Below are 219,515 nucleotides of genomic sequence, written 5' to 3' on the forward strand. Positions count from 1 at the left end.
CGTCTTCGACCTGTCCGATCTCGTCCATCCGGTCGGTGTCCGTGGTGTCGTCGCCGATCCGGCCAGCCGCTAGCGCGTCGGCCCGGTTTGTGACCGCCGCGAGCGACCGACGAATGTCCCGGCCGACGAAGGCCCCGAAGGCGACGAACCCGACGAGCGCGAGGCCGAGCAACGCGAAGATGTTCCGCTGGACGCGGTTCCGGACCGCGAAGGCGTTCTCGACGGGAACTCGCTTGACGAGGACCCAGTTCGTCTCGTCGCTCTCGGTGTAGGCGAACAGCTCACCGCCGCCCTGGACGGTCCCGTTCGTGGTGTTTCGGCTGGCCTGGAGTACCTCGTTCTCGGTGCCGTCGGCGTAGCGGGTCAGAATTCTCGACTCGTTCTCGGCGATCTGTATCTCACCGGCCGGGGACAGCACCTGGGTCTTCCCGCCCTCGATGGTAGATCGGAACTGCGAGCCGCGCGTACTGATGTCGTAGGTGAACACGACCGCTCGCGTGCGGTCGGGGATCTTGCTGGCGAAGGCGATATGATAGTCGCCGTCCCAGCGGAACACCTTCGAACGGGCGACGTCGTTGCGACCGTCGAAGACGAGTGTCCCGCGCTCCCAGGCGATCGACATCTCCGAGAGGGTCGTCCCGGTCATCGATTCGTTGGTGCTCCGGTCGATCTCGTTGGTCGCGAGATTCACCAGATGGATCTCGTCGACGGTTCGGTTCCGCCGTTCCCGTTCGTTCTTGATCGTCGCTTCGATCCGGGTGTCTGTAGCGCCGCTGATGTAGTAGTGATTCGAAAGGAGTCTGGTCGCTTCGCGCTGTTCGCTGACCCACTGATCCAACGCCGCGGCTTCCTGTTCCGTGGCCGTCAGCAGTTCGTCGTTGCGCTGTGTGGTCAGTTCTGATGCGATGGACCCCTGCGCTACCAGTCCCGCACTGAGGACGACGACGGCGATGACACCGACCGCGAGGGCGAACTTTCGTAAGTAGCTGTTCCGGACCGCAGCTGGGAGTAGTGATCGTGCCTTCATTCCTGTCCCGAGTGGTTTCCGGATGCTTTCGTGAGACCGATAGTAAATCCACCCCCCTGGTTATCAGGTGTGAATACGGCTATCGACGTGCCGGATTCACGCGCTAGACCACGACACACGCGGTGCGTGCGCGGATCGGAAAGAGGAGTCTTAAGTACCTCCGTTGGATACGAGTTCGTACTATGACGAACGGCAAATACGCCGCCCGCAAACTCAAAAAGGACCGCCAGAAGCACCGGTGGTCCGACTCGGATTACGCGCGACGAGAGCGCGGGCTCGGCAAGAAGTCCGACCCGCTTGAGGGTGCGCCTCAGGGTCGTGGCATCGTTCTGGAGAAGGTCGGAATCGAAGCGAAACAGCCCAACTCCGCGATCCGGAAATGCGTGCGGGTGCAGCTGATCAAGAACGGCAAACAGGTCACCGCCTTCTGTCCCGGTGACGGCGCTATCTCCTTCATCGACGAACACGACGAAGTCACCATCGCCGGGATCGGTGGCGCGAAGGGTCGTGCGATGGGCGACCTCTCGGGTGTCAACTACAAGGTCGAGAAGGTAAACGGCGTCTCGCTGATCGAACTCGTTCGCGGTAACGCAGAGAAACCGGTCCGCTAATCATGAGTACAGAGGATTCCCCCGAGCCGGACGCACCCGGCGCCGACGACGAGACTGCTCGCGCGAAGCTATTCGATGAGTGGGAGGTCACCGACATCGAATACTCCGACCCGTCGACCGAGCGCTACATCACTGTCACGCCCATCGCTCACACGATGGGTCGTCACACCGACAAGCAGTTCAAGAAAAGCGAGATCAGCATCGTCGAACGGCTGATCAACCGTCTGATGCAGACCGACGAGAACACGGGCAAAAAGCAGCTCGCGACCTCGATCGTCCGCGACGCGTTCGAGATCGTCCACGAGCGCACCGAAGAGAACCCCGTCCAAGTGCTCGTCAGTGCCGTCGAGAACAGCGCCCCGCGTGAGGAGACTGTCCGCCTGAAGTACGGTGGCATCTCCGTCCCGAAGGCCGTCGACGTTGCGCCCCAGCGCCGCGTCGACCAGGCTCTGAAGTTCATCGCCGAAGGCGTCTACGGCAGTTCGTTCAAGACGACGACCGACGCTTCAGAGGCCCTGGCCCAGCAGCTGATCGGCGCTGCGAACAACGACGTCCAGGCCTACGCCGTCAACCAGAAAGAAGAGAAAGAGCGCGTCGCCGCCGCTGCGCGGTAACCACTCGATCGTTTGCTGCCCGCGTCGCGGGCCGTTTCTCGGTTTCGTGAGTTTCTGGTAAACCGCCGGCTATATCTTGGTTGACGAGGGAGTGGTCCGCATGGCACAGGAACACGACTCCGTCGAGTTGGTCGGCGACGAGGCAGTCAAACACATCTCGCTCGCGGCGGTCCTCGCGGCGCTGACAGCCGTGTTCGCGTACGTCTCGATCCCGGTTCCCGGACTCCCCGCGCCGATCTCGTTTCAGGTGTTCGGCGTCTACTTCGCGGGCCTCCTGCTGGGACCCCGCTGGGGCGGCTTCTCGATCGCGCTCTATCTGCTGGTCGGGATCGCCGGCGCGCCGGTGTTCTCGAACGGCGGCGCGGGGCTTGGCTACGTCCTCGGGCCGACGGGGGGCTACTTGATCGGCTTCCTCGTGGCCGCGGTCGTCATCGGAGCGATCGTCCACCGTCCGTTCGGTAGTATCGCCGACCGTGGCTCGGGACCCCGCCCGCTCTCGGAGGTTTCGGTCGGCGTCCAGGCCGGCGCGCTCGTCGTCGGCCTCGTCGTCATCTACGCCGTCGGCGTGCCGTGGCTGGCCTACGCGGCCGGCCTCCCGCCGGTGGAGGCGGCGACGGTCGGTGCCGCGGTGTTTCTCCCGGGTGACGCTATCAAGATCGCCGCGACGCTGGCGCTGGTCCGGGGTGGGGCGCTCGCCCGGCAACAGGCCGTATGATCTCCGTCACCGATCTCACCCACCGGTTCGGGGACGCCGTCGCCCTCGATCGCGTCTCGCTGACCGTCCCCGACGGGGAGTTTCTCCTGTTGGTCGGTCCGAACGGAAGCGGGAAGACGACGCTCGTCCGCCACTGTAACGCCCTGCTGGAACCCGATTCGGGGACCGTCACCGTCGACGGCGTCGACGTGACCGAGGACCCGGTCGCGGCACGGACGAGCGTCGGGATGGTGTTCCAACACCCCCGCGATCAGTTAGTGGCTGCGACCGTCGGCGCCGACGTGGCCTTCGGCCCGGAGAACCTGGGGCTGGAGCGGGCGGAGATCGACCGCCGGGTCACCGAAGCACTGGCGGCCGTCGACCTGGCCGGTCGCGAGAAGGCACGTATCGACGAACTCTCGGGCGGGCAGCAAGCCCGGGTCGCGATCGCCGGGGCGCTGGCGATGGAACCGACCCATCTCGTGCTGGACGAACCCTTCGCCGGCCTGGACCTGCGGGCGCGGCGGTCGGTGCTCGCGAAACTCGACGAACTCGCCGCCCAGGGGACTAGTGTCGTCGTCGTCACGCACGATCTACGGGACCTCCGGGAACGGGCGGACCGGATCGTCGCTCTGTCCGAGGGTCGGATCGTCGCCGACGGCGATCCCGAGACGGTCGCGCCCGACCTGGAACCGCTCGGTGTCGACGCGGGATGTTGACCTACGAACCGGGTGTGACAGTGGCCCACCGGCTCGACGCGCGGTCGAAACTCGCCTTCCAGGTGGGGTTCGCCGTTGCCGTCTTCGCCCGACCGACACCGACCCGGCTCGCCGGGCTGGCCGTTCTCGCCGGGGTAGTGCTGACGGCGGGACGGCTCTCGCCGCTGACAGTGCTCCGGAACTACTGGTTCGTCGTCGCTATCCTTGCGCTCGGGCCGCTCTCGGCCGCGGTCGTCCTCGGGCCGCCCTGGCTGGCCCCCGGCCGCGCGCTGGCGCCGACAGTCGAGGTGACCCGCGTCCTCCTGGTACTGTTCGTCAGCGCAGCCTACGTCCGGACGACGCCGGTTCGGGCGACGCGGGCCGCCATCCAGCGACACGTCCCCGGCCGCTTCGGCCAGGCGCTAGGTGTCGGGGTCGCGCTCACGTTCCGGTTTCTCCCCGTGCTCCGGCGGGATCTCCTGTCGGTCCAGGACGCGATCCGGGCACGCGGTGGGCAACGGCGCTCCGTCGTGGACCGGGCGCGCCGGATCGCCGTCGTCGGCCTCGCACGAGCGCTTGGGCGTGCCGATCACCTCTCTGTCGCCCTTCGAGCCCGGTGTTTCGCCTGGAACCCGACGCCGCCGGCAATGGCTTTCGGGCGGGGAGACTACCTGGTGGTCGTGGCCGCCGTCGCACTCGCGGTCTCGCCGCTGGTCACCGCGTGATCAGTCGGCTGCCTTCGTCCCGCTGGTGGCGTACGCGCGGGTCACGTCGACCAGTGCCTTCCGGAATTCGGAGGCGTCGGGGTCGGGTGACAGCGAAGCGAAATGGCGCTTGAACTCCCCGAGGCTGATGCCCTCGGCATCGGCGGCCGCCGCGTGCGCGAGATCATATAGCCGGTGGTCGTCGTCGACGAGGTCGTGGCGCTCACACAGTGCGAGCGCGAACGCGGCGTTGACCGCGGTGATCTCGGGATCGGCGGCCGGCGTCAGCCTGGCGGTCGGTTCGTCCGGGCCGCGATCGCGTGGTGTCGTCGGGGTCACGTGGTCCCAGCCCGGGGGGTCGGCCGGACGGTCCGCGACCGCCGCGGCCAGACTCGCCTCCAGGAAGGGGACGAGTTTGTCACCCGGTGCCATCGCCATCCAGACGTCGTCAGCGTAGACATCGCGCATGTGATTGGCGATCTGGTAGCAGTGGGTGAGTTTCCGCTGTTCGACCGACCGGCCCGCAAGCGCCAGGTAGATCGCCTCCTCTGTCGACTGGGTGTGGGACGGATGGCCCCGTTCGTGGTGGTGCATGTGTGCGAACTCGTGGAGCGCGAGTTCCCGGGCCATCGCGCTGGTCGCGGCCTGCCGGGAGATCGTCAACAGGTGGCCGTCCTCGCTGTGAATCACCCGCGTTCGCTCGTCGGGGTCATCACGGACCCGGACTGTCACTGGCCGGTCGAGATCGTACTCCGTCGAGAAGAGGTCCTGTGCGCCGAGAAACGGTTCGACCGGCCCGCCCTGTACGTGTAGTTCCATGTGTGTCGTTCACAGGGGTTGGGATACCATTAATCCACGGCCGTTCCGTTCTCCTCTCTCGGGAAGAAACGACCGGGCCAAAACGGAATACCCCGAATGAGTGAGATTAGCACGCGTAACTGCCGGAATCAGCCGTCCGGTCGTGGCGAAACACTATCCTTTTGACCCTCCTGTTGATACTCTTCTGTATAATGGGCCGACGTAAGAAAATCGTTCAGGAATGTGAGACACTGATGAACGACCCGGAGTACATCCGGAACATCGCCATCGCTGCTCACGTCGACCACGGGAAGACGACGCTGACTGACAACCTGCTGGCCGGTGCCGGCATGATCTCCGACGACACCGCGGGCGAACAGCTCGCGATGGACACCGAGGAGGACGAGCAGGAACGTGGGATCACCATCGACGCGGCGAACGTCTCGATGACCCACGAGTACGAGGAGCAGAACCACCTCATCAACCTCATCGACACGCCGGGCCACGTCGACTTCGGTGGCGACGTGACCCGTGCGATGCGTGCCGTCGACGGGGCGCTCGTGGTCGTCGACGCCGTCGAGGGCGCCATGCCCCAGACCGAGACGGTGCTGCGCCAGGCGCTCCGTGAGGGCGTCAAGCCGACCCTGTTCATCAACAAGGTCGACCGCCTCATCTCGGAGCTTCAGGAAGGCCCCGAAGAGATGCAGGAGCGCCTGCTCGCGGTCATCCGCGATGTCAACGAGCTCATCCGCGGGATGACCGAGGAGATGGACGACATCGACGACGACTGGACCGTCTCCGTCGAGGAGGGGACCGTCGGCTTCGGGTCGGCGCTGTACAAGTGGGGCGTCTCGATGCCCTCGATGCAACGCACCGGGATGGACTTCGGCGAGATCATGGAGCTCGAACGCGCCGACAAGCGCCAGGAACTCCACGAGCGCACGCCGCTGTCCGATGTCGTGCTCGACATGGTCTGTGAGCACTTCCCGAACCCTGTCAACGCCCAGCCCCGTCGTGTCCCGCGTATCTGGCGCGGGGACGCGGACTCGGAACTCGCCGACGACATGCGGCTCGTCAACGAGGACGGCGAAGTCGTCCTGATGGTCACCGACATCGGCGTCGACCCCCACGCCGGCGAGATCGCCGCCGGCCGTGTCTTCTCCGGAACCCTAGAGAAGGGCCAGGAGCTGTACGTCTCCGGGACCGCCGGCAAGAACCGCATCCAGAGCGTCGGGATCTACATGGGTGGCGAGCGCGAGGAGGTCGAACACGTCCCCGCCGGCAACATCGCCGCCGTCACCGGCCTCAAGGACGCTATCGCCGGCTCGACGGTCTCATCCGTCGAGATGACGCCCTTCGAGTCCATCGAACACATCTCGGAGCCGGTCATCACGAAGTCCGTCGAGGCACAGAACATGGACGACCTGCCGAAGCTCATCGAGACGCTCCAGCAGGTCGCGAAGGAGGACCCGACGATCCAGGTCGAGATCAACGAGGACACCGGCGAACACCTCATCTCCGGCCAGGGTGAGCTCCACCTCGAAGTGATCGGTCAGCGGATCGAGCGCAACCAGGGCATCCCGATCAACACCGGGGAGCCGATCGTCGTCTACCGCGAAGCACCACAGTCCGCGAGCCGCGAGGTCGAGGGTCGCTCGCCGAACAACCACAACCGGTTCTACATCACCATCGAGCCGCTCAACGAGGACATCGTCGAGACGATCAAGCTCGGCGAAGCCTCGATGGATATGCCCGAACTGGAGCGCCGTGAAGCCCTCCAGGAGGCCGGCATGGACAAGGACACGTCCCAGAACGTCGAACACATCCACGGGACGAACGTCCTCATCGACGACACGAAGGGTATCCAGCACCTCAACGAGACGATGGAACTGGTCATCGAAGGCCTCGAAGAGGCCCTCGACGACGGTCCACTCGCTGCGGAGCCGGTCCAGGGCTCGCTCATCCGGCTCCACGACGCGCGGCTCCACGAGGACGCCATCCACCGCGGTCCGGCACAGGTCATCCCGGCAGTCCGGGAGGCCGTCCACAACGCGCTGATCGACGCCGACATCAAGCTGCTGGAGCCGATCCAGCAGGTCCGTATCGACGTGCCCAACGATCACATGGGCGCCGCGAGCGGCGAGATCCAGGGCCGTCGTGGCCGCGTCGACGACATGTACCAGGAAGGCGACCTGATGGTCGTCGAGGGCGTCGCGCCCGTCGACGAGATGATCGGCTTCTCCAGTGACATCCGCTCGGCCACCGAGGGCCGTGCCTCCTGGAACACCGAGAACGCCGGCTTCCAAGTTATGGCCGACAACCTCCAGCCCGACAAGATCACCGAGATCCGCACGCGAAAGGGGATGAAGACCGAGCTGCCGGAAGCGATCGACTACTTCTAGGACCCCACTTTTTACAGCGGGGGTTTCCTCGCTCTCTTGGCTCGCTGCGGGAACCCCCGCTGTAAAAACGTGGGGAAAAAAGGCGGGACCTCGCTCCGCTCGGTCCCGTGAAACCGTGCTCACGATGTTCGCGCGGTACGCTTGTCCCTCCGCAGTCCGACGACTCACTCGGAACAACTGGCCCGTACCGTCGGCGTGAGTTCGGTACAATCGACAGATCGCTACACCTCGCCTCTCTCCTTTCCCATACGTTTAGGCCCCTCTCGGGCCAACGACCGGTATGAGCCGACTCTACCAACTGGTGGACCTCCTGATCGCGGCGCTGATCGCCGGCACCTCGACGTTCATCTGGCAGTCCGTCCTCGGCCCGGCGATCGCGCTGTGGCTCTCGACGCTGTTTGCGGCGATCTACTACTTCTCACGGAACCCGTGGGGGTCCCCGCGGGGCGAGCAGTTCAACGAGTGGATCGACGACATCTACGAGGAGTTTCTCCCCTAATCGACGATCGAGAGGTACTGTTCGCGGGCGCCGATCTCGGTATCGACGGGGCCGTCGTAGCGGATCTCGCCCCGGTCGAAGACGGTGAGTCGGTCGATCAGTCCCTCGAAGGTCCCGACGTGGTGGGTGACCGCCAGCACGCCCCGGTTGTCAGTGCAGTCTATCCGCTCGCACGAAACGCTGGGATTCTTATAGCTACCCCCTCTGAGTCACCGACAATGAGCGGAGATACTCCACAGGAGGTGAGCGGGCGATGAGCGACTCGACCGACGAGGTTCGGTCCTACACAGTTCGGCTCGAACTGGTCGACGAGCCGGGCGAACTGTTGCGGGCGCTCGGACCCATCGCCGACAACGGCGGTAACCTCCTCTCTATCTTCCACGAACGGGGCAACGTCACGCCCCGCGGGCATATCCCCGTGGAGGTCGACATGGAGGCGACCCCCGAACGGTTCGACGGGATCGTCGACGCGTTGCGCGACGCGGGCATCAACGTCATCCAAGCCGGCGCCGAGCGCTACAGCGAGACACTGACGGTCGTCCTCACGGGGCATCTCATCAACACGGATCTCTCGGACACGCTCTCGCGTATCCAGGAGCATACAGACGCGACGGTGACCGACCTCTCGTTGTCGGCCCCCGAAGGGACCGAGGACGCTTCTTCCAGCGCACGGATCAGATTGGCGACCGAACAGAACGCGACCGAGTCAGTGATGGAAACGATCAGAGATATCGCGGCCGAAAAGGAGCTGCGTGTCATCGAACCACTGGCCGCCGGGGGTGAACTATGAGGCTGGCAGTAATGGGCGCCGGCGCCGTCGGCGGGTCGGTCGTCGAACTCGCGGCCGACTACGGCCACACCGTCACTGCATTTTCGGACTCACAGAGCGCCGCGATCGATCCGGACGGTCTCGATACAGCGGCCGTTCTGGACCGGAAAGCAGCGGACGGCATCGTCGGGGACGAGGCACCCGAAGACGCCCTCCAGGCGCCATACGACGTCCTCGTCGAGGCGACGCCGACGACGCTGGGTGATGCCGAACCCGGTTTCGGCCACCTCAAGACCGCGCTTCAACGGGACCGACACGTGGTCCTCGCGAACAAGGGACCGGTCGCCGAACGGTACGCGGATGTCCGGCAACTCGAAGCGGAAAGCGAGGGGACGGTCCTGTTCGAGGCGACCGTCGGCGGTGCGATGCCGGTCCTCTCGACGATCGACGACTTCGATCCGGAACACATCAGTGCGGTCCGGGGAGTACTCAACGGGACGGCGAACTTCATCCTCTCGCGGATGGCCGCAGAAGGGTTGGGATACGAACACGTTCTCGCGGAGGCCCAGGACCTGGGCGTCGCCGAGGCCGACCCGACGTTCGACGTCGACGGCACCGACGCAGCCTTGAAAGGTGTCATCGTCGCCAACGTCCTGGCCGACGGCGGCCGGGAGTACACGCTCGAAGACGCCGAAGTCGAGGGAATCCAGGACATCGCGGGCAGCGCGCTCGAACTCGCCCAAGAGGAGGGGCGGACGATTCGCCTCATCGCCGAAGTCGCGGAGGGGGAGGTCCGCGTCGGCCCCCGACTGGTGCCGGAGAACGTACCGCTTGCGCCGTCGGGGACGCGCAACATCGTCCAACTGGAGACCGAACACGCAGGTCGGCTCAACATCTCTGGCCGCGGTGCCGGTGGCCCTGAAACCGCAAGTGCCGTCCTCGCAGATGTCGGTCGACTCGGGCAGTAGATATCGGAGAACTGATCAACACTGCCCATACGCTTCTGAAACTAGGTGCCTTCATTCGGATTACAGGCACTTGAAATATATCGGAAAATCGAACTATCCCCGGATTATAACACCTGTTGATCTGAGGGAAATTATTATATGCGATCGTGTAGAGTCCGGATATATGGCGACACAATCAGATACGGTGGTGCCTGGTGCGGAAGCCGACGACGCGGTGTTCGGACTCTCGGCGAATATCGCGGCTGCGATCGGCTACATCTTGTGGCCGATCGCGCTGATCTTCCTCTTCGTCGAGGAAGACGGCAACGAGTTCCTGCGATTCAACGCGGCACAGGCCGTTGCCTTCGGGATCGGTCTGTACGTCTTCCGGTTTGCAGTGGGATTCATCACCGGGTCCTTACCGGGAACAATCGCGCTGCTGGCTGGCCTGATCATGGGCGTGTTCAACCTGGCTATGTTCGTCGCGTTCATCTTCCTGGCGTACAAGGCCTATTCCGAGGAGACCATCGAACTACCGATCTTTGCCGACATCGCGCGTTCCATCGAGGAAGCACTGTAGTCCGGGCGAACCGATCACAGACTGATCCGTCAGCGGTGGAACAGGACCCGCCCGGGGCCGATTTTACTGGACACGACGACTGAGTCTCGGGGCCGTCTGGCCTGCTGACGGCTGTGCAGTCCTCCGAACTGCGTTCGCGTGTCTTCACGCGTATACGCGAGAATTACCGCTCTTCGAGACATGACTGTTCGCCACGAACTCGGCGGGATTGGCCGACCCGCGCTCCGGGCGTGCCCGTGGTCGTTCAGCCCGCGCCATGACACGTCATGTCGAACCGCACGATAGCGCGGGGATGACGCCTGCTCGCTTTCGAAATGATTTTATGAACCACCGGCTAAAGATTCCGATACAGCGCCCCTGCGCGTGAGATTCAACAATGAGCGACGAACAACACCAGAACCTGGCCATCATCGGCCACGTCGACCACGGAAAGAGCACGCTCGTCGGCCGCCTCCTGTACGAGACAGGATCGGTACCCGAGCACGTCATCGAACAGCACAAGGAAGAAGCAGAAGAGAAGGGCAAGGGCGGCTTCGAGTTCGCCTACGTCATGGACAACCTCGCCGAGGAGCGAGAGCGTGGTGTCACCATCGACATCGCCCACCAGGAGTTCAGCACGGACACCTACGACTTCACCATCGTCGACTGTCCCGGCCACCGTGACTTCGTGAAGAACATGATCACGGGCGCGAGCCAGGCCGACAACGCTGTTCTCGTCGTCGCCGCCGACGACGGTGTTCAGCCCCAGACCCAGGAACACGTCTTCCTGGCCCGAACGCTTGGCATCGGCGAACTCATCGTCGCCGTCAACAAGATGGACCTCGTCGACTACGGCGAGTCCGAGTACAAGCAGGTCGTCGAGGAGGTCAAGGACCTCCTCAATCAGGTCCGCTTCGACACGGAGAACGCGAAGTTCATCCCGGTCTCGGCGTTCGAGGGCGACAACATCGCCAGCGAGTCCGAGCACACCGGCTGGTACGACGGCGAGATCCTCATCGAGGCACTCAACGAACTGCCGGCGCCGGAACCGCCGACGGACGCACCGCTTCGCCTGCCGATCCAGGACGTCTACACCATCTCCGGTATCGGGACGGTCCCGGTCGGCCGTGTCGAGACGGGTATCCTGAACACGGGCGACAACGTCTCGTTCCAGCCCAGCGACGTCGGCGGCGAGGTCAAGACCGTCGAGATGCACCACGAGGAAGTCCCGAAGGCCGAGCCCGGTGACAACGTCGGGTTCAACGTCCGTGGCATCGGCAAGGACGACATCCGCCGTGGTGACGTCTGTGGTCCGGCTGACGATCCGCCGTCGGTCGCCGAGACGTTCCAGGCCCAGATCGTCGTCATGCAGCACCCGTCGGTGATCACCGAGGGGTACACGCCGGTCTTCCACGCTCACACGGCACAGGTCGCCTGTACCATTGAGTCCCTGGACCAGAAGATCGACCCCGCCTCCGGCGAGGTCGCCGAGGAGAACCCCGACTTCATCCAGAACGGCGACGCTGCGGTCGTCACGGTTCGTCCGCAGAAGCCGCTCAGCATCGAGCCGTCCGGCGAGATTCCGGAACTCGGCTCCTTCGCCATCCGCGACATGGGTCAGACCATCGCTGCTGGTAAGGTCCTCAGCGTCAACGAGCGATAACACATGTCCCAGCAGGCACGCGTTCGGCTCGCAGGCACGAGCCCCGACGACCTCGACAACATCTGCGCCGACGTGCGGGAGATCGCCGAGAAGACCGGTGTCGAGCTGTCGGGGCCGGTCCCGCTCCCCACCAAGACGCTGGAAGTCCCCACACGCAAGTCCCCTGACGGTGAAGGGACTGCGACGTGGGAACACTGGGAGATGCGGGTCCACAAGCGGCTGATCGATATCGACGCCGACGAACGGGCACTGCGCCAGCTGATGCGCATCCAGGTGCCCAACGACGTCTCCATCGAGATCGTCCTCGAGGACTGAGCGAAGCGTCAGCTTCGCGAGGGTCGAGGCGCGCCCACAGGGCGTGGCTCGGGACTGATCGTCGGCCTCGATCTCCGTCCGCGAGGCCGGGTCGCATCCGCACCGAACCGCACGCCGGGACACGTCCACACGCCGTGTGAATCGCTATCGAAGGTCGCCCTCACGCGCAGGGTTTTTACGACCCGGCGTTCGAGAGGCAAACGCGCGGGCTCGTAGATCAGTGGCAGATCGCTTCCTTCGCAAGGAAGAGGCCCCGGGTTCAAATCCCGGCGAGTCCATATCCGGCGTATCACATTTTTCAGGCCCTCTACCGCTGTCTAGTCGCACCCATAATGAACTCTCCTGGAATCCGTCGTGGACTAGACGCACACCCGTTTCGACCACGGCCGAACCCTTATCTGATATTCAGGCGTATCGTGCTGTATGAGCACCGGACGTGAGATCCGTCTCATCGAAGAGGGCGATGGCTGGTGGTCGGCGGTAGACGAGGAAACCGGTGTTGCGAGTCAGGGACCGTCACGGACGGCGGCGCTCGAAAACCTCGATGAAGCCATCGAGCTTACCAAGGAAGCGAGAGCCGAGGACACAGCGGCTCCCGAACCCGATGCGCCGTGGTTCGAGGACTCGTGAATGGGCACGAGAGATTTTTCGGGCAGCGAAATCGTCACCGTCCTCCGGAAGTTCGGGTATCGCCACGACCGGACACGCGGTGACCACGCAATTCTCAAGTACACCCATCCCGAGACTGGCGAGAAACGGACCGTCACCGTACCGCTCCACGACCGAGTCCGCGTCGGAACACTGCAGCGCATTGCCGACCAGTGTGGTGCGAACGACTTCCACGCGTGGTGTGAGTGGATCGACGAGCATCGGTGAACATCGGTGTCACGGATCGAGCCGAATTCGAACTCACGAGTTGTTCGGTCGGGGTATCCCTGGACCGCACCACAGCGTCGGGGTTAGTCCGAATCTTTCACGCGGCGTGACGAAACCCCGACGAGTCCATCCCACCTTCTCGTCCTGTCGAACTCTTCGGATAAGGACGCTCGTCGCGCTTAGAAGAACAGGGCCGCCGCTTCGGACTCACGGAACTGGACTCCGGTTCGACCACCGAATCAGTCAGTCACGCTCACGTCTGGTCGGCTTCGGGATTGTTGGTCCGGCGGTACGAGCCGACCATCTTCCAGAGGGTGTCATTGAAGTCGTCGCCGTTCGCTTCGTCCTCGATCTGGCGGTACAGGTTCTCCGGGACTTCGATGCGAGGCATCGAGTGTGTATACTCCGGGAGGGATTATAAAATCCGTCTGACACGGAATCGAGTAAACAGTTGTTTTGTCTTGCGATTAGCGATCCACTCCGTAGAGCCATTTCGCCCCGAAGAAGACGAACCACGCCATCCAGACACAGAAGATCGTCAGCCACACGGCGTACTGGACGGTCGGGTTCGGAACGAGGAGATACGCCACCACCAGCAGGCAGCCGACGCTCAGGGCCGCGGCGGCGTCGTAGCGGTCGAGCGGCGGTGGCGAGACCATCGAGACCTACTGTGAGATCCCGTAGGTGTCGCCGGTCCAGTCCCTGACTGGGTGGTCGTAGACGGTCCGTTCGCGGTCGATCTCGTCGATACGCTGGTGGTCGTCGTCGTCCAAATCCCACTCGAACAGGTCCAGGTTGGCCCGGACGTGGTCCGGTGAGGTGGATTTCGGGAGGACGACGATGTCGTTCTCGACGGCCCATTTCAGGACGATCTGCGCCGGCGAGCGGTCGTACTTCCCGGAGAGGTCCTGGATCACGGGATCGCCGAACACCTCCGTACGAGCGAGTGGTGCGGCAGCCTCGACGACGGTGTTGGTCTCGTGGCAGTAGTCGACGACGTCGGGTTGGGTGTTCCAAGGGTGGTACTCGATCTGGTTGACCGCGATGGGAACCGGCGAGATGTGGTGTGCGGTCGAGAGCTGGTAGGCGCTGAAATTCGAGACGCCGACGTTCCGAACCAGCCCCTCCTCGTGGAGGTGACTCATCGCCTGGAGCGTCTCCCGCAGCGAGATCGCCGGGTTCGGCCAGTGGACCAGATAGAGGTCAAGGTAGTCGGTCCCCAGCCGTTCGAGCGAGGCCTCACAGGAGGTGATCACCGACTCGTAGTCGAGGTGTTTGGGGAGGACCTTCGAGGTGAGAAAGACGTCTTCGCGGTCGTAGTCCGCCAGTGCCTCGCCGATCGTGGCCTCGTTGTGGTAGCCTTCGGCCGTGTCGACGTGGCCGTAGCCGGCGTCGAGACCGGCACGCACGGACTGTGCGAGGGTATCTCCCTGGAGTTGCCAGGTACCGATCCCGACCATCGGGAGTTCGTCGCCGCTGGGCAGTGTCTTCGTGGGGGGTGTCACGGACGGTATCTCGCCCGCGGTCGGCAAAACCGTTGGGTCGCGTGTCACCCGCGTGACCCGATCGTCGTTATTCCACTGCCGGGGCAACGTCGACCGGCTCGCCCCGTTCGGCGCTACGGGCCAGGGCGTCGATCGCGCGCATGTTGCCCAGCGTCTCGGCGCGGTCGACAAGCGGGTCCGCTCCCGCCGACACAGCGTCGGCGAAGCCCTCAACCTGGAGACGGTACTGATCGACCGGGTCGAACGTCTCCGTCACCTCGCGGCCGTCGACGGCGTAGGTCAGCGAGACGGACTGGTCGGGTTCGGGGCCGAAACAGTCCCGTGCTTCGAGCCAGCCGTCGTCGGTCTCGACCCGGTACCGTTCGACGTGGGGCGAGTCGAACCCACAGGCGATCTGTGCGACCCGGCCGTCATCGTAGGCGAGCGTGCCGGCGAGGTTCGTGTCGACACCCGTCTCTCGGGAATCGGTCGCCTGGGCGAACGCCCGGTCCGGTTCGCCGAGGAACCCGCGGACCGCACTGACCGCGTAACAGCCCACGTCCATCAGGCTCCCGCCGGCCAGTTCCGGGTCTAGTCGGATGTCGCCGTCCCAATCCAGACGGAACTTGAACGACGACTCGACCGCGCGGAGTTCGCCCAGTTCCTCGCGGACGATCTCGCGGGCTCGCTGGGTTCTGGGGTGGAACTGGTACATGAACGCCTCCATCAGGGTCACGTCCCGATCGGCACAGTACTCGAAGAGGTCGATCGCCTCGGCGCTGTCGACCGTCAGTGGTTTCTCACAGAGGACGTGGTGGCCGTGATCGGCCGCTCGCTGGCTCCACTCGGCGTGGAGGGCGTTGGGAAGCGGGTTGTACACCGCGTCGATGTCAGCCTCGGCCAGAAGCGTCTCGTAGTCGCCGTAGGCCTCGGGGATGCCGAGGTCCGCTGCGACACGTCGCGCCCGTTCGGCGTCCCGGGAGCCGATGGCTGTGACCGTATGCTCGCTGGCCTGGATCGCGGGGATCACGGCTTCACGGCCGATCTTCGCCGTCGAGAGGATGCCAAAGCGCATGCATGGACCGACGTAGCCCGCCCTCCTAAACCCCCGTATCGGGGCGGCTCGTTTCGGCGTCGAGGCGAGCGGTCCGTTCGGCGACCGCGGCCATGTCCTCGGTCACGAACTCCCGGCGGTCGGGAGCGAGTTCCGCGGCGACCTCGTCGGCCCGTTCGACGTGTTCCCGTGCCTCCCGGAGCGCAGCCCAGGCGCCGTCCTCGTCGCCGCTCTTGGCGAGCCAGTCGCTGGTGTTCAGCCGATCCTGGGCCGCCGCTCGCCGGGCGCCGATGAGCGCGGTGGCGGTGTCGGCCACGGTGTCCCGGAGCTGCTCGGGGTCGCCCTCGAACCGTCGCTGTCGCCCCCAATCGAGCGTGACCGCGTCCTGATACCGTTCGAGCGCGGTCTCCCAGCGCTCGCTCGCGATCTGTGGGTCGTCGGTCTCCCGGGCAGCGTCGGCGGCCTCACGCGCCGCGTCCAGCGGGGCGCTGGCGAGCCGGTCACACTCCTCGTCGACGGCTGCAAGGCGTTCTTCCAGCGGGAGATCCGTCACGCCGTGGGCACGCGCCCGTCGATAGGCTTCGCGGGCACGTTCGTAGGCGTCGTAGGCCCTGGCGTACTCGCTTCGGTCCCAGGCGGAACGGGCCGTCTCGTGGGCTCTGGCACCTCGGGTCGCGGCGAGTCGGCCGCGTGCCTCAGCCATGCCGTGTTCGATGTCGTCGACGACGGCAGTCCTGCGTGCGACTGCGTCCGGCCCCAGTTCGTCGAGATGGTCCCGTGCGTCGGCTACCTCTGTCTCGGCTGCATCGAGGGCCTCCCTTGCGGCGTCTAACCGCCCGTCTTCGACAGCGTCGTGGGCCGAACTGACTCGATTGTCGGCCCGGTCGAACAGCGTCTCGGCGCGGGTCCAACACTGGACCGCTTCGTCGACGTACCTCGCGACCGGGTCGAGGTCGCCACGACAGGCGAACTGCCAGCGCTGTTGGCCGTCGGCGACGAGTTCGAGTGTCGAGGAGAGGAAGTTCGCGCTCGTCTCGACGGTCAGGACCTCGCGGTACGGCAAGGTGAACACCCGGTCGTCCTCGGCGTCGCCGCCGACGACGAACACCATTCGGCTGTCGGTGGCGATGGCGAACGCCCGATAGCTCCCGCTCGGGGCGTACGTGTCCGGGCCGCTGTGGATACAGGTGACGCCCCGCTTCTTGTTCCAGGCGACGTATCGGGCCTGTTCGGCGTCTCGAAGGTGTGTCGACAGCGGGAGACACAGCAGCGACCGCCCGAGAACGCCGTCGCTCTCGGTCCGGTCGAGGACGGCGTCGTCGGTCGCTGTGACATCGATCACCCGGTCCATCCGGCCACCCTGGCAGTACACACCACTTGTGTTACGTTGTTGTTATCCGGAAATAAGCGCTTCGTCCACGGTTAGTGTGGATGACTCCCACCGGTTGGCTGGCGTTGTGGGGCCTGTTTCGAGAGGTCGGCGACACAGGTCCGACAGAACCGATAGTTCGGGTCGTTAGTCGTTCCACACTGTGGGCAGTCCACCCGTTCTCCGCGTCCGCCAAGCGGCTGTGTCTGCTCGCCCTCGGACTCGGTCGTGGCCGTCTCGTCACGACTGCGGTAGGCGTACAGCATCGTCAGCACGTGGATGCCCACCAGCAGCGCGATGGCACCGTACAGCCACTCGGTCCCCACCATACGAGATACTACGACGAGCCGACACTTGAGGGTTGTGGATAGTTACCACACTAGGACGGATCGGCGCCCTGTCGGGCCGTCGGCGGACAGCTGTCCAGTTTCTACCGCCCGCAGAGACAAACGCTTAGAAGCTCGACCACATACCGGGTGGTGATGGACCCCGACGAGGGAGCGATGCTCCCCGTGCTTCTCGACCAGACACTCGACAAAATCGTCCTCGTGGACGCCGACGGCGAGTATCTGTACGTCAACGCGGCCGCCAGACGAATCCTCGGCTTCGAGCCCGAGACGCTCGTCGGGACCAACGCGTTCGAGTACATCCATCCCGTGGATCGGGACCCGACTTGGGCGACCTTCGAGTCGGTCGTCGACGCCGACGAACCGATTGCAGAGACGGTCTCGTACCGGCATCGCGACAGCGAGGGTGGGTGGATCTGGCTGGAAAGCCGGTTCTCGAACCGAACCGACGAGAGCCTCGGTGGGTACGTCATCAGCTCTCGGGAGATCACACGCCGGCGGGAGGCCGAACGCGAACGTGCCGCGGTCGAAGAGCAGTTCATCGAACTCTCACAGGCTGCCAACGACGTGCTCTGGCTGTTCGAGGGCGACTGGAGCGAACTCCTCTTTCTCAACTCCGCCTACGAGACCGTCTACAGGCAATCCTCCGACGAGGTCCGGGCCGACCCGACGGCGTTTCTCGACACCGTCCATCCCGACGACGTCGATCTGGTCGTCGACGCGATGGACCGACTCTCGGCCGGCGAGGCCGTCGATATCGAATACCGTGTCAATCCGGATCGCGACTACGGCGTCTGGGTCTGGGTCCAGGGGACACCGATCATCAGGGACGGGACCGTCGACCGCATCGCCGGGTTCACCCGCGACATCTCGGACCGTCGGCGTCGGGAACGCCAACTCGTCGTGATGGGAAACATCCTCCGGCACAACCTCCGGAACGACATGACGACGATCGTGGGAAACGCCGAACTGATCGCCGACCGGGGCGGCGAGGCGGTGGAACCGTTCGTCGAGACGATCGTCCGGGTCGGGGAGGCACTGCTCGAGGACGCCGAAACCCAGCGCCGGATCATCGACCTGCTCACCGATCACGAGGTACCGACGGTCCGTGATATCGCCGCCATCGTCGAGACCGAAGTGGCGACGCTCCGGGAGACGTATCCCGACGCCGTCGTCGAGACCGATATCCCGGCGACAGCCGACGCTGCGGCGCTGCCCGAGATCGCCGCCGCCGTCGGCGAACTACTCGACAACGCCGTTGTCCACGCCGAGACCGACGCCCCGACAGTGGCGGTGTCGGTCCGCGTCGACGAGCAGTGGGTGACCGTCGAGGTGTGTGACGACTGTCCGCCGATTCCGCGGGAGGAGTTCCGGGTGTTGACCGGCGAGCAGCCGATGGACGAGGTCACACACACGACCGGACTCGGGCTCTGGCTGGTCTTCTGGAGCGTCGATCTCTCCGGGGGGCGCATCGAGTTCGACGAGACCGACCGCGGGAACCGCATCAGTATCTCGTTGCCGGTGCGCTGACCCGAGATTCAAGTGCAGTGGCGGGGCCAAGACCCCACGATGCGAGCACTGCATACGCTTCGGAGGTGCTGATGGGTCGCCGGACGCTCGTCGTCCGACCGCGCTCCCGTGGCCGGGTCGCCCTCCGTGTCGCACATTGGGGCGTCGACGCCGACCCGATCGGACAGTCACAGCCACTGGCCGGTGACGTGTCCGCCCGAGCGGTCTGGATCGAACTCGACGCCACCTACGACCGGGTGGCCGTCGTCGACGGTACGACACGGAGCTACTGCGTCTGCTGGCTCGACCCGACGCTCTCGGACGCCGACGACGTGGCACTCGCGACGGCGGCCGACCTCGACAGCCTGCGCGCGTGGTGGGTCGAGACGAAAAGCCGTGCCTGCGCGGACCGACAGCGGCGCCGCCCCCGTGTCGTCCGTTCGGGACTGGTGCGGGCACTGGAGCGGCGGGCACGGACCGCGTTCCCGCCCGACGACACGCCATTTTTATCGGCCGACCGCTAACCGACAGCCGTGACCGCCGAGAGTGCCGTCGAGACGCTGAGCTATCCGGCCCCCGACACCGCGTGTGACCTCGTCCAGCGGGGCATCGACCGCGGCGCGATGGTGACCCTGTTCGGTCGCTGTGCCGTCGAGTACGAGGGCCGGGCCGAGAGTTCTCTGGCCCCTGGCGACCGACACGTTACGCTCAAGCCCGACGGCGCCGCGCTGGTCCACACCGACGAGGGCCAACAGCCGGTCAACTGGCAGCCGCCGGGGTGTGAACACACCGTCGCCGTCACCGACGGGACCCTGCTGGTCCGGTCGACCCGGGAGACGCCCGCCGAGCGACTGGCGATCACCTTCGAGCGGGTGGCCCACGCCGCTGCCTTCGACGTGAGCGATCCGGAAGACCTGGCGCTGACTGGGACCGAGGCCGACCTCAAAGAACGGATTCTGGACACCCCGTCGCTCGTCGAGGACGGGCTCACGCCGCTGGCGACCGAGCGCGAGACGCCGGCCGGGGCCGTCGACATCTACGCGGAGGACGCGGCCGGTCGGACGGTCGTCCTCGAACTGAAACGGCGGCGGGTCGGCCCGGACGCGGTCGGCCAACTGGACCGCTACGTCGAGGCGCTCGCCCGGGAACTCCACGCCGAGACCGAGGTCCGCGGTATCCTGGTCGCCCCGTCGGTCACCGACCGCGCCCGCCAGTTGCTGGCCGAGAAGGGCCTGGAGTTCGTCTCGCTCGAACCGCCCTAACCGGACACTGCGACCCGATCGCCGTCGGAAACGACGACCCCGCTACGAGAACGCGAGGCACTCGACCCCCGACTCGTCGCCAAACAGCGCGACAGCGCGTCGGTGTCGACTGCGTCGTTCAGCGACGGGAGCACGTCGAGGGGGACGCCTTCGATCGTCGCGGGTGTTCGGACGACCCGGTGTGGGAGATTCCTGGCACTCGTTGTGAGATTCGCCCAGGGGGCTGCAGTGGGTCCCGGTGTTGCTACTCGTAGACCATGACGGCACCGTCGAAGTCGACGCGCACGCGGTAGCCGGCGTACTCGAACACGAGGTGTCCCGTCGTGGTCGATGTCGTGACGAAGGCAGCGAGGCCGTCCGTATCGACGTTCGCGCCCAGCGGGGGCAGTTCGGTCGCCGAGCGTCCGTCCACGGCGGCGACCGCCTGTGCGACCGTCTCGACGACGCCACGGTTCTCGACGTGTGTCTCGGCCAGCGGAGGGGGATGGTCTCGCACTGGTTCTGGCTCCACCCTCGATACGATAGCCAGTCAAAAGGGGCGTGTGGCTAGCTGCTTAAGCACTGCCTACCGGGTTCGTGGCAACACTCTTGTCACTCGTCGTGCTACTGTCTCACATGAGCTTCGAGGCCGGTGACAAACGGCAGGCGACCCGCCTGGAGTTCGATCTCTCGGCCGGTACGTACCCCTTCGTCGTCGCGTCGGCACGCTCCTCGTGTACGATCGCACTCCAGAACTGCCTCCCGCGTGGTGACGGCGCGTACGCCGAGTTCTTCACTGTCGAGGATGGTAACCCGGAGGTGTTCGTCGACTGCGTCGCCGACCGACGGGCCGACGCAGAGGTTCTGAACCGGACGGCCGGGGGTGGGCTCGTCGAGGTCGATGTCGAGGAGCACTGTCCGGTCGTCACCCTCACCGACGCCGGAGCGGTCCCGCGGACGGCCAGGGGGACCGACGGCGACGGCGCGGTCGTCGCCGACGTGCCGGCAGCCACCGATACCACGGCGGTGATCGAGTCGTTCCTCGATACCTACCCGGTGGCCGAACTGACCGCGAAACGACAGCGGGAGTCGATCACCCCGCTGTTTGGCTTCCAGGACTACGCCGCGCTCACGGACAGCCTGACCGACCGCCAGCGCGAACTGCTCGCGGCGGCACACGAGGCAGGCTACTACGGGTGGCCCCGCGAGACGACTGCCGAGGAGTTGGCTGGTCGACTGGATATCTCCGCACCGACGCTGCACAAGCACCTCCGAGCGGCCGAGCGGAAACTCGCCGCCACGCTGCTCGCCTGTCCGTCCGAGGAGTCCGCGCTCGGCAACTGATCACTCGACCCTGTCCGCTAGCGATGCCAGCGTGTTCATCGCTTCGAGCGGCGTCATCGTCGCTACGTCGGTCTCTCTCAGAGCCTCCCGAACCGACGGCGGGAGGGACTCGTCCCCGTCTCCGGTGTCGCCGTCGGGGTCGCCGCTACCCGCGCCGTGCCCGTTCGTCGCCGGGTCGCCGGTCGGCGGAGCAGACTGCTCTCGCTCGCGATCCAGCAGCGCCCGCGAGCGTTCGACGACCGACTCGGGGACACCGGCCATCTGAGCCACCTCGACGCCGTAGGAGGCAGCCGCCGGGCCGGCGGCGAGTTCGTGGTCGAAGACGACCTCGTCCCCGGGGCTGGTCTCGAAGTGACGGTTGACGACACCCGGGAGATCGGCAGCCGCGTCGGTCAACTCGTGGTGGTGAGTCGCAAACAGCGTGTAGGCGCCGACCTCGTCGTGGAGGTACTCCGTGACCGCCCGTGCGATCGCCAGGCCGTCGGCCGTCGAGGTCCCGCGGCCGACCTCGTCCAACAGGACCAGCGAGTCCTCGGTCGCCGACTGGAGGATCGTCGCGAGTTCGGTCATCTCGATCATGAACGTCGAGCGGCCGCCGGCGATGTCGTCGCTGGCCCCGACCCGGGTGAACACCCGGTCCAGGATCGGGACGGACGCCGACTCGGCGGGGACGAAGCTCCCGGCCTGTGCCAGCAGGCAGAGACAGGCCACCTGGCGCATGTAGGTGGACTTCCCGCTCATGTTGGGGCCGGTGATGACCGCAAAGCGGGGCGGCCGGTCGTCGTCCGCCTGGTCGCCAATCGCGCCCAGGCGGGTGTCGTTCGGGACGAACGCGTCCTCGGCCCGTTCGACGACCGGGTGGCGACCGGCGGTGATGTCGATGCCGTCCGCGCCGACCGTCGGCCGGACGTAGTCGTACCGGGCGGCGACGGTCCCGAAGGAGACGAGCACGTCCAGTCGCGCCAGGCGGTCGGCCAGCGCCTGGATCCGCTCGGCCTCGTCGGCGACCGTCTCACGGACCGCACGGAAGAGGTCGTACTCCAGATCGTCGGCCGCGGTCTCGGCCCGCATGATCTCCTCCTCGCGGGCTTTCAGTTCCGGCGTGTAGAACCGCTCGCTGTTCTTGAGCGTCTGGCGGCGCTGGTAGTCCTCCGGCACCGAATCGAGGTTGGCGTTCGTCACCTCGATGTAGTAGCCGTGGACGCTGTTGTGGCCGACCTTCAGCGAGTCGATGCCGGTCCGTTCCCGCTCGGTGGCTTCGAGGTCGTCGATCCACTGCTTGCCCGACCGCTCGGTCGAGCGCAACTCGTCTAACTCCTCGTCGTACCCTTCTCTGATGACGCCGCCCTCGGTGATCTCCTGGGGCGGGTCCGGCCGGATCGCAGCCTCGATCTCCTCGCGGACGGCCGCGAGTGGGTCCAGCGTCGCGTGCAGATCTCCGAGCAGCCGGGCGTCGGCGTCGGCCAACTGCTCGCGGATGTCGGGAACGACCGACAGCGTCGCTGCCAGCGAGCGCAGGTCCCGAGCGTTGGCTCGGCCCCGCGAGACCCGCGAGACGAGCCGTTCGAGGTCGTAGACCTCGTTCAGCAGGTCGTGGAGCCGCTCGCGCGTGGCGGGGTCCCGTTTCAGCGCCGCGACGGCCTCGTGGCGGGCGGCGATGCGGTCCTCGTCCAACAGCGGCCGGCGGAGCCAGTCGGTCAGTTCCCGCCGGCCCAGCGCACAGGCCGTCTCGTCGACCGTGTCGACCAGCGTGCGGTTCTCGTGGCCCCGGACCGATCGGCGCTCGAACAGTTCCAGGCTCTCGACGGCGACCGCGTCTAAGAGCATGTACTCCCGTGGATCGTACCGCGTGAGGTGGTTGAGGTACGCAAGCGTCTCCGTCGGGTCGTCCTCGCCGGTCGGTTCGCCGTCGGGACCGACCGCGCCGCTGTTGCCCCGCGTGTACTCCGCGTAGGCCAGCAACGCCCCACAGGCCCGTCTCTCGCTGTCGCCGGCAAGCAGTCGCTCGGGCGGGCCGAAGTACCGTTCGACGAGGTCGGCGGCGGCATCCCGTTCGAAGGCCGACGGGTCGTACGCCGAGACGAGACAGGACGGCCCGAAGACCGCCTCCTTGTCGACCTCGACGCCGGGGCCGACGATCGCTTCGGCCGGGCCGAAGCGGCTCAACTCGTCGGTCACTGCCGTCTCCGAACCGACGCTGGTCGCGTAACAGTCCCCCGTCGAGACGTCCAACAGCGCCAGCCCGTACTGCTCGCCGCCGGCCAGCGCCGCGACGTAGTTGTTGTCCGCGCCGCCGAGCAGTTCGGCCTCGGTCAACGTTCCGGGCGTGACGATGCGGGTGACAGCCCGCTCGACGACGCCGCTGACCTCGTCGGGGTCCTCGACCTGGTCGGCGATCGCGACCCGGTAGCCCGCGTCCAGCAGCGTCTCGACGTAGGACTCCGCGTTGTCGATTGGGATGCCGGCCATCGGGTACTCGCCGGTGGAGTCGGTCCGCTGGGTCAGCGTGATCTCACAGAGCCGGGCGACCCGCTCGGCCGCCTCACAGAAAGCTTCGTAGAAGTCCCCGACCTGGAAGAGCACGAGCGCGTCGTCGTACTGCCGGCACAGCTCGAAGTACTGTGCCATCATCGGCGTCAGTTCGTCGTCCAGCTCGGCCATCTTCTCCGGTGGGCCAAGCGCAGCGTCCATGGACGACCAGCGGGGGCGGGCGGTCAAATACCCCACGGTCGGCTCTCTCACCCAGTGGTGTCGCCGTCAGGGTGTGGCTCGTCGACCGTCTGTTCGTCGGGCTGGTCCCCGTCCGTTCGGTCGCCGTCGGCGTCGTGGTCGAGGGGGTCGATCCCTTCGGTGTCCTCGTCCAGCGGGTCCGCGGGAGCGTCGTACCGGAACCACTGCTCGCTCCCGAGCACGAGACAGGCACCCCTCTCGGGGTCCTCGATGACTCTGTTGTCCGTGTCGATGGCCACGTCGACGAGCCCTTCGAGGGAGTCGACGGTCACCGTGGGTGGCCCGTCCGCCTCCGTCGGCACCCGGCCGGTGGTTATCCACTCGTCGAACTCCCCACGCGTCTCCCGGTAGGCGAGCCACCCCCGTTCGGCCTCCGAGACGTCCAGCCGGCCGGTGTATCTCGCCCATGTGAGACCGAGTAGCCCACACAGCGCGATTCCGAGCAGCAGCGGGCTGCCGACCCGTCGGACCGGCCCGTATTCGGCGGGGACGGTGACGGGCTCGCTTTGACTGTCGGATTCGACGACCGGGCCGGGGTTGCTGACGCGATAGACGCCCCCGTCGGCCGTTATACGCAGCCGGTTCGTCCTCGTGACATCGACCGGTTGGCCGTTCCGCGTCCCCGAGACGTTCGTCCGTGCGAGGACGGAGACTTCGAGCGTTCCGGGCGATCCGCCGAGTTGCTCCTCGATCCGCTGAGCCTCCGCGGTCGCTGCTGTGACGTTCACCGAGAACGGGACGCTTGTCCGTTCGTTCGGCGCCAGTGACCCCTCACTGGCCGCTGCCAACGGCCGCTCGACGGACCAGTAGACGGTCGTGTTCTCGCCCTCGGTTGCGCCGACCGAGCGAAAGACGAGGAGGACCGTGGTGGTCGTGTTCAGCGTGCCCTCGTCACTGGCCGCGTAGGTGTAGGTCACCGACCCGTTCAGCTGCGGGCTGATCCGCTGGAAGTAGACGTTCCGGTTCCGAAGCACTGTCCCCTCCCCGAATGCGTCGGTTCCGTTTACGACGCGTGCCCGGTGCGAGAAGTCGAACGTCGAACGCCAGGAGGAGACCTCCCGCGCCTCCGTCGTCGTCCCCGGTTCGACGTGAGTCGTATACGCGAGGTAGCCGCCGACAGCCCCGCCGATCAGGAGGACGGCAACGAGCACGGCGAAGTTGTCAGCGACGACCGTCCGCAGTCGTCGGTTCCGACGGTTCATTCTCATTGGAATACTGGTTACTGTGTGGTAATATCTTGGATCGTAACACTACTTGAGTCGGGAGACGAACCGGTCGAGGCGGGAGGGGGCCTCCCGCGAGCGCGAGCGTACCCGGCCGGTGTCGACGAACGCTGCGCCGAGCAGATAGAACGACCCTGCAAGGAGCGCGTCGATGACGACGATCGGCAGCCAGGGGTGTATCCGGTAGAGACTCCGTATCGTCGACTGCGGCAGGAGATGCAGGTACCGGTACTCGACGACGAAATACCGGTAGTAGCCGGTCTCTGGCGGGGCCGTGATACTGATCGTCCCGTTGACCGTCGACCGGGCCGGTACCACCGTCTCCCGCGGTTCGAACGCGACGCCATCGGTCACCGGGTCGACGTAGGTGACCATCGGGACGAACCCGCCGTTGCCCAGGATGTACCGGGATGATTCGGTCGTCCCCTGTTCGATGACGCGGAGGCCCGGGGAGTCGCTCTCGGAACTGACGACGCCGAACTCCTGTGACCCGGACGGCCCGATCATCGCGGCTGTCGCCGACAGGACGACCGCTCCGGCCAGGACGAGCAGTATCAGCCGGACACTCACGCCCGTCTGTCGGGAGGTATCGCGTTGTTCGCGCTCCCGATCCCCGCCCAGCAGGATGTCGACGGCGTAGCCGGCGACCGACAGCGCCACCAGCAGGTACGCGATCCCCTGTGTCCCGAGCAGCGAGCGTGTCCCGGCAAGCCGGGCCAGCTGTCCCTGGGCCGCCCCCAGCGTCTCCTGTGTCCCCGACACGAGGAGGCCGACGCCGGGGATGGAGACGACCGTTCCGGCGGGCTGCCAGACGACGGCGACGATCTGGGCCTCGGTCACCGGCGGCTCGTCGCTGTCCTGGTCGGTGAACGGGTTGTTGTCCCCCCGGGTGATGTACCCCCGGTCGGTCCGGTCGACGACGCGGTGGGTCGTCAGCCCGCCGCCCTGTATCTCCTCGGCCCGGAACGTGACGACGTCGCCCTCCTCGACCGGGCCGGCCAGCGCCGCCGGAATCGCGACGAACCCGTCGCCCGGGTTCAGCGTCGGCTGCATGCTCCCCGTCGTGACGTAGCCCAACAGGACCGGCTGTCCGAGCAGTTGCCCGACCACCATTGACACGAGGAACACCACGACGATCACCTCTAGCAGTGTCTCGGTCCAACCCCGCACCGTCATCGGCAGCGATTGGACCTCCACCTATAAATTTCTAGTGACATGATCGGTTATTGTAACTTCTTCATATCGCCAGACGCTCCTCGATAGCGACCAGTGTGAACGAACCGATGAATCCCAGCGCGTACCCGACCAGATGAACGTACAGGTTCAAGACCCCGCCCCCGAGGACCGGGTCGATGGGAAAGGTGACGAAAGGAACAGTCAGAAACAGGCCGGTCGCGAGGACGAGCAACTCGAAGTGGCCGGAACGGGTCGTCGTGGTACGCAGGGTCGCCATCAGTGCCGTGACGTGGTCGCGCACCGCCAGCGTGTACAGTGTTAGCACCAGTGTCAGCGCCGCTACGAGGCCGATCAGCGATGCGACGAGGACCGAGGTAACCGGAACGGTGACACCACGGACCGGGACACTCACCCGGGTAGTGGCGACGGCACCGAGTGTCAATGCTGTGATCAGCTGGAGCCCCGAGAAGAACAGTAACGGCGCGGTCGTCTCCGTCGGGGCCACGTCGAACCGCCGTTCGAGATGGGCGGCGATCGCCAGTGGGAGATAGCCGTACAGCGTCATCGCCACGCCCGAGAAGCCGACGCTTATGCCCTCGCGGACGATCGCCAGGTTCAGGTACGACAGGAGGGGCGGACAGACGAGCACGAACGAGACGAACACGACCCGAAATCGTTGCCGGTGGCCGCTCACGACGCTCAGTAGGTAGACGGTCGGCGCGAGGACGGCGTACGCGAGGAGGTTCCGGTGCAGATGTGTCTCGTTCAGGTGGACGAACGGCGCGGCGACCGCTGTCCCGAACGAGGGGGCGGCGTACTCGAAGACGAGCGACCGGCGGACGGACGCCGGCAGTGACGCGACCGCGATCAACAGCGCAGGCACGGTGAGCAGGAGCACAACGTCGACGGCGGTGGCGCTGTCCAACAGCTCGCTCACTGTCGGCGTCGTATCGTCGTCCATCGTTCGCTCGGTGGAAGACTCGCCTGGTCCGTTCATTCCGATTGAAGGTCGTCCCCCCGTGCCCGCTCGGCCGCTCGGCGCAGCAGGTACGCCGACAGGAGCAGGACGAGGAGTGCTCCAAAGACGACTCCCGGGTTCTGTGCGAACCCGCCCAGTTCCGTCGGCTGGCCGCCGACTGGGGCTTGATCCGCGACCCTCCCGGCATCGGTCGGACTCGGCGTGGCCGTCGGTGTCACATCGTTGACTCCACCTATCGACGACGAGCCGACGCCGCCGTCGGTTGTCGAGGTCGGTGTGGTGGCGTTCCCTTCCGGCGTCGCTGTCGGCGTCCTCCTATCACCGTCGTCGTCTTCGTCGGTATCGGTTGGCGTCTCAGTCGCCGTTGGCGTCGTGTCGTCGCCGTCGTCGGTTAGCGACGGCTCTAGCGTCGGTATCGGCTCGGGCGTCTCCGCCGGTGCCGGCGTCGATTCGTCGGGCGGTTCCGCGTGGACGGTGAAGGAATCGGCCTGCTCGACATCGTGATCCCCACGGGTGTCGATCCGCAGTCCCACGTGAACGGTCGCGTTCGGCCCGAGCACGACCGCTTTGTCCTCCCGTTCGAGGGTGCTGGCTGCGCCCCCGCTGCGGTAGAACCGGAGGTCCTCGGCGTCGTTGGTCAGCCACACTTTCGCTTGCTCGGCCCCCGTGTACGTGATCGTGAACACGTCGTCGATGCGGGTGGTCGCGTTCTCCTTGACGCCATCCGCATCGGCGTATGGGTTCGATTCATCCACTACGATCTCTATCTCGCCGCTCTCGTCGAGTACTGCGTACCGCCCGTTCGGCCCTTCCGCGGGCGCGAGGTGGACTTCGTCGGTGATCGAGTCGGTGCCCGACTGGGTGAACGGCGCCGCGCCCGTCGGCACGAGCAACACTACCGACGCCAGTGCGAGCACGGCGACGAGGATGAGTGTGCGTCGGGCCACAGCGGTCTCTTCGGCTATTGCCTGAGCTACAGTATTGTATTTCTCTCTATGCGGGTGCGAAAAGAGCGTTAGATGGTGTCTGAAACGGAATTCGATGGCCTGTGACTGCTACCCGATGGCCGAGATCTGGCTGTCGGGGTGATCCGTCTCCGACTGCTGTCCGACTCCGATTGGATGGTGAATCTCGTCTCGGGTAGTCCAGTTCGGCCGTCACGACAACCGACGGACCACGTCGACTGGACCCCACAAAAAGGGGAGACACGGTTCCTCGCTGGCCTCGTTCGAGAGCCCATCCCGCAGTCAGTGATCGAGAACAGGGATGACTTACGGGGCTCTCGTCGGTGCCTCAACTCGTGGGGAGAATTTCGGAGTACTGGCGTACTCCAGGGGTATCTACTTCTGGCCGTCGTCCGAATCGTACTACCGCTAGCTCTGACTCGCACTCCCGTAGGGGCCGTCTTCATCCGTGACGGAAATGGTGATCTCGCCACCGGGCAGACTACCCATGTCTCGCGTGTCGATCATCACGCCAACCAGCGTGGAGTTGCCTGAATCGAGACCGCCGCCACTCGCGTTGGTACTCTCGTACCCCTGGTAGTTGTCCCAGCTCGGGTAGAAGCTGTCCTCGGGGTAGTTGCCGCTGTACTCCTCGTAGACCTCTTTGGGAACGAACTCCCACCTCTCCGGGTTGGCTAGTCCGGACTTGTCGATAGTGATGTCCAGGTCGTTCGGTCCATTGTTGATCATCCTGAACACTCCATCGAACGTCGTCACGCTATCTGCGTTCACACCTCCGCCCCCTTCTCCGTTGTCGTCGAAGTTCAACACTAGTTGCTTACCGTTCACCTGCGCGTACGGTGAGGGCGCCTCCAGCCCTAGGTACGCGGATTCGTCACCGGCCACATTGACGTTGACACTACGGGTTGCCTCGGTACTTGCGAACGCACCGGTACCCATTGCGGCCGCCGAGCCGGCGGCGAGCGATCCAGCTGCGATCAAGAATTTGCGTCGTTGCATTGGTCGTTACCTCGTTGGCACCCACCCCCAAAGGGTCGGTGCGCTATCAGACACCAGAGACGCTATGGGCATTGTAGTCCGCTCTTTGAGCAAAATAGTAGATCGATTGAACGACCGTATACCCTGTTTGAACTGAGCGGGTGAGTCGATCGAACCGAGCAAACTGTCCGAGAACCTGGACAATACTGCGAACTGCCGACCGATGTCAGCGTCCGACCGGCCCAACAGCCGTGCTCTGGATATCGACGCTATCCGAACCTAGGTACGGGTTCGCTTCGCCTATTAAAACCGCTATCTTGTCATTTTCGTTGAATCCGGCGTATCTCCCGTCGAACCGGCACCCCTCCCAACCCTAGCTAGGTCGATTCGAACGTATCGATGTCTACGGATGAGGATGCTTATTCGGCCGGTTCGGATTCTGGTGGGCCGTCTTGGTCGGCATCCCTCGCGTAAATCGTGACTTCGCCTTCTAAGTCCTCGACACTAGTGTCTCCAGTCGTATCGATCTCGATACCTGGCGTCATATGGGCTCCTTCCCCGAGCCCTTCTTTCCTGTTTTCCCATCCATTGAGACTGTTCTCGTCTGGATCACTGAACCGGTAGAACGTTACACCGTCCATATCGGTTTCAAACCACACGTCTACCGACTGCGTTCCGAGGTTCGAAATCCTGAAGACACCGTCAAACTGCATCACTGAATCCGGATTCACTCCTTGCGGATCGGGTTCACCGGCACCGAGATCCCGTTCCCCAAAGTTCAAACTAAGCGTGTTCTCCTCAATGGACGAGAACAGTGAATTATCGCCTTTCCCGTTAGCGCTCAGCTTGAGATACCCGTTCGAGTCTTCGGCTACACTAACGGTTAGATCACGATCCGCTTCGGCACTCGTAAACGCGCCAGTACCCATTGCGGCCGCCGAACCGGCGGCGAGCGATCCCATTCCGATCAGGAATTTGCGTCGTTGCATTGGTCGTTACCTCGTTGGCACCCATCCCCAAGGGGTCGGTGCGCTACCGGATACCAGAGACGCAACGGGCATTGTAGTAGTCTCTATGACACGAGTGCATAGACCGATTGAACCACGACATACGCTGTTTGAACCGAGCGTATCGTCCCGTCAGATGTGGTCATACCGAGTGAGAAACCGGGAATAGACTCTTTGAACTCCCGATAGATCGTGGTCGATCGGTGATCTCACACGCCGTCTCGAAAACGGAGGGTTATCCGCCAGCAGCGCCGGTATTGTATGGATTCCGAAGTGAAGATTTCGCCCGAAGGCAGTCTATTCTTCCCCCTCAAAATCCAAAACTAACAACAACTTTATGACCTTCTGATATAGAACTGAACTGTAGTCGTCACAAACACTATCGGCAGTGTTCGATAGCTCCAGGGTGGGAGGGAACATGAGTAAATCACAGTCACAGGACGCTGGTGGCATCGATATCGATCAGTTACGAGTGCCGGAGACGGAGGTCGGAAACGAATCGCTGACGCGGGACGAGATCTTCGAGATGTTGAGCAACCGGCGACGCCGGTTCGTCATCCGGTATTTAAAAAACGAAGAACAGGTAGGAACACTCTCCGACTTGGCGGAACAGGTCGCTGCTTGGGAGAACGACAGCAGTATCCGGGAGATCTCTTCGAGCGAGCGCAAGACGGTGTACTCCTCGCTCCAGCAGTTCCACCTCCCGAAGATGGACGAAACCGGCATCGTCGAGTTCGACCGTCGAGCCGGCGTCGTCGAGCTGACCGACACCGCCGCCGAACTCGACATCTATCTCGAAATCGTCGATCGGTACGACATCCCGTGGAGCTTCTACTACATGGGCCTCAGCGCTATCGGCGCGATCCTCGTCGGATTCGCCTCGCTGGGCATCCAACCGTTCGTCGCGATCCCGCCGACCGGGTGGACGGTCTTCCTCATCGGGGCGTTCGGCGTCTCGTCGCTGTCGCATTTCCTCCTCTCGCGGGGGATGCGACTGGAGTCCGCCGATAATCCGGCGGAGGTCGAGGATGTATAGGCGACTCGCGCTCGTGCTCGCGCTGGCCGCAGCGGCGATGCTGACTGTCTCGGCGCAGGGGTTCAGTTCGGTTTCGGCCGATCGGCAGGTGTCCGTCGACGTGGTCGGCGACGAGGACGCGTACATGTCCTTACGGTACGAGGATATCTCCCTGAACGCCGACTCACACGAGACGGTCGAGATCGAGTTCCTGGGAGTGAGTAACCACTTCAACCAACCGATCAATTTCACCGTCCGATACGCTGTCGGGTCCGACGGGGTAGACGGGCCAAGTCGGGAGGTCGAAACGCACGAGGACGTCGACATCGGCGAGTCGTTCGACGTATCGACGACTGCGGAGTGTACCCCTTCGGACACGATCGAGCGGACTGTCTCGTTCGATGTCCAAGCAAACGGTGGCAGCGTCTTCGCCGAGACGACAAGTCCACGGACGGTTGCGTACACCGTCACCTGTGCGGACAAGCAGACCGCGACGGGCCAACGGAGCCAGACGGACGTTCGATTCAACGGGAGACGTGGGGTAGTCTCCGTCTCGGGACTCGGTACAGACGCTGACCGAAACGCGACTGTCTGGGTGCTGGACGGAGCGGACGGCGTGGTTACTCAACACGACGTTGTGGTGCCCACGAACGGGAGACTCACGAACAATTACGGTTCCAAAGAGGCTATCGCCGCCGTCTCGCTGGACGCGACCGGCGAGATCTACGTCCATCCCGCCCTCCAGCGGACGAGTGAGGGCGGCGACTTGCTGATCGGGGATGGGTCGGACAAGCCCGCCGACCCGGTCTGTGACGGAATAGGCTCCCCGAAACGGTTACAGGGTACTTCGGAACTCGCCTGTCCCTCCTGAGGTAGTTCCCCGGCCACTGCGTTCCTCCCTATCGTCGGTATTCGGCAGTCCTCGACGCGCCCGTCGGTACAACGTTTTCACTGTCAGTCGCGTAATGTCGCTATGAGCACGACACACGACCGCCCGATCACAATCGAGACCCGAACCGAACTTGACGACGTGCTGGCTGGCGAGGAGCGCGTCCTCGTGATGGTCCGCACCGAGGGGTGTACGATTTGCCAATCGATGGAACCGATCCTGGACAACGTCGCCCGCGCGACCGAGGCCCGTGTCGTCGTCTTCAACCCGAAACGGGATCTCGACGCCGTGGCTGCCTTCGACGTGCGCTCGGTGCCGACGTTCCTGCTGTTCGCCGCCGGCGAACTGGTCGACCGCCGGGCCGACGGTTTCGTTCCCACCGCCGATCTGGTCGCGTTCGTCGAAGGCGAGTGAGCGCCGTTTCACGCGCTGACACACCGGGAGAACTCTTATCAGGCCACTCCGGGAACACCGACGTGATGTCCCTCCAGATCGGCTCCGCCGTCGGCGGAGCAGTCGACCGACTCGTCAGTCGAACCGGCGGTGCCCTGCTCGTGAGTTACTCGGTGCTCGTGATCGCGATACAGGTGTCGATGAACACAGCTATCGCTCAGCTCTACCGCCAGATGGGGTTCACCGAGGCAGCGACCCTGCTGCCGCTCGCCCTCGACATCCCCCTCGGTGTCGCTGTGGGGAGTATCTTCGTGGCGATGCTTCTCTCGACGTACCTTTCGGTCGTCGGGGTCCGAACCTTCGTCGCGGACGCACAGGAGTCGTTCCCGGCGGGCGCGTTGACCCGGAACGTCCCGCTGGCCGTGTTGAACGTGCTGGTCGGTGGCGTCGTCTACGGGCTGGCCGTGTTCGTCGGCTCGCTGTTGCTCCTCGTTCCGGGGATCTTCCTGTACGTCGTTTTGATCTTCATGGTCCCGTACATCGCAGTCGAGGACCGCAACTTCGTCACTGCGCTCCGGGAGAGCTACCGCCTCAGCGAGGGCAACCGGGTGGCGCTCTTCGCGTTGCTGGTCCTCGTCGTGGCAGTCAGTGGCGTCTTCGGCGGTATCGTCGGTGCCGGCGCGTTCCTGCTCTCGCCGTCGCTGTCTCAGCTACTGATCACGCTCGTCCAGGCACCCACGTCGCTGTTCTCGCTCGCCGTGATCTCGGTCGCGTACAGCCAGCTCCGCGAGGGCGAATCCGACTCCGGTGTCACGCCCGGTCCGTCGGAGGATACCGGGGCGACGACCGCACTCTGAGCGTGTCTGTGTAGGGTCGTGAGCCTGTCTTCCTGAGACCGAACGACGTGTGATTATACCCCTTCGACCAGCCGTTCGATGTGTTCCGGTGGAACCGCTCCGCGGGCGGCGTGGCCGTCGTAGGCGAACGTCGGGACGCCGGTCACGCCCGCCTGCTGTGCGGTCGCGAACTGCTGGCGGACTTCCGCCCGGAGCGCCTCGTCGTCCAGCGCCGAGTGAACCGTCTCGGCCTCGACACCGGCGTCGGTCGCCAGATCGACGAGCACGTCCGTCGCTCCGATGTCGCGCCCCTCCTGCCAGAGCGCGTCGAAGACAGCCTCGTCGAAAGCCAGCCACGTCTCGTAGTCGGTGTGTGATTTCAGGTAGTACGAGACCACCTGCGCCGGCAGCGAGTCGATATCGGTCGCGATGTCGAGGTCCATCTCGACCCCGTACTCGTCCTGGAGGCGGCGCACGTTCTGTTTGGCCTGTTCGTAGTAGTCGTCGTCTTTCCCGTCGTCGACGGAGTGGTCGATGGTGCCGTCGGGGGACCGCTTCCCGCTCCGGAGATCGAAGGGGTGCCAGTCGATGTCGAGGGGCTCCTCGCGTGTCGCCTGGTACTGTCGGAGCGATTCCCGTCCGAGGTAACAGAACGGACAGACGTAATCGGAGTAGACCGTGATCTGCGGTGCGTCGCTCATGCATGGGGTTGGAGCGGCGACTACAAAAACCGACGGCCGACTGCCGCCGGCCGCGGACGACCGTCAGGCGTCGACGGCGTCGAGTATCGTCTCGATGTGTCCGACGAGCGTGTCCGCATCGGCCGCAAGCAGTGTCGCACTCGCTTCGACGCCGACTTCGCCGTTGTCGACGACGGCGACGGGCGTCTCCGCGCTCGCCTCGAAGGCCTGGCCGACCCCCCACGTTGTCGCTGGCGTCTCCGCGTCGGCCGGGCGGTCGGCCCGGTCGTACGCGGAGACGGAGCCGGCCAGCTCCTCCAGGGCCGCCTGCACGTCGTCGTTCAGCCGGCAGTTGACGGCGAACCGAACGGCCGGGTCGTGTTCCCGAGCGGCCAGTAGGAACCGGCCGACCGTCCCGGAGACGCCGTAGCGGACACCCCGGTTAGGCCGGACCCCGTCCCGGGTCCGGGTGATGCGGCCCTCGACGGCGGCGGCGTCGTCGGGCGTCTCGGCGTAGGCTGTCGCGCCGGCGACAGTCATCCCGACTTCGGGGACCAGCGGCGAGACGTCCCGGTCGACACACGCCGAGACGATCCGCTCGACGGCTTCGACGGTCTCCGTCCTGCTGGCCTCGTTGCGGAGTTCGACCATGTGGTGGACGGCACCCGGTCCCTCGCCGATGTCGTGGTGGTACCGGACCGCCCGCGCCAGAAGGTCGATCCCCCCCGACACGGCTCCGGACAGGTCGTCGCCGTGGGCCAGACGGGTTGCGATCGCTGACGAAAGCGTACAGCCCGAGCCGTGGGTCGCGGCCGTCTCGATCCGGTCGTGGCGAAAACTCGTGACGCCAGCCCCCTCCCCTGGCGCGGTCACGAGCGTATCGACGACCTCCTCGCCGGTGATGTGGCCGCCCTTGACGAGCGCGGCGTCGGCCCCCATCTCGACGATGTCACGGCCCGCGCGTTCGGCGGCCTCGGGGTCCCCGACTTCCCGACCGGTCAGGACCTCGGCCTCGTCGGCGTTGGGCGTGACGAGCGTCGCCTCGGCGAACAGTCGCTCGTACGCGTCCTCCGCGTCCTCGTCGAGCAGGCGATCCCCCGAGGCGGCGACCATCACCGGATCGACGACGAGGTTCGGTAGCTCCGGGGCGTGCTCGACCACGAGGTCGACCACCTCGCTCGTCGCGAGCATCCCGGTCTTGACCGCTCCTAGATCGAAGTCGGAACGCACCGACTCGATCTGTGCCTCGATCTCCTCGATCGGAAGCAGGTGTTGGCCCTGGACGCCGATCGTGTTCTGTGCCGTGACGCTGGTGATCGCGCTGGTCCCGAATCCGCCACCGGCCTCGATCGTCTTGAGGTCGGCCTGGATGCCGGCCCCGCCGCCGGAATCGCTCCCGGCGATCGTCAGCACGACCGGGGGTGTGACTGGTGCGTCTGCGCGTGTCATGGACGGTGTGTCGATCGGTGGGAAAAAATCCCTGCTGGTCTCGCCGTCCTAGTATGCTAATAATACTCCGTATCACATTCGGGAAACACTTATAGGGTATCGATTGCCTACAGTGGGATACCACGATGGAATCGGCACCGAACGAATCCCAAGCGGAGTACGGCAGTTTCACCACCGGCGGCGGCGACGTTGTCATCTACGACCGGGAGAACCCGGAGGCATGGCTCCAGTCGAACTATGCCGTCGATATCGGTGCCACTTCGGAACGAACAAGTGCGTAACTGCCCCTTCTGACACCGGCTCTCGACGGCTCCGAGCCATCGGCTCGCGGACCGTCGCTTCCGTACCCCCTTGAACGTGGTGGCCGGCGTAGCCACGCCCCGATCAGCGACGACGAGACGCGACCAGCGTTCCGAGTGCCAGCGCCAGGACGGCGAGTGCGACCGTGAACCCTGGGCCGTCCGTACTCGTCGTCCGTGGCGTGGTCGTCCCCGACACTGGTGTCGGTGTCGGTGTGGGGGTCGACTCTGTCGTCGCGGCCGGCGTGACGGTGATCGTGACCGGGTCGGCGCTGCCGGCCGCCACCAGCACGTCGCCCGGTTCGGGCAGTCTGATCCCGGTCGACAGCTCCGTGCTGTTTCGGGGCGGGAGATACACCTGTCGATCCGTGACCCGCTCGAAGTCCCGCGTGAACACGACCCGTCCAGCGGCGGGGATGTCGGCGGTGTTCGTGACCATCGCCGTCACGACGACCTCGCTCCCGGCGCGCGCGCTCCGTGAACTGACCGCGATATCGGTCACTTCCGCCCGGGCCGGCCGCTGGACGAGGACGGTGACGTTGGTCCCGTCCAGACTCAGCGTGTACTGCCCGGGGGTCGCGAACGTGTGCGAGAGCGGGACCACCCGTGTCGTCGTCGGCTCGATCCGCCCCCCCGCGGTCGTCACTGTCGTCCCGTTGATATCCATCGTCGCGTTGTACTGCCCCTCGGTCCCGCCGGCGTTTCGGACGATCGCGTCGACGGTCAGCGTCTCGCCGACGACCAACTGGATCGGCATCTCACCCCCGATTGGTCCGTCCCGATACTGTCCGTCCACCCGGTAGGCCGAGCGGTTGTCTCCCGCCGGGAGCGCGTACCCGATACGGGCGGGTAACTGTCCGAACACGGCCGCGTGGCGGCTCTCGTTCCACATCCTCACGGTCGCCGTGGACCCGGTGTAGTTGGCGGCCAGCGTGCGGGCCTGCTCGCCCCCGGCCCGCTCGACCGCCGACAGCAGGCTCGCTTGTGTCACCGGCCGCTCACGCCCGTTCAACAGGCGCATCGTGTCCTGAAACGTCCGTTCGTCGTTGGTCGGCAGGCGGATCTGTTCGTCGATGCGCCCGGCGACCAGCGGGCCACGGTAGTAGTCGGCGCTCTCCTCCCACGTCGAGGGTGCCGCGAGGATGATTCCGTCGTAGACCGGATCGGCGCCGGCGCCGAGTCGCGATCGATAGGCGTCGAAGTCGATCCGGTCCTGTTCCAGTGTGAGGGCGGCAGCGTAGTACACGGCGCTGGATTCGACGAGCCAGCGGGTCCTGCTCGTCGGCCTGAACGCTTGCCTGCTGTGGACGTACTCGTGGAGCCAGATGTTCTCCGCCGTGTCGAGCCGTTCGTCGTCTTTGACCCACATGTCGGCGTCACCGACCTGATAGCCGCGGGCGCCCCAGGTGACGTTTGTCCCGGTCGGCGCCGCGACGACGAAGACGCGCTCGTCCCGATCGCCGACCCGGAGCGCGTTCGAGGCGTTCGACAGCGACGACAGGACCGAGTCGGGGGACTCCGCCATCGAAGCACGGTCGGGGACCACGAGTCGGATGGTCTGATCGTTGGCCGTCCGCTCCGTCGTCGTTCCGGTACCGAGATATACGAGCCACTCGCCGGCCGCCCCCGGCCCGACCGTGTGGATGTCCCGCCGGAAGGTCACCGGCGTGGTCCCGACGTAGGTCCACTCCGTGGGCGTCGCCGAGCGGGTAAACAGCGCCCACTCGCCGGCGTCGACGCCGACGTACCGGCCGGCGGCGCTCTCCGGCCCGGACCGGTCGAGAGTTTCGTTGGGGTTCCGACGGTACGCGAGGGTCGGCGTGGCCGACTCGCCGTCCCACTCGTAGGTCGTCCCGTTGACGCGGGTGAACCCGGTCGTGCGTGTCACGGTCGCGTTCTCGGGGAGTGTCGTTTCGAGCGAGCGGACGCGGTCGGGGATCGCGTAGCGTAACCGAACGTCGACGCTGCCGGAGTTGTTGGCCGTGAGGGCGAACGACTGGTTGACGGTGATCGTCTCGCCGTCGGCCACCTGTTCGGAGGGGATTCCGTCCTGAGAACCGATCTGTGCGCTTTCGGTTCCTTCGACGGTACCACCGCTGCTCGCTCCGGCGGCGTCGACCGCCCCCGCCCGATGGGGCGTCCCGTCCGGTGTCGCCGCCACCACCGGGACGAACGCCACGAGAACGAGCAGGGCCGTGAGTCCGGCGGCGACGGTCCACCGGCGCGCCCCGTGCATTGACCCATGGTACCGGCTCACGGTTGAAATAGTTGACCGATACCCGGTGAGGGCACACATCCGGAGGATACCGATTCAGCGGAACTGTACGACTCCCGTCCGCTACCGACCACTCTATTCGGAGCTATAGCCCTCATAGTCACACTCAAACGACGTTCCGATGGAGTTCCAGGCGTGAGTCTGTTAGCAGACGGGACGGCCGAGTCGCTGCCGATCGAACAGATGATCCCCGCACGGGCGCAGATCCCGGACGACCCCGAGCCAGGGAACTACGTCGTCGTCGACGTTGCACAGTTCTCGACGACGGTCCCGGAGCTGTTCGCGAACGGCGCCGAGTACATCCACATCACCGAAAACCGTGGTGAAGAGCCGGCGTTCCAGGCGGACCATCCACGGGCGAAGATCGGCGGTGGCTCCGGTCCGAACTACCGCGGCGAGGAGGGATACGATTTCTTCAACTCGCCGAGTTTCGTCCAGGACGTCGACGTGGCCGGCCGGCCGACGGCGATGACGTCCACGAACGGTGGGAACGCCGTTACCGATCTCCGACTCGCGGGGGGCGACGGGGTGAACATCTACGTCGGGGGGTTCACCAACGGTGTCACACTGGCCGAACACCTCCGGGAACAGGACGAGGATACGTACTTCGTCGCCGCTGGGTCCAACGGCAAACCGTCACCCGAGGACGTCGCGGGCGCGCTGTTCATCGCTCGCCACCTGCTTGCGGACCCACCGACCGACCGCGAACGGGCGGTGTACCGCGAGATGGTCGAGTTCTCGAAGGGCGCGAAGTACGAACGGCGCCCCCAGATCAAGCGGACGGACCTCTACGAGTACGTCCTCGACTTCGATAGCCGCGACATCGTCCCGAAGCTCGACGGACAGAAGCTCTACGACGTCTCCGAGGACTGATGCGGACGGATGTCCACACGCACACGACGTTCTCCGACGGGTCGGCCCTGTCGGCGATGATCGAGGCGGCCGAAGCGGCCGGACTCGACGGCCTCGGTCTCACCGACCACTGTATCCTGACCGAGGACGCGTTCGGCCGCCACGAGACGTACGACCTCGATTCGACCTACGAACGGCGCCGCGAGCGGATCGATACAGCCCGCTCGACAACCGATCTGACGCTGTACGACGCGGCCGAGGTGAGCTACGTCCCGGAAGACGCCGATCGGATTCGGGAGTTCCTCGCGACCGCCGACTTCGAGTACAGTATCGGCAGCGTCCACTTCGCCGGGGGCTACGACTACACCTCCGACGCCCAGTACGTCGATAGCACAGCGGAGGTCCGACGGGACGCCGTCGAACGCTACTACGACACGGTCGTCGACTTGGTCGAGGCCGACCTGTTCGACGTGCTGGGTCACCTCGATCTGCCGGAGCGACTGGAGACGCTCCGGGGGGTCTCGCGCCCGAGCGATTACGACCGCGTCGCCGCGGCGTTGGCCGACTCACGGACCGTTCCGGAACTCAACGCCGGACGGGTCAACGACGCGCTCGGACGACCCCATCCGGACCCGTCGATGCTGTCACGGTTCGCCGACCACGGTGTCGGATTCGTGCTCGGCACCGACAGTCACCGACCCGAAGAGGTGACAACGCGAGTCCCGACGCTCCGTGACCGGATCACCCGATCAGCTATCGACTGCCTGGAGATCGACGCTCTCCTCGCTTGACACCCTTCGGTACGGCCGTGGTATTGCCCCGTTCGGCGTATGGTGGCCGGACTGGTCGACCCATCTCACCGTCGCTCACACGCCGACAGCCGGCGGTCTCCGTTCAGTTCTTTGCAGACACCGAGATTCGACACAGCGAATCGACCGTTCAGTCGTCTCCCGGCTCTGCATACCACTCAATAGCGATCGGGAGTGATCCCGACCGCACTGACCCGTGGACAACAGCACGTACCAAACGGTATCGGCACCGAGACGCCAATATCACACATATCACGGATTAAATAAAACGGAGGAAAACTCCCTCCCGTATGGGAATTAACACCTCGGCGGAGTCGAGTAGCGTGTTCAGCTTCGACCACAGGGACATGATGGTGTTCATCCTCGTGATGTCCCTGCACGGGTTCCAGAGCATGATCACCGAACTCCTTCCGGAGTTCTCGATGGGCGGGCTGGGCCTGGAGATCGGCCCGTTCTGGTTCGTCGCGATGTCGGTGGTCCTGCTGTTCCGGTCGTTCTGGGCCTGTCTCGCGATTCCCGTCGGTGGCATCGTCTTCGGTGAGATACTGATCGGTGACTTCAGCGCTCTCGGGGCCGTGGAAGGACTGATCGTCATCACCATGTCGTGGTTTTTCGCCATGTCGTTGATCACCGATCCGACGGACGTGAAACAGATCGCGGCCGTCGGCTTCCTCGCGAAAGCGATGGAGGAAGTCGCGGCGTGGTTCATCGACGTCGGGAAGTTCTACGTTGGCGTCGAAGAACTCGAAGCCATCTCGTGGCTGCCGGAGACGGTCTGGGCAACCGAGGGGATGGGGGCACTCGTTCAGATCATCGGGGCCGGCCTGATCTTCGGTGCGATCCCGACGCTGTATCTCTACCCCCGCCTGCGCGGGAAGATCGAACCGCTGCTCGGGATGAACCCGATCGACGGTCGCGACGGCCCGATGTTCACCCGGTCGTCGCTGAAGCGACTGGTCGCCTGGGCTGCCCTGCTCCCGATCGCCTTCGCCGTCGAGATGCTCAGCGAGACCAGCGGCGGCCTCATCGTCTTCGAACCGCAGTTCGTCGAAACGTACGGGCAAGCGTTCCTGTTCGTCCCGATCGTGATCTCCGCGCTCGTCGCGTTCGGGCTCGTCTACTACCGCCAGCAGCGGACCCAGGCCTGAGCCCACAGCATGAGCCAGGACACAATCGTCGTCGACAACCTGACGTTCCGCTATCCCGGCGGTGACGAGCCGGTGTTACGGGATGCGAACCTGACGATCGAACCCGGGGAGTTCACGGCGATCGTCGGCGGCAACGGCAGCGGAAAGACGACGCTGTGTAAGACGTTCAACGGCCTGATCCCGCACTTCTTCGAGGGCGAACTCGACGGCACGGTCGAGGTTGCCGGAATCGACACGGTCGACTCCAGTGTGGCCGAGCTGTCCAGACACGTCGGGTACGTGTTCCAGGACTTCGAGAACCAACTGGTCCAGGAGACGGTGCGTGACGACGTCGAGTTCGCCCCACTGAACTACGGTCTCGACGACTACGAGGAGCGGGCCACGCGTGCGCTGGAGGCGGTCGGCCTCGCGGACCTCGACGACCGGTTCATCTGGGAGCTGAGCGGCGGTCAGCAACACCTGGTCGCGCTCGCGGGCGTGCTCGCGATGGACCCCGAGTTCATCTTCATCGACGAGCCGGCCGCGCAACTGGACCCACACAACGCACGGGAGACCTACGAGCAACTCCGCTGGCTCCACGAGGAACAGGACAAGACGATCATCGTCATCGAGCACCACTCCGAGTTCATCGGCGAGTACTGCGATCAGATGGCGCTGGTGTCCGACGGCGGCGTCGCCTGGAAGGAGCCGGTGTCGGTCGGTCTCAACCGCCTCGACGATCTCCTCGCCCACGACATCCACCCGCCACAGGTGACACAGATCGCCGACGGGCTGCCGTCGGGGGCGGGGCGGCTTCCCGACGGCCGGTACCCCGTCACCGTCGAGGGGGCAGTGACGGCATTCACCGACGCGCCCCCACAGCTGGCCGACGGCGGCGTCGAGGCGACGACACCGGCAGCTGACACGACCACACCGGTGACCGCTGGTGACGACGAAGTCCTCGTCTCGCTGGAAGGCGTCGAGCACGGCTATCCGACGCTGAGGGAGGGGTACAACCGGGTCCTCGACGGTCTCGATCTCGACCTGTACGCCGGCGACCGCGTGGCTCTCGTCGGTGCCAACGGCGCCGGCAAGTCGACGCTCCTGCGGCTCATCACCGGCATCGAGGCACCCGATTCGGGGACCGTGACCGTACTCGGGAGAGCGACCGACGACACGCTCCCGGAGGAGTTGGCCGACGATACCGTCTACATCCACCAGAACCCCGAGGAGATGTTCGTCGAAGACACCGTCCGCAAGGACATCGCGTACTACCTCGAAGATCGCGACGCGGACGGCGTCGACGCACGCGTCGACGACATCGTCCAGTATCTGGACCTGGCGGAACTCGCCGACAGGGACGGTCGACTGATGAGCCTCGGCCAGCAGCGCCGGGCGTCGCTCGGGATCGGTCTGGCGACGGACCCGACCGTCGTGTTGCTGGACGAACCGACCGGCAGTCTCGACCTGCAGAGCCGCCGTGAGGTGACGGGGATGCTCCGGAAAGCCGAGAGCCGCGTCGAGACGGTCGTCGTCGCCTCTCACGATCTCCAACTGGTAGCCGCCTGGGCCGACCGGGTGATCGTCATGGGCGACGGCGACGTGCTCGCCGACGCGCCGCCGGCCGACGTCTTCGACGACACGGACCTGCTGGCCGAGGCCGATCTCCGTCAACCGCAGGTCGTCGAACTCGGCGACCGCCTCGACGTGGCGTCACCGGTGCTCACTACCGATGCGATGGTCGAGGCGATCAGTTCGACCGAACTCGGCGGTTCCGGACATCCCGACGACCCAGCCGACGTACCAACTTCGGAGGACCGATGAAATACGTCGACGCCTTCACCGACATCTCGGTCGCCGATGTCAAGGTCGATCTGATGCGGACGGCCTACGACAACGAGGACGCGTTGTTGAACACGTTCGATCCACGGGTCGTGTTGCTGTGGACGGTCCTGTTCATGATCGTCCCGTGGCTGTTCTACGACCCGCTCCCGCTCGCGGTGATGCTCGGGGCGGCGTTCGTCCTCGCGGCGCTGTCGCAGGTCAGCAAGTACCTGCTCGCCCTGTTGCTGTTCGGGCAACTCACCAACGTCGGCTTCTTCGTCGTCGTCGTCCCGCTGATGGGTGGTGTGCTCCGCGCCGCGGCGTACCTCGGTGACAACGCAGACCGAGTGATCGACGCCGCCGTAGCGCTCGACCTCGGCGTCTTCGCTGAGACCGGGGCGATCGTCGCGACCGCGACCAGCCAGGCTATCACCACCGCGTTGACGAGCCAGGAGGCCGGTATCGACGCCGTCGGCGCGGTCGTCCCGTTCTTCCTCAAACTGACGATCATCTCGGTTATCAGTCTCGCCGTCTTCTCCGCGATGAGCCCACAGAAGATCAGCAAGGGGATGCTTCGGCTCGGTGTCCCGCGGCAGCTCACCTTCGCCATCGCCTACGGCTACCGGATGATGCCGCTGCTCGTCGAGGAGTACCACGCGCTGATCAACTCCTTCCGGCTCCGGAGCAAAGTGCCCGAGGAGAAGGGGTTCCTGAACTGGCGGTACTTCTACTACCTACTGAAGCTCTCGATCAAGGCGTTCTATCCGCTCATCTTCAACGTCGCCAAACGCGCCCGTGTCACCGTGGAGGCGATGGAGACGAAAGGGTTCTCACAGTCGCTTGCGGACTCCGAGAGTCGGACGCTTCGGACGGAGAACATGCGGATCCAACCGCGTGACGTGTCGTTCGTCTTCGGTTCGTTGGTGTTCGTCGTCGCCCTCTCGGTGGTGTTCGGTGGGTAGCGTCCACTGGCTGTCGTCCCTACCGACTCGGCACCCGCAATCCTTACCCCGGGGACGACCACAGAGAGGGATATGACAGAGGCGACGGGTATCGTCGGGGAGTTCCTCGCGCTCAAGGAGGAGACCGACGCCGACGTGCTGACGATGCAGTGTGGGGACTTCTACGAGTTCTTCGACGAGGACGCCGAACTGGTGGCGGACGAACTCGACCTGAAGGTGAGCCAGAAGTCCTCGCACGGTTCTTCGTATCCGATGGCCGGCGTCCCGGTCGACGATCTGACGCCGTACGTCTCGGCGCTCGTCGAACGGGGCTACCGGGTCGCCGTAGCCGACCAACACGAGACGGCCGACGGCCACGCCCGGGAGATCACCCGCGTGGTCACTCCTGGCACGCACGTCGAGACGGGTGACGACGCGGCCCAGTACCTCGCGACGGTCGTCCGGGACAGCGAGGGTCGGGGTGCCTCGGGCAACACGGGGTCCAGCGATGGCGACACCTACGGCCTGGCGTTCGCCGACGTGACGACCGGCCAGTTCCAGGTGACACAACTCGATGACGCCGACCCGGGTGCGGTGCTCTCGGAGCTGTACACCTTCTCGCCGGCCGAGATCCTGCCGGGGCCGGACCTGCGGGGGGACGACGAGTTCCTCGACCGCCTTCGCGAGCGGACCGACGCGACGCTGACCCTACACGCCACGGAGGCGTTCGCGCCCGGCCGTGCTCGCCACCGGGTCCGCGAGCAGTTCGGGGCCGAGACGCTCGACAGCGTCGGTGTCGCCGACGACGACGCGGCCATCGCTGCCGCCGGTGCCGCGCTGGCCTACGTCGAGGAGACCGGCGTCGGCACGCTGGCAGCGGTCACGCGGTTGCAGGCCTACGGCGCCCGCGAGACCGTCGACCTGGACGCGACGACCCAGCGCAACCTCGAACTCACCGAGACCATGCAAGGGGACAGTTCGGGATCGCTGTTCGAGACGATCGATCACACTGTCACCGCCGCCGGCGGGCGACTCCTGCGGCGCTGGCTCCAGCGGCCCCGCCGCGATCGGGGGGAACTGCGCCGTCGCCAGTCCAGCGTGGCGGCGCTGACCCGGGCAGCGATGGCCCGCGAGACCATCCGAGAGACGCTGGGTGACGCCTACGACCTCGAACGGCTGGCCGCCCGGGCGACCTCCGGCAGCGCCGACGCGCGAGACCTCCGGGCCGTCCAGGAGACGCTGGCACTGCTCCCACGGATCGCCGACGCCGTCGCGGAGACGGAGCGCCTGGCCGACTCGCCGCTGGCGGACGCGCTGGCCGGCGCCGACCGCGAGGCCGCCGCGACACTGGCGGCGGAACTCGACGACGCGCTCGTCGAGGACCCGCCCGGGACCGTCACGCAGGGCGGGCTGTTCCGCCGGGGCTACGACGCGGCCCTCGACGACCTCATCGAGGAACACGAGGCCGCCCTGGAGTGGCTGGAGACGCTGCCGGAGCGGGAGAAAGACCGGACCGGGATCACCCACCTCTCGGTCGACCGCAACAAGACCGACGGCTACTACATCCAGGTCGGGAAGAGCGAGACCGACCAGGTGCCCGACGACTACGAGGAGATCAAGACGCTCAAGAACTCCAAGCGGTACACCATCCCGGAACTCGACGAGAAAGAGCGGGACGTCCTCCGACTGGAGGAGCGCCGCCACGACATGGAGTACGAGCGGTTCCAGGACGTGCGCGAGCGGGTCGCCGACCGCGCGACGCTGTTGCAGGACGTGGGCCGGGCGCTGGCGGAGATCGACGCGCTCGGGTCGCTCGCGACGCATGCCGTCGCGAACGACTGGACCCGGCCGGAACTGACCGAGGGCCGTGAACTGTCGATCGAGGCCGGCCGCCATCCGGTCGTCGAACAGACCACCGAGTTCGTTCCCAACGACCTCTACATGGACGAGGACCGGCAGTTCCTGGTCGTCACCGGCCCCAACATGAGCGGGAAGTCGACGTACATGCGCCAGGCGGCGCTGCTGACGCTTTTGGCCCAGGCCGGCAGTTTCGTCCCGGCACGCTCGGCCACAGTCGGGGTCGTCGACGGCATCTACACTCGCGTCGGCGCCCTTGACGAACTCGCACAGGGCCGGTCGACGTTCATGGTCGAGATGCAGGAGCTGTCGAACATCCTCCACTCAGCGACCGAGGAGTCGCTGGTCATCTTAGACGAGGTCGGCCGCGGGACCGCTACCTTCGACGGCATCTCGATCGCGTGGGCGGCCACGGAGTACCTGCACAACGAGGTCCGCGCGAAGACGTTGTTTGCGACCCACTACCACGAACTGACGACGCTGGCGGACCACCTCGACCGGGTCGAGAACGTCCACGTCGCCGTCGCCGGCGACCCCGAGGACGGCGAAGACGACGTGACCTTCCTCCGGACGGTCCGGGACGGTCCGACCGACCGGAGCTACGGTATTCACGTCGCGGACATGGCTGGCGTTCCCGAACCGGTCGTCGACCGCTCACAGGCGGTGCTGGATCGCCTCCGCGAGGAGAAGGCCATCGAGGCCAGAGGGAGCAGCGGTAGCGGGACGAAACAGGCCGTCTTCGACCTCTCGTCGGGTAGTTTCGCCGCCGCGGAGGGGGCGATGGCCGGCGAGCAACAGGCCAGCGCCGACGGCGGCGCGACGGCACCGACCGATGCCGTCACCGACCGCTTCGGCGAGGACGCCGAGGCGGTGTTGGCGGCCCTCTCGGAACTGGACGTCAACGAGACGCCACCGGTCGAGTTGATGGCGAAAGTCCAGTCCTGGCAAGACGACCTCGAAGAATGACGCCACGACGGTGACACTGATGCCGGTGGCGTGCCCACCTGTGGACCGGCGACTGGAACCCGAACCGGCGGCGCTACTCCAGCACCGATTTCGGGCGTTTGAGGTAGAACTCCTGGTCGAGTACCCGCTGGAACACTTCGTTTAGCGTCTCGACGGCCGCCGGGTCCGGGTCGAACTGGATGTGGGGCGCCAGGTGATAGCCCTTCGCTCCCGTCAGGAAGAAATACAGCGTCCGGTGGTGGAGTGCGGTCGCGTCGACGACGCCGACGGTGGCCCCGTCTACGGCCTCGGCGAAGTCGTTGAGCGTCGAGGCGATGTCGTCGTGGAGCCGGTCGTCGGGCCGTTCCAGGGTCGTCCCGAACGTCTCTTCGAGGAAGTCGCTGGTCGCCCGCAGGAACGGGTTGCTGTCGATCCCGGTCGGATCGACCGCCGCGAACGTCTCGTAGAGCGACAACAGCGTCTCCAGTTCGGCCGCCGTCACTGCGATCGGGCGTACCGGCTCGCCCTGTGGGAGCGAGTAACTGGGAAACGAGTGTGACTGTGGGTCCGGGACCTGCCCGAACACCGAGTCCAGGGACATACCCGTACTGGGCGCTGGAGTGTCTAATCTTTTGGTGTCGCTCAGGGACGACGGTCGTCCAGCGCCGCCAGCAGCCGGCTCCCGTAGGCGACCCGAAGCACCGAGGTAGCGTCGCCGGCCTCGAAGACCAGGTCGTCGTGGGACCGGACGTGGGCGAGGACGCCGCTCGACGCGTGGTCGGGCGCGGCAGCGATGCCGGCGTCGCGCTCGGCGACCCACTCCATCACGCGGAGATCGCTCTTGCTGTCGCCCATCACGAGCGCGAACGGGTCCGCGATGTCCAGTACGTCCAGTGCGGCCTCGACGCCGGCGGCCTTGTCCAGTTCCAGACTGACGAGTTCGACGGCGTCGCCCTCGTAGTAGCCCACGTCGATCCGTTCGAGCACGTCGAGGAACGCCTCGGGGACGGCGTCGAGGTCCACGTCGACGGCCTCGTCGTCCTCGAACACCGCTCGGATCTCGGGATCGCGGCCGAAGTAGGTCCTGGCGGCCGCCGCCGGGCGGTCCAGGGCCGTCTCGGTCTCGTCGGCGACGACGCGGCCGATCAGATCACAGAGGTATCCGACCCCTTCGTCGATGACTTCAACGGCGGTCTCGCTGCCGATCTCGGCGTTCGGTTTGAGCGTGACGTTGAACTCGTTGCCCTGGAGGTGGACTCGGTGAGCGAACCCCTCGGGGGCCTCCGAGAGGACGCGCCGGCGGACGGCATCGAAGACGCCGACGATAGCCGGATCAAGGTCCTCGTAGAGGAGCCGTTTGGTGTCCGGACCGTGGCCGGGCGTGAAGACACCGTTGCCGGACTCGTAGACGATGCTGACCGACCCCGATGAGACGATGTCGTTGCCCAGTCCCTGGATGGTGAACCCCTTGACGTTCTCCAGGGTCTGGCCGGTACAGACGACGATGGGGACGCCCGCCTCGTGGAACTCGGTCAGCAGGTGCAGCGTATTGCGGGGGATCTCGTTGTCGGTGTAGCCGGCCGACCGGAGCGTCTCGTCGACGTCCAACACGAGAACGTTGACCGCCCGGTCGTGTTTGGTGTAGAGGTCCAACGCGGTGAAGGCCTCGTCGCGGGTGAGCCGTGCGGCGATCTCGGCGTAGGTCTCGCCGGTGACCGGGAACTGCTCGGCGACGACGGCCTTCCGGCCCTCCAGTTCTTCCTTGATCTCGCCCCACTGTTCGAGCGTGATCGGCGAGTCAAGCGGCGGGAACAGATCGACGAACTCCTGGTAGGCCCGCAGTGTCGCCGTGTCCATGTCCTCGTATAGTCGGTAGAGCTGGTCGTACTGCTCCATCGGTGTCGTACTCCCGCAGTCGCCGTGGGGACACTTCACTCGCCCGGTCGACACGCGGTGGAAAAACGGCCGGTGGCTACGCCTCGTCGCCGCCGTCGGTCAGGAGCTCGATGTCCTCGTCCGTCGCTATCTCGTTGAGGAACGACGGCAGGTCGGGATCGGTCTCCTCGCTCTCGGTCTCCTCGTCGGTATCCAGCGATTCGTTCGCTGTGGTCCACTCGCTATCGTGGTCTCTGTGGTGGCACATTGTCGCTCACCTATCCGGGGCTGAGGACTGATCTATGTTAACGGTTTTCATACTCCGCGTGATAGGCGCGAGCCAGTCACGCTCAAGTCGCTGCGTCCGTTACGAGCGATAATGACCACGCGGGGACCGACATGACCGACATCCAGCAACTCGACGAGCGGACCGTCGAACGCATCGCGGCCGGCGAGGTGGTCGAGCGGCCCGCCTCCGTCGTGAAGGAACTGGTCGAGAACGCTATCGACGCCGACGCCGACCGGGTGGAGGTGACCGTCGAGGCCGGCGGGACCGAAGGGGTCCGCGTCAGCGACGACGGCGTCGGCATGGATCGAGAATCGGTCCAGCGGGCCGTCGAGCAACACACGACCTCGAAGATCAGCGACATCGCCGATCTGGAGGGCGGCGTCGGCACGCTGGGGTTCCGCGGGGAGGCGTTACACGCGATCGGTGCCGTCTCGCGGCTGACGATCACGACCCGACCCCGCGGGGGCGACGTGGGGACCGAACTCGTCGTCGAGGGCGGCGAGGTGACCGACGTGGGACCGGCCGGCTGTCCGGAGGGGACGACCGTCGCCGTCGACGACCTCTTCTACAACGTCCCGGCCCGCCGGAAGTACCTCAAGCAGGCCTCGACGGAGTTCGCCCACGTCAACACCGTCGTCACGAGCTACGCGCTGGCGAACCCCGACGTGGCCGTCTCGCTGTCCCACGACGGCCGCGAGACGTTCGCGACGACCGGCCAAGGCACCCTCCGGGAGACCGTGCTGTCGGTCTACGGTCGCGAGGTCGCCGAGTCGATGATAGCGGTCCACGCGGGCGCGAGCCCCGCGGACCGACGGAGCGGAGAACGAAGTGACCCGCGGAGTGACGGCGACGACCTCCCGGACGGACCGCTGGACGGCGTCTCCGGCCTGGTCTCGCATCCGGAGACAACGCGGGCCGGCCGGGAGTACCTCTCGACGTACGTCAACGGGCGGTACGTCCGGGCAAAGACGGCCCACGACGCCGCGATCGACGCCTACGGGACCCAACTGGCACCGGACCGCTACCCCTTCGCCGTCCTCTTTCTGGACGTGCCGGCCGGCGACGTGGACGTGAACGTCCATCCCCGGAAGATGGAGGTCCGCTTCGCCGACGACGAGGGGGTCCGCGAGCAGGTCCGGACGGCCGTCGAGGACGCCCTGTTGCGCGAGGGGTTGTTGCGCTCGGCTGCTCCACGCGGCCGCTCACAGCCCGAACAGACCGAGATCACGCCGGGACGCGACGGCGCGGCCGGCACGGAGTCGACCGACGCCGCGACTCCGTCCGACGCCACCACTTCGGGTGGAACCGACGACGAGGACACCGCTGCTTCGAGTCCGTCCTCGTCCGGCGCCGCCGGTCGCGGGGCGAGCGGGACGACCGCCGGCGATTCGGGACCGCCGTCAGAGCCCGAGACGGACACCACAGCCACCGACCGACCGGACTCCGCCACGGAAACGGACGCGGATCGACAGCCCGGCGGGGACGCGAGCGTGGATCGCCCGGGGACAGCGACACGGCCGAATTCCGGCGACAGCACCGGGACGGCCGGCTCGACTGACTCCGGTGCCGGCGTCGACCCCGACCGGAAGTTCGCCGGCGGGCACGACCAGGCGCGACTCGGCGGGGACCCCGAGACCGACCACGACCGGCTGCCGTCGATGCGGATTCTCGGCCAGCTCCAGGAGACCTACGTCGTCGCCGAGACCGACGACGGGCTCGTGGTGATCGACCAGCACGCCGCCGACGAGCGGGTCAACTACGAGCGACTGCAGGCGAAGTTCGACGGCGAGACGACCACACAGGCGCTGGCCGAGCCGGTCGAACTGGAGCTCACTGCCCGAGAGGCGGCGGTGCTGGCCGATCGAACGGACGCGCTGGCGAGCCTGGGCTTTCACACCGCTCGGACCGGCGAGCGAACTGTCGAGGTACGCACCCTCCCCGGTGTCATCGCCGACGCCGCTGGACCGGAGATCGTCCGGGACGTGCTGGGGGCGTTCGTCGAGAGCGCCGACGAAGCCGCGGCGACGGTCGAGGCGGCGGCCGACGAACTGCTGGGCGACCTGGCCTGTTATCCCTCGGTGACGGGCAACACCTCGCTCGCGGAGGGGTCGGTCCGAGAGCTATTGGCGGCGCTGGACGACTGTGAGAACCCCTACGCTTGCCCCCACGGTCGACCGACGATCATCGAGATCGATCACACGGAACTGCAGGACCGCTTCGAGCGGGACTACCCGGGCCACGGCGGCCGCCGGGACTGACCGCGTTCGTTCGGGGTGCCCGCCGGTCGGATTCACCGAGGGAGGCGTGTGAACTAAGTCGGATACTGCCGATTGGCGTGGTATGACACTCGTCAGCTTCGGTGAGACGGCCCTTCGCTTTGCCCCGCCGGAGGGCCACCGATTCGAGACGGCCCGAGAGGTGTCCCTGCGTGCGGACGGGACCGCGAGCAACGTCGCGACGACGGCCAGTCGGCTCGGGACCGAGAGTGTCTGGCTCTCGAAGCTCCCGGACACGCCGCTGGGTCGGCGTGTCGTCGCCGAACTCCACGAACACGGGTTGGAGACGGAGGTCGTCTGGTCCGACGACGGCGATCGACAGGGGCTGACCTTCTACGAGGACGCTGCGCCGCCCCGCGAGGATCGGCTCATCCAGGACCGGGAGCGCGTCGCGGCCGCGACGATCACGCCCGGCGAACTGCCGATGGACGTGATCCAGGCTGCCGACGTGGTGTTCGCCGCGGGGTCGACGGCCGCGCTGTCGGACACCGCCGCCGAGACCCTGGGGGCAGTCTTGCGGGCCACCTCCGGCGCCCGAGCGCTCGATCTGGACTTCGACCCCGGGCTCTGGGACGCCGACACGGCCCGTGAGCGCCTGGAGCGTCTCTTCGACGCCGTCGACGTCCTCTTTCTCAACGAGGCGGAGGCGACGACCGTCTTCGACCGCAGCGGTTCTCCACGCGAGTTGACACACACGCTCGCTTCGTCGTACGACTTCGACTACGTCTTTCTCACGCGTAGCGAACACGGCGCGGTCGCGTACCACGACGGCGTCGTCCACGAACGTGACGCAATCGAGACCGATATCGTCGACAGCTCCGGCCAACACGACGCGTTCGTCGGGGCGATTATCGACCGACTGATCGCCGGCAGCGCGACCGACGAAGCGCTGCTGTACGGGACTGCCGCCGCCGCGCTGGCACGGACCATGCCCGGTCCGTTGGTCCCTATCGAGGCCGAGGAAGTGGCGGCGCTGGTCGACCGGGAAACGTCGGGTCGCCGATAATCTCATCCTGCCGACAGAGATTTACGGCCGCCACGTGTCATCCCGACTATGCACACACCGTGGCGGTCGCTCGCTGTCTGTCTCCTCGCAGTGGGGTTGACGGCGGCACTCGTCCCCGCTCCTGCTGTCGCACAGTCTCAGGTGACACTCACCGTCACTGTCGTCGACCAGGACGGTGACCCCGTCAGCGGTGCCGGCGTCTCCGCGACGTGGAACGACGGCGGCGGCCCGGTCAACGAGACGACTCGCGCCAGCGGCCAGGCGCTCGTCGACGTTCCCGAGGGAGCGGATGTCACGATCACCATCGACGACGACACCTACGTCCGGAACACGCCGGTGTCGGTCGAAGACGCCTCCAGCAGGGAGGTCCGCGTCGAGGTTTCGGAGGCGGCCGTCGCCACCATCACGGCCGTCGACGGTAACGGCCAACCGGTCTCCGACGCCCGCGTGACGCTGTATCGCTCGGGCAAGTTCGTCACCGACCGATCGACCGACGAGGACGGCCGGATCACCTCACAGCGCATCGAGGAGGGGGAGTACCGCGTCACCGTCTCCAAGGCCGGCTACTTCGACACCCGGGTCACCCGCGTCCTCGAAGGCCAACCACGTCGCGAAATCACGATCGAAGAGGGGTCGGCGCTGGTCACGTTCACGGTCATCGACGACCACTTCGAGGAGCCCCAGCCGGTGCGGAACGCGACGGTCACGGTCGGTTCGGCCGGCTCGGTCCAGACGCTCTCGAACGGTGAGGCGACGATCCGCGTCCCGGTCAACGACCAGTACCGGACGACGATCACCAAGGACGGCTACGAGACGGTTCGACAGACTCTGACAGTCCGGGAATCCGAGACGGCGCTCAACGCCACCATCCAGCGGACGCCGCGGCTCAACCTCAGTTCGGACAACCGGCGGATCGTCGTCGGGGAGACGGCCCGCCTGACTGTTCGGGACGAGTACGGTGATCCCGTCGAGGGGGCGACGGTCGCTCGCAACGGGAGTTCGATCGGGACGACGAACGCGAACGGCGTCCTGACCGCCGAGATACCGAGCGCCGGGCCGGTCGAGTTCTCCGCTCGGTCGGACTCGCTCTCGACGAGTATCGTGGTCGAAGGCGTCCAAAGCGGGGACGAAGGGACGCCCACGCCGACGCCGACCGCGACTGCCACGCCGACCGCGACAGCGACCCCGACACCGACCGACGGCCCCGGCGGGCTGATCGAGGTCGACGGTCCCGGCTTCACGCCTGCCCTCGCCGTCCTCGCCGTGGCGCTGCTGGCGGCGCTGGCCGCCCGGCGACAGTAACGGGACGCTTTTGCCTCCCAAGCCCCCATCCGGGAGCGATGACTGTTCTCCAGGACGTCCACGAGGCTCACGGGGCGACGTTCCGGTCCGTCGGCGGCCGCCGCGTCGTCGACACCTACGGCCGCCCCGAGCGGACTCACCGGGCGGTCCGCAACGTCGTCGGCGTCTGTGAGTTCGGCTACGGCGTCCTCGTCGTCACCGGCGATGATCGTATCGACTACGTCGACAACGCCGTCTCGAACCGCGTCCCCGACGGCGACGGCGAGGGGTGTTACGCGCTTCTGCTGGACCCACAGGGCGCCGTCGAGACCGACATGTACGTCTACAACGCCGGCGAGCGCCTGCTGGTGTTTACCCCACCCCAGCGGGCCGAACCGCTGGCCGAGGAGTGGCGCGAGAAGACGTTCATCCAGGACGTCGAGATCACCGTCGCGACCGACGACTTCGCCGTCTTCGGCGTCCACGGCCCGAAGGCGACCGAGAAGATCGCGAGCGTGCTCCACCAGACCGGCACGCCCGAGGCCCCGCTGTCCTTCGAGCGGGGGGAACTGGGTGACGCCGGCGTGACGGTGATCCGCACCGACGACCTCTCCGGCGAGGAGAGTTTCGACGTGGTCTGTGGCGCCGACGACGCCGAACGCGTCTTCGACACGCTGGTCAACCGCGGGCTCAACGCCGTTCCCTTCGGCTACCGAACCTGGGAGACGCTGACCCTGGAAGCGGGGACGCCGTTGTTCGACACCGAGATCGAGGGTGCGCTCCCCAACGACCTCGGACTACGGACCGCGCTCGACTTCGAGAAGGGCTGTTACGTCGGCCAGGAGGTCGTCTCGCGGATCGAGAACCGCGGCCACCCGCGGACGCGTCTGGTCGGCCTCCGTGTCGATGCCCTGCCCGAGGCTGGCGCGGCGGTCTTCGCCGGCGACGACCACGTCGGATCGGTGACCCGCGCCGTCGAGAGCCCGTCCCTCGACGCGTCGATCGCGCTGGCGACCGTCGACTGGGAGCTACCCGAGGAGGACCTGACCGTCCGCGTCGACGGCAGCGAGGTCGGCACTACCCTCGCTGACCTGCCGTTCGTCGATGGCTCCGGCGACTCGGCGCGGCGGCCCCGCTACGCGTAACCGGTGTCGTCACCGCGCGCGTCGGCGTCCCCGAGATACCCCTCGATAGCGACCAGGGCGGTGTAGGCGGAAAACGCCGCCAGACACATCCCGCCGAACTGCGTGGTCGCGGTCAGTGCCGGCCCGACGGCCTCGTACTGCAGCGGCGCGACGATGAGCCAGCCACCCAGCGCCGTCGCCATCACGCCCGCGGCGAAACGGGGCCGCCCGCGGTCGCGGATCGTCTGTGCGTTCTTGCCGGCGAAGACGGCCCCGACGACGGCCGACAGTGTGACGCTCCCGCGGATGCCGGGGCTGGCACCGAGCGCCAGCGGCGCGACGAACGCGACCAGACAGCCGAGCAACGCGACTGCGGCCGAAGCGGTCGTAAACCGTGATGTCTGCATGACCAGTGGTTGTTGTGGTCGGGATAAATAGCTTCTACCAACTTCGGTGGCCCACCGACGGCTGGCGGTTCACTCGGTCAGCGGCAGGATGATCCCGAACACGAGCGGCGACAGCAACCCGATCAGGATCCCGAACGCTTCCATGTTCGTCAGGAGGAGCTGTTCCCAGCCGGGGAGCGGACCGGCGACGGCCTGTCCGACCGTCTCGCCCAGCGCACCGACGACGAACAGGCCGGCGCCGAGGAGGAAGCCCCGCTTGGCCATCGTCGCGTGGTCCATGTTCCGTGTTTGTACCATACGCTGTGGGCCACGCTCCGTCGTAAAGACCGTTTCTGTTCAGCGAAAGGATTACAACGACCTCCCGCATACCAGTCGTCGATGAACGGAATCGTCACGGAATCGCTGGTGGAACTCCTCGGAGTCGTGATCTCCGCTGTCGCCGCCGGCGTTCTCACCGTCGTCGGTGCACTGGCCGAAAACGCCGGACTGGCCGACCTGCTGGCCGGACAGTCCGTCTTCGGGCTCTGGGAACTGGGAATGGGTGCGCTCGCACTGTACGCCGGGATCTATCTGCTCGGCTACAAGCGAGTGGTGGTGCCGGTCGGTCAGTCGCTGGCGAACTGAGTCAGGACCGCGACAGCAGCGCCTTCAGTTGCTCGCGCGAGAAGACGGTCGTCGGGCGGTCCATGTGGACGCCGATCTCCCCTTCGAAGAGTTTCATCCCCAGCCGCTGGATCGGCTCCGGGACCGAGTAGCCCGCCCGGACCGCGTGGCCCAGCCTGATGTCGGTCCGCAGTTCCGCGCGCCAGGCCCGCTCGTAGTCCCCCAGCGTCGCGGGGTCGGCGGGATCGATCTCACTCGCGGCGTGGTCGGCGGCGGTCATGCCATAGAGGATGCCCCCGCCGGTGAACGGTTTGGTCTGTGCGGCGGCGTCCCCGATCAGGAACGACCGCCGGCCGGTCACGCGCTCGGGCGGGCCGACCGGGATCAGTCCCGAACAGCGGCGGGTTACGTCGGCGTCGTAGCCCGCCAGGAACTCCTCGAACCGGCCGGGGGCGTCGTCGCCCGGCGGGACCGCCAGGCCGTACTCGACGCCGGCCTCGCCTCGCGGGATTCGCCAGGCGAAAAACCGCGGGACGGTGAGGTGGACGTCGACGAAGTCGCCGTGGTCGACCGTCCCGTCGAACCCGAGGACACCGTGGAGCAACTCGTCGGGCTCCGGCAGCCCCAGTTCGCGTCGCACCCGGCTCTTGGGGCCGTCACAGCCCGCGACCAGCAGCGCGCGGTGGCGCTCGATGCCGTCGGGACCGCGGACTTCGACGGTGACGCCGTCGCGGTCCTCGGTGACCCCGACGACGGTGTGGTCCTGGCGCACGTCGGCGCCGGCCTCGCGTGCCAGCTCGGCCAGGTGGCGGTCCAGCCCGACGCGGTCGATGACGTTCGAGACGGCCTCGTCCTTGTAGAAGGGGTAGTCGTCGCTGCCCGGGCCGCCGGTGTGAAACCGCGCCCCGAAGACCTCGTTCTGGAGGAGGTCGTCCCGCGCGTCGTCGGTGTACTCCCAGATATCCGTACTGACGTGGCCCGAGCAGGCCAGTGGTTCGCCCACCGTCCCCTGCTCGAAGACGACCACGTCGAGCCCGTTCCGGGCGGCCTGGCGGGCGTACCGCGAGCCGGCCGGGCCGGCACCGACGACGGCGACATCGTACATACACGTCGTCAGGGTGTCACGGGGCAAGTACCTTCTCGATTCGACCGGGCGTCAGTGGCTGGCCGCCGGACGGCGACCGCCGCCGCTGCGTTCGGCGATCCAGCCGCCGAGCCGTCCGCCCAGCGCGCCAAAGAGCGCCGAGAAGGAGACGACGAGACCGAGGAACATCAGGGTGAACAGCGCCACCGCGAGCGAGCCACCGACCACGAACCAGGTCGACCCGCTCAGTGCGGTCGCGGCCGTCAGGAGATCCCAGACGATCCACAGCGCCGGGACCGACCCGACGACGCCTGCTCGGAAGCCGACTGGGCTGCTCTGGAGGCCGCGTTGTTTCGCGAGATAGCCGGCGACGATCGCCGCGAAGAACACTGCACTCAGCGACATCTCGGAACCAGACTGCCAGTAGCTGGCGACGGTGAACGGTATCGAGAGGGCACCGCCGAGGAGGGCGTATCGCCAGGTGTCGTTCAACTCGTGGAGGGGACCGATTCGGGTCACACCGAGGTGTTGTCAGCCAGTGGTAATAAATCCCGACGACGCGTCTCTCGGTCCGTCGCTCACTGCGAGCGCCGCCCCATAGTCCGGACAGCATATGTCGCTGTGACCCCTGGCGGCCGGTATGGCAGAGTACAAACCTGGCGTCTGTAACATCGGCAGGGCCGAGCGACGCCGCCGGCGGTTCGCCGGAATCGGCTCGTTCGCGGCTGCTGTGGCCGTCGTCGTCGCCGTCGCTCTCGACACGGTCCCGACGACGGCGCTGTGGGCGACCGTCCCGTTCGTCTTCGGCGGCTGGATCGGCGTCCTCCAGGACTACTTCCGGTTCTGCGTGGCCTTCGGGGCGCTGGCCCGGTACGATCTCACGGGCTCTGGCGGGGGAAGCGGGGCCGCCGCCGAGGCCGAGGCGGTGCGGGCGGACCGCCGGAAGGCGCTGAAGATCGTCCTGTTGGCGGCCGTCGCGACGGCCGCGACCGCGATTCCGCTGTTCGTGTTCGCCGGCACGGTGTGACTCACCGGAGCGCGATCGTGAAGGCGACGGCAGCGAGGAGCAACAACCCGACCGCGAGGGGAGACGTGCTCGTCACTGCGGACCGGTATGTGAGATAGCCGACGCCACCGCCACCGACCAGGATCGCCAGCGTCGAGACGGCGTGGACGAGTTCCACGCGCAAGGTCGGGGCGTCGCGACCGACTTGTCGCCCCAGTCGGCAGGCGTGTCTGGCGGTGACCCAGGAGAGGACGGCGGGGACAGTGGCGGCCAGCAACCACGGTGGCGACCGGCCGGCGGTCCCGGCCAGCAGGACGCCGCCGAAGAGCCCGGCGGCTCCGAGGGTCCGTAGCCAACCGCTGTCACGGGCGACGCCGACGGCGCCCGACAGCGTGCCCAGCAACCCGACGCCCAGCGCCGCGGGAAACGGCCCCACGAGCACCAGCACGACGACGGCGGCGAGGGCGCTGAGGCCGACGCTGAACCGCGGTGGACCGTCGTTCCCGTGGACCTCAGACGAGCGGGACACGGCTACACACCTCCCCGAGTTCCTCCGCCGGGTCCCAGTCGGTCACCGGGATACCGTGGCTGCGGAGCGTGGAAAGTCGCTGTCGGCGAACGAGGCGACCGTACACCCCTTCGACTGTGGCTGCGTCGGTACAGTCCGGACTGACGACGGTGGTGTCGTTCCCGGCCAGTTCCAAGCGACGCGCCAGGTTGACGCTTTCGTCGTCACACATCGGTGAGACGAACAGTACCTGCACGTCCGGGTCGAACCGCGCGGCGAGGCTCGACGCGACATCCTCGCCTGTCGCAGACGCTGTCACCGGCCGCCAGGGGACGGCGTCCCCGCCGGCCAGCAGCGTCCGTAACGCCGCCCGCTGTTCGTCTCCCGCCCGTGGCGGTCGCCAGCAGTCCCCTGCCGTCGTCGCCAGCCCGACCGGGACCCCTTCCGCGAGCAGGCGGCCGACCACCGCGTCCGCGGCGACGGCGGCGTGGCGGGGTGCGGGGACGCCGCCGGGGCTCGCCGCGACGTACGCCGCCGGACGCGTGTCGACGACGACGGCGACGCGTGCCAGTCGCGGTTCGCGGAGCTCTACCGTCGCGAGGTCGCCCGTCTTCGCCCGGTGGTGCCAGTCGATGCGGGCGGGCGGGTCGCCGGGGCGGTACTCCCGGAGTGTGTCGAACTCCACGCCCGAACCGCTGGCGTCGGCCACTTGTTGGCCGGCGTCGAGCGTGACCTGCGACCGTCGCTCGACCGACTCCTCCTCCTGTTTCCCGAAGCCACAGTGGAGCTCCGTCGGGCCGTCGGCGGCCCCGACGGTCGTCACCGTCTCCGTCGCACCGGCGATGTCGCCGACGACGACGGTTGCCGGGTCGAACGTGTGTCGTCCCGGGACGGCCCTGACCGTGTACGAGACCGTCCTGGCCCGTCCCGGACGCAGCGCCGTCGTGAACCGAGGGTGGCCGTCGGCGACCGTCAGCCCGGTCGGTACCCCGTCGATTAGCCGGACGTCGGGCAGGGTCGTCGTGCCGACGTTCTCGACCGTGACCGTGACCGTCACCGCCTCGCCCGGGGCCGGCGTCGTCGCGTCGAGCGAGCGCGACACCGTCAGTTCGACCACCGGCGACCACACCTTCGCTGCCCCGGCCAGCGAGACGCCGAGGGTCGCGGTCAGGACGGTTCCCGGGTAGCCGAGGACGGTCCCGACCGCGCTGGCCAGCAGGACCGCGGCGACGACCAGCCTGGTCCGTCCGGTCGTCCGTTCCCGCGGCAGGTCGTCGGGTGGCCAGTCGGTATCCCCGCCCGTGGCGGCCGGTGGGTCGAGCCGCGCGTCCGGCCGGGGGGTCCCGCCGTCGGCCCGGTCGGCGAGGGCCGTGACGGCGTGGCACGCCCGCTCGACGATCGGCAGTTCGCCCCCTCGACCCGGGAGGTACGCCCAGCGGGACAGCGGCGGACACAGGTCGCCGGCGAAGAACGCGCCCGCGGCCGGGTCGTCGGTCCAGTCTCCCCGTCGGAGCCGCTCGTTCGCGGCCGCGCGCGGGAGTCCCTCGACCCGGGACAGTACGTCCTCGCCGAGGCACTGGAGGCTCGCCCGGAGCCGTTCGCGCGGCGTCGGCTCGTCCGACTCGACGGCGGCGTCGGCGAGTCGCCGTCGACCGACCAGGCCCACGGCGGTTAAGAGCTCCCGGAGTTCGGTGCCCGGGACGCTGTAGGCCGGCCGGGTCTCCGGGGTCGGCAGCGTCACCGACGATTCGTCGTCCCCGAACAGGCGGTCGGCCGCGAGGAGGACCGCTGCGAGCCCGACGGCGACGGTCGCCAGCGTCGCCACGACCCGCGGCAGCAGTGTCCCGCCCGGCACCAGTGCCAGCGTGAGTCCACCCGCTGCCGCGAGGACGCCGACGAGGACGGCCGGCCGACTCCGGGCGGTCACGTCGCTCCCCCCTCTGTCGGCGGGAATCCGAGCCGATCGGCCAGTTCACGGGCTCGCCGTTCCCGGCGCTCCGTCGGACAGGCATCGCCGTACCTGACGGCACAGAACGACTCGGTGAGTGCGCTGACTGCCGGTTCCGGGTAGCCGGCGGCGACCGCCGCCGTCGCGACCTCTGCCGGCGTATCGCCCGCGTCCCCGGCCTCGACCTGCGCACACAACGCCCGCCAGGCGCGGTAGACATCGTTCGTCGCGGGCACGTCACCGGCCAGGGTCACGCGGCTCGGGTCGGGGACGGTCGGTTCCCGTGGGCGCTCCTCGTCTTCCGTCGACTCGGCCTCGTCGCCGCCGGTCAGGCCGTACAGGGCGAGGAGGCTACCCAGGAGGAACAGCCCGAGCCCGGCGACGACCTGCCAGAGCGGCGGCTCCCCACGGGCGTCGGCAGCCGCTGTCGTGGTGGTCCTGGCCGGTGGGGCGACGGTCCCCTGTGATTGGCTCCTGTCGGCCTCCGGAGTGGCCGTCCCGGCGCCGCCGCTCCCGGCGGTTCGCTCCGGCGGCGTCGTGGTCGATTCGACCGCCGGTTCCGTCGAGACGGTGTCGACGGACGCGGCGACCAAGCCCAGCGCGAGGACGGCCAGCGACGCGAGCGCGACCGGGACGAGTCGCCGCACGCTACCGCCTCCGCCGGGGGCGTCTCGCGGCTGTCTCCTCGGGCATCGGCTCACCCCTCCGTCGCCACTCGCTCCTCCGGCGGCGAGACGGTCGGCGCCGGGACGCTGTCGAGGGTCCCCGAGACGACTGCCGCCGGCGTCGTTCCGTCGACCGACGCGTCCGCGGTCAGGGAGAGCCGGTGTGCGAGGACCGGTTCGGCGACCGCGGTGACGTCGACCGGCCGGACGAAGGCCCTGCCGTCGACGATCGCCCGCGCCCGCGTGGCTTCGAGCAACCGCTGTGTCCCGCGGGGCGAGACCCCGACCTCGACGCGCGTGTCGTCGCGGGTCGCCTGTGCGATATCGGTGATGTACCCGACGATGTCGTCGTGGACGGTGACGGTCTCCGGAACCGCCTGGAGTGACCGAACGCGCTCGGGGTCGAGCACCGTCCGCACCGACGGCGTCTGCTCGTCCCGGCGGGTCCGCTGGCGCAACAACCCCCGCTCGGCGGTCGGGTCGGGATAGCCGATGCTCGTCTTGATCAGGAACCGGTCGCGCTGTGCCGCGGGCAGGGGGAACACGCCCTCGCTCTCGACGGGGTTCTGGGTCGCGACGACGACGAACGGGTCGGGAAGGGGGTGAGTCTCGCCGCCGACGGTCACCTGGCGTTCGGCCATCGCCTCCAGCAGCGCCGCCTGGGTCTTCGGCGGTGCCCGGTTGATCTCGTCGGCCAGCACGAAGTTGGCGAATATCGGTCCCTCGCTGAACTCGAAGGCGTCGTCGCTCTCGCGGTACAGTTGGGTCCCCGTGACGTCAGCCGGCAGGAGGTCCGGCGTGAACTGGACCCGTGAGAACGAGAGGCCCAGCGCCGACGCGAAACTGCGGGCGGTCAGCGTCTTCCCGGTCCCTGGAACGTCCTCGATGAGGACGTGTCCCTTCGCGAGGACGGCTGTCAGTACTGTCTCGAGGAACTCGTCGTCGGCGACGACCGACGACGAGACGGTCTGGAGGACCTGTTCGCATTCAGAGCGGGCTTGCGCAACGTCCATCGACCGGTTGTCGACGGGCAAACATGATAGTCATTACGACAGTCGACCCCGACAGTCCCGCTCAGACGACCGCCAAGCCGCGCGGTACCTGGTCGTAGTCGGGGTGCCACTGCCCCACTCGGTGCCAGTCTGCTCCGCCCTCGGATCGGAACAGCCCGCGGTTCGCCAGCGCGTAGACGGCAGTCTCGCTCCCGGCGAGCACCGCCCGGGCCAGTCCGTCCGGGCCCGGGAGGCCGTCCATCGCACGCTCCCATCCGTCGCCGACCGAGCGATAGACGTAGCTCTCCCCGGTCGTCGAGTGGGCGGCCCGGGGGCCGCTCGCGGCCGAGACGACCACCGTCTCCGGGTCGTCCGGATGGACGGCGACGCTCCAGACGTAGCGATGAGCGAGGCCGTCCTGTGGGTGGGTCCACGTCTCGCCGCGGTCGTCAGAGCGGGCGTAGCCGTCGCCGGCGGCGGTGTAGACCCGATCCGGGGCGTCCGGGTGGGTCGCGAGCGTGTGGGTGTCCCGGCGGGCGCCGTCGGGGTGGTCGAGCCAGGTCCGGCCGCCGTCGGGACTCCGGACGAAGGCGCCGGCCTCGACGGCGACGTAGAGGCGGTCGGGGTCGTCGGGTGCGACGGCAAGCCAGCGGACGTGGTGGGTGTGGGGGCGGGGCGGGAACGACCACCGGGAGGCCGACGCCAGGTCGGTCAGTCCGTCGCGCTCGGTCCAACTCTCGCCGCCGTCGTCCGACCGGTAGACGGCGCTCGGCTCCGTCCCGGTCCACACCACCTTGGGGTCCTGCGGATCGACGGTGACGGCGGTCACGCGGTCGCCGGCGTCCAGCGCGGTCCGCCAGGAGCTACCGCCGTCGGTCGTGTACTGGAGGCCGGCGTCGACGGTCCCGACGAACACCCGGTCGGGCGTGTCGGGGTGGACATCGAGACACGCGACGTCGTGGCTCACCAGACGGTCGGTCCAGGCGTCGCCGTCCCCGACGAGGACGCGGTCGGAGAGCGCGGCGTAGGCGGTGTCCATACCGACAGTAGACGGCGGGTCGCCAGAAAACTACCGCCGAGGCCGTCTTCAGTCCTCGGCGACGACGGGTTCGGTACCGAGCCGCCGGTCGAGGAAGTCCGCGAGCAGGCGGAACAGCCGGATCTTCTGGTCGATGTCCGAGGAGGCGTGGCCCTCCTCGCCCAGTTCGGTGTACTCGTAGTCGCCTGCCTCGCCGGCTTCGGCCGCCGCGGTGTAGCCGGCCTCGGCCAGCGCGTCCCGGAACAGACGGGCCTGCGAGACGGGAACCCGGCGGTCGTTGACGCCGTGGAGCATGAACAGCGGCGCCGAGAGGTTCTCGACGTACTGGATCGGCGACCGCTCCCGGTAGAGGTCGGGGTTCGATTCGGGCGTGCCGATGTTCTTCTCCAGCAGTTCGGTCCGGTAGTGAGGCATCGTCGTCTCGTACATCTCTTCGAGGTCGGTCAGCCCGATCCAGGCGACGCCGGCGTCGTACAGTTGCGGGTACTGGACCAGTTGCCAGTACGCCGAGTAGCCGCCGTACGAGCCCCCGAAGACGGCCACGCGGTCCGCGTCGAGCCAGTCGTACTCGTCGAGGACGGACTCGGCGCCGGTCGCGACGTCCCCCTGTTCGGCGCCGCCCCAGTCGTCGTACAACTCACGGACGAACGAGCGGCCCCGGCCCGTCGAGCCCCGGTAGTTCACCTGGAGCACCGAGTACCCCTGCTGGACGAGGAACTGGGTGTACAGGTCGAAGGCCTTGTCGTCCATCCCCCGGGGGCCGCCGTGGGGGTTGACGACAAGTGGCGACGGTCGCTCGCCGGAGTCGTACAGCAACGCGCCGATCTCCAGGGTGTCGTAGGGGTCGTGTTCGACGGCGGCCTGTGGGGTCTCGGGGACGCCGTCGGAGGCGAACGTGCGGTACTCGGCGTCGGCGAACTCCTCGGGCGAGAACGGGCCGTACTCTGCTTCGACGAGCGTCTCCGTCTCGTCGGTCGAGAGGTCGTAGGCCAACAGATCCGGCCGGCGGGTCGGCGTCGTGTGGGTCAGCAGGATCCGGTCGTCGCCCAGCACCGCGTCGCCGGCCAGCCCGAAGCCGGCGACCCCCTCGGGAAGCTCCAGTTCGCGGGACTCGCCGCTCCCGACGTCGTAGACGACGGGCATCTTGGCGGCCTCGCGGGTCCGGACCGCCAGGAACCGCTGGCCGTCGGGCATGAAGAAGGCCGGTTGCTCCTCGCTGTCACCGCCGAACCAGGTCACCTCGTCGGTCCGGCGGTCGTAGACGCCGCTGCGTGTCAGGTCGGCGCTGTTGTCCGAGACGAGCAGGCGCTCGCCGTCCGGTCCCCAGTCGACCGGCGTCGCCTCCGCGCCCGTCTCCCCGAGTTCGAGGTTCCGGGCGTCGGAGCCGTCGGCGTTCGCGACGTAGACGTCGAGGTTGTCGAAGTCGTCGGACTCGTTGGTGGCGTAGGCGACCCGCTCGCCGTCGGGCGAGAGCAGGCCGCCGCGGGCCGCCCGGTCGTAGTCGGTGAGTTTGGTGGTCTCCCCGCTTTCGAGGTCGTGACTGTAGAGGTTCATCTGCCCGTCCCGGGTCGACCCGACCAGCAGCGTCTGGCCGTCCTCGCCGACGTCGGCGAGGACGGTCTGGCCGCGGAACTCCACGACCGGTTCGACCGAGCCGTCCCGGTCGATGGCGTAGACGTCGTTTTGCTCGTCGCCGTCGTCGTCGAGGTGGAAGAACACGCGGTCGCCGTCGGCGTCCCACTCGACGAACCAGCGGGCGTTCCGCGGGACCTCGCCGTCGCTCCACTGGGTGTGCTCGCCGGTCTCGACGTCGAGGACGTGCAGTTCGTTGCGGCCGCTGGCGTCGTAGTAGAAGGCCACTTCGCTCCCGTCCGGGGAGGCCGTCGGGTGTGCCAGCGTCGGGAGACTCGCCAGTTCCTCCAGCACGTCGCCGGGGTCGGTGTCAGGGTCGGACATACTTACCGACAAACTCACGACGCGAAAATATGCTTTCTGCCTACGGGTTCAACGCCACCACCGCAGCCCGACCATCACGAAGACGATCGCTAGCTGGAGGACTCCCTGGAGCCCGCCGAGACGGGCGTTTCGCATCCCGATCTCCGAGATCAGGTCGACGTCGGGGTTCTCCGAGACGACCTGGCGGTAGATGCGTACCTCTCCCGGGAGGATCACGCCGAAGCCCTGGATCGTCAGCAGCGTCACGATGGCCAGCGTGGCGACGATCCAGGGCGAGGTCATCGCGAAGTCGGGCAGAGCGGTCCACAGATACGCGCCGGAGCCGACGACCGCGACGGCAAGCGCCAGCAGCGTCTTCGGGTCGGTCAGCGCATCGAACTGGGCGCCGAGCAACAGGACGACCGGAATCGTCGTCGCCGCGGTCATGAGCGCCAGCCACGGGTCGGCGTTCGGGAACTTCCCGAGCCGGAGCGCGAGCAGGACTCCCCCGGTGATCGTCACCGTCGCCAGCGTCGGCATCAGGAAGGTCATCTTCGGCGTGAACGACTGGAAGAACGACGCTCGCTGCTCGGGTTCCTGGCCGCCCAGCACCGGCCCCAACACCAGCCCGATGAACAGGTCGATCCCGGTCCAGAGGACCCCGGCCATCACGTGAACGTAGGTCAGCGCACGGATGCGGCCGCTCGCGACCGCCGCGGCGAAGGCGAGCAGCGGCACCGCGACCGCCCCGACCGCGAACGCCGGGTTCGCTTGCTGTGCGAGCCCACCGATCCCCCGCTTTCGCGTCGGTTCAGCTGTCGACTGTGCCATGTGTGGGTGTGTCACCGTAGACTAACAAAAACGCAGCGCCGGCCGAGGTGCTGCTGTGCCGTCCAAGGGGCGATTCGACCCCGAGATTAATACGATGTAACGCATCGCAGTACATATGGAGAATATCACGACTCGCATGAGCGACACAGAACTCGATCTGGTAGCGCGACTGGCCGAAGCAACGGGAGAGAGCAGGAGTGAGGCCATCTGACAGGCGCTCCGCCGAGGGGCGCGCGAGGAACTGATACGAGTCGCGCTCCAACAGTATCAGGACGGCACGGTCGGGATGCGCGGTGCGGCCGATATCGCTGGCCTCACGATCGCCGAGATAATGTCGGAAGCGAACGAACGTGGGATCCTCTCGAACTACGACGAGGCCCGTCTTGCCGATGACGTGGACGCGTTGCGATGAACGGCGAGGAACCGGAGCGAACACTGCTTGTCGACGCCAGCGTCTGGATCACGCTCACCGCAGTCGGTCAGACGGAGCTACTGGGCTCGTTCGACGGGCAGATCGTGATTCCGGAGGCCGTCTGTGACGAGATAGATACGGACCCGGCGGCGAGCGCACTCACGGCGGCGATGGGGTCCTGGGTCACCTCGTCGAAGCTCGTCAACACCGACTTGCTCCAGGAAGCAGCGTCACATCTGGGAACGGAGGTGACGGAAGACGAGTTGGCCCTCACTGAGCCGCCTGTCGAGGCCGACGTTGCCCTCTTGGCACACGCACTTCTCCACGACCGACCGGTGCTCGTGACAGACGACAAGCCACTTCGCAAGACGTGCATGGCGCTCTCGATCCGCGTCTCCGGTTCGATAGGTGTCCTGGTCCGTGCCGTCGAGTGCGGAGCGATAACGGCCGACGATGCGAAATCGACACTGTACGCGATGGACGAGGTCGGTGCTCGTCTCAGTGCGACGCTGGTTCGGCGGGCCGAACAGCTGATCGACGACGCAACCGACTAGTCGTCGTCCGCTTTCGCGGCGACCTCGTCTGCGTCCCGGTCGGCGCGTGGCCCCTCTAGGTCGACGCCGGGCAGCAGGTCACGGAGGTACCGGCCGGTGTGTGACTCCTCGGTCCGGGCGACCGCTTCGGGGGTGCCCTCGGCGACCAGTCGACCGCCGTGTTCGCCGCCCTCCGGCCCGAGATCGACGATGTGGTCGGCGTTTTTCACGAGGTCGAGTTCGTGCTCGATGACGACGACCGTGTTGCCGTCGTCGGTCAGGCGGTGGAGCACGTCGATGAGTTTCCGCTCGTCCGCTGGGTGGAGGCCGGTGGTCGGCTCGTCGAGTAGATACAGCGTCTCGCCGGAGTCCTTCTTCCCCAGTTCCTCGGCGAGTTTGATCCGCTGGGCCTCGCCCCCGGAGAGGGTCGTCGACGGCTGGCCGAGTTTCATGTAGCCCAGCCCCACGTCCTTCAACAGTTCCAGCCGGCGGCGGATGCCGCTGTGGCTCTCGAAGAAGTCGTGGGCCTCGTCGACAGTCATCTCCAGCACGTCGGCGATGGTCGCGCCCTTGTACTCGACGTCCAGTGTCTCGTCGTTGTAGCGGGCGCCGCCACACTCCTCGCAGGGGACCTCCACGTCCGAGAGGAAATTCATGTCGATGGTGACTGTTCCCTGGCCGCCACAGCCCTCACAGCGACCGCCCTTGACGTTGAAGGAGAACCGTCCTTTCTCGTAGCCCCGCTGTTTCGAGAGGCTGGTCTCGGCGAACAGCTCCCGGATGTGGTCGAAGACGTTCGTGTAGGTCGCGGGGTTCGAGCGGGGCGTACGGCCGATCGGGGACTGGTCGATCAGCCGGACCGTCTCGATCCGGTCGATCCCCTCGATGGCGTCGTGTTCGCCGGGGTTGACGTCGGTGTCGTTCATCCGCCGGACGAGTCCCTTGTACAGCACGTCGTGCATCAGCGTCGACTTCCCGGAACCGGAGACGCCGGTGATGGCGGTGAACGTCCCCAGCGGGAACTCGACGTCCAGATCCGCGAGGTTGTGCTGACGCGCTCCCCGGACCGTGAGGGAGCTGTCGGACTCGCGGCGCTCGTCGGGCACTGGAATCTGGCGCTCGCCGGCCAGGTAGTCGCCCGTGATCGACGCCTCGGCGGCCATCAGTTCCTCCTGTGGCCCGTTGACGACGATCTCCCCGCCCTGTTTGCCCGGGCCGGGACCCATGTCGATGACGTTGTCGGCCCGGCGCATCGTCTCGGTGTCGTGTTCGACCACGAGCAGCGTGTTTCCGAGGTCCCGCAGTTCTTCGAGGGTATTCAGCAGTCGGTCGTTGTCCCGCTGGTGGAGCCCGATCGACGGCTCGTCGAGGACGTACAACACGCCCACGAGACCCGACCCGATCTGGGTGGCCAGCCGGATGCGCTGGCTCTCCCCGCCCGAGAGGGTCGCCGCTTCGCGGTCCAGCGTCAGGTACTCCAGGCCGACCTCCTGCATGAACCCCAGGCGGGCGCGGATCTCCTTCAGGATCTCCGCGGCGATCTTGGTGTCACGGGCCGAGAGGGTCGCCTCCATCTCCTCGAAGTGGGCCAGGGCGTCGCCGATGGACATCCGGTTGACCGCGGTGATCGAGGTCCCGTCGACCAGCACTGCGCGGGACTCGGCTTTCAGCCGGGTGCCCTCACAGGCCGGACAGGTCGTCGTCGCCATGAACTCCTCGATGTGCTCGCGGGCGCGGTCGGAGTCGGTCTCGACGTGCCGGCGTTCGAGGTTCGGGATCACGCCCTCGAACCGCTCGGTCTTCTCGCGGGTCCCGTTCTTGGTGGTCCACTCGAAGTGGACCAGGTCGTCGGTGCCGTAGAGGAACTGCCGCTGGATCGACTCGTCCAGTTCCTCGAAGGGCGTCTCCAGGGAGACGCCGAAGTGGTCCGCGACGTTGTCCAGTTGCCGGGAGTAGTAGGTCCGGTCGTAGCTCCAGGGCTCGAAGACGTGCTTGAGTGGCTTGCCGGGGTCGGTGATCACCAACGCCTCGCTGACCTCTTTCGTCTCGCCCAGCCCCTCACACTCCGGACAGGCGCCGTGAGGCGAGTTGAACGAGAAGGAGCGGGTCTCGATCTCCGAGATGTCGATCCCACAGTGTGTGCAGGCGAGGTCTTCCGAGAGTTCGACGACGAGGCGATCGTCGCTTTGGGCTGCTGTCGCCTCGTCCTCGGCGTCCCCGAGGGCGCCTGTCGACCGCGCCGTCGACCCGCCCAGCGCCTCGGCGGCGCCCTCGGGTGGCTCCGGGACGACGACCTTCAGCGTCCCGTCGGCCTCTTCGAGGGCCGTCTCCACGGAGTCGGTGATCCGCGAACGGGCGTCGGGTGCGACTTTCACGCGGTCGACGACCACGTCGACGGTGTGGTCGTAGTTCTCGTCGAGTTCGGGTCGGTCCAGCGTCAGGTCGTAGCTCTCCCCGTCGACCTCCACCCGGGAGTATCCCTCGCTCACGAGGTCGTCGAACAGGTCCTCGAAGGCGCCCTTCTGATCGCGGACCACCGGCGCACAGAGTTTCAGTCGTGTCCCCTCCGGGAGATCGAGGATACGCGAGACCATGTTCTGGGCGGACTGTTCACCGACCTCGCGGCCACACTCCGGACAGTGAGGGACCCCGACGCGGGCGTACAGCAGGCGGAGGTAGTCGTGGAGTTCGGTGACGGTCCCGACCGTCGACCGGGGGTTGTTGGCGGCGTTCTTCTGGTCGATCGAGATCGCCGGCGACAACCCCTCGACGTTTTCGACCTGGGGTTTGTCCATCTGGCCCAGGAAGTTCCGGGCGTAGGCCGACAGCGACTCGATGTAGCGGCGTTGTCCCTCGGCGTACACTGTCTCGAATGCCAGAGAGGACTTGCCCGACCCCGACAACCCCGTGACGACGGTGAGTTCCTCGCGGGGGATCTCCACGTCGACGTCCTTGAGGTTGTGCTCCTCGGCACCGCGGACCTCGATGACGTCCTTGCTCATCTATGGGGTTCCCAAGGACGGTGGCCGTGAAACCCTGTCGGTTCCTGTCCGTCTCCGGTCACTCGACGGGCCGAGAGCCAGTTCCGTGCGTAGGTTTCGGTACCCGCCGCCGATATATTACGTGTCTCGTGGTCCGGAGAATGGGATCAGACGGTTCTATACGACTATATATCTGGTTTTGTTACGTCCATTACAACTAAGTGACTGTGTATCGAGGGTCGAAAATATGAGTACGACTGGTACGTACGACATCACAGGACTGGACCTGAGCGACGACAGCTACACCGTCGAACAGAGCCTCGTCCGCAACAAATACAAGGCGATGGACAGGAACGGCAACGTCGTCCTCCGCGGGAAACAGAAGATGTTCAAGGCCAAGGAGTCGTTCCCCTTCGTCGACGGAAACGACAACGACGTTTTCGAGGTCAACGCCGGCAGCATGCTCGACGTCGCGGGCAACTACACGCTGACCGACTCACAGACCGACGAGGACCTCGTGGTCCTCGACAACGACTTCTCGATCCTGCAGGACACGTGGCGCGTCCGCGACGCCCAGACCGAGGAGGTGCTGGCACAGATCGACTCCCAGGGTGCCGCGATCACGCTCGCCCGTCACTTCCTCCCGTTCGGCCAGTGGATCCCCCACAAGTACGAGATCACCGACAGCGAGGGCGGTCACGTCGGCAACATCGACGGCCAGTTCTCGATGAAAGACCGGTACGACATCACGATCGACGACGCCAGTTCCGTCCCGAAAGAGGTCATCATCGCGGCTGCGATGGTCATCGACGCCATCCAGGGGAACTGAGGGTCGATCCGAGATCACCGCAACGTTTCTTTCCGTCTGTCCCCGACCGTCGGTATGAACCGCCGGGCGTTCCTCCGGACCGTCGGCGTCACGGGCGCCGCTGTCGGTGCCAGCCTCGGGAGCCAGACTGGCACCGGCCATCCGCTCCCCGAGGGTAACGACCGGACGCCGATCTCGGAGACGCCGTCCGGTGACGACCCGATCGGATTTCTCGCGCTCTCGGCGGCCTACGAGACCGTCACCAGCCCCGACGGCCACACGGCATACGTCGCGACCGGCGACGGAGTGGCTGTCGTCGACCTCGTCACGCCGACCAGACCACGGCTGTTGACCCGGATCTCGGACCTGCTGGGCGACACCGAGCCCGGACCGATCAACCGTATCCAGGACCTCGCGGTCAGCGGGAGCCGGCTCCTGGTCGCGGGGCCGGCCCACCCAGCCGACGGGGCACACGGACTGGTCGTCTTCGACGTTAGCGATCGACAGGCGCCCACCCAGGTCGGGGCTGCCCAGGTCGAGACGACGATCCACAACTGTGATTTCGACGGCCGCCACGCCTACCTGACCGGCGGCGGCCGCGACGGGAACCCGTTGCTCGTCGTCGATACGCGAACCGGCCGGGAAGTCGGGACCTGGCGGCTGACCGACGCCGACGAGCGGTGGGCAGACGTTCCCGCCACGCTCCGGCCGCTCCACGACGTGTGGGTCCAGGGCGACCGGGCGTATCTGGCCTACTGGGACGCCGGGACGTGGGTGCTTGACGTCTCGGACCCGACGGCCCCCGAACGCCTGGCCCGCGTTCGTGGGCGGTCACCGGACGAACTGACGGCGGTCGAGGACCCCGGCACCGAACGGTCGGAACCGCCCGGCAACGACCACTTCGTCACCGTCGACGAGACGGCCGGCCTGCTGGGGGTCGGTGCCGAGTCCTGGGACCTGGACGGCGACGACAGCGGCGGGCCGAGCGGTCTCGCGCTCTACGATATCGACGACCTGTCGGCGCCGACCCACCTCGCGACGATCGAGCCGCCGCCGACCACCGACCCCACGCCCGGCGGGGTCCTGACGACGGCACACAACTTCGAGTTGGTCGACGGCCGGTGTTACTCGGCGTGGTACAACGGCGGCGTCAGGGTCCACGACATCTCTGACCCGTCGGAGCCACGCGAGATCGCAGCGTGGCGCGACGGCGACGATACGGCGTTCTGGACCGCACAGCGAGCCAGCGACTGTTTCGTCGCGACGAGTACGAACGCCGTCGGCGGCGCCGATGTCCAGCCCGGGCTCTACACGTTTCCGGACCCGGCCAGTGTCGAGACGCCGACGGCCACCGCGACACCAACCGACGGATCGGGGGAACGGTCGGCGTCGGGGGCCGCCGGCGACGGCTTCGGCGTCCTCGGGACGCTGTCGGCGCTGGGGCTGTCGGCGTGGTACGCCCGCCGCCGCGACGACCGCTCACGATAGCGCGTTCTCGACGGCTGCGGCGACGCCGCGAGCCCGTTCGGCCAGTTCCTCGGGGACCTCGCCGGCCGCGACGGCGGCGTCGAGTTCGTCGTCGTCGACGCGTTCGACGGTTCCGTCGGCGTGACGGACCACGTCGACGTGCAGGTCGACGTAGCGGGCCGTCTCCGGGAAGATCTCGACGGGCGTACAGACGTTGACGTAGGTCCCCTTGCTCGTCCCCTCGCTGTCGCGGTAGGTCGTCGGGTACCACCACCGCCCCTCCTTCAGGGTCGTCTCGGCGATGTCTCCGGCCTCCTTCGGGACGCCCAGGGCGTCGTACTCGCCGCCGGGTGAGAGTTCCCGCTCGACGGTGACGGTCCCGTCGGCGTCGACGGCCGTGACATCGCCCCTGCCCAGGCTGATGAGCCGGCCGTCGGGCTTGCCATGGCCGAGTTCGAGCGACCCGCCCTCGCGTGGCCCGAACTGCTCGGCGGTGACGGCGAAGGGGAACTCGCCTTCGGGGTCGTCACACAACGCCTCGACGTAGTCGACGGCGCTGCTCGCGGTGCGGTGGCCGGCCTTCAGCCGGTGGTGGCCCGTCATCGTCGTCGTCACCGCACGGCGGGCCTCGTCCAGTTCGAAGCGGCTCTCCCGGCCGAACCAGACCCATGTCGTCGCCGTATCGTCCCAGTAGCAGTGCGGAGCGGCCTCCTCGGCCGGCGGCGCGTCCGCAAGCGCGTCGTCGATGGCCGCGGCGCGCTCGTTGGCTGCCGACAGCGCCGCCGCCAGCGCGTCGAAGTCGGCGTCCTCGCTCGCCTGTTCCCAGGAGACGCCCCACCCCTCGCGGGGGTCGGCGGCCACCAGGTCCAGCATCGACGGGCCGCCGACGCCGCCGGTGTCGGTGCTGGCTCCCCGGACGAGCGACAGCAGCGATCCACGGACGGCGACGGTCGTCTCCAGGACGGGACGGCCGTCCGTCCAGGGAGCGCCTGCCTCGGCCACCTGGACCACCAGCCGGTCGCCGGTCTCGACGCGGTCGTCGGCGTTGCCGTAGGGGAGAAACCCCTCGCCGTCACCCAGGTCCACGACGGCGCCGCTCCCGAGCGTCTCGGTCACCTCGCCGGCGTAGACGGCACCCTCGGGCGTCGGGTCCGCCCACCACAGCGTGTCCCGTCCCACGTCGGTCACGAGTTCCTGGATGGCCGCGACCTGCTCGTCGTCGCCGCTGACGCCGACACCCTGGCGGTCGTCGGTCGTCGCGACGGTCACTGCGGCCCGCTCGGTTCCGAAATCGGCGTCGAACCGGTCGCGGATCGGCCCGGACGCCTGGACCACCTCGTGACCGGCCTCCGTCAGCAGGTGGGTCAGCGCCGTCGTGTAGATGCCCCTGACCTTGACGGTCATAGCGCGTCCTCGTCGTACGCGAACCGGACCCGCCCGTCGACGGTCGGCCCCAGCGTCAGTTCGACACGCTCGTCGCTCAGGACGCGCCCCCCTTCGACGGGCACGCCCCACCGGTCGAACCGTAGATACCCCCGGATGTCGTCGGCGTGGGTGAACAGATCACAGTAGTCGACGGTGTGTTCCTGGATCTCGCTGGCACTGTGTGCGCGGTCCATGTCGGAGTACACCGTCTCGGCGTCGGCGAAGAACGCCTCGATGTCGGCGGCCGCGTCGGCGGTCGCCTCGACGACGGTCTCGGACGCTGCCTCGATGGTCGCCTGGTCGACGCCGGCCTCGCGGAGCGCGTGCTGTTCACGCTGGGTGAAGTGCATACCCGCTGTTGGGTGACAAGCGTGCAAAAACGCCGCGACTTCCTATCGTGGAAGCAACAGCCGAGTGGCAACGGCCTTCGGAGCATCCGCCGAGCGAAGCGAACAGGGTCACTCGAACAGGGGTGCAGTCGCCCGCGAAAGCGAACGGCGAAGCCGTGAGTGGTGCAGTCGAACCGTTTTCACAGCGAGTGGGACGGCAGGCTCGGAGAGCGCGTGAGGACACCCGAGGAAGAACGGCGGTCTATACTGCGGTGGCGTTCAGCACGAGCATCAGTACACCGAACAGGACGCCGAAGGCGACGATTGTTCGCGGGTCGACACGGATCGTGTTCTGGTCTTCGGCGTCGAAATACCGGACGAGTCCGGCACTGGACATGAGTCCGCCGCCGTCGCTACTGCTCATGTCCACTCTTCGTCAGTCCCACGGAGTAAGCCTTTCGGCTTCGGTCGTGTCCGGGCGCCGCACATGGACAACCCTTATCTGGCCACATAGGTTACATCGAAGAGACCATGACGGTTACACTCAAGGACTTCTACGCCGACTGGTGTGGTCCGTGTAAGACCCAGGACCCGATCCTTGACGATCTCAAGGAGGAGTGGACCGATGTCGAGTTCGAGAAGATCAACGTCGACGAGGAGCAAGACGTCGCCAACGAGTACCAGGTACGCTCGCTGCCGACACTCATCGTCGAGAACGACGACGGGATCGTCGAACGCTTCGTCGGCGTCACGCAGGCCGACGACCTGGAGGACGCACTGCAGAAAGCCGGCGTCTGACGCGACTCCTTTCTCTGTCGTTCGCTTCGTCCGGAGCGACGGCACTGTCGACGGGCTGTGAAGTACTGCTGGAATCAGGCCGCGGGGTCGCTCGTATCGCCAGTCTCCGACCCGGCGACTGCGTCGTCGAGACCGTCGGCGACCTCGTCGGGGTCGAACTCCTCGTCCGGCCGGAGTTCGCGGTCGGAGGCGTCGTCGTCCTGGTGTTCGGTAACCGATTCGCCGCCGGTGACCGAGACGAAGATGTCACCGAGTTCTTCGGCCCGATCGGAGGACTGACTCTTGCTCATTACACACACACCTAAGCCATAGAGGATATTATCCGGACAGCCTAATTCGTTAGGTACGACGCGGCCGCCGATCAGAGGACGTTCCGCTGGCAGGAGCCACACAGCGAGGGTTCTTTCACGTCGACTTGCCGGACCGTCGGGGAGAAGTTCATGACACAGCGTTTGTTGTCACAGTGTTCCAGGCCGAGCGTGTGGCCGATCTCGTGGACGACCTCCTTGCGGACGCGGGCCGAGAAGATCTCGCCGGCGGAGCGGTTCGAGAACCCGCCATCGGAGGTCGTCTGGAGCCGGTAGGTGGAGATGACGCTCCCGGAGCCACCCAGATACGCCAGGCCGAAGACGTAGTTGCGGCGCCGGTAGAACAGATCCATCGGCGTGATCGCGATGTTCTTCCCGCCCGACCCCACTCGGCGAGCCAGGTCGATGAACTCCTCGGCGCGGTACTGGTCGCGGTCGGCATCGTACGCACCGGCCGGGATGGACTGGGGATCGTGCATGGAGACCTCGCAGTCGTAGGTCGCCCGCAGCCCGTCGGAGGCCTCGCGTTTGACCTGCGCGGAGACCTCGCCGACCGGCACGATGTCGACGTGCATGCGAACGCATATGCGCCGCCGTCTCATAAATATCCCGACGTGAGCAAGCCCGACGAGGCCCTCGCCGACCGGCTCGCGACCGTCGCAGCGTCGGCGGTCGAGGTCGGGATTGGGAACCGGCCGACGGTCGCCGCCGCGCTCCGTGATCGGGGGGTCGAAGTGACGGCGACGGACATCGAGCGTCGGTCCGTCCCCGAGGGTGTCGAGTTCGTCCTCGACGACGTCACCGACCCAGAACCGGCCGTCTACGAGGGAACTGATGTCGTCTACGCCCGCAACCTCCCGCCGGAACTCCACCGGCCGGTTCGGTCGGTCGCCCGAACCGTCGGGGCGACCTGTTGGTTCACCACGCTCGGTGGCGATCCACCCGTCGTCCCCGTCGATCCCGAATCCCTACCCGGGGGTGTGACGCTGTACCGGGTCACCGACAGGGGATAGCAACAGGCTTGTGGCCGGGGTGTCTTCCGGCGCGTATGCAGGTCGATGCGGTCGTACTCGACATCGATGGCGTCCTCGTGGACGTAGCCGACTCCTACCGACGAGCCGTCGTCGAGTCCGTCGACAGGGTGTACGGCGAGACGATTTCCCGGGCGGACATCCAGTGGTTCAAGGACGCCGGCGGGTTCAACAACGACTGGGAGGTCACCGACGCCGCGGCGCTGTTCGTCCTCGCCAGCCGGGAGGCCGACGTGGCGGACCTCGCGGCCTTTACCGATGCCATCGCCGAGCGCGGCGGTGGACTGGACGCCGCGACGGCAGTGATACGGGAACTGCTCGATCCGGCCGCCGCCGATCGGGTGTTCGACGCCTGGGACCGGGACCGGCTCCGTGAGGTCTTCCAGACGCTGTATCTGGGCAGCGAACTGTATCGTGAACTCGAAGACGGAGAACCGGCCTTCGACGCGCCCGGCTACATCCATGACGAACCGGTCATCGTCGAGGAGGGGACGCTGGCGACCCTGACCGAGCGCTACGATGTCGGCGTCGTCACCGGCCGGCCGTCCGCCGAGGCCGACATCGCGCTGGACCGGGTCGGACTGGACCTGCCCGGGGAGCATCGGTTCACGATGGACGACTGGGCGGAGGGCAAGCCACACCCGGCCGCGCTCGTCACGCTGGCCGAACGGTTCGACGCCGAGCGGATCGCCTTCGTCGGCGACACGCTGGACGACGTCGAGACGGCTGTCAACGCCGACGAGACCGACGACCGCGTCTACTACGGGGTCGGTGTCCTCACCGGCGGACTCTCTGGCGAGGACGGTCGGCGGAAGTTCGCCGGCGTCGGTGCCAGTGCGGTCGTCGACTCGGTCAACGACCTCCCGGACCTGCTGGAGTGATTGTAGCGATGTACCGGTACGCGCCGACCCGGGGGTCGGCGCTGTCCGGAACTGATCTACAATGACCACTATCAGAACGCCACGCCTTTGCCCGCCGGCGCCCCACGCCCGGATATGCGCCAACGGACGATGCTGGCCTGGTCGATACTGGTCAGCATCTGGACCGCGATCGTCAGCGGTGCGGCCGTCTACGAACCCACCGTCGACCTCGTTCCGCTCTACGCCGTCTCGTTCCAACTCGTCGCGCTCGGAGCGACCTACTGGACGATCCGGCGCAACGAGGCGGCCCTAGAGGACGCCCACCGCCCCGGACGGATGCTGCTTTTCATCCTCACGCTGTTCGTCGCGACGGTTCCGCTGGTGACGATCGCGAACACGCTCCTGGGTCACACGTCGCCGCTCGCGATCGCCGCCCAGCTCCTCGGGTTCGCCGTCGGACTGGCCGTCGCCCTGTACGTCGCCTACGGCGGTGGGTTCGAGTACGCCTGGGAGCACTACACCTAGGCAAGCACCTCCGGTCGCACAACGCTTATTCGCGACTCGGCCTACCCTCCCGGTATGGAAATCGCGATTCTCGGCGGGACCGGAGATATCGGTGAAGGGCTGGCCCTCCGCTGGGCGAAGGACACGGACCACACGCTCATGGTCGGTTCTCGGGACGCCGAGAAGGCCGCTGATAGCGCGGCCGACTACGAAGCGACACTCGCCGATCGCGGCCGATCGGTCGATGTCGACGGGCTGACGAACCCCGAGGCCGCGGCCCGCGCGGACGTGGTCGTCGCCGCCGTCCCCGCGTACCACCTCACGGATACCGTCGAAGCTGTCGCCGACGACCTCGGCGACGCGATCCTGGTCTCACCCGCGGTCGGGATGAAACGCGACGAGGACGGCTTCCACTACAACCGGCCCGGCGTCGGCAGCGTCACGGAACTGGCCGCAAACGCCGCCCCCGAGGGGACGCCGATCGTCGGCGCGTTCCACAACCTCGCGGCCGGCCGGCTCTCGGATCTGGACGCTACGCTGGAGTGGGACACCATCGTCGTCGGCGACGACGGCGACGCGAAGGCGACCGTCCGGGACCTCGCGGAAGGGATCGACGGCCTGCGCGCCCTCGATGGTGGCCCGCTTGCCAACGCCGCCGAGATCGAGGGACTGACGCCGCTGCTCATCAACGTCGCGCGTCACAACGACGGCCTGCATGATCTCGGCGTGCGGTTCAACTGAGCGGCCGCTTGCCGTGGTCGGTCTCGGAAAATCGGTAGTCGCGGGCACTACGGCGAGTAATAGTACTCGCCGGCGTTCTTCTGCTCGCGGTCGAGTTGCGAGCCGGGTTTGTTGATCCGCGGCCGGGAGGTCCGCTCGTCGCGGCGGAACGTGATATCCAGGTTCGCGAGGAACTCGTTCATCCCCTCGCGCATCCCCTGGGGCGGGGTCGCGTGGCCGCGCTTTGCGGGTTCCCCCTCGAAGACGAGCAGGCGATCGGCCAGCAGGTCGATCATGTAGATGTCGTGGTCGATGACCATCGCCGTCGCGTCGTGGTTCTCGGCGTAGCGCCGGATCGCCGAGGTCGCCAGCACCCGCTGTTCCACGTCCAGGTGTGCCGAGGGTTCGTCCAGCAGGTAGAGATCGGCGTCCTTCGAGAGACAGGCGGCGATGGCGACCCGCTGGCGTTCCCCGCCCGAGAGGTCGGTCAGTTGCTGCTCCATCACCGACTCCAACTGGAGCGGCTGTGCGATCTCGGTGTTCCAGTAGGACGTCCCGAAGTCGTCGGTGATCGTCGAGAGGAACGCGTCGACCCGCATCGGCTGGTCGATCTCGATGTACTGGGGCTTGTAGGCGATGTCGAGGCTCGAATCGACCGTCCCCTCCGAGGGTTCGAGGCGGCCGGCGAGCATCTTCGCGAACGTCGACTTCCCGATGCCGTTGGGACCGACGACGCCCAGCACTTCGCTCTCGCGGATGGTTCCGGAGTCGACTTCGAGCGAGAACTCGCCCTCGCCGTAGCTCTTCGTGAGGGTCGGGTACTCGATGACGACGTCGCCGGTCGAGGCGGTCCGGGGCGCGTGCTCCTCGAACTCGATCTCGGTCTGGCGGACCCGCATGTTCTCGTTCTCCAGGTAGCCCGAGAGGTACTCGTTGATCCCCTTTTTCGTGGACTTGGGCGCGGTGATGACACCGAAGGCGCCGGGGGTCCCGTAGGCGACGTTGATGTTGTCCGCGAGCAGGTCTAAGATCGCCAGATCGTGCTCGACGACCAGCATCGACCGGTCGCCGTCCTCGGCGAGTTCGCGGATGAGCCGTGCGGCAGTCATCCGCTGGCCGATGTCCAGGTAGGGCGTGATCTCGTCGAGGAAGTAGAAGTCGGCGTCCCGTGCCAGCGTCGCCACCAGGGCGACCCGCTGGAGTTCGCCCCCGGAGAGGTCGTCGATGTGGTTGTCGACGACGGGGCCGATACCGGTCCGTTCGACCAGCTCGTCGAGTGCGCCTCGCTCGTCCGTCTGTGCGAGCAGTTCCCGGGCTTTCCCGTCGAACTGGTCGGGGATGCGGTCGACGTACTGTGGTTTGCGGGCGACGGTGATATCGCCGTCACGCATCTGTTCGAGGTAGTCCTGTAGTGCCGTGCCGCGGTACTCGTCCAGGATATCGTCCCAGCCCGGTTCGGTGCCGTACTGGCCGAGGTTCGGCGCCATCTCGTCGGCTAGGATGCGGACGGCGGTCGTCTTCCCGATCCCGTTCGGACCGAGGATGCCGGTCACCTGGCCCTCTGCGGGCGCGGGTAGACCGTACAGCGCGAAGGCGTTCTCGCCGTAGCGGTGGACCGGTTCCTCGGTCAACTCCTGTGGGAGGTTGACGATCTCGATCGCGTCGAACGGACACTTGTTGACACAGATGCCACAGGACTCGCCCAGACAGATCTCCTCGGAGATGAAGACCTGGTCGGGCTTGCCCTCGAAGGGTTCGTCCTCCTCGTACTTGTCCTCGCGTTTGACGATGCACTCTTTCCCGCTGCGGTTGGGCGGGCAGTAGTTCATGCACTCGTAGTTACAGCGGTCGGGTTGACACCGCTCTAGGTCCACGACCGCGATGCTGTCCTCGGCCATCCTCAGACCCCCGTGGTCAGCATGACGCCCCAACTGACGAACCAGAGGGCGAAGGTCATAAACGCGATGTAGAGGACGTCTTTCGTCGAGAGGTCCTCCTGGCCGATACCGGCGACTTTGAGGACCGGGAACTGTGCGAGGACGGCGACTGCGAGGATAGCGACCCCGATGGTGTCGGTCGCCCCGCTCGCGACGGCGTTCGAGCCGAACGCCGCGGCGATACCGGCCACCGCCGTGATCGTCGTGACGGTGAGCCCTCGCATGTGCGAGCTCATGCCGTCCGCCGTGTCCGTTGCCATACGCGCACTTGGACTACCCACAGTCAAAAGGGGCGCGGTTCCACGATCCGCCGTCGCTGTGGCCGGCAGGCGGTCTCCCGATCAACTCCTCAATCTTTATGCATCCGGCGCGTCTCGATGGAGGTAATGACGGAATCCGACGGGGAGGAAATCGCGGATCTCCCTCCGAGCGCCAAGCTCGTGTACAAAGTGCTGGAGTACGACGGGCCGCTCACGCAGAAAGGAATCGTCGAGGAGTCGATGCTCTCGGCACGGACGGTCCGCTACGCGCTCGAACGACTCGACGAGGTCGGCGTCATCGAGGAAGACGTCTACTTCGCTGACGCACGACAGAACCTCTACGAGATCACCGACCAGCCGGCCGAGGCCGACGCCGCCGTCTCGGACTGACTGCCGGCGAGCCGAATCCTCCCTCACTCCGTTCTCTGCCCACACAGCCCCGCGGTCGTTTCGATCGTCGCGAACTCGCCGGCCAGTTGTGCAAGCGCCGTCCGGTGGACCAGATCGGCGGCGAACCGCTCCTCGTCCAGCCGCCGATCGAACGTCGCGGCCGCGTCCCGGACGAAAGTGACCGCGAAGCCACGGTTTTCGGCCATCCGGACCGTCGTCGAGACGCAGTGGTCGGTCGTCAGCCCGCAGACGACGACGGCCTCGATACCGCGGTCCGACAGCCACGATTCCAGTTCGGTTCCGACGAAGGCGCCGTTGACGCGTTTGGTGACAGCGTGCTCGTCGCTGCGTGGCGCCAGCCCCGGTTTGAACGCGAAGCCGGGTTCGCCGTCCCGGAGCGGTGAGTCCGGCTCCGTCGAGTCGTGTCGGACGTGGACGACGGGGTCGCCTCGGTCTCGCCAGGTCGACAACAGCCGTCGGGCGTTTGCCTCCGCATCGGGGTTGTTGCGGGGTCCCCATCTGCCGTCGTCGAACCCTTGCTGGAAGTCCACCAGCAGGAGCGCCGGATCGGACGCCATCAGTCGGCCGGCTCCGACTGTTCGGGCCGTCCGACGAGCCACTTCGATTTCGGGTGGTCCCGTGTGACAGTCATCGGGCACTCGTCGGGAGCCTGCTCGGGGTCCGAGGAGAGCATGTACTGGGGCCACTCGCGGTCGCCGTCGACGCCCCAGTCTCCCAGATCCGCGTGTGGACAGACGGTGTCGTACTCCCCGAGTCGGTCCTGGATCACGTCCCGAGCGTGTTGCCCGGCGGCCGTCTCGGCCGTGACGTCCAGTGCTTCGAACAGCGCGCGTGGCTGGAACGTGATCTCCAGGCCGACCGGACAGTACCGGCTCTTACGAGTGTCGTAGAACGGTGCCCGACAGGTCGGAAACATCGGTTCGCCGGCGAAACAGAACTCCCAGTAGGGGTCCGCCGGATCGGTCGGGATCTCCTCGGGCCACGGCTCGGGGTCGTGGACGTGGAGAAATTGGAGGACATGCCAGAGCGCGTCGTGGTACTCCGATTCGGTCAGCGGACGGTCGGGCGGTCGAAAGAACGTCACCAGTGACGCCCGCTCGCTGTGGTCCTGATAGCGCTCCAGATACGAGCACAGGGTTTCGCCGAGGTCGAACAGTGCCTCCGGATCGGTCAGCGACGGGACGGCCGTGTACAGCGGATCGCCCGCCCGAACTGATTCGGCCCCGAAGAAACAGGGAAACGGAGTCCCGTTCCGCTCTCCCGTCAATGCGTCCCGGAACGTCCGCCAGTGGTCGGCGACCCACGCCGGGGTGTCCCCGGCTTCGACCCGGGCCGCCAGGGTCTGTTGATCGAGCAGCGTTCCGACGACTGCATCGCTCATAGCTATCAGTCAGTGCGCTCCCGGAATTATCCATCGGTTCGAGCTGACAGTCCCGTTGAGTGACTCGAACGCGGAAACGCACGAACGTGGTCCGGAGTCGTACTGGTAGCGGGAACTTCGGTTCCGGTACCGCAGACCGCTCAGGAGGGCGTGACGGTGATCGTCTTCCCGCGGTCGATCGCCCGCTCCAGTTCCTCGGCGATGCCGGAGCCACGGGAGACCTGGACCTCGCCGCCACGGGAGACGGTCGCGGTAAAGAGGTACTCGCCGTCGGCCTGGACCTCGACGGTCTCGCCGGCGTGGCCCTCCAGGGGGATCATCACGTGCCGGGAAGTGACCTCCGGCGTGACGATCTCGCCCTGCTTGCTCCCGCTGGCGTCGGCCTGTGGCCCGCCGGAGGGGCCTGTCGGGCGGTCCTCGAAGGTCCGGACGTCGATGTCGATCCCCAGGCGGTTCTCCACGTCGGAGATGCGGCCCCCGCCCTTGCCGATGACCTGGGAGATGTCGTCGTCCTCGACCCAGACGATGGCGGTGTTAGGGCCGCGGAGTTCGACCTCGACGTGGCCCCGGGCGATCGAGCGGATCTCGCGTTCGACCTCCTGCTTGGCCAGGCGGTCGACACCGGAGTCCTCGCTGTCCTCGTCGTCGTTGAGCGGGACGGTGACGACCTGGCGGTTGAACGTGTAGATCTCGTACTCGGGCTGGCCGGTCTCGAAGTCCCGGATGACGATGACCGGCCGTGCGAGGTCTTCCTCCATCAGGCCGTGGGGAACCTTCACCTCGGTCGTCACGTCGTAGACGGTGTGGACCTGCCCGGCCTCGATGTAGATAACGGTGTCGACGATCTGGGGGATCAGGCCCAGTTCGACCCGGCCGATGAGCCGCTGGAGCGCGTCGACGGCACGGGTCGCGTGGACGACCCCGACCATGCCGACGCCCGCCAGCCGCATATCCGCGAACACTTCGAAGTCGTCGGTCTTGCGGACCTCGTCGTAGATGGTGTAGTCGGGCCGGACCATCAGCAGCGAGTCGGCGGTCTTCTCCATCGAGCCCCCGAGTGCGGTGTACTGGGTGATCTCCGGACCGACCTGGAGGTCACGGGGTTTCTCCATCGTCTTGACGGCGTAGTCGGCGTCGACGAGGAACTCCCCGACGGCCTGGGCGAACGTCGACTTCCCGGCGCCCGGTGAGCCGGAGATGAGGACGCCCCGCTGGTGGTCGGTAAAACGGTCGCGCAGTTCGTCGGCGTGTTCGTAGTCGTCCAGGTCGGTCTTGACGATCGGGCGGACGGCGGTGATCTCCCGGGCGTCCGAGAACGGCGGCCGGGCCATCGCGATCCGGAGGTCCTTGAACTGGACGATGGTCATGCCGGGTTCGTCCAGTTCGACGAAGCCGTCGGGCGAGGAGCGGGCGGCCTCCTCGATGTCTTCGACGTACTCGCGGAGCTCGTCCTCGGTGGCGATCTCGTCACGGATCGGCTGGTAGTGCATGTCGCCGATCGACCCCTTCTTGGCGAACGGCTGGACCCCCACTTTCAGGTGGACGCTCATCGTCCCCTCGTCGAAGAAGTTCTCGATCTGGAGGCGTTCGACCGTGCGACCGCGGGGTTCGACGTACTCCACGTCCAGTCCCTTCGCGCGGGCGACTTCCGCTTGTACGTCGTCGCTGGTCACGAGGGTGGCCTCGCGGTCCCCTGCTACGTCACGGATCAGTGCGTCGATCTGGCCCTCGCCGGCCTCCCGTTTCTCGATGGCGTCGGGCCGGCGGCCGACGTACTCGACGTCGATGGTTCCTTCCTCGGCGAGATCGACGAGCGTCTGGAGTTCTTCGAGCCCTTCCCAGCCGGTCTCCCGGCCGTCGTTGGCCTGTGCTTCGAGTTCGCCGACGACGGCTTCCGGGACGACGACCGTCGCGCCGGCAAAGCCCCTGCCGTCGACCGTCGAGTCGGGGTCGGCGTCGGCTTCGATCTGCTCGGACACGCGGCCGTCGATGACCACGCTCGTGTCCGGTACGATATCCATACTGTCGATAGGGTCCCGTCGCCTGATAAGGATGTTCAACCGGTCCCGTCGGCCGACTCCACCGAACTCTTGCCCCGTCGTCCCGAGGCCCCGGTATGGATATCGCGGACCTCACCGAGGAGTTGGTCGCGATCCCGAGCCACCGGGCAGGCGACCACGACGAACGGGCTGCCGGCGACTTCATCGCGTCGTGGCTCCGGGAACGGACCGACGCGACCGTCCGACGCGACGAGGCGGGGAACGTCATCGCCCGGAAGGGAACGGGACCGTCGCTCGCGCTCGTGGGTCACCACGACGTGGTCCCGCCGGACGACTCGCAGGTCGAGGGCGACGACTACGCCGTCGAGCGCCGCGACGGCCGGCTCTACGGCCGTGGGACCGCCGACATGAAAGGCTGTGTCGCGGCGGCCATGCTCGCCTTCGCCGCGGTCGACCCCGCTGGCGAACTCGTCTTCGCCTCCTTCGTCGGCGAGGAACAGGGCGGCATCGGCTGCTGGGCGGCCATCGAGGACGGGTTCGCGCCCGACTACGCCGTCGTCGGCGAAGGGTCGACGGGCTACTCCGCGGCCGGCGTTACGGACGTGGCCGTCGCCCACAAGGGCCGGCGGGGGTCGACCATCGTCGCCGAGGGGGAGGCTGCCCACGCCAGCGAACCCGGTGCGGGGGAAAACGCTGTCTACCGGGCGTGTGACGCCGTCGACGTGGTCCGTGACATCCAGTTCCCCGAGACGGCGGTCCTGGGACACTCGCTGTCCGGGAGCGTCGCCGTCACCGAGATCGACGGCGGGTCGGCCTGGAACGTCGTCCCCGAACGGTGCGAGGTGACCGTCGACGAGCGGACCGTCCCCGGTGAGCGGGCACCGCTCTCGCGGGTCGAGACCGTCGACGGGGTCTCACTGCGGATCGATCAGGACCTCCCGCCGATGGCCTGCGGGGACGCCGCGTTCGCCGATGCCGTCCAGTCGGCTGCCGCCGCCGCGCAGGACGGTCCCCCCGAGCAAGTCGTCAAACCGCACGCGACCGACGCGGGGTGGCTGGCCGACGCCGGCACCGACTGTGTCGTCGTCGGGGCGGCCGAACCCGGCGAGGCCCACACCGCCGACGAGAGCGTCTCGATCGACGTGCTCGATCGGTGTCGGGCGATCTACGGGCGGGTCGCCCGGACCTGGGACGGGGCGGAGAACTGACACCGTTTACCGACGACCCGGTCCATTTACCGCCTGAATCCTAACGGTCCGTCATGGCACACGCAAGCGAACGGTCCTCCACCTACGAGCAGTTCCTCGACCACGTCAGGCAACTCCACTACGTCCAGGACGCCAACGGTGTCCTCCAGTGGGATCAACAGGTGATGATGCCCGACGCCGGCACGCCGGCACGAGCGAAGCAGTCCTCGGCGGTTTCGACGCTCCATCACGACCTGCTGACCGACGAGCGACTCGGCGAGTGGCTCGACGAACTCGACGACAGCGACCTCGGCGACGAACAGCGGGCCGTCGTCCGGGAGGTCCGCCGCGATCACGAGCGTGCGGTTCGGGTCCCAGCCGATCTCGTCGAACGCATCTCGGAGGCCTCCTCGAACGCCCTGCCCGTCTGGAAGGAGGCCAAGGCCGAGGACGACTTCGACGCCTACGCGGAGACTCTCGAAGAGCTGGTCGACCTCCGGCGGGAGTACGCCGAAGCGATCGATCCCGACCGTGATCCCTACGAGGTACTGTTCGAGGAGTACGAGCCGTATCTGGGCATCGACACCGCGGAAGAGGTACTGACACGCCTGCGCGACGAACTCGTCCCGCTGATCGACGACATCGCAGACAGCGAGGTCTCCCTGGCCGATCCCTTCGAGGGGACCTACGACGACGACACCCAGCACGGCCTCGTCGAGGAGGCACTGGACGTGCTGGGCTACGACTGGGACCGCGGCCGCCTGGACACCGCGCCCCATCCGTTCTCGACGGGAACCCAGTTCGACGCCCGCGTCACCACGCGGTTCAAACCCGACGAGCCGCTGGACGCCGTCGGCTCGACGATCCACGAGTTCGGCCACGCCACCTACACGCTGGGGCTCCCCCAGGAGGAGTACGGGACGCCGCTTGGCTCGAACCGCGACCTCTCGGTTCACGAGTCCCAGTCGCGGTTCTGGGAGAACCACGTCGGCCGCTCGCTGCCGTTCTGGGACTTCTTCGCCGGGACGGCCAACGACCATCTCGGGACCGACGCCACGCCCCGTGCGTTCTACGAGGCCGCAAACGAGGTCTACGACGACAACCTCATCCGGGTCGAGGCGGACGAGCTGACCTACCACATGCACATCATCCTCCGGTTCGAGATCGAACGGGATCTCATCCGCGGTGATTTGGATGTCTCGGAGGTCCCGCAGGTCTGGAACGACAAGATGGAGGAGTATCTGGGGATCAGGCCCGAAACCGACGCCGAGGGCTGTCTCCAGGACATCCACTGGACCAACGGTGCCTTCGGCTACTTCCCGACGTACACGCTGGGGTCGGTACTGGCCGCGCAGTTGAACCACCACGTCCGCCAAGACATCGCCGACTTCGACGAGCAGGTCAGAGCCGGCGAGTTCGGCGAGATCCACGACTGGCTGACCGACCACGTCCACCGCCACGGCGCCCGCTACACGACCGACGACCTGATTCAGGAAGCGACCGGTGAGTCCTTTACCGCCGACTACTTCCTCGACTACGCCGACGAGAAGTACCGCGCGCTGTACGACTGCTGATCTCTGTCGGACCGCTTCTCGCAACTGATACTGCTTGGTACACCCTTTTTATGCTAGTGAGCCGATCCATTCCCTATGGCCAAGAGCGATCTCGATAGCGGCGAGTTAGCGAGCGAGAGCGATATTGACGACGACATCGACGCTGATATCGAGGGCGATGTCGCCGAGAACATCGATCGCCAGGCAGGCTACGACCACGAGCAAGCCAGCGAGATACAGACACTGATCGCCGAACTGGAGAACTCCTCTGTCGATATCGCCGAGGAGACCGACGACATCCGTGAGCGGGCGGCCGAACAGTACGAGGCGATCTCGGAGGTCGCCAGCGAGGTATCGAACCTCTCGGCCTCCGTCGAGGAGATCGCCTCCTCCTCCGAGGAGGTTTCGGCGGCCACTCGGGAGGCGACGCAACTCGCAGAGCGGGGCCAGGACAACGCGGAGGATGTCCACGCGGCTATGGAACGGATCCAGTCGGCTGCCGGGAGCGTCGCCCAGGACGTCCAGACCATCCAGGAGAGCGTCGAGGAGATCGACGAGATCGTCGAGGTGATCAACGACATCGCCGACCAGACGAACATGCTGGCGCTGAACGCCTCGATCGAAGCGGCCCGGGCCGGTGAGGCCGGTGAGGGCTTCGCCGTCGTCGCCGACGAAGTCAAATCACTGGCCGAAGAGTCCCAGGACCAGGCCGCGGCCATCGAGCGGATGATCGACGGCATCCAGGACGACACCGCAAACGCCGTCGAGAGCCTCGAAGAGAGCAACGCCGAGATCGACGAGGGGATCAAGACCGTCGAGGAGTCGACGGAGATCCTCGACGAGATCGGTGACGCGGTTACCGAGGTCAACCACGGGATCGAGGAGGTCGCGACGGCGACCGACGAGCAGGCCGCCGCGACCGAGGAGGTCGCGAGCATGCTCGACCAGTCGACGACCGCCGCCCAGACGATCGCCGACTCGACTGCCGAGATCGCCGAGGAGGCCGTCGGACAGACCGACCAGATCGCGGCGATCAACCGGAAGATGGACGGACTGGTCGCGGACCTCCAGCGGAACAACTGATCGGGCGTCGCCCGACCGCCGATCCCGCCGTTTATCTTCGCTGGGGGGCAACCCTCGGCCATGCGTCCGGACCTGGACCCCGAACAACTCGACCGGTACTCCCGTCACATCATCATGGACGACGTGGGGCCGGACGGACAGGCGGCGCTGCTGGACACTGCCGTTCTCGTCGTCGGTGCCGGCGGACTCGGCTCGCCGGTCTTGCAGTATCTCGCGGCCGCCGGAATCGGCCGGCTGGGCATCGTCGACGACGACACCGTCGAGCGGTCGAACCTCCAGCGGCAGGTGATCCACCGCGACGACGACATCGGGCGGCCGAAAGTCGAAAGCGCCCGCGAGTTCGTCACGGGACTGAACCCCGACGTGACCGTCGACGCCCACGAGACCCGGCTGACAGCCGACAACGCCGCCGACCTCGTCGACCGCTACGACATCGTCGTCGACGCCTCGGACAACTTCGCCACCCGGTTCCTGGTCAACGACACCTGCACCCTCTCGGGGACGCCGTTCTCCCACGGCGCGGTCTTTCGGTTCGAGGGGCAGGTGACGACCTTTTCGGGCGAGGGACCGTGTTACCGCTGTCTGTTCCCGCAGGCACCGCCGGAGGGGACCGTCCCGGACTGTGCGACCGCCGGCGTCCTGGGCGTGCTCCCGGGGACGATCGGCTGTCTCCAGGCCACGGAGGTCGTCAAACTCGCGATGGAGTACGGCGAATCCCTGGACGGCCGCCTGCTGGCCTACGACGCCGCCGACATGTCCGTCGACGAGGTCCCGATCGCGCCCGATCCGACCTGTCCGGTGTGTGGGGAGGACCCGGCGATTGACCGGGTGGCCGACGCCAGCTACGACGGCCGGTGCTCGCTCGCCGACGACTGATCACTACGGGCGGTTCTCACTGCTGATAGCTGCACAGCGACGCTTATACCGGATTAGCGAACAGGTGTCGATAGGACTCCTATGCCGAATCCAGATCAACGACATCCCCTCGCCCGGGCGTTGACGTTCCGCCTCCAGAAACCCGGCTACGTCGAGCTGGTGTTCGCGCTGGTGTTGATCTGGGGCTTCGGCGACGCGACCTCCACGCTGTTTGCCGCCCGCTTTGCCGGCGCTGGCCTGGAGGCAAACCCCTGGATTCGGCTGCTGTTGCGCCACTACCCGATGGCGGTCATCCTCCTCAAGGGAGCGACGGTCCTGTACGTCGGCATCGTCCTGCTGGAGTGTCGCCGGTTCGTCGAATCCCTCCCCTGGTGGCGCGCCTGGCTGCTGGCCGTCGTCGCCACCGGGACGCTCGTGGTCCTCGGAAACGTCTACGTCGGTCTGCTCGCCGCCGCGGCCTGATCAGGCCCGGACGGTCCCCAGTTCGACGACCGCGTCCCGCGGTGGCGCGTCGAAGCGGTCCGGATGCAACAGCGCCGCCAGAAACTCCATCGTCTCGACGAGCCGTGGCCCCGAGCGGTTGACGTAGTGGTGGCCGTCCATCACGTGGACACGGCCCTCCCGGACCGCCGTCAGGTTCTCGAACCCGGGCCGGTCGGTCAGATCCACGAGGTTCTCACGGGTCTGGTCGATGTCGAACCCACAGGGTGCGGCGACGAGCACCTCGGGATCGTACTCGCGGATCTCCGCCCACTCGCGCGGTCGGGAATCACCGCCAGCGACCTCCAGGCCGTAGCGGCCGCCGGCCCGCTCGACCATCTCGGGGACCCAGTGGCCGGCGACCATGATCGGGTCGAGCCAGTCCAGGACGGCGACTCGTGGTTCTGTCTCGGTACGTGCGGCGGTCGTCTCGACGGCAGCGATCCGATCGCGGAGGGTCGTGACCACCTCGCTTGCCCGCTCGTCGCGATCGATGGCCGCGCCGACCTCGTGGATCGACTCGAAGAGGTCGTCGAGGCTGTGGACGTCCAGCGTCACCACTTCGGCGTCCAACCCCAGTTCCTCGACGGCCGTCGCCACCTGGACGTGATCGACGGCACAGACGTCACAGACGCCCTGTGTGACGACCAGGTCGGGCTCCAACTCCGCGAGGGTCGCCCGGTCGATCGCGTAGACGCCGTCGCCGGCCTCGGCGTCGGCGACTTGCTCGTTGATCTCGGCGCTGGACGCTGTCGGGTCGACCCGTGAGCGGTTGACCGCCGGTCGTTCGCGGGCGGCCGGCGGGTAGTCGCACTCGTGGGACACCCCGACAGGTTCGACCCCGAGTGCGTAGACGATCTCCGTGGCGGACGGCAGGAGCGTGACGACGCGCATACTCCCCCTATGGGCGGTCCCGGGCTAAAGGCACCGTTCGTCCCCGCGCTCGTGGGAGGTCGTTACGCTTACGCTCCCTGCCACACGAGAGAGGCACATGAACGTCAAATCGCGCCACCACCTCCGCTCGGACGAGGTCGACGCCATCACGACCGCCCTCTCGGAGCACCTCGGTGTCGAGTTGGACGCCGACAGCTACGAGAAAGTCGAGTTCGACGACAGCGACTGGGACGTCGTCCTCGTCGACGGGGACCCGCTGGTGCTGTACGTCGACGAGGAGCCGTTTCTCACCGTCGAGGGGGCCAACGACTACCCGCCACAGAAACACGTCGTCACGGTCGACGCCGGCGCGATCTCCTTCGTCTCGGACGGCGCTGACGTGATGCGGCCCGGGATCACCGAGGCCGACGAGGACATCTCAGAGGGTGACCTGGTCGCCATCGCCGAGGAGTCCCACGGGAAGGTGCTGGCGATCGGCCGCGCAATGACCGATGGGTCGGATATGGTCGGCGACAGCGGGAAGGTCGTCTCCTCGATCCACCACGTCGGCGACGATCTGTTCGAGTTTTCGGTGTAGCGGGCGTTCGATCTCCGTTCAGGCACTTTCATCCAGGAACTACTCGGAGAACCAAACTGTGTCTGACGTAAGACCTAAATCGTCACGGCACGCCGTGGGGGACATGGGACTCATGAGTTCGATCCTCGGCGAGTCAGGGTCGTCCCGGAAGACCGACGACTACGTCGAACTGAACGCCGACGACTTCGAGACGTCCGGGGCCGACGTCGATCGACAGGTCCGGATCGCACAGATCAGCGACACCCAGGACGTCGTCGAGATCAAGGACGCGGTCTACGACGGCGACATCGTCATCGCCGACATCATCCGTCACTCCACGCAGGACCGGACGATGGAACACATCAGCGACGAACTCAAGCAGGTCACGAACGAGGTCGGCGGCGACATCGTCCAGAAGGACGACGACCAGCTCATCATCACTCCGTCGGGCGTCGGCATCTCCCGCGACCGGCTGGGTCGGTAGTACGGTACCAGGGGTCACACGCGCCCGGCTTCGACGTGTTTTTCGGCCTTCGAGCGCTTGCCTAGACGATGACTGAGCCGGCAATCCGTGCCCGTGACGTACGCAAGCAGTACGGCGACGTGCAGGCACTCGACGGGCTAGAGTTGACCGTCGAGCGCGGCGAGTTCTTCGGCCTCCTCGGCCCCAACGGGGCGGGCAAGACCACGTTCATCAACACGCTGGTCGGCCTGGTCCACAAGGACGGCGGGACCGCCGAGGTGTTCGGGTTCGACGTCGAGGACGACTATCAGGAGGTCCGTGACCGCATCGGGCTGGCGCCCCAGGAGTTCAACGTCGACCGCTTCTTCCCGATCATCGAAGTGCTGGAACACAAGGCCGGCTACCACGGCATCTCCAGTTCGGAGGCCACGGAACGGGCCGAGGAAGCCCTCAAGACCGTCGGTATCTGGGAGAAGCGGGATACTCGTTTCGACTGGCTCTCGGGCGGGATGAAACGCCGGTTCATGCTCGCGCGTGCGCTGGTCTCGGAACCCGATCTGCTGATCCTGGACGAACCGACCGCCGGCGTCGACGTCCAACTGCGCCACGACCTCTGGGAGATCATCAACCGGATGAACGACGCGGGGACGACCATCGTGTTGACGACCCACTACATCGAGGAGGCCGAACGGCTCTGTGACCGAGTCGCGATCATGGACGACGGCCGCAAGGTCGAGGTCGCCACGCCCGACGAACTGATGGCCCGGGGTACCGACACCATCGAGATCGGACTCGCGGACCCATCCCGAACAGCTCCGACGCTGGGCGTCGACGGCGTGACCGAGATCGAGGTGACCGACGACGGACTCAGCGTCACCGCCTCCGGCGGGAGCCAGACCGCGCCGGCGCTCCTCCGTGAACTCGAAGCGATGGGCCACACCGTCACGTCGCTGGACATCCGTCGGGCTTCGCTCGAAGAGGTGTTCGTCGACATGACCCGTGACGAACGCGACTACGCGGAGGTGTCGGCATGAGCCAGGGGACGACACAACTGCTGACGCTGATCCGGCGCGAGGTACTCCGGTTCGTCCGGCGGCCGTACAACACGTTCCTGCCGCCGATCATCACGAACTCCCTGTACTTCGCCGTCTTCGGTGTCATCCTCGGCAGCCGGATCGGTTCGATCGCCGGGGTGAGCTACATCCAGTTCGTCCTCCCTGGGCTGGTCGTCCTGGGAGCGATCTCCGATAGTTTCGAGAACGCCTCGTTCACGATCTTCCACGGCCGGTGGAACGAGTACATCCAGGCGGTGACCACTTCCCCGATGTCGAACCGGGACATGGTGTCGGCGTACGTGACAGCGAGCGCGCTGCGGGGGATCGTCACCTCGCTGTTGATCATCGGCGTCGGACTCGTCTTTACCTCGGTCCCGGTCGCTAATCCCGTCTACCTGATCGCGTTCGTCCTCGTCATCACGACGCTGTTCGGCGGCCTCGGTGTGATCGGCGGGCTCTGGGCGAGTGACTTCGACTATCTCACGGTGATGAACCAGTTCATCCTCCGGCCGCTGGTGTTTTTCGGAGCGGTGTTCTACTCGCTGGAAGTCCTCCCGCCGCTCTGGCGGAGCGTCTCGCTGTTCAACCCGATGGTCTACATGGTCAACGGAGTCCGCTATGGCATGATCGGCGTGACCGAGATCGATCCCAACACGTCGCTGCTGGTCCTGACCGGAGCGACGATCGCTGTCCTGGCGATCGACTTCCTGCTGTTCAAGCGTGGCTACGGACTCGCAGAGTAAGAACCGGGACCGAAGATGACGGATAGGTGGAGGGAGCCACCCTCCAGGAGGTCATCAACACATGACGTAGCAGCGGATCGCTGCCAGAGCCCGGATACTTGTGAGCGCCTCCGGGAACGGCGTATGTGAGTGAACGACATGTACGTATTTATCCTTGACGGCCGTGATAGCGATACGATATACAGCGGCGACTATCGCTGTTCGGACCGCTGGTGTCCCGGCCGGGCATCTATCGTGGCGCCGGCTTAGACGTTGTCGGGCTTGTCAGCCTCGTCCTCGACCGATCGTTTCATCGAGTCCCGGCGTGCCTTCGCGTCACGATCGGTCGCGTCCTCCAGAAAGTCGTTTTTGACCGCGACGGCGTCTTCGGCTGCCTCGACGTGACCCTCGGCGATGACCTCCTCGGCAGGACGCTCGTCGATGTGCAGTGCCAGTTTGTCTTTCTTGCCACTGTAGGTAACTCTCCCCGCGACAACACGTTCGAACACCGGATTGTCCGGCTCGTCGACGACGAGCAGGTCGTTGCCGTTGTAGTCCTCCGTGTCTGTCACCGCTCCGAAATACTCCTCGACGAACGCTTCCATGTCAGGGACGCGGTCATCCAGATGCTCGCCCCGTCGCATCTTGTACTCTCGCATGGATTGGACTTTGCGAGGCCCCGTCTTACCCTTTGTGTTCACTCGGTGTGTTCCGTGACCAGTGCGCCCTTCTGACACTCCGGACAGAAGTCACCCGCGCGCAGTGACGAGGCCTCCACGTCGGTCGTAAACCCACACTCCGGACAGCGAAACTGGCCGTCGGGGACCGTGACAGCCGTGCCACCCAGTGGCTCGATGTCCGGTCCGTCGTCGGTCTCGTCCTCCGTAGACACCGGTTCCCACTCCTCTTGTTGCCCTTCGCTGTCGGCCCCGTCGTCCGCTGCCTCCTGGGGCCATTCACCGGGGTCCCGATCGGTGTCGTTGTCCGTCTCGTCGAGGATGACCGCGTCGTCATCTTCGGGATCGGGCTCGGGTGCTGCCCCGTCCTCCGCGTCGGGAATCTCGCTCGGTGTCGCCAGTTCGTCGAGTTCGGTGTCGCCGCTGTCGGGACTGTCCTCGCTCTCGATGATCTCCGCGTCGTCTTCATCGGGTGGTGTCGGCGAGGACGGTGTCGAACTGCCGACAGTCTCGCCGGTCTCTCCACCGTGGTGTGGTTCCTGTTCGAGCGCGTTCGGCTCGCTGCCTGTGGCATCGTCGTCCGTGTTCTGTTCCTCGTCCTCAGTATCGTCGATCCCCTCGCCGGCGATGTCCGAGGGCGTTTCGATCGCCGTCACTTCCTTGTTCTCGGAGACGACCCGTGTGTTCCCACACCGCGTACAGGTCTCCGTCTCCGTGATGGTGATGACGACTTCGCTCCCCTGTTCCTCTCGGTCGCGCTCGACGGTACTCTCACCGTACGTATGCCCGAGGATGGAGCATTTGAGACCCATTGTCAGTGTCTCCTCTCGTGACGTACTTAAACCCTCCCTGTCGCTCCGTCGACACTGGTGTTCCCGCGCTTCTCAAGGAATGTATTGCTACAGAAAGAACTATATTTATCCCCCATCTCACGAAATTTTATACCATGGGAGGCGGCGAACGGTTACCGATGCGAACGAGTACGATTGCTGTCGTCGTCTTCGTGGTTGTCCTGTCGGGGACTGTCGCTGCCTCGACGAGCGTGAATGCGAGCGATCCACCGCTTGCCGATGCCGGACTTGACCAGACTGTCTCGCCGGGGACGACAGTCCATCTCGACGCGAACGGTTCACGCGACCCGGACGGACGGATCTCTTCCGTTCGATGGCGAATCGATGGACCAGCCGGAAGTTCGGTGACGCCCGACTGTCGATCCTGTCGACAGACGACGTTCAGACCGACCACTGTCGGGCAGTACAACGTTACGCTCACCGTCACCGACGACGACGGACAGAGTCGCTCCGACGCGCTCGAAGTCGTCGTCGAACCCGATGACGGGCCGACCGTCTCGCTCGCTGGCCCGGCGACCACATCCCAGGGACGGCCCACGACCATCCAGGCCAACCTGACCACCACTGCCGGCCGTCTCGATACGCTCGCGTGGGTCGTCGACGGGGAGTTCGTCCGTCGTGAGTCTGTTACCGGGACAGAGACGACCGTATCGCTTACCCGACGATTCGATGCGACCGGTCCGGTACAACTCCGTGCGGTCGCGTACGACACCGGCGGCCATCGCGGGACAGCATCGCACGGAGTGACTGTCATTCAACCACCAGAACCACCGACACCTGGACCGCCACCGGGTCCTGGAGACCCCCAGCCCACACCGGAACCAGCCCCTCCCCCGACGAACGGTTCGCAACCGGGTGGCGGTAGCCCGTCCTTCGAGATCACCCAACTTACCGTACCGGCACGGGCGACGACGAGTTCCGCTATCCCTGTCACGGCTACCGTCCAGAACACTGGGACGGCTCGTGGTACGTATCCGGCACGCCTACTCGTCAACGGAAGCGAGGTCGGCCGGGAACCGGTGACAGTCGGTCCGTCAGCGTCGGGCACTGCCACGTTCCGTCACCAGTTCACACAACCGGGGACGTACAACCTCACCGTCGGGACCCAGTCGACGCTACTCGAGGTTGATTCCGCTGTCTCCGGAAACAGTGGGCGGATCTTCGTCGATACGATCTACGCCCCCGGGGAGGTTCAGGAGGGCACGACTGCTACCGTCTACGGGCGGGTGGCCAATACGGATACTACGACCCGAACACTCGACACGCCGTTTGCCATCGACGGACGAACGGTGGATACCAAATCGGTGACGGTCGAGCCGAGCGAGACACGATACGTCGCGTTCAACGCGACGTTCGATACTCCGGGAGAGCGGACCGTTAGTATCGGTACCGAATCGACGACGGTCGTCGTCGATCCGGTCGCTGATCCGCCGACGTTCCGTGTCGTTCGTCTTACCACGCCCAACCAGACGCTCGATGTCGGTGAGCGTGGGACGTTTATTGCCACCGTCCGGAACGTCGGTGAACGGCCCGGAACATACGATGCGACGCTGACCGTCGATGGGGAACCGGTCCAGACCCGGTCTGTGGCCTTGCCTGCCGGAGCCGAGAGACAGGTTCGGTTTACCAACTCGTTTGCCGACGACGGTAACTACTCGGTCAGCGTTGGGACCAAGCACCGGTCGGTCGACGTTGTCGATTTCGGACAGGTCCGTGTCTCCAGCCTCGACGTACCGAACCGAGTCGAGACGGACAAGAACTTCGACGTGAGCGCTACGATCACGAACACGTACTCCCATCAAGAAGTACAGGACTTCGAGCTCTACGTCAACGGCAAACTAGAGGGACGAAAGGAGTACGTCTCGATTTCCGGGGGCAGTCAGACCACTGTGGTGTGGGAGAACCGACATCTGGAACACCGTGGTGCGTTCCCGCGGACGTTCGAGATCCGCGTCCGGTACCAACGCGGGAACGTCACCGTTGTCCCACCTGTCACGGAGGACACCAGCAACGCCGGCTCGACGTGTGACGGCGCCTACGCCTGGAGGGATATGGATGGTGATCTCATTGGCTGTCTGGACCAAAACAGTACGGATATCCACTACAGCGACGACGGTGAAGAGGTTTGGATCGACGCGAACGGGAAGGATGGACTGCAAATTTCACGTCACGGTAGTATTATTACAATAATGAACGAAACGGAAGTACAAGCTCATGGTGGCAAAGTTCCGGCGGATGTGGCAAAAAAGAATGAGAGAGAGACATTTGATACGGAGTTCCGGGAAGAACAAGTCAAAGACAGATTATCTGAACCTGAAACGCCTGACGGAATGAATCACAAAGATGGTGACAGCGATGACGGTACCGGAAGTTGTCCAACTTGTCGATCCAATCCGGTCTCTTCCGAACAAAATCCGGGGTGCCGAACCGGAGCCGGATGTCAACTGTATTAAGATGAGTGGAATACCGTACCGGCGGGTCTGTCTATGTATGATGCTCGTCACACTACTTACAACTACAGGCTGTACAGGTTTCCTCAACGAAGATCGAGAAACAACGTCGTCATCCACACAGTCACCAACTCCGACTCTGACGGTAACTGAAACCCACAGATCAACTGATGAAATAAATCCAACCCCTACTTCTAGTCCTTCAGAGACGCAATCGATACAAGAAAAACATGTTAATACTGAAAGCAACCAGAAATTAGAGCAGCGTCGGAGGTATTACCGTGAATTTGCTGACGATTACGTCCAGGGTGTAACCGGTGGAAATCGAAGCACTACGTTCGGCCTTGCAGAGATTGATGCCCGAAACCGTAGTGTTCGATTCTTCCACCGAGCACCGACGAACAACACGAGCCAATATCTGTTGGAACAATACGTTATCCTCTATGGATATCAACGTATTATCGAAACGTATCCTAAGAATGAGGAGCCGTTTACCGACGAAAATAAATCCTGGATCCCCCGCACGGTCAACGTTACCGTCCGGACGCAGGATGGCCGGTTATACGAACGCGCATACATCAAGTACGACTGGGGACTTGCCCGAGCGAACGGTAATATATCGGAACGAAAGTACCATTTCCTCTACATCGGTGAGGCCGAGCCTGGCCCAGCACATCCTGAAGAAGGGATCTAGCCACGTACCCCATCTGACTGTCGCCGTCGACGGAACCGACCCGTTCAGCGAGGGACAAAGCCAAGAACTAGCCAGTTATACAGACACGTATGAGAGCGAAGCCCGAGTACCGAGACCGGGACGACGCGGAGGTCGCGGTGCTCGACGCCCTCGCTGATCGCCACCAAGAAGGGATGACGGTGTTCGAACTTCGGTCCCGTGCAGACGTCAGTATCGACCAGATCGAGGGAGCACTGGCCGCGTTGAAAGCCGACGACCTCATCGAGGTTGAAGACGACGGCGAGCGGACCGTCATCCGTCCGGAGGAACACGTCGTGGGGACTCCGTCACCGGACGAAGACGAATCGTTACTCGAACAGTTACGGCGACGGTTGCCGTTGTAGCGCCACGCTGCCACGCTCTCAATCGTCCGCCGGTGTCGCCGCACAGTTGTTCGGACCGAGTTCGAGTTCGAACGCCGTCTCGTCGTCGACCACCGCGACACCGAGATTGATGTCGATGATTCGTTCGAAGTTGGCCGGCTGTGGGGGACTGTCATCACGGAGCCAGGCTACGAACGAATCGCGATCCATTCCGAACGCCGGGAGTCGCTCGCGGAGTTCGCCCAGGCGTGCGGTGTAGCTCCCGTTCTCGACCGGGATCGTCTGTGTGGCGTGGTGGCCAGGCGCGACGAGCGTCTCGTTGGGGAGGTCGGCCAGGCGCTCGGTCAGTGTCACGTAGAGTTCCGCTGCGAGGGCCGCCGCGCCGTCGGTTCCGGTTTCGAGGTCCGGTCGCGCGATGCTGTCCAGAAAGACGCTGTCGCCGGCCAGCAGGATATCACCGACTCGAAAGCCGGTCATCCCCGTCGTGTGGCCCGGTAGTGCCACCGATCGAAGGGTCGTCGAGCCGACGGTGATCGACTCACCGGGGTCCAGCGCGGTCACGTCGAAGGTGACGCCACGCTTGACCGCCGCGGCGGGCAGGACCGGCTCGGTGTCGGACCCGGTTGCCAGACGATCGAGCCCGCTCACGTGGTCGGCGTGGACGTGGGTATCGATCGCGTAGGTCAGGGTCGCTCCGTGGTCGCGGGCATCTGCGAGGTATCGATCAGTGAACGAACGGAGCGGATCGATGACAGCAGCCTCGCCGTCACTGACGACGAGATAGCTCAGGCAGCCCGAGGAAGGCCGGTCGTACTGGAGGATCGTCCCGGTTGGAGACGGGAGTTCGGTCGCTACGTAGAGCTGCGCCCACCCCTCCATCCCCTCGGCGAGGTTCTGTGCCTTGATGCCGGCGTCTTCGAGGAGGCCTGCGACGAATGCGCTCCCTTCCCCGCGGCCACAGACGACGGTGATCGGACCCTGGCCCGGGAGATCGGCGACGAGTTCGTCGACATCGCCGGTGACCGAGGCCTGGATGAACTTCGAGAGCGGTACCTGTGAGGCGGTGACCGAGGGGCCGTCGATGTGCCACTCCTCGAATTCGTCGCGGTCGCGGACGTCGAGGAGTCGGACTCGTTCGCCGGCTCGGAGCTGTGTATGGAGTGCCGCCGGTGTCACCGACGGCGCGTCTGTCGGTGGGTCTGGGCCAGCCATATCGGAGACAGGGCCTCGGCGGCGATAAATCGGGCGGAGGGTCTATGACGATCTCGCTCCCAGATCCCGTATGGACGCCGACGGAGTCATCTCGACCGTTCGCGACGAGCAAGCGACCGAACTCGACCGGTTGGGTTCGGACAAGGCACTGATCGCCGCGACAGGAGCGACACTGGAGGCCGACGCGGTGCGCGAAGCGGCGGCGACACGGGAACACGCGCTCGCGTCGGCACTCGACGACTGGAGCGACGAGACCGACGGCGCTATCGGCGCGGCGTTCGCTGCGGCTGCCGACGGGGCCGCCGAGCGGGCGAGAAGACTCGATGCGCCGTCCGGCGCGCCCGACGCGTTCGGGGAGTATCTTGGACAGGTCACCGGGACCCCGGAACGCGTCGGTGCCGGGCTCGTCGCCGCGCCGTTGGTCCTGGACCGGTTCTATCTCCAAGTTGTGAGCTTCTTCGTCAACGAGGCAGACGAGCGGGGAGCGGCGCTCGCGAGAGAACTCCGGACAGCGGCCAGTGACTTGGAGGGAGCGCGTAACGCACTCGGTGTCCTCGCGACAGAAGACCGTGAACTGGTGCAGAACACGGCAGTCGAGGCCATCAGCGTCGCTTACACTGCCTATGCCGACGCGCTGACCGAGATGGGACTCGATCCAAAACCGATCTGCTAGTCGAGTCGGTCCGTGGTGCCGGGGCAAGCTGCTATCCCACAGCGGACGACCGTGATCGGACAGTTTCCCGCAACTCGTATCGACAGCAATACCTATTTTACGTGCGGTTTTGAACTGATAGTATGGCCGGTGAGCGGGAGACACGAGACTACCACCCGTGTGAGCACGACGGCATCCGCCGGGCGACGGCGATCCTCGGCCGCAAGTGGCATCCGCTGTTGATCACGACGCTGCTGACCGACGGCCCCCTGGGGTTCAACGAACTGAAGGCGCGACTGGACGGCATCTCGGATAAGGTGCTCTCGGAGTGTCTGGACGAACTTCAGGAGGCCGGCCTGGTCACCCGCGAGGTGATCGACGACAAACCGGTCAGGGTCGAGTACTCGCTGACGGCCGCCGGTGAGGCGCTGCAACCGGTGATCGACCAACTCCGGGAGTGGAGCAGAGAACACCTCGGTACCGCAGAGACGGGTGCCTGACTCGTTACTCCTCGTCGCTCCCGCCTCCGTCGCTCTCGTCCTCGCCGTCGACGACTTCGATCCCGCGGTTGTTGACCGCCGAGGGGTCCAGGCCGACCTCCTGGAGGAAGTTCTTGTACTCCCGTTCGCACTGTTCGGCGTCCTTCTGGCGGTCGCTGGCCCGATCACACAGCGCGATCAGGTCCTCGGGCACGTCGTTGGTGTAGACGATCCAGTGGTTGATGAGGTCCGAGAGACGCCGGATCGGCGAGGTGAAGTGGCCGTAGATCTCGAAGTTCAGCGCGTGGTGGCCCCCGAAGGGGTCGTTCATGTACTTCGCGCGTGGCATCACCTTCATCACGGCCCACTGGATCTGGTCCAGTTGGCGTCCGGGGGCCTGTTCCAGCGTCGCGTTGACTGCCTTCCGGGGGTCGTCCCACGTGCTGCCGGGGATCGAGACGCCGTCCAGTTCCTGGATCTCGACGAGCGCTTCGTCCCACTCGTCGGGACTGGGCTGGGGATGGACCCGATACATCGCCTCGACCCCGCGGTCCCACATCAGTTCGTGTGTGACGGCCTTGTTGGCCTTGAGCATACACTCCTCGATGATGGTGTGAGCGCGGTCCCGGGCCGGGTTGAGCACGAGCGAGCCGTCCTCTTTGCGCTGTTCGTGCATCCGGTCGGCCAGTTCCCAGACGAGTTCGGTCTTCTCCGCGAGGTCGACCGACTGGTCCTCCAGCAGGTCCGCGGCGCTGTCGGGATCGTCAAGCAGTCGCTCGGCCTCCGTGTAGGTCAGGCGGGCGTCGCTCTCGATGACTGATTTGTAGATCTCGATGTTCTCGTAGCCCAAGTTCTCCTTGTCGAGATGCATCTCGACGGTGTGAGCCAGCCGTTCCTCGTTGGGGACCAGCGAGCAGACGGTCTCGGCCAGCACCGGCGGCAGCATGTGGACCGTGTAGGCCGGGAGATAGACGGTGTTGCCCCGCTCGACAGCTTCGTCCCACATCGCGGTATCGGGGTTGACGTAGTGGGTCACGTCGGCGATGTGGACCCAGAGGACGTACTCGTCGTCGCGTTCCTCGACGGAGATGGCGTCGTCGAAGTCCTGGGCGTCGATGGGGTCGGTCGTCCAGGTCGTCATCTCCCGGAGGTCCTCGCGGTCGTCGATCTCCTCGCGGATCTCGCTGTCGACATCCTGGGTCCGTGCTTCGGCCTCTTCGAGGACTTCCGGCGGGAACTCGTCGGGAATACCGAACTTCTCGAACAGTTCCTCGCGTTTGTTCTCTAAGTGTCGGGCCATCTCCTCGTCGATCTCGACGGGGCCCTGCCCTTCGGCGGTACCGGCCGCCGCCTGGGCGTCGTCGGTAGTCATAGGGCCGGCTACGACCAGGGTGTAGTTAGGACTGTCGGGGCCTACCGCTCGACGTTGCGTTCCTCGGAGAGTTCCCGATAGCGTTCCAGAAAGGTCTCCCGATCGGTCTCACCGGCGCCGGCCGCGTCGAGTGTCGTCTCCAATCCCTCGCGTGGCTGTCGACAGAGGTCGCTGAAACAGTCGGTACAGAAGAACTCGAACTCTTTCTCGTGTCGTTCCCACCGGTTACCGTGCTTGTCGTACTCGCGGGCGTCCGACCGTGCGACGCTCTCGCCACAGCCGATGCAGGTCACCGTCTGCCGGTCGGTCCGGGACCCGAACATACCTGGCGGTAGCGACCACTCCGTAATAGCCTTTCCCCCGGTCGCGGTGGCTGGCGACCCCACGATTTATCCGCCGGCCACCGGTAGTGTGTGTATCGACACCACACACCGGTGGCCGGATACCCCATGAGGGCCAATCAGACACTCGCGCGCTCGACGCTGGATACGCTGCCGATGAACATCGCGGTGTTAGACGAGGAGGGGACGATCCTCTTTACCAACCGGGCCTGGCGGGAGTTCGCTGGGCTCGAAGACGAGGAGATCGAGGGCGTCAACTACTTCGAGACGACCGACGTGGAGGCCGACGAGTACGCACAGGCGGCCGTCGACGGGATCAAAGCCGTCATCGCCGGCGAGGAGGAGCTGTTCACGCTGGAGTATCCCTGTCACACGCCCGAGGAGCAACAGTGGTTCCTCATGCGGGTCGCCCCGCTCCCACAACAGGAGGCCGGCAGCGTCGTCATCGCACACATCGACATCACACAGCGAAAGCTCGCGGAGCTCGCGGCCGACCGCCGGAGCGAACAACTCGACGCCCAGCGCCAGGACCTCGAACACCTCCTGTCGCGGATCGACGGCCTCGTCCACGCCGTCCTCGACGACGTGATGTCGGCTGACTCCCGTGAAGAAGTCGAGCGGACGATCTGTGACCGTGTCGAGACGGTCGAGTCCTACCAGGTGGCCTGGATCGCGGGCTTCGACATCCGACGAGAGACCCTGGAACCGACGGCTGGATCGCCAGACGCGACTGCTGGGATCTCCATCGAGGCCGACGATCCGGTCGCGACTGCCGCTCGGACCAGGGAGATCCAGACGGTGACAGGGGAGTTCGGCGACACCCACGCAGGGATCGCCGGCATGGGAGCGGGATCGATGGCGGCTGTCCCGCTGGCCTCCGGCGAGTCGCTGTACGGGGTTCTGACAGTCTATGCCGACAGCATCGACGTGTTTGATCCCCGCGAGCGGGCGATCCTCGGTGTGATCGGGCAGGCGGCCTCGAAGGCGATCGACGCCATCGAGACCAGCCGGGTATTGACTGCCGACAACGTCACCGAACTCGAACTCCAGGTCGCCGACGAGGAGGTCTTCTTCGTCGGCGTCGCGACGGAACTCGACTGTCGGATGGAGTACGGCGGGAGTGTCGCCGACGAGGACGAGACGGTCATGTTCTTCAACGTCACCACGGACGACCCGTCGGCGGTCTGTGCCCTCGCCGCCGACCACCCGCAGGTCACTGCTGTGACCCACGTCTCCTCGGGTGACGAGACGTCGCTGTTCGAGTTTACCGTCACCGATCCGCCGGTTGTCTCGCTGTTGGCCGACCGCGGCGCCGAGACGACGGACATCGTCGTCGAACCGGGACGGGCGACGTTCACGGCGACGCTATCGGCCGAGACAGCGACCCGTGCCGTCGTCGAGCACGTCCGGGACCACCACCCGAACACGGAACTCCTCTCGGTCCAGGAGCGGGACGAACCGCCGACGACCAGAGAGGCGTTCCTCACGTCAGTCGAGGAGGACCTGACGAACCGGCAACTGGCCGCGCTCAGGAAGGGGTATCTCGGCGGGTTCTTCGAGTGGCCCCGTGAGGTCTCGGGAGACGAACTCGCGGCGTCGATGGATATCACGCCGTCGACGTTCCACCAGCATCTCCGTGCGGGCGAACGAAAGCTCCTGACAGCGGTATTCGAGTCTCGGTAACCAACTGGCGGGAGAGATTGCACGTCTCGTCCAAAGTAGTTGGGTACACAGCTTAAAGTCGCAGTACCACTATTTGCATGTAGATGACGTGTCATCTGGATTCCAGCGGTACGTTGCGTTCGGTGTTCCCCTCCGACCGAGGGTATCCCAGTCCGGAACGGAGCGCGAGACCGCTGGGAGGAACCGCTTCGAACCTTCGAACGGCGCTTTCGGTGCCCGCCCCAGAGGCACGACTCGCGTACTGACCGATCCTGTAATTCAATGCAATCTGATAATATCCAGGCCAGCAAGTCGATCCAGCAACGAACGGGCCGAACGTTCCACCTCGCGACCCGTCTGCTCCCCGAGCGAACCCGCCATCCGACCTACGTGATGTACGCCTTCTTCCGGGTCGCCGACGACGTCGTCGACCAACGGGACGGGCCGCCCCCGAACGTCCAACACGAGCGACTCGAAGAGTTCCGGGAGATGGCGCTCGGCAATCGGGAGCCTGAAGACTCCGACGAGGGAGCGGTCCTGGCGGCCTTCCAGCAACTCCGGGCGGACCACGACATCCCCGACGAGGAGGTCAACGTCTTCATCGACGCCATGGAGATGGACATCGCACAGGCGCGCTACGAGACGTTCGAGGACCTCCGTGAGTACATGCGTGGCTCCGCCGTCGCGGTCGGGAACATGATGACGATGGTGATGGACCCGCCGGAGAAAGAGACGGCGCTCCCACACGCCCAGGCACTGGCGGAGGCGTTCCAGTTGACGAACTTCCTCCGGGATGTCCGCGAGGATATCCACGATTACGGCCGGGTCTACCTCCCACAGGAGACCCTGGAGCACCACGGCGTCACCGAAGAGCAACTGGGCGACGCCGAGGTCGACGAGGGGTTCCGCGCGGTGATGCAGACGGAGTTGGCCCGGACCGAAGAGCTGTACCGAGAGGGAGTCGCCGGCATCCGGTATCTCCCCGATGACTGCCAGTTCGGCGTTCTGCTGTCGGCAGTACTGTACGCCGAACACCACCGTCTCATCCGCAACCGTGGGTACGACGTCCTCTCGGAGACGCCCGAGCTGACTCGCCGTCGCCGGCTCTGGCTGTTGGCCCGGACCTGGTGGCACTGGCGCCGAAACGGGGATCCCGAGGCGACGTTCTACGCAGTCAGTGCCGTCTCCGAACAGTCGCCCGGGACAGTTCCGGCCGAGGTCACTAGCCCGGGACAGCCGACCTGGCGCGGGTGAGGACTCTCCGACCGGGTCGATGACAGCCCTGCTCACCTATCTCCAGTTCCACGCGCTGTTCGTCGTCCCGGTGGTCGTGGGACTGGTCCTGACGACCCCGTACCGACTCGCCAGCCGTCGGACTGTCCTCACGGCCACGGCACTGCTGGCCGGACTCGCGCTCGTGTACACGACCCCGTGGGACAACTACCTCATCGGACGTGGCGTCTGGTGGTACGGTGAGGGGACGGTCCTCGTCCGCGGGTTCCGTGCGCCGCTGGGGGAGTATCTCTTCTTCCTGTTACAACCGTTCCTGGTCGGGCTCTGGCTCGCTCGCTTCCGGGTCGACACGACGCCGTCGTTGCGGACGCCGGTGCGGGTCCGTGCCGTCGGCTTCCTGGCAGCAGCCCTCGTAGGAATCTCGGGCATCGCTCTCCTCGACCGGTCCAGTGGGCTGTACCTCGGATCGCTGCTGGCCTGGAGTGCGCCGATCCTCGCGATCCAGTGGGCCTTCGGCTGGCAGTTCCTCCGCCGTGAGTGGCGGACCGTCGCTGTCGGGACGCTCGTCCCGACCGTCTACCTCTGGTTGATCGACAGCGTCGCGCTGGCGCTGAACATCTGGTCGCTCTCGGATCGGTACACGACCGGACTGGAGCTTCCGGGACTCGGGCTACCGATCGAGGAAGCCGTCTTCTTCCTGTTGACGTCGCTGTTCGTCGTCCAGGGGATCGTCCTCTACGTCTGGGTGGTCGACAGATGGTCGTGACGCGATTCCCCGAGCGCACCCGCGAGACGCTCCGGGATACCGGAATGGTTCCTTCCTGGGTACTAGTCGTCCTCATTGTCCCGTTTCTCGCCGGCGTGTCGGTCCCGCTCGCGCTCCAGTATCTCCCACTGATCGTCAGCGTGGTTCTCCTGGGACTACCCCACGGTGCCGTCGACCATCTGGCGGTGGCGCGCGCACGCGGCCAAGAACCGACGCACCGAGCGATCGCTCGTGTGGTCGCCCTCTACGGCGTGGTGGGCGGTGCCTACGCAGTCGCGTGGTTTCTCGCGCCTGCGCTCGCGTTCGTCGTCTTCATCCTCGTCACGTGGTTCCATTGGGGGCAGGGCGATCTCTACGCGTTGGTGGCGCTGGCCGGTGTGGACCACCTGGAGTCGGTTCCACAGCGACTCGCTACCGTCGCCGTCCGGGGTGGACTCCCGATGTTGGTCCCGCTGCTTTCGTTCCCGGAGTGGTACCGCCGCGTCGCGACCGATCTGGTTGGCCTGTTCGCACCGACAGCGGCGACGACGCTCCAGTGGGCGTTCCGGCCGCAGGTCAGAGCCGCTCTCGCGATCGGCTACGGCGTCCTCGTTGTCGCCGTCCTGGCTGTCGGCTACGCCCGGGCCGACAGCGTCCGGCCGTGGCTGCTCGACGCCGGTGAGACGGTGGGACTGATCGCGTACTTCGCGCTCGTCCCGCCGGTGGTAGCCATCGGGTTCTACTTCTGTCTGTGGCACTCGCTTCGCCACGTCGCACGGTTGCTTGCCGTCGACGACACCGCAGTTACCGCCATCGAGGCCGGTGACGTTCGGACCGCGTTCCTGCAATTCGCCCGGGATGCGGCGCCGCTGACGCTCGTCTCGCTTGCACTCCTGGGCGGGCTCTATCTGGTCGTTCCGAACCGACCGGAGACGGTTCCCGAAGCCGTCGCCCTGTATCTGGTGTTCATCGCCGTCGTCACGCTCCCCCACGTTGTGGTGGTGACGGTGATGGATCGGGAGCAAGGCGTCTGGTCGTAGTCCGTCCGGGCCGAGCAGGAGCAAGGCGTCTGGTCGTAGTCCGTCCGGACCGAACAGGAGCAAGGCGTCTGGTCGTAGTCCGTCCGGGCCGACCAGGGGCAACGCCTCGCCCCCGTCCGAAGCCGCTCAATCGTCGGCAGGGGGGTTGTCGCCCGCTGGTTCGGGGGACGACTGTCCGTCGCCACTCCGATCGACGAACTCGGGATAGGCGGTGTAGCCGTGTTCGATCCGGTCGAGGCCGGTCGACTCTGCTTCCCTGTCGACACGGAGGCCGACGGTCATGTCCGCGAGTGTGAAAACCGCCCACGTGCTGACGACGGTCCACACCGCGATAGTGGCGATCCCCACCGTCTGTGCGACCAACTGCATCGCGGAGAACCCGCTGACGGCAAACACCGGGATCAACCACGTTCCCAGCGCACCGGCGCTCCCGTGGACAGCGAAGACGCCACAGACGTCGTCGATCTTCAGCCGGTTGACGACGAAGTGGTAGACCAGCGGGGTCTGGATGCCCGCGAGGATACCCAGGACGAGCCCACCGTACCACGTGACGTGTGGGACGGCGCCGGTAACGGCGACCAGCCCGGCGAGCAACCCGTTCGCAGTGAACAGCGGGTCGGGTTTGCCCTTCGTGTAGGCGGTGGTCAGCGCCGCAGCGACCGCTCCCGCGCCCATTCCCAGCGTCGTGTTGAGCGCGACGCGGCCGAGCACGGCACCGTTGAACGCCAGTTGCCCGTTCTCGGCTGCCAGGACCGTCGCCTGCGTCCCGACGTTGAAGCCGTACCAGCCGAACGCGAGAATGAAGGTTCCCAGTACGGTAAACGTCAGCGAGTGGCCGGGGATCGGTCGGCTCGTGCCCGTCCCGTCGAACCGGCCGCGGCGTGGCCCGACCATCCAGGCGCCGACCAAGCCTGCCAGGCCGCCCAGCATGTGGACGACGGTCGCACCGGCGAAGTCCTGGTAGCCGACGCCCAGCGCCATGCCGAGAAACCCGTCCGCCGAGAGCAGTCCGCCGCCCCACGCGAACCCTTGGATGACAGGATAGATGATTGCGGTCAGCGCGACCGAGTAGATCACGTACGCCTTGAACTTGATCCGTTCGGCGACCGCACCGCTGACGATGGTCGCGGCCGTCATGGCGAAGACGGCGCTGAACAGCCAGTCGACCCACTGGGTCGGATCGCCGATATATGAGAACGCGCTTGCCAGATCGTAGCTACCCGGTGACGTGAGCCCGCCCGCCAGCCCCGCGATACCGAGGCCGACCAGGAAGTACACGAGCACGCCCATCCCCCAGTCCATCAGGTTCTTCATGAGGACGTTCGCGACGTTTTTTGCCCGGACTTGCCCGGCCTCTAGCATCGCGAACCCGGGCTGCATGAAGAAGATGAGAAACGAGACGGTCAGTATCCAAATCGTGTTGACTCCGTTGGCGAGCGTCCCAAGGTCGACCATCGGATCAGTCCTCCTCCCGACAGCCGGTCGTCAGTATCCGGCCGCGGCTGTCGGCGTTCGGTCGCCGACGTGAGTGCAGTGCCAGGCGTTCGTCCGTACTACAGCTCGTCTCCGGGTGGGTCTGCCCGATCATCTCATCAGCGACCTCTCGAATGCGGGGATATAACCCTTCTCCAGAAATAATACGAACCTCTACGAACAATCTAGCCATATTCCGTTAATATAAGGATTTTTGCGCTAGCACAGTGAGTCCCTGAGACGTTCTCTCTTTGCTCTTGACCGGTGGTCGACGGTTCCCGGCGCTCAGCGCTGTTATCGTCGATTGTCGACGACAATCGATGTCGGTGACGCGAACCGTTCCCAGTTGGTCGTTTCGGCGCCTCGTATTGATTAATGGATAATAGGAGTACGTTTAGCATGCCCCGCTCGAAAGGTACGACCAGTGAGTAATCGCCATGAGTGCGGGATGCGTTCGGAGCGGGCGCTGGCCGTACGGCTGGGGGATCGATGATGGCTGACCAGTCGGCCACGGAACGAGCCGAGATGATGGCCCAGATGGCACCCCATCCGTCCGTGACCACGGAGATTCTACTGGGGGGTGGCCCGGGTTTCGATGGCTCCCGTCTGGTCGGCGACCCACCCGTTGCGTACCTCGACGACACCGAAGCACCGGCATACGTCCTGACCGACGCCAAACGCGGGGTGGCGATCGGGCTGAAGCGCGATCGGACTCCGCCTGACGACGACAGGGGGACGGTCGTTCTCGTCACGGGCCGTCGGACGCTCTGTCTCGTCGGGACACGTCCCGACGACACTGTCGTCGAGATTCCACACGCCAGCGTCGCCGATGTCGAGTACCACACCGGATTTCTGGCAAACCGGCTCGAAATCCGCACACCGGACCGGATCTACCATTGCTGGCTCGATCGCGGAACCGACGAAGACCTCTTGGAACAGACAACCGAGTATATCCGCCAACGGCTCGCGGAATCGGCGGACGACGACGCCGACACCGCAGCGAGTGGACTCACCTACCGAGGAGAGCCCCTCCCCGGACACACGGCCCACGACGCTCCCGGTGCGACCGACGGCGAGGGTTCCAGTGGCGACGGAACCGAGGAGACAGACGAGGACGGCGATGCCGACGACACCGTGATGTACCGCGGTCAGCCGGTCGACCAGTCGTATCTGGAGTGAGGTCGTGTCGCCACTGTGTCGGAACCGTGACGAACCGAAAACAGCGTTACGGGGGCGTTACTTGCCCTTGCCGCGGTTCGCGCGCAGGGACGGACGGGTCTTCTCGGTGCCCTTGCCCTTCTCGCCGAGGCCGCGGTTGCGCTTGCCGGCGCCGGTCAGGCCTCGGAAGACGCGGTCCGTGTGGTCGTCGTCACAGATCCACGAGAGATCGTCGTCGTTCTCGATGGCCGGATGTTCCGGGTCGACGAGGATGATCTCGTGCCACTTCTGTCGGCCGTCCTGGCCGACGGAGTAGCTGTTGAGCACGCGCAGGTTCGGGTAGACCCGTGCGGCGCGTTCCTCGGCGACGCGCTGGATGTCCTTCCGGCGGGTGATGCGGGTCACGCCCTGGCGCTTGCTGCGGCGCCCGGCCTTGAACCGCTGTTTGCGAGCCCCGCCCTTGCGGACGGAGACGCGGGCGACGACAATGCCCTGTTTCGCTTTGTAGCCCTGCGAGCGGGCCTTGTCGAGGCGGGTCGGGCGCTCGATACGCTCGACGGCGCCCTCTTCGCGCCAGTCCTGTTGTCGCTGCCACTGTAGTTCCGCGAGCTTTCCGTCGCCCGGGTTCTTCCAGGCGTCTCGAATGTAGGAGTATGCACTTCGTGCCATGGTGTCTCACCACGGGCGTTGCGTGGTTCAAGTCCCGAGCGGGACTCACATCCCGACCTGTACACACAGGTGCCCGCTGGTGCCCGTCCGCCAGCGAGTTGAAGACACTTCCCGGGTAGTCCCCTTAAGATGTTCGAACCGTCGCTGGTGTGTCACCCGGTCACGAGAGCGTCAGGGACACGTCGGGCATCTCGCCCAGCAGGCCGCCGAAGGCCATCTCGTACCCCTCGTGGCGGGCAGTCTGTGGCTGTGCGGTCACTGTCAGCGCGAGGTCGCCACCCGACGCGACGTCGTCGACGACGGCACCGTAATGATAGCCCAGGTCCGGATCGAGCGTCCGCCGGAACCGTCCGGCGTACACCGTCTCGCCGTCGCTGGTCAGCGTCCCCGACAGTCCCATCGCCGGAATCACCATCCGGTTGTAGCGGGTCCGTGCCGAGACGGCGACGTAGCTGCCCTCGGCGTCGATCCCGGCCGGCGGTGCGTCGAGCGTCGTCACGAGCAGTCGAGCGTCGTTGCTCATCGCCGTCGCCCGTACCGTCCCGGGCAGTTCGTCTTCGGTCGGGGCGAAGGAATCGGGCAACATCTCCATCTCCATTGGTTCGACGGCACCGGGTTCACCCGCGTTGTCGAGTGTCCGGTACGTGAGTTCGTCCCGGGTGGATTGGCTGTAGGAAAAGGGGATTTCAGCGGTCGTCGGCTCGCCGAACCGGTCGACGAAGCCGCCGGTCCGCCGTGTCGACATCGCGCCGACGCTGAGGACGACCCGGTAGTCGCCGTCCCCGTCCAGGCCGAAGTTCGCACCGTAGTGAAACCCCATCGGCTGGGAGAGCATCGGGTAGATCGTCTCCTGGGAGACCAGCGAGTCGTCCTGATAGATCTCGACGGTCAGCCCGGTATCGGGCAGAACCATCCCCGTCTGGGGGTCCCAGACCACCGACATCAGGTGGACGTCGTCGTCGGAGTCGATCGGCGTCATCGATCCGGAACTCCCGTTGATGTTCCAGAAACGGTGGGGATAGCTGTACATCAGCCCGAAGGCGTAGTCGCCGGTCTCCGCGGTCCCGACCATCTCCATCCCTTCGAGGTGGGTCGGGTAGTAGACGGCGTCTGGGCGGTCCTCGACCAACGGGGGCGCGCGAGTGCTCTGTGTCTCGAGGCCACCGAGACAGCCGGCGACGGCGGCGACCGTCGCAGTGCTGCCGGCACGGAGGAACGAACGGCGGTCCATATCCCGTGTTGGCTCCGCACGGTAAATACGGATTCTGGTCCGGTAGTCGAATCACCGCCGACTCCCACACGCCGGCTGCCGGTTCCTATCGATTGGGAAGACCGGAGGCCGTTATATGCCGGGGAACCGATGTGGCGTGTATGCCACGAGTGGTCGCCAGTGACGATCCGATGATCGACGTAGCGTTGCTCCGCGCCGAACTCGACGCCGAGGTCGTCGCCGCGGACACGACCGACGAAGCGGCGTTCCGTGACGCCGCAACCGGCGCCGATGCGGTCGTCGTCGACGTGAACACGCCGGTGACTGCGGCGGCTCTCGACGAGTTGGAGCAGCTCAGTATCGTCGCCCGCGCGGGCGTCGGCATCGACAACATCGACGTGCCGGCGGCGGCCCGCAACGGGGTCACCGTGACGAACGTCCCGACCTACTGTACCGACGAAGTCGCGACCCACACCGTGACGCTCCTGCTCGACTGTATCCGTGACGTCGCTGCCTACGACCGGGATGTCCGGGCCGGTAACTGGGACTGGAATCGCGGTCGGGCAATCCACCGCCTGGCCGGCCGGACGCTCGGGCTCGTCTCCTACGGACCGATCGCCCGGCGGACCCGGCAACAGCTCAGCGGGTTCGACCTCGATGTGATCGCCTACGATCCCTACGTCGACGCCGACGAGATGGCCGAGGAGGACGTCGAGAAGGTCGCCCTCGAAGAGCTGTACGAACGGGCGGACTACGTCTCCCTGCACGCGCCCCTGACCGACGAGACCGAGGGAATGGCGGATGCCGATGCCTTCACAGCCATGCAGGACCACGCCGTCCTGGTCAACACCGGCCGCGGTGGCCTCGTCGACGAACACGCGCTGGCCGAGGCGCTGACCAACGGCGAGGTCGCGGCCGCGGGGCTCGACGTGCTCCGGCAGGAACCGCCGACCGAGGACAACCCGCTCGTCGGACTCGACAACTGTCTCGTGACGCCCCACGCGGGCTGGTACTCCGTCGAAGCCCGCGAGGATCTGAACGCGACCGTCGCCGAGAACCTCCGGGCGTCCTTCGCCGGCGAGACGCCGCCGGACCGCATCGATCCTGAGACCGGCTGGCTCTAACGCTGTCGCACGCCTCCCCGACGAGCACACTGATATGCGATAACTCACCACTGTACTAGCTTATCCCCGGGTAGCGCGTCAGTCTCGGTATGAGAAATGTTCGCATAACCACAGCTCTCCTGGCGTTGACCGTTGCCCTTGCGGGCTGTGGCGGGATCGGCGTCGGTGACGGTGGGTCGGTTAGTGACGGCGCGAGTGGGTCCGACGGTGCCGCCAGTGCTGGGGGCTCTGACGGCGGTGCGGACAAGTTCACGGCCGGCGACCCCGATCGACTCCTCCGTGAGGCCGGCAGTTTCACCGCCGAGTGGTCGTTCTCCGTGACCGAGAGCGACGGGAACACGTCGACGATTATCAACACCTACGGGGTCGACCTCGCTCAGAACCGGTCCTACGAGGCGTTCGAGACAACCGGTACCGACGGGGGTATCGCCTACGAGTCGTTCTACGCCGACGGGATGACCTACATGAAATACGGCGACGGCACGGAGTCGTTCTACCAGATCTCCCCCCAGCAGACGACCGTCTTCGACAACGCTCGGGACCGGGCGTTGTACGACTACGACGACTTCGAGGACGCCCAATTCGTCGGCACCGAGCAGTTCGACGGGATCACCGTCGACCGCTACGAGTACTCGGACCCGACCGTCTGGCGGAACTACGGTGCGGGGACGTTCGGTTCCGACGAGAACGTGACGATCAACGACTTCACGGTGGTCGTCCTGGTCGACGGGGACGGGCTCGCCCGCTCGACGGAGTGGACCGTCAGCGGCGTCACCGACACCGGGGTTCCGGTGTCGTCCAACTGGTCGTACACGCTGACCGGAGTCGGCTCGACCACCGTCGCCGATCCCGACTGGCTCGACGAGGCGAAAGCCCAATCACAGGGCAACTGAGACCTACGTTCCGTCGTAGGAATCAATCCATCCCGTGACTGTTTGCTGGATCGCCCCGGTCGTCGATCCGAGGTTCAGCAACTGGTAGCCGTTGGCCGCCTTCTCGTTGACGTCGTCCATCCCGAAGCCCAGGCCACCGACCGGGACGCCCGCTTCGACGGCCGCCGCACGGACTGTCTCGACGGCGTCCACCACTTCGGGGTGGTCCAGTTCGCCGGGATGGCCGAGCGAGACCGACAGATCAAGCGGGCCGATGAACACGAACCCCAGGTCCGGGATGTCGAGGATGGCGTCGATGTTCTCGACCGCGGCGGCTGTCTCGACCGTGGTTCCGACGAGGGTCTCGGTGTCCTCCTGTTCGACGTAGTCCTCCGCCAGCCCCCAGCGTCTGGCTCGGGGTGCTGCCAGCCCGCGGTCGCCCGGTTCACCGTCGTAGCGGAACCGCGCCGACCGGACAGCGGCCTCGACCTCCGCGGCCGTCTCGACGCGCGGGAGAAAGAGGCTCCTGACGCCGATGTCCAGAGCCTTCCGGACCAGCGTCGGATCGGTGTCGGGAAGCCGGACGAGCAACTCCACGCCGCTTCGCTCGGCGGCCCGCAGGAGGTTCTCGACGCTCGTGGCGTCCCAGGGGTCCGGCCCGCCGTGTTCCAGATCGATCCAGACGTAGTCGACGCCTAGGTCGCCGTAGAACTCCACGAGCGTCGGACTGTACGTGTTGTCGAGGATTCCGAGCGCGACGCTGCCGTCTTCGAGTCGCTGCCGGAGTCCGTTCGTCGTTGGTGACGGTCCCATACCTAGTCGTGTCGGGTGAGGACAATAACCGCACCGACCGCGCTACGGGAGCGGACAGAGACTCGCGGTCAGAACCGCCACGGTGTCGGTCTCGTTTCGCGCCCCGTGGAGCTGGCCCCGCTCGTTCAGCACGACGCCGGGCGCGGTGATCGTCGCTTCGTCGCCGTCGCGCGTGACCGTGACCGTGCCGTCGACGACGTGGAAGACGTTCGTCGCGCCGGCGTGTTCGTGCGGATCGATCGCCGCTCCCGGGCCGAGGGCGAACGCCTTCACGAGGACGTCGTCAGTCACCGCCAGTTCCGTGTCGACGACCGCACCGGGCGCTGGGTCGAGGTCGGCCGCTGCCAGGAGATCGAGTTCCATACCGACGCGTCGGACCGGCGGGCCTTAGCTGCTTGCCGTCCCCGCTTCGTTCCGCACGTCGGCAATCAGATCACAGAGGACGTGGAGATACAGCGTCAGCCCCACGACCGTCGCCCAGCCGTGCTCGCCCAGCGCGACCAACCCGAAGACGGCCAGGCCGGCGAGCACGACGTGGCTGAGCAAGCGCTGGAGCGGCGAGAGGTCGTCTGGATCGAAGATCGATCGCTGATCGAGGAAGACGACCGTCGGGGAACGGAGGACCCGCTTGAGGTTCTTCGTCGATCCCGTGTTCAGGGTGGCGACGAGGAAGTGATCGAAGTCGATTCCGACGCCGACACCGACGACGACGGCGAGGAGGACGGCCGGGTGGCCGGGTGGCGTCGTCGCCAACAGGAGCACGACCGCAAGCGCCAGCGATCCCAGTGCGTGGTCCCGGGAGTACACACCGCCGATTCGTCGGGCCGGCTGATAAACCTCGCCCTCACGCCATGGTGTCGTCCAGTAGCGACCGGGCCGTGGCCAGCAGCTCGTCGGCACGCTCGGGGTCGCGGGACTCGGCGGTCAGCCGGACGAGTGCCTGGGTGCCCGAAGGGCGAACGAGGAACCAGCCGTCGTCGGTACCGACGCGGAGCCCGTCGAGGTCGGCAACGTCGTCGTACTCAGCTCTGATCCGTGTCTCGACGGCGTCCATCACGGCTTCTTTCCGCTCGGTCTCGACGGTCGCCCGGCGGATCGGGTACCGCTCGATGCGGTCGATCCGTGCAGAGAGCGGTTCGATGGCCGCCAGAACTGCCAGTTTCACCGCCGCCAGGGGGCCGTCGGGACAGTACGTCTCCTCCGGGAAGATCCAGGCACCGGAGGGTTCTCCGCCGAAGGCGACCCCCTCGTCGCGGGTCCGTTCCGCGACGTAGACGTCGCCGACCCGGGTCCGGACCACGTCGGCGCCGACTTCGGCCAGCGCGTCGTCGACCGCGAGGCTCGTATCGACGGGTGCGGCGACGGATTCGCCGTCCCCGGCCTCCTCGCGGCCGAACATCGCCAACAGCAGATCGCCGGGGACGAACTCCCCACCGTCGGCGACGGCCATCATCCGGTCGGCGTCGCCGTCGTGGGCGATCCCGAGGTCGGCGCCGGTCGCCTCCACGGTCGTCGCGAGCGTCTCGCAGGTCTCGGCCGTCGGTTCGCTGGGCCGTCCCGGGAACCGGCCGTCCGGCTGGGCGTTGAGGGTCTCCACGTCGGCACCGAGTTCGTACAGGGCGTCGGCTGCGACACCGCCCATCCCGTTCCCGAGGTCGACGACGACGGAGAGTCCGTCGAGGGAAACCCCGGCCTCGTCGGCGTCGCGCCGGCCCGCGTCGACGAGCGCACGCCGGTGGACTGTCCGTGCCTCGGGCCACTCCCCGCAGGTCCCCTGTTCGTCCCAGCCCGCGAGGTCGTAGTCGCCGGCCTCGATCCGGGCTTCGATCTCGTCCTGCTGAGCCGTCGAGAACGCCTGGCCGGAGGGCGTCCACAGTTTCAGCCCGTTGTCCGCAGGGGGGTTGTGCGACGCCGTCACCACGATACCCGCGTCGGCGTCCTGTGGCTCGATCCCCCGGGCGACGGTCGGCGTCGCTGCCATCCCGGCGTCGACGACGTCCGTCCCGGTCTCCTGGAGGCCGGCGACGACCGCGTCACGGAGCATCCGCCCGGAGTCACGCGCATCGCGGCCGACGACGACGCGGTCGGTGTCGACTCCGACCGCGCGGCCGATGTCCAGCGCCACTGCTGCCGTAATCGTCTCCCCGACGGGACCACGGACACCGCTCGTTCCGAACATATCGGGTACGACGGCGCCCCACTGTATAAAATCGGCCGACGAACCGGCAGACGTTCGTTGCACCGACAGCTTCAGGCACCGCTCGACGCATCAGTGGTGTATGACTGAGCGCCATCTGTACGCGACCGTGAGCATCCGCGGGGTGCTGCGGACAGCCGATGACGACGTGTTGCTCCTCCGACGGGCGACCGACGGCGGCTGGGAACTCCCGGGCGGGCGACTCAACGTCAGCGACGACGACGTGCCGGATGGACTCCACCGCGAGATCGTCGAGGAGACCGGCCTGGATGCGACCATCCACGAACCGGTCCATGCGACCTCCTGGCGAAACGAGGCCGACGAAGGCCGCTTCGCCGTCTACTACCACTGTCGAGTCACGGGCGGGACGGTCTCACTCAGCGACGAGCATACAGCCTCCGACTGGTTCACGGTCGCGGACGCGACCGAGCGGCTCAGCGACCCACAGGCGACCGCAACCGAACGCGCCGCCGACTGCACGACAGAGGAGTGACAGTGCCGACTTCGCCCGACGACCCCGACCATCCGCTGTTCGCGGCGATCTACGACCCCGTGACTGCCGTCGCCGAGCGGACACTGCTCCGCCCTCATCGCCAGTACCTCGCTCGTGACCTCGGAGAGACGGTACTGGACCTGGGGGCCGGTACCGGCGCGATGTTCCCGTTTCTGGCCGGCAGTGGGTCGGCCATCCACGCCGTCGAACCCGACGGTCACATGCGACGGCAGGCCGCCGAGCGAGCGCGATCGCTTGGGCTGGCGGTTACTCTCCGGTCGGCGGGCGCGGCCGACCTCCCGTACGCCGACAACACGTTCGATACGGTGATCGCGTCGATGGTGTTCTGTACGATCGGGGACCCCGAGGCGGCGCTTGACGAGGTCGCACGCGTCCTCGAACCCGGCGGCGAGTTCCGCTTTCTCGAACACGTCGCCGACGACGGCTGGCGCGAACGCGTCCAGCGAGCGGTGACGCCGCTGTGGCGCCGACTCGCCGGTGGCTGTCACCTCACCCGGCGGACAGCGGCACTCTTTGCGGCCCACCCCGCCTTCGACGTACTCGAACTCGAACGGCGCACCCTCGGTGTGACGCCGATCCGCCCGTTCGTCCGGGGACGCCTCCGCAAACGAGCGTGACCGGAATCTGTGAGGGCTCGGCGGTCCACCGAGTATTTACGCCGGCCGGTACATCGTCAGGACAATGACACAGACGCCAACCGGCCGGCAGGTACTCGTCACCGGCGGCGGCGGCTTCATCGGGAGCCACATCGCCGACGCACTGCTCCCGGACAACGACGTCCGCATCCTGGACGACTTCTCCTCGGGGTCGCGCGAGCGGTGTCCGGACGGTGCGACGGTCGTCGAAGGCGACATCCGTGACCGGGACACCGTCGAGACGGCCATGGACGGCGTCGATCTGGTCTTCCACGAGGCGGCCGTCGTCAGCGTCGCCCAATCCGTCGAGGACCCGGAGACGAGCCACGCGACGAACGTCGACGCGACGCTCTCGATCCTGGAGGCGGCCCGTCGCGCGGACGCCCGGGTCGTCTTCGCCTCCAGCGCGGCGATCTACGGCGCGCCCGAATCGATCCCTATCGCCGAGGACGACCGGAAAGAGCCCAGTTCCCCCTACGGACTGGAGAAGCTCAGCGGCGATCACTACTGTCGGCTCTACCACGACCTCTACGGCCTGGAGACGGTCCCGCTACGGTATTTCAACGTCTACGGTCCCGGACAGACTGGCGGCGACTACGCCGGGGTCATCAACGTCTTCACCGACCAGGCACGGGACGGCGGCCCACTGACTGTCGACGGCGACGGCGAGCAGTACCGCGACTTCGTCCACATCGACGATATCATCCAGGCGAACGTCCTCGCGGCGACCACCGACGCCGTCGGCCGTGCCTACAACGTCGGGACCGGTCAGCGGACGACGGTCCGCGAACTCGCCGAGGCCATCCGGGACCGGATCGATCCCGACGCCGACATCGTCCACACCGACCCCCGGCCGGGCGACATCCGCGAGAGCCGGCCGGACATCTCGCAGGCCCGCGAACAGTTGGGGTACGAACCGACGCTGTCGCTGGGTGAGGGCCTGGACGATCTGCTCGGCTAACGCCGCTCGACCGGCGTCGAACAGCGCAGACAGAGAGTGTTGCCGGCCGCCCAGTTGATGTCCGTCGACTCGCAGGCTGGACAGCGGTGGTTCGCGTTGTCGTACTCGGTTGTCCCGCGCGGGGCCGCGAGATATCCTGCTTCGACCACCCGATCCAGGAGGCTCGGGAACCGCCGTCGCTTGTAGTCGGCGCGGTGGCCGAGGAAGGCACCGGCCTCGGCCGGATCGCTTCCGTGGATGTCTTCCCACGCGATAGCGATCTCGCCGTCATCGAGGCTCCGTGCGACCTGCTTGAGCGGTGCGGCCGCGGCCTCGAACAGTGGTGTCGTCCCGACCACCTGTGGGCTGTCGACGCTGTCACCGACCCGCTCGTAGGCCGACCGGGCCTCGCGGTAGGCATCAGCGACGCCGTCCATCTCCCCGATCGCCCGGAAGTCCGCGGCGAACTCGCCGAGACAGGCCCGCTGAACGGGCTCGTCGAGACTTCGCTTGAGATCGTTCGCGACTGCAACCCCCTCGACACCCCGGTGGGTCGCCCGCCCGCTCTGGCCGGCGACTCGGTAGGCCACACCGGCGATAGAGAGGAACTGTAGGCCCGCACCGACCCACCCCTTCTCGTCGGGTTCGAACGGGGACTGGCCGTCCCGCGGTGTTGCGAGTCGCTGCCAGGCCGCTCGCGTGTACTCGTCGCCGGCCCGCTCGTACTCTCGGCGGGCCAGCGCACCGATCGCACGCTGGCGGCTCTCGCTGCCGTCGTCGGTCATATCCCCAGTTGGACCGGGCACGGATAGGCGGCCCGGTCGGCCAAGACTCACGTGTCGCGTCGGTGCCTCCGTCGTCTTCGTCTCGGTAGCAATCAGTCAGCTGTCGCCGTTGATACTGTCAGCGAGCCGCTGGCGGTCGAACAGCCGTTCCGATGGGCTGTGTTCGCCGACGCCGTTCCACTCGCCGAACTGTTCGGGAAACAGCTGCTTTGCGGTCATCTCGATCTGGAAGATGTTCATGACCGGCCCCTGTGTGGGTGTGCCACCGACGTAGACGCGGTCGTTCTGGACGGCAGTGAGTTCCCGGGCGACGGGGTTGTCGGCGAAGAACGCCCGCATCGCGCGGGTCCGGTCCGACGGCTCGATGTCCCAGTTGTGAACGATCACGTCGGGATCGACTTCGAGGAGCCCCTCGATGTCGTAGCTCCCCTCGTAGTTCTCCGCGTACGTCTTGTCGCTGTCGGCGAAGGCGTCCTCGACGCCGAACGGTCGGTACTGGGCCTTCCCGTAGCCCGGTGCGTTGATTTTGTACGGCGAGAACGTCTCCTCGTCGGGGGAGAACACGAGAAGACCGACCGATGGGCGGTCGGACCGGGACGGAAGGTCGGCCGTGATCTCGGTGACCAGATCGTCGCGGATCGCCTGTAATTCGGCTGCCCGCTCGGCTTCGCGGTAGACCTGTCCGAGCTTCTCGGTGAGCTCCCAGAGCGAGTAGTACTGGTAGTCACCGCCGTACTCCGCTGGGGGCTCGGCGTGGGCGCGACTCAACCGGTTGGCAACGAACGGCCCGATGTTCTCTTCGATCTCTTCGACGTCCGTCATCGACCACCCCGACCAGCCACTGTACCCGATGTTGACGGGATCGAGATGGTGAATGTCCGCATCGAGTTCGTAGAACTGCTCCGTGTCGAGCCCGTCGTTGTAGAGCGGCGCAAGTCCGCTCGTGTCGAAGGAGACGCCGTCGAGCTGGTCGTAGTAGCCGGCGTAATACAACTCCGGATGCCCGAGCGAGAGGACGGCGTCACCGTGGCCGAGGCCCACGAGGATGTCGGCCCACGTCGCGTCGTACACCGTCGCCGTCTCCGGCGGGCGTTCGAACTCGACCGTCCCGACGGGCGACATCGTCACCGAGTAGCTCCCGTCTTCCGACATCGTGGTCTCCGTCGCGGGTGTGTCCGCTGTGTCGGTCTGGGTCGCCGGTCCCCCGGAGTCCGACTGCCCGGTACACCCAGCGAGCAAGCCAGTCCCGAGGACTCCTCCCCCGTACTTCAGATACTCTCTGCGAGTTGACGAACGCTGTCTTCTGTCATCTCTCGCCACGTCTTTTGGCTAACCTAAAAATATATAACTACTTCGATTTTTAGCCGGACCTAAAAAATAACCGTCGGCTCGGATCACCCTCCAGCAGTCTTGTTCCCCTGTCAGTATGCCTGGGGCTGAACGCCGGAGTGTTTCAGTACGCCAGTAAGGTACCGGTCTATGGCGGACTCGATATTTCGGCGAGCGTCCGGATCGGTACCACTTATATCGCCTCGTAGGTACCAAACGACGATGCATCTCGAGACGAGTTCCTGGACCGATGTCAAAGACGCGGCACCGACGGTAGCGCTGCTCCCTGTTGGAAGCACGGAGCAACACGGGCCACACGCACCCGTCGGTACGGACACGATTATCGCACGGGAAATGGCTCGGGAGGCCGACCGGCGCAGTGACCGCAACTCGATGGTCCTGCCCACCGTTCCAGTCGGCATCGCGCCGTACCACTGTCACTTTCCGGGGACGCTATCGATCTCCCCGGAAACGCTTCGACAGTACGTCGCTGATGTTCTTGACTCGTTGTCCGATTCGAGCGTCGAGACAGTCGTACTCGTCAACGGCCACGGTGGGAACGGTGAGACGCTCGGAAACCTCGCCCGTACTGTTGCCGACGACTCGACGATCGACCTCGACGTATTCCTCTGGGAGTGGATGAGTGCCGTTGACGACTACGTCGATCACGCCGGCGAACTCGAAACGTCCGTGCTCCTCTACGTTTGTCCCGACGATGTCGGTACCCCAACCGACGGGGACGCCGCAACCTGGGACGACACGGTTGATGGTGGCGTCGTCAATCGGTTCACCGAAGAGTTCAGCATGAACGGTGCAGTGGGGGATGCGACGGCTGCGTCCGCCGAGCAGGGCGAACAGCTCTTCGACACGGCCACCGACGCACTCTGTTCGTTCCTGCGTCGAGTCGGGGCCGCTGAGTGAACCCCACTGGGCCGAGTGTAACCGGCCCACTCCCAAGCAATGTCCGTAGCGTGAGGAACTGGACGAAGAACTTCGCACTGAGTACACCGAGCACGAACGCAAGAAGCTCGGTGTCACTGTCTGAGACAGAAGCCGTTTCTCGGAGAGTTCTGTATTCGCAAACCGCCTCAGATATTCCCGGTGACGATCTCTGCGACGCGTTCGCGGTCGAACAGCGTCACGTCCTCGAACGAATCCGAGTAGATATCCTTTGCCGCCCGTTCAGTGTGGTAGAAGTTGATGATCGGTCCCTGGTCGAGGTAGCCAGCGCTGTAGACCGCATCGTCCTGGACTGCCTGCACACCGTTCGAGCCGTCTTCCTCTTGTAGTGGCTTGACAATCTCCTCTTGGAACGCAGATTCGGACGCTCCTCCGTAGTTTCGCACCAGTAGTACCTCGGGATCGATCTCGATCAAGGCTTCGAGATCGAGGGTCCCCCTGTCGGAGAAACTATAATGTCCTACATCCGTCGCCGCAAGTGCGTCCGTCAGGCCGAGATCGCGCCACTGCTTGGTACTGACCCCGCCATCGTCAAACCGGAACGTGTAGAACTGGAACCCCGATCCATCGGCCGGAAAGACGAGGAGGGCTGTCGGTCGCTGCTCGGCCGGCGGCAAGTGCTGCTCGATCGAGTCGAGCATACTCTCATGGAGTTCAACGAATGCTTGGTAACGCTCCTGTGCCTGAAAGAGTTCAGCCATCAATTCAAAGGCCTCATAGAGGGTGTAGTAGCGGTAATCGTGCCAGTCGTCACTATGCCGCCGGATAAAATTGCCAAAAAACGGCCCAAGGTTTTCCTTGACCTCATCGATGTCACCCTGGTCCCAGTCGTACCAGAGCCGCAGCAGATGTGGGTCTATGAAATGCACGTCCGCGTCCATTTTATAGAACAGTTCCTTATTCACACCGTCGGTAACCAGTTCTACGATCTCATCCGCGTTGAAGTTCACACCTGGAAGCGCTTCGAAGGCTTCGTTCGCAAACCGATCGTGATTCTGAATACCAAGCGTCTGTCCACCGCCCAGTGCGAACGCCATATCCGCGAAAGTCGGTAGTAATGCGGTCCAGCGCTCGGGTGGTCCGTCGAACTCGACTGCACCCATCGGTTCGATCTCGACAGTGTATGAACTATCCGACTCAGTCCCGGCATCCGTCCCCGAACTGTCCGTCTGTGTCGATTGAGCGGCCGACTCTGTAGACTCCGACCGGGAAGCCCCCGAACAGCCCGCAAATAACCCAGTACCCACAATTGCCCCACCGTACTTGATGTAGTCACGCCGCGTCGGTGCGTTCTCGCCGTCGTTAGTGCGCTCCATGGTTTTAGGTCTACCTAATAATTACAAAAACATTCCGAACTTTAGGTTGGCCAAAATTCTCGGTTACTCCTCCACCATGGGCAGATGGACCGAACGTTTCGGGGGACCTGCGGCGATGGCCGAACGCATGAACTGGCTGACCGAGAGGTGCCGGACTCACTCCGGGAGCAACTCCGGACCACCGAATCTCTCTGTGCTACACTCATGGGTGATGATCGGTTCTCCGGCCCTCTCGAAGATGGCTATGCCGACTGGCGCCCTGCTCCGTTCCACGGCTCCGATTCCCTCTACCGAGAGAGTACAGGAGTTCGAGGAGAAAGCCACGAGTTCAGTCGTGGGAAGCGGTCGACCCGACAATCACGCGGGAATTGACCGATTCTCCGAAACTCGGTTGCGACATCGGGATTTCATATCGCGACATGTGATTTAAAACGTAGAAAACACCACGGCGTCTGCGAGATTGGGGACAAACGACGCTATTCGGCGTAGGCAGCCAGTTCCTCGAACTCGTCGCCAGCGATCGCCTCGGTGAGGCCGTCGATATGCACCTCACCGACGAGTGCGGGATATTTCCGTTTGAAGTAGTTCACGATGTTCTCGACGTCACGGGTCAGCAGTTCCCGGGCGTTCTCGTGGTCCGTCGGGACTGCCTGTGGCCAGTCGAAGACGACGACCCCTTGTTCGGTGACGAAGACGTTGTACTCGCTCATGTCGGCGTGGACGAACCCGCCGTCGTAGGCTGCCGCCATCTCGTCGAGGACGAGTTCGAGCACTGGAACCACCTGTTCCTCCGAGAGTTTGGTCCGGGAGAGTTCGACGCCATCGATCTTCTCCATGACGATGGCATGGCGGTTCGTATCGAGGGGCTGTGGGACGGACACGTCCGGATACAGCGTCTCCAGGGCTTCGTACTCCCGTTCGGCGGCCTTGCGGGCAGTGTACTGCCAGGAGACGTGTTCCCGATCGGCGGTGTACTCACGCTCTTTCATCACTTCCCGGAAGTTCGTATACCCCTCGCGGTGGAACTTCAGTGCCAGTGGCTTGTACGACTGGGCCTCGTAGACGTCGCTTTCTTTCCCGACACCAAGGGGCGACCCGACGCCTTCGAGGGTCTCGCGCTGGGCGAACGTGTGTAACGCGAGCGCGTCGTACCCTTCGAAGGTGAGCTTGAACCCCTGGTACTGGATGGTCTTGCGCTCGACCAATCCGCGGTCTTCACAGCGGTCCAACCGGTAGTCGACTTCTTCTGCCGTCAGCCGGGAGAACTCGACGAGTTTCTCGCGGGCGACGTACTCCGAGAACCGCATCCCGTGTTCGACCCCCGACAGCAGGTTGATGTCGTCCTGCTCCAGCTCGGCGACCACCGGGGCGACGTTTTCGACCATTACACGACGGTACTCGCCGGACTCCTAAAAGCTCGGCGCGTCGTGCGGAAGACAGTTTTAAATACCATATCGCTATACAAAACGCTCTGATAGCGGGTCACAACTTCAGGGGCCACTGGTCTCGCTCACCGCTTCTGACTGACCACGAAAGCCACCGGACCGTACCCTGATCAGCCGCTTACTGGGAGAATGAAGACAGCAGACCAATCCGCAAAGCTTTGGGGATAGCTGACGCGCCTGACCGGGGACGATCGACGCTATTGGCGGCAGGTCACCCCCGAAGGAGGTTCATGACCTCTTCGACGACGTCCGGTTCGACGGCGACGACGTACCGACGACCGGGACGGAGTTCCGTATCGGGTTGTGCGACCCGTTCACCGTCGTCGTCGGAGATAACGAGCGTTCCAGCGGGGAACCGGACGTCGGCGAGCCGCTTGCCGGCGGCCGGCGCGCCCTCCTCGACGAGAACTTCCATGATGTCGAGCGTTCCCGTGACATCGGCCAGTGTCTGGACGTCGCTGCCGACGATCTCGTTTGCGGCGACACGTGCCCCCGCTCGCTCGGGGTAGACGATGGCGTCGACGAACTGCTTGTAGCCGGCACCGTCCCCGTGGTCGATCCGCGCAACGGTTCTCACGTCTGGCGATAGCCGCGTCGCCATCATACAGACCGCGAGGTTCACGCCACTCTGTCCGGTCAAGCCGGCGACGACGTCGGCTTTCTCCAGCCCGCCTTGAGTGAGGATCTCGGGGTTCGTGGCGTCGCCCTGGATGACTGTTGCCATCCACTCGTCGGTCAGCGCCTCACAGGTGGCGGGATCGCGCTCGATGATCGTTACTTTGTGTCCGCGGTCGGCGAGCAGTTCCGCTGTCTGGAAGCCGACACGTCCACCGCCGACGATGAGTACTGATTTGTCCTGGGTCATAGTTAATCGTCCTCCGCGACTGCCGTCTGCTGACCGGTCCCCTCTCCGGAGTCCCCGAGGGCTTTGAGTCCGTAGTACGCGAGGACACCGAGCGCCACCCAGCCAATGCTGAGTAGCAGTGCGAGCACGTCCGTCCGGAGTAGATAGATCACCAGCACGCCCGTCAACAGCAGGTTCAGCGCGATACCGAGAATCGGCGGTACCGGATAGTACGGCAGTTCGTACGGCCGCGCCATGTTGGGTCGTTCACGGCGGAGTTTGATGACCGACCCGTTGACGATGACGAACGAGAGCAGGAAGAAGAGACTCGACATGTTTCCGGCGCTCTGGGTGGGCAACACGACGGAACCCAACATCACCACGGCACTGGCCAGGATCGCCACGAACGGGGTCCCGAACCGATGGTGGATCTGCCCGAACGAGGAGAGCAGTTGTCCCTCCCGTCCCATCGAGAACGCGACCCGTGAGGAGGCGATGACTACGGCGTTCAACGCCGTCAGCGTCGAGAACACCGCGCCGAAGACGATGACTGCGCCGCCGTTACCGATGACCGGGAAGGTGGGCATGAAGTTCGTCGCGGCCTGGGCGATTCCGGCCTCACCGGCGTCGGCGAGACCGACCGATCCGAGGGTTCCGATCGCCACGCTGACTACGGCGACGTAGACGACTAGGGTCACGGCCAGGCTGATGAAGATGGCTTTCGGGATGTTCTCTCGGGGGTTCTTGACCTCCTCGGTGACCGTCGTGATGAGGTCGTACCCCTCGAAGGCGATGAAGGTCAACCCCATCGCCGGGAGGATACTGAGAGCGGTCTTCTCGCCGGGGAACAGCGGTTGGAACTCCGCCCCGGTGAACTGTGGCGACGTGACGCCGTAGCCGACGAACACGACCAGGATGCTGACTTTGATGGCCGTGAAGATCGTCTCGACGCTCCCGCTGGCGGCCGTCGAGGCAGCGTTCAGCGACACCAGCAGCAGGACCGCGGCGAACGCCAGGCCGACACCGACGGGAATCCCAACGTCGATGACCGGGACGGCGACCGCGCCGACCTCGCCGGGTGGAGCCGTGATGCCGTAGACGTGGAGCAACTCCAGAAAGTTCGGCGCGAAGCCCAGCGCGTACAGGCCACCGGCGACCATGTAGGCGAACCAGAGCAGCCACCCCATCATGAACGACGGGAGGTCGGCGAACACCTCCCTGACGAAGGCGTACCCGCCGCCGCTCTTGGGGATCGCCGAGGCCAACTCGGCGTACGACAGCGCCGTGAAGGCGGTGACGACACCGTTGAGGACGAACACGAGGAGTGCTGCAGGCCCCGCTATCTCGGCGGCGAGCCCCGTCAGCACGAAGATCCCGGCTCCGATCATCGCGCCCATCCCGATCATCGTCGCGTCGAGCAAGCCGAGTTCGGGTTCCGGCGATCGTTCACCGTGACTGCTCATCGGTTGGTGTCCTGGCCGAAGCCCCGTCGTTGTCGCCGGTAGTCGATAGCCCCGATCAACGGTGCGTGTCCGGTCGGTTCTCCCGAGTCCATGCGGGTGAGTCTAGTGGGAGACTTCCAATTCAAACTGTGGGTCTCTGAGACACCGGGAGAGCGTATCGAGGCTCTGAGGTTCGAACTGCCCACCGGAGTTTTCTATCGTGCTATCCGGTATATAGCGTCAGACGCACGTACCGACCCGTCAGTCCGTCGGACTCCGGAAAAACAGACATCTCGGGGCTATAGCCCTTCGAACTCCGTGATCGACTCGCGCCAGCTGTCGGGGATCGGGATGGGGGCCTGCTCGTCACGGCTGTAGGTGACGACAGTCGTTTCACCGGTCGCAGCGACCGCACCGTTGTTTCGGATCTCGTACTCGAAGGCGAAGCTCTTCTCGCCAAGTCGGGGGATTCGGACGCCGACGGTGACGCTGTCGGTTAGCTGGACCGGCTGCTCGAAGTCGATCTCTAAGTTGGCGATGACGATCCCGGTCCCCTCGCCCGTCGCGGACAGCAGGCCACCTTCCCCGCGGCCGACGACGTCCGCGAGGTAGTCGATCCGGGCCTCTTCGAGGTAGGTCCCGTAGCGGACGTTGTTGACGTGGCCGTAGGTGTCGAGATCGTCGTAGCGGACCGCAATATCCGTCGTGTACTCGAAGTTCATGCCAGCAACTCCGCGTGTTTCTGCTTGAGCTTCTCGATCTTCGGCGGGATCGTCATCGTACAGTAGGCCTGGTTGGGGTTCTTCTCGAAGTAGTTCTGGTGGTACTCCTCGGCGGCGTAGAACGCCTCCAGGGGCTCGACCTCGGTGACGATGTCGTCGTCGTAGCCCGGCTGGATCTCCTCGATGAACGCCTCGACGGCCGCGCGTTGCTCGTCGTCGTGGTAGAACACGGCAGAGCGGTACTGAGTCCCCACGTCGTTGCCCTGACGGTTCAGCGTCGTCGGGTTGTGGGTCGTGAAAAAGACCGCCAGCAGGTCCTCGTAACTCACCACGTCGGGGTCGTAGGTGAGTTGGACACACTCGGCGTGGCCGGTCTCCTCCCGACAGACCGCCTCGTAGGTGGGGTCCTCGACGTGGCCGCCGGCGTACCCCGAGACCACCGATTCGACACCATCGACCTGCTTGAACACCGACTCGGTACACCAGAAACAGCCGCCCGCGAACGTCGCCTGTGCTGTCATCGTGGCTTCGCGTACGCGCGCGAACTACAAAAGGAGACGGCCGGCAGCGGCGACAGCAGTTGCTCACCGATCGACGTCGCCCATGATCGGGTCCAGACTGCCGATACTGGCGACCAGATCCGGGATGAACTCGCCCTCGGCGATGGCCGGTAGCACCTGGACGTGTGAGAACGACGGGCCGCGGATCTTGAACCGGGCGGGCGTCTCCGTCCCGTCCGAGCGGATGTAGATGCCCAGTTCGCCCTTCGCGGACTCGACCGCCCGGTAGATCTCGGTGTCAGGGTCGGGCCGGAGCGTCCGGGGGACGTTGGCCTGGATCTCACGGTCGTCCTCGGGCCACTGTTCGAGGCGGTCGACACACTGGTCGATGATCTTCGCGGACTCCTCGACCTCGCGCATCCGGACCAGCACGCGCGAGAAGTTGTCGCCGCTGCCCTCGGTGGCGACCGACCAGTCCAGTTCGTCGTAGTAGCCGTAGGGGTCGTCCCGCCGGAGGTCGTAGTCGACGCCCGAGCCCCGTGCGACCGGGCCGGTACAGCCGTAGGCCTTGGCGGTCTCGGCGGTGAGCCGGCCGGTGTCGACGGTCCGCTTTTGGAAGATCTCGTTGCTGGTCAGCATGTCGTGGTACTCCGTGAGTTTTCGTGGGAGGGAGTCCAGGAACGCCCGGATCTTCTCGAAGAACTCCGCGCGCGGTTCCGGGAGGTCCCAGGCGACGCCGCCGACCCGGAAGTAGTTGAACATCAGCCGCTGGCCGGTGAGGTCTTCGAGGATGTCTTGGACGATCTCGCGGTCCCGGATTCCCCACTGGAAGACGGCTGTGAACTCGCTGATGACGTCCAGGGCGTAGGTCGCGACGGCGAGCATGTGTCCGAGAATACGGGAGAACTCGGCGCTCATCGTCCGGATCACCTGGGCGTACTCGGGGACCTCGATGTCGGCCATGTCTTCGATGGCGCGGGCGTAGGCCCACTCGTTACAGAGGCCGGCCCCGCTCCAGTCCCAGCGGTCTGGGTAGGGCATGATCTGGTGGCGGTAGGTCCCTTTCTCGCACATCTGTTCCTCGCAACGGTGGATGTAGCCGATATCGGGTTCTACGTCCGCGACAGTCTCGCCGTCCAGCGTCACGTTCAGGTGGAGGACGCCGTGTGTCGAGGGGTGGTGTGGCCCCATGTTGATGTGCATGGTGTCGGGACCCTCCCGGCGGTCTTCGAGGATGCGCTCGTGTTCGCGGTAGGTGACGATCTGTGGCTGGTTCTGATCGTAATCGGGCGAGAGCGGGTGGCCCTGCCAGGTCTCGGGGAGGAGAATCCGCCGGAGGTCGGGGTGGTCGTCGTACTCGATACCGACCAGGTCGTAGGCCTCCCGTTCGTGCCACGCTGCGGTCGGATAGACCGGCGCGGCCGATTCGTTGTGGGGGTCGTCCGTCGGCGAGGGGACGACCACCGACAGTTCCTTCGTGGGGTCGTCGTAGCTCCGGAGGTGATAGATGCTCTCGTAGCGGTCCTCGTAGGCCTGGGCCGTGACACAGGCACAGTGATCCAGTCCCGCCTCGGCTTTCAGCGTCGCGAGGACGGTCCGGACCTCGTCGGCTCTGACGACGACAGCAGGTGCGTTCTCGTGAGTCTCGGTCTCCAAGACGTACTCGCGGATCGGCTCGACCAGGTCCGACTCCCGCTCACGACCGGCGGCAACTGTCCGGGACATACGCGGACGGACGGCCGGGAGTAGCCTCGAACTGTCGCCTCTGATGCGAGGCTCATTTATATATGGGTCCGGAACCACCGCTGTGAAATACGTCAGGCTCTCGCTGGCGATGGACCCGCCGGTTCGCCACCCGATGCACCAGTTCGTCGTCGAGACCGACGGGTACGACGCTAGCTACATGCTGCGGGGCAACAGTGTAGGCGAGGAACTCCAGACCCTGCTCTTTCACGTCGATGGCTTCCCGCCGGACCCCTACCGGGCGGCCCTGGAGGCGACCGACCTTGTCGTCGACTACGCCATCTCGACGTGTCCGGACGAGACGTTCTACCTCTACGTACAGGATCGGCCAAGCGAGACCGACACGGCCCTCGTCGAGGCACTGACGCGCGCTCAACTGGTGCTCGTCTCACCGGTCGCGTACCTGGCCGACGGCACCGTCGAACTCACGCTCGTCGGTCCGGGCCAGGCCGTCCAGCGTGCCGTCGATGCCGTCCCCGACCCGATCGACGTCGACGTGCTGGAAGTCGGCACCTACGACAGCCGACGGCTCGACACCGGCAGCACGCTCACCGATCGGCAGTTCGCGGCCGTCGCGGCCGCCGTCGAGACCGGCTACTACGAGAACCCTCGGGACGGAACCGTCGCGGACGTGGCCGAGCGAATCGACTGTGCCCCCGGGACAGCGGCCGAACACCTCCGGAAGGCCGAGGCTCGCGTGATGGCCGGCCTCGTCGATTCTGACACCGGACCGGTGTGACGGCGGCGGTCCGGAACCTCTTTGCCCGGCCCAACCCCACCGACGGATATGCTCAGAGTGGGTGCACACACCTCTATCGCGGGCGGCGCGTACAACGCCGTCGACGAGCAGGTCGACTACGGCGGGAACTGCGGCCAGATCTTCTCCCATTCGCCGCAGGTCTGGCAGGACCCCAACATCGAGGACGAGGAGGCCCAGCAGTTCCGGGACCGGTCGGCGGAGCACGGTGTCGGACCCTGGGTCATCCACTCCTCGTATCTGGTCAACCTCTGTACGCCGAAAGACGACCTCCGGGAGAAGTCCATCGACGCCATGCAGAAGGAGGTCGACGCCGCCGCGAAACTCGACATCGAGTACGTCAACGTCCACCTGGGCGCTCACACCGGCGCCGGCGTCGACGGCGGCCTCGACAACGCTGCCTCGGCGCTTTCCGAACTGGACGTCCCCGACGGCGTGACCGTCCTGGTCGAGTCCGACGCCGGCAGCGGGACGAAACTCGGCGGGGAGTTCGAGCACCTCGCGACGGTTCGCGAGCGAACGGATCTGGACATCGAGTTCTGTCTCGACACTGCCCACGCGTTCGCGGCGGGCTACGACCTTTCGACCCCCGAGAGCGTCGACGAGACTCTCGCCGAGTTCGACGAGGTCGTCGGCCTGGCGGATCTGGCCTGTGTCCACCTCAACGACTCGAAACACGAATGTGGGACGAACAAGGACGAACACGCCCACATCGGCGAGGGCGAGATCGGCGAGGACGGCATGACCGCGTTCGTCAACCACGACGCAGTCCGGGATGTCCCGCTGGTCCTCGAAACGCCTTCGGAGGACGGGAAGAGCTTCGCCTGGAACATCGAACGGGTCCACGAACTGCGGGACTGAGCCGGACCGCGACGTTTTTTACCGCGAGCCAACAGCTACCATCCGTGCGACGGTTTTCCGCCGACTACCTGGAAGCCACCCGGACGGGGATGTGGGCCGATTCCCGCGAGGCGCTCGCGGACCTCGAACTCGGGGACTGCCAGCGCGTCCTTGACGTCGGCTGTGGTACCGGCGAACTCACCCGCGTTCTCCGCGAGGAGACCGACGGGACCGTCGTCGGGGTCGACGCCGACGCCGGCCTGCTGACGTCTGTCGGCGGGCCGACGGTCCAGGGCGACGCCACGCGCCTTCCCTTCGCCGCGGACAGTTTCGATCTGGTGGTCTGTCAGGCCCTGCTGATCAACCTTCCCGATCCGGGCGCGGCGGTCCGGGAGTTCGCCCGCGTCGCCAGCCAGCGGGTCGCGGCGGTCGAACCGAACAACGCGGCGGTCACCGTCGAATCGACGGTCGAGGCCGAACCCCCACTGGCGCGGCGCGCACGCCGGTTCTACCTCGACGGCGTCGGGACCGACGTGGCCCTGGGCAGCGACGCGGCCGACCTCCTCCGCGAGGCGGGGCTGGACGTGGTCTCGACGCGCCGCTACGACCAGGTCCGCGAGATCGCCCCGCCCTACGGCGAACAGGCGATCCGCTCGGCGCGCCGGAAGGCCACCGGCGAGGGGCTGGCGAGCGACCGCGAGACGATCCTCGACGGCGAGACGACACCGGAGGAACTGGATCGGCTACGCGAGCAGTGGCGCGAGATGGGTCGGACGGTCGTCGAGCAGATGGGCGACCGGGCGTACGAGCGCCGTGAGACCGTCCCGTTCTTCGTGACTGTCGGTCGGGTGTGACTCGTTGTCCCGCTACACTACGTCGCCACGGACGGAGGGGCCGTCCTGCCGTTCCCGGTAGGCCCGCACTGCCTCGGCGGCCTCGCCGGCCTCGGCTTCCTCCATCCCGAGCATCTCCAGGGCGCCCGACAGCGTCGGCAGGACGAACTCGCCGTTCCGGAGCTTCTCGAAGGCCTCCGTCGACCGTCTCCCTTCGACCCACAGACAGGCTCCCCGCGGGTCGAGGATCTGCTCGTAGTCCTCGCGGGCCATCGCACCCTTCAGTCGCTGGGTGACGTTGTCGTCGAAGGAGGCGTTACACACTTCCAGGTGGATCGGCTCGTCGGTGTCGGGCAGGAGGTGGGCGGCCAGGCACTTCTCGGGGGCGGCGTGGCCGCTGGCGTTGGCACGCAGGTACTCGGGGTGCTCGTCGGCCCACGCGGCACGGACGGTCTTGCCGACGCCGTCGACGCCGTGGCTCCGCTGGAACTCCTCGGCGCGCTCCGGAGCGTCCTTGAAGAGGATGTCCTTCGTGACGTAGACGTCCAGTCGCTCGACGGGGTCCAGTCCCAACGCCACGTCGCCGAAGACCCACACCTCCCGGACCGGTACCGGCATCCGGTCGTCTTCGACGGTCGCGACGATCTCCTCGACGCGCTCGACGGCCGCCGAACGGTCCATGGTCATCGGCAGACGGTATGGGGTGCTCGCTCAAAACACTGCCTCTCTACTGGCGTGCGATCCAGTCGAGCGCTTCGTCGGCGTCCTCGAAGAGATCACGATTGATCGTGTCGTCGGCCATCTCGACCACGCTGTCGACGGACATCTCGGCGACGACGCTCTCGGGCATCACCAGCGCCATGTGATCGAGCCCGCTGTCCTCGGCCCGGGGTGCCCAGTCTTTGACCGACCAGACCTGGTCTTCTTCGGCCAGTGCACCCATCTGGCTCGTATCGGCGACCACCCGGCTGGAGCCGGTGTCTTCGATGGCGTCGATGATCGCGTTCATGTACTCCCGGAACGGCTCTCCCTCCGCGAAGTCGGTCATGCGGGCGACGATCGCGTCCGAATCGCTATCGTAGTCGACGCTCGCGAACTCCGAATCGAAGTACGACATGTGCGATCGAGGGGGCGACGACAAAATAAACCCAGTGGCGCAGCTATCAGTCCCGAAAACCCGGTACCCGGTTTTTTGCCCGCCGGCGCCGCAGCGTCGGACATGCAGATCCGGGTCTACGACGACGGTGCCGACCGAGACTGCCTGCTCGTGTTGGGCTGGGGGAACCGCTGTCGTCACGAGAACGTCCAGTGGCTCGTCGATCAGGTCGCCCAGGAGTACCGGACCCACGTCGTCGAACTCCCGACCCACATCACCGACCTCCGGCGGGAGTGGGTCGATCCAGTCCGGGAATACGCGGCCGAGCTCGATTCGTTTCCGATCCTCGCCCACAGCGCTGGCGGGCTCACCAGTGCCTTCCTCGACGTTCCGGGCGTGACAAACCGCGTCTATCTGAGCCCGTGGTGGGGCAGCGACCTCCCGCTTCCCGATCCGGTCCTCGATCTCGTGACGAGCCTCCCGGTCTCGAAACCGATCGTCCCGACGGGGAACCTAGACGGTGAGGCCATCGGCGACCTGGCGACCGACGCGCAACTGGCCGATGGTCCCGACGCCGCCTCGCCGGCCTTCCTGCGGACGACCCGGCGGGCACAGGCACGCCTCCCACCAGGGCGGGATGACGCCGTCGCCTTCTGTACGCTCACCGACCGGGTCGTCGACCCGCGGGCGATCGGCCGTCGGCTCCACGCCGATCGAATCCGACTGTACCAGGGCGGGCACGAACTGTTCTCCTCGTCGAGCCGCGAGCGCCACGTCGACACCGTCTTGGACGCGCTGGAACGCGGTCCCGACGCGCTCTGACGTAGGCGCGTTTGCCCTCGCCGGTACTGGCGTGGACGATGTTCGCTCCTCCTCCGGAAACAACTCGCTGAGGGTCCGATACGAGACGAAACCCTCACCTCTGCCCACACGAAATCACGGGTAATGGAGTGTGACAAGTGCGGTGACGACGCGGTGCTGCACGCGGCCTACTCGGGGCTGCATCTCTGTGGGGACCACCTCTGTCGCGCCGTCGAGAAACGGGTCCGGCGCCGTATCCGCGACGACGGGCTCGTCCCCGACGACGCCACGCCCGAGGACCCCGAGACGTGGGTCATCGGGCTCTCGGGCGGGAAAGACAGCGTCGTCCTCACCGAGATTCTGACCGATATCTTCGAGCAGGACCCCCGGATCGAACTCGTCGCGCTCTCGATCCACGAGGGGATCGAAGGGTACCGCGACGAGAGCTTAGACGCCTGCCGGGAACTGACCGAGGACCTCGACATCCACCACGAGGTCGTCTCCTACGAGTCCGAGTACGACGTTCGGATGGACGAGGTCGTCGAGGACGATCCTGAGGGGATGGCTGCCTGCGCGTACTGCGGAGTGTTCCGCCGGGACGCCCTCTCGCGGTACGCCGAGGAACTGGGTGCGGACAAACTGCTGACCGGCCACAATCTGGACGACGAGGCCGAGACGGCGCTGATGAACTTCCTGGAGGGTGATGTCTCCCAGATGGCGAAACACTTCGACGCCTCGCTGGGTCCTTTCGAGGGCGACGGCGACGGGCCGACTGACCGCCCGCGTGAGGAGCAAGACCACCACGTTCCGCGGGCAAAGCCACTGCGTGACATCCCGGAGAAGGAGGTCGCGCTGTACGCCCGCTTCCGGGACCTGCCGGCTCACATCACGGAGTGTCCCCACGCCGAGGAGGCCTACCGCGGCGAGATACAGGAACTCATGCTCGGTCTCGAACAGAACCACCCGGGAACCCGCCACTCGATCATGGCTGGCTACGAGAAACTGGCGGCGCTGGCGGCACAGACCTACGGCGGCGACGACGCCGAGACCGATTTCGGCGAGTGCGAGAACTGCGGCGCGCCGACCGCTCGCGACCGCTGTCGGAAGTGCAACTTGCTCGACGCGCTGGAAGCCGTCTGAGCCGCTCCGTTGTCAACTCCGATACTGTCCCGCAGCTAATATGAGCGTCCGAGTACTATCGTATCGCTGTTACGATGGTCTCCGGGCCGTCTTCCAACGGTGAGCGTGGCGTCTCGCCGGTCGTCGGCGGCGTTCTCCTGCTCGGTATCGTGGCCCTGCTGGTTGGGCTCTCGTCGGTGTTCGTCTTCCAGTTGACCGAGGAACAGACGCCCGCTCCGGAGACGGCCTTCGACCTCGAACGGACCGACGGCACCTACGAACTCGTCCACGAGGCCGGGCCGGAGATCGACGGTGACCGGGTCACGCTCCGTGGCGTCGCCGACCCGGACGTCCTCCACGGTCGGACGCTGGCGGCCGGCCAGTCGGTCGTCGTCTTCCCCCAGGACAAGAGCCTCCGGATCGTCTGGACCGAATCCGAGGGCGAACCCTCTTCGTACATCCTCGCGCGGTTCAATATCGACGAGATCATCGCGTCCGGTCGGTTCCCCGGTGGAACCGTCTTCACGGGGAACGCGACTGGGATCACCACGATCTCCGGCGACGGCGGCACCGTCAGCGTGGTCCCGAACGCTAGCGACATCGAAGCTATCGGCCCACCAAACGCCGACGTCACCGGCGACGGCGCGCCCGGTATCCCCTACGTCAACAGCAGCGGCGCGGTCAACCTCGTCGACGCGACGGGCGAGGTGACTACTGTCGTGACCAGTGCTGACGTCCCCGACATCACCGAGGACAAGACGCGCCTGGCCACTGGCTCCTGGAACGGGAGCCCGCCGTCGGTCTTCTTCGTCAACGACACGAGTCCGACGGCCATCTATCGGGCGACGCCCGGTGGCGGCGCGACGGTCGTCGCGGCACCGGGTGACGGCGCGAACGCGGTCGTCGGCCCCGGAGATATCGACGGCGACGGCACCGACGAACTCGTCTTCGCCGACGCGAGCCAGACGCTCCAGCATCTCGAACCCGGTGGGAGCGTCGACTCCATGTCGACGAGCCTCGGTTCCAGTACCGGCATCGGTGCCGGGACGATGGCCGACTTCGACGGCGACGGAACGCCCCGAGTCGTCAGCGTCGACGGCGGGAACGATGTCGTCCTCACCGACGACACGAGCGGCGACGAGATCGACAGCAGCGACGTGAGCGGCGGATCGGCCCCCTCGGCGAAGCAAGCGACTGCGACTGCTGCCGATGTCGACGGCGACGGGAATCCGGAACTGGTCTACATCGGGGCGAGCAGCGGCGACGTGAAGTACCTCGACGACATCGGCAGCGGCACCATCGACGTCGAGTTCCTGACCGACGCCGACGGCGACAGGATCGACGGCTACGCCGGGACGGGCGTCGCTTGAGAGTGCGGCCGCTTAGCGGTCGAAAAAACGGAGAAGGTGGGGGTCGGAAGTCGACGGGGTTACTCGTTGGTCCGGATGACGTCGAGTCCGTTGTTGGTCTCGACCTCGCTGCGACCGCCATCGGTCTCGCCGTAGCCTGCGGAGTGACCGCCGCTCTGGCCGCCACTGTGTCCGCCGGTGCCCGCACTGCTGGCATCGACGTTATCGCTCGCGTCGAAGGAGGTGTCGTCGCCGACCTCCTGGATGGCCTCGCGGGACTTGTTGGCCTGCTTCTGGGTCGTCGGACCCAGCACCTGTGCGGACTGGACGCCGGTCATGATCGCCATGACGCGGACCTTGCCCTTGTACTCTTCCTGGATGCGGGCGCCCCAGATGACGTTCGCGTCGGCCTCCAGGCGCTCGGTGATGTTCTGGGCGATGCCCTCGGCCTCCTTCAGCGTGAGGTCGGGACCGCCCGTGATGTGGACCAGACCGCCGCTTGCGCCGCGGTAGTCCACGTCCAGCAGGGGGTGGTTCATCGCGTCCTTGACGACCTCCTCGGTCTTGTTCTTGTCCTGGGTTTCCCCGACCAGCATCACGGCGACGCCACCCTTGTTCATGATCGAGGTCATGTCGGCGTAGTCCAGGTTGATCAGGCTCGGTTGGGTGATCGTCTCGGAGATCCCCTTGACCGTCTCGGCGATGATCTGGTCCATCACCGAGAACGCCTTGCCGATCGGCAGGTTCGGGACGTAGTCGAGCAGTCGGTTGTTGTCGAGGACGATGATCGAGTCGGCTTCCTGGCGAAGCTTCTCCAGTCCTTCCTCGGCTTTGACCGTCCGGGCACGCTCGACGTTGAACGGCGTCGACACCATGCCGACGACGATCGCGCCCTGCTCTTTGGCGATCTTCGAGACGACGGGGGCGGCACCGGTCCCGGTCCCGCCACCCATGCCGGCGGTGACAAAGACCAGGTCGGCGTCGCCCAGTACTTCCTTGATCGTGCCCTGGGCCATCTCGGTCGCGCGCTCGCCCATCGAGGGGTCGCCACCGGCACCGAGCCCGTTGGTCAGGGACTTGCCGACGAGGATCTTCGTGTCGGCCTCGATCATTTTGAGGTGCTGTTTGTCCGTGTTGATCGCCACGGTATCGGCACCGTCGACGCCGATGTTGTACAGCCGGTTGACCGTGTTGTTCCCGGCGCCACCGCAGCCGACGATGACGATACGGGGGTCACCGAACCCGTCGACGTCCTCGTCGGACAACTGTTTCTGTTCCTGCTCGTCGCGTTCGAGGGCCTCGTTGACGATGTCCTGCATCGTTATGCCCTCGCCCAGCTCCGTTTGCGGTTACCGTTCCGCTCGGAGTTCTCCTGCTCGGCGAGCATTTCTCGAACAGCGGCCCGGATCGCTTCGCTCCGGTTGGGGTATTCCCCCGTTGCGACCATCTGTTCGACCTCTTCGATCTGCTGTTTCGGAATCCGTAGTGTCACACGCTCCATATTCGTATTTTCCCCTTTGGGTAAGACGACTCGGCCCGAGAGCGTTTGCGGCCCGGGCCGACTGTTTACACGGCGAAACCGCCGGACTGCGGCGTTCATGCCGCCCGAGGGTCGCCGCGTAAGACAAGCCGTCTTACGCAACCTGTACCACAGACCGTTATGTATTAAAACTTTCCCCGAGTGTATGACAATAGTCTGCTTCTGCCGTAAACGGGGCTAAGAATGGACTAAATGGCGTTTACGGGTTGTCGAGGACATCCGCAGCCGGCGTCCGACGACCGCAACTCGGACAGAATCCCCAGTCCGATCGGAGTTCGTCACCGCACTCACAGAACACACGGCGGGATGCCTTCTCACCACAGTTCGGGCAGTAAACGTGGGACGAAGACACTGTTTCGCCACATTGCGCGCAGTCGCGTGCCACGTCTGGCTCCGTGTTTTCGTCGTCTTTCGGGTCCGTCTTACGCGAATCGGAGTCGTGTGACACGCCCGTCGACGCGTCGTGTGACACGCGTTCGTTCTCCTCGTGTTCGGACTCGGAATCAGGTGAGACAGCCCCTGAATCCTGTTCTAACGTGATGTTTACGTTCACGTCTTGCGCGCGCTGACGAGGAAACGTATCGTCGAGTCTGTCGGTGATGATCGCATCGACACGTTCCGCGATGAACTCGTCGATGCTGTCCATGTCTCCCGTCGTGTGAGACACCGCTCCGTCGGCCGTCGAGGACTGACCCTCGCCTAAGTACTCCCGGAGGGCTTCCCGCATGACCTCGCTCTTGGAGGCGTCGAACTCCTCGAGTTGCGCGACGAGGTCGTCGTCCGCGCGGAACGTGATCTTACTCATCCGACTCGTCGGACACGATGATCCCCGAGTAATTAAATCTTCCCGCGCTGTCTGACGGCTGTCTGCTGTTAGTCCTCTCTGGGGTCGAACCCGACTTCCCACGCTTCCGCGCAGTTCGGGCAGGTGATCGTGTAGGTATCTGATCTGAGAAGATGCGACTCGACAGTGATCTCGAAGCTGTCGACATCGCGCGCACACTCGATGTGGAACCCTTCCCCACAGTGGTCACACATGACAGACTTCTTCGCGTTGGTCAGCCGGCCGTTACAGTATGGGCAGTCACCGAGCACCGTACTACCGTGTATGACCACCGTTAGTAATATTCTTTCGTGCTCTTTCCCGTGTCACGACCGGCCGTACCCCTATCGAATAATAACCCTTAAGTCCGGACGGCGGATGCCTTCTCATGTAACCGCCCTTAGCTCAGACTGGTAGAGCAGTCGACTGTAGATCGACTTGTCCCCCGTTCAAATCGGGGAGGGCGGACTTTTGTTGCGAACGACAGTGAGCAGTCAAAAGTCGATGCTGAAACGATTTGAGCCTGGAAGTCACAGCCCGCACAGCGTAGCGAGCAGGACTGTCTTCCTCCGTTCAAATCGGGGAGGGCGGACTCCTTTTCCAGCCGATCTGTAGCCGACTGTCGATCGGCTTATCGCTGTCCTCGTGAGCGAAGCCTTCCAGCAGTTACAACGGGTGGTTCACTCAGTCAGTCGGTTCGCCGTTTGTGAGACTTCGTCCACCGTCGCGGCCTGTTGTTCGGTTGCAGCGGCGATTTGCTCGACCTCTTCGACGACGGTATCGGTCTGTTCGACGAGTTCGTCGAGCATACTCGCAATCTCCTCGCTACTTGCGGCTTGGTCGTCTGTCGCAGCCGAGACTTCTTTGATGCCGTTTGCCGTCTCGCGGACAGCGTCGGTGATATCGTCGAGTAAGTCCATCGCTTCGCTGACTCGTTCGATCCCGTGTTCGATCTGCTCTGTCGTCGTGTCGAGGCTCTCGACGGTATCGGTCGTATCAGCCTGAATGTCGGCGACCAGTGCTTCGATCTCGCTGGCACGCGCCTGGGAGTCGCCAGCCAGCGACTTGACCTCGTCGGCGACGACGGCGAACCCGGAGCCGGCCTCGCCGGCACGCGCCGCTTCGATCGAGGCGTTGAGCGCGAGGATGTTCGTCTGCTCGGCGATGTCGTTGATCACGTCGACGACTTCGTCGATCTCGCTGACGCGGTTCTGGAGTGCATCCACGTCGTCCGCGACCTCGTCGACGGCTTCACCGACATCATCCATTACCTCCATTGCATCGTCGGCAGCGGTCTGGCCTTCTTCGGCGAGGTTCCGAGCGCGCGTGCTGTTTGATTCGACCTGTGAGGCGCTCGCGGCGACCTCCTCGATGGTTGCGCTCATCCCGGACACCTCTTCGGTGATGGTATCGATGTGTTCGGCCTGTTCGTCGGTCAGCGCGGATATCTGCTGGGTACTCTGTGCAACGTCGTCGGCGGAACGACGTAGTTCGTCCAGTGGTCCCTCCAGGTCCTCCTCGACTTCCGTTGCTAGCCGTTCACGGCGGGCGACCTCTGCGCGGACCTTCTCGTTGTAGGAGTGGATATACGTATCCGCGACCACTTGCATGTCGAGATTGATGATACGCAGGACCGACAGGAGTTCCCGTTTGAACGCGCTGACCTCTTCGGTGATAGCTGACTCGGCCGAATCGGGGAGCGGTGTCGAGTCGTCTGTCGATCCCGTGGCCGTGCTACCGTCGGCCGCTGTGTCGGGCCATTCGGTTTCGAGTCGGTCGCGCATGCGGGATTCGAGTCGATCGGCAAGCAGTGGTAGGATCAGGTCGTAGTAGACGCCGTACTGGCCGATGTAGTGTTTCATCGGCATTTCGAGGATATCGTGGAGCTTCCCGATCCGGGCGCGGTTCCGGAAGTACTCCTGGCCGTACTCTCCCCCGGCGAGCGTCGCGAAGTACGCTTCCTGTGTCTGTTTGAGCGCGTCGACGGCTTTCGGTGATCGTTCGATGACTTCGATGGTCTGGTCGTGTTCGAGGAGGTTCTCGTAGAACTGCTCGCCGATCGCTTCTGCGTGCTCCTCGAACGTGTCTTGGAGCGCTCGCAATCGGTCGACATCGTTCTCGTCGAACCCGATGAACGCCTTTCGCCAGGCGACCTCGTCTTCGTCGAGACCGATGTCGGACATCAACGCGTCGGCGTCGACTTGGTCGTTCAGACCACCCTGTCCGAACATCTCCGCATAGTCGTCCATACGATGGGACTGTGATGAGTTCTGAAAACGATTTGCATACCCACTCCATCGATGACACGATGGTCGCGGGAGACCGATTCTGTCGGTTGGTTCGGTCCCACGGAACGGACGAACCGGCCGACGCGGACCGCGTAAAACGTCCTGAACGATCTCCGGCTTTTATGTCCTGGTGGGGTGTACCGTTGACGTGGTCGTCGATGGGTGTCTTTGACAAGGCGAAAGTCGTCTCCGGACTGGGGACAGCGGACCGACAGCCCTACGTCTGCCTGTCCTGCCGGAGCGCCTTCGAGATCCAGTACCACTCCTGTCCGGCCTGTGACGGTTACGACATCCGCCGGGCGAAGTGGGTCGAGTAGCTGTCGGCGTCCACATGGCACGTCCGCCGCGACCCGCACGAGCGGGCTCACGCCCGTTTTTGTCCCACTCCAGAGGAAGGCATTAGTGGCAACCACGGCTAACCCAGGGTATGAACCACCGATTGCTCGGTTCGACAGACTACGAGGTAACGGATGTCGGGTTCGGGACGTGGAACATCGGCGGCGACTGGGGCGACGTGGACGCCGAGGAGGGCCGCGAGGCGGTCCGGGCCGCCCTCGACGCCGGCATCGATTTCATCGACACCGCCGACGTCTACGGTGACGGCTTCAGCGAGCAACGCATCGCCGAAGTACTGGACGAGCGGGGAGTGCGAGACGAGGTCACCGTCGCGACGAAGGCGGGTCGTCGACTCGACCCCCACACCGCCGAGCGCTACAACTACGAGAACCTCTCCGGGTTCGTCGACCGCTCCCGGGAGTACCTGGGGACCGACACGCTCGAACTGGTGCAGTTGCATTGCCCGCCCACGGAGGCGTATTACCAGCCCGAGACCTTCGAGGCGCTGGAGCGCCTGCGCGAGGAGGGGAAGATCGCCCACTACGGGGTCAGCGTCGAGAAGGTCGAGCAGGCCCTGAAAGCCATCGAGTACCCAGGGGTCGAGACTGTCCAGATCATCTTCAACATGTTCCGCCAGCGCCCGGCGGAGCTGTTCTTCGAGGAGGCCGCCAGGCGGGATGTCGGTGTCATCGCACGGGTCCCGCTGGCCTCCGGGCTCCTGACCGGAACGCTCTCTCGTGACATGGAGTTCCCCGAGAACGACCACCGGAACTTCAACGTTGACGGGGAGGCCTTCGACCGCGGGGAGACCTTCGCCGGCCTGCCCGTCGAGGACGGGTTCGACGCCGTCGACGCGCTCCGGGGACACGTCCCCGAACGGATGACTATGGCCCAGATGGCACTGCGCTGGATCCTCGATCACGACGCGGTGTCGACGGTCATCCCGGGATCGACGACCCCGGAACACATCCAGGCCAACGCGGCGGTCAGCGAGATGGCACCCCTCTCGAACCAGACCCGCGGGGCGGTGCGTGACGTCTACGAGGACCACGTGTACGACGCTGTCCACCACCGCTGGTAACGATTCCTGTCGGTTTACGTATCTCTTTTCCGCCCGTATATCCGATTCGGACTCCGGACTGCTACCATGGTGAGTGACCAGAACAAGTGGCTGCAGTAGTGCGATTTAGATACGAAATCTGACTGTAAACGCGGATAGAAATATACTTTTTCTGGTAGAAACTCGGCCTAGTAATCAATTTAATCTGATATTTGTCTGACGGTGTCCCGTCGTCCTCGGGAGAGCTCCCGACGCTGCCCCACCGGACAGTTCAAGTACGATTGCAGTAACTACGCGAACGTGGCACTCTCCTTCGACCTGTTCGGGACGCTGGTCGCGGCCGACCGACCCAGTACGCCGTGGGATGCCGTCGCTAGCGCGCTGACTGACCGTGGAGTCGCGGTCCCGGACGACTGGGAAGACGCCTACCGGAACTCCCACCGCGAGTACGAACGCGGCCGGGAGGCACCGCTGCCCGAACACGTCCGCCTCGCCTTGGAGAGCCGCGGTGTCGACGTTTCTGCGCGGGTCGCTCGGGACGCAGTACTCGACGCCTTCGACACGCCGGTGACCGTGCGTCCCGACGCCGGGGCGGCGGTTACCGCTGCCCGGGAGCAGGGACCGGTCGCGGTCTGCTCGAACTGTAGCGTTCCGGGACTCGTCGAACGGACGCTCGACCGTGCGTCGCTCGGCCCCTTCGAGGCCGTCGTCACCAGCGTCGACTGCGGCTGGCGGAAACCTCACCGTGAGATATTCGCAGCGACGGCCGACGCGCTGGGCGTCCCCCTCGCGACGTTGGTCCACGTCGGTGACGACGCCCGTACCGACGGCGGTGCCGGTCGGGTCGGCGCGCGGTCGGTCCTGATCGACGAGACGCCGCTCGCGACGGTCGCGAGACGCTGTCGGGAGGGATCGCTGTGAGCACGGCCGCAGGGTTGGCTGTCCTCGTCGCCGCCGCGTTGGAGGGTGGCCTCGGAGAGCCGCCTACCCGCTGGCACCCGGTCGCCTGGTTCGGCGTGCTCGTCGGTGCCGTCGACCGTCCGTGGGACCAACCCCTCGCCGTCGGCGCACTCGCCGCGGCGGCGCTCCCGCTGGCTGCTGCCGCCGGCGTCGGAACGCTCGTCGTGGGGGCGGGCACGGTCACACCACTTCTCGGCGTCGGGGTCGCCGGTGCCGTCCTGTTCCTGACGACGAGTCTCCGGCGACTTCTGTCGGCAGCGAACGCCGTCGCCCGGGACAGCGACCGGGATGTCGCGGCTGCCCGGGAGGGACTGTTGGCGCTGGCCGGCCGGGACGCGGCCGACCTCTCGCCCGGCCTCCTGCGAAGCGCGGCCGTCGAGAGCGCGGCCGAGAACCTCGCCGACGGGCTGGTCGCGCCGCTTGGTGCGTTCGCCCTCGCCGTCGTCCTCGCGCCGGCGGTCGGGCTCCCACCGCTGCCGGCGGGCGTCGGCGCTGCCGCCTGGGTCAAGGCGGTCAACACGATGGACTCGATGCTCGGGTACCGATCGAAACTGGTCGGGACGCCGGCGGCGCGGCTCGACGACGCGGTGATGTGGCTCCCGGCCCGGGCCAGCGCGCTGTTGCTGGCGGTAGCCTTCCTCGACTGGGGGTGTCTCTGGCGCGCCTCCCGGTGGCTCGATCGGGTGCCGTCGCCAAACTCCGGGTGGCCGATGGGGGTCGCCGCGGCAGCACTCGACAGTCGCCTGGAGAAGCCCGGCGTCTACGTCCTCAACGCCGACTGCGACCTCCCGTCGGTCGCCGGCGCACGCCGCGGCATCCGCCGGGTCGGCGCTGCGGGCGTGCTGGCGTACGTTGTCGCCGGGGTGATCGCGTGGTCCTGACTGCCCTCCGCGGGGCGCTTGGATTCCTCTCGCAGCTCCCGGTCGGACACAGCGAGGCCGCCTGGAACGCCTTCGCGGCGAGCTCGACGGCGTTCCCGCTTGCGGGCTACGTCGTCGGCGCACTCGTGGCTATCCCGTTCCTGGCGACCGATGTCGCTCCCGCGCCGGTCGTGGCGGCGGGCTACCTAGTGGCGGTCGTCCTCGTCGTCGGCGTCAACCACGCCGACGGCCTCGCGGACCTTGGCGACGCCGCGGCCGTCCACGGGGAGGCCAGCGAGCGACGCGAGGTGATGCGTGATACGACCGTCGGGGTCGGTGCCGTCCTCGCGCTGGGCACCGTCCTCGCTGTCCTGGCGCTCGGGGCGCTCGCGACGGCCGCGCTCGCGCCGCTCGTCGCCGTTGCCCTCGTCGTCGCCGCCGAGGTGAGCGCGAAACTCGCGATGGCGACGGTGGCCTGTCTCGGCCGGCCGAGCCACGAGGGGTTCGGCGCGACCGTCGTGGGCGACAAACAGCCCACCGATCTGGCCGGCCCGCTGGCGGTCACCGCCCCCCTCGCCGTCCTCGTCGTTCCGGCGACCGCCGTCGCTGTCCTCGCCGGCCTCGCAGTCGCCGCCCTCGTCCGGCGGTGGGCACACGCTCGCCTGGACGGTGTCGGCGGCGACGTGTTGGGTGCGACGAACGAACTCGCCCGAGCCGCTGCGCTCCACGCCGGGGTCGCGGCGACGGCGCTTCTCGGGGAGGTGCCGTTGTGGACGCGCTGGTGATGTGTGGCGGCCGCGGGACCCGGCTGGCGAGTGACGCCGAGAAACCCCTGTTCCGGATCGACGGCGTTCCGATGGTCGATCGCGTCCTGTCGGCGGTCCGTGACAGCGCCGTCGAGACGGCCTACGCCGTGACTTCCCCGAACGCGCCGGAGACACGCGCCCACGTCGACGCGCCGGCCATCGAGACACCGGGAGAGGGGTACGTCCCGGATCTGGAGGCGGCGCTGTCGGACGATCGGCTCTCGCGGCCGGTCCTGACAGTCGCCGCGGACCTACCGCTGCTGGACGGGCCGGTCCTCGATCAGGTCCTCGCGCGCCACGACACCGGATCGCTGACGGTGCTCGTCCCGGCGGCGCTGAAACGCGAGTTGGGCGTCAGCGACGACACGACGTTCCGGCGGAAGGGCCGTGAGGTTGCACCGACCGGCGTCAACGTCGTCGGCGACGACGGCGACGACGCGGTCCTGTTCCACGATCCCCGGCTGGCGATCAACGTCAACACGCTGGCCGACGCCCGCGTGGCGGGCCGGCGCCTGTAGGCGCGAAAGCTTCTCCACGGTGCCGGCCGTCCCGAGGGACATGGACCCCGATACGGTCGCGGCGCTACGGGCGCAGGGTGGGACCGACGGCGCCATCGACGCCGACGGCCGGGTACCACACGGTAGCAGCGACGACCCGGAACTGCTGGATTTCAGCGCCAACACGAACCCAAACACTCCCCCGGGCGTGACCGCGGTCTTCGAGGACGCGCTTGACCGCGCACGGAGCTACCCCGACGACGGCTATCCCGAGTTCCGCGGGGCCGCCGCGGCGTTCGTCGACTGCGAGCCCGGCCAGGTCGTCCCGACCGCCGGCGGCCTGGAGGCGATCAGGCTGGCGATCCAGACGACCGTTCGGGCCGGCGACTCCGTGCTCGTCCCCCGCCCGAGTTTCGGCGAGTACGCACGCGAGGTCCGCCTCCAGGGGGGCGAGCCCGCGTTCGTCGCCCACGACGAACTACTCGATGCGGACCCCGAAGCACACGCCCTCGCGATCGTCTGCAACCCGAACAACCCGACCGGCGAGGCCGCCGACCCGGACGCGCTCCGTTCGTTCGCCGACCGCTGTCGGGACGCCGGGACGACGCTGCTGGTCGACGAGGCGTTCCTTGGGTTCACGGACGAGCCGTCGCTTGCCGGTCGCGATGGGGTCGTCGTCGCCCGCTCGCTGACGAAACTGTTCGGGCTCCCCGGCGTCCGGATGGGGTACGCGGTCGGGACTGGCGACCTCCTGGAACGGTTGGTGACGGCGCGGCGCGCCTGGTCGATGAGCACTGCCGCGGCCGCGGTCGGCACGCACTGTTACGGACAGACAGCGTTCGTCGACCGCACGCGCGAGCGGGTCGACCGCGAACGCGAACGGATGCGCGAGCGCCTCCGGACCCGGTTCGGTGTCGCTCCCTCCGACGCCCCGTTTCTCCTGTTGTCGGTGTCCGACACTGACGTCGACGACCTCCTGACCGAGGCCCGCGAGGCCGGCATCGCGCTCCGGGACGCGCGCACCTTCCGCGGGCTCGACCGTCACGTCCGTGTCGCGGTCCGCACGCCGGCAGACAACGACAGGCTCCTGGAGGCACTGGCGGTGTGACGTTCCAGACGACAGTCCGGGAGGGTGTCTGCCAGCTCCGCCGGCCCGGTACCCGCTGGCTGTCGACGGCGTGGGACGGCGGCTACGAACGGACCGACGCCGCCTACAACGTCACGGTCCCGACGGCGTTCGACCGGACCGACCTCGACGCCTACCGGGCGGAACGGCTCGGAGCCGCTGGCTTTCCGGTCGGGCCGACGCTGTTGACCGGCGTCCGGATGGCCGACGCCCGCCGTGCCCGCGACGGGCCGGTGACCGTCGTCGCGACGGCGGGGCTCTCGAACCCCGCGGCCCTCCCGGTCCACGCGGACCGACCGGCTGGCGACGAGGCCGACGCCGGCACGGAGACGTGGCGTCCCGGCACGGTCAACCTCCTCGTCGGCGTCGAGCGGTCACTGGCCGACGGCACGCTGGCGACGCTCCTGGCGACCGCCGTCGAGGCGAAGGCCGCGACGCTCCAGGCGCTCGCCGGCGTCCCGGGGACAACTTCCGACGCCGTCCTCGTGGGCTCGGCACCTGACTGCGAGCGGGCCGCGTTCGCGGGGAGCGCGACCGCGGTCGGCGCCGCGACGCGGGCCTGCGTTCGGGACGCCGTCGCTGCGAGCCTCGATAGCCACTACGACGACGGCCCGCCCGTCCCGGCCGACACCGACCACGGCGTCGTCACCGACCGCCAGACAGATGTCGACCGCCCGTAACCTCCCGGTATGGACGACAACGACGCCGGCCCGACGGCGGAACCGATCGAACCGGCAAGCCCCGACGAGTTCGGCCTCGTCCAGGTCTGGTGGGGCGACGGAAAGGGAAAGACAACCGCCGCGCTGGGGATGGCGACCCGGGCGGTCGGCCACGGCTACCGGGTCCACCTCCTCCAGTTCATGAAAGGCGGGACCGGGACGGTCGAGGACGTGCGGGGCGAGTACAACGCCATCGCGGCCCTGCCGGGCTTTTCATACGAGAACGCGGGCCACTACGGCTGGCACGGCTTCCTCGACGGCAGCGACGACGACGAACACGCCGCACGCGCGAAAGGCGCCCTCGACCGCGCTCGTGAGGTCGTCGACGCGACGGCCGAGGCACCCGCGGACGAACCGTTCCCCGCCGACGGGCCGGCCGACGCGGGCGTCGACATGCTCGTCCTCGACGAGGTACTGTACGCGGCCAACCGCGGTCTGATCGACCCCGAGGACGTCCTCGCGCTGATCGAGGCCAAACCCGACTCGCTCGAACTCGTCCTCACCGGGGGACACGACCGGCCAGAGTACCTTCTGGACCACGCCGACCTCGTCAGCGAGGTCAGCAAGGTGAAACACCCCCTCGACGCCGGTCACTCCGCGCGCAAGGGAACGGAGTACTGACTCGCCGCCGAACCACTCTTGTCCGTCGCGCGCGCAACGTCGACCAGATGCCTGACGCGCGGACGATACTGGTCGCCGGGACTGCCTCCCACGTGGGAAAGAGCACGGTAGCGGCGGGGCTCTGCCGCGTGCTGGCCGACCGTGACCGCTCGGTCGCGCCGTACAAGGCCCAGAACATGAGCACGAACGCCCGCGCGACACCCGGTGGCGAGATCGGCGTCTCCCAGTACGTCCAGGCCCGGGCGGCCCGCGTCCCCCCGCAGACGGACCACAACCCCGTCCTGTTGAAACCGCGGGGGGACGGGGAGTCCCAACTCGTCGTCGACGGCGACGCCGTCGCGGACGTTCCGGCGGGGCAGTACTACGACCGCTACTGGGACGACGCGCTCCGGGCCGCCCGCGCGTCCCACCGCCGACTCGCCGCCGACCACGACGTGATCGTCGCCGAGGGGGCGGGATCGATCGCCGAGATCAACCTCCACGACCGGGACCTGGCGAACGTCGAGACGGCCCGCTTTGCCGACGCCGACGTCGTCCTCGTGGCCGACATCGAGCGCGGGGGCGTCTTCGCCTCGCTCGTCGGGACACTGGAGTTGCTGCCGACGGATATCAGGGACCGAGTCGTCGGCGCGGTGATCACGAAGTTCCGAGGCGACCGATCGCTGCTCGCGCCCGGACTCGACGCCTTCGAGGACCGAACTGGCGTCCCGGTCCTGGGCGTGCTCCCCCACGACGACCCCGGACTGCCGGAGGAAGACAGCGTCGCACTCCCGCCGGTCGGGCAGCAGGCGATTGAGGGAACCGACGACGGCGTCGCCGACGCGGACGCGGTCACGGTCGCCGTCCCACGGTTGCCCCACATCTCGAACTTCACCGATCTCCAGCCACTCGCCGCGACACCGGGAGTCCGTGTCGCCTACCTCCCGCTCTCGGCCTCGCTGAGCGACGCCGACGCGGTGGTGCTTCCCGGGAGCAAGAACACGGTCGACGACCTGCTCGCACTCCGGGAGGCCGGCTTCGACACGGTGCTCTCGGCGTTCGACGGCCCCATTGTCGGGCTCTGTGGCGGCTACCAGATGCTCGGCGACCGCATCCACAACGCCGACATCGAGGGGACCGGAGACAGTGAGACAGTCGAAGGACTGGGGTTGCTCCCCGTCGAGACGACCTTCTCGCCCGAGAAGACCGTCGAACGTGTCACCCGCCGTCTCGACGGGGTCGGTCCCCTGGCCGGTGCGACCGGCGTCGTCGAAGGATACGAGATTCACATGGGTCAGACGACGCCGACCGCTGACGTCTCCCGGCCGTTCGACTCGACCGGGGCAGCGACGGATACGGTCCTCGGAACCTACCTCCACAACATCTTCGCCAACGACGAACCGAGAGTTGCCTTCGTGAAAAATACGATCGAAACGGCCGGAACGGAGTATCGGCTGGAGCCTGACCCCGAACAGGACGACGCCTACGACCGGGCGGCTGCGCTCGTCGTCGACCACGTCGACCTCGGGCCGTTGGGTGTCGACTGAGTTTTTTCAGCCGAAAAGTCTGCGAAGTTTTTTGTGCGAGCGCGAACCCAGAACCGCCATGGTCGAAGTCTTCGCCGTCGCCAGCGGGAAGGGTGGTACCGGGAAGACCACCAGCACGGTCGCCCTGGGGATGGCACTGGCCGACCGGTACGACGTGACCGTCGTCGACGCCGACACCGGGATGGCGAACCTCCTGTTTCACGCGGGCCTCTCGGACGCGGAGACGACGCTCCACGACGTCCTCGCCGGCGACCGCCCGATCGGTGAAGCGACCTACGACCGCTTCGGGATGACGGTCGTTCCCTGCGGAACGAGCCTCGACGGATTCCGTGACGCCGATCCGAAACGACTCCGTGAGGCCGTCGCGACGCTTGCGACCGACACCGATGTCTTGTTGTTGGACTCCCCACCGGCATTGGATAGTCGCGCTGCGGTCCTCCCGATCGTGATGGCCGATCGGATCGTCGTCGTCCTCCAACCGACCATTCCCGCCATCTCGGACGGCCTGAAAGTCCAGGAGTACGCGAGTTCCTACGGGACCGGTGTCGCCGGTGTCCTGTTCAACAAGGTCCGGCCCGACGAGGACATCGAGGGGATCGCCGAGAAGACCGAGCGGTATTTCGACGGACCGACCCTGGCGACAGTGCCCGAGAGCGAGCAGGCCCGCGAGGCCCGCCGTGCCGGCCGGCCGCTACTTGCTCACGCACCGGAGTGTGACGCCGCCGGCGCGTTTCGCCGTGCTGCAGACGTACTCTCCGTACAACCGGTTCCCTCGGAGACTGTGGCCGATCGGGTCCGCAGCGCCGTCATCCCCGAACCGCCATGAACCTGCCGCGCGGTCGCTTGGAGAAGTCACGCGTCGTCGCTGACCCGCGCGACACACTCGCCGAGGCGCTCGACCGGGGCTTTACCGGCTACACGGTCTTTGAATCCCAGGACGCGCTCCTGCTCGACGCCGACGGACGGGGTATCGTCACGTTCGAAGACGGCGTCCCGACACGAGCCTACCACACCGGTACCGAGCGGGGCGGCCCGCCGGCGCTCGCGGACCTCGCTGTTCCCGGGCCGTACCACGTCACGATGTACGCGACCGAGTCGTCGGCACTGTCCGACTCCGGGGACGACGTGATTCCGCCCGGGATGGCCGCGGAGCGACTCGCCGGGGACCCGGCCCTGGCACGGAGCACACGACGGGCCGCACCGACGGATCAGCCACGCGCTTCGACGGACGAGACAGCCGACTCGACCGAGGAGTCGACACAGGGAGCGGTCGAGGCCTTCCTGGAGAACGAAGCGAAGATCGAAGCGATCCGCGAACAGGCTCGCACGGAGGCACAGGAGCGTGCCGAGGAGTGGGACCTCTAGTCGGTCCGAACCGGAATCCACCAGACACGCGAGCGCCCGCCGACTTTCTTGCTCGTGATGTCAGTCTCGTCTTCGAGTGCGTGTAACTTGTTCAGTGCCGTCCGGCGAGAACAACCCAATCGGTCGGCGATCTCCGACGCAGTCAGTGGCTCAGCGTAATCCTCACGCTGCTTGAACACCTCGATGACATCCGATTCAGTGTACTGGATTTCCCGTCCGGGTGGTGACATATCCACACCGACGACCCGATGTTACTTATAGATTGAACCGGCACGACCCGACAGTCCCTGTCCGGTGAACGTCGGGCCGTACCCGTGGTTCGGAAGTTGGTGTTACAAGCGCTGTACATGTATTCGGGTCCGTAACACAGTGCAGTGCGTAGGTATAGGTCGGTATCGGCTTCAGTAACAGATGCCCTTCCGCTACGGCGTCCACGGGTGCCCCATCTGACGCTTCGGCCCCTCCTTCATCCGCTGGTCGCCGCCATCCGTTTTCACTCCGGTGCCGACAACACGGTCCCGAGCGGCGTCGCAGCCTCGCGGTACTGTTCGAACTGGTCGATCGCCCACTCCCGTGCGACCGGGTCCTCGACGACCAACGTCACACGGAGGTTGTTCCGGTCGTCGTAGGCGCCCAGACAGCACCCGCGGTCGTCGACGACGAGCCCGAAGTCGAGCGACGATTCGTGGACGTAGAACTCGATCGATTCGTGGTCAATCCCCCGTTCCAGTTCCTCGTGGAACTCCCGTTCGGAACGCTCCAAGACGCCGTCGTCGATGATCGATTCGATCCGGACCCCTCGTTCCAACAGCGTCGCAGCGGCCTCGTTGAACGTCGCTGCCACGATCGGGGAGATCGTCTTGACCGGCCCTTCGGCGTCGGCAAACCAGTCGGTGAGTCGGTTGACGGGTGCCAGCGGCGTCTGTTCGCTGCTGACGGTTATCGTTCCGGCGTCGAAGACGATATCCGGGAGTTCGTCGCCGATCGGTCCGAGATACTGCGCAAGCGGGCCGAACTCCCTGGCTCGCTCGGCCTCGCTCACCAGTGCGGCGTACCGTTCGTACATCCGTCGACCGGTTAGCGTCAGCCGATAGTCCCCGTCGACTTTCCGGACCCACTGCCGGTCGCTACAGCCAGCTAAGATCCGTTGGATCGTCGTCCGCGTCGCGTCGATCCGTTCACACAGTTCACAGGGACGCGCCGGCGACTCGGCCAGCGCGGAGACCACAGCAAACCGTGCGGGTGAGCCGGTCAGAAATTGGATGTCCCGGTGAACTGCATCCCCTGTCATTACTACGGCATACGGCCGTACGATAAAGAATGACTCGGTCGTGTCCAGTCGCGTCCTCAGCTGGCCACCGGGACGACGACGGTGACAGCGGTCCGACCCCGCTGTGTGGTGACTGTCACGTCGAACCCGACCGCCAGCACGTGGGTTCGTCCGGCGCGCTCCTGGACAGCGACGCCCCGGTTGGTCCGACAGGGGCCGAACGCACGGTTTGGACCGCTGGGACAGTTCGAACGCTGCCAGGCTGTCGCGGCCGTCTCGTTGTAGCTCACGTTCCGAATTACCCCCTCCCGGATACCTGCTGTCCGGAGCCGATCGAGCGTCGGTGTGAGGGTCCCGCGGACGGCACTGACTGCGGCACTGCGGCGGGACCAGCTGTAGTCCCGTGGAATACCTCGACTGGCTGCTGGCACCGACCGTTCGAGGACGCGTAGTGTCGCGGCGGTCGGATCGTCGTCGTCAGCTGTCGCATGGACGTCCCCGTGATAGCCGAGTTGTAACGCCGCAAGCACCAGTAGCGCGATCGCGATCGCGACCAGTACCGCGGCGACGAGGACGAGCTGTCCGCGTTCGCTCACGCGTACCACACCTCGACTCTGACCTGTCCGGCGCCAGTCGGGACGACAGCTGTCCCTGTCACCGTCTGTCGTGGTTGGGCGAGGCCGACGGCCCCATGTGGTGTTTCGATCCGGAATAGAACGTTTCCGGGGAGAATCCGTTCGACGCGTCGTTCGAGCGCTCCGCGTTCCCGATCGAACGCTGCCTCGCTCGCGACGACTTCCCGGAGCCGTGTCGAACCACCGTGGCGTGGCTGTTCGTTTGCCAGTACCGTCGCCACGTCGGTAGCGTACGCTTCTAGTTGTGCTCCGCGGGTATCCGCCGCCGGTGGTCCAAGCGCAAAGCCGAGCGTGACACTCAGGATCACCACGACGCCGATAGCCACTTCGAGTACCGACAGCGGCAGCTGTCCCCTACGCATCGACGGTCACCACCAGCGTCGCCTTCGTCGTCCGGGGCGGTGCGTACTTTACAGTCACCGAGCCTGCTGGGACCACTCCGGCTCCCTCGAAACGCAGTTCCGTCGTTTCGTAGGGGACCAGCGACACGGTGAAGGTCCCGTTTAGCCCGCTCCGGTTGTGCAGGACGACCCGCTCGTCGGCTCTGACCGTCCACAGTTCCGTCCCGGGCGGTGTCGAAACCGTGATCGTCGCGCTGTCGGTCCGGCGGGGCAACGTCACCGAACCGCTCCCGGTTACGTTCGGGGTGACTGTCCGTGTCTCACGACGCTCGACGAGGACGATCCGTCGAACCGTCGTTCCCCCGCTTGTCGTTCCGGTCGATGCCAGCCGTGATCCGTTCAGCGAGACTGCGACGGTGGTATTCCGCGCGGGCGGAACCGTTCGGACGAGTTGTTCCCGATCGAATGTGCTGACTCTTGTCGCGTTGAGGACGTTAGCGCGTGCCGCCAGCGGTCCCGCCGGAGACACGAGCCGATCGGCAGTCGTCACGGCCAGTCGCCGTTCGTCGGCCGTTCGATCGTGTCTGGCCAGCGTTCCGTCCGCGACTGCCAGTGCCAGTCCGGTTACGACAGTCAACAACACCAAGGCGACGGCAAGCGACGGGAGAGCGGTCTGTGCGCGTTCCGCCGCGGGCCTGTCCAGTGCTACCCTCATGAATCCCCCTCCAGTGTCACCGTCACGTTTCCTCGCCCGCCGGCTACCCTGACGGTCGTCTGCTCTCCGCTCTCCCAGGCTCCGTCGAGGCTGTCGACCCGGCTCGGAAGGACCGGCTGGACACGCCCGTCGATCGACGGGTCCGGATGGTCGAGGACGAGCGAGTCACCGTCCGTCCGGATCGTGTAGGCAGTCCCGTCGATGGTCGCCGGCAGATCGACCCGGACGCTGGCGGCCACGGTCCGTGCTCGCGGTGGCACCGCCGCTTCGACCCGTGCTGCCGACTGCACTAGCGTCCGCTCTCCGAGTTCACTCCCCACTGCGGACTGATACTCCGGCACCACGCCGCCGTACAACGTCGTCGTCAGGAGCCCGATGTAGAGGACGACGATACCGAGCCCCAGCAGCTTCTCGACGACCGTACTGAGTCCACGATTATCCATGTGCTACCTCCGTTCGCATGTCGTGGACGACGAGATAGACGGTCTCTCGTCCGCCGACACCGGCGACGACGCTCGGCGTCCCGTCACCGTCGATATCGCGGGTCCGGGTCGACAATCCCAGCCGGCGGAAGTAGCGTCTGAACGCCTCGGGCGTCGCTGTCTCGATCGCGATCCGATAGTCACCTCTTGGGAACCGCTCACGCGTGTGGCTGACGTTCGTCCGGAGCCGTGCGGTCACGGTATCGCCGGCGATCGCACCGCCGCTGGCGTTGAGCCGTGGTGCCCCGACGACTACCGTGTCGTTCGTCCGTGTGACGGTCAGCGACGGCTCGCGAACGAGCCACGCCTCGTCGGGCCGACCCCGAACCACGGCGCCGCCGACGAACGCCGTTCGGGCGCCGGACGTGGTGTAGACGAGCGCGTCTATCGGGACGACACGGACGACACCGCTGGCGTTTAGCACGCGTAGTTCCCGCTTGGCGCTCCCGACGTGTCCGTCGGTGAATCGGAGCTGTGTTGTCCCCTGACCGGTCTGTTCACTGGGCTCTAGCCCGTTTTGAAACGCATCCGCGACCCGCGTCGCGTCGGCCGTGGCCGTCTGTCCGTCGACGATGCTGCCGACTGTCGCGGTGAGGCCGCCGAGTGCGACGAGGGTCAACCCCAACAGGAGGACGACTCCGACGACGTGTGACTGTGCTCGCTTCACAGCAGTCCCACCCCGGCGTAGACGACGTAGCCCAATACGACCAGCAGACTGGAGTGGAGCAACGCCTCGTAGACACCCCGACTGGCGGTTCCAGCGAACCAGCCACAGGAGACCATCGTGGCCTGCGTGACGAGATAGAACCGGCGACGAGCACTGGCGGGATCGATCGCTCTCGGATTCAACGCGATGCTCTGTCCGCCGGTGACCGCCGACAGCTGTGCGAACCGGTCGAGGACGTAGACGTTTACGGCCACGGTGATACAGACGACCAGGAGCGCGGTCGTCCAGCCGACGGCGACGTAGACGAGCAACGCCGACCGGAGCGCTTTCCGCTGATGATAGAGTTTCCCGATCTCCGTCTGGAGCGTCTCGAATATCTCCTCGGCGTCGCTGCCGGCGTCGAGGGCACCGACGACGAGCCCGACCGTCTGCTCGGCCAGCGGCGTCCCGACTCGGTCGACGAACTGATCGAGCGCCGCGGCACGGCGGTCCGCCGAGGCGTCGGCGGGGCTGTCGCCCAACTCCAGCGTGAAGGCAAGCGCCCTGACGTCGTCGGCGAGCGCACCGAGTTGGATGTCCTGTGCGACACGTCTGACTGCGTCCGGGAACGGCCGCCCCAGTGCCACGTGTCCCGCGACTGCGTGGACGAAGTCCTGTATCTCTCGGTCTTTGGCGTCGTCTAGTCTCGCACGGCGGATCGAGACCACTCCGATCGGGAGACCGACGGCCGCGTACGTGAGTATGGCGACGTTCAACGGCCCGTACCCCACCGCCCACAACCCGGCTGCGATCGGTCCGCCGATCGGGACACAGACGGCCGTCGCACTTGCCGGGTTCGACGGCGCCGTCGCCAGGACCGAGACGAGATCCCCCGGACGGCTGTACGACGGTGCTCCCGCGTTGTGTGGCCGGAGCGTGACGACGACCGCGGCCGAGAGTGCGCCGGCTGCGAGGACGAAGACGGCACTGCCTGCGACGACGACGGTCTGTGTCGAGACCGACCCCACCGGGGTCGAAACAGATCTCGACAGCCCCGGCGCGAGGACGCTCATCACCGTCACGATGAGGACGACGAGTGCGGGGAGGATCAGCAAGACGACGAACAGTTCCGCGAGCAGTTCGAGATACCCCGTCGCCCGCTCGTGGCGCCGACTCTGTTGGTGTGAAAGGAGCCGTCCTTCCATCTCCAGATACCCCTCCAGCGCTTCGGCGCTCTGGTTTGCATGCTCCCGGAACTTCAGCAGGAACGGCGCAAGGAGGTCCCGAGACGGGGTTTCGCTCGCCACCCGCTCTAACCCCTCGTCGAGGCTTCCGGTCAGCGCGGCCCGGTTGAGCGCGCGTCGGAACGCGACGGCGGTCTCGCCGTACGCGTCCTGTTGGGCGACCGCTCGCAACATCGCTCGCTGATCCTGTGCCCCCGCAGCGAGGACGCGGAGGTACCGGACCGCTCCCGGAAGTGTCGACTCGATGTCGGCCCGCCGTGCCGTGGCGACCCAGGCGAGGTATCGACCGCCAAGCCTGAAGACGACCCAGCGTGTGAGGGTCCCGACGACGAGACCGACACCGGCGGCAGCGACTCCACGCGGGACTGCGGGCAGTTGTACACGATCGAGTACCGGGAGGCTGTTGCTCCCGACCGTCGTGACCGCGTCGACGGTTGCCGGCGGGAGCAGTGCGACAGCCGATGCGGCCACCGCCCCACTCGCCAGACAGACTATCCAGGAGAGTGCGTACAACCGTGCCACGTACAGACCGAAGTCGACATCCGGGTTCGCTTCTCGATACCGCTCTCGCGTACGGACGTGGCGAGTATCGTCCGCGTGATGCCCGAACAGGGCATACAACCCTCGGTCGAGCAGTCCGAGCGTCCCATCAGTCGTCATCGCTCACCCCTGTTTCGGGTCCAGCGCCGTCCGCCTCTGCCTGTCGGCGCAGTCGCTCGACGGTCGCTGCCTCGTTGGTCTGGAGATCCGCCAGGACGCCGAACAGGTCGTCGAAGTCCCGACAGTCTTCCCGAACCAGATACTTGACGTACCGATGGCGGCGGTGGAACCGATCTTCGACGGCTTCGATCGGTTCGTCTCTGAGCCGCCCGAGTCGTTCGAACACCTCGGTCCGGACCTGGCGGTCCTCGTCGCCGAGCGACGGGTGGTCGTAGCCGACGGCGTAGCTCCCGTCGGACTGTCGCCAGCAGACCGTGTTGTAGTGGAGGACGGTGCCGTCCTTCCGGATCGTGCCGGCCCGGTCGCCGCTCTGTGGCTCGTCGACGAACTCGACCACCTCGCCGACGTAGCGGTCACCGTCGATATGCCGCGGAAACACGACCAGATCGATCTCTTCCAACAGATAGGTCGGGACTCCCTTCTCGATGCTGCGGTTGACGAGCGTCTCGATGTCGTCGGCGTGTGTCGTCCCGATGACGCCGTGGCCGGTGTTGAGCGCCTCTGCGAACGTCTCGAACGACGCTGGCGTGTTGATCTCGGCGATAACCTCGATATCCGGGTTGAGGTAGTTGCATTGTGTCATCAGATCAGCCATCGTCACGCGCCGGTGGTCGCGCTCGTGGTCCCGTGTCGTCAGCGACACCCCAGTTTCGTGTGGAATCCGGACCTCCCGTGACCCTTCATCCATACTGATCGGACGGTCACGGTAGGGAATGAACGGCATGTGGGCGTTCATCAACGTCGTCTTCCCGACACCGGTTGCACCCGAAAACAGGACGACACCGTGGGATTCATAGAACAACCACAGCAGCGCGACCAGTTCTGTCGGTAGCGAGTCTCGCTCGATCAGATCGACTGGTGTCATCGCGTCGGCTGACTGTTTGCGGATCGAGATGTGTGGGCCGCCCTCGCTGATCGTCGGGAGCGCGACCGCACAGCGGACCGTCTCGTCGGCGTCGTGGACGGCTTCGCTGTCGGGATCGACGTTGACCTTCGCGCTCGGGTTCGAGGCGTTGAGTTCGGTCCCGTCGTCAGTAGCCAACTGGGTGACGACGTTGACGAACCCCTGTTCGGAGTCGAACTGGAGGTTGGTCGGAACCCGGCCGTCGTGGCCCAGGTCTGCCCGGGGGAGCACTTTGATCCGTTCGCCGACACGGTTCGCTTCGATGTCTTCGAGCGTCGGATCACGGATCGGAACCGTCAGCTGTCCGTACCCGACCATATCACGGAGGACGTAGTACAGCAGGTCGTCGAGGCGGCCGTCGGAGAACCGACTGTCGACCGGTGGGACCGCCAGGTCGAACTCCGCCAGGGCGGCCCGCAGTCTGTATCTGGCCGCATCGAGCCACTCGGTCGTGTTTCGGACCGTCAACTGTCGTGCGAGCAGTGATCGGGCACGCTCGCGGACGAACTCGACGCGGTCCTCGACGAGCCCGTCGACGTTCGTCTCCCAGATGCGCTCTTTACACTCCTTGATGAGTGTTTCGTCGCCGGGCAGTAGCGACGGCTCTCTGACGGCGTATTTCGTGGTGAACGGGTCCGACCCCAGCAGGTGTTCGCGGTAGACGACGACCGGGATCTCGAACTCGTGAAACTCGACGGTGTGGCGCTCGACGCGCTCGCTGGTGAACCGATCGATGTAGGACGGATCGGTGTCGAGGTCGGTCTCGGCGGGCGCGTAGTCGGCGGTGTGGACGACGACTCCGTCCTCGTCGATATCGGCGACGTCGATCCGGTCGTCCAGTGCGTACGGCGTCAGTTCGCCGAGACACGCCAGCGAACAGAGTGCGTGGTATTCGATGCGGCGACGGCCGGCCGGCGAGCAGTCGACGAGCCGGTCGATCACCTGCTGGTGTTTCGGGTCGAATCCCCGCTCCATCCGCTCGACAGCACCTTCTCTGGTCCGTGGCCGCTGTCGTTTGGCCGTCTCGAAATACTTCTCGACCGTCGCGAGTGCCTCGGCTTCCCCGGTAGCGAAGACCGGTTCACGGACCTCGTAGCCGAACCCGTCCTCGCGCGAGCGGATGGTAACGACGACGCCAGGATAGACCTCGTCTTGCTCGCGGACCGTCGACGCGTACCAGGCGTCGGTGTCGTCGGGCGGAACCGGCGATGGAACTGCCCGTCTCCCTCCTCCCTCGGTACCCCCTCGATTGCTCATCTTGGAGAGGTTTGTCTACCGATTTAATTTAAAACTTAGGAAAGGGTATAGAACGTATTGTCGGCAGTTTCACCGAGCGATGTCGACAGTCACTGTCTGGTCCGGGTCGACTCAGGCCTTCGCACCGGCGACGCCGCTGCCGATGGCGGCGCCACACTCGGTACACGCGACGAGATAGAACCGCTTGGAGGCGGCGAAGAATCCGGTCGTCGCGTCCATCTCGACGAACTCCACGTCGTCCTGTGCGTCCAGGGTCGCCTCGCATTCGGGGCAGTGAACCATTGGTGGGCGATCGTGATTCGGTTGCGGGCAGTTCTCAGACGGCACCGCCGCCACCGGCCTTCGCACCGGCGACGCCGCTGCCGATCGTTGCGCCACAGGCGGCACAGTTGGCGGTGTAGAACCGCTTGGAGGCCGCCAGGAGCCCGGTCGTGGCGTTCATCTCGGCGAACTCGATGTCGTCCGCCTCGGCCAGGGTTGTCTCACATTCAGGGCAGTGTACCATACACGCGCCCGTACTCGGTCGGCGATGAAATAGCTGTGGGCTGGCTCAGTAGTGTCGGAACAGCAGTTGCCGGACATCGTCTTTTGTCCGCACCCCCGTCGTCGTCCCGTCCGGGAGATCGACTTCGTATGGTTCCTCGCTGGTCTCGCTTTTGCGCCACTTGTCGTCGTGTTCCCGGAGGAGCCGGTTGGCCGCCGCGAGGACGCCGCTGGGGCCGCTTCCACCTGTCTCCTCGTCCGTGTCGCCGTCCGTGGCTTCGTCGTCGGCCACGTCAGTGCTGTCGTCGGCGCCTGCGCCATCGGTGTCGTCGTCCTCGCTTTCAGGAGTCGCCGTGCCGGCAGATGGAGCGTCGGCGGTAGGGCTGTCTCCGTCGTCCGACACCGTCTCGTCACCGTCGACCTCCACACCGTCGAGGCGCCGTGCGAGTTCCGCCGGTCCGAGTGTCGTCAGGAGCTTCCCGCGCATCTCGTCGGCGTTGATACCGCTTCCCGGGATGTCGTCGACGGTCGAGGCGATCTGCTGGAGTTCGGGGTACTCGGCCGACGCGATGCGGTCGTAGGGGCCGCGCTCTTCCCCCTGCTCGTCCGGCGGCGTGTACGTGTCTAGCAGGTAGTCCAGCGCGTCTTCGACCGTCGTGTGGCCGTACGTCTCGACGAAGGCCGCTTCGACGTCGGCACGGACGGCTTCGAGTTGCTCCCGTTGGGACTCGGTGATCGATAGCTCCGGCATCGTTCGGGGCAACGGCGGCCCGTGGCATAATTCGTTCCCCGTCCGAGACGGGGGTCCCGGCGTCGGCTACCCGAACAACCGCTCCAACAGGCTGCGACTCCGGTGTTTCTCGGCCAGCAGGACCGAACATTCCACGTCGTCGACGACGTCGAGCACGAGCGATCCCGACATCAGCCGCCGGAGCAGTCCCTCCTCGGTCGCGCCGATCAACACCAGTGTCGCGTCCTCGGCGGCCGATTCGATCGCGTGTTCGACATCTCCGGTTTCGACCCGGCGTGTGGCGTCCGTGAGTTCGTGATCGGCAGCCCAGGCGTCCAGGAAGTCCCGTGCTTCGGCCTCGGACCCGTCGCCGCTGGCGACGTTCAACAGCGTCACTTCCGAGTCGTATTCGGCCTGGAGCAGTCGCGCGATCTCGGCCGAGAGATCCGAGTCCGGACCGCCGGCGGTCGGCAGGAGGATTCGCGAGGGGTCGAACCCGCGGTCGCGCAACACCAGGAAGTCACAGGGCACCGACTCGGTCAGTTCGTCGAACGCGGACTCGGCGCGGCCCGGCGAGCCGTGGGCGTCCGGCCCCCACCCCATCACGACGAGGTCCGCGTCGTGGGTCTTGGCGGCGTCGAAGATCTCGTCGAACGATCGGTGGGAGATGATCGTGTGTGTCTCGACGTCGACACCGAACGTCTCGGCGTCTTCACGGGCACTCTGGAGCAATCCGGCCGAGGTCTCGTCGATCTCGTCGGCACGCTCGGCAGCACCGGCCAGGGCTGTCTGGTCCGGCACCGTGACGATGTGGGTCGCGACGACCGTCCCCCCACGCTGTTTGGCGATGGCGCTGGCAAGCGTAATGAGCTCAGTCTCGTGTTCCGGGTTCGCAAGCGGGACCATCACGCGGTACTGGCCCCCGTCGGGCTGGACGCTGGCGGCGGCGTTGACCGCGGCGTCGGGCAACTCCTCGGACCGCGAGAGGATGTGCTCCGAGAGGATGCCCCGTTTCTCTGTGCGGGTCCGGGCGTAGCCGGCGTACCAGAGAACTGCCGCGCCGGCGATTCCGAACGTGAGCAACAGCGCCTCGCCCGGGACGAACGCGAGCAACGCGAACGAGAGCACGGTCCCCAGGATCGGCAACAGCGGGAACAGCGGGACGGTAAAGTCCGGAGCGTACTCCTCGGGAGCGACGACCCGCATCACGATCAGCGCGACGTTCAACAGCCCGTAGATGATCAAGTGGAGGCCGGAGGCGGCACCGGACAGCAGCGCGATGTCGCCGACCACGATGAACAGCAGGATGAGCCCGCCGGTGATCCCGATGGCCCGGTAGGGCGTCCCGAACCGGTCGTGGATCTCGTTGAGCGCCGGCGTGACGATGCCGTCCCGACCCATCGCGAAGTTGATCCGCGAGGACGCAAGGATCGACGCGTTCGCGCTGGAGGCCGTCGCCAGCAGGCCGCCGAACAGCAACGCACCGCCCATCAGTGCCCCCTGGAGATACTCCCCGATCTCGACGACGGCGATGGGTCGTGGCTCGTCCGCCGGGACGTCGACGAACAGGTCGGCGATGAACCCTTCGGGGACGGCCGCGCTCATGACGACCAACACCAGCGCGTAGATGACCGTCACGAGGACGACGCTGCCGATGACTGCACGCGGGAGGTTCTTTCCCGGGTCTTTGATCTCCTCGGCGACGCTCGTGATCTGGACGAACCCCAGATACGAGACGAAGATCAGCCCCGTCGTCTCCAGTGTCGTGACGACGTCACGGGCTGGCGGGAGGTTCGCTGGGTCGGCCCGCAGCGTCCCCAGGAGGGTGAACACCGCCAGGATGGCCACCAGGAGGACGACGATGACGTTCTGGAGCCGACCGGTCTCCTTGGCCCCGACGTAGTTGATCGCGACGAAGAAGGCACCGCCGACCAACGCGATCAACTGGATGTACGAAAGCGAGAGCGGACCGGCACCGACCGAGCCGCTGAGTCCGAATATCCGTGCGATGTAGCGCCCGAAGCCGACCATGTAGAAGGCGCTTGCGAACGCCAGGCCGAGCCAGTTCGCCCAGCCGGCGACCGAGCCAAACAGCGGCCCCAGTGCGTGGTTGACGTAGTAGTACGCACCGCCCGAGCGGGGCATAGCGGTCCCGAGTTCGCTGGCCGACAGCGCCGTGAACATCGCGATGACGCCCCCGAGGACGAACGCGGCGGCGGCCATCGAACCGGCGTTCATGATCGCCTCACCCGGGAGGACGAAGATCCCGGCCCCGATCATCGTTCCGACACCGATCGTCAGCGCCGCCAACGGGCCGAGATCCTTCGCGAGGTCTTGCTCACCCATCGCCGTCTGTCACCCCCGTCTCCGAGTCCGCGTCGGGCAACACGACAACCGGGCGGTCGTTCTCCGTGATCAGGCGAAGCGCCACGTCGCCGGTGATGAGTTGGACGATCCGGTTCCCACCTCGCGGGGTCACGACGACCGCCGTCGCGTCGTGGTCCGTGGCCGCCTCGAAGATCGTCTCGACGACGTCGGTGCCGTAGTAGATCTCGGTCTCGATGTCCCCGAGGACCTCCCCGGCGGCCGCGAACATCTCTTCGGCGGCGAGTTCGCGCTGTTCGACGCCGGCCTTGTCCGGGGCGCCGCCGGCCTTCTCGATCACGTTCACGACGACGACCTCGCCGTACTCCTGGCCCGCCAGCGCCCGAGCGGACCCCTCGGCGTCCTCCTCGCTGGCGACCGGGAGTACGACCCGATCCAGCAGATCAGCCATGATCGCCTCTCCGGTCGGGGAGCCGTTGCTCGTCGCTGTCCAGCGACCATACCGTGGCTGATCGGTTCATATCCGCTTCGAGGTACGGACCATAATTAACGTTCACGTCTGGCGGCACCTGTGAGATAGAAACCCACTTTACGCCGCCACCTGAAGCGGGCAGACATGAACTGGGAGGGTCGCGCGTGTACGTGATCATCGTCGGGGCCGGCGAGGTCGGCTCGGCCATCGCCGAGAGCCTCGCGGACTCACACGACGTGGCCGTCGTCGACATCGACGGCGACCGGGTCGAGCAGTTGATGTACGACGTCGACGTCCTCGGCGTCGAGGGCGACGGTGCCGACTTAGATACGCTCCAGGAGGCCGGAATCGACGGGGCGGACATGGTGATCGCCAGCACAGACAACGACGAGACGAACATCGTCACCTGCGGGACGGCAAAGACCGTCGCTGACGTGTTCACCATCTCCCGGGTCAAGAGCGCCCGGTTCCTCCGGACCTGGGAGCACGCCGAGGGAGCACTTGGCGTCGACCACATGGTCGCGACGAATCTCATGACCGCAGAGACTGTCAGCCGCGTCATCGGGCTCCCCGCGGCAAGCGATGTCGAGACCTTCGCTGGCGGCATCGTCCAGATGGCCCAGTTCGAGATCATCCAGAGCAGTCCGGTCACTGGCCAGACCGTCGAGGAGGCCGACCGCTACGAATCGCTTACCTTCGCCGCGATCATCCGGGACGACGATATCGTCATCCCCAGCGGGGACACCGTCATCGAGACGGGCGACGACGCTATCGTCATCGGCAGCCGCGACAGCGTCCAGTCGTTTGCACACGACGTATCGCCGGAACTCGACCGCGCTCGCGACGTACTCATCGTCGGCGGCAGCGACATCGGCTACCACACTGCACGCCTCCTCCAGGAACGCGGCCTCAAACCCCGGTTGATCGAGCGCGACTACGAGCGGGCACGGGAACTGGCCGAGCAACTCTCCGGAACGACCGTCCTGGAGAACGACGCGACAGACCGTGAGTTCCTCCAACGGGAACACGTCGAGGACGTCGATGCCGTCGTCGCGGCCCTCGATAGCGACGAGAAGAACCTGCTCGCCGGCCTGCTCGCCAAGCGTCTGGGTGCCGACCGGGCCGTCGCGATCGTCGACGCCGGGGAGTACGTCGAGCTGTTCAAGGAGGTCGGCATCGACGTGGCGATCAACCCCCGAGAGGTCACCGCCGAGGAGATCACTCGGTTCACCCGGGAACACCGTGCGGAAAACGTCGCGATCATCCAATCGGACCGCGCGGAGGTCCTCGAAATCGAGGTCGACGCCGACAGCGTACTGGCCGGGCGTCCGATCCGCGAGTCCGTCGCGGACCTCCCAGAGGGAGTCGTCATCGGCGCGATCACCCGCGACGGCGAACTAGTCATCCCCCGCGGTGACACCGTCATCGAGGCGGACGACCACGTCGTCGTGTTCGTTGACGCCGCGGCCCTCGACGAGGCCAGCGCGAAACTGTGACGCTCGCCAGTACGGCTCCGGGACACGGGGACGTTCGTGTCGATTGGCGGGCCTCTGTTTCGCTGGTCGGGACCGTGGTGAAGTACCTCTCGGTCCCGCTGGTGCTCCCGTTGCTCGTCGCGCTGTACTACGGTGACGGGATCACGACGTTCGGTGTCTCCATCGTCGTCACCGTCGTCCTGGGCGTCGCGCTGGAACAGTTCGACGCCGACCCGGATATGGGTGCCCGTGAAGCGTTCCTGATGGTGTCGCTCACGTGGCTGGCCGTCGCGATCGTCGGCACGTTCCCCTACCTGATTGCGGGCTACGGGACCGAGTCGACGCTCGCGAATCCGGTCAACGCCCTCTTCGAGTCGATGTCCGGGTTCACAACGACCGGTGCGACCGTGATGGGATCGATCGGGTTCGAACGACACTCCCACGCGCTGATGCTGTGGCGTCAACTCACCCAGTGGCTCGGCGGCATGGGGATCGTTGTTCTGGCCGTAGCTATCCTTCCGGAACTCTCCGTGGGTGGTGCCCAACTGATGGACGCGGAGGCACCTGGCCCGGGTATCGAGAAGCTCACGCCACACATCGCTGAGACCGCCCGCGTGCTCTGGCTCGCGTACTTCGGGTTTACGCTGCTAGAGATCGGCCTGTTGTACGGCGCCCACGTGGCGGGGTTCGCGCCGAACATGGGCGTGTACAACGCGGTCGCCCACGGGCTGACGACGCTCCCGACCGGCGGTTTCTCCCCCGAAGCTCGTTCGATCGAAGCGTTCTCGGCGGTCGTCCAGTGGCTCGTCATCCCGTTCATGGTCGTCGCCGGCACCAACTTCGCGCTGATCTGGCGCGCGCTCAGGGAGGAGCCGCTCTCGCTCCCGGCAGACAGCGAGTTCCGCCTCTACACGGGCGCGATGGCCGCGTTCACGGCCGTTATCGCCGGGCTTCTCTTTGCTGGGGTCGGAGCCGGGCTGGAATCCATCCCGAGCGCCGTCCCGACCATTCCGGGCAACGCGGAACGAGCGCTCAGACACGGCACTTTCCAGGTCGTCTCCATCGTGACGACGACCGGCTACGCGTCGATGGATTTCAACACCTGGAGCCAGTCGACGAAGGCCCTCCTGCTGTTTGCGATGTTTCTCGGCGGATCGGCCGGCTCGACCGGCGGTTCGATCAAGGTGATCCGCTGGCTGGTCATCATCAAATCGTTGCGCCGCGAGCTGTTCACGATCGTCCACCCCGAGGCCGTGACGCCGGTCACGCTTGGCGGACGGGCGCTCGACGAACGGGCGATCCGGGGGATCTACGCGTTCACGCTGCTGTACGTCGTTCTCTTCTTCGTCAGCGTCGTGTTGGTGTTTCTGGACACGGTACGGGTCGGCTACTCGGTCTCTGTTCTGGAGGTCATGTCTGCCATCGCGGCGACGCTTGGCAACGTCGGTCCGGGCTTCGGTGCTGTCGGTCCGATGAACAGCTACATCGACTTTGCCCCGACCAGTAAAGTGTACATGATCCTGCTGATGTGGGCCGGCCGGCTGGAGATCCTGCCGGTGTTCGTCCTGTTGACGAGGGCGTACTGGCGGTCCTAACGCCGCCAGAACGTCGGGGTGAACACCGCCAGGACGGTGATGATCTCTAGGCGTCCCGCCCACATCAGCAGGATCATCACGAACTTCGTCGTGTCCGGCAGCATGAGATACGAGCCGAACGGTCCGAGCCGGCCGAACGCGGGGCCGATGTTCCCGATGGCCGCCAGGCTCGCACCGACGGCCTCCAGAGCGGTCAGTTCGATGCCGACCCGGGCAGCATCGAGGGCGATGAACAACGCACCAAGTCCGAACAGCAGGAAGTACAGGATCGTAAAGCCGACGACCCCTCGGATCGCCTTCTCGTCGATCACGTGGCTGCCCAGCCGGATCGGCCGGACGGCTTCGGGATGGGTCGCCTGGAACAGCTCGCGGCGCAACGACTTGAGAACGATGAGCCAGCGGATCACCTTGATTCCCCCGCCGGTCGAGCCCGCCGACCCCCCGATGAACATGGTGAACAGGAGGACGAGCTGCCCGTGTGTGTTCCACTCGGCGAAGTTACTCGTCGCGTATCCCGTGGAGTTCATCAGCGATCCGACCTGGAAGGCGGCCTGTCGCAACGCGTTCCAGAAGGTCCCCTGCGTGGTTCCACCGGGCGAGACGGTCGGTGCGGCCCCGAAAAACAGTAGCCCGGTGAGCACGGCAGTCAGGACGGCGATGGCCCCAGCGTAGGCACGGAACTCCCGATCACGGAGGGGCCGTCCCAGGTCGCCGTCGAACAGGTGCCAGAACAGCGCGAAGTTGGTGCCGGCGACGACCATGAACGGGATGACGAGCCACTGGACGGCCACCGAGAAGGCAGCGATGCTGTCTGCCCTCGTCGAGAAGCCGCCAGTCGGGAGCGTCGAGAACGCGTGTGCGATGGAAGTGTATAGGTCCATCTCCGGGGCGTAGCCCAGCACGTGCAGGCCGTACAACAGGACCGCGAGTAGGACGGTGAACGCGAAGTACGCCTGCCAGAGGATGCGGGCGGTCTCGGCGATCCGGGGGGTGAGTTTCTCCAAGGTGGGGCCGGGCGCTTCTTCGCTGACCAGCTGTGCACCGTTGACCGACAGTTCCGGCAGGATCGCGACCATCAGGACGATGATCCCCATGCCACCGAGCCACTGGGTGAGTTGGCGCCACAGCATCAACGCGTGGGAGTGGCTGTCGGTGCTGATCGAGCCCATCACGGTCGCGCCGGTCGTCGAGATGCCCGACATCGACTCGAAGAGGGCGTTGACCGGGTCCGCCAGGGTCGACTCGGTCCCGTAGCCGGCCAGGACGTACGGCACCGCGGCGACGACGGCGACGACGAACCACGCGAGTGCGACGAACAGCAGCGCCTCCCGGGATTGGAGGTCTTCGTCCCCGTCGAGCTGTTCCAGCCCGAACCCGAGGCCCACGGTGACGATGATCGAGATCCCGAAGACGCCGACGTCCTCGCCGTAGACGATCGCGGTTACTAGCGGAACGAGCATCGCTACCGAGAGGAACTTCACGACCGTTCCGGTCAGTGCGACACTCTTGTGCCAGTTTACGACAGTATTCATAACGCGTGACGACCCCGTTCAGCCGGATCGATCCCGGTGGATTCTGTCTGGAACATCGGTTTTCGACGCTCTCGTCGCGAGTGCCGACCGGACCCGTCGACCGATCGGCCGTGACAGGCATCACTCGGACACGCGGGACTATTAAAATTGGCAGAGTCACGTCGATCGCTGCGCTGCCGTCGAGGAGTATCGGGAGATATTGAGAGAAGGGAAAGGCTGATACGCGCGACCGGCACACTCCCGACCATGCCACGCGAATCGTATCAGGAGCGGCTCGAAACCCTCCGTGAGGACGTCCTCTACATGTCCGAAGTCGTCCTCGAACGCTTCCGGCTCGGTCTCAACGCGCTCGAACAGAAAGACGAGGAGATCGCCTGGGAGGTCATCGACGGCGACGACGAGGTGAACCAACTGTATCTGGATCTCGAACAGGACTGTATCGATCTGCTGGCACTCCAGCAACCGGTCGCTTCGGATCTCCGGTTTATCGCGGCCTCGTTCAAGATCATCACCGACCTCGAACGGGTCGGCGATCTGGCGACGAACCTCGGCGAGTATTCGATGGACGCCGAACGCGACGTGTTCCCGGAGGTCGACATCCAGGATATCGGCACGGCCGTCGTCGAGATGATCGAGGACGCGATGGTTGCCTACAGCGAGGAAGATCCGGAGCAGTGTTACGCGATCGCCGAGACCGACGACGTCATCGACGAACAGTGCGAGGACGCCTCGGAGGCGGTCGTCCGTGACCTCATCGAGCGCCAGATCGACGCCGACTCCAGCGGAACCGACATCGAACAGCTGATGGCCGACGTTTCTCGGCTGTTGTTGACGATCCGTGACATCGAGCGTGTCGGCGATCACGCGGTCAATATCGCCGCCCGAACGCTGTACATGGTCGAGAACGACGACGACCTGATCTACTGACCGCGACCGACGCGTCTAGACGAGACTCGTCCCGTCGAACTCCGCGCGGTCGTAGTCGTGGTCCAGTAGCGAGAGGAGCGTCGGTGCGATGTCGTAGAGGTCGGCGTCGTTGATGCGGGCGTCGTCGTCCTCGACGAGCAGGGTCGCGTTGTCGAAACTGTGCATCCCGTTGCGCGGGCCGACGCCGAAGACGTCTTCGGAACCTTTGAAGCCGGCCTTGAGGTCGAAGCCGTGGTTCGGGACGACGACCAGGTCCGGCGCGATGTCCTCGTGGTCGCCGCGGAACGCGTCCTCCTTGGTGACCACCCGGTCGGCGACCGGGTTCCCGTCGGGGCCGTCGAGCGCTTCGAGTTTCCCTTTGAGTTCCGAGCGGACCTGTTCGTACTCGTCCTGTGGGACGCTCCCGTTCGGTTCCCGTCCTTCGAGGTTGATGTAGAAGCGACCGGGAATGAGCGAGTACGCTTTCGTGTCGTCGCTGATGTCGCCCAGTTCCGAGTGGTCGTCGTCGTCGAAGTCGAGCCATCCCTCCTGGCGGAGCCACTCGTTGCAGTGGACCTCGTAGTCCAGGGCGGTGAACCCGTGGTCGGAGGCGACGACCATCGTCACGTCGTCGGGGAGCATCTCGCGGAGCCGCCCCAGGTACTCGTCGACCTTGCTGTAGAAGTCCAGGAACGCCTCCCGGTCGTCGGTCTCGTCGACGTAGTCTTTGAACAGGAAGTGGTTGACCCGGTCGGTGGTCATGAACACGCCGAAAAAGAGGTCCCAGTCGTCCTGCTGGACGTAGTGTTTGAACGTCTCGAAGCGCTTCTCGACGGTCTCGTGGGCGTCCTCGACGAACTCGGTCTTGTCGTCGTCGTGGCCGAGCTTCGCGTTGACGTCGATCCGGTAGTCCGTCTCTTGGAGACGGTCACGCAGGTCGTCGGGATAGGCCGCCTTGTCGACACCGGGCGAGAGAAAGCCCGAGACCATCCGTTGGACGTTGCGCTGGGGCGGGAACGTGACGGGGACGTTCAGTACCGTCGCGTCCCGGCCGTCCTCGGTGACCCGGTCCCAGAGACGTTCGGCCTGGACGTCCCGGCCCATCGGGACGTAGGTGTCGTAGGACCCGACCTCGCGGTCCTGGAAGCCGTAGACGCCGGTCTGTCCCGGGTTGACGCCGGTCGTCAGCGACGGCCAGCAGGCGCTGGACTCCGGCGGGACGATGCTGTCGATCGCGCCGCCGCTGCCGTCTGCGGCCAGTTCCGTGAGGTTCGGGAACACGTCCGGATGCTGGTCGATGAGGCTGTACGGTACGCCGTCGATACCGAAAAACGCGACGCGTGGGCCGTCGTCGCCCTTCAAACGGTCGAATAGTCCCATGCCCGTCTTTACTGGTGACGGGGACAAGAAGCTTCTTTTCGCAACAGCGTCGGGAGAAGCGGCAACCTGTACACCGGTGACAGTGTTACTCGCCGGTAGCAGCGTTTTCGGGAACGACTGTCACGTGGTCGATCCCGGGCGGTTCACTGTCTGTCGGCTCCGGAACGACCGTCGGGTGATCGAGTGCTGCGTCTGTCTGATCGGTCGCCATCACACCAACTACTACCACCCGTTGCCCCTAAAAATTACCCATGCTCATAAATCATCGGCAACACCCGCCGATATTATCGATGAGCATGGCCCGTCGGGAACGGACCGGCCGGCTCAGTCGAACTGCTCGTCGTAGAGGTCCTGCGCGTGCTCGATGGCGTCTTTCGCGGCCTGCTTGTCCTCGAAGCCCTGGGTCTCGACTTCCTTGCCCTCCTCCAGGTTCTTGTAGGTCGCGAAGAACTCGTCGATCTCGTCTAAGGTCTGCTGGGGGATGTCGTCGAGGTCCTCGATGTGGTCGTAGCGGGGGTCCTCGATGGGGACGGCGATGACCTTGTCGTCCTGTTCGCCGTCGTCGTCCATCTTCATCAGCGCGACCGGACGGGCTTCGATGACACAGCCGGGGAACGTCTGGTCCTCCACGAGAACGAGGACATCGAAGGGGTCCTCGTCGTCGTAGTAGCTCTGCGGGATGAAGCCGTAATCGGAGGGGTAGTGGACGTTGCTGTGGAGCACGCGGTCCAGCACGACACCGGGAACCTCCTTGTCGTACTCGTACTTGTTGCGCTCGCCTTTGAGACACTCGACGACGGCGTAGATCTCTTCGGGCGGATTCGGTCCGGTTTCCAGGTCTTCCCAGAGGTTCGTCATCATCCGCGAGTGTGCCGCGCCGGCAAAAATCACTTTCGTCATCGGTTTACCCTGGGCCACAAGATATTTCCTCAGCCCTCGCCGAGTATTAGCGAGGCGACGGTTCTCGCGATGCCGATACAGTTACGACACCTGCAATTATTCAGTTTTTCGACAAAGGCTTGGTCGTCGATAGTGTGGCGCTGTCTGGCACATATTCCTTATAGGATGATTGAGTTAACAAGTGTTAAATAGTTTGACGACATGTCTATATCCATGTCAGAGGCACAAACAGTCACTAGCAGTCCGGGCATCGCGAAAGAACTTACCGCTTTCCAACAGAACATCCTCGTCATCCTATCGGAGGAACCACGGTACGGCCTCGCGATCAAGCGGGAACTCGAATCCTACTACGATGACGAAGTCAACCACGGTCGGCTCTACCCCAACCTCGACGACCTCGTCGAGATGGGTCTCGTCGAGAAGAGCGAACTCGACAAGCGGACCAATCAGTACTCACTGACCGACGAGGGGAAGGAAGCCGTCCTCGACCAGCTTGGATGGGTGTTCTCGAAGTTCGCCACCGACGAGAGCCGTGCGGACGAGCTCCACGACCTGGTCGACGCTCAGCGGTAACTTCAGCGTTCGGGCGACCGACTTTCGGCTTTCTCGACGGCTAACTCGACGGACTCCTCGAGCAGCGACCGCTGTCTCTCGGTCGGCCAGGCGTTGCGCCGGAAGTAGTCGGTCTCGAACTCGGCCAGCTCCGCCGGTGTCGCGTCGGCGATCGGTTTGGCGTAGTGGTTGCTCATAAAATCCGCCAGCGCCTGTGCCGTCGCACCGTGGACCTGGCCGTGGGCCTCGGCAACAGCCTCGGCGACCGCTTCGTTCGCGTCGGCGACGTCGGCCCACTCGTTCGGATCGCCGGTCCCCGAGAGCTGGCGCTCCACGCCGCGGTCGATGTCCTCGACACGGCCGGGTCGGATGACGCCGTCCTCGACCCACTCCTGTGGGTGACAGACGAGGACGTCGCCCGTGTCGTCCTCACGAACGCGAGCGGTGTAGTCGTGTGTCGCGAGCAGCGCCTCGCGGTCGTCCCGGTAGGCCCGTGCTTCGTCCTCGTCGACGGCTTGGCGGGCGAGTCTGGTGAGGCGTTCGGCCTCCTCGATCACGTCGGCTGGCAGTTCAGTCATCGTCGAGTGCGTCGTTGGCTAGCTCGTCGGCCCGCTCGTTTATCTCCCGTGGAACGTGTTCGATCGACCAGTCGTCGAACCGCTGGAGGTGTTCCAGCACTGTCACCCGTTTCTCTCGCAGGTCCGGGTCGTTGGTGTCCCACTCTCCGCGTATCTGCTTGACGAGCAGGTCGGCGTCGACGCGGATCTGGACCTCCGAGAAGCCGTAGTCGGCGGCCACCTCCAGAGCGTGTATCAGGGCGTCGTACTCGGCCTGGTTGTTGGTCGCTCGGCCGATGGTCTCGCCGGCCTCGGTGACGATCCCGCTGTCGTCGACGAGCACGTAGCCGATGGCGGCCGGTCCGGGGTTCCCGCGGGAGGCCCCGTCGGAGTACAGATGGACTCGGCCGCCGTCGTCGCGGAGCACCCCCTCCAGCCGTGCGGTGTCCCCGCCCTGGACGACGACTTTCCCGTCGTAGGCGACCGCAGTCGCTCCGCCGTACTCGGCACGCCAGCGCTCGTGGTCGGTGTTTCCCGATTCGACGGACGCACCTGCGGCTTCGAGTCGCTCGCGTGCAGTCGCCTCGTCGCATTCGATGACCGGCATCGTCTGTGGGTGACCGACCTGTCGGTATAGCGGTTGTGATCGGCCGGAAAAACGCCCTGTCGTCAGTTCCCGGACCGGCCGGCGATCCGTTCGGCACCGGTGCGGCGGCCTTCCTCCCCACCCATGTACCGTTCGGCCAGCGCCGCCACGCCAGCGAGGGTCAGGACGAGGCTACAGACGAGTTGGATCGTCAGGAACGGATCGAAGTTCGCGAACAGGAACGGGGACCCGGCCAGAACGAGCCCACAGACCACTGCGGTGAGTGCGCCGACAGTACTGGCCTGTTTCCCCGAGGAGATCCGGTAGGCCGAGTGGGCGATCGCGAGCGTACCGATCTCACCGAGGAGCACGTTGATGAGCGACTGTTGATGGGATGGCCGGTACACTCCGACGAGTCCGATAATGACGAACCCGAGGAGCGCCGCGATAATCGTCCCCAACTTGAGTACGGTGGTTCTCGTTTCGGACATTATTTATTACACCTGTTGTTACTCGACCCACCTACGTAATAGTTGTTGACGTTCGTGGGGACAGGTTCATAGCGGCCAGGGACCAACGAGCACCGAATGCGCCTCGACGAGTTCATCGACGAGTTCGAGCGCGATGAGGCGGCACAACGGCGTCGCCTGGCCGCCGAGAAGTCCTACGCCATTACGGACCACCTCGAAGACGTCGAGCGACAGGTCCAGCAGGCCGTCCAGGACGACACGCTCGTTGGGTCGACGGCCCCGGAGATCTTCGTCGGCCGATCGGGCTACCCCAACGTCTCGACAGGACTGCTCTCGCCCGTCGAACCCGACGCGGCCGCCGAGGGGTTCGCCACCAGCAGCGACTGGTACGACTCGGGGCTGGGTATCGAGGACGTCCTCCAGCGGCGGACGGGACTGCTCAACTCGGCACAGTCGCTTTCGGTCGACTCGGTCCAGCAACGCGGCAGCGCCTACGACGTTTGGGACGGCTTCGTCGGCGTCCAGCGGGAGGTCGCCATCGCCGACCACCCCGTCGACGTGGAGGTCGGACTCGACGGGACACCCGAGATCGACGTGGGGTTCGACGACGTGCGGACGCCGACCGGCCCACGGGCTAGCGCGACCGGCGCAGACCTCACGGAGAACCCCCACGTCCCGCGATCGGTCGAGAAGACGCTCTCGGACGACGACTGGGCCGCCGAAGGGGCGATGACCTACCTCTACCGGCGCGGGTTCGACGTCTACGACATCAACACGATCCTCTCGGCGGGCGCGCTGGGCCAGGCCAGCGAACGCTCGCTCGTCCCCACCCGGTGGTCGATCACCGCGGTCGACGACACCGTCGGCCAGTATCTCCGGGGGAGCCTGCAGACGGCCGACACCATCGACAAACCCGAGGTCTGGTACAACGAGTACATGGGTAACCGCTACTGGGTGTTGCTCGCGCCCGGCCGCTGGGAGTTCGAACTCGTCGAGATGAAAGCCCCCGAGAGCGTCTGGAACCCGCGCCCGGAGAGTGGCTACTACCTCGCAAGCGCCTACGAGGGCTACGAGGGACGGACCGGCTACGTCGAGGAGACCGCCGGGGCCTACTATGCCGCACGGCTGGCAGCGCTCGAACACCTCCAGGAGCGCGGGCGGCAGGCCAAATGCCTGGTCCTCCGGGAGATCACCGACGACTACTGGGCACCGGTCGGCGTCTGGCAGGTCCGCGAGGGCGTGCGCAACGCCTTCGAAGGGGAGCCGGGCATCGGACAGTCGTTCCGCGAGACGCTCGACGCGATCACCGATCAGCTTCCGGTCGGCTTGGGGCCGTTGCGACGGAAGTCCGAACTGGTCGCTGGCCTCCAGTCACAGCTCACGGACTTCTGACGGCGCAACGTTGAGGACAGTTGGCTTGGAAGCGACGGTATGGTCCCGCTCCTCTTCCCGGGCATCCCTGGTGGTATCGAACTGCTCGTCGTCCTCCTGATGATGGCGTTCCTGGTCGTGGTCCCCGGCGTTCTCCTCCTGGCTGTATACCTCGTCGGGAAGCGCCGGGGTCGATCGGAGGCATCCGAAGCCGGCGACCCGGAGCCGTAGTTCTCTCAGTGACTCCTGAGTCGAAAAGTACCGCAAGGGAGTCGAATTATCCGATTACAGACCTGCTGGCGGCCAAACCGGTCCGCTTATCGGTCCCAATCTGTGAGCGCTAGGCGTGTCTCCGGAGCGAACTGGCCCCGATATGTCCGAGCGACTCACCAGCCGTGCCTACGAGATTACCGTCGACGACGGTCGCGATTCCTTCTTCGCGCTCAGTATCGAGGGCGACCACGAGACCGAGTGGCTGGCCTCTGATACCGTCTGTGCGCTCGAAAACATGCGATAGCTCTCCGAACACTTTACTCGACGGGCCGATCAGATCGCGGCATGGTTCTGCTCGGACAGGCCGGCCCGGGAACCGGCGACCTCGCCGTGATCGCGCTGTTGCTCGTGGCGATGATCCTCCCCGTCGTGATCGTTCTGGGGGTCGCCCTCTATCTCACTCGCGACGAGTGGACCGGCGACCGGAACGACCACGTCGACAAGGAGCTCTCGGAGGATCTGAGCACGTTGGGCAGTTCAGAGACCGACGACTGCCCGGCCGAGTCCGACGGCCCGCGCGATGGCGAGTGACCGAGCCGATCACTCGGTCGGGACCGGACCGGTTCCGATGGCGTCCCGGACGGCGGACTCGAACTCGCGGCGATCCGAGAAGTACGGCACGTCGACGGCTTCGAGTACGTCGGCGAGTTCCCGCGGACCGTCCGGGGTGCGAATGGTCGTCTCGCCCTCGCGGTCGACGATGGTACTGTGTTCGATACCCCATGTGAGCCGCGCGGAGACACGGGCCAGCGGCGCGCCCTCGACATCGGGACCCTCGCCGAGTTCGACGGCTGGTTCCTCGTCTTCCTCGTCGTCGCTCATATCTGCACTGTGCCAGTCGGTTCGATTAGTGTTTTCGGTGTCGGTTGCTTCCCTGACCGTCATGCGCGTGTCTGACGGGGTGTTTTGCCGCTTGCGGTGCTAGAACCCTCTATGACTAGTCTGAATGACGTGTACGATGGGGAGGTCGGACGCGTCGCATCACGCCGCCAACAGGTTGTCGGGATGGGGCTGTTTCTCGCAGGCGCCGCCGGGCTCGTCGCGGCGATCGCGTTCGCGACCACACCGATCGGCCAGCGGTTCGAACTCAGCGAGTACGCGGCTCGGGAGGTCGCCGGAACGGTCGCCGGGCTGGGGTTGCCGGCGGTCATCCTCGGTGTCTTTACCGTGTTGCCCTCCGGCCGTCGGACCCGCGCCGCGGCGGCGCTGGGTACCAGCGTCGCCGTCCTCGGTGTCGCGCTGTTCCGGAGTATCTACCCCTACAACTGGGTCGAGTCGGCGCCGCTTCTGGCACTGGGTGTCAGTATCGTCTACTCGATCGGCATCCTGGCCGCGTTCTGGGCGCTGTTCGCGGCCGTCGCCACGTTCAAGACGCGCAACGACCCCGGCGGGACCGCACGGATGGAGGTCACCGAGTCGGGAACCATCCGGCTCGTCGAGGACGCACGGTCGGTCTCGTCGGTGGGCGGTGTCGGCCTCTTCGGTGGAGAGCCGGACGGCGACGTCGAGACCCAGACCAACCGAGCGAGCCAGTCAGCCGCCCGGAGCGATGGGAGCGGGACGACGGAGCACCAGCCGACGAGCGGCGGTGGCGGGCAGTCTCCGGACCGGCCGGACTCCGGCCCACAGCGCTCGGAGCAGCGGGCAGGCGAGACACGGGAGTGGGACGACCGCACTGACTCGACCCTCGACAGCGATATCGCACAGGCCGGCCCGGAGTCGACGCCGACCGCCGACGGCGGGACCGAGAGCGTCTCCAGCGATCCGATCACGGATACTGCGGTCCACCGTGGCGAGCCAGACACTTACTGTGGCAACTGCCGACACTTCCAGTACGTGATGCACGACGACGACATCGTTCCGTACTGTGGGTTCCACGAGAAACTGATGGACGACATGGACGCTTGCTCGGCCTGGACGAACAACGACTAGCGCGGAACCCTGGCGTTTAACACGATCCAGCGGTGTAAGGAAGAGCAACAATGAAATTCTGCGACGAATGCGGCTCGATGATGAAGACGGAGGGTGACAGCTGGGTCTGTGGGAGCTGTGGGTACGAGACGGTCCGCGACGAGGCGACCGATCAGCAGGCGGTGACCACCCAGGGCCAGGAGGAGTCCGAGATCGTCGACACCTCCGAGGTCGACGCCGAGGACATGGGTCCGACGACGGGCGCGCGCTGTCCGGAGTGTGGCAACGAACGGGCCTACTACGAGATGAAACAGATCCGGGCCGCAGACGAGTCCGAGACGCGCTTTTTCACCTGCACCGAGTGCGAACACAAGTGGCGCGAGGACGACCACTGAGGCAGTACCGTGCCCGACGACGCCGCCTTCCCGACTGTGCCGGACGATGCTCTGGCCGACGGCGGCTGGGAACTGATCGACGAGAGCGTCGAGACGGTGTTCCAACTCTCGGCGGCGAAAGTCGAGGGAGCGACGGAACTGTACGACGACGCGCGGACGCGGGACGCGGCGGAGACGGCGACGGGGATCGACCGCCAGTGGCGGTTCTTTTTCGCGACGCGGCTGACCTTCCGGCCGCCGCTGTCGCCCGGGATCGGACCGGCGATGATTCTCCCCACGGTCCGGTCGGAAGCGCAGTCGGCCTTCGCGGACGAACTACGGGACAGAGGGTTCGAGGCCGTCCAGCGCGGCCGGACCGAACGCGTCCGTGTCGGCACCGGCGACCGCGCTCGGATCCGGCACTATACGGCCTCGATTCCACTCACGGAGGCGGACACGACGCTCTCGATCGACGGCTGGGTCGCCGTCTGGAACGGCGACGGGTTCCGGATCGCGGCCGGCGCGTATCCGGACCGATCGGTCGCGGACGTACTCGATATCGACTCGCCGGAGGCCGTCCTCACGCGGTCGCGTCAGGCGTACCGGGACGAACTGCTCGCGCTCATCCGCGCCGTCGAGTGATCGCCGCAAGCAGCGGGCCTTCGGGGACGAGTTCGACCGGCCCCAGCCCCAGGTGACGAGCCAGCGGGCTCGGATCGGCCTCCGAGCCCAGGCGGGCGACCGGGACGCCACGGACGCGAAGCTCCGCGGTCAGTCCCACGGACGCCAACGCGGCGGCCCCGTCCATCGTCCGGTCACCGTACCGCCGCCAGAGCGCGACGACGGGGCCGAACGAATCCACGTCGGCGGCGACGACGTCGTCGTAGCCGGTGACGGAGACAGTGGTGTCGTCGACGGTGACGGTCAGATCGGCTTCGACCGCCAGCGAGGGGCGGCGCTCGATGACATCTAACAGTTCCGCGACCGTCTCGATGGGGTCGTCCGCCGATCGCTGGATCGTCGTCACAGGCTCAGTCCTGTTCGCGGGTCCTGACTGTCACTGTGCCGTCGATGCGCCAGTGTGCGTACTCCGGATCGTCGCCGGTCCGGCTCGGCACGTCGACTTCCATCTCCTCGAAGTCGTACGTGATCTCGGCGTTCCGCCCGGTCAACCGGTCGTAGAGCCCGATCGCCAGTTCGGGCCAGGTCGTCGTCTCGGTGGAATCTGGATCGCTCATCTAGGCGCCAGTAGGGGCCAGAAGGGTTTGAAACCCCCGCCCGTGGTCACGGTCGGCGCGCGAAGGTGAGATAGCCGGTGTGACCGACCCCACCCGTCGACGGGCGCGAGCCGCGGTCGTCGAAGTCCATCTCCCGCTGGATCGTATCCAGCGTCTCGATGTCGTCGAGACCGACCTCGCGCGCGGCGGCGACCGTCTCGCGCGTGTTCTCGACGAACGGGGAGTACACTGCCAGAGACCCGCCGCGGGCGAGCAGCGTCGGCGCCCGCTCGACGACCGTCGGCGCGTCTTCGGTGTCCAGTGTCAGCGCGTCGAAGCCCGCGAGGTCGTCCAGGTCGTCGGTCACGTCCCCGGTCCTGATCTCGACGGTGTCGGCGACGCCGGCGACGGCCATGTTCTCCCGGGCGACCGCGGCGAAGTCGGCGTCCCGTTCGTAGGTCACCACCTCGGCACCTGCCCGGCCCATGTAGGCGGCGAGGATGCCGGTCCCCGTCCCGGCGTCGAGGACGCGGTCGCCGCCCGAGATCCCGGTCTTGCCCAGGACCAGCCCCACGTCGCGGGGCATCATCGGCGCACCGGTCCGTTCGAGGTGGGTAAACAGGTCCGGTCCACGGAGCGCCCGGACGGTGAAACCGGTCCCAAGATGTGTCTCGACGACATCTCCTGGCGCGACATCCTCGGGGACCTCCAGGATGCCCAGGTCGGACTCGAAGCGCTCGCCGGGTTCCAGCAGGTACTCGCGGTCCTCGTGGACGAAGAGGTAGGCCACGTTACTCCAGTTGGTCGACCGCGTCGGCGAGGTCGCCGTCGTTCGCTTCGAGCGCTTCGCGGGCGGTGTCCTCGTCGACGCCGGCGCGCATCGCGACGAGTTCGACGTCGTCGGGATCGACGCCGTCGTCGCTCGTCTCCTCGGTCTCTTCGGCGCCTTCCGCGGTCGCGTCACTGGTTTCGCCGGCGCCCAGTTCGCGGGATTCGGGTTCACCGACGACCTGGTAGGTCTTCTGGCCCTGCGCTTCCATCAGCTGAACCTCCGCGTCGGTGAAGACGAGTTCTTCGTCGGCCGTACGGATAATTACCTCTTCGGCATCGATGTCGTCCATGTCGATGCCCATCTGTTCCATCATCTGTTTCATCTTGCGCGGGTTCATCCCGCCGCCTCCGCCGAACATACCCGAACTGCGCGTTCCGGTCGGAAAAATATAGCGACCCGCCGTCTCGCGAGCGATTCCGCCCGCAGCCTCACCCTTCGATGCCCTGACGGACCTTCACTGCCATCCCGGTCTCGAAGTCGGCCATGCCGTCGCCGGGCAGTTCCGCCCGTCCGACTGCCAGCAGAGTGCCCTCGGCGTGCATCACGAGGGCTTCGTCACCGGGGCGCAACTCCGGATCTGCCTGCTGGACGAACTTCGCGAAGACGTTGCGTCCCTCACGGACGAACGGTTCGCTCTCGTCGCCGACGACGACCCGGTGTCGCGGGGCCGCGAAGCCGTCCGCGAGCCGCGCACCGCCGGCCGGCCCGAGCCTGAAGCGGCCGTCGTTCCCGTAGGTCACCACTCGTCCGTCCCCGTCGTGGACCTGGCGCGGCCGGCCAGAGGAGGTGTGGGTCACCTCCAAATCGTCCGCCGGCGTGAACAGCGTCGCCCCGGCGCCCCGGCCGAACTGGTAGTCGGCAGAGCGTCGGAGCCCGCGGAGCTCTCGGTCGGTCATAGTCGTTCTGGGCAGGCCGCGGACAACGGTGTTTCGATCCGTCGTGTGTGGTGCGCCCACAGTATTCGGGGAGTATGTCATGAGTTATCGCACCGCCCTCCGGCAGTTTTGGGGAAATTTATACCGGATGAAGCCAAAGGGTATCTACATGGCAACAGACACGCGAAAGGTCGCGCTGGGTGCGCTGCTGCTGATCGTCAGCAGCGCCCTGATTCTCGGCACGGGACAGATCTCGCTGAACGTTCCGGTGTACGCGGCGGCGCTCGCCGCGCTCGGACTGGCCGCCGGGGCGCTTCTGGTCGGCACCTCCGAGGACGGCCGCGCCGTCTAGAGGAGGAACCGGTCGGTATCCTCGCTCAGGTCGACGAACATATCGACGGCTTCCTTGAGGTCTTCTGAGGAGGACTCCTCGAAGCCCATCGCCTCAACGCGACATCCTTCGTGACGGAGATACCGACAGAGCCGTGCGAAGTCGCCGTCGCCCGTACAGAGGACGACCGCGTCGTTGTGTTTCGCCAGCGTGACCGCGTCGAGGCTCATCCCCACGTCCCAGTCGGCCTTCTTCGAACCGTCCTGGAACGTCTTGATGTCCTTGATACGGGTCTCGAAGCCGATGTCGTCCAGTGCCTCGAAGAACGTCTCCTCCTCGGGGGAGTCGGCACGGATGACGTAGGCGATCGCGCGGGTCAGTTCGCGGCCGTCGACGGCACCGTCCAGCAGCGACGAGTAGTCGATGTTCCGCGAGTAGATGCTCTGGGCCGTATGATAGAGGTTCTGCGCGTCCGCGAGGACGGTCACGCGCTGTCCAGAGTGAGAAACTGTCATACCGATGGTTGTCCGGCCCGTAAAAATAGGCTTTCGGGCGCGGCGTGCTGGAACACAAGGGCTAAGTTCCTCACGGTCTGTCATTCTCCCATGCGACGGCCCACGACCGACCACTCCGTGACTCTCCCGCGCCAGCGGGCCGTCTCCCTGCCGAAACGCAAACGCACCTTCTAGTGGCTCGTGGCGGGCGTGGCGCACCCGTCCCGGGTCGGTTCCGTGCACCGCCAACCGGACGACATATCCCGACGCGATACGACACCCCAGCAATGACAGCGATCGACTTCCGCGGCGTGTACCCCGCGATGTGCACGCCGTTCCACGGCGACGAGGAGCGCAGTATCGACTACGAGACACTTCGGGAAGACGCCCAGCGACTCGAAGCCGCAGGCGTCGACGGCCTGGTCCCGGTCGGTTCGACCGGCGAGTCGGCCACCATGACCCACGACGAACACATCGATGTGGTCGAGGCGGTCATCGACGCCGTCGACGACGTTCCCGTCATCGCCGGCACCGGCAGCAACAACACCCGCGAGGCGCTCTCACTGTCCCGCCGGGCGGCACAGGCCGGCGCCGACGGGCTCCTGTTGATCTCCCCGTACTACAACAAGCCCGAACAGCAGGGACTGATCGACCACTACACCACGATCGCCGACGAGGTCGACTGCCCGCAGATCGTCTACAACGTCCCCTCCCGCACCGGCCGCAACATCGAGGCCGACACCGCGGTCGAACTCGCGAGCCACGAGAATATCGCGGCGTTCAAGGCCGCGAGCGGCGACATGGGACAGATATCGGAGATCGTCGAACGCACGCGCGACGAGGAGTTCGCGGTGTTATCCGGCGACGACGGGATGACCCTGCCGATGCTCTCGGTGGGTGCCCACGGCTGTATCTCCGTAGCCGCAAACGTCGAACCCGAGCGGACCTGTGCGATGGTCGGGGCGGCACTGGCCGAGGATTACGAACGGGCACGCGCGATCCACCACGAACTCGGCCCGCTGTTCCGCGCGCTGTTCGTCGAGACCAACCCGATCCCCGTCAAGGAGGCCATGCGCATCCGCGGCTACGGCCCGGCACACGTCCGGTCGCCGCTCACCCGTCTCTCCGAGGAACACCTGGACCACCTGCGGGACGTGTTGACCACCCTCGAAACCGAGGACCTCGAAGACGAGTACGCGGAGGCGGAGCGATGACACGCGTCGCCGTCAACGGTGCGACCGGCCGGATGGGGAAGACGGTCATCGAGACGGCCGCCGACCGCGATCTGGAGGTCGTCGTCGGGTTCGATGTCGAGGCCGGCGAGGTCGACGGCATCCCGGTCGTCGAGAGCGACGACATCGCGGGGACACTCGCCGAGTACGACGTTGACGTCGTCGTCGACTTCTCGATCCCGGCGTCGACGCTCCCGCTGGCAGCGGCCTGTGCCGAGACCGGTACGGCGCTGGTCGTCGGGACGACCGGCTTCGACGAGGACGAGATGGCGAGCCTGAAAGACGCCAGCGAGGAGACGGCGCTGCTGAAGGCCACGAACTTCTCGCAGGGGATCCAGGTCCTCAACCGCCTCGTCAGCGAGGCCGTCGCCACGCTGGACGACTACGACCTCGAACTCATGGAGACCCACCACAACGGGAAGGTCGACGCACCCTCCGGTACTGCAAACACCCTCTTGGAGACCGTCCAGGAGGAACGCGACGTCGACCCGGTCTACGGTCGCGAGGGGTACGCTCCACGCGAGGACGACGAGATCGGCGTCTTCGCCCGCCGGGCCGGCGACATCCGTGGCGAGCACGAACTGATCCTGGCGGGCAACGACGAGGTCCTCTCGCTGTCCCACCGGGCGGAGGACCGGGGCGTGTTCGCCGCCGGCGCACTCGACGCGGCGGACTGGCTCAACGGCCGTGACGCGGGCTGGTACGACTTCGGCGCGGTCGTCGACGCCTGAACGTCAACGACATCCGGGACTGCTAAACCACCGGGGCGGGTACCGACGGGTACGATGCTCGGACAAGAACTCGAACGGAACATCGGGGAGCTGTGGACGGCCTACGAAGAGGGTGCGACGATCGAAGACGTCGAACCGTCGCAACTGGACACGCTCGATGCCTTCCTGGCGGCGCTGGAAGACGGTGCGGTACGGGCCGCCGAGAAGGTCGACGGCGAGTGGCAGGCCAACGAATGGGTCAAACGTGGCATCCTGCTGAACTTCGCGTTCCGGGAGACCCGGAGCCGAACCTACGGCGGCGTCGATTACCACGATATCCTGCCGTTGCGGGACACCGACGACCTCGGCGAGCGTGGCACACGGAACACACCGGACGGGACGACCATCCGCCGCGGTGCGTATCTGGGCGAGGACTGTATCATGATGTCGCCCTCGTTCGTCAACGTCGGTGCCCACGTGGGCGACGGGACGCTGATCGACTCCTGTGACACCGTCGGTTCCTGTGCACAGATCGGCGAGAACGTCAAACTCGGCGCGAACACGCTGATCGGCGGCGTCCTCGAACCGGTCGAGAGCGCCCCGGTCATCGTCGAGGACGATGTCTCGCTGGGTGCCGGCTGTCGCGTCACCAGCGGCTTCGTCGTCGGCGAGGGATCGATCGTCGGCGAGAACACGCTGTTGACGCCCCGGATTCCGGTGTACGACCTCGTCGAAGAGGAAGTCCTCTACGGCGAGCTACCGCCCGAACGCCGTGCGTTCCAGCGGTTCGTCGATTCCTCCGTCGGCGAACACGACCTCTTCGACGGCGGGGCCTACAAGCCCGCCGTCGTGGCGACCGACGTCGAGGAGGAGACGCTGGAAGCGACGGAGAGAGAGGACGCGCTTCGGGAGTAGCGAGGCCGACCGCAGGGAGGCCTCGACAAAGCGCAGCGGGGAACGGAGTGACCCGCGAGCAGCGAGATTCTGAGGCCAGCGAGGCCGACCGCAGGGAGGCCTCGAACCGGAACGGCGAACGGAGTGAGCCGTGGAGGACTAGCGAGCGTCCGACCGCAGGGAGGCCTCGACAAAGCGCAGCGGTGATGGTAGGAACCGCGAGTAGCGAAGCCCCTCGAAGAACGAACGGCGAACGGAGTGAGCCGTGGAGGGGTTCAGACCGAGCCGGAGAGGTCCCGATAGAACGCGATCGGCGAGCCGTACCGATCGTCGGGGTCGGGAGCGAGCGCCCGGCGCAACACCGGCTCGACCGCCTGGGAGACGTCACTGACTGGCTGGGGGGTCCGGAGCTGTCCGGTCCGAACGGCGGCCTGCGAGTCCGTGGCCGTCTCCTCGACGGGCGTCGTCTCACAGAGCAACCAGTAGGCGATCGCGCCGAGTTGGTAGACGCTCGTCGTCGGTCTCAACCGCCCGTCGAGCTGCTCCGGTGCGGTGAACGGGCTTCCGTGGTCGACGCCCAGCGCTTCCCGGACGGCCCATTCGATCCCCCAGTTCGAGACCGTCGCTCGCCAGCCGCTGTCGCCGCCTTTCAGGTGGATATTCGCCGGGTAGAGTCCACAGACCAGGAACGACGAGTCGGCGACGGTGGTGACGGCGTCGACGACGTCACCGAGAACGTCGAGCCGGACCTGGACCGGGAGGTCGGTCCCGATCTCGGCGAGTGTGTGTTTCCCGACGCGGTAGGCCACCCACGGGGTCGGCGCGGTCCCGGATTCGTGGACCGTCGCCACGTGGGCGCTCTCGTCGACTGCCTCCCAGCGTGAGAGGCGCTCGGAGAAGGCCGGCTGGACGCCCTCGTCGGTGCCGTGCTTGCTCGACACCGCCAGGATCTCGGCGCGGGTCCCGCCGTCCCACGGCGTCGCGTACCGGTTGACGACGCCGTCGGTATCGATGAACTCGACTTTGGTCACGTCGGGGATCGACGCGCCCAGTTGTCCCGGGCTCGCGGGGCCGACGTAGTCGACCGCCGTCTCGTCGGTGGTCGTCTCGGGAGCCGTCTCCTCGGGGTCGTCTTCCTCCTCGGGCGGTGGGACCGACTCGATCGCTTCCTTGCGGAACCGGACTCCCGACCGGGTCACGTCGTGGCGCAGGAACCGGTGGTCCCGCTCCTCGTAGGTCCGGCCCCGACGGTCGTACGCGTGCAGGTGTTTGAAATCGTAGCTCCGCTGGAGTTGTTTGCCGTGCGTTCCGGCGGCCTCCCTGGAGTCGTGGACCGCCATGGCGCAGGTTCCGTCGTCGGGGACGACGGTCCAGGCGCCGACCAGGTCGTCGTACTCGACGCGGAGACATTCGAACAGGGGGTTCCAGTACACTTCGCTGACGCTCCGGGGGCCGTCCCAACGGACGGCACAGGGGTGTCTGTCGGCGTCCATCTTCGATTTCGCGCTCCGGACGGCGTCGATCTGTTCGTCGTGTGTCGAAAACGTTTCCCCGTCGCGGGCGCCCCGGCGGTACTCCTCGACGAGCCACACCCGTCCCTGTTTGACGATCTCCAGTGGTGGCTTCTGTGGCACGTCCGGTGGCATGGCCTGACGAGTGCCGGCCGTGTCCCCCGCGCGGCCGGTTGCTCTTGACACAGTAACATCGCCCCTCTGATAAGTATGTGTCGCCGAGGGCGTCCGAATCCGCTGGCAGACGGGTGGTCCCGCTCCAGAGCGGAACCCTTGTTACTCGCCGACGCCGTGTCTCGTGCAATGAGTCACCCCTCGCCGCCGGTCCGTCGCCTCGCGGACTGGGATCACGACCGACTGTCCCGACTCGCTGCCGAGCACGGGACGCCGCTGTACGTCGTCGACCTCGACCGCGTCGCGGAGAACTACGAACGGTTCGCCTCGGCGTTTCCCGATGCCCACGTGATGTACGCCGCCAAGGCCCACACTGGCCAGGCGGTGCTGTCGACGCTGCTGGAGACGGGCGCTGACATCGAGTGTGCCGCCTGGGGGGAACTCCAGCGAGCGATCGACGCCGGTGCCGATCCCGACACGCTCCAGTACACCGCCGTCAACCCGCCGGATCGCGACCTCGATTACGCCGTCGACCTGGCCGCCGACCACCCGGGGCTGACGATCACCGGCGGCGCGCGCGACACCTTCGACCGCCTCGAAGCACGGGGGTACGACGGCCGCGTCGCCATCCGGATCAATCCCGGTATCGGCACCGGTCACCACGAGAAGGTGGCGACGGGCAAGGACGCGAAATTCGGGATTCCCTACGACGAGGTGCCCGATCTCGCAGCGGAACTCGACGATCGGTTCGACCTCGTCGGCATCCACGCCCACGCCGGTAGCGGCGTCCTCCACGACGACCTGGACGACCACTGCCGGGCCATCGCGAAGGTCGCAGAGATGGGGCGGACCGTCGAGCGGTCCCACGACCTGGAGTTCGTCGACTTCGGCGGGGGATTCGGCGTCCCGTACCGCGAGGACGAGGAACCACTCGACATGGCGGTCGTCGGCGAGAAGGTCCGCGAGGCGGTCGGGGACCTCGACGCCCAGGTCAAACTCGAACCCGGCCGGTACGTCGTCGCGGACGCCGAACTGATCCTGACCGCGGTCAACACGGTCAAGGAGACGCCGGCGGCGACCGTCGTCGGGGTCGACGCCTCGCTGGCGACGTTGATCCGGCCGGCGATGTTCGGCTCCTACCACCCGATCCGGAACGTCTCCGCGCCGGAGCGGGATGCCGAACCCGTCTCCGTGGGCGGGCCGTGCTGTACGAGTGCCGACGTGTTCTGTACGGACCGGCCGGTCGCCCGGCCCGAACGGGAGGATCTGCTGGCGATCGGTAACGCCGGCGCGTACGGCTACGAACTGGCGAACCAGTTCCACTCCCAGCCCCGGCCCGCGGAGGTCGCCATCGAGGGCGACGAGACGCGAGTCGTCCGGGAGCGGGAGACGCTGTCGGACGTGACGCGGGTCGAACGATGACACCGGAGTTCGACCTCGATAGCTTCCACCGGGCGGCCGTCGAGACGCCCTCTCACGAGAACGTCGGTGCGATGCGTGAATTGCTCGTCGAGACGCTGACCGAGGCCGGCGTCGACCCGGCCGTCGACGAGTTGGGGAACGTCGTCGCGACCCGCGGAGAGGGAGCGAGAACCCACCTCGCGTTCAACACCCACATCGACACCGTCCCACCCCACCTCCCTTACGAACGTCGCACGGAGCCACCCGGACCCGACGAGGCCGTCGACGGCAGCGGCGACGAGTGGGACGAGGCACCCCGCCCCTCGGAACAGTCGAGCGGTGACCAGCGGGAACCGCGAAACGCCGGCGACGTGGTCTGTGGTCGCGGCGCCTGTGACGCGAAGGGGCCGCTCGCTGCACTGCTAGAGGCGTTTCTCACTGTCGCCCCCGGCGACGGGCGGGTGACGCTCGCGGTCTCGATCGACGAGGAGACGACACAGACCGGCGGCGCGCACCTCGCAGAGACGGTCGACGCCGACGGGTTCATCGTCGGCGAACCGACCGGGCTGGACGTCTGTACCGCCGCCCGCGGCCAGTTCGAGGGGACCGTCACCATCCACGGCGAGAGCGCCCACGCGGCGGACCCGGGCAGCGGGCGGAACGCGATCCGGGCCGCCGCGCCCGTGCTCCAGGCGATGGAGAGCTACGACGAGCAGCGCGGTCCCGACGATCACGACGTTCTGGGGCGCCCGATCCTCACGGCCTCGATGATCGAGGGCGGCGAGGCGACGAACCAGGTACCCGCCGAGTGTACGATCACGTTCGATCGCCGGAGCGTCCCGCCCGAGACCAGCGACCAGTTCTGTTCGGACCTCGCCGACCATCTCGGCCAGTGGTTGCCCGACGGGATGGCGCTCTCCGTGGCGTTGATTCGGCCCGACACGCCGTTTCCGGAGGCTTTCGCCACCGACGAGACGGAGCCGCTGGTTCGCACACTCAGCGAGGCCAGTGGCGGCGACATCCGGCCCTTCGGTGCCGCGACCGAAGCCTCCTACTTCGCCCAGCGGGCGCCGACAGTTGTCTTCGGTCCGGGCGAGTTGAGCGACGACGCCGGCGCGGTCGCACACTCGAACCGCGAGTACGTCCGGCTCTCGGAGGTCCGGACAGCGGCACGAGCGGTCCGTGAGACCGTCGAGCGGCTCCTGTAGCCCCGTCGCGTTCCGGTCAGTCCTGTGGGTTCGGGTCCACGCGCCCGTCGGCCTCGGTGAGCGTCTCGCTCACCTGGGTGTACGTCAGGATCAGCGCCATCAGCGCGAGGACGGCGCCGACGGTAAACGGCGTCGAGAACCCGCCGAGGTTGAACAGGACCCCGGAGGCAAGCGGACCGACGGCCACCCCGAGCCCGAACGCCATCGTCAGCACCGAGAGGGTGGTCCCCGACCCGCGCTCGCCCGCCAGGTCGCCGGCCAGCGCCAGCGACGGTGCGAACACCAGCGCGACGGCGATCCCCTGGACGAACCGCGCGGCCAGCATCAGCCACGGGTCCGTGACCACGCCCTGTACGAACACGGCCGGCACGAGGACGACGAAGCCGGCAACGACGAACGGCCGCCGGCCGATCCGGTCGCTTGCCCGGCCGATCGGGACCTGCAGGAGGACGTTGGCGATGACGACGGCGGCGAACTGGACGCTGAACATGAACGTCGACTCGTCGAGACGCATCCGGATCGGGCCTTCTAGCGTGGCAAACAGCGCGATCGTCGTCGCCATCAGGAACGTGCCGATCCCGAGGACGAACACCGAGTCCAGCCCCCGTCCGTCGGGGTCCATGACGGCGATCGAGAGGTCCTTGCTCGCCGCGTCGGCGGCGACCGGTGGATCGCTGATGAGCACCGCGACGAGCACGAAACTGAGCAGGGCACCCCCGACGGCGACGGCAAAGGCCGCGTTGAACCCCGAGAGCGCGGTCCCGAACAGGTCGTAGACGACGACGCCCTCGGCAGCGAGTCCACCGGTGATGACGATGCCGGCGACGATCGGGCCGAAGCCGAACCCGATCAGCCGGAAGGTGTTGAACACGCCGAAGTTCCCCCCGCGCTCGCTGTCGCTCTCGGCGTAGTCGTTGACCAACGCGATCGTCGCCGGGATAGTGAAGGCGGCACCGATCCCCTGGAACGCGCGCGCACCCAGGACGGCCCAGTAACTCGACAGGAACGGGTAGGCGGCGCTGCCGATCGCAAACAGCACCAGTCCCGTCAACACGAACGCTCGCCGTCGGCCGGTCCGATCGGAGAGTCGACCGGTGAACGGCTGTCCGAAACTGTTCAACAGGCCAAACAGCGAGAGCACGAGTCCGATCAGCGTCTCCTCCCGGAGGACGAACCCGAAGAGTTCGCTCCCGACGATTCCGGTCAGCGTTACCTGCCCGCTGGCGATGTACAGCGGGAGGACGATGATGAGAAACGAGTTCCCCAGCGCGTCGGCCATCCGGGCGAACGCCAGCGTGAGGACGCGGGTGTCGGTGCCGAGGACCATTTACCACCAGGGTTGGACTGGCCTGTGGTGAGCGTTCCGATCACGTCCTGGGGACGGTACCGATCAGGCGTCGTCGGCGAGTTGCTCGGCGATTCCCGTATACCCCGTCGGCGTCAGCGCCGACAGCTCCGCTCGCACGGCCTCGCTCACGTCCAGGTCGTCGATCATCGCCTGGAAGTCCGCCATCGTGACCTGCTGGCCGCGGGTCGCCTTCTTGACCTGTTCGTAGGCGTCCGCGAACCCTTCTCGGCGGAGGATCGTCTGGACGGCCTCGCCGATGATCTCCGGCGTCTCCGCTAGCTCCGTGCGCATCACCTGCTCGTTGGGGACGACCTTCGCCAGCCCGTTCTGGCACTTGCTGTAGCCGACCAGACAGTGCGCGAAGGCGGCGCCGATGTTCCGTTTGACCGTCGAGTCCGAGAGGTCACGCTGGAGGCGGGAACTGGTGACGTAGTCGCCAAGGAAGGTCAGATCGGAGTTGGCCTTCGAGAGGTTCCCCTCGCTGTTCTCGAAGTCGATGGGGTTGACCTTGTGTGGCATCGTCGAGGAGCCCGTCTCGCCCTCGACGGCCTCCTGGCCGAGATAGCGATCCGAGACGTAGAGCCACATGTCCAGATCCATGTCCAGCAGAACGTTGTTCGCTCCACGGAGGGCGTCGAAGACGGTCTGGAGGTCGTCACAGGGGTTGACCTGCGTGGTCAGTGGCTCGTGATCCAGGCCGAGGTCCGCGACGAACGCCCGCGAGAACGCCGGCCAGTCCACGTCCGGGTAGGCGGCGTGGTGGGCGGCGTAGGTCCCGGAGGCACCGGCGAGTTTCCCCGAGAGGTCCTCGGCGGCCCGCTCGATCCGCCCGATCGCTTTCCCGAGCCGGGAGGCGTAGACGGCCATCTCCTTGCCGAAGGTCGTCGGCGTCGCGGGCTGGCCGTGCGTGCGGGCGAGCATCGGTACGTCGCCGTAGCTGTGGGCCATCTCGACGAGGGTGTCCCTGATCTCGCGCAGTTCCGGGACCAACACGTCGGTGACGGCCGGCTTCACGAGCAGCCGGTGGGCGAGGTTGTTGACGTCCTCGCTTGTCAGCCCGAAGTGAATCCAGTGGTCCGCGTCGAGCCCGTCGGGCATTCCCAGGCGGACGAAGTATTCGATCGCCTTCACGTCGTGGTTCGTCGCGCTGTACTCGCCGTACCCCTCCGTCTCCAGTTGCTTGACGACGTTCGCGTCCTCGTCGTTGAACTCCTCGTATAGCGCCCGCAACGTCGTGCGTTGCTCGGCGCCGATCGTCAGCGGTGTCGCGTCGAGGTCCGCGAGCGCAAGCAGGTACTCGACTTCGACCTGGACGCGGGCGCGCATCAGCGCCCGCTCGCTGGCGTACGGGACGAGCGGTTCGGTGTAGCGGGCGTACCGGCCATCGAGCGGCGATACGGCGGTGAGTGGCCCTCTCTCGGTCATGCGAGAGGGGACGCGAGAGGCGCGAAAAAGCGTGTCGTTACGGGTCGCCCGCGGCCTCGATCTCGTGGTAGTGGTGTTTGTACCGGGAGAGTTTCCGGTAGAGCGCGTAGCCCACGACGGCGTCGAAGGCGACGACGAAGCCGACGAACGTCAGGAGGTTCCAGGGTACGAACCTGGGGAGGTATGTCACAGACGTGTTGTAGATGCCGTGGATGAGTGCAGCGATGAGGATGCCCTTCACGACGATGGGACCTTTGTTCTCGGGGTTGAACTTCGCCAGCCCGAGGTAGTAGCCGGCAAACGAGGAGTAGAGGACGTGGCCCGGGCCGACGAACGCGCGACTCGTCGCCGTCTGGACTGCCGCCAGCACCGGTTCCATCGTCTGTGTCGAGGTGGCCTGGAGGTAGCCCTGTGAGATGTACAGCAGGTTCTCGATGGTCGCGAACCCGAGGCCGGCGACCGCGCCGTAGACCACGCCGTCGACGACGGCGTCGATGGTGTCGAACGCGCCGACTCTGATCCCGAGCCACTTGACCGTCTCCTCGATCGGGCCGACGACGACGAAGAAAAACAGCGCCATCCCGACGACCGGGATGAGCCTGAAAAACGGCTGCAACAGCGTGTTGAACAGGGCGGCGATACTGGCGAAGACGATCGCCAGGACGAAGGTGATCGCCAGGGGTTCGATCGGCTCGCGGATCGTCGGATCGTCGTACCAGAGATAGCCGACGATCGCGAGGGCCGGCAGCGCCGACAGCGTCGCCAGGACGCCGACCGAGGGCCGGCGAACGACCAGCAACACTGTCGCGGCCAACTGGGCGAAAAAGAGGAGGACGCCGACGGCGATCAACAGCCATCGCCGGGAGGCGTGTAAGAGCCCGTACAACGATACCGATACCCGATCGAGTGGTGACCGTACGTCCCACGAGGCGATGTCGTAGAGGTCTATCGAACCGGACAGCGCCGTCTTGACGGGGTCGGTCTGGTCGTCTGTCACACCAGGGTACTCACGAGCCTTGCACCTCAGCGTTTCGGCGAGGGCCGTCCCACGGCTCAGAACTCCAGTATCGCGTCCTCAGTGACGACGATATCGAGCAGGCGCGTCGGGACCTCGTCGTAGCCCGGGTTCAGTACGTCGAACCCCTCGGGCGGTTCGAGCGTGACCTCGGAGGGTGAGCGGTACGTGTTCTGGAAGGTGAACCCGCTGCCGATGAACTTCGAGGAAGAGGCCACGACGGTGACGGACACGTCCTGGTCAGCGGCCGTGGCGACGATCGGGTAGGTCCCGATCCGGTTGTACAGCCGATCGTCGATCAGACAGTTCATCCCGACGAGGACCCGGTCACACTCCCGCAGCGCGTGCCCGGCGGCGCCGTCGACGACGAGCGTCACGTCGACGCCGTCGCGATCACTCAACTGCCGTGCCGTCCGCCGACCGAGATAGCGCGGCCGTGTCTCCGTGACGTACAGGTCGAACTGCGTGCCGTTTTCGAGTGCCCGTTCCAGCGTCGCCAACACGGTCGAGGAGCTCCCGTGTGTCAGCAGGACATCGCCGTCCTCGATCAGCTCGGCTCCCCGGTCGGCCGCGGCGGCCTTACTGGATTCGAGTTCGGTGACGACGTCTTCGACGACGCTCTCCAGGGCTGCCTTGGCCTCCGCAACCGTGGTCGGGTCCGCCTCGGCTACCGATTCGACGATCCGCTGTTGGGTCGTATACAGCGGTGCGTGCGAGCGGTTCGCCCGCTGGAGAGCGCCGCTGTTTCGTTCGAGCGTTCGCTGGAACTCATCGACGCTATGAGCTTCCCGCTCGGTGAGATCGAGCAGTGCGTTCGCGGCCTTTACGGCCACGATCGAGGCGCTCTGGGTATCCATCTCCTCTATCTCTCGAACTGTCTGGTCGATCATGATGGATGCTGTGATCGCAGACCGTATAGCTGTTCCCAGATAGCGTCGGCCCCGACCCGATCAGGAGAGCCAGCCGTAGTCGTCGGCCGACTCGCCGAAGCGGCCGTCGGGTGGGTCGTAGCGGTAGAAGTCCTGGCCGAGCGCGAACCAGGCGATCCCGTAGAGGGCGGCCGCGGCCGGGATCGCCTCGTACAGGAGAAAGCCGATCGTTCCGAGCGCGAGCAGGACACCCAGCCACGGGGGCTGGATTCGGGTCCGAACTAGTCCAGTTGCCACCAGCAGCGACCCTACGGACAGGCCAAGGACGCCGACGGCCAGCACGCCGTCGCCGCCGCCGGTCGCGAGCCGGAGTCCCTGTCCAATCGCGAAGACGAGGCCGGCGAGGCCACCCAGCCAGGCACCGGCCGTCCCGGGCCGTTTCATGCGCTGGCCGTAGAACTCCTCGACGGCGTAACAGCCGGCGACGACGCCAGCTGTCGAAACGACGATGGCGCCGATCAGCGGGGTCGGTGTCTCCCCCAGGACGTGTGCCGCGCCAGCCCAGCCCGTCCAGAGGAGGCCACCGACGGCCGCGACAGCGCCCGCCAACTGGCTCCGTCCTTTCGCCATACCCGAGGCTACGGGGCCGGCTACAAAGAGACACCGACACGGAACCGTGCCGGCGCTCGGCTCACTGTCGACTGTCTCGGTCCGTCCAACGTTCGTTTCGCAACTACTTTGCGCGCTCCCCGCAGCCACTCAGATATGAAACTCGCCGGTATGGCCAGCAACCGTGGCCGAAACCTGCTGAACATCGCCGACCGCGCTCCGGGCGGGGCGGAGTTCGCTGTCGTGGTGACCAACGACGGCGACGCGCCGGTCCTCGAAGACGCCGCCGAACGCGGTCTCCCGACCGAGGTCGTCGAACGTGACCCCGACGAGGCCCGCGAAGCCCACGAACGGCGCGTCCTCGACGCGCTCTCGAAGTACGACTTCGATCTCGTCGCCCTGGACGGCTACATGCGCATCCTCAGCGAGACGTTTCTGGACGGGACACCGACGACGCTGAACGTCCATCCGTCGCTCCTGCCGAACTTCCCGGGAGCCGACGCTCACGAGCAGGTACTCGAATCGGGCGTGAAAGTCTCGGGCTGTACGGTCCACGTCGTCGACGAGACGGTCGACGGCGGCCCCATCGTCACCCAGGAGCCGATCCCCGTCTTCGAGGGCGACGACGAGGACTCGCTGAAAGAACGGGTCCTCTACGAGGGCGAGTTCACCGCGTATCCGCGGGTAATCAAGTGGTTCGCCCAGGACCGCGTCACCGTCGAGGACGACGGTACGGTGTCCGTCGACGGCGACGAGGGCGGGGAGTTCCCGGCCCGCCGGATCGTCTCCGACGATCGCGCCGCCGACCTGCGCTACGGGGAGAACCCCCACCAGGACGCCGCGCTGTACGCCGACACCACTGTCTCGGAGGCCAGCGTCGTCCACGCAGACCAACTCAACGAGGGCGCGAAGGGGTTGTCGTACAACAACTACAACGACGCCGACGGCGCCCTGAACCTCATCAAGGAGTTCGAGGAGCCCGCGGCGGCGGTCATCAAACACACCAACCCGGCCGGCTGTGCCACCGCCGACACGCTCTCGGAGGCCTACGCCGACGCGCTCTCGACGGACCCGATGAGCGCCTTCGGCGGCATCGTCGCGCTGAACCGCGAGTGTGACGCCGACACCGCCGAACGGATCATCGACTCGTTCAAAGAGGTCGTCGTCGCTCCCGGGTACACCGACGCCGCACTGGATGTCCTCTTCCGGAAAGAGAACCTCCGCGTGCTGGACGTGAACCCCGGGGGCGGCCCGACGGACGAGTCCGGCCGATCCGACAACTTCGAGGTCACGGACACACTCACCGAGAAACCCCTCGTCGGTGGCCGCCTCGTCCAGGAACGGGACACCCAGCACCTCGCGGCGGCGGACCTGGAGGTCGTCACGGATCGTGAACCCACCGACGACCAGATCGAGTCGATGCTGTTCGCCTGGCACACGCTCAAACACGTCAAGTCCAACGGCATCCTCTTCGCCAAAGGGACGGAGACGGTCGGCATCGGCATGGGGCAGGTCTCCCGGGTCGACGCCGTCCGCCTGGCCGCGATGAAAGCCGACGAGCACGCCGAGGGGAAAGACGCCGAGGGTGCCGTGATGGCGTCGGACGCCTTCTTCCCGTTCCCGGACGGCATCGAGGAAGCCGCCGAGGCGGGGATCGAGGCCGTCATCCAACCCGGCGGCTCGAACAACGACGACTCGGTCATCGAGGCCGCGGACGAACACGGCATGGCGATGGCGTTCACCGGCCAGCGGTCGTTCCGTCACGACTGAGAACGGCGACCGCGTTTCCCCGTGACCGTCGCTTCCCGTCGTCGGCACGGTGACGCAAACCATTTGACGCGACTCCGACTAGTGACGGTGTGAACTGGCTCTCCGAGAACCGCCACTGGCTGTTGTTCGCCGGTGTCGTCCTGACGACGCTGGGAACTGTCGGAGTCGCCGTCGCCGGCGTCGTCACCACGCTCACGACGCTCGTCAGCGGCGGCCCCCTCCTCCCGACGCTCCCGGCGTTCATCCTCGGAACGTTCCTGCTTGCGGGACTCGATATCGTTCTCGCCGTAGCGCTGGTGGCTGAACTGGCCAGCCGGGCCTCCTTGCCGAAGAGCCAGCGGGTCGCCGACGGACTGAGCCGACTGGAGCGGCTCCTCCCGCCGCTGTCCGCGCTGGGACTCGCTGCCCGGTTCGAACCGCCCGAACCGACCGTCGAGGAGCACCGCGAGGAACTCACACGCCAGTACGTCGAGGGGGAGCTGAGCGAGGTACAACTCGAAGCGCGTCTCCGCTCGCTCCTCGACGAGGAGACAGCGGATCGGGATGTACCCTCGGCACGTGCGGTCGTCGACGAGCGGGCCGTCGCGGAGGCCGACGGAGACGGCGGCACCGACGAGACGGTGACGGAGCTGGAAGTCGGAGAACGGGGCCGCGAGACCGAGACGGAGCGGTAGTCGCCGGCGACGAACGAGCCGTCCCGCTCGATCACCGGTTCGAGCGAACGCGGAGCCGCCGGCAGCACTGGTCCGGCTGTCACTGTCGAGCCACCGCTGTTTTTGCTCCCCGGGGTCCAAGACGGACACATGAGCGATTACACGGTCGTCCGCATCGACGTCGACACGGACGTGATCAGGCGGGCGGCGAGGGTGGTTCCCGGGGTCGAGGTGCCCGCGGAGTTCGATCCTGACTCGAAGCGGGTGACGCCGTTCCCCGGTGGCACCGATACGAGCGCCGACGAGGTGGATTCGGCGGCCGACGGGCGACAGGCCGGCCAGATTCGGTCGCTGGTCGGCGAATACGGCTTGCTCGCCGCTGGCGTCGCGATGGTCGGCGCCGGCGTCGCGACGGTGGCCCTGTGGTGGTACCGCCGCCGGAACAGTACCGACGGACAGCGCCCCGGTGACAGGGAACAGCGCCCTGCCCGGGGGGAGACACCCCCACCGGCGGATCTCACGGCAAGCGAAGGCCGGCACACGAGCGCCGAGCGCGTCCGGAGCCCCGACGATGTCCCCGGCGAGGAGGTAACCGGCGTCGACGAGATCAGCGGGACGGAGCCGACCGAGTTCGACACTGCCGTCGGGGAGACGGCGACCGAAGCGCGCGACGCCGGAGTGTCGGCCGAGGACTCGAACGCCGCCGTGGCCGAACACGACGAGTCGAGTGAGAGCGCACCGCACCAGTCGGCTGACGACTCGAACGCCACCGCGGGTGAGCCGACCGACGACGAGCGGACAGCCGAGGCCGCCACTGGCTCCGATGACGAGTTGTCCCTGGACAGCCCCTCGCCTCCGGGAGAGAATGGGAGCCTCGACCGGGCGCCGCTGCTGGGGGTGGCCTTCGTCGCGCTGAGCGGTGCGGTGGTCCGGTGGCTCCAGCGGGAGTCGTAGGTCCGACAGGCTAAAGCGCGACGGCGTGATTACCGCGAGCATGGAGTTCCACGAGGCCGCGAACTTCCTCTTCGAGTTGCGCCGGTTCGCCTCCCGGCCCGGAACCGACGCCACGCGGGAACTGCTGTCGTCGCTCGGAAACCCCCACGAGCGGCTGGACTGTATCCAGATCGCCGGGTCAAACGGGAAGGGGTCGACCGCCCGCATGGTCGAGCGCACCCTGCGGGAGGCCGGACTGGACGTCGGCCTCTACACCTCGCCGCACCTCGACGACGTCCGCGAGCGTATCCGAACCAACGGACGGAAGCTCCCCGAGACTGCGCTCGTGGAGTTCGTCGAGACGGCCGAACCGCACCTCACAGCGCAAGGCGCAGTCGGCGAGTCGCCGACCTTCTTCGAGACGCTGACGGCGCTGGCACTCTGGGAGTTCGACCGCCAGAACGTCGATGTCGCCGTTCTAGAGGTCGGGATCGGCGGCAAGTACGACGCCACCAGCGTCGTCGATCCCATCGCTAGTACCGTCACTTCGGTGACGCTCGAACACACCCACATCCTCGGGGATACCGTCACCGAGATCGCGACGGACAAGGCCCACGTCGCCCCTGACGATGCCCCGCTGGTCACCGCGACGACCGGCGACGCGCTGGCGGCCGTCCGCGAGGTCGCCGGCGACGTGGTGACAGTCGGCGACGCCGACGCGGACGTGACAGTCACGTACGGCGGCCGCGAGGGGCTGGAGGGCGCTGTCACCGTCGCGGGTCCCGACTGGCGTATCGACACGCACCTCTCCCTGTTGGGGGCACACCAGGCGACCAACGCCGGCGTCGCGGCGACGCTGTGTCGCCAGGTCGCCGACGTTTCGCCGACCGATCTGGAACGCGGGTTACGGAACGCCCACTGGCCCGGCCGGTTCGAAGTCATGGGCCAGGACCCGCTGGTCGTCCTCGACGGCGCGCACAACCCCGGCGGTATCGAGCGTGTCGCCGAGACACTCCGAACCTTCGACTACGACGACCTCCACGTCGTCGTCGGCGCGATGGTCGACAAGGACCACGAGCGGATCGCCCAGGCGCTGCCGGCGTTCGACCACGCCGTCGCCTGCCATCCCAACGTCGACCGGGCGGAAGCCTCGGACGTGGTCGCCGAAGCACTCCGGACGACGACGGACGCGACCGTCGAAACCCGGTCGGATGTCGCCGGCGCCGTCGGGATGGCACTCGACGCGGCCGGCCCCGACGACGCGGTACTGGTCACCGGATCGCTGTACGCGGTCCGGGAGGCCCGAACCCGCTGGGCGCGGCCGATGGTCCCGAAACGCGTCGACTCGATCCCGGAGGCCCGCCGGACGCTCGAAGCCGCCCACGTCACCGAGGCCGGTGCCTGGCGGATGCGGGGCAAGGGTGTCCACCGCGTCCTGCGGACCCGCGTCCAGCCCCGCCAGGGCCAGTATCTCAAGGAAGAACTGCTCTCGCTGGGCGGGGAGTGTGCGATCTCGGGGCTGAACAACCAGGACGAGGAGAACGTCGATATCGTCATGATGGCGACGATGGCCCAGTTCAAGCGCCTGGCCGACAAACTCGACGGCCAACCGTACGGCCTCTCGACGTTCGCCGACGAACTCCGGGCGGCACTGGACATCCAGCAGCCGGCCGAGGACGGCGACTATCCCTGGTCTGACGGGACCGCCGTCATGGGTATCCTCAACATCACGCCGGACTCGTTCCACGACGGCGGCGAGTACAACGCCGTCGAAGACGCCGTCGACCGCGCGGAGGGGATGATCGAGGCCGGCGTCGACATCCTCGACATCGGCGGCGAGTCGACCCGTCCCGGCGCCGACGTGGTCCCGGTCGAGGCGGAACGCGAGCGGGTCGTCCCGGTCGTCGAAGCCCTCGCCGAGCACGACGTGGCGCTCTCGGTCGACACCCGGAAGGCCGGCGTCGCCCGGGCGGCCCTGGACGCCGGCGCGGACATCCTCAACGATGTCTCGGGGCTGGAAGACCCCGAGATGCGGCTGGTCGCCGCCGAGTACGATGTCCCCGTCGTCGTGATGCACTCCATCGAGGTCCCGGTCGACCCCGACAGCGATATCCACTACGACGACGTCGTCACGGACTGCATCGACGCCCTGACCGAGCGGGTCCTGCTGGCCGAGAAGGCCGGGCTGGACCGCGAGCAGATCATCGTCGACCCCGGCGTCGGCTTCGGGAAGTCCGCCGCCGAGAGCTTCGAGTTGCTGGACCGACTCGACGAGTTCCAGGCGCTTGGCTGTCCGATCCTGGTCGGACACTCCCACAAGTCGCTGTTCAGCCTGGTCGGTGAGGAGGCCGGCGACTGTCTGGAGGCGACGATCGCCGGGACGACGCTGGCCGCCGAGCGCGGGGCCGACATCGTCCGCGTCCACGACGTGCCCGAGAACGTCGCCGCGGTTAACGTCGTCCAGGCGGCCGCGGACCCGAGCCGGTTCGACGACGACTAACTGGGCCGCGTCGCCCGATCACTCCCCGTCAACGGGCGTCTCGACCACATCGGACTCCGTCTCGTTGACCCTGATCCCTTTCGAGGCGAGATGTCGCATCTGTCGGCGGACGAAGTCCTCCTCGGTCGTCCCGCGGGTCGCCAGCACGACCATCCGGGCGTCGCCGGCCGGCCGCATCGTCCGCCCGGCCCGCTGGGCGCCCTGGCGGCGAGACCCCCCGAGCCCGGAAGCGACGATGGCGAGTTCGGCGTCCGGCAGGTCGATCCCTTCGTCGCCGACACGTGAGACCAACAGCGTGTCACGCTCGCTGCGGCGGAACTCGTCGAACAACTTCTCGCGGCGCGCGTGGGGCATCTCACCGCTGATAAAGGGTACGTCGATGGCCTCGCTGATCGCCTCGCCCTGGTCCAGATACTCGACGAAGACCAGCGCCTTCGCGGCCGGGTGTTGTTCGAGTGTGTACTGGATCTCCTCGATCTTCCCAGTGTTCCCGGCGGCGGCCTGGCGTCGGCCGTGGCCGGAGGTGGTGGCGTACTCGCTGCGCTCGGTGTCGCTCCCCCACGGGACCAGACGGATCTCGACTTCGGGTTCGGCGACGTAGCCTTCGTCGAACAGTTTCCCCCAGTCGGTGCCGATCGGCGGGCCGACGAGGGTGAAGATCTCCTCCTCGTCGTCGCTCTCGCGGGTCGGCGTCGCGGTCAGGCCGAGGCGGTGTTTCGTCTGGAGGTCCGCGCTGCGGCGGTGGATCGGGCTGGGGACGTGGTGGACCTCGTCGTAGACGATCAGTCCCCACTTGCGCTGGTCGAACAGCTTCCGGTGGCGGTCCATCCCGGCGGTCCGGTAGGTAGCGATGGTCACCGGCTTGATCTCCTTGGTGCCGCCGTGGTACTCGCCGATGTCGTCGTCGGTCAACGTCGTGTGTCGGACCAGTTCGTCGCGCCACTGCGTCGCGAGTTCCCGCGACGGAACCAGGATCAGCGTCTCGCCGCCGATGGCCGCCATCGCGCCCATCGCGGCGACGGTCTTGCCCGACCCCGGCGGCCCGACGAAGACGCCCGATCCCTGGTCGGTAAAGCGCTCGACCCAGTCGGCCTGGTAGTCCCGGAGTCGCAGACGAAGCTCCATCTCCAGGGCGTCGCCGGTCTCCAGTTCGCGGTCGTCCCTGACGGGATAGCCGGCCTCGTAGAGGGTCCGTTTGACTGCGGCGGTCGCGTCGGCGTTGACCCACGACTCCGAATCCGAGATGGGCGCCCGGAGGTGGTCGTCGTCGAGTTTCTGCCGGGCGACGTTGCCCATCAGATCGTCGTTTTCGGCTTCCAGAACGACGTAGCCGTCCTCGTGGGTGTACAGCCGGAACTTCCGAGCCCGTTCCCACTGGCTGGTCACCCACTCTTCGAGGTGGGGCGAGCGTTCGCCCAGTACGTCCCGCATCGTCGCGAGGAGGTCGTCCAGGGACTCGTGTGGGGCCGCCCAGATGTCCTCCTCGCGGAGTTCGTAGACGTACCCGCCCGAGCGGTTGGTGTCTTGCAGACGGGCGAACTGCGAGAGCTGTGCCCGCGTGAACTGGTGGGGGTGTTCGACGACGATCTCACGCCGATCGGGGAAGAGGACGACCCGCTCGCGGTCGGTCACCTCGGCGAGGTCGGCCGGATACCACACCGACTCGATGTCGGCCACGTCCTGCTGTTGGATGTCGCCCTCGGCCGCGAGCGTCTCCAGTGCCTCGCGAGCCTCGTCGGGCGTCAGGTCGGTCTTCCGGGAAAGCTCAGTCGCCGTCAGGTGTGGACGGCCGACTGCGTCGATGGCGTCGTAGACCGCGTCCAGTTCGATGGCTGGGTCGTCGTCCGACGCCGCGTCTCCCGCTGTCTCGTCGGCCGGGTCCGGTGCCTGCGTCTCGTCGGCGGTCATTGTCTCCGATAGCGGCGGGAGGGGGAAACGGGTTTCGTTGCGCCTCACCAGAGCCCGTGTTCGGCGACGAGTTCGTCGTAGATGGCCTCGTATCTGCCCCTGACGGCGTCGTGGTCGAACTCGGCGAAGGAGTCGTCGATGTCCCGGCGCTCGTGGTCGGCCGACTCGACGATGGTGTCGGCGATCTCCTGGGGGTTGGTCACCCGGAAGGCCCGCTCGCGCTGCTCGACCAGTTCGTGGGCGCTCGATTCGGCCTGGTACTCGACGATCCCGAGACAGCCACAGGCCATCGCCCACAGCAACTCGGTGGCGAACTGCTCGCGGACGGCGGTTTGGACGAACGTGTGTGCGCCCTTGTAGATCGAGACGCGGCGCTCGCGATCACACTCCCCGACGAAGGTCACGCGGTCGTCGATCCGGAGGTCCGAAACCTCCTGCTCGTAGGTCGCCCGCTCGGGGCCGTCGCCGACGATGGTCGCCGACCAGTCCCGGTCGCGTAGCTCGGCCAGTCCCAGCAGGAGCGACTCGACGTTCGCGCTCTCGTCTAGCGGGTGGGCGTAGACGACGTCGATGTCTTCGGCCGGCTCCGTCTCCCGGATCGTCGACATGTCGATGCTCTCGGGGACGATCGCCGTCGAGCAGTCGTAGCCACGTTCCCGGAGGTGGGTCTGTTGCATCTGCGCCGGGACGGTGACTCGGTCGGCCCACCGCAGTGCCAGTCCTGTTGTCCGGGACTGGGGCAGCGGCTCGTCGCCGAACCAGTCGACGGCGACGGGCGCTCTGGCGAGTGTCCCGCCGAACCCGGCAGCGAGCGCGATCCCCGGCGGGTGTGAGAGTGCGTGGATCACGTCCGGGTTGTGGCCCGCGAGCAGTGCCGGGAGTCTGAGACAGAACGAGGGCTCGGTAGGAGTGGTGGTGACGGCACGGTAGGCGACGTCTTCGGGTTCGAAGCGGCTGTTCTGTCCGTCCCACCACTGCGCACAGAAGACGGTGACCTCGTGGCCGGCGTCGGCCAGGTGGGTCGCGAGCCGTTCCAGCCGGCGTCGTCCCTCGGTGTCACGGTGGTGAGGCGTCTCCATGGCGACGACCGCGACACGCATACCCGTCGGCACACGGGGGGCGGTGAAAAAGCCACCCGTTCGCCACAAAGCGTTTTTGCCGTCGGACGCCTCGATTCCGCCGTGTACGAGTACGACCTCGAACGCTACCTGAACGTCCACAGCGCCTACGGCGCGTCGCTCGGCCCGGACGGACAGGTCGCGTTCCTGATGGATACGACCGGCGTCGACCAGGTCTGGACCCTCGACGAGCCGTGTGGCTGGCCCGACCAACGGACCTTCGCCGACGAGCCGGTGAGTTTCGTCGACTACTCGCCGACCAGGTCGGAACTGGTCTTCGGGATGGACCAGGGCGGCAACGAGCGACTGCAACTGTACCGACTCGACGAGGACGGCCGGGTGACGAACCTGACCGAGCGGCCGGGCGCCAAACACCGCTGGGGGGGCTGGCACCCCGACGGCGAGCGGTTCGCGTTCGCCTCGAACCGCCGTGACGAGGCGGTCTTCGATGTCTACGTCCAGGAGCGCGAGGGCGACGCCGAACTCGTCTACGAGGGCGACGGCTGGTTCTCGGTCGGCGGGTGGTCGCCCGACGGCGAGAAACTGGTCGTCAGCGAGGCCCACTCCAGTTTCGACCAGGACGTCTACGTCCTCGACGTCGAGCGCGGCGAGTTGGACCACTTGACACCACACGAGGGACCGGTCCGATATACGAGCGTCTCCTGGGGACCCGACGGTGAGGCGCTCTACCTCGTTACCGACGAGGGCAGCGATACGCTCTCGCTGGCGCGGCTCCGACTGGACGGCACGCTGGAGACGGTCCGGGACGGCGGCGAGTGGAACATCGACGGCGTGGCGCTGGACCGGGAGTCGGGCCGGCTCGTCTACTCGCGCAACGTCGATGGGTACACCGAACTCACCGTCGGCGAACTGACCGGCCCGACGGCCATCGAGGAGTTCCCGGCGCCGGACCTCCCGGGCGGGCTCGCCGGCGGCGTCTCATGGGGACCCGACGCCGAGCGGTTCGCCCTCAGCGTCACCGGCCGGCGACAGAACACGAACGTCTTCCTCGTCGAGACCGAGACGGGCGAGAGCGAGCGCTGGACACGGGCCTCGACGGCCGGCATTCCGCCCGAGACGTTCATCGAACCCGAGGTCGTCCGCTTCGAGTCGTTCGACGGCCGCGAGATTCCGGCGCTGTTCTCGCTGCCAGCGGACCCTCCAGCGGGCGAGACGCCGGTGATCGTCGACATCCACGGCGGTCCCGAGAGCCAGCGCCGCCCCTCCTTCTCGGGGCTGACACAGTACTTCCTCTCGCGGGGCTACGCCGTCTTCGAGCCCAACGTCCGCGGGTCGACTGGCTATGGCAAGGCGTACACGCACCTCGACGACGTCGAGAAGCGCCTGGACTCGGTGCGGGACCTCCGGGCCGGCGTCGAGTGGCTCCACGACCAGCCGGCGGTCGACCCCGATCGGATCGTCGCGATGGGAGGCTCCTACGGCGGATTCATGGTCCTCTCGGCGCTGACGGAGTACCCCGACCTGTGGGCGGCCGGCGTCGACGTGGTCGGCATCGCCAACTTCGTCACGTTCCTGGAGAACACCGGCGACTGGCGGCGATCGCTGCGGGAGGCCGAGTACGGCTCGCTCGCCGAGGACCGCGAGTTCCTCGAATCCATCTCGCCGATCAACAACGTCGACCGGATCACCGCGCCGCTGTTCGTCCTCCACGGGGCGAACGACCCCCGCGTCCCGGTCGGCGAGGCCGAACAGATCGCCGAGCAGGCCCGACAGCAGGGCGTCCCCGTCGAGAAACTCGTCTTCGACGACGAGGGCCACGGCATCAGCAAGCGCGAGAACCGAATCGAGGCCTACAGCCGCGTCGTCGACTTTCTCGACGAGCACGTCTGAGCCGACGAGTCGTAGTTTCTCCCCGTGAAAACGACGTGCTGGATTTATGTCGGCGCGGCCGCACGTCGGGCACATGGAGGGGGTAGACCGGGCACGGGAGCAGGTCCAGGAGCGGCTGGACCGTCTCACAGCGGGGGAGCAGTCGCCGCGAGTCAACCAGGAGACGGTGGTGACGACGGGCGATCAGTACCGGGCGGCGATCGACCGATCCCTGGAGGGTGTGTTCCGGATTCGGGTCGCGATCACCAACGATGCGGGCGAGGTACTGGTGACGCCGGGCGACGACGGGATGGGGCTCCCGTGCGGGGAGACCGACCCGGGCGAACCGATCGACACGGCCGCCCGACGGATCGCACGCGGGCAAGCCGGCATCGACTGTCGCCCGCGTGAGGCCGTCGAGGCGACGATCCGCGGGATCAGAAACGAGGACGAACCCGGATCGGATGCCGTCTATCGACTCTCTGTCGTCTACGCGGCCGACGCGGTCGATCCGGATGCCGCTTCGGAGAACCACCGATGGGAGCCGACCCACGCCGTCGACGCACCGCTGTGATCAGATGACGCCCGTGACCGTCGCGGCCTCGATCGCGGCCTCCTCGCTCATCCCGTTGCCCAGGATCGTGTAGCGGTCGCGGATCTCGTGGGCGGTCGTCAGTGCCTCGACGACCGTCTCGTCGTCGATCCCCAGTTCCTCGGCGGTCGTCGGGGCGCCGATCTGTGCCAGCGCGTCGCGGATATTGCGCCACATCCCCTTCTCGCCGTCCTGGAGGTACGCCGTGATGATCGAGCCGACGCCGACCTGGTGGCCGTGCAGTGCGGCGTCCGGGACGAGCCGGTCCAGTTGGTGCGAGAAGAGGTGTTCGGCCCCGGACGCGGGCCGGGAGGAGTCGGCGATCGACATCGCGACTCCCGAAGAGACGAGCGCCTTCACGACGATCCAGGCCGACTCCTCCAGACCGCGTTTGACCGAGCCCGCGCTCTCGACAAGCATCTCCGCGGTCATGCGGGCCAGCGCGCCGGCGTACTCCGAGTACTCGACGTTCTGTAACCGCTGGGCCAGTTCCCAGTCCCGGACGGCCGTGTAGTTCGAGATGATGTCTGCACAGCCGGCTGTCGTCAACCGCCAGGGGGCTTCGGCCAGCACCGTCGTGTCGGCGACGACCGCCAGCGGGGGTTCGGCGGCGACGCTGTGGCGCGTGTCGCCTTCCGGAACCGATCCCCGGCCCGAGACGATCCCGTCGTGACTGGCCGCGGTCGGCACCGAGACGAAGCCCAGCCCGAGGTCGTCGGCGGCCATCTTCGTGATGTCGATGGCCTTCCCGCCACCGACGCCCAGAAGGAAGCCGGCGTCGACGGACTCCGCGTACTCGATGACTTTCTCGACGGCGCCGAAACTCGCTTCGTCGATGACGATCTCGGCCGGATCGTACCCCTGGTCGGCGAACTGCTCGACGACGCGCTCGCCGGCCACGTCGTGGGGTGTCGGGCTGGAGACGACCAGCGGTCGGCCCGCGAGGTGGAGTTCCTCGACGGCGTCGATCGTCTCCCCCAGGACGCCGTGGCCGACCACGACGTTGCGCGGGAGCCGAATCCAGGTGCGCTTGTCGAACATACCTGCCTCTCGTCCCCGCGGTGGGAAAACGGTTTGTCCTCCTGTCGGTCCCATCTCGCGGATAGTTCGAGCTAGCTGAATCGGAAACAAACGTTTGGAACGTCTCCTCACAAAGGTTTTCCCAAAACAATAATTATAATCACTGATTGGGGTGGAACGCGATGGCACATCACAACGACACGACCGACGGGACGCTCGGGGAGACGTCCCGGCGGACATTCATGAAGGCAACCGGTGCGGCGACGGGGGCAGTCGTCGCCGGCACCGGGACTGCGGCGGCACAGACTGACGTGGACGCGACCCTCGACGAGCTGACGCTCGAACAGAAGGCGGCCCAGATGACACAGGTCGCGATCAGTTCCTTCGAACCCGAGCCAAGCGAGTCGAACGTTCCCGACAATTTCGGGGTCGACACCGTCGGCGAGTACTTCAGCGACCTCGGCGTCGGCTCGATCCTCTCCGGTGGGGCCGAACCACCCTCCTTCCAGGCGTCGGATGTCGTCGAGGGGATCAACGACCTCCAGGAGTACAATCTGAACAACTCCGATCACGGGGTCCCGTTCCTCTACGGCGTCGACGCGACCCACGGAAACGTCCTGCTGGAGGGCGCGACGGCGTTCCCACAGCGGATGAATATGGGCGCGACCCGGGACCCCGATCTGATCGAAGCGGCCGAACGACACACCAGCGACGCGACGGCCTCGATGGGGGCACACTGGACGTTCGCGCCGACGACGGACCTCCAGCGGGACCCACGCTGGGGCCGGTTCTTCGAGGGGATCAGCGAGGACCCGAAACTCACTGGCGACATCTCGCGGGCACGGGCGGACGCACTGGAGGACGACGACCGGCTGACCGCCTGTGTCAAACACTTCGCCGCGTACTCGACGCCCAACAACGGCAACGACCGAGCGCCGGTCGACACGTCGCTGCGTGACCTCCGGACGAACGTCATGCCACCCTACCGTGACGCACTCGAATCCGAGCCCGGGACGGTGATGGTAAACAGCGGGGCGGTCAACGGCAAGCCCGCCCACGCCTCCCACTGGCTGCTGACGCGGATGCTCCGGGACCACTACGGCTTCGAGGGCGTGGTCGTCTCCGATTGGGACGACCTCAACCGGATGATAACCAACCACGACTACGCGCCGGACTTCCGGACCGCGACCAAAGAGGCGATCAACGCCGGCGTCGACATGTACATGATCGGCAACGGGGGCTCGGCGCCCGGCCCCGTCCAGTACATCGACACCGTCGTGAGCCTCGTCGAGGACGGCGAGATCCCGATGGACCGCATCGACGAAGCGGTCCGTCGCATCCTGGAGCTGAAGGTGGACCTCGGGCTGTTCGACCAGCCGACAGTCGACGAGTCACGCATCGGTCAACGGCTCGGCGGCGCGGCCGACACCGCCGAACAACTGGCCAGGGAGTCCCTCGTCCTGTTGAAAAACGACGACGGGGCGCTCCCCATATCGAGCCAGGACGACGTGTTGCTGACCGGCCCCGGCGTCGACAGCAACGGCAACAACACCCGGGCGCTGATGCAACACGGTGGCTGGACGCTCGGCTGGCAGGGCGCCAGTGCCGGCGGCCCGTACCCGAGACAGAACCTGCTGACCGACGCGCTCCGGGACCGGGTCAACAGTCTCGCCCACGTCCCGACCACCTACAACAACGCCGGTTGGTGGGCCGGCCAGGGCGACGGACCCGACCAGCAGACCGACGAAAACGGGAACTTCGACTTCACGGAGAGCCAGCGCCAGCAGGTCGAGGACGCAGCACCGGACGCCGACGCTGCCGTCGTCGTCCTCGGCGAGGGGACCCACAACGAGGGCTTCGGTGACCGCGACGAACTCGTCCTCGACGAGGCACAGCAGGACCTCCTCGATACCGTCGTTTCGGCCGTCGACGAATCGACCCAGGTCATCGGCGTCTTCCTCGCCGGAAGCCCGCGTGGCTCCCCGGAGACGTTCTCGAAGCTCGACGCGGCGCTGTTTGCCGGCCAGCCCGGGAGCGACGGCGGCCCGGCGATCGCAGATACCCTCGTGGGCGAGTACAACCCGTCCGGAAAGCTCGCGTTCAGTTGGCCCGAAAACGTCGGAACGGCGCCGGTCCAGTACAACCGCTACGACCCGACTTCGACCGGTGCGACCGACAACACCCCGATGTTCGAGTTCGGTCACGGGCTCTCCTACACCGACTTCACCTACGAGTCGGTCTCTGTGACACCGCCGACCGTTGGCAACCCGGCCAACAAATCGGAAGTCACAGTCACGGTCGAGGTTCGGAACTCGGGCGAGATGGCCGGCGAGCACATCGTCGAACTGTACAACACCCAGTCGTACGGTTCGGTCCTCCAGCCGATCCGCCGGCTGCTGGGGTACGAACGGGTGTCGCTCGACGCCGGCGAACGGACGACCGTCGAGATCACCGCCGACCTGCGTGCGCTGGAAGTGGTCCCCGGTGACGTGTTGGCGCTCGGTCCGAAAGTCGTCGAAGCCGGCGAGTACGAACTCACGGTCGGACAGGACGGACCGACGACGACCCTGACGGTACAGAACACGGCGAGTATCACCGATCCCGATCCGGTTCCCGGTGGCACGAACACGCAGTCGTCGAACGCCCGGAGCCAGGACCCGACGATGGAAGACGTCGTCGACCTCCTGAAAGCGGCACGCCGTTCCTCCTGATGGGACCCAACCACACTTATAGGTCTGCTGGGTGAACGTGTCGCTGTTCCGGTGCGAGAGTGACGATGAGCGACCACGAGCGTATGGATACAGCGACCCTCCGGGAGACGCTCCAGCATTACGGCCTCTCCGAGACGGACGCGGAGACGTACCTCGCGGTCGTCGAGCGCGGGTCCGCGACGGCGAGTACGATCGCCGACGCGGCCGGTGTCTCGACGAGTTACGTCTACGATATCTGCGACCGGTTGGCGACCGAGGGGTTCGTCAGCGTCGAGGACCACCGGACGCCGACGCGCATCCGGGCGGTCGACCCCGCAGAGGCGTTCGGTGCACTCCGGAGTGAACTCGATACGGTCGAGTCGGCAGTGACCGCACGGTACGAGCAACGGGCCGATGACGACAACTCCTTCGAGGTCGTCAAGTCCCGCTCGACGATCGTCAAACGGCTCGAACAGTACATCGACGCCGCCGAACACGAGGTCGTCCTGCAGATCCCGTCCCGGCGTCTGCCGGAGGTCAGAGAGAGCCTCCAACGGGCTCGCGAACGCGGTGTGTTGGTCCTGTTGACCCTCTCGCCGAACGATCGATCGTCGGGAGACGAAACCGATGACTCGCCGTCGTCGCTCGATCTCGACGGTGTCGCGACCGTCGTCCGGATCGGCCTCGGCGGTGCGCCTTCACTGCTGTCGATCGACCAGCAGCGGGGGTTCGTCTCGCCGGCGACGATGCTCAGTTGGGACCACGACGAGACGCGGGCGATCACGTTCTCCCAGGAAGCGATCGCGGCGGTACTGGTCGGGTCGTATCTGGGGAACTACTGGCCGATCGGCGAGACAGTCGCGGTCACGCGGCCGCCGGAGCTACCGCTGACCTCGCGGATGTTCAGGCACAGCGTCCTCGCGGCGACGCTGCATCGGCGTGCCGGCCAGCGGCTGACCGCGGAGTTGTACGCCCGTCCGACCGGTACCGACGACCCCTTCGAGACCATCGTGGGCGAAGTCGTCGACGTGCGACAGAACCTGCTCGATCCGCCCGACAGCGACTTCGGCTTCGAGAACTCCCTGGTCGTCGACACCGGCGATCGACGCCTCTCCGTCGGTGGTATCGACGCCTTCCTAGAGGAGTACGAGACCAAACAGACGATCCTCCGGCCGGCGTAGCTCACTCGCCCAACCGCTCGATGAGGGACCGTTCGACGGTCCGGTCCGGCCCGTGTTCCCGTCCCGTCCGGCCGCTCGCTCGGTGTTCGGCGACGGTCCGGTCGAGCGCGGTCGCGTGATCCGTCGCGGACCATCCCAGCCCCCGGAGCTTCGCCGTCGACAGGAGATGCGGCGGGCGCCGGTAGATCGGGAAGTCGGTCGCCTCGATCCCTTCGGTCGCGAGTTCGCGGGCGCTCGCGCCGACCGTCTCCACGTCGGTCGCACAGGTCTCGACCAGCAGGTCGATCCATTCGGCGAGCGTCGGGGCGTGTTCGTCGCCGACGTTGTAGGCCTCGCCAGCGGTCCCCTCCTCGGCGACGGTTCGCAGGGCACTGGCGACATCTTCGACGTAGACCATCTGCCAGAGGCTCAGCCCGTCCTGTGGGACGACGATCCGATCGTAACTGTCGACGCGGTCGATCCAGTACGCGAACCGCTCGGTGTAGTCGTGTGGGCCGTAGACCACGGTTGGTCGGACGCTCATCGCACGGACGCCCGACTCGGCCGCCGCGAACACCACACGGTCGCCTTCGGCCTTGCGTGGGCCGTAGGTCTCGGTGCTGTCGGTCATCGCCTGCTCGGGCGAGCAGTCCGTAAGCGGCGTCTCCCCCTCCCGTTTCGGCGTCCGATCGACGCCGTAGGCCGCGCCGCTGGAGACGTAGACGTACGTGCTGTCGGCGAACACGTCCGTCGCTGTCCGGACGTCCGCCGGGAAGTACGCGACACAGTCGACGACGACATCGGGGTCGACGGTCTCGTGGGCGCGTTCGAGCGCGTCGCGCTCGCGCCGATCGCCGGTCACCTGCGAGACGCTGTCGTCGTCGGCGAAGGGGTCGTCGTGGCGGCCCCGGTTGAACGTCGTGACGTCGTAGCCGGCGTCCCGGAACTCCTCGACGGTGTATCGCCCGATGAACCGTGTCCCCCCGATAATCAGCGCGGTCTCCATATCCCGGCTATCGATCGGGTGGAAGAAAACGAATGGGGTCAGTCTCGGACCGATCGGCAGCGATCACCGTCTGACTGTTCGACGAACGCCAGTCGCTCAGTCGTCGGTCGAGGCCGCGAAGTCGGTCTCCGAGGCGTCGGCGGCCGCGGTGGCCGAGGCCGGCGGTTCGTTGCGCACGTCGTCGCGCTCGCGGTCGGCGATCACTTCGGCGTAGGCGTCGGGCATTACCTTGGTGAAGTTCTCGACGACCGTATCCCAGTCATCGAGCAGTTCCGCCGCCCGCTCGGAGTCGGTGTAGGCGGCGTGGTTCTCGACCAGTCGGGTGATCATCTGGCGATCCTTCCCCTCCAACTCGTCCATGATGGTTACCATGCCGGTGTTCGCCTGTTCGGCGAAGGTACCGTCGGGGTCGTAGACGTAGGCGACGCCGCCGGACATCCCGGCCGCGAAGTTCTTCCCCGTCTCGCCCAGGACGACGATGGCGCCACCGGTCATGTACTCACAGCCGTGGTCGCCGACGCCCTCGACGACGCCTTTGACCCCGGAGTTGCGGACGGCGAAGCGTTCGCCGGCCCGCCCGTTGACGTAGATCTCGCCCCGGGTCGCACCGTAGAGGGCGACGTTGCCGATGACGATGTTCTCGTCGGCCGCGTAGGTGGCTTCATCGGGCGTGTTGACGACGAGTTTCCCGCCCGAGAGCCCCTTCCCGACGTAGTCGTTTGCCGTCCCGGTCAGCTCCATGGTCACGCCCTTCGCGAGGAACGCGCCGAAGGACTGGCCGGCGGTCCCGTCCATGTCGACCCGGACGGTGTCGTCCGGCAGGCCCTGTTTGCCGTACTCCCGGGAGATGCGGTTCGAGAGGGTGGCACCGACGGCGCGGTCGACGTTGTCGATCCCGGTGTCGATGGCGACTGGTTCGCCGTTCTCGATGGCCGGTTCGGCGGCCTCGATCAGGTCCCAGTCCAGTTGCTCGTCGACGTCGTGGGTCTGCGCCTGTTGCTTGTAGCGACCGTCGTCGCCGGCGGGTTCGGCGATGACCGACGAGAGGTCCAGCTTCCGTGCTTTGGGCTGTTCGACGTCGTCGCGCATCTGGAGGACGCTCGCGCGCCCGATCATCTCGTCGACCGACTCGAAGCCCAGTTCGGCCATCAGTTCCCGGAGTTCCTGGGCGACGAAGGTCATGTAGTTGATGACGTGCTGTGGCTCGCCGGGGAACCGGTCGCGGAGCTTCTCGTTCTGGGTGGCGACGCCGACCGGACAGGTGTTCTCGTGGCACTGGCGGGCCATCACACAGCCCGAGGTGACCATCGAGGCGGTCCCGAAGGTGTACCCCTCGGCACCGAGCAAGGCGGCGACGGCGACATCGCGGCCGGTCTTCATCCCGCCGTCGGTGGTGATCTTGATCCGGGAGCGCAGCCCGGTCGCCCGGAGCATCTGGTTGGCCTCCGCGACGCCCAGTTCCCAGGGGAGCCCGGCGTTCTTGATGGAGGTCTTCGGCGAGGCGCCGGTCCCGCCGTCGTGGCCAGAGATGTGGACCACGTCGGCGTTGGCCTTCGCGACACCGGCCGCGATGGTACCGATGCCGTCTTCGGCGACCAGTTTGACGTTGATGTCGGCCTCCGGGTTGCTGGCTTTCAGGTCGTGGATGAGCTGTTTGAGGTCCTCGATCGAGTAGATGTCGTGCAGCGGCGGCGGCGAGATGAGCCCGACGCCCGGCGTCGCGTACCGGACGTGGGCGATCATCTCGTTGACCTTCATCCCGGGGAGGTGACCCCCTTCGCCGGGTTTCGAGCCCTGTGCCATCTTGATCTGGAGTTCCTCGGCCGAGGCGAGGTAATCGGAGGTCACGCCGAAGCGCCCGGAGGCGACCTGCTTGGTCGTACACTCCTTCTCGGTACCGAACCGTTCGGGGGGTTCGCCACCCTCGCCGGTGTTGGCGTTGGCCCCGATGCGGTTCATCGCGATAGCGTTGTTCTCGTGCATCTCCGGGGAGAGCGAACCAAGCGACATCGCCGCCGTCTCGAAGCGCGTGACGATGTCTTCGACGGGCTCGACGTCCTCGATCGGGACGGACTCACGATCCGAATCCAGTTCGAGTAGCCCACGCAGCGTCTGGAGCTGCTCGTTTTGCTCGTTGATGAGCCCGGCGAACTCCTTGTAGATATCGTAGTCGCCGGTGCGGACGGCTTGCTGGATCTTCCCGACTGTATCGGGGTTCCACTGGTGGTGGATGCCGTTGGAACGGAACTCGTACTCTCCCTGGCGGGGCATATCGGGTTCCTCCTCGCTCCAGGCCACGTCGTGGCGCTGGAGGAGATCCTCCTCGATGTCCTCGACGCCGATCCCTTCTGTCCGGCAGGTCGTCCCCTCGAAGTACTCCGCGATGAAATCCGAGGAGAGCCCGACGGCCTCGAAGATCTGGGCGCCCTGGTAGGACTCCACCGTCGAGATGCCCATCTTGGCCATCGTCTTCAGGAGGCCGTCCTCGACGGCGCCGACGTAGGCGTCGATCGCATTTTCGAGGTCCGCGCCGTCCGGGCCGGCAACCAGGTCTTCGATGGTCTGGTAGGCCAGGTAGGGGTTGACCGCGCCCGCGCCGTAGCCGATCAGCGTCGCGAAGTGGTGGACCGCACGCGGATCGCCGGACTCGACGACGAGGCCGACGTGGTTTCGCAGCCCGTTCCGGACGAGGTGGTGGTGGATGCCACCGACCGCCAGCAGCGACGGGATCGGGACCCGGTCGTCGCCGGCTGCTCGGTCCGAGAGGACCAGGATATCGTGGTCCTTGGCCGCCGAGTCGGCGGCCGCCCGGAGCTCCTCGACAGCGGTCTCTAAGTCGGTCCCGGGCTCGTAGGTCATGTCCAGGACCTTCGTCGACATCCCGTTCTCGTCGATCTCCTTGATCGCCTGTGTCTCCTCGTCGGTGAGGATCGGCGAGTCGACGACGAGCTGGCGGGCGTGTTCCTTGCTCTCGTCGAGCAGGTTGCGTTGGAAGCCCAGCCGCGACTCCATGGAGGTGACCAGTTCCTCCCGGATGTAGTCAAGCGGCGGGTTGGTCACCTGTGCGAACAGCTGTTTGAAGTAGGTAAACAGCGGGCGGTTGAACTGCGAGAGCACCGACAGCGGCGTGTCGTCGCCCATCGAGCCGACGGGGTCTTTCCCCTTCTCGGCCATCGGTTCGATGAGGTGATCGACCTCGTCGTAGGTGTAACCGTACATCGCCTGGTGGCTCCGCAGGCCGCCGACCGCATCCTGTGGCGTGTTGTCGTCGCGGTCGGCGATCTCCTCGATGTCGACCTGCTCCTGGTCGACCCACTCGCCGTACTTCTCGTCGGTGATATCGTCGAACACTTCGGCGTCCGGGATGACGCGGCCCTCCTCGGGGTCTGCGAGGAAACACTGGCCGGGCTGGAGGCGGCCGCGTTCGCTGATCTCGCCCGTGTCGTGGTCCAGCGCACCCGCTTCGGAGGACATCACGAGCGTGTTGTCCTTCAACACGTCGTACCGGCACGGACGGAGTCCGTTGCGGTCGAGTACGGCACCGATGCGGTCGCCGTCGGTCGCGGCGACGAGTGCGGGGCCGTCCCAGGGCTCGACCAGCGACGCGTGGTAGTCGTAGAAGTCACGCCGGTCGCCCGAGACGTTGTTCATCTCGCCGCGCCAGGCCTCCGGGATGAGCATCCGGAGCGCGTGGGGGAGATCACGCCCTCCCTGGAGGAGGAGTTCGAGCGCGTTGTCGACGCTTGCCGTGTCCGACTGCTCGGGGTCGTCGATGATCGGCTTGATCGTCTCCAGATCGCCCTCGAAGGTGTCGCTCGCGATGTCGGTCTCGCGGGCGCGCATCCAGTTGATGTTGCCCTGGATGGTGTTGAACTCGCCGTTGTGGATGATCCGGCGGTAGGGGTGTGCGAGGTGCCACGCACCTAGCGTGTTCGTCGAGAACCGGGCGTGGACCATCGCGAACGTCGATTCGAGCCGCTCGTCTGTGAGGTCCGGATAGTAGCTCGGAAGCTGTTCGGCGGTCAGCAGACCCTTGTAGACGACGACGTCGGTCGCCAGCGAGACGACGTAGAACCGTTCGTGGCCCGCTGGCTCCTCGGAGTCGACGGTGGTTTCCAGCGCGCGCCGGCCGACGTACAGCTGGTTGTCGAACTCGGTGCCGGTGGCCCCCGTCTCGGAGGTGACGAAACACTGGACGATCTCGGGTTCGGACTCCAGTGCCGTCTGGCCCAGCCCGTCGTTGTCCGTCGGGACCGATCGCCACTCGACGACCGACAGCCCCTCGGTGGCTAGCTCCGACTCGACGAGCGTTTTCAGCTCGGCCGCCTCCGACTCGTCGTCCGGCAGAAACAGCGTCCCGACGGCGTACTCGCCGGGTGCGGGGAGATCGGTGTCGACCTCGTCGGCGAAAAAGTCGTGTGGCGTCTGCAACATGATTCCGGCCCCGTCTCCGGTGTTCGTCTCGGCCCCTGTTGTCCCTCGATGTTCGAGGTTCTCCAGCAGATCTAGTCCGTCCGATACTACCCAGTGGTCGCTGCCGCCGTCGAGGTCCATCACTACCCCGACGCCGCAGTTCGACCGCGCGTCTGTGGGGTCTGCGAGCCCGGCCTCACTCGCAGACTCACCCGTAGGTCGCTCAACCATATGTGCATAGGTCTCTGGAAAACGAGCACAAGAGGGTGTCCCTCAAGGTATAAGTGTTCTTAAATCCCACATTAGGATATTTATATTATACACGAAAAATAAGGATAGTCACTCCGTCACGACCGATCGTCGCGTGGACGGAGACGATCAGTTCGCGACACGCGCGGGGGAGGGGTCCTCGATGCCGGAGAGGTAGGCAGTGAGATCGGTCGTTGTGATGATTCCCACGACGCCCTCGGTGTCGTCGACGACCGGAACGTGGTGGATCCCCTCCTCGATCATCAGGTCAGCGACCCGTTCGATGGATTCGTTTACCGACGTCGTGACGACATCGGTCGTCATGTGGTCGGCGACTGTGACCGCACTGGTCCGCCCGCCTTGCGCAGCGATGCGGACGAAGTCCGTCGAGGTGAGGATCCCTTCGATCCGGTTCTCGTCGTCGACGACGACGACGGAACTGATCCCTTCGTCTAACAGCTGTTCGGCAACCGATTCCGCGGACGCATCGGCAGCGACGGTCGTTACAGGTGAGGACATCAGTCGGCCGACAAAGATATCGTCCATGTCTGGCGATACCATGGGGCCGGGTTTAAAATTGTCGTCCATTACAGTTCGGAGACGGCGTTCGTCCGGCTGGGATAGCGTTGCTCGACCGGCCCGCTCAAATGTTGCTAAGTTGATCACTTCGCCGAAATCTGTCCGCCGTCTTCCGTTTGTATGACCCTGGTCTGACGCCACTTTATGTGGTACCAGCGGGGATTCCTCCCTGGGGGCATGGAGAAGGTCACACGCTCCCTACCCCACATTCTTCCGGGCTACTGGGACGCTGCTGGCCCGAACCGTCGTCTGTCCCTCCGGCCCAGATATACCAGTAGTGGCGTCCCGAGGACCGTCGGCCAGAGCCAGCGGACGACGGCCGAGAACGCGAAGTAGAAGCTGAAAACCGCGACCAACGAGAGGAACAGTCGGAACGAGGTCGGATCGAGGGCGTACAGCGCCAACGACGTTCCGGAGACGACTGCCATGGCGTAGACGTAGGCCATCCCGAACCGCCGGTGTCGACGGCCGCCCTTGGCAGTGACGAACGCGCCGAGCCCGCCGCCCAGCGCGACGAACCCGGCGACGACGTGGGTACCGAGCGTCAGGTCCTCTATCAGTGTCATTGGATAGCCGTTCCGAGCATCGTTTCGCCGGTTGTGTGCGCAGGGTAATAGTGCTGTTGAGTAAACACTCACTCACCTTCCGAATCACGAAGCTGTACTGCTCTCCGCCGTCTCGGTTCACGTGTTCGCCACGAGACCGTCGACGTAGGCTTCCCATCCCGCCCGGAGGTCCGCGCCGACGTCCATCCCCAATGCGACGTGGAACCCCGTCGATCCGTCGGCCGCGGCCAGGAGGAACGCCGCGGTCGCTTCGGGGTCGACCGGGCGGAACGTTCCCTGTTCGATACCGTCGGCGACGATCTCCGTCAGCGTCTCCAGCGTTGCCGACTCCAGTGTCTGCAGTGGCCCCCGTAGCGTCTCGTTGTGAGGCGCGTGCGAGAGCAGTTCCATCACCGCGACGTGGACGCCTGCGCCTTCCTCGCCCGGTGAGCGAAAGAGGGACTCACAGGCCGCTCGAAGTCGGGTCTCCGGGTCGTCGGTATCGATGTCGGCCAGTTCCTCGCCCAACTGGCCCGCGGCGAACTCCAGAAACGCCGCGATCATCTCGTCTTTCGAATCGAAGTGATAGTACAGTCCGGCCTCGCTCTTTGGATACGCCGCGGCGATCTTCGCGGTCGTCAGCCGTGCGTAGCCGTGTTCGGCGAGCGCGGCCCGTACCGCCTGCGCGATTTCGGCCTCGGCATCGGCCGGTACTGAGTCGGTCATACGACTAGGTGAGTGTTCACTCCATACCACCTTTTTCATCGTCAGGTGTCCTCGCGACATGCTGTGCCGCTGTGAGGGGCGTGGCGGCATCTGTCGTGAGTCCCGTCGATCGGCTCGTTTTTCCCGCCGAATTCCGACGAGACGGGCACTGAACACCGGGGAAGCATCAACAATTGACCTCAGGATCCGGCCGTTGCGAGCAGTTGCAGGCCGGTAGATGGCCACTCAATTCGTGATTGTCCCTCGCTTCGAGACGCTCAAAGGGCTGTTTGAGCCAGCCCAAAGACTCTCTTTCGTCCCCGTATACCGCTCGATATGGTTCGACGGAACGTCTTCGTGGTGGGCGGTTTTGTCGTCCTCGTCTTGTTAGCGGGGTGTTCGGCCGCAGGCTCACTCGATATGGAAGCGGCGACCGACGACGGAATCGCCCAGGAAGCGAGTCGCACAGTGCCCGAGACGGCTGACGAACCAGTGGAAAACGGAGCGGTGGTTCGTGCTGCGATCGAAAACGGCTCAGCGACAGCCCGAAGCCAGGAGCCGCTGGTTGCCCCGGGGTTACCATTCAGGAGCGAGGGGCGATACTACAACGTTTCGTCGTCAGTTATCGACCGACAGCCGGGGACGTTCTACAGACTCGGCATCGACTACAACGGGACTGCCCAAGACAACGCGACTGTCGGTTACGAGAATCTATCGGCCCGTGACCGAACGGTACTCAGCCAGGTGTTGCCTCCGGTGACCGTCGCGACAAAGCCGGGTCCCGACTACTATTTCGATGGAACGTACACTGCGACCGAACGGACTCAATCCACCCTGCTGGCTGCCGATACCGAGGCGGTTCGGTATGAGGGTGAAACGTATCCCATTGTCGTCACGGAGACTGATTCGATCACCCTCCCGACCCGTGAGTACACTGCAACTGTCGTCGCCAATGACACCGGGGCGTACGCCCAGCAGCTCCGGTCCGAATACGTCTTCACGCTCTCCGGGCTCTCAGACGCCGAGCGTTCGGTCGTCACGGAAGCTATCAACGACAGCTACTACGCGAACACCGATCGGGACGAGGCGTTTACAGCGGTGTTGGAGCGGTTCCGACAACAGGACGCGATTACGCAAAACGAGTACCGGGGAGTATGGCTCGTTCGCTACGACCGGGAGGTCTACGTTGCCGAGCTTTCGTACGAGGGATTCGATATGGAATAGCCCGGAAAACCGGTGGTAGATGACACCCTCAGCTCTGTTACTCCCTCTTCTGTCTCTCGCAGGCCGATTCTCTCAGTTCTCGCGCGGTTCAACAGAGCCGAAAAGGCACGGCGCGCCGCAGGCACCAGAGCGAAGGCTTTGACTCTCCCGTCGCCGTGTCCCCCCGTGGTTCTGCGGGAGTGAGGGAAGCGATCGGGGACCCGCTGTCTCGAAAACGTGTGGTCAGTAGGACTTCGCGAAGTACGCCGTCTCTTCGCTCGGTTCACCACAGATCGCACACTCGTCGTGGATCGGCTCCTCGTCCCGGTCGAGGGGGACCATCACGATCTCGGCGGCGATGGCGTCCTTGATCGGCTCCTCACAGGCCTCGTCACCACACCAGCCGGCCTTGACGTAGCCGCCGTGCTGGCCGATGGTCCCGAGGATCTCTTCGCGGGATTCGGCCTCGCGGATCTCGCCGTCAAGCGTCTCTTCGGCGTTTGCGTACAGTTTCGCGTGGACCGTATCCAGATGGTCCTGGGTGGTCTCGGCGATCCCCTCGCGGTCGACGGTCTCTTGGTCACTGTCGGGGCGGTGGACCAGCGTCGCCTCCTCGTCGTCGACCTCGTGGGGGCCGACCTCGACTCGCAGCGGGACGCCGTTGAGTTCGTGTTCGTTGTACTTGAAGCCGGGATTGCGGTGTTCGCGGTCGTCGAGGTCGACGCGGACGCCGCTTTCCTCCAGTTCAGCGGCCAGGTCGGCGGCGTACTCGATCACGTCGTCTTTGGTGTCTTCCTGCCAGATGGGGACGACGACGACCTGCGTGGGAGCGACGGCGGGCGGGAGCACGAGCCCCTGGTCGTCGGAGTGGGTCATGATGAGCGCGCCCATCGCGCGCCAGGAGATGCCCCACGAGGTCGTGTGTGCGACGTTGTCCTCCTCGTCCTCGTCGGCGTAGGTGATGTCGAACGCCTCCGCGAAGGAGGTCCCCAGATAGTGTGAGGTCGCGGCCTGGACCGACTTGCCGTCGGGCATCAGCGTCTCGATGGTCGTGGTCGTGTGGGCGCCGGGGAACTTGTCGTGTTCGGGCTTGCGACCCTTCAGCGGCGGCATCGCCATCACGTCCTCGTAGAGGCGCGCGTACTGATCCAGCCGGGTCATCGTCTCCTCCCAGGCGCCGTCCTCCTCGGCGTGGGCGGTGTGGCCCTCCTGCCAGAGGAACTCCTTCGTGCGGAAGAACGGTTTCGTCTCGGTGGCCTCCCACCGGACGACCGAACACCACTGGTTGAGCCGCATCGGGAGGTCCCGGTGCGAGCGCGTCCACTGGGCCATGAAGGGCGCGATGATGGACTCGCTGGTCGGGCGCACGGCCAACCGTTCTTCGAGTTCGTCGTGGCCGCCGTGGGTCACCCAGGCCACTTCGGGATCGAACCCCTCGACGACGTCTTTCTCCTTCTCCAGGTAGCTCTCGGGGATGAGAAGGGGGAAGTAGGCGTTGTCGACGCCGGTGTCCTTGAACCAGCCGTCGAGGTGGTCCTGGATGTGCTCCCAGATCGCGTACCCGCGGGGTCGTGTGACGATGAACCCGCCCATCGGCGCGTAGTCCGCCAGGCCGGCCTTCTGTACAACTTCGGCGTACCACTCGCCGGTCGCGTGCTCCTTGGACTCGGTGATGCCGAGTTCCTGCTCGCCGCTCATACTCCTACTCTGACACGGGGGGGATAAACCCACTACGCTTCCCGCCGGCCAGCCACACTGACAGACCCTGCTCGCGGAAGCGCCGGTGACAACCACGACCGGCGGGAGCCGTCGGGAACTCGCTGGCCTACTCAGGCCCCGATCGTCGTCAGCGAGGCGACCGAATCGGCGATCCGACGTTCCATCCCGGTCCCGGTGAAGCTCGGCGCAGGATCGGCGTCGACGGCGTAGAAGCCGTCCTCGCCGCGGACGAAATCGACGCCCAGTGCACGGGCCTCGAACCGGTCGAGCAG

General features: G+C 66.2%; 233 protein-coding genes and 2 tRNA genes (2 of these 235 running past the window's edge). 116 read left to right on the forward strand and 119 right to left on the reverse strand.

Translation table 11 applies throughout. The features are described from left to right. Positions 1-1,027, reverse strand: the 5' end (the start) of a protein-coding gene (locus tag VJ109_RS09855) for a methyl-accepting chemotaxis protein (RefSeq protein ID WP_324756403.1). It extends 1,364 nt beyond the left edge of the window; only the first 1,027 of its 2,391 coding nucleotides appear in the window; the start codon lies at positions 1,025-1,027; its stop codon lies off the left edge, out of view. Between the two features lie 182 nt (positions 1,028-1,209). Between VJ109_RS09855 and VJ109_RS09860 the strand changes: the two genes are divergently transcribed. The 5 genes from VJ109_RS09860 to VJ109_RS09880 all read left to right on the forward strand — a co-directional run bounded on the left by VJ109_RS09860 (position 1,210) and on the right by VJ109_RS09880 (position 4,369). Then, positions 1,210-1,638 carry a 30S ribosomal protein S12 gene (locus VJ109_RS09860; protein WP_276223153.1) on the forward strand — a complete coding sequence of 143 codons (429 nt, stop codon included), beginning with the start codon at positions 1,210-1,212 and terminating at the stop codon, positions 1,636-1,638. A 2-nt stretch (positions 1,639-1,640) separates the two neighbouring features. Next, on the forward strand, positions 1,641-2,252 hold the full coding sequence (locus VJ109_RS09865; protein ID WP_324756405.1) for a 30S ribosomal protein S7: 612 nt from the start codon (positions 1,641-1,643) through the stop codon (positions 2,250-2,252). 100 nt (positions 2,253-2,352) lie between these two features. Continuing rightward, positions 2,353-2,967: a biotin transporter BioY gene (locus VJ109_RS09870; protein WP_324756407.1), complete on the forward strand. Its 615-nt coding sequence runs from the start codon at positions 2,353-2,355 to the stop codon at positions 2,965-2,967. Next, positions 2,964-3,665, forward strand: coding sequence for an energy-coupling factor ABC transporter ATP-binding protein (locus VJ109_RS09875; RefSeq protein ID WP_324756409.1), 702 nt, complete (start codon positions 2,964-2,966; stop codon positions 3,663-3,665). Before VJ109_RS09870 ends, VJ109_RS09875 begins: the two co-directional genes overlap by 4 nt. Then, positions 3,659-4,369, forward strand: a complete 711-nt coding sequence (locus VJ109_RS09880; protein ID WP_324756411.1) for an energy-coupling factor transporter transmembrane component T family protein — start codon at positions 3,659-3,661, stop codon at positions 4,367-4,369. The genes VJ109_RS09875 and VJ109_RS09880 overlap by 7 nt, the downstream gene beginning before the upstream one ends. Here VJ109_RS09880 and VJ109_RS09885 read toward each other — a convergent pair whose 3' ends face one another. Beyond that, positions 4,370-5,167, reverse strand: a complete 798-nt coding sequence (locus VJ109_RS09885) for a DUF5781 family protein (protein WP_324756412.1) — start codon at positions 5,165-5,167, stop codon at positions 4,370-4,372. A 191-nt stretch (positions 5,168-5,358) separates the two neighbouring features. On the opposite strand from VJ109_RS09885, the gene VJ109_RS09890 reads away from it, so the two are divergent. Next, on the forward strand, positions 5,359-7,548 hold the full coding sequence (locus VJ109_RS09890; protein WP_324756414.1) for an elongation factor EF-2: 2,190 nt from the start codon (positions 5,359-5,361) through the stop codon (positions 7,546-7,548). Between the two features lie 280 nt (positions 7,549-7,828). Then, complete coding sequence (locus VJ109_RS09895) at positions 7,829-8,047, forward strand: hypothetical protein (protein ID WP_324756416.1); 219 nt, start codon at positions 7,829-7,831, stop codon at positions 8,045-8,047. On the opposite strand, the gene VJ109_RS09900 is transcribed toward VJ109_RS09895, so the two are convergent. Beyond that, positions 8,044-8,187 carry a hypothetical protein gene (locus tag VJ109_RS09900; RefSeq protein ID WP_324756418.1) on the reverse strand — a complete coding sequence of 48 codons (144 nt, stop codon included), beginning with the start codon at positions 8,185-8,187 and terminating at the stop codon, positions 8,044-8,046. The genes VJ109_RS09895 and VJ109_RS09900 overlap by 4 nt on opposite strands. A 113-nt stretch (positions 8,188-8,300) precedes the next feature. On the opposite strand from VJ109_RS09900, the gene VJ109_RS09905 reads away from it, so the two are divergent. From VJ109_RS09905 to VJ109_RS09940, 8 genes are all read left to right on the forward strand, one after another. Further along, positions 8,301-8,837: an amino acid-binding protein gene (locus tag VJ109_RS09905; RefSeq protein WP_324756420.1), complete on the forward strand. Its 537-nt coding sequence runs from the start codon at positions 8,301-8,303 to the stop codon at positions 8,835-8,837. Then, positions 8,834-9,784: a homoserine dehydrogenase gene (locus VJ109_RS09910; protein ID WP_324756422.1), complete on the forward strand. Its 951-nt coding sequence runs from the start codon at positions 8,834-8,836 to the stop codon at positions 9,782-9,784. Before VJ109_RS09905 ends, VJ109_RS09910 begins: the two co-directional genes overlap by 4 nt. A gap of 163 nt (positions 9,785-9,947) precedes the next feature. Continuing rightward, the gene (locus tag VJ109_RS09915) at positions 9,948-10,343 is read left to right on the forward strand and encodes a DUF4870 domain-containing protein (protein ID WP_324756424.1); all 396 of its coding nucleotides are present in this window, start codon (positions 9,948-9,950) and stop codon (positions 10,341-10,343) included. A gap of 376 nt (positions 10,344-10,719) precedes the next feature. After that, positions 10,720-11,985, forward strand: a complete 1,266-nt coding sequence (gene tuf, locus VJ109_RS09920; RefSeq protein ID WP_324756426.1) for a translation elongation factor EF-1 subunit alpha — start codon at positions 10,720-10,722, stop codon at positions 11,983-11,985. Between the two features lie 3 nt (positions 11,986-11,988). Next, positions 11,989-12,300: a 30S ribosomal protein S10 gene (gene rpsJ / locus VJ109_RS09925; RefSeq protein ID WP_276223131.1), complete on the forward strand. Its 312-nt coding sequence runs from the start codon at positions 11,989-11,991 to the stop codon at positions 12,298-12,300. A gap of 206 nt (positions 12,301-12,506) precedes the next feature. Further along, positions 12,507-12,578 (forward strand) — tRNA-Ala (locus tag VJ109_RS09930). A gap of 145 nt (positions 12,579-12,723) precedes the next feature. After that, a complete protein-coding gene (locus tag VJ109_RS09935) occupies positions 12,724-12,930 on the forward strand; it encodes a type II toxin-antitoxin system HicB family antitoxin (protein ID WP_324756429.1) in 207 nt (68 codons plus the stop codon). Further along, on the forward strand, positions 12,931-13,176 hold the full coding sequence (locus VJ109_RS09940) for a type II toxin-antitoxin system HicA family toxin (protein WP_324756431.1): 246 nt from the start codon (positions 12,931-12,933) through the stop codon (positions 13,174-13,176). Between the two features lie 253 nt (positions 13,177-13,429). Here the strand turns inward: VJ109_RS09940 and VJ109_RS09945 are convergent, their stop codons facing one another. The 6 genes from VJ109_RS09945 to VJ109_RS09970 all read right to left on the reverse strand — a co-directional run bounded on the left by VJ109_RS09945 (position 13,430) and on the right by VJ109_RS09970 (position 17,412). Further along, positions 13,430-13,567 (reverse strand): DUF8556 family small protein, encoded by a 138-nt coding sequence (locus tag VJ109_RS09945; protein WP_276223124.1) that lies wholly within the window; start codon positions 13,565-13,567, stop codon positions 13,430-13,432. Positions 13,568-13,643: 76 nt separating this feature from the next. Next, positions 13,644-13,835 (reverse strand): hypothetical protein, encoded by a 192-nt coding sequence (locus VJ109_RS09950; RefSeq protein ID WP_324756434.1) that lies wholly within the window; start codon positions 13,833-13,835, stop codon positions 13,644-13,646. Between the two features lie 6 nt (positions 13,836-13,841). Further along, the gene (locus tag VJ109_RS09955) at positions 13,842-14,681 is read right to left on the reverse strand and encodes an aldo/keto reductase (RefSeq protein ID WP_434737254.1); all 840 of its coding nucleotides are present in this window, start codon (positions 14,679-14,681) and stop codon (positions 13,842-13,844) included. Positions 14,682-14,748: 67 nt separating this feature from the next. Continuing rightward, positions 14,749-15,735, reverse strand: a complete 987-nt coding sequence (locus tag VJ109_RS09960; protein ID WP_324756436.1) for a Gfo/Idh/MocA family protein — start codon at positions 15,733-15,735, stop codon at positions 14,749-14,751. A 25-nt stretch (positions 15,736-15,760) separates the two neighbouring features. Beyond that, positions 15,761-17,065, reverse strand: coding sequence for a hypothetical protein (locus VJ109_RS09965; protein ID WP_324756438.1), 1,305 nt, complete (start codon positions 17,063-17,065; stop codon positions 15,761-15,763). Between the two features lie 71 nt (positions 17,066-17,136). Next, a complete protein-coding gene (locus VJ109_RS09970; RefSeq protein ID WP_324756440.1) occupies positions 17,137-17,412 on the reverse strand; it encodes a DUF7577 domain-containing protein in 276 nt (91 codons plus the stop codon). Between the two features lie 153 nt (positions 17,413-17,565). On the opposite strand from VJ109_RS09970, the gene VJ109_RS09975 reads away from it, so the two are divergent. The 3 genes from VJ109_RS09975 (at position 17,566) to nucS (ending at position 20,201) form a co-directional block, all read left to right on the forward strand. After that, on the forward strand, positions 17,566-18,960 hold the full coding sequence (locus VJ109_RS09975; RefSeq protein ID WP_324756441.1) for a PAS domain S-box protein: 1,395 nt from the start codon (positions 17,566-17,568) through the stop codon (positions 18,958-18,960). 71 nt (positions 18,961-19,031) lie between these two features. Continuing rightward, positions 19,032-19,463, forward strand: a complete 432-nt coding sequence (locus VJ109_RS09980) for a hypothetical protein (RefSeq protein ID WP_324756442.1) — start codon at positions 19,032-19,034, stop codon at positions 19,461-19,463. A gap of 9 nt (positions 19,464-19,472) precedes the next feature. Beyond that, a complete protein-coding gene (nucS, locus tag VJ109_RS09985; protein ID WP_324756444.1) occupies positions 19,473-20,201 on the forward strand; it encodes an endonuclease NucS in 729 nt (242 codons plus the stop codon). Positions 20,202-20,445: 244 nt separating this feature from the next. On the opposite strand, the gene VJ109_RS09990 is transcribed toward nucS, so the two are convergent. Next, positions 20,446-20,697 carry a HalOD1 output domain-containing protein gene (locus VJ109_RS09990; RefSeq protein ID WP_324756446.1) on the reverse strand — a complete coding sequence of 84 codons (252 nt, stop codon included), beginning with the start codon at positions 20,695-20,697 and terminating at the stop codon, positions 20,446-20,448. Between the two features lie 119 nt (positions 20,698-20,816). On the opposite strand from VJ109_RS09990, the gene VJ109_RS09995 reads away from it, so the two are divergent. After that, the gene (locus VJ109_RS09995; RefSeq protein ID WP_324756447.1) at positions 20,817-21,524 is read left to right on the forward strand and encodes a helix-turn-helix domain-containing protein; all 708 of its coding nucleotides are present in this window, start codon (positions 20,817-20,819) and stop codon (positions 21,522-21,524) included. On the opposite strand, the gene mutS (VJ109_RS10000) is transcribed toward VJ109_RS09995, so the two are convergent. The 7 genes from mutS (VJ109_RS10000) to VJ109_RS10030 all read right to left on the reverse strand — a co-directional run bounded on the left by mutS (VJ109_RS10000) (position 21,525) and on the right by VJ109_RS10030 (position 30,564). Further along, positions 21,525-24,215, reverse strand: a complete 2,691-nt coding sequence (gene mutS, locus VJ109_RS10000) for a DNA mismatch repair protein MutS (RefSeq protein ID WP_324756449.1) — start codon at positions 24,213-24,215, stop codon at positions 21,525-21,527. Positions 24,216-24,262: 47 nt separating this feature from the next. After that, on the reverse strand, positions 24,263-25,456 hold the full coding sequence (locus VJ109_RS10005; protein ID WP_324756451.1) for a DUF5305 domain-containing protein: 1,194 nt from the start codon (positions 25,454-25,456) through the stop codon (positions 24,263-24,265). 48 nt (positions 25,457-25,504) lie between these two features. Then, positions 25,505-26,653 (reverse strand): signal peptidase I, encoded by a 1,149-nt coding sequence (locus tag VJ109_RS10010; protein ID WP_324756453.1) that lies wholly within the window; start codon positions 26,651-26,653, stop codon positions 25,505-25,507. Between the two features lie 61 nt (positions 26,654-26,714). Then, the gene (locus VJ109_RS10015) at positions 26,715-27,614 is read right to left on the reverse strand and encodes a hypothetical protein (RefSeq protein WP_324756455.1); all 900 of its coding nucleotides are present in this window, start codon (positions 27,612-27,614) and stop codon (positions 26,715-26,717) included. A 32-nt stretch (positions 27,615-27,646) separates the two neighbouring features. Further along, entirely contained in the window at positions 27,647-28,579 is a 933-nt protein-coding gene (locus VJ109_RS10020) for a hypothetical protein (RefSeq protein WP_324756456.1), read from the reverse strand. A 426-nt stretch (positions 28,580-29,005) separates the two neighbouring features. After that, a complete protein-coding gene (locus tag VJ109_RS10025) occupies positions 29,006-29,596 on the reverse strand; it encodes a hypothetical protein (protein WP_324756457.1) in 591 nt (196 codons plus the stop codon). 398 nt (positions 29,597-29,994) lie between these two features. Further along, entirely contained in the window at positions 29,995-30,564 is a 570-nt protein-coding gene (locus VJ109_RS10030) for a hypothetical protein (RefSeq protein ID WP_324756458.1), read from the reverse strand. A gap of 436 nt (positions 30,565-31,000) precedes the next feature. Between VJ109_RS10030 and VJ109_RS10035 the strand changes: the two genes are divergently transcribed. The 4 genes from VJ109_RS10035 (at position 31,001) to VJ109_RS10050 (ending at position 33,736) form a co-directional block, all read left to right on the forward strand. Further along, the gene (locus VJ109_RS10035) at positions 31,001-31,618 is read left to right on the forward strand and encodes a DUF7344 domain-containing protein (RefSeq protein ID WP_324756460.1); all 618 of its coding nucleotides are present in this window, start codon (positions 31,001-31,003) and stop codon (positions 31,616-31,618) included. Further along, positions 31,611-32,468, forward strand: coding sequence for a hypothetical protein (locus VJ109_RS10040; protein ID WP_324756461.1), 858 nt, complete (start codon positions 31,611-31,613; stop codon positions 32,466-32,468). The genes VJ109_RS10035 and VJ109_RS10040 overlap by 8 nt, the downstream gene beginning before the upstream one ends. 102 nt (positions 32,469-32,570) lie before the next feature. After that, positions 32,571-32,900 carry a thioredoxin family protein gene (locus VJ109_RS10045; protein WP_324756463.1) on the forward strand — a complete coding sequence of 110 codons (330 nt, stop codon included), beginning with the start codon at positions 32,571-32,573 and terminating at the stop codon, positions 32,898-32,900. Between the two features lie 65 nt (positions 32,901-32,965). Beyond that, positions 32,966-33,736, forward strand: a complete 771-nt coding sequence (locus tag VJ109_RS10050; RefSeq protein ID WP_324756464.1) for a DUF7847 domain-containing protein — start codon at positions 32,966-32,968, stop codon at positions 33,734-33,736. A gap of 53 nt (positions 33,737-33,789) precedes the next feature. On the opposite strand, the gene VJ109_RS10055 is transcribed toward VJ109_RS10050, so the two are convergent. Both VJ109_RS10055 and thiD read right to left on the reverse strand, forming a co-directional pair. Next, entirely contained in the window at positions 33,790-34,416 is a 627-nt protein-coding gene (locus VJ109_RS10055; protein ID WP_324756466.1) for a DsbA family oxidoreductase, read from the reverse strand. 63 nt (positions 34,417-34,479) lie between these two features. Next, on the reverse strand, positions 34,480-35,844 hold the full coding sequence (thiD, locus tag VJ109_RS10060) for a bifunctional hydroxymethylpyrimidine kinase/phosphomethylpyrimidine kinase (RefSeq protein WP_324756468.1): 1,365 nt from the start codon (positions 35,842-35,844) through the stop codon (positions 34,480-34,482). A 125-nt stretch (positions 35,845-35,969) separates the two neighbouring features. Here thiD and VJ109_RS10065 point away from each other — a divergent pair, with 125 nt between their 5' ends. Further along, positions 35,970-36,125 (forward strand): DUF7331 family protein, encoded by a 156-nt coding sequence (locus VJ109_RS10065; RefSeq protein WP_324756471.1) that lies wholly within the window; start codon positions 35,970-35,972, stop codon positions 36,123-36,125. 103 nt (positions 36,126-36,228) lie between these two features. On the opposite strand, the gene VJ109_RS10070 is transcribed toward VJ109_RS10065, so the two are convergent. Further along, the gene (locus VJ109_RS10070; RefSeq protein WP_324756473.1) at positions 36,229-38,379 is read right to left on the reverse strand and encodes a PGF-CTERM sorting domain-containing protein; all 2,151 of its coding nucleotides are present in this window, start codon (positions 38,377-38,379) and stop codon (positions 36,229-36,231) included. A 222-nt stretch (positions 38,380-38,601) separates the two neighbouring features. On the opposite strand from VJ109_RS10070, the gene VJ109_RS10075 reads away from it, so the two are divergent. The 6 genes from VJ109_RS10075 (at position 38,602) to mutS (VJ109_RS10100) (ending at position 46,794) form a co-directional block, all read left to right on the forward strand. After that, complete coding sequence (locus VJ109_RS10075; protein ID WP_434737278.1) at positions 38,602-39,291, forward strand: 2-phosphosulfolactate phosphatase; 690 nt, start codon at positions 38,602-38,604, stop codon at positions 39,289-39,291. Next, entirely contained in the window at positions 39,291-40,061 is a 771-nt protein-coding gene (locus VJ109_RS10080; RefSeq protein ID WP_324756476.1) for a PHP domain-containing protein, read from the forward strand. Before VJ109_RS10075 ends, VJ109_RS10080 begins: the two co-directional genes overlap by 1 nt. Before the next feature lie 308 nt (positions 40,062-40,369). After that, the gene (locus VJ109_RS10085; protein WP_276223075.1) at positions 40,370-41,227 is read left to right on the forward strand and encodes a DUF8171 family membrane protein; all 858 of its coding nucleotides are present in this window, start codon (positions 40,370-40,372) and stop codon (positions 41,225-41,227) included. Between the two features lie 9 nt (positions 41,228-41,236). Next, entirely contained in the window at positions 41,237-43,030 is a 1,794-nt protein-coding gene (locus VJ109_RS10090) for an ABC transporter ATP-binding protein (RefSeq protein WP_324756479.1), read from the forward strand. Then, positions 43,027-43,992: an energy-coupling factor transporter transmembrane component T family protein gene (locus tag VJ109_RS10095; protein WP_324756480.1), complete on the forward strand. Its 966-nt coding sequence runs from the start codon at positions 43,027-43,029 to the stop codon at positions 43,990-43,992. The genes VJ109_RS10090 and VJ109_RS10095 overlap by 4 nt, the downstream gene beginning before the upstream one ends. A gap of 72 nt (positions 43,993-44,064) precedes the next feature. Continuing rightward, entirely contained in the window at positions 44,065-46,794 is a 2,730-nt protein-coding gene (mutS, locus tag VJ109_RS10100) for a DNA mismatch repair protein MutS (protein WP_324756481.1), read from the forward strand. 73 nt (positions 46,795-46,867) lie between these two features. On the opposite strand, the gene VJ109_RS10105 is transcribed toward mutS (VJ109_RS10100), so the two are convergent. The 3 genes from VJ109_RS10105 to VJ109_RS10115 form a co-directional block, all read right to left on the reverse strand. Then, positions 46,868-47,374, reverse strand: a complete 507-nt coding sequence (locus VJ109_RS10105; protein WP_324756483.1) for a hypothetical protein — start codon at positions 47,372-47,374, stop codon at positions 46,868-46,870. A gap of 41 nt (positions 47,375-47,415) precedes the next feature. Then, complete coding sequence (locus VJ109_RS10110) at positions 47,416-48,669, reverse strand: HAD family hydrolase (RefSeq protein ID WP_324756484.1); 1,254 nt, start codon at positions 48,667-48,669, stop codon at positions 47,416-47,418. 76 nt (positions 48,670-48,745) lie between these two features. Next, positions 48,746-48,916, reverse strand: a complete 171-nt coding sequence (locus tag VJ109_RS10115) for a hypothetical protein (protein ID WP_324756486.1) — start codon at positions 48,914-48,916, stop codon at positions 48,746-48,748. Between the two features lie 131 nt (positions 48,917-49,047). On the opposite strand from VJ109_RS10115, the gene mutL reads away from it, so the two are divergent. The 4 genes from mutL (at position 49,048) to ygfZ (ending at position 54,645) form a co-directional block, all read left to right on the forward strand. Then, positions 49,048-51,195 carry a DNA mismatch repair endonuclease MutL gene (gene mutL / locus VJ109_RS10120; RefSeq protein ID WP_324756487.1) on the forward strand — a complete coding sequence of 716 codons (2,148 nt, stop codon included), beginning with the start codon at positions 49,048-49,050 and terminating at the stop codon, positions 51,193-51,195. An 82-nt stretch (positions 51,196-51,277) separates the two neighbouring features. After that, on the forward strand, positions 51,278-52,219 hold the full coding sequence (locus VJ109_RS10125) for a sugar kinase (protein WP_324756489.1): 942 nt from the start codon (positions 51,278-51,280) through the stop codon (positions 52,217-52,219). Positions 52,220-52,267: 48 nt separating this feature from the next. Next, entirely contained in the window at positions 52,268-53,521 is a 1,254-nt protein-coding gene (locus VJ109_RS10130) for a carboxypeptidase regulatory-like domain-containing protein (RefSeq protein WP_324756490.1), read from the forward strand. 38 nt (positions 53,522-53,559) lie between these two features. Further along, complete coding sequence (gene ygfZ / locus VJ109_RS10135) at positions 53,560-54,645, forward strand: CAF17-like 4Fe-4S cluster assembly/insertion protein YgfZ (protein WP_324756491.1); 1,086 nt, start codon at positions 53,560-53,562, stop codon at positions 54,643-54,645. On the opposite strand, the gene VJ109_RS10140 is transcribed toward ygfZ, so the two are convergent. Together VJ109_RS10140 and VJ109_RS10145 are read right to left on the reverse strand one after the other, a co-directional pair. Next, complete coding sequence (locus VJ109_RS10140) at positions 54,636-55,031, reverse strand: hypothetical protein (protein WP_324756492.1); 396 nt, start codon at positions 55,029-55,031, stop codon at positions 54,636-54,638. The two genes, ygfZ and VJ109_RS10140, sit on opposite strands and share 10 nt — an antisense overlap. A 69-nt stretch (positions 55,032-55,100) precedes the next feature. After that, on the reverse strand, positions 55,101-55,328 hold the full coding sequence (locus tag VJ109_RS10145; protein WP_324756494.1) for a DUF7860 family protein: 228 nt from the start codon (positions 55,326-55,328) through the stop codon (positions 55,101-55,103). 81 nt (positions 55,329-55,409) lie between these two features. On the opposite strand from VJ109_RS10145, the gene VJ109_RS10150 reads away from it, so the two are divergent. Next, positions 55,410-55,655: a DUF8151 family protein gene (locus tag VJ109_RS10150; RefSeq protein WP_324756496.1), complete on the forward strand. Its 246-nt coding sequence runs from the start codon at positions 55,410-55,412 to the stop codon at positions 55,653-55,655. 1 nt (position 55,656) lies between these two features. Here VJ109_RS10150 and VJ109_RS10155 read toward each other — a convergent pair whose 3' ends face one another. Both VJ109_RS10155 and VJ109_RS10160 read right to left on the reverse strand, forming a co-directional pair. Continuing rightward, positions 55,657-56,739 (reverse strand): geranylgeranyl reductase family protein, encoded by a 1,083-nt coding sequence (locus tag VJ109_RS10155; RefSeq protein WP_324756498.1) that lies wholly within the window; start codon positions 56,737-56,739, stop codon positions 55,657-55,659. A 51-nt stretch (positions 56,740-56,790) separates the two neighbouring features. Beyond that, positions 56,791-57,237, reverse strand: coding sequence for a DUF5518 domain-containing protein (locus VJ109_RS10160; RefSeq protein ID WP_324756500.1), 447 nt, complete (start codon positions 57,235-57,237; stop codon positions 56,791-56,793). A gap of 121 nt (positions 57,238-57,358) precedes the next feature. On the opposite strand from VJ109_RS10160, the gene VJ109_RS10165 reads away from it, so the two are divergent. Continuing rightward, a complete protein-coding gene (locus tag VJ109_RS10165; RefSeq protein WP_324756502.1) occupies positions 57,359-57,745 on the forward strand; it encodes a hypothetical protein in 387 nt (128 codons plus the stop codon). Position 57,746: 1 nt separating this feature from the next. On the opposite strand, the gene VJ109_RS10170 is transcribed toward VJ109_RS10165, so the two are convergent. The 7 genes from VJ109_RS10170 to VJ109_RS10200 all read right to left on the reverse strand — a co-directional run bounded on the left by VJ109_RS10170 (position 57,747) and on the right by VJ109_RS10200 (position 65,642). After that, on the reverse strand, positions 57,747-58,253 hold the full coding sequence (locus tag VJ109_RS10170; RefSeq protein ID WP_324756503.1) for a DUF7519 family protein: 507 nt from the start codon (positions 58,251-58,253) through the stop codon (positions 57,747-57,749). After that, positions 58,237-60,159 (reverse strand): DUF58 domain-containing protein, encoded by a 1,923-nt coding sequence (locus tag VJ109_RS10175; protein ID WP_324756505.1) that lies wholly within the window; start codon positions 60,157-60,159, stop codon positions 58,237-58,239. The genes VJ109_RS10170 and VJ109_RS10175 overlap by 17 nt, the downstream gene beginning before the upstream one ends. Beyond that, on the reverse strand, positions 60,156-60,827 hold the full coding sequence (locus VJ109_RS10180; RefSeq protein ID WP_324756508.1) for a DUF4129 domain-containing protein: 672 nt from the start codon (positions 60,825-60,827) through the stop codon (positions 60,156-60,158). Before VJ109_RS10180 ends, VJ109_RS10175 begins: the two co-directional genes overlap by 4 nt. Before the next feature lie 50 nt (positions 60,828-60,877). Beyond that, positions 60,878-61,858 carry an AAA family ATPase gene (locus VJ109_RS10185; RefSeq protein ID WP_324756510.1) on the reverse strand — a complete coding sequence of 327 codons (981 nt, stop codon included), beginning with the start codon at positions 61,856-61,858 and terminating at the stop codon, positions 60,878-60,880. Positions 61,859-61,919: 61 nt separating this feature from the next. Beyond that, positions 61,920-62,876, reverse strand: a complete 957-nt coding sequence (locus VJ109_RS10190; protein WP_324756512.1) for a WD40/YVTN/BNR-like repeat-containing protein — start codon at positions 62,874-62,876, stop codon at positions 61,920-61,922. Between the two features lie 48 nt (positions 62,877-62,924). Further along, the gene (locus tag VJ109_RS10195; protein ID WP_324756513.1) at positions 62,925-64,832 is read right to left on the reverse strand and encodes a S9 family peptidase; all 1,908 of its coding nucleotides are present in this window, start codon (positions 64,830-64,832) and stop codon (positions 62,925-62,927) included. A 48-nt stretch (positions 64,833-64,880) separates the two neighbouring features. Further along, the gene (locus VJ109_RS10200) at positions 64,881-65,642 is read right to left on the reverse strand and encodes a hypothetical protein (protein WP_324756514.1); all 762 of its coding nucleotides are present in this window, start codon (positions 65,640-65,642) and stop codon (positions 64,881-64,883) included. Positions 65,643-65,928: 286 nt separating this feature from the next. Here VJ109_RS10200 and VJ109_RS10205 point away from each other — a divergent pair, with 286 nt between their 5' ends. After that, entirely contained in the window at positions 65,929-66,054 is a 126-nt protein-coding gene (locus VJ109_RS10205) for a hypothetical protein (RefSeq protein WP_491745810.1), read from the forward strand. After that, positions 66,051-66,608, forward strand: coding sequence for a PIN domain-containing protein (locus VJ109_RS10210; RefSeq protein ID WP_324756516.1), 558 nt, complete (start codon positions 66,051-66,053; stop codon positions 66,606-66,608). The genes VJ109_RS10205 and VJ109_RS10210 overlap by 4 nt, the downstream gene beginning before the upstream one ends. Here VJ109_RS10210 and uvrA read toward each other — a convergent pair. Next, positions 66,605-69,589 (reverse strand): excinuclease ABC subunit UvrA, encoded by a 2,985-nt coding sequence (gene uvrA / locus VJ109_RS10215; RefSeq protein WP_324756518.1) that lies wholly within the window; start codon positions 69,587-69,589, stop codon positions 66,605-66,607. The genes VJ109_RS10210 and uvrA overlap by 4 nt on opposite strands. 226 nt (positions 69,590-69,815) lie before the next feature. Between uvrA and VJ109_RS10220 the strand changes: the two genes are divergently transcribed. Continuing rightward, the gene (locus VJ109_RS10220; RefSeq protein WP_324756519.1) at positions 69,816-70,397 is read left to right on the forward strand and encodes an LURP-one-related/scramblase family protein; all 582 of its coding nucleotides are present in this window, start codon (positions 69,816-69,818) and stop codon (positions 70,395-70,397) included. 54 nt (positions 70,398-70,451) lie between these two features. Beyond that, on the forward strand, positions 70,452-71,864 hold the full coding sequence (locus tag VJ109_RS10225; protein WP_324756520.1) for an LVIVD repeat-containing protein: 1,413 nt from the start codon (positions 70,452-70,454) through the stop codon (positions 71,862-71,864). Here the strand turns inward: VJ109_RS10225 and VJ109_RS10230 are convergent. The 3 genes from VJ109_RS10230 to VJ109_RS10240 form a co-directional block, all read right to left on the reverse strand. After that, positions 71,856-73,247, reverse strand: a complete 1,392-nt coding sequence (locus VJ109_RS10230; RefSeq protein ID WP_324756522.1) for a ribonuclease FAU-1 family protein — start codon at positions 73,245-73,247, stop codon at positions 71,856-71,858. The genes VJ109_RS10225 and VJ109_RS10230 overlap by 9 nt on opposite strands. Further along, the gene (locus VJ109_RS10235; RefSeq protein ID WP_324756524.1) at positions 73,244-73,618 is read right to left on the reverse strand and encodes a DUF7532 family protein; all 375 of its coding nucleotides are present in this window, start codon (positions 73,616-73,618) and stop codon (positions 73,244-73,246) included. Before VJ109_RS10235 ends, VJ109_RS10230 begins: the two co-directional genes overlap by 4 nt. Before the next feature lie 241 nt (positions 73,619-73,859). Next, positions 73,860-74,021, reverse strand: a complete 162-nt coding sequence (locus VJ109_RS10240) for a preprotein translocase subunit Sec61beta (RefSeq protein WP_276223028.1) — start codon at positions 74,019-74,021, stop codon at positions 73,860-73,862. 107 nt (positions 74,022-74,128) lie between these two features. Here VJ109_RS10240 and VJ109_RS10245 point away from each other — a divergent pair, with 107 nt between their 5' ends. Next, entirely contained in the window at positions 74,129-74,395 is a 267-nt protein-coding gene (locus VJ109_RS10245) for a thioredoxin family protein (RefSeq protein ID WP_324756527.1), read from the forward strand. A gap of 74 nt (positions 74,396-74,469) precedes the next feature. Here the strand turns inward: VJ109_RS10245 and VJ109_RS10250 are convergent, their stop codons facing one another. Together VJ109_RS10250 and VJ109_RS10255 are read right to left on the reverse strand one after the other, a co-directional pair. Beyond that, positions 74,470-74,685, reverse strand: coding sequence for a hypothetical protein (locus VJ109_RS10250; RefSeq protein WP_276223024.1), 216 nt, complete (start codon positions 74,683-74,685; stop codon positions 74,470-74,472). Between the two features lie 71 nt (positions 74,686-74,756). Then, entirely contained in the window at positions 74,757-75,278 is a 522-nt protein-coding gene (locus VJ109_RS10255; RefSeq protein WP_276223022.1) for an archaemetzincin family Zn-dependent metalloprotease, read from the reverse strand. A 39-nt stretch (positions 75,279-75,317) separates the two neighbouring features. On the opposite strand from VJ109_RS10255, the gene VJ109_RS10260 reads away from it, so the two are divergent. From VJ109_RS10260 to npdG, 4 genes are all read left to right on the forward strand, one after another. Beyond that, the gene (locus VJ109_RS10260) at positions 75,318-75,716 is read left to right on the forward strand and encodes a UPF0146 family protein (RefSeq protein ID WP_324756529.1); all 399 of its coding nucleotides are present in this window, start codon (positions 75,318-75,320) and stop codon (positions 75,714-75,716) included. A gap of 35 nt (positions 75,717-75,751) precedes the next feature. Further along, entirely contained in the window at positions 75,752-76,615 is an 864-nt protein-coding gene (locus VJ109_RS10265; RefSeq protein WP_324756531.1) for a TIGR01548 family HAD-type hydrolase, read from the forward strand. Positions 76,616-76,729: 114 nt separating this feature from the next. Continuing rightward, positions 76,730-77,119, forward strand: a complete 390-nt coding sequence (locus VJ109_RS10270) for a hypothetical protein (protein WP_324756532.1) — start codon at positions 76,730-76,732, stop codon at positions 77,117-77,119. A 54-nt stretch (positions 77,120-77,173) separates the two neighbouring features. Next, a complete protein-coding gene (npdG, locus tag VJ109_RS10275; protein ID WP_324756534.1) occupies positions 77,174-77,839 on the forward strand; it encodes an NADPH-dependent F420 reductase in 666 nt (221 codons plus the stop codon). Positions 77,840-77,886: 47 nt separating this feature from the next. Here npdG and VJ109_RS10280 read toward each other — a convergent pair whose 3' ends face one another. Together VJ109_RS10280 and VJ109_RS10285 are read right to left on the reverse strand one after the other, a co-directional pair. Further along, positions 77,887-79,716, reverse strand: coding sequence for a ribosome biogenesis/translation initiation ATPase RLI (locus VJ109_RS10280; RefSeq protein ID WP_324756536.1), 1,830 nt, complete (start codon positions 79,714-79,716; stop codon positions 77,887-77,889). Positions 79,717-79,718: 2 nt separating this feature from the next. After that, a complete protein-coding gene (locus tag VJ109_RS10285) occupies positions 79,719-80,015 on the reverse strand; it encodes an EMC6-like membrane protein (protein ID WP_276223012.1) in 297 nt (98 codons plus the stop codon). A 126-nt stretch (positions 80,016-80,141) separates the two neighbouring features. Here VJ109_RS10285 and VJ109_RS10290 point away from each other — a divergent pair, with 126 nt between their 5' ends. Further along, entirely contained in the window at positions 80,142-80,405 is a 264-nt protein-coding gene (locus VJ109_RS10290) for a helix-turn-helix domain-containing protein (RefSeq protein ID WP_276223010.1), read from the forward strand. Between the two features lie 23 nt (positions 80,406-80,428). Here the strand turns inward: VJ109_RS10290 and VJ109_RS10295 are convergent, their stop codons facing one another. The 3 genes from VJ109_RS10295 to VJ109_RS10305 all read right to left on the reverse strand — a co-directional run bounded on the left by VJ109_RS10295 (position 80,429) and on the right by VJ109_RS10305 (position 83,828). Beyond that, positions 80,429-80,983 carry a cysteine hydrolase family protein gene (locus VJ109_RS10295; RefSeq protein WP_324756538.1) on the reverse strand — a complete coding sequence of 185 codons (555 nt, stop codon included), beginning with the start codon at positions 80,981-80,983 and terminating at the stop codon, positions 80,429-80,431. Continuing rightward, positions 80,983-81,807, reverse strand: coding sequence for a YqcI/YcgG family protein (locus VJ109_RS10300; RefSeq protein ID WP_324756539.1), 825 nt, complete (start codon positions 81,805-81,807; stop codon positions 80,983-80,985). Before VJ109_RS10300 ends, VJ109_RS10295 begins: the two co-directional genes overlap by 1 nt. Before the next feature lie 140 nt (positions 81,808-81,947). Then, positions 81,948-83,828, reverse strand: coding sequence for a PINc/VapC family ATPase (locus tag VJ109_RS10305; protein WP_324756541.1), 1,881 nt, complete (start codon positions 83,826-83,828; stop codon positions 81,948-81,950). 95 nt (positions 83,829-83,923) lie between these two features. Here VJ109_RS10305 and VJ109_RS10310 point away from each other — a divergent pair, with 95 nt between their 5' ends. The 5 genes from VJ109_RS10310 (at position 83,924) to VJ109_RS10330 (ending at position 88,968) form a co-directional block, all read left to right on the forward strand. Next, on the forward strand, positions 83,924-85,015 hold the full coding sequence (locus VJ109_RS10310; RefSeq protein WP_324756543.1) for a M20 family metallopeptidase: 1,092 nt from the start codon (positions 83,924-83,926) through the stop codon (positions 85,013-85,015). Positions 85,016-85,068: 53 nt separating this feature from the next. Further along, entirely contained in the window at positions 85,069-86,568 is a 1,500-nt protein-coding gene (locus VJ109_RS10315; protein WP_324756545.1) for a carboxypeptidase M32, read from the forward strand. Positions 86,569-86,643: 75 nt separating this feature from the next. Then, positions 86,644-87,630 (forward strand): methyl-accepting chemotaxis protein, encoded by a 987-nt coding sequence (locus VJ109_RS10320; RefSeq protein WP_324756546.1) that lies wholly within the window; start codon positions 86,644-86,646, stop codon positions 87,628-87,630. 60 nt (positions 87,631-87,690) lie between these two features. Further along, positions 87,691-88,506 (forward strand): SAMP-activating enzyme E1, encoded by an 816-nt coding sequence (gene ubaA / locus VJ109_RS10325; RefSeq protein ID WP_324756548.1) that lies wholly within the window; start codon positions 87,691-87,693, stop codon positions 88,504-88,506. Between the two features lie 81 nt (positions 88,507-88,587). Next, positions 88,588-88,968: a DUF5658 family protein gene (locus VJ109_RS10330; RefSeq protein WP_324756549.1), complete on the forward strand. Its 381-nt coding sequence runs from the start codon at positions 88,588-88,590 to the stop codon at positions 88,966-88,968. On the opposite strand, the gene VJ109_RS10335 is transcribed toward VJ109_RS10330, so the two are convergent. Then, positions 88,969-89,880 (reverse strand): cobalamin-binding protein, encoded by a 912-nt coding sequence (locus tag VJ109_RS10335; RefSeq protein ID WP_324756551.1) that lies wholly within the window; start codon positions 89,878-89,880, stop codon positions 88,969-88,971. It lies immediately after the preceding gene. Positions 89,881-89,977: 97 nt separating this feature from the next. Here VJ109_RS10335 and VJ109_RS10340 point away from each other — a divergent pair, with 97 nt between their 5' ends. The 4 genes from VJ109_RS10340 (at position 89,978) to VJ109_RS10355 (ending at position 92,697) form a co-directional block, all read left to right on the forward strand. Then, positions 89,978-90,457 (forward strand): RNA-binding protein, encoded by a 480-nt coding sequence (locus VJ109_RS10340; protein WP_324756553.1) that lies wholly within the window; start codon positions 89,978-89,980, stop codon positions 90,455-90,457. Between the two features lie 103 nt (positions 90,458-90,560). Beyond that, positions 90,561-90,920 carry a cell division protein SepF gene (locus VJ109_RS10345; protein ID WP_276222992.1) on the forward strand — a complete coding sequence of 120 codons (360 nt, stop codon included), beginning with the start codon at positions 90,561-90,563 and terminating at the stop codon, positions 90,918-90,920. A gap of 68 nt (positions 90,921-90,988) precedes the next feature. After that, positions 90,989-91,933, forward strand: a complete 945-nt coding sequence (locus tag VJ109_RS10350; RefSeq protein ID WP_324756554.1) for an ABC transporter ATP-binding protein — start codon at positions 90,989-90,991, stop codon at positions 91,931-91,933. Beyond that, positions 91,930-92,697: an ABC transporter permease gene (locus VJ109_RS10355; RefSeq protein ID WP_324756556.1), complete on the forward strand. Its 768-nt coding sequence runs from the start codon at positions 91,930-91,932 to the stop codon at positions 92,695-92,697. The genes VJ109_RS10350 and VJ109_RS10355 overlap by 4 nt, the downstream gene beginning before the upstream one ends. Before the next feature lie 245 nt (positions 92,698-92,942). Here the strand turns inward: VJ109_RS10355 and VJ109_RS10360 are convergent, their stop codons facing one another. Then, a complete protein-coding gene (locus VJ109_RS10360; RefSeq protein ID WP_324756557.1) occupies positions 92,943-93,335 on the reverse strand; it encodes a DUF5611 family protein in 393 nt (130 codons plus the stop codon). Positions 93,336-93,373: 38 nt separating this feature from the next. Further along, complete coding sequence (locus VJ109_RS10365; protein ID WP_324756558.1) at positions 93,374-94,165, reverse strand: DUF7093 family protein; 792 nt, start codon at positions 94,163-94,165, stop codon at positions 93,374-93,376. A 134-nt stretch (positions 94,166-94,299) separates the two neighbouring features. On the opposite strand from VJ109_RS10365, the gene VJ109_RS10370 reads away from it, so the two are divergent. The 3 genes from VJ109_RS10370 (at position 94,300) to VJ109_RS10380 (ending at position 97,731) form a co-directional block, all read left to right on the forward strand. After that, positions 94,300-96,657 (forward strand): CARDB domain-containing protein, encoded by a 2,358-nt coding sequence (locus tag VJ109_RS10370; protein WP_324756560.1) that lies wholly within the window; start codon positions 94,300-94,302, stop codon positions 96,655-96,657. 37 nt (positions 96,658-96,694) lie between these two features. After that, positions 96,695-97,348: a hypothetical protein gene (locus VJ109_RS10375; RefSeq protein WP_324756561.1), complete on the forward strand. Its 654-nt coding sequence runs from the start codon at positions 96,695-96,697 to the stop codon at positions 97,346-97,348. 89 nt (positions 97,349-97,437) lie between these two features. Next, on the forward strand, positions 97,438-97,731 hold the full coding sequence (locus VJ109_RS10380; RefSeq protein ID WP_276222981.1) for a DUF6432 family protein: 294 nt from the start codon (positions 97,438-97,440) through the stop codon (positions 97,729-97,731). 18 nt (positions 97,732-97,749) lie between these two features. On the opposite strand, the gene VJ109_RS10385 is transcribed toward VJ109_RS10380, so the two are convergent. Next, positions 97,750-98,922: an MBL fold metallo-hydrolase gene (locus VJ109_RS10385; RefSeq protein WP_324756563.1), complete on the reverse strand. Its 1,173-nt coding sequence runs from the start codon at positions 98,920-98,922 to the stop codon at positions 97,750-97,752. Positions 98,923-98,992: 70 nt separating this feature from the next. Between VJ109_RS10385 and VJ109_RS10390 the strand changes: the two genes are divergently transcribed. Together VJ109_RS10390 and VJ109_RS10395 are read left to right on the forward strand one after the other, a co-directional pair. Beyond that, entirely contained in the window at positions 98,993-99,595 is a 603-nt protein-coding gene (locus tag VJ109_RS10390) for a transcription antitermination protein (RefSeq protein ID WP_324756564.1), read from the forward strand. 122 nt (positions 99,596-99,717) lie between these two features. Continuing rightward, positions 99,718-100,074 (forward strand): winged helix-turn-helix transcriptional regulator, encoded by a 357-nt coding sequence (locus VJ109_RS10395; protein ID WP_324756565.1) that lies wholly within the window; start codon positions 99,718-99,720, stop codon positions 100,072-100,074. A gap of 4 nt (positions 100,075-100,078) precedes the next feature. Here the strand turns inward: VJ109_RS10395 and VJ109_RS10400 are convergent, their stop codons facing one another. Further along, positions 100,079-101,425, reverse strand: a complete 1,347-nt coding sequence (locus tag VJ109_RS10400) for a ribonuclease R family protein (RefSeq protein WP_324756567.1) — start codon at positions 101,423-101,425, stop codon at positions 100,079-100,081. Between the two features lie 41 nt (positions 101,426-101,466). Next, positions 101,467-101,748 carry a DUF7562 family protein gene (locus tag VJ109_RS10405; protein WP_276222972.1) on the reverse strand — a complete coding sequence of 94 codons (282 nt, stop codon included), beginning with the start codon at positions 101,746-101,748 and terminating at the stop codon, positions 101,467-101,469. A gap of 126 nt (positions 101,749-101,874) precedes the next feature. Between VJ109_RS10405 and VJ109_RS10410 the strand changes: the two genes are divergently transcribed. From VJ109_RS10410 to VJ109_RS10425, 4 genes are all read left to right on the forward strand, one after another. Next, complete coding sequence (locus tag VJ109_RS10410; protein ID WP_324756570.1) at positions 101,875-103,449, forward strand: bacterio-opsin activator domain-containing protein; 1,575 nt, start codon at positions 101,875-101,877, stop codon at positions 103,447-103,449. Positions 103,450-103,710: 261 nt separating this feature from the next. Next, complete coding sequence (locus tag VJ109_RS10415; RefSeq protein ID WP_324756572.1) at positions 103,711-104,682, forward strand: phytoene/squalene synthase family protein; 972 nt, start codon at positions 103,711-103,713, stop codon at positions 104,680-104,682. A 19-nt stretch (positions 104,683-104,701) separates the two neighbouring features. Beyond that, complete coding sequence (locus tag VJ109_RS10420) at positions 104,702-105,427, forward strand: lycopene cyclase domain-containing protein (RefSeq protein ID WP_324756574.1); 726 nt, start codon at positions 104,702-104,704, stop codon at positions 105,425-105,427. Positions 105,428-105,471: 44 nt separating this feature from the next. Then, positions 105,472-106,446, forward strand: coding sequence for a Brp/Blh family beta-carotene 15,15'-dioxygenase (locus VJ109_RS10425; protein WP_434737279.1), 975 nt, complete (start codon positions 105,472-105,474; stop codon positions 106,444-106,446). A 126-nt stretch (positions 106,447-106,572) separates the two neighbouring features. Here VJ109_RS10425 and VJ109_RS10430 read toward each other — a convergent pair whose 3' ends face one another. Further along, the gene (locus VJ109_RS10430; RefSeq protein WP_324756576.1) at positions 106,573-107,901 is read right to left on the reverse strand and encodes an ammonium transporter; all 1,329 of its coding nucleotides are present in this window, start codon (positions 107,899-107,901) and stop codon (positions 106,573-106,575) included. A 4-nt stretch (positions 107,902-107,905) separates the two neighbouring features. Beyond that, complete coding sequence (locus VJ109_RS10435; RefSeq protein WP_324756577.1) at positions 107,906-108,034, reverse strand: hypothetical protein; 129 nt, start codon at positions 108,032-108,034, stop codon at positions 107,906-107,908. 377 nt (positions 108,035-108,411) lie between these two features. Between VJ109_RS10435 and VJ109_RS10440 the strand changes: the two genes are divergently transcribed. Next, positions 108,412-109,098, forward strand: a complete 687-nt coding sequence (locus tag VJ109_RS10440; RefSeq protein WP_324756578.1) for a hypothetical protein — start codon at positions 108,412-108,414, stop codon at positions 109,096-109,098. A 57-nt stretch (positions 109,099-109,155) separates the two neighbouring features. On the opposite strand, the gene VJ109_RS10445 is transcribed toward VJ109_RS10440, so the two are convergent. Next, positions 109,156-109,746: a 50S ribosomal protein L15e gene (locus VJ109_RS10445; protein ID WP_324756579.1), complete on the reverse strand. Its 591-nt coding sequence runs from the start codon at positions 109,744-109,746 to the stop codon at positions 109,156-109,158. 160 nt (positions 109,747-109,906) lie between these two features. Next, the gene (locus VJ109_RS10450) at positions 109,907-110,977 is read right to left on the reverse strand and encodes an iron transporter (RefSeq protein ID WP_324756580.1); all 1,071 of its coding nucleotides are present in this window, start codon (positions 110,975-110,977) and stop codon (positions 109,907-109,909) included. Positions 110,978-111,117: 140 nt separating this feature from the next. On the opposite strand from VJ109_RS10450, the gene VJ109_RS10455 reads away from it, so the two are divergent. Both VJ109_RS10455 and VJ109_RS10460 read left to right on the forward strand, forming a co-directional pair. Then, on the forward strand, positions 111,118-112,080 hold the full coding sequence (locus VJ109_RS10455; protein ID WP_324756582.1) for a C-terminal binding protein: 963 nt from the start codon (positions 111,118-111,120) through the stop codon (positions 112,078-112,080). A gap of 89 nt (positions 112,081-112,169) precedes the next feature. Then, positions 112,170-112,973, forward strand: coding sequence for a DUF7537 family lipoprotein (locus VJ109_RS10460; protein ID WP_324756584.1), 804 nt, complete (start codon positions 112,170-112,172; stop codon positions 112,971-112,973). Between the two features lie 3 nt (positions 112,974-112,976). On the opposite strand, the gene VJ109_RS10465 is transcribed toward VJ109_RS10460, so the two are convergent. From VJ109_RS10465 to glmM, 4 genes are read right to left on the reverse strand one after another with little or no spacing between them, the layout of a single operon-like run. After that, on the reverse strand, positions 112,977-113,765 hold the full coding sequence (locus tag VJ109_RS10465; RefSeq protein WP_324756585.1) for an HpcH/HpaI aldolase family protein: 789 nt from the start codon (positions 113,763-113,765) through the stop codon (positions 112,977-112,979). Positions 113,766-113,807: 42 nt separating this feature from the next. Further along, complete coding sequence (locus VJ109_RS10470; RefSeq protein WP_324756586.1) at positions 113,808-114,128, reverse strand: cupin domain-containing protein; 321 nt, start codon at positions 114,126-114,128, stop codon at positions 113,808-113,810. A 24-nt stretch (positions 114,129-114,152) separates the two neighbouring features. Next, complete coding sequence (locus tag VJ109_RS10475) at positions 114,153-114,572, reverse strand: hypothetical protein (RefSeq protein WP_324756588.1); 420 nt, start codon at positions 114,570-114,572, stop codon at positions 114,153-114,155. Positions 114,573-114,609: 37 nt separating this feature from the next. Beyond that, positions 114,610-115,944, reverse strand: coding sequence for a phosphoglucosamine mutase (glmM, locus tag VJ109_RS10480; RefSeq protein ID WP_324756589.1), 1,335 nt, complete (start codon positions 115,942-115,944; stop codon positions 114,610-114,612). Positions 115,945-116,044: 100 nt separating this feature from the next. Between glmM and VJ109_RS10485 the strand changes: the two genes are divergently transcribed. The 3 genes from VJ109_RS10485 (at position 116,045) to VJ109_RS10495 (ending at position 118,072) form a co-directional block, all read left to right on the forward strand. Next, positions 116,045-116,455 carry an NUDIX hydrolase gene (locus tag VJ109_RS10485; RefSeq protein WP_324756590.1) on the forward strand — a complete coding sequence of 137 codons (411 nt, stop codon included), beginning with the start codon at positions 116,045-116,047 and terminating at the stop codon, positions 116,453-116,455. 2 nt (positions 116,456-116,457) lie between these two features. After that, on the forward strand, positions 116,458-117,093 hold the full coding sequence (locus VJ109_RS10490) for a class I SAM-dependent methyltransferase (RefSeq protein ID WP_324756592.1): 636 nt from the start codon (positions 116,458-116,460) through the stop codon (positions 117,091-117,093). Positions 117,094-117,157: 64 nt separating this feature from the next. Next, positions 117,158-118,072, forward strand: coding sequence for an NAD-dependent epimerase/dehydratase family protein (locus VJ109_RS10495; protein WP_324756593.1), 915 nt, complete (start codon positions 117,158-117,160; stop codon positions 118,070-118,072). On the opposite strand, the gene VJ109_RS10500 is transcribed toward VJ109_RS10495, so the two are convergent. Together VJ109_RS10500 and VJ109_RS10505 are read right to left on the reverse strand one after the other, a co-directional pair. Next, on the reverse strand, positions 118,069-118,836 hold the full coding sequence (locus VJ109_RS10500) for a hypothetical protein (protein WP_324756595.1): 768 nt from the start codon (positions 118,834-118,836) through the stop codon (positions 118,069-118,071). The two genes, VJ109_RS10495 and VJ109_RS10500, sit on opposite strands and share 4 nt — an antisense overlap. A gap of 96 nt (positions 118,837-118,932) precedes the next feature. After that, positions 118,933-119,988 carry an ABC transporter substrate-binding protein gene (locus VJ109_RS10505; protein WP_324756597.1) on the reverse strand — a complete coding sequence of 352 codons (1,056 nt, stop codon included), beginning with the start codon at positions 119,986-119,988 and terminating at the stop codon, positions 118,933-118,935. 399 nt (positions 119,989-120,387) lie between these two features. Between VJ109_RS10505 and VJ109_RS10510 the strand changes: the two genes are divergently transcribed. Then, a complete protein-coding gene (locus tag VJ109_RS10510; RefSeq protein ID WP_324756598.1) occupies positions 120,388-121,086 on the forward strand; it encodes a creatininase family protein in 699 nt (232 codons plus the stop codon). A gap of 167 nt (positions 121,087-121,253) precedes the next feature. Here the strand turns inward: VJ109_RS10510 and VJ109_RS10515 are convergent, their stop codons facing one another. The 7 genes from VJ109_RS10515 to VJ109_RS10545 form a co-directional block, all read right to left on the reverse strand. Beyond that, positions 121,254-122,228, reverse strand: a complete 975-nt coding sequence (locus tag VJ109_RS10515) for an ABC transporter substrate-binding protein (protein WP_434737280.1) — start codon at positions 122,226-122,228, stop codon at positions 121,254-121,256. Positions 122,229-122,917: 689 nt separating this feature from the next. Beyond that, entirely contained in the window at positions 122,918-123,826 is a 909-nt protein-coding gene (locus VJ109_RS10520; protein ID WP_324756600.1) for a serine/threonine-protein kinase RIO2, read from the reverse strand. A 271-nt stretch (positions 123,827-124,097) separates the two neighbouring features. Then, positions 124,098-124,751 carry a TrkA family potassium uptake protein gene (locus tag VJ109_RS10525; RefSeq protein ID WP_324756601.1) on the reverse strand — a complete coding sequence of 218 codons (654 nt, stop codon included), beginning with the start codon at positions 124,749-124,751 and terminating at the stop codon, positions 124,098-124,100. Positions 124,752-124,753: 2 nt separating this feature from the next. After that, a complete protein-coding gene (locus VJ109_RS10530) occupies positions 124,754-126,193 on the reverse strand; it encodes an APC family permease (protein ID WP_324756603.1) in 1,440 nt (479 codons plus the stop codon). A 278-nt stretch (positions 126,194-126,471) separates the two neighbouring features. Next, complete coding sequence (locus tag VJ109_RS10535) at positions 126,472-126,894, reverse strand: acyl-CoA thioesterase (protein ID WP_324756606.1); 423 nt, start codon at positions 126,892-126,894, stop codon at positions 126,472-126,474. Beyond that, positions 126,891-127,415 carry a peptide-methionine (S)-S-oxide reductase MsrA gene (gene msrA / locus VJ109_RS10540; protein ID WP_324756607.1) on the reverse strand — a complete coding sequence of 175 codons (525 nt, stop codon included), beginning with the start codon at positions 127,413-127,415 and terminating at the stop codon, positions 126,891-126,893. The genes VJ109_RS10535 and msrA overlap by 4 nt, the downstream gene beginning before the upstream one ends. Before the next feature lie 63 nt (positions 127,416-127,478). Next, the gene (locus tag VJ109_RS10545) at positions 127,479-129,119 is read right to left on the reverse strand and encodes an NADH-quinone oxidoreductase subunit D (RefSeq protein WP_324756609.1); all 1,641 of its coding nucleotides are present in this window, start codon (positions 129,117-129,119) and stop codon (positions 127,479-127,481) included. 82 nt (positions 129,120-129,201) lie between these two features. Here VJ109_RS10545 and VJ109_RS10550 point away from each other — a divergent pair, with 82 nt between their 5' ends. The 3 genes from VJ109_RS10550 (at position 129,202) to VJ109_RS10560 (ending at position 131,588) form a co-directional block, all read left to right on the forward strand. Beyond that, entirely contained in the window at positions 129,202-129,876 is a 675-nt protein-coding gene (locus VJ109_RS10550) for a helix-turn-helix domain-containing protein (RefSeq protein ID WP_324756611.1), read from the forward strand. 48 nt (positions 129,877-129,924) lie between these two features. Further along, complete coding sequence (locus VJ109_RS10555) at positions 129,925-130,755, forward strand: deoxyribonuclease IV (RefSeq protein WP_324756613.1); 831 nt, start codon at positions 129,925-129,927, stop codon at positions 130,753-130,755. 89 nt (positions 130,756-130,844) lie between these two features. Beyond that, entirely contained in the window at positions 130,845-131,588 is a 744-nt protein-coding gene (locus VJ109_RS10560; RefSeq protein ID WP_324760334.1) for a class I SAM-dependent methyltransferase, read from the forward strand. A gap of 12 nt (positions 131,589-131,600) precedes the next feature. On the opposite strand, the gene VJ109_RS10565 is transcribed toward VJ109_RS10560, so the two are convergent. After that, positions 131,601-132,248 carry a DUF7095 family protein gene (locus VJ109_RS10565; RefSeq protein WP_434737281.1) on the reverse strand — a complete coding sequence of 216 codons (648 nt, stop codon included), beginning with the start codon at positions 132,246-132,248 and terminating at the stop codon, positions 131,601-131,603. 46 nt (positions 132,249-132,294) lie between these two features. Then, positions 132,295-132,684: a hypothetical protein gene (locus VJ109_RS10570; RefSeq protein WP_324756615.1), complete on the reverse strand. Its 390-nt coding sequence runs from the start codon at positions 132,682-132,684 to the stop codon at positions 132,295-132,297. Between the two features lie 102 nt (positions 132,685-132,786). On the opposite strand from VJ109_RS10570, the gene VJ109_RS10575 reads away from it, so the two are divergent. The 3 genes from VJ109_RS10575 to VJ109_RS10585 all read left to right on the forward strand — a co-directional run bounded on the left by VJ109_RS10575 (position 132,787) and on the right by VJ109_RS10585 (position 135,953). After that, positions 132,787-133,485, forward strand: coding sequence for an alpha/beta hydrolase (locus VJ109_RS10575; RefSeq protein WP_324756616.1), 699 nt, complete (start codon positions 132,787-132,789; stop codon positions 133,483-133,485). Positions 133,486-133,608: 123 nt separating this feature from the next. Then, positions 133,609-134,604 (forward strand): tRNA 2-thiolation protein NcsA, encoded by a 996-nt coding sequence (gene ncsA, locus VJ109_RS10580; protein WP_324756617.1) that lies wholly within the window; start codon positions 133,609-133,611, stop codon positions 134,602-134,604. Between the two features lie 74 nt (positions 134,605-134,678). After that, positions 134,679-135,953 carry an FG-GAP-like repeat-containing protein gene (locus tag VJ109_RS10585; RefSeq protein ID WP_324756618.1) on the forward strand — a complete coding sequence of 425 codons (1,275 nt, stop codon included), beginning with the start codon at positions 134,679-134,681 and terminating at the stop codon, positions 135,951-135,953. 59 nt (positions 135,954-136,012) lie between these two features. Here VJ109_RS10585 and ftsZ read toward each other — a convergent pair whose 3' ends face one another. The 4 genes from ftsZ to VJ109_RS10605 all read right to left on the reverse strand — a co-directional run bounded on the left by ftsZ (position 136,013) and on the right by VJ109_RS10605 (position 138,510). Next, on the reverse strand, positions 136,013-137,251 hold the full coding sequence (gene ftsZ, locus VJ109_RS10590) for a cell division protein FtsZ (protein WP_324756619.1): 1,239 nt from the start codon (positions 137,249-137,251) through the stop codon (positions 136,013-136,015). A 2-nt stretch (positions 137,252-137,253) separates the two neighbouring features. Continuing rightward, the gene (gene cdrS, locus VJ109_RS10595; protein ID WP_276222899.1) at positions 137,254-137,433 is read right to left on the reverse strand and encodes a transcriptional regulator CdrS; all 180 of its coding nucleotides are present in this window, start codon (positions 137,431-137,433) and stop codon (positions 137,254-137,256) included. A 238-nt stretch (positions 137,434-137,671) separates the two neighbouring features. After that, a complete protein-coding gene (locus tag VJ109_RS10600; RefSeq protein WP_324756620.1) occupies positions 137,672-138,277 on the reverse strand; it encodes a double zinc ribbon domain-containing protein in 606 nt (201 codons plus the stop codon). Positions 138,278-138,345: 68 nt separating this feature from the next. Continuing rightward, positions 138,346-138,510: a hypothetical protein gene (locus VJ109_RS10605; protein WP_276222895.1), complete on the reverse strand. Its 165-nt coding sequence runs from the start codon at positions 138,508-138,510 to the stop codon at positions 138,346-138,348. A 179-nt stretch (positions 138,511-138,689) separates the two neighbouring features. Between VJ109_RS10605 and VJ109_RS10610 the strand changes: the two genes are divergently transcribed. After that, positions 138,690-138,763, forward strand: a tRNA-Tyr gene (locus VJ109_RS10610). A 212-nt stretch (positions 138,764-138,975) separates the two neighbouring features. On the opposite strand, the gene VJ109_RS10615 is transcribed toward VJ109_RS10610, so the two are convergent. Further along, positions 138,976-140,544 (reverse strand): globin-coupled sensor protein, encoded by a 1,569-nt coding sequence (locus VJ109_RS10615; protein WP_324756621.1) that lies wholly within the window; start codon positions 140,542-140,544, stop codon positions 138,976-138,978. Between the two features lie 197 nt (positions 140,545-140,741). Here VJ109_RS10615 and VJ109_RS10620 point away from each other — a divergent pair, with 197 nt between their 5' ends. The 12 genes from VJ109_RS10620 (at position 140,742) to VJ109_RS10675 (ending at position 150,459) form a co-directional block, all read left to right on the forward strand. Beyond that, on the forward strand, positions 140,742-140,900 hold the full coding sequence (locus VJ109_RS10620) for a hypothetical protein (protein ID WP_324756622.1): 159 nt from the start codon (positions 140,742-140,744) through the stop codon (positions 140,898-140,900). Between the two features lie 110 nt (positions 140,901-141,010). Beyond that, positions 141,011-142,000 carry an aldo/keto reductase gene (locus VJ109_RS10625; RefSeq protein ID WP_324756624.1) on the forward strand — a complete coding sequence of 330 codons (990 nt, stop codon included), beginning with the start codon at positions 141,011-141,013 and terminating at the stop codon, positions 141,998-142,000. Between the two features lie 279 nt (positions 142,001-142,279). Next, positions 142,280-142,900 (forward strand): HAD family hydrolase, encoded by a 621-nt coding sequence (locus VJ109_RS10630; RefSeq protein ID WP_324756625.1) that lies wholly within the window; start codon positions 142,280-142,282, stop codon positions 142,898-142,900. Further along, positions 142,897-143,820: a CobD/CbiB family cobalamin biosynthesis protein gene (locus tag VJ109_RS10635; protein WP_434737255.1), complete on the forward strand. Its 924-nt coding sequence runs from the start codon at positions 142,897-142,899 to the stop codon at positions 143,818-143,820. The genes VJ109_RS10630 and VJ109_RS10635 overlap by 4 nt, the downstream gene beginning before the upstream one ends. Further along, a complete protein-coding gene (gene cobS / locus VJ109_RS10640; RefSeq protein ID WP_324756627.1) occupies positions 143,811-144,584 on the forward strand; it encodes an adenosylcobinamide-GDP ribazoletransferase in 774 nt (257 codons plus the stop codon). The genes VJ109_RS10635 and cobS overlap by 10 nt, the downstream gene beginning before the upstream one ends. Continuing rightward, positions 144,584-145,123 (forward strand): NTP transferase domain-containing protein, encoded by a 540-nt coding sequence (locus tag VJ109_RS10645; protein WP_324760338.1) that lies wholly within the window; start codon positions 144,584-144,586, stop codon positions 145,121-145,123. The genes cobS and VJ109_RS10645 overlap by 1 nt, the downstream gene beginning before the upstream one ends. A 40-nt stretch (positions 145,124-145,163) precedes the next feature. Then, a complete protein-coding gene (gene cobD / locus VJ109_RS10650; RefSeq protein ID WP_324756628.1) occupies positions 145,164-146,210 on the forward strand; it encodes a threonine-phosphate decarboxylase CobD in 1,047 nt (348 codons plus the stop codon). Continuing rightward, the gene (locus VJ109_RS10655) at positions 146,207-146,908 is read left to right on the forward strand and encodes an adenosylcobinamide amidohydrolase (protein WP_324756630.1); all 702 of its coding nucleotides are present in this window, start codon (positions 146,207-146,209) and stop codon (positions 146,906-146,908) included. The genes cobD and VJ109_RS10655 overlap by 4 nt, the downstream gene beginning before the upstream one ends. A gap of 9 nt (positions 146,909-146,917) precedes the next feature. Continuing rightward, entirely contained in the window at positions 146,918-147,568 is a 651-nt protein-coding gene (locus VJ109_RS10660; RefSeq protein ID WP_324756632.1) for a cob(I)yrinic acid a,c-diamide adenosyltransferase, read from the forward strand. A 47-nt stretch (positions 147,569-147,615) separates the two neighbouring features. Continuing rightward, on the forward strand, positions 147,616-149,094 hold the full coding sequence (locus tag VJ109_RS10665; RefSeq protein WP_324756633.1) for a cobyric acid synthase: 1,479 nt from the start codon (positions 147,616-147,618) through the stop codon (positions 149,092-149,094). A 58-nt stretch (positions 149,095-149,152) separates the two neighbouring features. Next, complete coding sequence (locus tag VJ109_RS10670; RefSeq protein ID WP_324756634.1) at positions 149,153-149,920, forward strand: nucleotide-binding protein; 768 nt, start codon at positions 149,153-149,155, stop codon at positions 149,918-149,920. Beyond that, the gene (locus VJ109_RS10675) at positions 149,917-150,459 is read left to right on the forward strand and encodes a DUF8054 family protein (RefSeq protein ID WP_324756635.1); all 543 of its coding nucleotides are present in this window, start codon (positions 149,917-149,919) and stop codon (positions 150,457-150,459) included. The genes VJ109_RS10670 and VJ109_RS10675 overlap by 4 nt, the downstream gene beginning before the upstream one ends. Here the strand turns inward: VJ109_RS10675 and VJ109_RS10680 are convergent. The 14 genes from VJ109_RS10680 to VJ109_RS10745 form a co-directional block, all read right to left on the reverse strand. Continuing rightward, a complete protein-coding gene (locus tag VJ109_RS10680) occupies positions 150,456-150,689 on the reverse strand; it encodes a helix-turn-helix domain-containing protein (RefSeq protein WP_276222874.1) in 234 nt (77 codons plus the stop codon). The two genes, VJ109_RS10675 and VJ109_RS10680, sit on opposite strands and share 4 nt — an antisense overlap. A gap of 263 nt (positions 150,690-150,952) precedes the next feature. Next, complete coding sequence (locus tag VJ109_RS10685) at positions 150,953-151,750, reverse strand: helix-turn-helix transcriptional regulator (RefSeq protein WP_324756637.1); 798 nt, start codon at positions 151,748-151,750, stop codon at positions 150,953-150,955. A 56-nt stretch (positions 151,751-151,806) separates the two neighbouring features. After that, positions 151,807-152,325 carry a DUF7261 family protein gene (locus VJ109_RS10690; RefSeq protein ID WP_324756638.1) on the reverse strand — a complete coding sequence of 173 codons (519 nt, stop codon included), beginning with the start codon at positions 152,323-152,325 and terminating at the stop codon, positions 151,807-151,809. Then, entirely contained in the window at positions 152,322-152,726 is a 405-nt protein-coding gene (locus tag VJ109_RS10695) for a DUF7262 family protein (protein ID WP_324756639.1), read from the reverse strand. Before VJ109_RS10695 ends, VJ109_RS10690 begins: the two co-directional genes overlap by 4 nt. Then, the gene (locus VJ109_RS10700) at positions 152,719-153,420 is read right to left on the reverse strand and encodes a DUF7263 family protein (RefSeq protein WP_324756640.1); all 702 of its coding nucleotides are present in this window, start codon (positions 153,418-153,420) and stop codon (positions 152,719-152,721) included. Before VJ109_RS10700 ends, VJ109_RS10695 begins: the two co-directional genes overlap by 8 nt. Continuing rightward, entirely contained in the window at positions 153,417-153,863 is a 447-nt protein-coding gene (locus tag VJ109_RS10705; RefSeq protein ID WP_324756641.1) for a DUF7266 family protein, read from the reverse strand. The genes VJ109_RS10700 and VJ109_RS10705 overlap by 4 nt, the downstream gene beginning before the upstream one ends. Then, positions 153,856-154,569 (reverse strand): DUF7289 family protein, encoded by a 714-nt coding sequence (locus VJ109_RS10710; protein ID WP_324756643.1) that lies wholly within the window; start codon positions 154,567-154,569, stop codon positions 153,856-153,858. The genes VJ109_RS10705 and VJ109_RS10710 overlap by 8 nt, the downstream gene beginning before the upstream one ends. Continuing rightward, positions 154,566-156,452 (reverse strand): type II secretion system F family protein, encoded by a 1,887-nt coding sequence (locus tag VJ109_RS10715; RefSeq protein WP_324756644.1) that lies wholly within the window; start codon positions 156,450-156,452, stop codon positions 154,566-154,568. Before VJ109_RS10715 ends, VJ109_RS10710 begins: the two co-directional genes overlap by 4 nt. Next, positions 156,442-158,673 (reverse strand): type II/IV secretion system ATPase subunit, encoded by a 2,232-nt coding sequence (locus VJ109_RS10720; protein WP_324756646.1) that lies wholly within the window; start codon positions 158,671-158,673, stop codon positions 156,442-156,444. The genes VJ109_RS10715 and VJ109_RS10720 overlap by 11 nt, the downstream gene beginning before the upstream one ends. A gap of 111 nt (positions 158,674-158,784) precedes the next feature. After that, positions 158,785-158,955 carry a hypothetical protein gene (locus VJ109_RS10725; protein ID WP_276222857.1) on the reverse strand — a complete coding sequence of 57 codons (171 nt, stop codon included), beginning with the start codon at positions 158,953-158,955 and terminating at the stop codon, positions 158,785-158,787. A 34-nt stretch (positions 158,956-158,989) separates the two neighbouring features. Then, positions 158,990-159,178 (reverse strand): hypothetical protein, encoded by a 189-nt coding sequence (locus tag VJ109_RS10730; protein WP_324756647.1) that lies wholly within the window; start codon positions 159,176-159,178, stop codon positions 158,990-158,992. Positions 159,179-159,223: 45 nt separating this feature from the next. Further along, positions 159,224-159,907: a hypothetical protein gene (locus VJ109_RS10735; protein ID WP_324756648.1), complete on the reverse strand. Its 684-nt coding sequence runs from the start codon at positions 159,905-159,907 to the stop codon at positions 159,224-159,226. Positions 159,908-159,973: 66 nt separating this feature from the next. Beyond that, a complete protein-coding gene (locus VJ109_RS10740) occupies positions 159,974-162,232 on the reverse strand; it encodes an amino acid permease (RefSeq protein ID WP_324756650.1) in 2,259 nt (752 codons plus the stop codon). Continuing rightward, positions 162,225-162,662, reverse strand: a complete 438-nt coding sequence (locus tag VJ109_RS10745) for a universal stress protein (RefSeq protein ID WP_324756651.1) — start codon at positions 162,660-162,662, stop codon at positions 162,225-162,227. The genes VJ109_RS10740 and VJ109_RS10745 overlap by 8 nt, the downstream gene beginning before the upstream one ends. A gap of 185 nt (positions 162,663-162,847) precedes the next feature. Between VJ109_RS10745 and trkA the strand changes: the two genes are divergently transcribed. Together trkA and VJ109_RS10755 are read left to right on the forward strand one after the other, a co-directional pair. Next, positions 162,848-164,179 (forward strand): Trk system potassium transporter TrkA, encoded by a 1,332-nt coding sequence (gene trkA, locus VJ109_RS10750; protein ID WP_324756652.1) that lies wholly within the window; start codon positions 162,848-162,850, stop codon positions 164,177-164,179. Then, positions 164,176-165,753 carry a TrkH family potassium uptake protein gene (locus VJ109_RS10755; protein ID WP_324756653.1) on the forward strand — a complete coding sequence of 526 codons (1,578 nt, stop codon included), beginning with the start codon at positions 164,176-164,178 and terminating at the stop codon, positions 165,751-165,753. Before trkA ends, VJ109_RS10755 begins: the two co-directional genes overlap by 4 nt. Here VJ109_RS10755 and VJ109_RS10760 read toward each other — a convergent pair. Then, positions 165,750-167,285 carry a TrkH family potassium uptake protein gene (locus VJ109_RS10760; protein ID WP_324756655.1) on the reverse strand — a complete coding sequence of 512 codons (1,536 nt, stop codon included), beginning with the start codon at positions 167,283-167,285 and terminating at the stop codon, positions 165,750-165,752. The genes VJ109_RS10755 and VJ109_RS10760 overlap by 4 nt on opposite strands. A gap of 246 nt (positions 167,286-167,531) precedes the next feature. On the opposite strand from VJ109_RS10760, the gene phoU reads away from it, so the two are divergent. Then, a complete protein-coding gene (gene phoU / locus VJ109_RS10765) occupies positions 167,532-168,212 on the forward strand; it encodes a phosphate signaling complex protein PhoU (protein ID WP_324756656.1) in 681 nt (226 codons plus the stop codon). 15 nt (positions 168,213-168,227) lie between these two features. On the opposite strand, the gene VJ109_RS10770 is transcribed toward phoU, so the two are convergent. From VJ109_RS10770 to VJ109_RS10780, 3 genes are all read right to left on the reverse strand, one after another. Continuing rightward, positions 168,228-169,571, reverse strand: a complete 1,344-nt coding sequence (locus VJ109_RS10770; RefSeq protein ID WP_324756657.1) for an alkaline phosphatase family protein — start codon at positions 169,569-169,571, stop codon at positions 168,228-168,230. Positions 169,572-169,656: 85 nt separating this feature from the next. Next, positions 169,657-169,782: a hypothetical protein gene (locus VJ109_RS10775; RefSeq protein WP_324756659.1), complete on the reverse strand. Its 126-nt coding sequence runs from the start codon at positions 169,780-169,782 to the stop codon at positions 169,657-169,659. A gap of 113 nt (positions 169,783-169,895) precedes the next feature. After that, a complete protein-coding gene (locus VJ109_RS10780) occupies positions 169,896-170,429 on the reverse strand; it encodes an inorganic diphosphatase (protein WP_324760340.1) in 534 nt (177 codons plus the stop codon). A 255-nt stretch (positions 170,430-170,684) separates the two neighbouring features. On the opposite strand from VJ109_RS10780, the gene VJ109_RS10785 reads away from it, so the two are divergent. Further along, positions 170,685-171,044 carry a PadR family transcriptional regulator gene (locus tag VJ109_RS10785; RefSeq protein ID WP_324756661.1) on the forward strand — a complete coding sequence of 120 codons (360 nt, stop codon included), beginning with the start codon at positions 170,685-170,687 and terminating at the stop codon, positions 171,042-171,044. A gap of 2 nt (positions 171,045-171,046) precedes the next feature. Here VJ109_RS10785 and VJ109_RS10790 read toward each other — a convergent pair whose 3' ends face one another. From VJ109_RS10790 to VJ109_RS10800, 3 genes are all read right to left on the reverse strand, one after another. Then, the gene (locus VJ109_RS10790; protein WP_324756663.1) at positions 171,047-171,601 is read right to left on the reverse strand and encodes a DUF7108 domain-containing protein; all 555 of its coding nucleotides are present in this window, start codon (positions 171,599-171,601) and stop codon (positions 171,047-171,049) included. Next, entirely contained in the window at positions 171,594-172,187 is a 594-nt protein-coding gene (rnhA, locus tag VJ109_RS10795; protein WP_324756665.1) for a ribonuclease HI, read from the reverse strand. The genes VJ109_RS10790 and rnhA overlap by 8 nt, the downstream gene beginning before the upstream one ends. Before the next feature lie 62 nt (positions 172,188-172,249). After that, positions 172,250-172,657 (reverse strand): hypothetical protein, encoded by a 408-nt coding sequence (locus tag VJ109_RS10800; protein WP_324756667.1) that lies wholly within the window; start codon positions 172,655-172,657, stop codon positions 172,250-172,252. A 96-nt stretch (positions 172,658-172,753) separates the two neighbouring features. Here VJ109_RS10800 and nreA point away from each other — a divergent pair, with 96 nt between their 5' ends. The 4 genes from nreA (at position 172,754) to VJ109_RS10820 (ending at position 174,811) form a co-directional block, all read left to right on the forward strand. Further along, entirely contained in the window at positions 172,754-174,028 is a 1,275-nt protein-coding gene (gene nreA / locus VJ109_RS10805; protein WP_324756668.1) for a DNA repair protein NreA, read from the forward strand. A gap of 39 nt (positions 174,029-174,067) precedes the next feature. Next, complete coding sequence (locus tag VJ109_RS10810; RefSeq protein ID WP_324756670.1) at positions 174,068-174,238, forward strand: hypothetical protein; 171 nt, start codon at positions 174,068-174,070, stop codon at positions 174,236-174,238. A gap of 142 nt (positions 174,239-174,380) precedes the next feature. Further along, positions 174,381-174,524: a hypothetical protein gene (locus VJ109_RS10815; RefSeq protein WP_324756671.1), complete on the forward strand. Its 144-nt coding sequence runs from the start codon at positions 174,381-174,383 to the stop codon at positions 174,522-174,524. A 41-nt stretch (positions 174,525-174,565) separates the two neighbouring features. Beyond that, on the forward strand, positions 174,566-174,811 hold the full coding sequence (locus VJ109_RS10820; RefSeq protein WP_324756673.1) for a hypothetical protein: 246 nt from the start codon (positions 174,566-174,568) through the stop codon (positions 174,809-174,811). A gap of 9 nt (positions 174,812-174,820) precedes the next feature. Here the strand turns inward: VJ109_RS10820 and VJ109_RS10825 are convergent, their stop codons facing one another. Further along, positions 174,821-175,102 (reverse strand): DUF5789 family protein, encoded by a 282-nt coding sequence (locus VJ109_RS10825; RefSeq protein ID WP_276222824.1) that lies wholly within the window; start codon positions 175,100-175,102, stop codon positions 174,821-174,823. A 111-nt stretch (positions 175,103-175,213) separates the two neighbouring features. Here VJ109_RS10825 and VJ109_RS10830 point away from each other — a divergent pair, with 111 nt between their 5' ends. From VJ109_RS10830 to VJ109_RS10840, 3 genes are read left to right on the forward strand one after another with little or no spacing between them, the layout of a single operon-like run. Then, positions 175,214-176,212: a cell division protein CdpA domain-containing protein gene (locus tag VJ109_RS10830; protein ID WP_324756675.1), complete on the forward strand. Its 999-nt coding sequence runs from the start codon at positions 175,214-175,216 to the stop codon at positions 176,210-176,212. Positions 176,213-176,262: 50 nt separating this feature from the next. Then, positions 176,263-176,586 (forward strand): transcription factor S, encoded by a 324-nt coding sequence (locus tag VJ109_RS10835; RefSeq protein WP_276222822.1) that lies wholly within the window; start codon positions 176,263-176,265, stop codon positions 176,584-176,586. A gap of 9 nt (positions 176,587-176,595) precedes the next feature. Further along, positions 176,596-177,207, forward strand: coding sequence for a DUF6517 family protein (locus VJ109_RS10840; RefSeq protein ID WP_324756677.1), 612 nt, complete (start codon positions 176,596-176,598; stop codon positions 177,205-177,207). Here VJ109_RS10840 and VJ109_RS10845 read toward each other — a convergent pair. From VJ109_RS10845 to VJ109_RS10865, 5 genes are all read right to left on the reverse strand, one after another. Next, a complete protein-coding gene (locus VJ109_RS10845) occupies positions 177,188-177,592 on the reverse strand; it encodes a hypothetical protein (protein WP_324756679.1) in 405 nt (134 codons plus the stop codon). The genes VJ109_RS10840 and VJ109_RS10845 overlap by 20 nt on opposite strands. 4 nt (positions 177,593-177,596) lie before the next feature. Next, the gene (locus VJ109_RS10850; protein WP_324756680.1) at positions 177,597-177,803 is read right to left on the reverse strand and encodes a hypothetical protein; all 207 of its coding nucleotides are present in this window, start codon (positions 177,801-177,803) and stop codon (positions 177,597-177,599) included. Between the two features lie 46 nt (positions 177,804-177,849). After that, a complete protein-coding gene (locus tag VJ109_RS10855) occupies positions 177,850-178,572 on the reverse strand; it encodes a methyltransferase domain-containing protein (RefSeq protein WP_324756681.1) in 723 nt (240 codons plus the stop codon). 1 nt (position 178,573) lies between these two features. Beyond that, positions 178,574-178,972, reverse strand: a complete 399-nt coding sequence (locus VJ109_RS10860; RefSeq protein WP_324756682.1) for a nascent polypeptide-associated complex protein — start codon at positions 178,970-178,972, stop codon at positions 178,574-178,576. Between the two features lie 70 nt (positions 178,973-179,042). Continuing rightward, positions 179,043-179,510, reverse strand: coding sequence for a PUA domain-containing protein (locus tag VJ109_RS10865; RefSeq protein WP_324756684.1), 468 nt, complete (start codon positions 179,508-179,510; stop codon positions 179,043-179,045). A gap of 148 nt (positions 179,511-179,658) precedes the next feature. On the opposite strand from VJ109_RS10865, the gene VJ109_RS10870 reads away from it, so the two are divergent. Further along, positions 179,659-179,841 (forward strand): DUF8178 family membrane protein, encoded by a 183-nt coding sequence (locus tag VJ109_RS10870; RefSeq protein WP_276222815.1) that lies wholly within the window; start codon positions 179,659-179,661, stop codon positions 179,839-179,841. On the opposite strand, the gene VJ109_RS10875 is transcribed toward VJ109_RS10870, so the two are convergent. Next, the gene (locus VJ109_RS10875) at positions 179,838-180,335 is read right to left on the reverse strand and encodes a LabA-like NYN domain-containing protein (RefSeq protein ID WP_276222814.1); all 498 of its coding nucleotides are present in this window, start codon (positions 180,333-180,335) and stop codon (positions 179,838-179,840) included. The genes VJ109_RS10870 and VJ109_RS10875 overlap by 4 nt on opposite strands. A gap of 266 nt (positions 180,336-180,601) precedes the next feature. Here VJ109_RS10875 and dapA point away from each other — a divergent pair, with 266 nt between their 5' ends. Genes dapA through VJ109_RS10890 form a run of 3 tightly spaced genes read left to right on the forward strand, consistent with a single transcriptional unit; the run spans position 180,602 to position 183,171 of the window. Beyond that, positions 180,602-181,528 (forward strand): 4-hydroxy-tetrahydrodipicolinate synthase, encoded by a 927-nt coding sequence (dapA, locus tag VJ109_RS10880; RefSeq protein ID WP_324756685.1) that lies wholly within the window; start codon positions 180,602-180,604, stop codon positions 181,526-181,528. Continuing rightward, on the forward strand, positions 181,525-182,277 hold the full coding sequence (dapB, locus tag VJ109_RS10885; protein WP_324756687.1) for a 4-hydroxy-tetrahydrodipicolinate reductase: 753 nt from the start codon (positions 181,525-181,527) through the stop codon (positions 182,275-182,277). Before dapA ends, dapB begins: the two co-directional genes overlap by 4 nt. Positions 182,278-182,331: 54 nt before the next feature. Next, positions 182,332-183,171 carry a 2,3,4,5-tetrahydropyridine-2,6-dicarboxylate N-succinyltransferase gene (locus tag VJ109_RS10890; RefSeq protein ID WP_324756688.1) on the forward strand — a complete coding sequence of 280 codons (840 nt, stop codon included), beginning with the start codon at positions 182,332-182,334 and terminating at the stop codon, positions 183,169-183,171. A 254-nt stretch (positions 183,172-183,425) separates the two neighbouring features. On the opposite strand, the gene VJ109_RS10895 is transcribed toward VJ109_RS10890, so the two are convergent. Beyond that, entirely contained in the window at positions 183,426-184,796 is a 1,371-nt protein-coding gene (locus VJ109_RS10895) for a protein kinase family protein (RefSeq protein WP_324756689.1), read from the reverse strand. Positions 184,797-184,964: 168 nt separating this feature from the next. Between VJ109_RS10895 and lysA the strand changes: the two genes are divergently transcribed. Together lysA and VJ109_RS10905 are read left to right on the forward strand one after the other, a co-directional pair. Then, on the forward strand, positions 184,965-186,197 hold the full coding sequence (lysA, locus tag VJ109_RS10900) for a diaminopimelate decarboxylase (protein WP_324756690.1): 1,233 nt from the start codon (positions 184,965-184,967) through the stop codon (positions 186,195-186,197). Next, positions 186,194-187,384, forward strand: a complete 1,191-nt coding sequence (locus VJ109_RS10905; RefSeq protein WP_324756691.1) for a M20 family metallopeptidase — start codon at positions 186,194-186,196, stop codon at positions 187,382-187,384. Before lysA ends, VJ109_RS10905 begins: the two co-directional genes overlap by 4 nt. 16 nt (positions 187,385-187,400) lie before the next feature. Here VJ109_RS10905 and VJ109_RS10910 read toward each other — a convergent pair whose 3' ends face one another. The 5 genes from VJ109_RS10910 to VJ109_RS10930 all read right to left on the reverse strand — a co-directional run bounded on the left by VJ109_RS10910 (position 187,401) and on the right by VJ109_RS10930 (position 192,671). Continuing rightward, positions 187,401-188,711: an MFS transporter gene (locus VJ109_RS10910; protein ID WP_324756692.1), complete on the reverse strand. Its 1,311-nt coding sequence runs from the start codon at positions 188,709-188,711 to the stop codon at positions 187,401-187,403. A gap of 63 nt (positions 188,712-188,774) precedes the next feature. After that, positions 188,775-190,157, reverse strand: coding sequence for an adenylosuccinate lyase (gene purB, locus VJ109_RS10915; protein ID WP_324756693.1), 1,383 nt, complete (start codon positions 190,155-190,157; stop codon positions 188,775-188,777). Positions 190,158-190,194: 37 nt separating this feature from the next. Beyond that, on the reverse strand, positions 190,195-191,154 hold the full coding sequence (locus VJ109_RS10920; RefSeq protein WP_324756694.1) for a PrsW family intramembrane metalloprotease: 960 nt from the start codon (positions 191,152-191,154) through the stop codon (positions 190,195-190,197). A gap of 56 nt (positions 191,155-191,210) precedes the next feature. Further along, positions 191,211-192,062, reverse strand: a complete 852-nt coding sequence (locus VJ109_RS10925; RefSeq protein WP_324756695.1) for an eIF2B alpha/beta/delta subunit family protein — start codon at positions 192,060-192,062, stop codon at positions 191,211-191,213. 60 nt (positions 192,063-192,122) lie between these two features. Then, complete coding sequence (locus tag VJ109_RS10930; RefSeq protein ID WP_324756697.1) at positions 192,123-192,671, reverse strand: hypothetical protein; 549 nt, start codon at positions 192,669-192,671, stop codon at positions 192,123-192,125. A 135-nt stretch (positions 192,672-192,806) separates the two neighbouring features. Here VJ109_RS10930 and purH point away from each other — a divergent pair, with 135 nt between their 5' ends. From purH to folP, 4 genes are all read left to right on the forward strand, one after another. Continuing rightward, on the forward strand, positions 192,807-194,420 hold the full coding sequence (gene purH, locus VJ109_RS10935; RefSeq protein WP_324756698.1) for a bifunctional phosphoribosylaminoimidazolecarboxamide formyltransferase/IMP cyclohydrolase: 1,614 nt from the start codon (positions 192,807-192,809) through the stop codon (positions 194,418-194,420). Between the two features lie 89 nt (positions 194,421-194,509). Next, entirely contained in the window at positions 194,510-195,094 is a 585-nt protein-coding gene (locus VJ109_RS10940; RefSeq protein WP_324756699.1) for a hypothetical protein, read from the forward strand. Between the two features lie 129 nt (positions 195,095-195,223). Then, positions 195,224-196,027 (forward strand): hypothetical protein, encoded by an 804-nt coding sequence (locus VJ109_RS10945; RefSeq protein ID WP_324756700.1) that lies wholly within the window; start codon positions 195,224-195,226, stop codon positions 196,025-196,027. A 40-nt stretch (positions 196,028-196,067) separates the two neighbouring features. Beyond that, positions 196,068-198,506: a dihydropteroate synthase gene (gene folP / locus VJ109_RS10950; protein ID WP_324756701.1), complete on the forward strand. Its 2,439-nt coding sequence runs from the start codon at positions 196,068-196,070 to the stop codon at positions 198,504-198,506. Positions 198,507-198,524: 18 nt separating this feature from the next. On the opposite strand, the gene VJ109_RS10955 is transcribed toward folP, so the two are convergent. Further along, on the reverse strand, positions 198,525-200,414 hold the full coding sequence (locus tag VJ109_RS10955; protein WP_324756703.1) for a DEAD/DEAH box helicase: 1,890 nt from the start codon (positions 200,412-200,414) through the stop codon (positions 198,525-198,527). Positions 200,415-200,458: 44 nt separating this feature from the next. Further along, positions 200,459-201,514 (reverse strand): glycosyltransferase family 4 protein, encoded by a 1,056-nt coding sequence (locus VJ109_RS10960; protein ID WP_324756704.1) that lies wholly within the window; start codon positions 201,512-201,514, stop codon positions 200,459-200,461. A gap of 81 nt (positions 201,515-201,595) precedes the next feature. Here VJ109_RS10960 and VJ109_RS10965 point away from each other — a divergent pair, with 81 nt between their 5' ends. Both VJ109_RS10965 and VJ109_RS10970 read left to right on the forward strand, forming a co-directional pair. After that, complete coding sequence (locus tag VJ109_RS10965; protein ID WP_324756706.1) at positions 201,596-203,383, forward strand: S9 family peptidase; 1,788 nt, start codon at positions 201,596-201,598, stop codon at positions 203,381-203,383. Positions 203,384-203,456: 73 nt separating this feature from the next. Beyond that, a complete protein-coding gene (locus VJ109_RS10970; protein WP_324756707.1) occupies positions 203,457-203,936 on the forward strand; it encodes an NUDIX hydrolase in 480 nt (159 codons plus the stop codon). Here VJ109_RS10970 and VJ109_RS10975 read toward each other — a convergent pair whose 3' ends face one another. Further along, on the reverse strand, positions 203,937-204,995 hold the full coding sequence (locus VJ109_RS10975) for an NAD(P)-dependent glycerol-1-phosphate dehydrogenase (protein ID WP_324756708.1): 1,059 nt from the start codon (positions 204,993-204,995) through the stop codon (positions 203,937-203,939). Between the two features lie 161 nt (positions 204,996-205,156). Here VJ109_RS10975 and VJ109_RS10980 point away from each other — a divergent pair, with 161 nt between their 5' ends. Further along, on the forward strand, positions 205,157-207,685 hold the full coding sequence (locus VJ109_RS10980) for a glycoside hydrolase family 3 N-terminal domain-containing protein (RefSeq protein WP_324756709.1): 2,529 nt from the start codon (positions 205,157-205,159) through the stop codon (positions 207,683-207,685). A gap of 65 nt (positions 207,686-207,750) precedes the next feature. Next, the gene (locus tag VJ109_RS10985; protein WP_324756711.1) at positions 207,751-208,845 is read left to right on the forward strand and encodes a TrmB family transcriptional regulator; all 1,095 of its coding nucleotides are present in this window, start codon (positions 207,751-207,753) and stop codon (positions 208,843-208,845) included. 1 nt (position 208,846) lies between these two features. Here the strand turns inward: VJ109_RS10985 and VJ109_RS10990 are convergent, their stop codons facing one another. The 5 genes from VJ109_RS10990 to VJ109_RS11010 all read right to left on the reverse strand — a co-directional run bounded on the left by VJ109_RS10990 (position 208,847) and on the right by VJ109_RS11010 (position 216,342). Further along, positions 208,847-209,830 carry an NAD-dependent epimerase/dehydratase family protein gene (locus VJ109_RS10990; RefSeq protein WP_324756712.1) on the reverse strand — a complete coding sequence of 328 codons (984 nt, stop codon included), beginning with the start codon at positions 209,828-209,830 and terminating at the stop codon, positions 208,847-208,849. A 96-nt stretch (positions 209,831-209,926) separates the two neighbouring features. Beyond that, positions 209,927-214,474: a glutamate synthase large subunit gene (gltB, locus tag VJ109_RS10995; protein ID WP_324756713.1), complete on the reverse strand. Its 4,548-nt coding sequence runs from the start codon at positions 214,472-214,474 to the stop codon at positions 209,927-209,929. Between the two features lie 147 nt (positions 214,475-214,621). Then, positions 214,622-215,038 (reverse strand): CBS domain-containing protein, encoded by a 417-nt coding sequence (locus tag VJ109_RS11000; protein ID WP_324756714.1) that lies wholly within the window; start codon positions 215,036-215,038, stop codon positions 214,622-214,624. Positions 215,039-215,289: 251 nt separating this feature from the next. After that, positions 215,290-215,637 carry a DUF2306 domain-containing protein gene (locus VJ109_RS11005; protein ID WP_324756715.1) on the reverse strand — a complete coding sequence of 116 codons (348 nt, stop codon included), beginning with the start codon at positions 215,635-215,637 and terminating at the stop codon, positions 215,290-215,292. 117 nt (positions 215,638-215,754) lie between these two features. Next, positions 215,755-216,342 carry a TetR/AcrR family transcriptional regulator gene (locus VJ109_RS11010; RefSeq protein ID WP_324756716.1) on the reverse strand — a complete coding sequence of 196 codons (588 nt, stop codon included), beginning with the start codon at positions 216,340-216,342 and terminating at the stop codon, positions 215,755-215,757. A gap of 315 nt (positions 216,343-216,657) precedes the next feature. Here VJ109_RS11010 and VJ109_RS11015 point away from each other — a divergent pair, with 315 nt between their 5' ends. Beyond that, positions 216,658-217,545 carry a hypothetical protein gene (locus tag VJ109_RS11015; protein ID WP_324756717.1) on the forward strand — a complete coding sequence of 296 codons (888 nt, stop codon included), beginning with the start codon at positions 216,658-216,660 and terminating at the stop codon, positions 217,543-217,545. Positions 217,546-217,767: 222 nt separating this feature from the next. Here the strand turns inward: VJ109_RS11015 and proS are convergent, their stop codons facing one another. After that, the gene (gene proS, locus VJ109_RS11020; RefSeq protein WP_324756718.1) at positions 217,768-219,222 is read right to left on the reverse strand and encodes a proline--tRNA ligase; all 1,455 of its coding nucleotides are present in this window, start codon (positions 219,220-219,222) and stop codon (positions 217,768-217,770) included. Positions 219,223-219,353: 131 nt separating this feature from the next. Further along, positions 219,354-219,515 carry the end of an ATP-grasp domain-containing protein gene (locus VJ109_RS11025; RefSeq protein WP_324756719.1) on the reverse strand. Its footprint extends 561 nt past the window's final position, so 162 of the gene's 723 nt are visible here — the last part of the coding sequence; its start codon lies beyond the right edge, outside the window; it ends in the stop codon at positions 219,354-219,356.

Origin of the sequence: Haloarcula montana, from assembly GCF_035666295.1 — an archaeon.
GTDB lineage: Archaea > Halobacteriota > Halobacteria > Halobacteriales > Haloarculaceae > Haloarcula > Haloarcula montana.

What these genes read in the sequence shown, in the direction of transcription:
- VJ109_RS10220 (WP_324756519.1), top strand. Translation starts at nt 69,816, where the DNA reads ATGAGTACGACTGGTACGTACGACATCACAGGACTGGACCTGAGCGAC.
- VJ109_RS10685 (WP_324756637.1), bottom strand. Translation starts at nt 151,750, where the DNA reads ATGACAGGGGATGCAGTTCACCGGGACATCCAATTTCTGACCGGCTCA.
- VJ109_RS10835 (WP_276222822.1), top strand. Translation starts at nt 176,263, where the DNA reads ATGAAATTCTGCGACGAATGCGGCTCGATGATGAAGACGGAGGGTGAC.
- VJ109_RS10335 (WP_324756551.1), bottom strand. Translation starts at nt 89,880, where the DNA reads ATGCGCGTCGTCACGCTCCTGCCGTCCGCCACGGAGATCGTCTACGCA.
- VJ109_RS10270 (WP_324756532.1), top strand. Translation starts at nt 76,730, where the DNA reads ATGCGCCAACGGACGATGCTGGCCTGGTCGATACTGGTCAGCATCTGG.
- VJ109_RS09950 (WP_324756434.1), bottom strand. Translation starts at nt 13,835, where the DNA reads ATGGTCTCGCCACCGCCGCTCGACCGCTACGACGCCGCCGCGGCCCTG.
- VJ109_RS09935 (WP_324756429.1), top strand. Translation starts at nt 12,724, where the DNA reads ATGAGCACCGGACGTGAGATCCGTCTCATCGAAGAGGGCGATGGCTGG.
- VJ109_RS10380 (WP_276222981.1), top strand. Translation starts at nt 97,438, where the DNA reads ATGAGAGCGAAGCCCGAGTACCGAGACCGGGACGACGCGGAGGTCGCG.
- VJ109_RS09880 (WP_324756411.1), top strand. Translation starts at nt 3,659, where the DNA reads ATGTTGACCTACGAACCGGGTGTGACAGTGGCCCACCGGCTCGACGCG.
- nreA (WP_324756668.1), top strand. Translation starts at nt 172,754, where the DNA reads ATGCGCCTCGACGAGTTCATCGACGAGTTCGAGCGCGATGAGGCGGCA.
- VJ109_RS10745 (WP_324756651.1), bottom strand. Translation starts at nt 162,662, where the DNA reads ATGGCTGATCTGCTGGATCGGGTCGTACTCCCGGTCGCCAGCGAGGAG.
- VJ109_RS10240 (WP_276223028.1), bottom strand. Translation starts at nt 74,021, where the DNA reads ATGAGCAGTAGCGACGGCGGCGGACTCATGTCCAGTGCCGGACTCGTC.
- VJ109_RS10705 (WP_324756641.1), bottom strand. Translation starts at nt 153,863, where the DNA reads ATGGATAATCGTGGACTCAGTACGGTCGTCGAGAAGCTGCTGGGGCTC.
- VJ109_RS10055 (WP_324756466.1), bottom strand. Translation starts at nt 34,416, where the DNA reads ATGAGCGACGCACCGCAGATCACGGTCTACTCCGATTACGTCTGTCCG.
- VJ109_RS10250 (WP_276223024.1), bottom strand. Translation starts at nt 74,685, where the DNA reads ATGAGCAAGAGTCAGTCCTCCGATCGGGCCGAAGAACTCGGTGACATC.
- VJ109_RS10345 (WP_276222992.1), top strand. Translation starts at nt 90,561, where the DNA reads ATGGGACTCATGAGTTCGATCCTCGGCGAGTCAGGGTCGTCCCGGAAG.
- VJ109_RS10235 (WP_324756524.1), bottom strand. Translation starts at nt 73,618, where the DNA reads ATGCACTTCACCCAGCGTGAACAGCACGCGCTCCGCGAGGCCGGCGTC.
- VJ109_RS10385 (WP_324756563.1), bottom strand. Translation starts at nt 98,922, where the DNA reads ATGGCTGGCCCAGACCCACCGACAGACGCGCCGTCGGTGACACCGGCG.
- uvrA (WP_324756518.1), bottom strand. Translation starts at nt 69,589, where the DNA reads ATGAGCAAGGACGTCATCGAGGTCCGCGGTGCCGAGGAGCACAACCTC.
- VJ109_RS10390 (WP_324756564.1), top strand. Translation starts at nt 98,993, where the DNA reads ATGGACGCCGACGGAGTCATCTCGACCGTTCGCGACGAGCAAGCGACC.
- VJ109_RS10405 (WP_276222972.1), bottom strand. Translation starts at nt 101,748, where the DNA reads ATGTTCGGGTCCCGGACCGACCGGCAGACGGTGACCTGCATCGGCTGT.
- VJ109_RS10495 (WP_324756593.1), top strand. Translation starts at nt 117,158, where the DNA reads ATGACACAGACGCCAACCGGCCGGCAGGTACTCGTCACCGGCGGCGGC.
- VJ109_RS10960 (WP_324756704.1), bottom strand. Translation starts at nt 201,514, where the DNA reads ATGCGTGTCGCGGTCGTCGCCATGGAGACGCCTCACCACCGTGACACC.
- VJ109_RS10305 (WP_324756541.1), bottom strand. Translation starts at nt 83,828, where the DNA reads ATGGATATCGTACCGGACACGAGCGTGGTCATCGACGGCCGCGTGTCC.
- rpsJ (WP_276223131.1), top strand. Translation starts at nt 11,989, where the DNA reads ATGTCCCAGCAGGCACGCGTTCGGCTCGCAGGCACGAGCCCCGACGAC.
- VJ109_RS10670 (WP_324756634.1), top strand. Translation starts at nt 149,153, where the DNA reads ATGGTCGAAGTCTTCGCCGTCGCCAGCGGGAAGGGTGGTACCGGGAAG.
- VJ109_RS10230 (WP_324756522.1), bottom strand. Translation starts at nt 73,247, where the DNA reads ATGACCGTCAAGGTCAGGGGCATCTACACGACGGCGCTGACCCACCTG.
- VJ109_RS09860 (WP_276223153.1), top strand. Translation starts at nt 1,210, where the DNA reads ATGACGAACGGCAAATACGCCGCCCGCAAACTCAAAAAGGACCGCCAG.
- VJ109_RS10605 (WP_276222895.1), bottom strand. Translation starts at nt 138,510, where the DNA reads ATGTGTGACCACTGTGGGGAAGGGTTCCACATCGAGTGTGCGCGCGAT.
- VJ109_RS09980 (WP_324756442.1), top strand. Translation starts at nt 19,032, where the DNA reads ATGGGTCGCCGGACGCTCGTCGTCCGACCGCGCTCCCGTGGCCGGGTC.
- VJ109_RS10515 (WP_434737280.1), bottom strand. Translation starts at nt 122,228, where the DNA reads ATGGGTGCAGTCGAGTTCGACGGACCACCCGAGCGCTGGACCGCATTA.
- VJ109_RS10440 (WP_324756578.1), top strand. Translation starts at nt 108,412, where the DNA reads ATGGCTGACCAGTCGGCCACGGAACGAGCCGAGATGATGGCCCAGATG.
- VJ109_RS09865 (WP_324756405.1), top strand. Translation starts at nt 1,641, where the DNA reads ATGAGTACAGAGGATTCCCCCGAGCCGGACGCACCCGGCGCCGACGAC.
- VJ109_RS10295 (WP_324756538.1), bottom strand. Translation starts at nt 80,983, where the DNA reads ATGGCGTCCGATCCGGCGCTCCTGCTGGTGGACTTCCAGCAAGGGTTC.
- VJ109_RS10520 (WP_324756600.1), bottom strand. Translation starts at nt 123,826, where the DNA reads ATGGTCGAAAACGTCGCCCCGGTGGTCGCCGAGCTGGAGCAGGACGAC.
- VJ109_RS09975 (WP_324756441.1), top strand. Translation starts at nt 17,566, where the DNA reads ATGGACCCCGACGAGGGAGCGATGCTCCCCGTGCTTCTCGACCAGACA.
- VJ109_RS10190 (WP_324756512.1), bottom strand. Translation starts at nt 62,876, where the DNA reads ATGGACACCGCCTACGCCGCGCTCTCCGACCGCGTCCTCGTCGGGGAC.
- VJ109_RS10115 (WP_324756486.1), bottom strand. Translation starts at nt 48,916, where the DNA reads ATGTGCCACCACAGAGACCACGATAGCGAGTGGACCACAGCGAACGAA.
- VJ109_RS10300 (WP_324756539.1), bottom strand. Translation starts at nt 81,807, where the DNA reads ATGAGCGATGCAGTCGTCGGAACGCTGCTCGATCAACAGACCCTGGCG.
- dapA (WP_324756685.1), top strand. Translation starts at nt 180,602, where the DNA reads ATGACAGCGATCGACTTCCGCGGCGTGTACCCCGCGATGTGCACGCCG.
- VJ109_RS09870 (WP_324756407.1), top strand. Translation starts at nt 2,353, where the DNA reads ATGGCACAGGAACACGACTCCGTCGAGTTGGTCGGCGACGAGGCAGTC.
- VJ109_RS10600 (WP_324756620.1), bottom strand. Translation starts at nt 138,277, where the DNA reads ATGAGTAAGATCACGTTCCGCGCGGACGACGACCTCGTCGCGCAACTC.
- VJ109_RS10535 (WP_324756606.1), bottom strand. Translation starts at nt 126,894, where the DNA reads ATGAACTTCGAGTACACGACGGATATTGCGGTCCGCTACGACGATCTC.
- VJ109_RS10200 (WP_324756514.1), bottom strand. Translation starts at nt 65,642, where the DNA reads ATGGCACAGTCGACAGCTGAACCGACGCGAAAGCGGGGGATCGGTGGG.
- VJ109_RS10140 (WP_324756492.1), bottom strand. Translation starts at nt 55,031, where the DNA reads ATGCAGACATCACGGTTTACGACCGCTTCGGCCGCAGTCGCGTTGCTC.
- VJ109_RS10615 (WP_324756621.1), bottom strand. Translation starts at nt 140,544, where the DNA reads ATGGACGACTATGCGGAGATGTTCGGACAGGGTGGTCTGAACGACCAA.
- VJ109_RS10195 (WP_324756513.1), bottom strand. Translation starts at nt 64,832, where the DNA reads ATGTCCGACCCTGACACCGACCCCGGCGACGTGCTGGAGGAACTGGCG.
- VJ109_RS10070 (WP_324756473.1), bottom strand. Translation starts at nt 38,379, where the DNA reads ATGCACGGGGCGCGCCGGTGGACCGTCGCCGCCGGACTCACGGCCCTG.
- VJ109_RS10735 (WP_324756648.1), bottom strand. Translation starts at nt 159,907, where the DNA reads ATGCCGGAGCTATCGATCACCGAGTCCCAACGGGAGCAACTCGAAGCC.
- VJ109_RS10095 (WP_324756480.1), top strand. Translation starts at nt 43,027, where the DNA reads ATGAAATACGTCGACGCCTTCACCGACATCTCGGTCGCCGATGTCAAG.
- VJ109_RS10290 (WP_276223010.1), top strand. Translation starts at nt 80,142, where the DNA reads ATGACGGAATCCGACGGGGAGGAAATCGCGGATCTCCCTCCGAGCGCC.
- VJ109_RS10860 (WP_324756682.1), bottom strand. Translation starts at nt 178,972, where the DNA reads ATGTTCGGCGGAGGCGGCGGGATGAACCCGCGCAAGATGAAACAGATG.
- VJ109_RS10030 (WP_324756458.1), bottom strand. Translation starts at nt 30,564, where the DNA reads ATGCAACGACGCAAATTCCTGATCGGAATGGGATCGCTCGCCGCCGGT.
- VJ109_RS10165 (WP_324756502.1), top strand. Translation starts at nt 57,359, where the DNA reads ATGGCAGAGTACAAACCTGGCGTCTGTAACATCGGCAGGGCCGAGCGA.
- VJ109_RS10525 (WP_324756601.1), bottom strand. Translation starts at nt 124,751, where the DNA reads ATGACCCAGGACAAATCAGTACTCATCGTCGGCGGTGGACGTGTCGGC.
- VJ109_RS10015 (WP_324756455.1), bottom strand. Translation starts at nt 27,614, where the DNA reads ATGGACGACGATACGACGCCGACAGTGAGCGAGCTGTTGGACAGCGCC.
- VJ109_RS10320 (WP_324756546.1), top strand. Translation starts at nt 86,644, where the DNA reads ATGGCCAAGAGCGATCTCGATAGCGGCGAGTTAGCGAGCGAGAGCGAT.
- VJ109_RS10695 (WP_324756639.1), bottom strand. Translation starts at nt 152,726, where the DNA reads ATGCGTAGGGGACAGCTGCCGCTGTCGGTACTCGAAGTGGCTATCGGC.
- VJ109_RS10360 (WP_324756557.1), bottom strand. Translation starts at nt 93,335, where the DNA reads ATGCGAGAGTACAAGATGCGACGGGGCGAGCATCTGGATGACCGCGTC.
- VJ109_RS10310 (WP_324756543.1), top strand. Translation starts at nt 83,924, where the DNA reads ATGGATATCGCGGACCTCACCGAGGAGTTGGTCGCGATCCCGAGCCAC.
- VJ109_RS09875 (WP_324756409.1), top strand. Translation starts at nt 2,964, where the DNA reads ATGATCTCCGTCACCGATCTCACCCACCGGTTCGGGGACGCCGTCGCC.
- VJ109_RS10825 (WP_276222824.1), bottom strand. Translation starts at nt 175,102, where the DNA reads ATGAGCGACGACGAGGAAGACGAGGAACCAGCCGTCGAACTCGGCGAG.
- VJ109_RS10925 (WP_324756695.1), bottom strand. Translation starts at nt 192,062, where the DNA reads ATGATCGACCAGACAGTTCGAGAGATAGAGGAGATGGATACCCAGAGC.
- VJ109_RS10560 (WP_324760334.1), top strand. Translation starts at nt 130,845, where the DNA reads ATGTGGGCCGATTCCCGCGAGGCGCTCGCGGACCTCGAACTCGGGGAC.
- VJ109_RS10400 (WP_324756567.1), bottom strand. Translation starts at nt 101,425, where the DNA reads ATGACTACCGACGACGCCCAGGCGGCGGCCGGTACCGCCGAAGGGCAG.
- VJ109_RS10365 (WP_324756558.1), bottom strand. Translation starts at nt 94,165, where the DNA reads ATGGGTCTCAAATGCTCCATCCTCGGGCATACGTACGGTGAGAGTACC.
- VJ109_RS10775 (WP_324756659.1), bottom strand. Translation starts at nt 169,782, where the DNA reads ATGGCGACCGATCAGACAGACGCAGCACTCGATCACCCGACGGTCGTT.
- VJ109_RS10645 (WP_324760338.1), top strand. Translation starts at nt 144,584, where the DNA reads ATGTGTGGCGGCCGCGGGACCCGGCTGGCGAGTGACGCCGAGAAACCC.
- VJ109_RS10130 (WP_324756490.1), top strand. Translation starts at nt 52,268, where the DNA reads ATGCACACACCGTGGCGGTCGCTCGCTGTCTGTCTCCTCGCAGTGGGG.
- VJ109_RS10105 (WP_324756483.1), bottom strand. Translation starts at nt 47,374, where the DNA reads ATGTCCCTGGACTCGGTGTTCGGGCAGGTCCCGGACCCACAGTCACAC.
- VJ109_RS10820 (WP_324756673.1), top strand. Translation starts at nt 174,566, where the DNA reads ATGGTTCTGCTCGGACAGGCCGGCCCGGGAACCGGCGACCTCGCCGTG.
- VJ109_RS10975 (WP_324756708.1), bottom strand. Translation starts at nt 204,995, where the DNA reads ATGTTCGACAAGCGCACCTGGATTCGGCTCCCGCGCAACGTCGTGGTC.
- VJ109_RS10455 (WP_324756582.1), top strand. Translation starts at nt 111,118, where the DNA reads ATGCCACGAGTGGTCGCCAGTGACGATCCGATGATCGACGTAGCGTTG.
- VJ109_RS10280 (WP_324756536.1), bottom strand. Translation starts at nt 79,716, where the DNA reads ATGGCCGAGGACAGCATCGCGGTCGTGGACCTAGAGCGGTGTCAACCC.
- VJ109_RS10225 (WP_324756520.1), top strand. Translation starts at nt 70,452, where the DNA reads ATGAACCGCCGGGCGTTCCTCCGGACCGTCGGCGTCACGGGCGCCGCT.
- VJ109_RS10575 (WP_324756616.1), top strand. Translation starts at nt 132,787, where the DNA reads ATGCAGATCCGGGTCTACGACGACGGTGCCGACCGAGACTGCCTGCTC.
- VJ109_RS10905 (WP_324756691.1), top strand. Translation starts at nt 186,194, where the DNA reads ATGACACCGGAGTTCGACCTCGATAGCTTCCACCGGGCGGCCGTCGAG.
- VJ109_RS10210 (WP_324756516.1), top strand. Translation starts at nt 66,051, where the DNA reads ATGAACGGCGAGGAACCGGAGCGAACACTGCTTGTCGACGCCAGCGTC.
- VJ109_RS10990 (WP_324756712.1), bottom strand. Translation starts at nt 209,830, where the DNA reads ATGGAGACCGCGCTGATTATCGGGGGGACACGGTTCATCGGGCGATAC.
- gltB (WP_324756713.1), bottom strand. Translation starts at nt 214,474, where the DNA reads ATGGTTGAGCGACCTACGGGTGAGTCTGCGAGTGAGGCCGGGCTCGCA.
- VJ109_RS11015 (WP_324756717.1), top strand. Translation starts at nt 216,658, where the DNA reads ATGGTTCGACGGAACGTCTTCGTGGTGGGCGGTTTTGTCGTCCTCGTC.
- VJ109_RS10245 (WP_324756527.1), top strand. Translation starts at nt 74,129, where the DNA reads ATGACGGTTACACTCAAGGACTTCTACGCCGACTGGTGTGGTCCGTGT.
- VJ109_RS10625 (WP_324756624.1), top strand. Translation starts at nt 141,011, where the DNA reads ATGAACCACCGATTGCTCGGTTCGACAGACTACGAGGTAACGGATGTC.
- VJ109_RS09970 (WP_324756440.1), bottom strand. Translation starts at nt 17,412, where the DNA reads ATGGTGGGGACCGAGTGGCTGTACGGTGCCATCGCGCTGCTGGTGGGC.
- VJ109_RS10790 (WP_324756663.1), bottom strand. Translation starts at nt 171,601, where the DNA reads ATGACTGAACTGCCAGCCGACGTGATCGAGGAGGCCGAACGCCTCACC.
- dapB (WP_324756687.1), top strand. Translation starts at nt 181,525, where the DNA reads ATGACACGCGTCGCCGTCAACGGTGCGACCGGCCGGATGGGGAAGACG.
- VJ109_RS10770 (WP_324756657.1), bottom strand. Translation starts at nt 169,571, where the DNA reads ATGGGACTATTCGACCGTTTGAAGGGCGACGACGGCCCACGCGTCGCG.
- VJ109_RS10065 (WP_324756471.1), top strand. Translation starts at nt 35,970, where the DNA reads ATGGAATCGGCACCGAACGAATCCCAAGCGGAGTACGGCAGTTTCACC.
- VJ109_RS10985 (WP_324756711.1), top strand. Translation starts at nt 207,751, where the DNA reads ATGAGCGACCACGAGCGTATGGATACAGCGACCCTCCGGGAGACGCTC.
- VJ109_RS10050 (WP_324756464.1), top strand. Translation starts at nt 32,966, where the DNA reads ATGTCCCTCCAGATCGGCTCCGCCGTCGGCGGAGCAGTCGACCGACTC.
- VJ109_RS10465 (WP_324756585.1), bottom strand. Translation starts at nt 113,765, where the DNA reads ATGGGACCGTCACCAACGACGAACGGACTCCGGCAGCGACTCGAAGAC.
- VJ109_RS10205 (WP_491745810.1), top strand. Translation starts at nt 65,929, where the DNA reads ATGCGCGGTGCGGCCGATATCGCTGGCCTCACGATCGCCGAGATAATG.
- VJ109_RS10255 (WP_276223022.1), bottom strand. Translation starts at nt 75,278, where the DNA reads ATGCACGTCGACATCGTGCCGGTCGGCGAGGTCTCCGCGCAGGTCAAA.
- VJ109_RS10330 (WP_324756549.1), top strand. Translation starts at nt 88,588, where the DNA reads ATGCCGAATCCAGATCAACGACATCCCCTCGCCCGGGCGTTGACGTTC.
- VJ109_RS10530 (WP_324756603.1), bottom strand. Translation starts at nt 126,193, where the DNA reads ATGAGCAGTCACGGTGAACGATCGCCGGAACCCGAACTCGGCTTGCTC.
- ncsA (WP_324756617.1), top strand. Translation starts at nt 133,609, where the DNA reads ATGGAGTGTGACAAGTGCGGTGACGACGCGGTGCTGCACGCGGCCTAC.
- VJ109_RS09895 (WP_324756416.1), top strand. Translation starts at nt 7,829, where the DNA reads ATGAGCCGACTCTACCAACTGGTGGACCTCCTGATCGCGGCGCTGATC.
- VJ109_RS10460 (WP_324756584.1), top strand. Translation starts at nt 112,170, where the DNA reads ATGAGAAATGTTCGCATAACCACAGCTCTCCTGGCGTTGACCGTTGCC.
- VJ109_RS10445 (WP_324756579.1), bottom strand. Translation starts at nt 109,746, where the DNA reads ATGGCACGAAGTGCATACTCCTACATTCGAGACGCCTGGAAGAACCCG.
- mutL (WP_324756487.1), top strand. Translation starts at nt 49,048, where the DNA reads ATGACCGACATCCAGCAACTCGACGAGCGGACCGTCGAACGCATCGCG.
- VJ109_RS09910 (WP_324756422.1), top strand. Translation starts at nt 8,834, where the DNA reads ATGAGGCTGGCAGTAATGGGCGCCGGCGCCGTCGGCGGGTCGGTCGTC.
- VJ109_RS10675 (WP_324756635.1), top strand. Translation starts at nt 149,917, where the DNA reads ATGAACCTGCCGCGCGGTCGCTTGGAGAAGTCACGCGTCGTCGCTGAC.
- VJ109_RS10420 (WP_324756574.1), top strand. Translation starts at nt 104,702, where the DNA reads ATGACAGCCCTGCTCACCTATCTCCAGTTCCACGCGCTGTTCGTCGTC.
- VJ109_RS10500 (WP_324756595.1), bottom strand. Translation starts at nt 118,836, where the DNA reads ATGACCGACGACGGCAGCGAGAGCCGCCAGCGTGCGATCGGTGCGCTG.
- VJ109_RS10850 (WP_324756680.1), bottom strand. Translation starts at nt 177,803, where the DNA reads ATGAGCGATCCAGATTCCACCGAGACGACGACCTGGCCCGAACTGGCG.
- purH (WP_324756698.1), top strand. Translation starts at nt 192,807, where the DNA reads ATGAAACTCGCCGGTATGGCCAGCAACCGTGGCCGAAACCTGCTGAAC.
- VJ109_RS10945 (WP_324756700.1), top strand. Translation starts at nt 195,224, where the DNA reads ATGAGCGATTACACGGTCGTCCGCATCGACGTCGACACGGACGTGATC.
- VJ109_RS10895 (WP_324756689.1), bottom strand. Translation starts at nt 184,796, where the DNA reads ATGCCACCGGACGTGCCACAGAAGCCACCACTGGAGATCGTCAAACAG.
- cobD (WP_324756628.1), top strand. Translation starts at nt 145,164, where the DNA reads ATGGACCCCGATACGGTCGCGGCGCTACGGGCGCAGGGTGGGACCGAC.
- VJ109_RS10265 (WP_324756531.1), top strand. Translation starts at nt 75,752, where the DNA reads ATGCAGGTCGATGCGGTCGTACTCGACATCGATGGCGTCCTCGTGGAC.
- VJ109_RS10930 (WP_324756697.1), bottom strand. Translation starts at nt 192,671, where the DNA reads ATGGCGAAAGGACGGAGCCAGTTGGCGGGCGCTGTCGCGGCCGTCGGT.
- VJ109_RS11000 (WP_324756714.1), bottom strand. Translation starts at nt 215,038, where the DNA reads ATGGACGATATCTTTGTCGGCCGACTGATGTCCTCACCTGTAACGACC.
- VJ109_RS10585 (WP_324756618.1), top strand. Translation starts at nt 134,679, where the DNA reads ATGGTCTCCGGGCCGTCTTCCAACGGTGAGCGTGGCGTCTCGCCGGTC.
- VJ109_RS10450 (WP_324756580.1), bottom strand. Translation starts at nt 110,977, where the DNA reads ATGGACCGCCGTTCGTTCCTCCGTGCCGGCAGCACTGCGACGGTCGCC.
- VJ109_RS10075 (WP_434737278.1), top strand. Translation starts at nt 38,602, where the DNA reads ATGATCCCCGCACGGGCGCAGATCCCGGACGACCCCGAGCCAGGGAAC.
- VJ109_RS10980 (WP_324756709.1), top strand. Translation starts at nt 205,157, where the DNA reads ATGGCACATCACAACGACACGACCGACGGGACGCTCGGGGAGACGTCC.
- VJ109_RS09890 (WP_324756414.1), top strand. Translation starts at nt 5,359, where the DNA reads ATGGGCCGACGTAAGAAAATCGTTCAGGAATGTGAGACACTGATGAAC.
- VJ109_RS10470 (WP_324756586.1), bottom strand. Translation starts at nt 114,128, where the DNA reads ATGGAACTCGATCTCCTGGCAGCGGCCGACCTCGACCCAGCGCCCGGT.
- VJ109_RS10970 (WP_324756707.1), top strand. Translation starts at nt 203,457, where the DNA reads ATGGAGGGGGTAGACCGGGCACGGGAGCAGGTCCAGGAGCGGCTGGAC.
- VJ109_RS10375 (WP_324756561.1), top strand. Translation starts at nt 96,695, where the DNA reads ATGATGCTCGTCACACTACTTACAACTACAGGCTGTACAGGTTTCCTC.
- VJ109_RS10125 (WP_324756489.1), top strand. Translation starts at nt 51,278, where the DNA reads ATGACACTCGTCAGCTTCGGTGAGACGGCCCTTCGCTTTGCCCCGCCG.
- VJ109_RS09905 (WP_324756420.1), top strand. Translation starts at nt 8,301, where the DNA reads ATGAGCGACTCGACCGACGAGGTTCGGTCCTACACAGTTCGGCTCGAA.
- tuf (WP_324756426.1), top strand. Translation starts at nt 10,720, where the DNA reads ATGAGCGACGAACAACACCAGAACCTGGCCATCATCGGCCACGTCGAC.
- VJ109_RS10815 (WP_324756671.1), top strand. Translation starts at nt 174,381, where the DNA reads ATGTCCGAGCGACTCACCAGCCGTGCCTACGAGATTACCGTCGACGAC.
- ygfZ (WP_324756491.1), top strand. Translation starts at nt 53,560, where the DNA reads ATGACTGTTCTCCAGGACGTCCACGAGGCTCACGGGGCGACGTTCCGG.
- VJ109_RS10810 (WP_324756670.1), top strand. Translation starts at nt 174,068, where the DNA reads ATGGTCCCGCTCCTCTTCCCGGGCATCCCTGGTGGTATCGAACTGCTC.
- VJ109_RS10800 (WP_324756667.1), bottom strand. Translation starts at nt 172,657, where the DNA reads ATGTCCGAAACGAGAACCACCGTACTCAAGTTGGGGACGATTATCGCG.
- VJ109_RS10010 (WP_324756453.1), bottom strand. Translation starts at nt 26,653, where the DNA reads ATGACGGTGCGGGGTTGGACCGAGACACTGCTAGAGGTGATCGTCGTG.
- VJ109_RS10565 (WP_434737281.1), bottom strand. Translation starts at nt 132,248, where the DNA reads ATGGACCGTTCGGCGGCCGTCGAGCGCGTCGAGGAGATCGTCGCGACC.
- VJ109_RS10510 (WP_324756598.1), top strand. Translation starts at nt 120,388, where the DNA reads ATGCATCTCGAGACGAGTTCCTGGACCGATGTCAAAGACGCGGCACCG.
- VJ109_RS09885 (WP_324756412.1), bottom strand. Translation starts at nt 5,167, where the DNA reads ATGGAACTACACGTACAGGGCGGGCCGGTCGAACCGTTTCTCGGCGCA.
- VJ109_RS10005 (WP_324756451.1), bottom strand. Translation starts at nt 25,456, where the DNA reads ATGAACCGTCGGAACCGACGACTGCGGACGGTCGTCGCTGACAACTTC.
- ftsZ (WP_324756619.1), bottom strand. Translation starts at nt 137,251, where the DNA reads ATGCAGGACATCGTCAACGAGGCCCTCGAACGCGACGAGCAGGAACAG.
- VJ109_RS10435 (WP_324756577.1), bottom strand. Translation starts at nt 108,034, where the DNA reads ATGATCGGGCAGACCCACCCGGAGACGAGCTGTAGTACGGACGAACGC.
- msrA (WP_324756607.1), bottom strand. Translation starts at nt 127,415, where the DNA reads ATGACAGCACAGGCGACGTTCGCGGGCGGCTGTTTCTGGTGTACCGAG.
- VJ109_RS10145 (WP_324756494.1), bottom strand. Translation starts at nt 55,328, where the DNA reads ATGGTACAAACACGGAACATGGACCACGCGACGATGGCCAAGCGGGGC.
- VJ109_RS10085 (WP_276223075.1), top strand. Translation starts at nt 40,370, where the DNA reads ATGGGAATTAACACCTCGGCGGAGTCGAGTAGCGTGTTCAGCTTCGAC.
- VJ109_RS10865 (WP_324756684.1), bottom strand. Translation starts at nt 179,510, where the DNA reads ATGACCGACCGAGAGCTCCGCGGGCTCCGACGCTCTGCCGACTACCAG.
- lysA (WP_324756690.1), top strand. Translation starts at nt 184,965, where the DNA reads ATGAGTCACCCCTCGCCGCCGGTCCGTCGCCTCGCGGACTGGGATCAC.
- VJ109_RS10780 (WP_324760340.1), bottom strand. Translation starts at nt 170,429, where the DNA reads ATGACGAACCTCTGGGAAGACCTGGAAACCGGACCGAATCCGCCCGAA.
- VJ109_RS10185 (WP_324756510.1), bottom strand. Translation starts at nt 61,858, where the DNA reads ATGGACGTTGCGCAAGCCCGCTCTGAATGCGAACAGGTCCTCCAGACC.
- VJ109_RS10870 (WP_276222815.1), top strand. Translation starts at nt 179,659, where the DNA reads ATGGCAACAGACACGCGAAAGGTCGCGCTGGGTGCGCTGCTGCTGATC.
- mutS (WP_324756449.1), bottom strand. Translation starts at nt 24,215, where the DNA reads ATGGACGCTGCGCTTGGCCCACCGGAGAAGATGGCCGAGCTGGACGAC.
- VJ109_RS10485 (WP_324756590.1), top strand. Translation starts at nt 116,045, where the DNA reads ATGACTGAGCGCCATCTGTACGCGACCGTGAGCATCCGCGGGGTGCTG.
- VJ109_RS10910 (WP_324756692.1), bottom strand. Translation starts at nt 188,711, where the DNA reads ATGGTCCTCGGCACCGACACCCGCGTCCTCACGCTGGCGTTCGCCCGG.
- VJ109_RS10720 (WP_324756646.1), bottom strand. Translation starts at nt 158,673, where the DNA reads ATGAGCAATCGAGGGGGTACCGAGGGAGGAGGGAGACGGGCAGTTCCA.
- npdG (WP_324756534.1), top strand. Translation starts at nt 77,174, where the DNA reads ATGGAAATCGCGATTCTCGGCGGGACCGGAGATATCGGTGAAGGGCTG.
- VJ109_RS10875 (WP_276222814.1), bottom strand. Translation starts at nt 180,335, where the DNA reads ATGACAGTTTCTCACTCTGGACAGCGCGTGACCGTCCTCGCGGACGCG.
- VJ109_RS10890 (WP_324756688.1), top strand. Translation starts at nt 182,332, where the DNA reads ATGCTCGGACAAGAACTCGAACGGAACATCGGGGAGCTGTGGACGGCC.
- VJ109_RS10545 (WP_324756609.1), bottom strand. Translation starts at nt 129,119, where the DNA reads ATGTCCCGGACAGTTGCCGCCGGTCGTGAGCGGGAGTCGGACCTGGTC.
- VJ109_RS10025 (WP_324756457.1), bottom strand. Translation starts at nt 29,596, where the DNA reads ATGCAACGACGCAAATTCTTGATCGCAGCTGGATCGCTCGCCGCCGGC.
- VJ109_RS10665 (WP_324756633.1), top strand. Translation starts at nt 147,616, where the DNA reads ATGCCTGACGCGCGGACGATACTGGTCGCCGGGACTGCCTCCCACGTG.
- VJ109_RS10830 (WP_324756675.1), top strand. Translation starts at nt 175,214, where the DNA reads ATGACTAGTCTGAATGACGTGTACGATGGGGAGGTCGGACGCGTCGCA.
- VJ109_RS10660 (WP_324756632.1), top strand. Translation starts at nt 146,918, where the DNA reads ATGGACGACAACGACGCCGGCCCGACGGCGGAACCGATCGAACCGGCA.
- VJ109_RS09960 (WP_324756436.1), bottom strand. Translation starts at nt 15,735, where the DNA reads ATGCGCTTTGGCATCCTCTCGACGGCGAAGATCGGCCGTGAAGCCGTG.
- VJ109_RS11010 (WP_324756716.1), bottom strand. Translation starts at nt 216,342, where the DNA reads ATGACCGACTCAGTACCGGCCGATGCCGAGGCCGAAATCGCGCAGGCG.
- VJ109_RS10155 (WP_324756498.1), bottom strand. Translation starts at nt 56,739, where the DNA reads ATGTACGATGTCGCCGTCGTCGGTGCCGGCCCGGCCGGCTCGCGGTAC.
- VJ109_RS10110 (WP_324756484.1), bottom strand. Translation starts at nt 48,669, where the DNA reads ATGGAGCAGTACGACCAGCTCTACCGACTATACGAGGACATGGACACG.
- VJ109_RS10035 (WP_324756460.1), top strand. Translation starts at nt 31,001, where the DNA reads ATGAGTAAATCACAGTCACAGGACGCTGGTGGCATCGATATCGATCAG.
- VJ109_RS10350 (WP_324756554.1), top strand. Translation starts at nt 90,989, where the DNA reads ATGACTGAGCCGGCAATCCGTGCCCGTGACGTACGCAAGCAGTACGGC.
- VJ109_RS11005 (WP_324756715.1), bottom strand. Translation starts at nt 215,637, where the DNA reads ATGACACTGATAGAGGACCTGACGCTCGGTACCCACGTCGTCGCCGGG.
- VJ109_RS10340 (WP_324756553.1), top strand. Translation starts at nt 89,978, where the DNA reads ATGAACGTCAAATCGCGCCACCACCTCCGCTCGGACGAGGTCGACGCC.
- rnhA (WP_324756665.1), bottom strand. Translation starts at nt 172,187, where the DNA reads ATGCCGGTCATCGAATGCGACGAGGCGACTGCACGCGAGCGACTCGAA.
- folP (WP_324756701.1), top strand. Translation starts at nt 196,068, where the DNA reads ATGGAGTTCCACGAGGCCGCGAACTTCCTCTTCGAGTTGCGCCGGTTC.
- VJ109_RS10505 (WP_324756597.1), bottom strand. Translation starts at nt 119,988, where the DNA reads ATGTCGGAAGACGGGAGCTACTCGGTGACGATGTCGCCCGTCGGGACG.
- VJ109_RS10315 (WP_324756545.1), top strand. Translation starts at nt 85,069, where the DNA reads ATGGCACACGCAAGCGAACGGTCCTCCACCTACGAGCAGTTCCTCGAC.
- VJ109_RS10620 (WP_324756622.1), top strand. Translation starts at nt 140,742, where the DNA reads ATGGGTGTCTTTGACAAGGCGAAAGTCGTCTCCGGACTGGGGACAGCG.
- VJ109_RS09965 (WP_324756438.1), bottom strand. Translation starts at nt 17,065, where the DNA reads ATGGACCGGGTGATCGATGTCACAGCGACCGACGACGCCGTCCTCGAC.
- cdrS (WP_276222899.1), bottom strand. Translation starts at nt 137,433, where the DNA reads ATGGAGCGTGTGACACTACGGATTCCGAAACAGCAGATCGAAGAGGTC.
- VJ109_RS10090 (WP_324756479.1), top strand. Translation starts at nt 41,237, where the DNA reads ATGAGCCAGGACACAATCGTCGTCGACAACCTGACGTTCCGCTATCCC.
- VJ109_RS10080 (WP_324756476.1), top strand. Translation starts at nt 39,291, where the DNA reads ATGCGGACGGATGTCCACACGCACACGACGTTCTCCGACGGGTCGGCC.
- VJ109_RS10285 (WP_276223012.1), bottom strand. Translation starts at nt 80,015, where the DNA reads ATGGCAACGGACACGGCGGACGGCATGAGCTCGCACATGCGAGGGCTC.
- VJ109_RS09945 (WP_276223124.1), bottom strand. Translation starts at nt 13,567, where the DNA reads ATGCCTCGCATCGAAGTCCCGGAGAACCTGTACCGCCAGATCGAGGAC.
- VJ109_RS10570 (WP_324756615.1), bottom strand. Translation starts at nt 132,684, where the DNA reads ATGTCGTACTTCGATTCGGAGTTCGCGAGCGTCGACTACGATAGCGAT.
- VJ109_RS10785 (WP_324756661.1), top strand. Translation starts at nt 170,685, where the DNA reads ATGTCAGAGGCACAAACAGTCACTAGCAGTCCGGGCATCGCGAAAGAA.
- VJ109_RS10955 (WP_324756703.1), bottom strand. Translation starts at nt 200,414, where the DNA reads ATGACCGCCGACGAGACGCAGGCACCGGACCCGGCCGACGAGACAGCG.
- VJ109_RS09940 (WP_324756431.1), top strand. Translation starts at nt 12,931, where the DNA reads ATGGGCACGAGAGATTTTTCGGGCAGCGAAATCGTCACCGTCCTCCGG.
- VJ109_RS10715 (WP_324756644.1), bottom strand. Translation starts at nt 156,452, where the DNA reads ATGACGACTGATGGGACGCTCGGACTGCTCGACCGAGGGTTGTATGCC.
- VJ109_RS10740 (WP_324756650.1), bottom strand. Translation starts at nt 162,232, where the DNA reads ATGGGTGAGCAAGACCTCGCGAAGGATCTCGGCCCGTTGGCGGCGCTG.
- VJ109_RS10725 (WP_276222857.1), bottom strand. Translation starts at nt 158,955, where the DNA reads ATGGTTCACTGCCCCGAATGCGAGGCGACCCTGGACGCACAGGACGAC.
- mutS (WP_324756481.1), top strand. Translation starts at nt 44,065, where the DNA reads ATGACAGAGGCGACGGGTATCGTCGGGGAGTTCCTCGCGCTCAAGGAG.
- VJ109_RS10680 (WP_276222874.1), bottom strand. Translation starts at nt 150,689, where the DNA reads ATGTCACCACCCGGACGGGAAATCCAGTACACTGAATCGGATGTCATC.
- VJ109_RS10700 (WP_324756640.1), bottom strand. Translation starts at nt 153,420, where the DNA reads ATGAGGGTAGCACTGGACAGGCCCGCGGCGGAACGCGCACAGACCGCT.
- VJ109_RS10555 (WP_324756613.1), top strand. Translation starts at nt 129,925, where the DNA reads ATGCTCAGAGTGGGTGCACACACCTCTATCGCGGGCGGCGCGTACAAC.
- VJ109_RS10430 (WP_324756576.1), bottom strand. Translation starts at nt 107,901, where the DNA reads ATGGTCGACCTTGGGACGCTCGCCAACGGAGTCAACACGATTTGGATA.
- VJ109_RS10730 (WP_324756647.1), bottom strand. Translation starts at nt 159,178, where the DNA reads ATGGTACACTGCCCTGAATGTGAGACAACCCTGGCCGAGGCGGACGAC.
- VJ109_RS10410 (WP_324756570.1), top strand. Translation starts at nt 101,875, where the DNA reads ATGAGGGCCAATCAGACACTCGCGCGCTCGACGCTGGATACGCTGCCG.
- VJ109_RS10760 (WP_324756655.1), bottom strand. Translation starts at nt 167,285, where the DNA reads ATGAATACTGTCGTAAACTGGCACAAGAGTGTCGCACTGACCGGAACG.
- VJ109_RS10045 (WP_324756463.1), top strand. Translation starts at nt 32,571, where the DNA reads ATGAGCACGACACACGACCGCCCGATCACAATCGAGACCCGAACCGAA.
- VJ109_RS10425 (WP_434737279.1), top strand. Translation starts at nt 105,472, where the DNA reads ATGGTTCCTTCCTGGGTACTAGTCGTCCTCATTGTCCCGTTTCTCGCC.
- VJ109_RS10040 (WP_324756461.1), top strand. Translation starts at nt 31,611, where the DNA reads ATGTATAGGCGACTCGCGCTCGTGCTCGCGCTGGCCGCAGCGGCGATG.
- VJ109_RS09995 (WP_324756447.1), top strand. Translation starts at nt 20,817, where the DNA reads ATGAGCTTCGAGGCCGGTGACAAACGGCAGGCGACCCGCCTGGAGTTC.
- VJ109_RS10370 (WP_324756560.1), top strand. Translation starts at nt 94,300, where the DNA reads ATGGGAGGCGGCGAACGGTTACCGATGCGAACGAGTACGATTGCTGTC.
- VJ109_RS10355 (WP_324756556.1), top strand. Translation starts at nt 91,930, where the DNA reads ATGAGCCAGGGGACGACACAACTGCTGACGCTGATCCGGCGCGAGGTA.
- glmM (WP_324756589.1), bottom strand. Translation starts at nt 115,944, where the DNA reads ATGTTCGGAACGAGCGGTGTCCGTGGTCCCGTCGGGGAGACGATTACG.
- VJ109_RS10415 (WP_324756572.1), top strand. Translation starts at nt 103,711, where the DNA reads ATGCAATCTGATAATATCCAGGCCAGCAAGTCGATCCAGCAACGAACG.
- VJ109_RS09915 (WP_324756424.1), top strand. Translation starts at nt 9,948, where the DNA reads ATGGCGACACAATCAGATACGGTGGTGCCTGGTGCGGAAGCCGACGAC.
- purB (WP_324756693.1), bottom strand. Translation starts at nt 190,157, where the DNA reads ATGACCGAGAGAGGGCCACTCACCGCCGTATCGCCGCTCGATGGCCGG.
- phoU (WP_324756656.1), top strand. Translation starts at nt 167,532, where the DNA reads ATGCCACGCGAATCGTATCAGGAGCGGCTCGAAACCCTCCGTGAGGAC.
- proS (WP_324756718.1), bottom strand. Translation starts at nt 219,222, where the DNA reads ATGAGCGGCGAGCAGGAACTCGGCATCACCGAGTCCAAGGAGCACGCG.
- VJ109_RS10395 (WP_324756565.1), top strand. Translation starts at nt 99,718, where the DNA reads ATGGCCGGTGAGCGGGAGACACGAGACTACCACCCGTGTGAGCACGAC.
- ubaA (WP_324756548.1), top strand. Translation starts at nt 87,691, where the DNA reads ATGCGTCCGGACCTGGACCCCGAACAACTCGACCGGTACTCCCGTCAC.
- thiD (WP_324756468.1), bottom strand. Translation starts at nt 35,844, where the DNA reads ATGACACGCGCAGACGCACCAGTCACACCCCCGGTCGTGCTGACGATC.
- VJ109_RS10150 (WP_324756496.1), top strand. Translation starts at nt 55,410, where the DNA reads ATGAACGGAATCGTCACGGAATCGCTGGTGGAACTCCTCGGAGTCGTG.